The organism is Cupriavidus necator (assembly GCF_016127575.1).
GTDB lineage: Bacteria > Pseudomonadota > Gammaproteobacteria > Burkholderiales > Burkholderiaceae > Cupriavidus > Cupriavidus necator_D.
This window is the reverse complement of the sequence record NZ_CP066020.1, coordinates 57672-288357: the sequence shown is the minus strand read 5'-3', so window position 1 is coordinate 288357 and position 230686 is coordinate 57672. Positions and strand designations below refer to the sequence as shown.

Annotated in this window: 188 protein-coding genes, 1 tRNA gene and 39 pseudogenes (2 of these 228 only partly in view); 97 read left to right on the top strand and 131 right to left on the bottom strand. The window is 61.6% G+C overall.

What is annotated here, in order from left to right:
* The 9 genes from I6H87_RS33400 to I6H87_RS33370 form a co-directional block, all read left to right on the top strand.
* A protein-coding gene (locus I6H87_RS33400) for a nitric-oxide reductase large subunit (protein WP_011154156.1) crosses the window boundary here: on the top strand, positions 1-320 show its 3' end. Its footprint begins 1969 nt before the window's first position; the window shows 320 of its 2289 coding nt (coding positions 1970-2289); its start codon lies beyond the left edge, outside the window; the stop codon is at positions 318-320.
* A 181-nt stretch (positions 321-501) separates the two neighbouring features.
* Positions 502-933 carry a cupredoxin domain-containing protein gene (locus I6H87_RS34650; protein ID WP_231881525.1) on the top strand — a complete coding sequence of 144 codons (432 nt, stop codon included), beginning with the start codon at positions 502-504 and terminating at the stop codon, positions 931-933.
* 69 nt (positions 934-1002) lie between these two features.
* On the top strand, positions 1003-1146 hold the full coding sequence (locus tag I6H87_RS34840) for a hypothetical protein (RefSeq protein ID WP_328706768.1): 144 nt from the start codon (positions 1003-1005) through the stop codon (positions 1144-1146).
* A 6-nt stretch (positions 1147-1152) separates the two neighbouring features.
* Entirely contained in the window at positions 1153-1425 is a 273-nt protein-coding gene (locus I6H87_RS34835) for a cupredoxin domain-containing protein (RefSeq protein WP_051398634.1), read from the top strand.
* A gap of 141 nt (positions 1426-1566) precedes the next feature.
* On the top strand, positions 1567-3597 hold the full coding sequence (locus tag I6H87_RS33390; protein WP_011154155.1) for a ribonucleoside triphosphate reductase: 2031 nt from the start codon (positions 1567-1569) through the stop codon (positions 3595-3597).
* A gap of 142 nt (positions 3598-3739) precedes the next feature.
* Positions 3740-3940, top strand: coding sequence for an anaerobic ribonucleoside-triphosphate reductase (gene nrdD / locus I6H87_RS33385; RefSeq protein WP_011154154.1), 201 nt, complete (start codon positions 3740-3742; stop codon positions 3938-3940).
* Positions 3924-4643: an anaerobic ribonucleoside-triphosphate reductase activating protein gene (locus tag I6H87_RS33380; RefSeq protein ID WP_011154153.1), complete on the top strand. Its 720-nt coding sequence runs from the start codon at positions 3924-3926 to the stop codon at positions 4641-4643. Before nrdD ends, I6H87_RS33380 begins: the two co-directional genes overlap by 17 nt.
* A gap of 109 nt (positions 4644-4752) precedes the next feature.
* A complete protein-coding gene (locus I6H87_RS33375; RefSeq protein WP_011154152.1) occupies positions 4753-5106 on the top strand; it encodes a metal-sulfur cluster assembly factor in 354 nt (117 codons plus the stop codon).
* On the top strand, positions 5055-6347 hold the full coding sequence (locus I6H87_RS33370) for a DUF8744 domain-containing protein (protein WP_011154151.1): 1293 nt from the start codon (positions 5055-5057) through the stop codon (positions 6345-6347). The genes I6H87_RS33375 and I6H87_RS33370 overlap by 52 nt, the downstream gene beginning before the upstream one ends.
* On the opposite strand, the gene I6H87_RS33365 is transcribed toward I6H87_RS33370, so the two are convergent.
* The 3 genes from I6H87_RS33365 to I6H87_RS33355 form a co-directional block, all read right to left on the bottom strand.
* A complete protein-coding gene (locus I6H87_RS33365; RefSeq protein ID WP_231881524.1) occupies positions 6301-6732 on the bottom strand; it encodes an RrF2 family transcriptional regulator in 432 nt (143 codons plus the stop codon). The genes I6H87_RS33370 and I6H87_RS33365 overlap by 47 nt on opposite strands.
* A 411-nt stretch (positions 6733-7143) precedes the next feature.
* Positions 7144-7443: a DUF2249 domain-containing protein gene (locus I6H87_RS33360; protein ID WP_011154149.1), complete on the bottom strand. Its 300-nt coding sequence runs from the start codon at positions 7441-7443 to the stop codon at positions 7144-7146.
* Between the two features lie 133 nt (positions 7444-7576).
* Positions 7577-8089: a hemerythrin domain-containing protein gene (locus tag I6H87_RS33355; protein WP_011154148.1), complete on the bottom strand. Its 513-nt coding sequence runs from the start codon at positions 8087-8089 to the stop codon at positions 7577-7579.
* Positions 8090-8394: 305 nt separating this feature from the next.
* Here I6H87_RS33355 and I6H87_RS33350 point away from each other — a divergent pair.
* Positions 8395-8706 (top strand): annotated as a pseudogene (locus I6H87_RS33350) (thiolase family protein); the annotation flags it as partial.
* Between the two features lie 292 nt (positions 8707-8998).
* Positions 8999-9200, top strand: a pseudogene (locus I6H87_RS34960) (hypothetical protein); the annotation flags it as partial.
* 47 nt (positions 9201-9247) lie between these two features.
* Here I6H87_RS34960 and I6H87_RS33345 read toward each other — a convergent pair.
* The 3 genes and pseudogenes from I6H87_RS33345 to I6H87_RS33335 all read right to left on the bottom strand — a co-directional run bounded on the left by I6H87_RS33345 (position 9248) and on the right by I6H87_RS33335 (position 12102).
* Positions 9248-10591, bottom strand: coding sequence for a phosphoribosyltransferase (locus tag I6H87_RS33345; protein WP_011154146.1), 1344 nt, complete (start codon positions 10589-10591; stop codon positions 9248-9250).
* 19 nt (positions 10592-10610) lie between these two features.
* A pseudogene (locus I6H87_RS33340) lies at positions 10611-11613 on the bottom strand (zinc-dependent alcohol dehydrogenase family protein).
* Positions 11614-11646: 33 nt separating this feature from the next.
* Complete coding sequence (locus I6H87_RS33335; RefSeq protein WP_011154143.1) at positions 11647-12102, bottom strand: universal stress protein; 456 nt, start codon at positions 12100-12102, stop codon at positions 11647-11649.
* Between the two features lie 187 nt (positions 12103-12289).
* On the opposite strand from I6H87_RS33335, the pseudogene I6H87_RS34640 reads away from it, so the two are divergent.
* The 7 genes and pseudogenes from I6H87_RS34640 to I6H87_RS33315 all read left to right on the top strand — a co-directional run.
* Positions 12290-12499, top strand: a pseudogene (locus I6H87_RS34640) (MgtC/SapB family protein); the annotation flags it as partial.
* Positions 12500-12590: 91 nt separating this feature from the next.
* Positions 12591-12887, top strand: a complete 297-nt coding sequence (locus I6H87_RS34635; protein WP_231881548.1) for a hypothetical protein — start codon at positions 12591-12593, stop codon at positions 12885-12887.
* A pseudogene (locus tag I6H87_RS34630) lies at positions 12857-13386 on the top strand (DUF4010 domain-containing protein); the annotation flags it as partial. The gene I6H87_RS34635 and the pseudogene I6H87_RS34630, both read left to right, overlap by 31 nt.
* Positions 13387-13539 (top strand): hypothetical protein, encoded by a 153-nt coding sequence (locus I6H87_RS34955; RefSeq protein WP_413227110.1) that lies wholly within the window; start codon positions 13387-13389, stop codon positions 13537-13539.
* A gap of 123 nt (positions 13540-13662) precedes the next feature.
* Positions 13663-15007, top strand: a pseudogene (locus tag I6H87_RS33325) (MBL fold metallo-hydrolase RNA specificity domain-containing protein); the annotation flags it as partial.
* A 121-nt stretch (positions 15008-15128) separates the two neighbouring features.
* Positions 15129-15467 carry a hypothetical protein gene (locus tag I6H87_RS33320; RefSeq protein ID WP_011154139.1) on the top strand — a complete coding sequence of 113 codons (339 nt, stop codon included), beginning with the start codon at positions 15129-15131 and terminating at the stop codon, positions 15465-15467.
* 307 nt (positions 15468-15774) lie between these two features.
* Positions 15775-16073 (top strand): annotated as a pseudogene (locus I6H87_RS33315) (IS5/IS1182 family transposase); the annotation flags it as partial.
* A 579-nt stretch (positions 16074-16652) separates the two neighbouring features.
* On the opposite strand, the gene I6H87_RS33310 reads toward I6H87_RS33315, so the two are convergent.
* From I6H87_RS33310 to napE, 15 genes are all read right to left on the bottom strand, one after another.
* On the bottom strand, positions 16653-17879 hold the full coding sequence (locus tag I6H87_RS33310; protein ID WP_011154137.1) for an acyl-CoA dehydrogenase family protein: 1227 nt from the start codon (positions 17877-17879) through the stop codon (positions 16653-16655).
* A 500-nt stretch (positions 17880-18379) separates the two neighbouring features.
* Positions 18380-19627 (bottom strand): c-type cytochrome biogenesis protein CcmI, encoded by a 1248-nt coding sequence (ccmI, locus tag I6H87_RS33305; RefSeq protein WP_011154136.1) that lies wholly within the window; start codon positions 19625-19627, stop codon positions 18380-18382.
* The gene (locus tag I6H87_RS33300; protein WP_011154135.1) at positions 19624-20112 is read right to left on the bottom strand and encodes a cytochrome c-type biogenesis protein; all 489 of its coding nucleotides are present in this window, start codon (positions 20110-20112) and stop codon (positions 19624-19626) included. The genes ccmI and I6H87_RS33300 overlap by 4 nt, the downstream gene beginning before the upstream one ends.
* Positions 20105-20647: a DsbE family thiol:disulfide interchange protein gene (locus I6H87_RS33295; protein ID WP_011154134.1), complete on the bottom strand. Its 543-nt coding sequence runs from the start codon at positions 20645-20647 to the stop codon at positions 20105-20107. Before I6H87_RS33295 ends, I6H87_RS33300 begins: the two co-directional genes overlap by 8 nt.
* A complete protein-coding gene (locus I6H87_RS33290) occupies positions 20644-22659 on the bottom strand; it encodes a heme lyase CcmF/NrfE family subunit (protein WP_011154133.1) in 2016 nt (671 codons plus the stop codon). Before I6H87_RS33290 ends, I6H87_RS33295 begins: the two co-directional genes overlap by 4 nt.
* A complete protein-coding gene (ccmE, locus tag I6H87_RS33285) occupies positions 22656-23123 on the bottom strand; it encodes a cytochrome c maturation protein CcmE (protein WP_011154132.1) in 468 nt (155 codons plus the stop codon). Before ccmE ends, I6H87_RS33290 begins: the two co-directional genes overlap by 4 nt.
* On the bottom strand, positions 23120-23260 hold the full coding sequence (gene ccmD / locus I6H87_RS33280; RefSeq protein ID WP_063834073.1) for a heme exporter protein CcmD: 141 nt from the start codon (positions 23258-23260) through the stop codon (positions 23120-23122). Before ccmD ends, ccmE begins: the two co-directional genes overlap by 4 nt.
* On the bottom strand, positions 23257-24057 hold the full coding sequence (locus I6H87_RS33275) for a heme ABC transporter permease (protein ID WP_011154131.1): 801 nt from the start codon (positions 24055-24057) through the stop codon (positions 23257-23259). The genes ccmD and I6H87_RS33275 overlap by 4 nt, the downstream gene beginning before the upstream one ends.
* The gene (gene ccmB / locus I6H87_RS33270) at positions 24054-24731 is read right to left on the bottom strand and encodes a heme exporter protein CcmB (RefSeq protein WP_011154130.1); all 678 of its coding nucleotides are present in this window, start codon (positions 24729-24731) and stop codon (positions 24054-24056) included. The genes I6H87_RS33275 and ccmB overlap by 4 nt, the downstream gene beginning before the upstream one ends.
* The gene (ccmA, locus tag I6H87_RS33265) at positions 24728-25339 is read right to left on the bottom strand and encodes a cytochrome c biogenesis heme-transporting ATPase CcmA (protein ID WP_041688828.1); all 612 of its coding nucleotides are present in this window, start codon (positions 25337-25339) and stop codon (positions 24728-24730) included. The genes ccmB and ccmA overlap by 4 nt, the downstream gene beginning before the upstream one ends.
* 75 nt (positions 25340-25414) lie before the next feature.
* Positions 25415-26002: a NapC/NirT family cytochrome c gene (locus I6H87_RS33260; RefSeq protein ID WP_011154128.1), complete on the bottom strand. Its 588-nt coding sequence runs from the start codon at positions 26000-26002 to the stop codon at positions 25415-25417.
* 21 nt (positions 26003-26023) lie between these two features.
* Positions 26024-26533 (bottom strand): nitrate reductase cytochrome c-type subunit, encoded by a 510-nt coding sequence (locus tag I6H87_RS33255; RefSeq protein ID WP_011154127.1) that lies wholly within the window; start codon positions 26531-26533, stop codon positions 26024-26026.
* A gap of 31 nt (positions 26534-26564) precedes the next feature.
* The gene (gene napA / locus I6H87_RS33250) at positions 26565-29060 is read right to left on the bottom strand and encodes a periplasmic nitrate reductase subunit alpha (protein WP_011154126.1); all 2496 of its coding nucleotides are present in this window, start codon (positions 29058-29060) and stop codon (positions 26565-26567) included.
* Complete coding sequence (locus tag I6H87_RS33245; RefSeq protein WP_011154125.1) at positions 29041-29370, bottom strand: chaperone NapD; 330 nt, start codon at positions 29368-29370, stop codon at positions 29041-29043. Before I6H87_RS33245 ends, napA begins: the two co-directional genes overlap by 20 nt.
* Before the next feature lie 75 nt (positions 29371-29445).
* On the bottom strand, positions 29446-29610 hold the full coding sequence (gene napE, locus I6H87_RS33240; RefSeq protein WP_041688704.1) for a periplasmic nitrate reductase, NapE protein: 165 nt from the start codon (positions 29608-29610) through the stop codon (positions 29446-29448).
* A 341-nt stretch (positions 29611-29951) separates the two neighbouring features.
* Between napE and I6H87_RS33235 the strand changes: the two are divergent.
* Positions 29952-30355: pseudogene (locus I6H87_RS33235) on the top strand (transposase); the annotation flags it as partial.
* Between the two features lie 333 nt (positions 30356-30688).
* On the opposite strand, the gene I6H87_RS33230 reads toward I6H87_RS33235, so the two are convergent.
* The 5 genes and pseudogenes from I6H87_RS33230 to phaP2 all read right to left on the bottom strand — a co-directional run bounded on the left by I6H87_RS33230 (position 30689) and on the right by phaP2 (position 33312).
* Positions 30689-30889 (bottom strand): hypothetical protein, encoded by a 201-nt coding sequence (locus tag I6H87_RS33230; RefSeq protein WP_011154121.1) that lies wholly within the window; start codon positions 30887-30889, stop codon positions 30689-30691.
* Positions 30890-31253: 364 nt separating this feature from the next.
* Positions 31254-31610, bottom strand: coding sequence for an NAD(P)H-dependent oxidoreductase (locus tag I6H87_RS33225; protein WP_011154120.1), 357 nt, complete (start codon positions 31608-31610; stop codon positions 31254-31256).
* Positions 31611-31857: 247 nt separating this feature from the next.
* Entirely contained in the window at positions 31858-32475 is a 618-nt protein-coding gene (locus I6H87_RS33220) for an FAD-binding protein (protein WP_011154118.1), read from the bottom strand.
* 74 nt (positions 32476-32549) lie between these two features.
* Positions 32550-32684: pseudogene (locus tag I6H87_RS34620) on the bottom strand (beta-ketoacyl-ACP reductase); the annotation flags it as partial.
* A 61-nt stretch (positions 32685-32745) separates the two neighbouring features.
* Positions 32746-33312, bottom strand: a complete 567-nt coding sequence (gene phaP2 / locus I6H87_RS33215; protein ID WP_011154117.1) for a TIGR01841 family phasin PhaP2 — start codon at positions 33310-33312, stop codon at positions 32746-32748.
* 788 nt (positions 33313-34100) lie between these two features.
* On the opposite strand from phaP2, the pseudogene I6H87_RS34610 reads away from it, so the two are divergent.
* The 4 genes and pseudogenes from I6H87_RS34610 to hmpA form a co-directional block, all read left to right on the top strand.
* Positions 34101-34327: pseudogene (locus I6H87_RS34610) on the top strand (bacterioferritin); the annotation flags it as partial.
* 216 nt (positions 34328-34543) lie between these two features.
* Positions 34544-34759: pseudogene (rdgC, locus tag I6H87_RS33210) on the top strand (recombination-associated protein RdgC); the annotation flags it as partial.
* Complete coding sequence (locus I6H87_RS33205; RefSeq protein WP_193385853.1) at positions 34753-34965, top strand: hypothetical protein; 213 nt, start codon at positions 34753-34755, stop codon at positions 34963-34965. The pseudogene rdgC and the gene I6H87_RS33205, both read left to right, overlap by 7 nt.
* Positions 34966-35238: 273 nt before the next feature.
* Positions 35239-36450 (top strand): NO-inducible flavohemoprotein, encoded by a 1212-nt coding sequence (hmpA, locus tag I6H87_RS33200; protein ID WP_011154115.1) that lies wholly within the window; start codon positions 35239-35241, stop codon positions 36448-36450.
* Positions 36451-36771: 321 nt separating this feature from the next.
* Here the strand turns inward: hmpA and I6H87_RS33195 are convergent, their stop codons facing one another.
* Positions 36772-36987 (bottom strand): response regulator, encoded by a 216-nt coding sequence (locus I6H87_RS33195; RefSeq protein ID WP_328706767.1) that lies wholly within the window; start codon positions 36985-36987, stop codon positions 36772-36774.
* 700 nt (positions 36988-37687) lie between these two features.
* Positions 37688-37813: an IS66 family insertion sequence element accessory protein TnpA gene (gene tnpA, locus I6H87_RS34950; protein ID WP_413227108.1), complete on the bottom strand. Its 126-nt coding sequence runs from the start codon at positions 37811-37813 to the stop codon at positions 37688-37690.
* 378 nt (positions 37814-38191) lie between these two features.
* Here tnpA (I6H87_RS34950) and I6H87_RS33190 point away from each other — a divergent pair, with 378 nt between their 5' ends.
* The 4 genes and pseudogenes from I6H87_RS33190 (at position 38192) to I6H87_RS33175 (ending at position 40171) form a co-directional block, all read left to right on the top strand.
* Entirely contained in the window at positions 38192-38764 is a 573-nt protein-coding gene (locus I6H87_RS33190) for a hemerythrin domain-containing protein (protein WP_011154112.1), read from the top strand.
* Positions 38765-39100: 336 nt separating this feature from the next.
* A pseudogene (locus tag I6H87_RS33185) lies at positions 39101-39351 on the top strand (nitrate/nitrite transporter); the annotation flags it as partial.
* Positions 39352-39548: 197 nt separating this feature from the next.
* On the top strand, positions 39549-39923 hold the full coding sequence (locus I6H87_RS33180) for a hypothetical protein (RefSeq protein ID WP_011154111.1): 375 nt from the start codon (positions 39549-39551) through the stop codon (positions 39921-39923).
* Positions 39924-39970: 47 nt separating this feature from the next.
* Positions 39971-40171 (top strand): hypothetical protein, encoded by a 201-nt coding sequence (locus tag I6H87_RS33175; protein WP_157886316.1) that lies wholly within the window; start codon positions 39971-39973, stop codon positions 40169-40171.
* 198 nt (positions 40172-40369) lie between these two features.
* On the opposite strand, the gene I6H87_RS33170 is transcribed toward I6H87_RS33175, so the two are convergent.
* The 10 genes from I6H87_RS33170 to I6H87_RS34945 form a co-directional block, all read right to left on the bottom strand.
* The gene (locus tag I6H87_RS33170) at positions 40370-40876 is read right to left on the bottom strand and encodes a hypothetical protein (protein ID WP_041688696.1); all 507 of its coding nucleotides are present in this window, start codon (positions 40874-40876) and stop codon (positions 40370-40372) included.
* 228 nt (positions 40877-41104) lie between these two features.
* Positions 41105-41572 carry an RES family NAD+ phosphorylase gene (locus tag I6H87_RS33165; protein WP_011154109.1) on the bottom strand — a complete coding sequence of 156 codons (468 nt, stop codon included), beginning with the start codon at positions 41570-41572 and terminating at the stop codon, positions 41105-41107.
* The gene (locus tag I6H87_RS33160; RefSeq protein WP_011154108.1) at positions 41572-42000 is read right to left on the bottom strand and encodes an Xre family toxin-antitoxin system antitoxin; all 429 of its coding nucleotides are present in this window, start codon (positions 41998-42000) and stop codon (positions 41572-41574) included. The genes I6H87_RS33165 and I6H87_RS33160 overlap by 1 nt, the downstream gene beginning before the upstream one ends.
* Positions 42001-42336: 336 nt before the next feature.
* Positions 42337-42837: a hypothetical protein gene (locus I6H87_RS33155; protein ID WP_011154107.1), complete on the bottom strand. Its 501-nt coding sequence runs from the start codon at positions 42835-42837 to the stop codon at positions 42337-42339.
* A gap of 111 nt (positions 42838-42948) precedes the next feature.
* Positions 42949-43428 carry a hypothetical protein gene (locus I6H87_RS33150; protein ID WP_011154106.1) on the bottom strand — a complete coding sequence of 160 codons (480 nt, stop codon included), beginning with the start codon at positions 43426-43428 and terminating at the stop codon, positions 42949-42951.
* Positions 43421-44035, bottom strand: coding sequence for a hypothetical protein (locus I6H87_RS33145; protein WP_011154105.1), 615 nt, complete (start codon positions 44033-44035; stop codon positions 43421-43423). The genes I6H87_RS33150 and I6H87_RS33145 overlap by 8 nt, the downstream gene beginning before the upstream one ends.
* Positions 44032-45564: a site-specific integrase gene (locus I6H87_RS33140; protein ID WP_041688694.1), complete on the bottom strand. Its 1533-nt coding sequence runs from the start codon at positions 45562-45564 to the stop codon at positions 44032-44034. Before I6H87_RS33140 ends, I6H87_RS33145 begins: the two co-directional genes overlap by 4 nt.
* A 2-nt stretch (positions 45565-45566) precedes the next feature.
* Positions 45567-46784 carry a tyrosine-type recombinase/integrase gene (locus I6H87_RS33135; RefSeq protein ID WP_011154103.1) on the bottom strand — a complete coding sequence of 406 codons (1218 nt, stop codon included), beginning with the start codon at positions 46782-46784 and terminating at the stop codon, positions 45567-45569.
* Positions 46785-47793: 1009 nt separating this feature from the next.
* Positions 47794-48219 (bottom strand): type II toxin-antitoxin system VapC family toxin, encoded by a 426-nt coding sequence (locus I6H87_RS33130; protein WP_011154102.1) that lies wholly within the window; start codon positions 48217-48219, stop codon positions 47794-47796.
* Positions 48213-48485, bottom strand: coding sequence for a type II toxin-antitoxin system Phd/YefM family antitoxin (locus I6H87_RS34945; RefSeq protein WP_082236122.1), 273 nt, complete (start codon positions 48483-48485; stop codon positions 48213-48215). Before I6H87_RS34945 ends, I6H87_RS33130 begins: the two co-directional genes overlap by 7 nt.
* A gap of 422 nt (positions 48486-48907) precedes the next feature.
* Here I6H87_RS34945 and I6H87_RS33120 point away from each other — a divergent pair, with 422 nt between their 5' ends.
* Complete coding sequence (locus tag I6H87_RS33120; RefSeq protein WP_011154101.1) at positions 48908-52228, top strand: DEAD/DEAH box helicase; 3321 nt, start codon at positions 48908-48910, stop codon at positions 52226-52228.
* A 70-nt stretch (positions 52229-52298) separates the two neighbouring features.
* Here I6H87_RS33120 and I6H87_RS33115 read toward each other — a convergent pair.
* Positions 52299-53440 (bottom strand): annotated as a pseudogene (locus I6H87_RS33115) (sensor histidine kinase).
* Positions 53441-53735: 295 nt separating this feature from the next.
* On the opposite strand from I6H87_RS33115, the gene I6H87_RS33110 reads away from it, so the two are divergent.
* The 3 genes from I6H87_RS33110 to I6H87_RS33100 all read left to right on the top strand — a co-directional run bounded on the left by I6H87_RS33110 (position 53736) and on the right by I6H87_RS33100 (position 55494).
* Complete coding sequence (locus I6H87_RS33110) at positions 53736-54032, top strand: type II toxin-antitoxin system RelB/DinJ family antitoxin (protein WP_011154099.1); 297 nt, start codon at positions 53736-53738, stop codon at positions 54030-54032.
* 266 nt (positions 54033-54298) lie between these two features.
* The gene (locus I6H87_RS33105; RefSeq protein ID WP_011154098.1) at positions 54299-54802 is read left to right on the top strand and encodes a helix-turn-helix transcriptional regulator; all 504 of its coding nucleotides are present in this window, start codon (positions 54299-54301) and stop codon (positions 54800-54802) included.
* Positions 54799-55494: a nucleotidyl transferase AbiEii/AbiGii toxin family protein gene (locus tag I6H87_RS33100; RefSeq protein ID WP_011154097.1), complete on the top strand. Its 696-nt coding sequence runs from the start codon at positions 54799-54801 to the stop codon at positions 55492-55494. Before I6H87_RS33105 ends, I6H87_RS33100 begins: the two co-directional genes overlap by 4 nt.
* Before the next feature lie 654 nt (positions 55495-56148).
* On the opposite strand, the gene I6H87_RS33095 is transcribed toward I6H87_RS33100, so the two are convergent.
* Positions 56149-56859, bottom strand: a complete 711-nt coding sequence (locus I6H87_RS33095; RefSeq protein ID WP_011154096.1) for a metallophosphoesterase family protein — start codon at positions 56857-56859, stop codon at positions 56149-56151.
* A 422-nt stretch (positions 56860-57281) separates the two neighbouring features.
* Here I6H87_RS33095 and I6H87_RS33090 point away from each other — a divergent pair, with 422 nt between their 5' ends.
* Together I6H87_RS33090 and I6H87_RS34605 are read left to right on the top strand one after the other, a co-directional pair.
* Positions 57282-57659 carry a hypothetical protein gene (locus I6H87_RS33090; protein ID WP_041688692.1) on the top strand — a complete coding sequence of 126 codons (378 nt, stop codon included), beginning with the start codon at positions 57282-57284 and terminating at the stop codon, positions 57657-57659.
* Between the two features lie 202 nt (positions 57660-57861).
* The gene (locus I6H87_RS34605; protein WP_041688822.1) at positions 57862-58740 is read left to right on the top strand and encodes a hypothetical protein; all 879 of its coding nucleotides are present in this window, start codon (positions 57862-57864) and stop codon (positions 58738-58740) included.
* An 805-nt stretch (positions 58741-59545) separates the two neighbouring features.
* Here the strand turns inward: I6H87_RS34605 and I6H87_RS33080 are convergent.
* The gene (locus tag I6H87_RS33080) at positions 59546-59863 is read right to left on the bottom strand and encodes a hypothetical protein (RefSeq protein ID WP_041688690.1); all 318 of its coding nucleotides are present in this window, start codon (positions 59861-59863) and stop codon (positions 59546-59548) included.
* A gap of 74 nt (positions 59864-59937) precedes the next feature.
* Complete coding sequence (locus I6H87_RS33075) at positions 59938-60249, bottom strand: H-NS histone family protein (protein ID WP_011154095.1); 312 nt, start codon at positions 60247-60249, stop codon at positions 59938-59940.
* A 910-nt stretch (positions 60250-61159) separates the two neighbouring features.
* On the opposite strand from I6H87_RS33075, the gene I6H87_RS33070 reads away from it, so the two are divergent.
* On the top strand, positions 61160-61357 hold the full coding sequence (locus I6H87_RS33070; protein WP_011154094.1) for a hypothetical protein: 198 nt from the start codon (positions 61160-61162) through the stop codon (positions 61355-61357).
* Between the two features lie 374 nt (positions 61358-61731).
* Positions 61732-62679, top strand: a complete 948-nt coding sequence (locus I6H87_RS33065; protein WP_231881538.1) for a polyhydroxyalkanoate depolymerase — start codon at positions 61732-61734, stop codon at positions 62677-62679.
* A 439-nt stretch (positions 62680-63118) separates the two neighbouring features.
* Here the strand turns inward: I6H87_RS33065 and I6H87_RS33060 are convergent.
* Together I6H87_RS33060 and I6H87_RS33055 are read right to left on the bottom strand one after the other, a co-directional pair.
* Positions 63119-63206 (bottom strand) — tRNA-Ile (locus I6H87_RS33060).
* Between the two features lie 164 nt (positions 63207-63370).
* Entirely contained in the window at positions 63371-63829 is a 459-nt protein-coding gene (locus I6H87_RS33055; protein WP_011154092.1) for a hypothetical protein, read from the bottom strand.
* A gap of 649 nt (positions 63830-64478) precedes the next feature.
* Between I6H87_RS33055 and I6H87_RS33050 the strand changes: the two genes are divergently transcribed.
* The 3 genes from I6H87_RS33050 to I6H87_RS33040 all read left to right on the top strand — a co-directional run bounded on the left by I6H87_RS33050 (position 64479) and on the right by I6H87_RS33040 (position 68862).
* Positions 64479-67157: a DEAD/DEAH box helicase gene (locus I6H87_RS33050; RefSeq protein ID WP_011154091.1), complete on the top strand. Its 2679-nt coding sequence runs from the start codon at positions 64479-64481 to the stop codon at positions 67155-67157.
* An 18-nt stretch (positions 67158-67175) separates the two neighbouring features.
* The gene (locus I6H87_RS33045; protein WP_041688683.1) at positions 67176-68198 is read left to right on the top strand and encodes a hypothetical protein; all 1023 of its coding nucleotides are present in this window, start codon (positions 67176-67178) and stop codon (positions 68196-68198) included.
* A 235-nt stretch (positions 68199-68433) separates the two neighbouring features.
* A complete protein-coding gene (locus I6H87_RS33040; protein WP_011154089.1) occupies positions 68434-68862 on the top strand; it encodes a hypothetical protein in 429 nt (142 codons plus the stop codon).
* A 353-nt stretch (positions 68863-69215) separates the two neighbouring features.
* Here the strand turns inward: I6H87_RS33040 and I6H87_RS33035 are convergent, their stop codons facing one another.
* A complete protein-coding gene (locus I6H87_RS33035; RefSeq protein WP_328706773.1) occupies positions 69216-69443 on the bottom strand; it encodes a hypothetical protein in 228 nt (75 codons plus the stop codon).
* 193 nt (positions 69444-69636) lie between these two features.
* On the opposite strand from I6H87_RS33035, the gene I6H87_RS33030 reads away from it, so the two are divergent.
* Positions 69637-69885 carry a hypothetical protein gene (locus tag I6H87_RS33030; protein WP_011154088.1) on the top strand — a complete coding sequence of 83 codons (249 nt, stop codon included), beginning with the start codon at positions 69637-69639 and terminating at the stop codon, positions 69883-69885.
* 236 nt (positions 69886-70121) lie between these two features.
* On the opposite strand, the gene I6H87_RS33025 is transcribed toward I6H87_RS33030, so the two are convergent.
* The gene (locus tag I6H87_RS33025; RefSeq protein WP_011154087.1) at positions 70122-70427 is read right to left on the bottom strand and encodes a type II toxin-antitoxin system RelE/ParE family toxin; all 306 of its coding nucleotides are present in this window, start codon (positions 70425-70427) and stop codon (positions 70122-70124) included.
* Positions 70424-70693 carry a type II toxin-antitoxin system ParD family antitoxin gene (locus I6H87_RS33020; RefSeq protein ID WP_011154086.1) on the bottom strand — a complete coding sequence of 90 codons (270 nt, stop codon included), beginning with the start codon at positions 70691-70693 and terminating at the stop codon, positions 70424-70426. Before I6H87_RS33020 ends, I6H87_RS33025 begins: the two co-directional genes overlap by 4 nt.
* A gap of 878 nt (positions 70694-71571) precedes the next feature.
* Here I6H87_RS33020 and I6H87_RS33015 point away from each other — a divergent pair.
* Entirely contained in the window at positions 71572-72264 is a 693-nt protein-coding gene (locus I6H87_RS33015) for an Nmad3 family putative nucleotide modification protein (RefSeq protein ID WP_136227936.1), read from the top strand.
* A gap of 432 nt (positions 72265-72696) precedes the next feature.
* Here I6H87_RS33015 and I6H87_RS33010 read toward each other — a convergent pair whose 3' ends face one another.
* Positions 72697-73599, bottom strand: coding sequence for a restriction endonuclease (locus tag I6H87_RS33010; RefSeq protein WP_328706772.1), 903 nt, complete (start codon positions 73597-73599; stop codon positions 72697-72699).
* Positions 73600-73870: 271 nt separating this feature from the next.
* On the opposite strand from I6H87_RS33010, the gene I6H87_RS33005 reads away from it, so the two are divergent.
* Entirely contained in the window at positions 73871-74446 is a 576-nt protein-coding gene (locus tag I6H87_RS33005; protein ID WP_011154084.1) for a DUF1294 domain-containing protein, read from the top strand.
* A 520-nt stretch (positions 74447-74966) separates the two neighbouring features.
* On the opposite strand, the gene I6H87_RS33000 is transcribed toward I6H87_RS33005, so the two are convergent.
* Positions 74967-76112, bottom strand: coding sequence for a hypothetical protein (locus I6H87_RS33000; RefSeq protein ID WP_136227935.1), 1146 nt, complete (start codon positions 76110-76112; stop codon positions 74967-74969).
* Positions 76113-76631: 519 nt separating this feature from the next.
* On the opposite strand from I6H87_RS33000, the gene I6H87_RS32995 reads away from it, so the two are divergent.
* The 6 genes from I6H87_RS32995 to avs1c all read left to right on the top strand — a co-directional run bounded on the left by I6H87_RS32995 (position 76632) and on the right by avs1c (position 88471).
* Complete coding sequence (locus tag I6H87_RS32995) at positions 76632-78602, top strand: ATP-dependent nuclease (RefSeq protein ID WP_011154083.1); 1971 nt, start codon at positions 76632-76634, stop codon at positions 78600-78602.
* Between the two features lie 2 nt (positions 78603-78604).
* Complete coding sequence (locus I6H87_RS32990; RefSeq protein WP_011154082.1) at positions 78605-80506, top strand: UvrD-helicase domain-containing protein; 1902 nt, start codon at positions 78605-78607, stop codon at positions 80504-80506.
* A 231-nt stretch (positions 80507-80737) separates the two neighbouring features.
* Positions 80738-81040, top strand: a complete 303-nt coding sequence (locus tag I6H87_RS32985; RefSeq protein WP_041688677.1) for a hypothetical protein — start codon at positions 80738-80740, stop codon at positions 81038-81040.
* Between the two features lie 139 nt (positions 81041-81179).
* Positions 81180-82352 (top strand): AVAST type 1 anti-phage system MBL fold metallo-hydrolase Avs1a, encoded by a 1173-nt coding sequence (gene avs1a, locus I6H87_RS32980; RefSeq protein WP_041688675.1) that lies wholly within the window; start codon positions 81180-81182, stop codon positions 82350-82352.
* 11 nt (positions 82353-82363) lie between these two features.
* Positions 82364-88180, top strand: coding sequence for an AVAST type 1 anti-phage system protease Avs1b (gene avs1b, locus I6H87_RS32975; protein WP_011154079.1), 5817 nt, complete (start codon positions 82364-82366; stop codon positions 88178-88180).
* Positions 88181-88186: 6 nt separating this feature from the next.
* Entirely contained in the window at positions 88187-88471 is a 285-nt protein-coding gene (gene avs1c, locus I6H87_RS32970; protein ID WP_051398625.1) for an AVAST type 1 anti-phage system protein Avs1c, read from the top strand.
* Between the two features lie 348 nt (positions 88472-88819).
* Here avs1c and I6H87_RS32965 read toward each other — a convergent pair whose 3' ends face one another.
* Both I6H87_RS32965 and I6H87_RS34940 read right to left on the bottom strand, forming a co-directional pair.
* On the bottom strand, positions 88820-90274 hold the full coding sequence (locus I6H87_RS32965; RefSeq protein ID WP_011154078.1) for an AbiJ-related protein: 1455 nt from the start codon (positions 90272-90274) through the stop codon (positions 88820-88822).
* A 258-nt stretch (positions 90275-90532) separates the two neighbouring features.
* Positions 90533-90820, bottom strand: a pseudogene (locus I6H87_RS34940) (DNA-binding protein); the annotation flags it as partial.
* A gap of 161 nt (positions 90821-90981) precedes the next feature.
* Between I6H87_RS34940 and I6H87_RS32960 the strand changes: the two are divergent.
* On the top strand, positions 90982-92121 hold the full coding sequence (locus tag I6H87_RS32960) for a hypothetical protein (protein WP_041688671.1): 1140 nt from the start codon (positions 90982-90984) through the stop codon (positions 92119-92121).
* A 7-nt stretch (positions 92122-92128) separates the two neighbouring features.
* Positions 92129-94399 (top strand): hypothetical protein, encoded by a 2271-nt coding sequence (locus I6H87_RS32955; protein ID WP_136227934.1) that lies wholly within the window; start codon positions 92129-92131, stop codon positions 94397-94399.
* Between the two features lie 631 nt (positions 94400-95030).
* On the opposite strand, the gene I6H87_RS32950 is transcribed toward I6H87_RS32955, so the two are convergent.
* From I6H87_RS32950 to I6H87_RS32900, 10 genes and pseudogenes are all read right to left on the bottom strand, one after another.
* Complete coding sequence (locus I6H87_RS32950) at positions 95031-95903, bottom strand: hypothetical protein (RefSeq protein ID WP_041688667.1); 873 nt, start codon at positions 95901-95903, stop codon at positions 95031-95033.
* A gap of 183 nt (positions 95904-96086) precedes the next feature.
* Positions 96087-96233: a hypothetical protein gene (locus tag I6H87_RS32945; protein ID WP_011154077.1), complete on the bottom strand. Its 147-nt coding sequence runs from the start codon at positions 96231-96233 to the stop codon at positions 96087-96089.
* Between the two features lie 25 nt (positions 96234-96258).
* Positions 96259-97578 (bottom strand): hypothetical protein, encoded by a 1320-nt coding sequence (locus tag I6H87_RS32940; protein WP_136227933.1) that lies wholly within the window; start codon positions 97576-97578, stop codon positions 96259-96261.
* Positions 97542-99095 carry an IS66-like element IS883 family transposase gene (locus tag I6H87_RS32935; RefSeq protein WP_011154075.1) on the bottom strand — a complete coding sequence of 518 codons (1554 nt, stop codon included), beginning with the start codon at positions 99093-99095 and terminating at the stop codon, positions 97542-97544. The genes I6H87_RS32940 and I6H87_RS32935 overlap by 37 nt, the downstream gene beginning before the upstream one ends.
* Positions 99096-99125: 30 nt before the next feature.
* The gene (tnpB, locus tag I6H87_RS32930; RefSeq protein ID WP_011154074.1) at positions 99126-99473 is read right to left on the bottom strand and encodes an IS66 family insertion sequence element accessory protein TnpB; all 348 of its coding nucleotides are present in this window, start codon (positions 99471-99473) and stop codon (positions 99126-99128) included.
* Positions 99470-99880 (bottom strand): IS66-like element accessory protein TnpA, encoded by a 411-nt coding sequence (tnpA, locus tag I6H87_RS32925; RefSeq protein ID WP_082236121.1) that lies wholly within the window; start codon positions 99878-99880, stop codon positions 99470-99472. Before tnpA (I6H87_RS32925) ends, tnpB (I6H87_RS32930) begins: the two co-directional genes overlap by 4 nt.
* 304 nt (positions 99881-100184) lie before the next feature.
* On the bottom strand, positions 100185-100448 hold the full coding sequence (locus I6H87_RS32920; RefSeq protein ID WP_011154072.1) for an H-NS histone family protein: 264 nt from the start codon (positions 100446-100448) through the stop codon (positions 100185-100187).
* Positions 100432-101210: pseudogene (locus I6H87_RS32915) on the bottom strand (DNA-binding protein); the annotation flags it as partial. The gene I6H87_RS32920 and the pseudogene I6H87_RS32915, both read right to left, overlap by 17 nt.
* A gap of 258 nt (positions 101211-101468) precedes the next feature.
* Complete coding sequence (locus I6H87_RS32905) at positions 101469-101954, bottom strand: GIY-YIG nuclease family protein (protein ID WP_041688660.1); 486 nt, start codon at positions 101952-101954, stop codon at positions 101469-101471.
* A gap of 71 nt (positions 101955-102025) precedes the next feature.
* Complete coding sequence (locus tag I6H87_RS32900; protein ID WP_136227932.1) at positions 102026-102349, bottom strand: hypothetical protein; 324 nt, start codon at positions 102347-102349, stop codon at positions 102026-102028.
* Between the two features lie 144 nt (positions 102350-102493).
* On the opposite strand from I6H87_RS32900, the gene I6H87_RS32895 reads away from it, so the two are divergent.
* On the top strand, positions 102494-102961 hold the full coding sequence (locus I6H87_RS32895; protein WP_041688658.1) for a hypothetical protein: 468 nt from the start codon (positions 102494-102496) through the stop codon (positions 102959-102961).
* 385 nt (positions 102962-103346) lie between these two features.
* On the opposite strand, the gene I6H87_RS32890 is transcribed toward I6H87_RS32895, so the two are convergent.
* From I6H87_RS32890 to I6H87_RS34935, 3 genes and pseudogenes are all read right to left on the bottom strand, one after another.
* Positions 103347-104234, bottom strand: a complete 888-nt coding sequence (locus tag I6H87_RS32890) for a hypothetical protein (protein ID WP_082236120.1) — start codon at positions 104232-104234, stop codon at positions 103347-103349.
* Entirely contained in the window at positions 104231-104983 is a 753-nt protein-coding gene (locus tag I6H87_RS32885; RefSeq protein WP_136227931.1) for a HipA family kinase, read from the bottom strand. The genes I6H87_RS32890 and I6H87_RS32885 overlap by 4 nt, the downstream gene beginning before the upstream one ends.
* 262 nt (positions 104984-105245) lie before the next feature.
* Positions 105246-105490 (bottom strand): annotated as a pseudogene (locus tag I6H87_RS34935) (H-NS family nucleoid-associated regulatory protein); the annotation flags it as partial.
* A gap of 204 nt (positions 105491-105694) precedes the next feature.
* On the opposite strand from I6H87_RS34935, the gene I6H87_RS32880 reads away from it, so the two are divergent.
* Both I6H87_RS32880 and I6H87_RS32875 read left to right on the top strand, forming a co-directional pair.
* Positions 105695-106222, top strand: a complete 528-nt coding sequence (locus I6H87_RS32880) for a hypothetical protein (RefSeq protein ID WP_041688654.1) — start codon at positions 105695-105697, stop codon at positions 106220-106222.
* A gap of 72 nt (positions 106223-106294) precedes the next feature.
* Positions 106295-106498 carry a hypothetical protein gene (locus tag I6H87_RS32875; protein WP_136227930.1) on the top strand — a complete coding sequence of 68 codons (204 nt, stop codon included), beginning with the start codon at positions 106295-106297 and terminating at the stop codon, positions 106496-106498.
* A gap of 115 nt (positions 106499-106613) precedes the next feature.
* Here I6H87_RS32875 and I6H87_RS32870 read toward each other — a convergent pair whose 3' ends face one another.
* The 7 genes and pseudogenes from I6H87_RS32870 to I6H87_RS32840 all read right to left on the bottom strand — a co-directional run bounded on the left by I6H87_RS32870 (position 106614) and on the right by I6H87_RS32840 (position 117450).
* A complete protein-coding gene (locus I6H87_RS32870; RefSeq protein ID WP_041688652.1) occupies positions 106614-108032 on the bottom strand; it encodes a UvrD-helicase domain-containing protein in 1419 nt (472 codons plus the stop codon).
* Positions 108025-109740, bottom strand: a complete 1716-nt coding sequence (locus tag I6H87_RS32865; protein WP_011154066.1) for an ATP-dependent nuclease — start codon at positions 109738-109740, stop codon at positions 108025-108027. The genes I6H87_RS32870 and I6H87_RS32865 overlap by 8 nt, the downstream gene beginning before the upstream one ends.
* A 548-nt stretch (positions 109741-110288) precedes the next feature.
* On the bottom strand, positions 110289-111221 hold the full coding sequence (locus I6H87_RS32860) for a hypothetical protein (RefSeq protein WP_011154064.1): 933 nt from the start codon (positions 111219-111221) through the stop codon (positions 110289-110291).
* A 332-nt stretch (positions 111222-111553) separates the two neighbouring features.
* On the bottom strand, positions 111554-112318 hold the full coding sequence (locus tag I6H87_RS32855; protein ID WP_162166401.1) for an abortive infection family protein: 765 nt from the start codon (positions 112316-112318) through the stop codon (positions 111554-111556).
* Positions 112319-112451: 133 nt separating this feature from the next.
* On the bottom strand, positions 112452-113210 hold the full coding sequence (locus I6H87_RS32850) for an abortive infection family protein (protein ID WP_011154062.1): 759 nt from the start codon (positions 113208-113210) through the stop codon (positions 112452-112454).
* A gap of 363 nt (positions 113211-113573) precedes the next feature.
* Positions 113574-114239 (bottom strand): annotated as a pseudogene (ybgF, locus tag I6H87_RS32845) (tol-pal system protein YbgF); the annotation flags it as partial.
* 271 nt (positions 114240-114510) lie between these two features.
* A complete protein-coding gene (locus I6H87_RS32840) occupies positions 114511-117450 on the bottom strand; it encodes a Tn3-like element IS882 family transposase (protein WP_011154060.1) in 2940 nt (979 codons plus the stop codon).
* Between the two features lie 191 nt (positions 117451-117641).
* On the opposite strand from I6H87_RS32840, the gene tnpB (I6H87_RS32835) reads away from it, so the two are divergent.
* The 5 genes and pseudogenes from tnpB (I6H87_RS32835) to I6H87_RS32815 form a co-directional block, all read left to right on the top strand.
* The gene (gene tnpB, locus I6H87_RS32835) at positions 117642-117992 is read left to right on the top strand and encodes an IS66 family insertion sequence element accessory protein TnpB (RefSeq protein ID WP_011154059.1); all 351 of its coding nucleotides are present in this window, start codon (positions 117642-117644) and stop codon (positions 117990-117992) included.
* A 31-nt stretch (positions 117993-118023) separates the two neighbouring features.
* Positions 118024-119376 (top strand): annotated as a pseudogene (gene tnpC / locus I6H87_RS32830) (IS66 family transposase); the annotation flags it as partial.
* Positions 119377-119536: 160 nt separating this feature from the next.
* Entirely contained in the window at positions 119537-120769 is a 1233-nt protein-coding gene (locus I6H87_RS32825) for a site-specific integrase (protein ID WP_011154050.1), read from the top strand.
* On the top strand, positions 120766-121713 hold the full coding sequence (locus tag I6H87_RS32820) for a tyrosine-type recombinase/integrase (protein ID WP_011154051.1): 948 nt from the start codon (positions 120766-120768) through the stop codon (positions 121711-121713). The genes I6H87_RS32825 and I6H87_RS32820 overlap by 4 nt, the downstream gene beginning before the upstream one ends.
* Positions 121710-122441, top strand: a pseudogene (locus tag I6H87_RS32815) (tyrosine-type recombinase/integrase); the annotation flags it as partial. The gene I6H87_RS32820 and the pseudogene I6H87_RS32815, both read left to right, overlap by 4 nt.
* 165 nt (positions 122442-122606) lie before the next feature.
* Here I6H87_RS32815 and I6H87_RS32810 read toward each other — a convergent pair.
* From I6H87_RS32810 to I6H87_RS32785, 6 genes are all read right to left on the bottom strand, one after another.
* Positions 122607-123605 (bottom strand): site-specific integrase, encoded by a 999-nt coding sequence (locus I6H87_RS32810; RefSeq protein WP_011153962.1) that lies wholly within the window; start codon positions 123603-123605, stop codon positions 122607-122609.
* Positions 123602-124546, bottom strand: a complete 945-nt coding sequence (locus tag I6H87_RS32805) for a tyrosine-type recombinase/integrase (RefSeq protein WP_011153963.1) — start codon at positions 124544-124546, stop codon at positions 123602-123604. The genes I6H87_RS32810 and I6H87_RS32805 overlap by 4 nt, the downstream gene beginning before the upstream one ends.
* A complete protein-coding gene (locus tag I6H87_RS32800; protein WP_011154055.1) occupies positions 124543-125781 on the bottom strand; it encodes a site-specific integrase in 1239 nt (412 codons plus the stop codon). The genes I6H87_RS32805 and I6H87_RS32800 overlap by 4 nt, the downstream gene beginning before the upstream one ends.
* Positions 125762-126613 (bottom strand): tyrosine-type recombinase/integrase, encoded by an 852-nt coding sequence (locus I6H87_RS32795; protein WP_231881543.1) that lies wholly within the window; start codon positions 126611-126613, stop codon positions 125762-125764. Before I6H87_RS32795 ends, I6H87_RS32800 begins: the two co-directional genes overlap by 20 nt.
* Before the next feature lie 80 nt (positions 126614-126693).
* Positions 126694-127641 (bottom strand): tyrosine-type recombinase/integrase, encoded by a 948-nt coding sequence (locus I6H87_RS32790; RefSeq protein ID WP_011154051.1) that lies wholly within the window; start codon positions 127639-127641, stop codon positions 126694-126696.
* Entirely contained in the window at positions 127638-128870 is a 1233-nt protein-coding gene (locus tag I6H87_RS32785) for a site-specific integrase (RefSeq protein WP_011154050.1), read from the bottom strand. The genes I6H87_RS32790 and I6H87_RS32785 overlap by 4 nt, the downstream gene beginning before the upstream one ends.
* Before the next feature lie 124 nt (positions 128871-128994).
* Here I6H87_RS32785 and I6H87_RS32780 point away from each other — a divergent pair.
* A pseudogene (locus tag I6H87_RS32780) lies at positions 128995-129234 on the top strand (transposase domain-containing protein); the annotation flags it as partial.
* A gap of 703 nt (positions 129235-129937) precedes the next feature.
* On the opposite strand, the gene I6H87_RS32775 reads toward I6H87_RS32780, so the two are convergent.
* Positions 129938-130258 (bottom strand): hypothetical protein, encoded by a 321-nt coding sequence (locus I6H87_RS32775; protein WP_011154048.1) that lies wholly within the window; start codon positions 130256-130258, stop codon positions 129938-129940.
* A gap of 430 nt (positions 130259-130688) precedes the next feature.
* On the opposite strand from I6H87_RS32775, the gene I6H87_RS32770 reads away from it, so the two are divergent.
* From I6H87_RS32770 to I6H87_RS32740, 7 genes are all read left to right on the top strand, one after another.
* Positions 130689-132812: a TonB-dependent receptor gene (locus I6H87_RS32770; protein ID WP_041688647.1), complete on the top strand. Its 2124-nt coding sequence runs from the start codon at positions 130689-130691 to the stop codon at positions 132810-132812.
* A 187-nt stretch (positions 132813-132999) separates the two neighbouring features.
* Positions 133000-134205, top strand: a complete 1206-nt coding sequence (locus tag I6H87_RS32765) for an ATP-grasp domain-containing protein (RefSeq protein ID WP_011154046.1) — start codon at positions 133000-133002, stop codon at positions 134203-134205.
* On the top strand, positions 134202-136019 hold the full coding sequence (locus I6H87_RS32760; protein ID WP_011154045.1) for an IucA/IucC family protein: 1818 nt from the start codon (positions 134202-134204) through the stop codon (positions 136017-136019). Before I6H87_RS32765 ends, I6H87_RS32760 begins: the two co-directional genes overlap by 4 nt.
* A complete protein-coding gene (locus I6H87_RS32755) occupies positions 136016-137191 on the top strand; it encodes an MFS transporter (protein ID WP_011154044.1) in 1176 nt (391 codons plus the stop codon). The genes I6H87_RS32760 and I6H87_RS32755 overlap by 4 nt, the downstream gene beginning before the upstream one ends.
* A gap of 28 nt (positions 137192-137219) precedes the next feature.
* Positions 137220-139064, top strand: coding sequence for an IucA/IucC family protein (locus I6H87_RS32750; RefSeq protein ID WP_011154043.1), 1845 nt, complete (start codon positions 137220-137222; stop codon positions 139062-139064).
* A complete protein-coding gene (locus tag I6H87_RS32745; protein ID WP_041688643.1) occupies positions 139061-140305 on the top strand; it encodes a type III PLP-dependent enzyme in 1245 nt (414 codons plus the stop codon). The genes I6H87_RS32750 and I6H87_RS32745 overlap by 4 nt, the downstream gene beginning before the upstream one ends.
* The gene (locus I6H87_RS32740; RefSeq protein WP_011154041.1) at positions 140292-141053 is read left to right on the top strand and encodes an HpcH/HpaI aldolase family protein; all 762 of its coding nucleotides are present in this window, start codon (positions 140292-140294) and stop codon (positions 141051-141053) included. The genes I6H87_RS32745 and I6H87_RS32740 overlap by 14 nt, the downstream gene beginning before the upstream one ends.
* Before the next feature lie 19 nt (positions 141054-141072).
* Here I6H87_RS32740 and I6H87_RS34590 read toward each other — a convergent pair.
* The 5 genes and pseudogenes from I6H87_RS34590 to I6H87_RS32720 form a co-directional block, all read right to left on the bottom strand.
* Positions 141073-141295 (bottom strand): annotated as a pseudogene (locus I6H87_RS34590) (CheR family methyltransferase); the annotation flags it as partial.
* Between the two features lie 317 nt (positions 141296-141612).
* The gene (locus I6H87_RS32730; RefSeq protein WP_011154037.1) at positions 141613-143511 is read right to left on the bottom strand and encodes a potassium transporter Kup; all 1899 of its coding nucleotides are present in this window, start codon (positions 143509-143511) and stop codon (positions 141613-141615) included.
* A gap of 1032 nt (positions 143512-144543) precedes the next feature.
* The gene (locus tag I6H87_RS34585) at positions 144544-144771 is read right to left on the bottom strand and encodes a GDCCVxC domain-containing (seleno)protein (RefSeq protein ID WP_082236118.1); all 228 of its coding nucleotides are present in this window, start codon (positions 144769-144771) and stop codon (positions 144544-144546) included.
* A gap of 42 nt (positions 144772-144813) precedes the next feature.
* Positions 144814-145602, bottom strand: a complete 789-nt coding sequence (locus I6H87_RS32725) for a DUF2182 domain-containing protein (protein WP_011154036.1) — start codon at positions 145600-145602, stop codon at positions 144814-144816.
* Entirely contained in the window at positions 145599-146243 is a 645-nt protein-coding gene (locus tag I6H87_RS32720) for a DUF1326 domain-containing protein (RefSeq protein WP_011154035.1), read from the bottom strand. Before I6H87_RS32720 ends, I6H87_RS32725 begins: the two co-directional genes overlap by 4 nt.
* Positions 146244-146439: 196 nt before the next feature.
* Here I6H87_RS32720 and I6H87_RS32715 point away from each other — a divergent pair.
* Both I6H87_RS32715 and I6H87_RS32710 read left to right on the top strand, forming a co-directional pair.
* Positions 146440-146811, top strand: a pseudogene (locus I6H87_RS32715) (integrase core domain-containing protein); the annotation flags it as partial.
* A gap of 2439 nt (positions 146812-149250) precedes the next feature.
* Entirely contained in the window at positions 149251-150309 is a 1059-nt protein-coding gene (locus I6H87_RS32710) for a GNAT family N-acetyltransferase (RefSeq protein WP_011154032.1), read from the top strand.
* A 328-nt stretch (positions 150310-150637) separates the two neighbouring features.
* Here the strand turns inward: I6H87_RS32710 and I6H87_RS32705 are convergent, their stop codons facing one another.
* The 10 genes and pseudogenes from I6H87_RS32705 to I6H87_RS32660 all read right to left on the bottom strand — a co-directional run bounded on the left by I6H87_RS32705 (position 150638) and on the right by I6H87_RS32660 (position 162529).
* Positions 150638-152959, bottom strand: a complete 2322-nt coding sequence (locus I6H87_RS32705) for a S8 family peptidase (protein ID WP_328706771.1) — start codon at positions 152957-152959, stop codon at positions 150638-150640.
* Positions 152960-153113: 154 nt separating this feature from the next.
* Positions 153114-154139, bottom strand: a complete 1026-nt coding sequence (locus tag I6H87_RS32700; RefSeq protein WP_011154030.1) for an AAA family ATPase — start codon at positions 154137-154139, stop codon at positions 153114-153116.
* Positions 154140-154407: 268 nt separating this feature from the next.
* Positions 154408-154991: pseudogene (locus I6H87_RS32695) on the bottom strand (DNA-binding protein); the annotation flags it as partial.
* Complete coding sequence (locus I6H87_RS32690; RefSeq protein WP_011154028.1) at positions 154988-156085, bottom strand: protein kinase family protein; 1098 nt, start codon at positions 156083-156085, stop codon at positions 154988-154990. The gene I6H87_RS32690 and the pseudogene I6H87_RS32695, both read right to left, overlap by 4 nt.
* Positions 156086-156088: 3 nt before the next feature.
* A pseudogene (locus I6H87_RS32685) lies at positions 156089-156502 on the bottom strand (DUF3010 family protein).
* 205 nt (positions 156503-156707) lie between these two features.
* On the bottom strand, positions 156708-156977 hold the full coding sequence (locus I6H87_RS32680) for an H-NS histone family protein (protein ID WP_011154027.1): 270 nt from the start codon (positions 156975-156977) through the stop codon (positions 156708-156710).
* Complete coding sequence (locus tag I6H87_RS32675; protein WP_011154026.1) at positions 156961-158172, bottom strand: DNA-binding protein; 1212 nt, start codon at positions 158170-158172, stop codon at positions 156961-156963. Before I6H87_RS32675 ends, I6H87_RS32680 begins: the two co-directional genes overlap by 17 nt.
* 249 nt (positions 158173-158421) lie before the next feature.
* Positions 158422-159864, bottom strand: a complete 1443-nt coding sequence (locus I6H87_RS32670) for a hypothetical protein (RefSeq protein WP_041688639.1) — start codon at positions 159862-159864, stop codon at positions 158422-158424.
* 1 nt (position 159865) lies between these two features.
* Entirely contained in the window at positions 159866-160846 is a 981-nt protein-coding gene (locus I6H87_RS32665; protein WP_011154024.1) for an ATP-binding protein, read from the bottom strand.
* A 3-nt stretch (positions 160847-160849) separates the two neighbouring features.
* Positions 160850-162529 (bottom strand): hypothetical protein, encoded by a 1680-nt coding sequence (locus I6H87_RS32660; protein ID WP_231881537.1) that lies wholly within the window; start codon positions 162527-162529, stop codon positions 160850-160852.
* A 410-nt stretch (positions 162530-162939) separates the two neighbouring features.
* On the opposite strand from I6H87_RS32660, the gene I6H87_RS32655 reads away from it, so the two are divergent.
* From I6H87_RS32655 to I6H87_RS32645, 3 genes are all read left to right on the top strand, one after another.
* Complete coding sequence (locus I6H87_RS32655; RefSeq protein WP_011153965.1) at positions 162940-164166, top strand: ISL3-like element ISAe1 family transposase; 1227 nt, start codon at positions 162940-162942, stop codon at positions 164164-164166.
* Positions 164167-164535: 369 nt separating this feature from the next.
* Positions 164536-165696, top strand: a complete 1161-nt coding sequence (locus tag I6H87_RS32650; protein ID WP_011154021.1) for a tyrosine-type recombinase/integrase — start codon at positions 164536-164538, stop codon at positions 165694-165696.
* Positions 165697-166055: 359 nt separating this feature from the next.
* Entirely contained in the window at positions 166056-166274 is a 219-nt protein-coding gene (locus I6H87_RS32645) for a hypothetical protein (RefSeq protein WP_011154020.1), read from the top strand.
* Between the two features lie 358 nt (positions 166275-166632).
* Here the strand turns inward: I6H87_RS32645 and I6H87_RS32640 are convergent, their stop codons facing one another.
* The 5 genes from I6H87_RS32640 to I6H87_RS32620 form a co-directional block, all read right to left on the bottom strand.
* A complete protein-coding gene (locus I6H87_RS32640) occupies positions 166633-167823 on the bottom strand; it encodes a hypothetical protein (RefSeq protein WP_011154019.1) in 1191 nt (396 codons plus the stop codon).
* A 163-nt stretch (positions 167824-167986) separates the two neighbouring features.
* Positions 167987-170410, bottom strand: a complete 2424-nt coding sequence (gene hypF / locus I6H87_RS32635) for a carbamoyltransferase HypF (RefSeq protein ID WP_011154018.1) — start codon at positions 170408-170410, stop codon at positions 167987-167989.
* A gap of 5 nt (positions 170411-170415) precedes the next feature.
* Positions 170416-171378 (bottom strand): hydrogenase nickel incorporation protein HypB, encoded by a 963-nt coding sequence (gene hypB, locus I6H87_RS32630; RefSeq protein WP_011154017.1) that lies wholly within the window; start codon positions 171376-171378, stop codon positions 170416-170418.
* 45 nt (positions 171379-171423) lie between these two features.
* Positions 171424-171765 (bottom strand): hydrogenase maturation nickel metallochaperone HypA, encoded by a 342-nt coding sequence (gene hypA, locus I6H87_RS32625; RefSeq protein ID WP_011154016.1) that lies wholly within the window; start codon positions 171763-171765, stop codon positions 171424-171426.
* Positions 171766-171875: 110 nt separating this feature from the next.
* Positions 171876-172379, bottom strand: coding sequence for a Crp/Fnr family transcriptional regulator (locus I6H87_RS32620; RefSeq protein ID WP_011154015.1), 504 nt, complete (start codon positions 172377-172379; stop codon positions 171876-171878).
* A gap of 88 nt (positions 172380-172467) precedes the next feature.
* On the opposite strand from I6H87_RS32620, the gene I6H87_RS32615 reads away from it, so the two are divergent.
* The gene (locus tag I6H87_RS32615) at positions 172468-173694 is read left to right on the top strand and encodes an ISL3-like element ISAe1 family transposase (RefSeq protein WP_011153965.1); all 1227 of its coding nucleotides are present in this window, start codon (positions 172468-172470) and stop codon (positions 173692-173694) included.
* A 28-nt stretch (positions 173695-173722) separates the two neighbouring features.
* On the opposite strand, the gene I6H87_RS32610 is transcribed toward I6H87_RS32615, so the two are convergent.
* The 6 genes and pseudogenes from I6H87_RS32610 to I6H87_RS32585 form a co-directional block, all read right to left on the bottom strand.
* Positions 173723-174220: a hydrogenase maturation protease gene (locus I6H87_RS32610; RefSeq protein WP_011154014.1), complete on the bottom strand. Its 498-nt coding sequence runs from the start codon at positions 174218-174220 to the stop codon at positions 173723-173725.
* Positions 174204-175670: a bidirectional NAD-reducing hydrogenase subunit HoxH gene (gene hoxH, locus I6H87_RS32605; RefSeq protein ID WP_011154013.1), complete on the bottom strand. Its 1467-nt coding sequence runs from the start codon at positions 175668-175670 to the stop codon at positions 174204-174206. Before hoxH ends, I6H87_RS32610 begins: the two co-directional genes overlap by 17 nt.
* A gap of 17 nt (positions 175671-175687) precedes the next feature.
* Entirely contained in the window at positions 175688-176317 is a 630-nt protein-coding gene (locus I6H87_RS32600; protein ID WP_011154012.1) for an NADH-quinone oxidoreductase subunit B family protein, read from the bottom strand.
* A complete protein-coding gene (hoxU, locus tag I6H87_RS32595) occupies positions 176314-177018 on the bottom strand; it encodes a bidirectional NAD-reducing hydrogenase diaphorase subunit HoxU (RefSeq protein ID WP_011154011.1) in 705 nt (234 codons plus the stop codon). The genes I6H87_RS32600 and hoxU overlap by 4 nt, the downstream gene beginning before the upstream one ends.
* On the bottom strand, positions 177015-178823 hold the full coding sequence (gene hoxF, locus I6H87_RS32590) for a bidirectional NAD-reducing hydrogenase diaphorase subunit HoxF (RefSeq protein ID WP_011154010.1): 1809 nt from the start codon (positions 178821-178823) through the stop codon (positions 177015-177017). Before hoxF ends, hoxU begins: the two co-directional genes overlap by 4 nt.
* 461 nt (positions 178824-179284) lie before the next feature.
* A pseudogene (locus I6H87_RS32585) lies at positions 179285-179521 on the bottom strand (transposase zinc-binding domain-containing protein); the annotation flags it as partial.
* Between I6H87_RS32585 and I6H87_RS32580 the strand changes: the two are divergent.
* The 4 genes and pseudogenes from I6H87_RS32580 to I6H87_RS32570 all read left to right on the top strand — a co-directional run.
* Positions 179423-180255 (top strand): annotated as a pseudogene (locus I6H87_RS32580) (IS91 family transposase); the annotation flags it as partial. The pseudogenes I6H87_RS32585 and I6H87_RS32580 sit on opposite strands and share 99 nt — an antisense overlap.
* Positions 180256-180315: 60 nt before the next feature.
* Positions 180316-180528, top strand: a pseudogene (locus I6H87_RS34580) (transposase); the annotation flags it as partial.
* Positions 180515-181452, top strand: a pseudogene (locus I6H87_RS34575) (tyrosine-type recombinase/integrase). The pseudogenes I6H87_RS34580 and I6H87_RS34575, both read left to right, overlap by 14 nt.
* A gap of 457 nt (positions 181453-181909) precedes the next feature.
* On the top strand, positions 181910-182473 hold the full coding sequence (locus I6H87_RS32570; RefSeq protein WP_011154003.1) for a sensor histidine kinase: 564 nt from the start codon (positions 181910-181912) through the stop codon (positions 182471-182473).
* A gap of 104 nt (positions 182474-182577) precedes the next feature.
* Here the strand turns inward: I6H87_RS32570 and I6H87_RS32565 are convergent.
* The 17 genes and pseudogenes from I6H87_RS32565 to I6H87_RS32490 all read right to left on the bottom strand — a co-directional run bounded on the left by I6H87_RS32565 (position 182578) and on the right by I6H87_RS32490 (position 198573).
* Positions 182578-184070 (bottom strand): annotated as a pseudogene (locus tag I6H87_RS32565) (tripartite tricarboxylate transporter permease).
* Positions 184025-184312, bottom strand: coding sequence for a hypothetical protein (locus tag I6H87_RS32560; RefSeq protein ID WP_136227928.1), 288 nt, complete (start codon positions 184310-184312; stop codon positions 184025-184027). The pseudogene I6H87_RS32565 and the gene I6H87_RS32560 overlap by 46 nt, the downstream one beginning before the upstream one ends.
* 190 nt (positions 184313-184502) lie before the next feature.
* A complete protein-coding gene (hypB, locus tag I6H87_RS32555; protein WP_011154000.1) occupies positions 184503-185519 on the bottom strand; it encodes a hydrogenase nickel incorporation protein HypB in 1017 nt (338 codons plus the stop codon).
* Positions 185519-185848 carry a hydrogenase maturation nickel metallochaperone HypA gene (hypA, locus tag I6H87_RS32550; RefSeq protein ID WP_011153999.1) on the bottom strand — a complete coding sequence of 110 codons (330 nt, stop codon included), beginning with the start codon at positions 185846-185848 and terminating at the stop codon, positions 185519-185521. The genes hypB (I6H87_RS32555) and hypA (I6H87_RS32550) overlap by 1 nt, the downstream gene beginning before the upstream one ends.
* Positions 185849-185884: 36 nt before the next feature.
* Complete coding sequence (hypE, locus tag I6H87_RS32545; RefSeq protein ID WP_011153998.1) at positions 185885-186952, bottom strand: hydrogenase expression/formation protein HypE; 1068 nt, start codon at positions 186950-186952, stop codon at positions 185885-185887.
* Positions 186945-188156, bottom strand: a complete 1212-nt coding sequence (gene hypD / locus I6H87_RS32540; protein WP_011153997.1) for a hydrogenase formation protein HypD — start codon at positions 188154-188156, stop codon at positions 186945-186947. Before hypD ends, hypE begins: the two co-directional genes overlap by 8 nt.
* Positions 188153-188842 carry a D-sedoheptulose-7-phosphate isomerase gene (locus tag I6H87_RS32535; RefSeq protein ID WP_011153996.1) on the bottom strand — a complete coding sequence of 230 codons (690 nt, stop codon included), beginning with the start codon at positions 188840-188842 and terminating at the stop codon, positions 188153-188155. Before I6H87_RS32535 ends, hypD begins: the two co-directional genes overlap by 4 nt.
* Positions 188843-188913: 71 nt before the next feature.
* A complete protein-coding gene (locus I6H87_RS32530; protein ID WP_011153995.1) occupies positions 188914-189201 on the bottom strand; it encodes a HypC/HybG/HupF family hydrogenase formation chaperone in 288 nt (95 codons plus the stop codon).
* Complete coding sequence (hypF, locus tag I6H87_RS32525; protein WP_051398620.1) at positions 189192-191651, bottom strand: carbamoyltransferase HypF; 2460 nt, start codon at positions 191649-191651, stop codon at positions 189192-189194. Before hypF (I6H87_RS32525) ends, I6H87_RS32530 begins: the two co-directional genes overlap by 10 nt.
* Positions 191652-191680: 29 nt before the next feature.
* Positions 191681-191782, bottom strand: coding sequence for a DUF6893 family small protein (locus tag I6H87_RS34930; RefSeq protein WP_011153993.1), 102 nt, complete (start codon positions 191780-191782; stop codon positions 191681-191683).
* 34 nt (positions 191783-191816) lie between these two features.
* Positions 191817-192368, bottom strand: coding sequence for a hydrogenase maturation protease (locus I6H87_RS32520; protein ID WP_011153992.1), 552 nt, complete (start codon positions 192366-192368; stop codon positions 191817-191819).
* On the bottom strand, positions 192365-193795 hold the full coding sequence (locus I6H87_RS32515; protein WP_011153991.1) for a hypothetical protein: 1431 nt from the start codon (positions 193793-193795) through the stop codon (positions 192365-192367). Before I6H87_RS32515 ends, I6H87_RS32520 begins: the two co-directional genes overlap by 4 nt.
* A complete protein-coding gene (locus tag I6H87_RS32510) occupies positions 193792-194439 on the bottom strand; it encodes a DUF6084 family protein (RefSeq protein WP_011153990.1) in 648 nt (215 codons plus the stop codon). The genes I6H87_RS32515 and I6H87_RS32510 overlap by 4 nt, the downstream gene beginning before the upstream one ends.
* Complete coding sequence (locus I6H87_RS32505; RefSeq protein WP_011153989.1) at positions 194432-195094, bottom strand: DUF5947 family protein; 663 nt, start codon at positions 195092-195094, stop codon at positions 194432-194434. Before I6H87_RS32505 ends, I6H87_RS32510 begins: the two co-directional genes overlap by 8 nt.
* Positions 195091-195669, bottom strand: coding sequence for a NifU family protein (locus I6H87_RS32500; RefSeq protein ID WP_011153988.1), 579 nt, complete (start codon positions 195667-195669; stop codon positions 195091-195093). The genes I6H87_RS32505 and I6H87_RS32500 overlap by 4 nt, the downstream gene beginning before the upstream one ends.
* Positions 195669-197480, bottom strand: a complete 1812-nt coding sequence (locus tag I6H87_RS32495) for a nickel-dependent hydrogenase large subunit (RefSeq protein ID WP_011153987.1) — start codon at positions 197478-197480, stop codon at positions 195669-195671. The genes I6H87_RS32500 and I6H87_RS32495 overlap by 1 nt, the downstream gene beginning before the upstream one ends.
* A gap of 37 nt (positions 197481-197517) precedes the next feature.
* Positions 197518-198573 (bottom strand): NADH-quinone oxidoreductase subunit B family protein, encoded by a 1056-nt coding sequence (locus tag I6H87_RS32490; protein WP_011153986.1) that lies wholly within the window; start codon positions 198571-198573, stop codon positions 197518-197520.
* Positions 198574-198899: 326 nt separating this feature from the next.
* Here I6H87_RS32490 and I6H87_RS32485 point away from each other — a divergent pair, with 326 nt between their 5' ends.
* Together I6H87_RS32485 and I6H87_RS32480 are read left to right on the top strand one after the other, a co-directional pair.
* Entirely contained in the window at positions 198900-199934 is a 1035-nt protein-coding gene (locus I6H87_RS32485; RefSeq protein ID WP_011153985.1) for a HoxN/HupN/NixA family nickel/cobalt transporter, read from the top strand.
* 125 nt (positions 199935-200059) lie between these two features.
* Positions 200060-200774 (top strand): annotated as a pseudogene (locus I6H87_RS32480) (IS5 family transposase); the annotation flags it as partial.
* Here I6H87_RS32480 and I6H87_RS34975 read toward each other — a convergent pair.
* A pseudogene (locus tag I6H87_RS34975) lies at positions 200746-201114 on the bottom strand (IS1634 family transposase); the annotation flags it as partial. The pseudogenes I6H87_RS32480 and I6H87_RS34975 sit on opposite strands and share 29 nt — an antisense overlap.
* Positions 201115-201837: 723 nt before the next feature.
* On the opposite strand from I6H87_RS34975, the pseudogene I6H87_RS32475 reads away from it, so the two are divergent.
* Positions 201838-202245, top strand: a pseudogene (locus tag I6H87_RS32475) (transposase); the annotation flags it as partial.
* Between the two features lie 87 nt (positions 202246-202332).
* On the top strand, positions 202333-203754 hold the full coding sequence (locus I6H87_RS32470; RefSeq protein ID WP_231881535.1) for a site-specific integrase: 1422 nt from the start codon (positions 202333-202335) through the stop codon (positions 203752-203754).
* A 59-nt stretch (positions 203755-203813) separates the two neighbouring features.
* Here the strand turns inward: I6H87_RS32470 and I6H87_RS32465 are convergent, their stop codons facing one another.
* From I6H87_RS32465 to I6H87_RS32455, 3 genes are read right to left on the bottom strand one after another with little or no spacing between them, the layout of a single operon-like run.
* The gene (locus I6H87_RS32465; RefSeq protein WP_011153980.1) at positions 203814-204824 is read right to left on the bottom strand and encodes a site-specific integrase; all 1011 of its coding nucleotides are present in this window, start codon (positions 204822-204824) and stop codon (positions 203814-203816) included.
* Complete coding sequence (locus I6H87_RS32460) at positions 204821-205804, bottom strand: tyrosine-type recombinase/integrase (RefSeq protein WP_011153979.1); 984 nt, start codon at positions 205802-205804, stop codon at positions 204821-204823. Before I6H87_RS32460 ends, I6H87_RS32465 begins: the two co-directional genes overlap by 4 nt.
* A complete protein-coding gene (locus tag I6H87_RS32455) occupies positions 205797-207059 on the bottom strand; it encodes a site-specific integrase (protein WP_011153978.1) in 1263 nt (420 codons plus the stop codon). Before I6H87_RS32455 ends, I6H87_RS32460 begins: the two co-directional genes overlap by 8 nt.
* Positions 207060-207335: 276 nt before the next feature.
* On the opposite strand from I6H87_RS32455, the gene I6H87_RS32450 reads away from it, so the two are divergent.
* The 10 genes and pseudogenes from I6H87_RS32450 (at position 207336) to I6H87_RS32405 (ending at position 217889) form a co-directional block, all read left to right on the top strand.
* Positions 207336-209216 (top strand): hypothetical protein, encoded by a 1881-nt coding sequence (locus I6H87_RS32450; RefSeq protein ID WP_011153976.1) that lies wholly within the window; start codon positions 207336-207338, stop codon positions 209214-209216.
* Positions 209213-211093 carry an integrase gene (locus I6H87_RS32445; protein WP_011153975.1) on the top strand — a complete coding sequence of 627 codons (1881 nt, stop codon included), beginning with the start codon at positions 209213-209215 and terminating at the stop codon, positions 211091-211093. Before I6H87_RS32450 ends, I6H87_RS32445 begins: the two co-directional genes overlap by 4 nt.
* An 8-nt stretch (positions 211094-211101) precedes the next feature.
* Entirely contained in the window at positions 211102-211452 is a 351-nt protein-coding gene (locus I6H87_RS32440) for a hypothetical protein (RefSeq protein ID WP_231881534.1), read from the top strand.
* A gap of 175 nt (positions 211453-211627) precedes the next feature.
* Positions 211628-212179, top strand: a pseudogene (locus tag I6H87_RS32435) (IS5 family transposase); the annotation flags it as partial.
* A gap of 366 nt (positions 212180-212545) precedes the next feature.
* A pseudogene (locus tag I6H87_RS32430) lies at positions 212546-212833 on the top strand (IS4/Tn5 family transposase DNA-binding protein); the annotation flags it as partial.
* Positions 212834-213018: 185 nt separating this feature from the next.
* Entirely contained in the window at positions 213019-214266 is a 1248-nt protein-coding gene (locus I6H87_RS32425; RefSeq protein ID WP_011153970.1) for a site-specific integrase, read from the top strand.
* A complete protein-coding gene (locus I6H87_RS32420) occupies positions 214260-214766 on the top strand; it encodes a site-specific integrase (protein WP_136227927.1) in 507 nt (168 codons plus the stop codon). Before I6H87_RS32425 ends, I6H87_RS32420 begins: the two co-directional genes overlap by 7 nt.
* 110 nt (positions 214767-214876) lie before the next feature.
* Positions 214877-216109, top strand: a complete 1233-nt coding sequence (locus I6H87_RS32415) for a site-specific integrase (RefSeq protein ID WP_011153968.1) — start codon at positions 214877-214879, stop codon at positions 216107-216109.
* 17 nt (positions 216110-216126) lie between these two features.
* Positions 216127-217038 (top strand): tyrosine-type recombinase/integrase, encoded by a 912-nt coding sequence (locus I6H87_RS32410; RefSeq protein WP_328706770.1) that lies wholly within the window; start codon positions 216127-216129, stop codon positions 217036-217038.
* Positions 217035-217889, top strand: coding sequence for a tyrosine-type recombinase/integrase (locus tag I6H87_RS32405; protein WP_011153966.1), 855 nt, complete (start codon positions 217035-217037; stop codon positions 217887-217889). Before I6H87_RS32410 ends, I6H87_RS32405 begins: the two co-directional genes overlap by 4 nt.
* Before the next feature lie 5 nt (positions 217890-217894).
* Here the strand turns inward: I6H87_RS32405 and I6H87_RS32400 are convergent, their stop codons facing one another.
* Positions 217895-219121, bottom strand: coding sequence for an ISL3-like element ISAe1 family transposase (locus I6H87_RS32400; protein ID WP_011153965.1), 1227 nt, complete (start codon positions 219119-219121; stop codon positions 217895-217897).
* Positions 219122-219274: 153 nt separating this feature from the next.
* On the opposite strand from I6H87_RS32400, the gene I6H87_RS32395 reads away from it, so the two are divergent.
* The 5 genes and pseudogenes from I6H87_RS32395 to I6H87_RS32375 form a co-directional block, all read left to right on the top strand.
* The gene (locus tag I6H87_RS32395; RefSeq protein WP_011154055.1) at positions 219275-220513 is read left to right on the top strand and encodes a site-specific integrase; all 1239 of its coding nucleotides are present in this window, start codon (positions 219275-219277) and stop codon (positions 220511-220513) included.
* A complete protein-coding gene (locus tag I6H87_RS32390; protein ID WP_011153963.1) occupies positions 220510-221454 on the top strand; it encodes a tyrosine-type recombinase/integrase in 945 nt (314 codons plus the stop codon). The genes I6H87_RS32395 and I6H87_RS32390 overlap by 4 nt, the downstream gene beginning before the upstream one ends.
* Positions 221451-222449, top strand: a complete 999-nt coding sequence (locus tag I6H87_RS32385; protein WP_011153962.1) for a site-specific integrase — start codon at positions 221451-221453, stop codon at positions 222447-222449. Before I6H87_RS32390 ends, I6H87_RS32385 begins: the two co-directional genes overlap by 4 nt.
* Positions 222450-222600: 151 nt before the next feature.
* Positions 222601-222804 (top strand): annotated as a pseudogene (locus tag I6H87_RS32380) (integrase); the annotation flags it as partial.
* 150 nt (positions 222805-222954) lie between these two features.
* Positions 222955-223221 (top strand): annotated as a pseudogene (locus tag I6H87_RS32375) (tyrosine-type recombinase/integrase); the annotation flags it as partial.
* A 64-nt stretch (positions 223222-223285) separates the two neighbouring features.
* Here I6H87_RS32375 and I6H87_RS32370 read toward each other — a convergent pair.
* The 4 genes from I6H87_RS32370 to I6H87_RS34560 all read right to left on the bottom strand — a co-directional run bounded on the left by I6H87_RS32370 (position 223286) and on the right by I6H87_RS34560 (position 226460).
* Positions 223286-224284 carry a site-specific integrase gene (locus I6H87_RS32370; protein ID WP_011153960.1) on the bottom strand — a complete coding sequence of 333 codons (999 nt, stop codon included), beginning with the start codon at positions 224282-224284 and terminating at the stop codon, positions 223286-223288.
* On the bottom strand, positions 224281-225225 hold the full coding sequence (locus I6H87_RS32365) for a tyrosine-type recombinase/integrase (RefSeq protein WP_011153959.1): 945 nt from the start codon (positions 225223-225225) through the stop codon (positions 224281-224283). Before I6H87_RS32365 ends, I6H87_RS32370 begins: the two co-directional genes overlap by 4 nt.
* Entirely contained in the window at positions 225222-226073 is an 852-nt protein-coding gene (locus I6H87_RS32360; RefSeq protein ID WP_231881533.1) for a site-specific integrase, read from the bottom strand. The genes I6H87_RS32365 and I6H87_RS32360 overlap by 4 nt, the downstream gene beginning before the upstream one ends.
* A gap of 162 nt (positions 226074-226235) precedes the next feature.
* Positions 226236-226460 (bottom strand): hypothetical protein, encoded by a 225-nt coding sequence (locus I6H87_RS34560; protein ID WP_011153957.1) that lies wholly within the window; start codon positions 226458-226460, stop codon positions 226236-226238.
* A 442-nt stretch (positions 226461-226902) separates the two neighbouring features.
* On the opposite strand from I6H87_RS34560, the pseudogene I6H87_RS32355 reads away from it, so the two are divergent.
* The 3 pseudogenes from I6H87_RS32355 to I6H87_RS32345 all read left to right on the top strand — a co-directional run.
* Positions 226903-227640 (top strand): annotated as a pseudogene (locus I6H87_RS32355) (IS4 family transposase); the annotation flags it as partial.
* A gap of 62 nt (positions 227641-227702) precedes the next feature.
* Positions 227703-228894, top strand: a pseudogene (locus I6H87_RS32350) (IS3 family transposase).
* Between the two features lie 48 nt (positions 228895-228942).
* Positions 228943-229269, top strand: a pseudogene (locus tag I6H87_RS32345) (IS4 family transposase); the annotation flags it as partial.
* Between the two features lie 426 nt (positions 229270-229695).
* Here the strand turns inward: I6H87_RS32345 and I6H87_RS32340 are convergent.
* Positions 229696-230686, bottom strand: partial view of a TonB-dependent receptor gene (locus I6H87_RS32340; RefSeq protein ID WP_231881532.1) — the end only. Its footprint extends 1028 nt past the window's final position; only the last 991 of its 2019 coding nucleotides appear in the window; its start codon lies beyond the right edge, outside the window — the gene reads right to left on this strand; the stop codon is at positions 229696-229698.

Genomic DNA, 230686 nt, shown 5'->3' with positions numbered 1-230686 from the left:
CTTACCGGCTCAGTCCGGGGCTGATGAAGACGGCGTTCTGGGGGCTCAATGCCGGGCTGGTGCTGATGATCGGGACTAGCTTGCTGCCGGTCGGCATCATCCAGTTCCTGGCTAGCGTCGAGCATGGCACCTGGTATGCGCGCAGTGAGGAATTCATGCAGCAGCCGATCCTGCAGACGCTGCGCTGGGTGCGTACCTTCGGCGACGTGGTATTTATCGTCGGCGCGGTGTCGTTCGCGTTGCAGGTGGTGCTTGGGTTGCTCGGCAAGGCACCGGCGCTGGCCGCGCCCGAAGGACGCCTGAACGCCGCGCAGCGGTAAGCGCATTTACAGCATCACAGCAAGTAGCGGGTTGCGGCGGCCCTGCCGCGGCAACCCGCCCTGGTTGAAGTCAACAACGAGAACAACATCATCATGAGAACATTCCACTTGTCCTCTGCCGTTTCCATTTCGATTGCCGCCGCCGTGCCATAACCTGCAAACGAATATCATCGACGGCAAGATGGTGTTCGTCGGCGAGGCGGGCAAGGTCAACCCCATGCTGCGCGCGGAAGTCGGCGATACGGTGGAGATCTCCATCGCCAGCGGCGAGGGTGCCGAGCATGATCTTGCCATTCCCGAACTGAATGTCACATCGAAGCGCTTCAGCGCCGGCACCGGCCCTGCGACACTGCGCTTTACCGTGACGCAGCCAGGTAAATTCGCCTACATCTGCACCGTGGCCGGGCACCGGCAGATCGGCATGGAGGGTGTGTTCGAGGTCAGTGGCACGGCCAGGACGCCCGCCTCGGTACAGAGCGAGGCCGGCCGCTCGGCCACTGCCTTGTACACGGCGGCGGCAGCATCGCCCCGCGCGACCCGGCTGCCGGGAGCATCGCAGGCGATCCCGCCGCCATGCCCGCGCCCATCGGCACGCGCGCGCCGCAGACGCTGAAGTACCGCATGGAAACGGTCGAGCTGGCCGACCATCTGGACGACGGCACACCACTGCGCGACGCCGCTGGTGCCCCAGCATATCTCGGCCGGCATGTACGGCATGATCCTGGTCGAACCCGAGGGCGGGTTGCCGAAGGTCGATCGCGACTACTACGTGATGCAGGGCGAGATGTACACCACACGGCCGCATGGCGCGCCCGTGCGCATCTAATTCGGCGTGGGCGGTCCCAACAAGGTCTCATCGCTCCACGTAATCGGTGAAGTATTCGATAAGGTCTACAGCGAGGGCTCGCTCACAGGCATCAAGCACGATGTGCAGACCACCCTGGTGCTGCCCAGCGGCGCCATCGTCGAAATGAAGGTGCAATACCCCGGCAGCTACCTGCTGGTGGACCATGCACTGTCGCGCGCCGGCAAGGGCCTGGTCGGAGTGCTGGATGTCGCCGGCAAAGCTGACCCGGCGATCTACCGCGACGGTGCTGCCCGCTGAACTCCGTTTCGGCGGCACGGACTCTCGTACCGCCGACCAAGACTAGCCGACATGTCATACATTTGCGCGCCGTCAAACTACATATAGTGTTTTGGTCGTACGATTTCCCCGCATCTAGTGTGAATTTTGCCGGGAGAATGTATGGAGCACTGTACCGAAGCCGCTGTTGCCAGCCTACCTAGGGAGGTGATCAAGCGCACTGGCGAGAGCATGGCATTCGCCATTGAGCGGATCCAGTCGGCTTTACGCCGCGCCGGCGCTGCGGCCGGCGAGTTCGGCGATGCGCAGGCAGTCAGCCTCGCCGGACAGGTGGCGAGGGTCCTAGCGCACCGTTACCATAACCAGACACCAGGCGTCGAGCAGATCCAGGACGTGGTCGAGCAGGTCTTGATTGCCGCCAATTACTGGAACACCGCGCGCGCGTTTATCGCCTATCGCGGCCAGCACGCCAGGCTGCGCCAGGACCGCAAGGCCCTGGTCGACGTGGAAGCCTCGATCAACGAATACCTGAGCAAGGCGGACTGGCGCGTGAATGCCAATGCCAACCAGGGCTATTCGCTGGGCGGACTGATCCTGAACGTGGCGGGCAAGGTCACCGCCAACTACTGGCTGTCCCATGTCTACACACCGGAAATCGGCGAGGCCCATCGCAACGGCGATATCCATATCCACGATCTCGATATGCTCAGCGGCTACTGTGCCGGCTGGTCGCTCCGCACGCTGCTGCACGAGGGGTTCAATGGCGTGCCCGGCAAGGTGGAAGCCGGGCCGCCGAAGCGCATGTCCTCCGCCGTGGGGCAGATCGTCAATTTTCTCGGCACACTCCAGAACGAATGGGCCGGTGCGCAGGCGTTCTCGTCGTTCGACACTTATATGGCGCCATTCGTGCGCAAGGACGCCATGTCCTATGCACAGGTGCGGCAGTGCATCCAGGAACTGATCTACAACCTGAACGTGCCATCGCGGTGGGGTACGCAGACGCCCTTTACCAACCTGACTTTCGACTGGACCTGTCCTGAGGACCTGCGCGAACAGGTGCCGGTCATCGGCGGGCAGGAAATGCCGTTCGCCTATGGCGAGTTGCAGAAGGAGATGGACCTGATCAATCGCGCCTACATCGAGGTAATGACGGCGGGCGATGCCAAGGGCAGGGTGTTCACCTTCCCCATCCCGACCTACAACATCACGCGCGATTTTCCGTGGGAATCGGAGAATGCCAAGCGGCTGTTCGAGATGACGGCCAGATATGGGCTGCCGTACTTCCAGAACTTCATCAACTCCGAGCTGGAGCCGAATATGGTGCGCTCCATGTGCTGCCGGCTCCAACTCGACCTGCGCGAACTGCTCAAGCGCGGCAACGGCCTGTTCGGCAGTGCCGAGCAGACCGGCAGCGTTGGCGTGGTCACCGTCAATTGCGCACGCCTGGGCTACCTGCATGCCGGCGACGAGGCGGCGCTACTGCGCGCTCTCGATCGCCTGCTCGAACTGGGCAAGCAGAGCCTGGAGAACAAGCGCAAGCTGATCCAGCACCTGATGGACCAGGGCCTGTTCCCCTATACGAAGCGCTACCTCGGCACCTTACGCAATCATTTTTCGACGCTGGGCGTGAATGGCGTCAACGAGATGATTCGCAATTTCACCGCGGATCGGCACGACATCACATCGGAGTGGGGCCATGCCTTCGCGCTGCGCCTGCTCGAACACGTGCGCGAACGCATCGTGGCCTTCCAGCAGGAAACCGGCCACCTCTACAACCTCGAGGCTACCCCAGCCGAAGGGGCTACGTACCGATTTGCCCGCGAAGATCGCAAGCGCTGGCCGGATATCCGCCAGGCCGGTACGGCTGAGCAGCCCTACTACACAAACTCCTCGCAACTGCCGGTCGGCTGGACCGAGGACCCCTTCGAGGCACTGGCGCGGCAAGAGGATTTGCAGGCCAGGTATACCGGCGGCACGGTGCTGCATCTATATATGGGCGAGTGCCTATCAAGCGGCGAGGCCTGCCGCGAACTGGTGCGGCGCGCGCTGACGCGCTTCCGCCTGCCGTACATCACAGTGACGCCGACGTTTTCGATCTGCCCCACACATGGCTACCTCGCCGGCGAGCATCCGTTCTGCCCGCGCTGCGACGAAGAGATCCTCGCCCGCAAGCGAGACCAGCTCGCTGCCTAGTGCGATGCATTATGGAATGCGCGGGATTTCTCTATGCAGTAGCGCCTCCGGCGCTTCCTTGTCTCTGTGTTTGGCCGTCCAGTCTTTGCCGAAACATCGTCCTTTCCTGTTTTTTCGACCCATCTCAAGAAGGAGTGCATCCATGATTCACCATGACCAATCCGCGCAATTCACGCAATCCTTGCCTGGCCATGCAGCGCTGCGCGACGAGGAGCGCCAACCCTGCGAGGTCTGGACCCGTGTGATGGGCTACCATCGGCCGGTCTCCAGCTTCAATGTCGGCAAGCAGGGCGAGCACCGCGAGCGCCGCTTCTTCTCGGAGCCCCATGCCATCGCCACCTGATGCATGTGAGGCCGCGGCCGGGCGCCGGCGCGACGCGGCATCGTTGCGCGTCGGCGGCATGACGGCGCTGACCACCATCGACTTCCCCGGCCGCCTGGCTGCCGTCGTGTTCTGCCAGGGCTGCCCTTGGCGGTGCGGCTATTGCCACAACCCGGGCCTGCTGGATGCCCGCGCGCCTTCCAGCATCGCCTGGGCGGACGTGCTGGCCTTCCTGCAAGCGCGGCAGGGCCTGCTCGACGGCGTGGTGTTTTCCGGAGGCGAGCCAACCCTGCAGGGGGCCCTGGCCGGCGCCATCGCCGACGTACAAGCCAGAGGCTTCGAGGTCGCGCTGCACACCGCCGGCATGTACCCCGATCGCCTGCCCGCCATCCTGCCCCAACTGGACTGGATCGGCCTCGACCTCAAGGCGCCCCTACATCGCTATGACGCCATTACGCGGGTGCCGGGCAGCGGGGAGAGGGCCTGGGAATCGCTGCGCCACTGGGTTGCCAGCGACGTGGCAGGCGAGTGCCGCACCACCTGGCACGCCGGCATGTTCGATATCGCCGAGCTGCATGCGCTGGCCGAGAGCATCGCCGCCCTTGGCGTGAAGCACTGGGCGTTGCAGGAGTGCCGCGGCAGCGGCGCGAGCGCTTCGCTTGGCCGCGACGATATCAGCAGGCTGGCGGCGCGCTTCAGCAGTTTCACGCTGCGCAAGGCGTGATGCAGGTCCCTTGCGCTATGTCAATCGACCAGCGGGTACTGGCCACGCAGAAAGCGTGGCCAGTACTACGATGGAAAGTGCATAACAGAAAATCAAAGAAAGGGGACACATGCTCTCCAGGCAAGCATCGAACGGGACGAGCGGATTTGACTACCAGGGCCCCGAGCAATGGCTGGCACCTATCACGGATGCCCTGCGCCGCGTCGTGGATCCGGAACTGGCGCTGAACGTCTTCGACGTTGGCCTGATCTACGCCGTAACCGTATTCGAGGCAGGCGTCTATGTTTCGATGACCATGACGTCCACTGCATGTCCGCTGGCCGACATGGTCCTGGATGACGTGCATCTTGAGCTTGAGGGCGTGATGCCGCTGGGGTACGGGATTGAAGTGGAGTTATGCTGGGAGCCCGCATGGACGCCGGAGCGCATGAGCGCCAGCGCGAAGCACGCCATGGGATGGTGAGCGTGGTCGCTTGTAGCATACAAGGGCGCCAGCGCAAGACCTGGCCGCGGCTGGCAGTGTTGTTGCTGGCTGTGTTCGCATTGCTCGCGGGCATGCTCGGCGGTCTGTTGCGTGCAGGCGTGGTATTGCCCGGGGTGGACGACCATCATCTGCAGTGGCACGCGCATTCATTCCATGGGGCATTGATGACCGGCGGCTTCCTCGGCACGATCATCGGCATCGAGCGCGCGGTGGCGCTCGGCCGTCTCGCCGCCTTCGCCGCACCGGCGGCATCCGGGCTGGGCGCCATACTCATGGTGGCAGGATCTTCTGCCGCGGGCGCGTGGGCCATGGCGGCAGGCGCGTTGGTGTTCGTGGGCGTCAGCGTGGCAGTGCTGCGGCGCCAGCCGGCTACCCACACGGCCTTGCTGCTGGCCGCCTCCGTGGCCTGGCTGGCCGGCAACGTGGCGCTGGCGTCGGGCCGCTGGGTGACCTCGGTCAATGCCTGGTACTTCATTTTCCTGGTTGTCACGGTGGCCGCCGAGCGGCTTGAAATGACGCGCCTGATGCGCCGCCGACCGAGCGCGCAAGCGGCCTTGCTCGCGATCCTTGCGGGGCTTGTGCTGGGCGCCGCCGGGTCGGCGCTGGAAGGGAACGCGGGCAGGATCGGTGGCGTCGTCTATGGCGTCTCACTGGCGTTCCTTACCAGTTGGCTGGCACGCTTCGATATTGCGCGCCGGACGGTGCGCAGCCACGGCTTGAGCCGCTACATAGCAGTCTGCTTGCTGCTGGGCTATGGCTGGCTGCTGGTGGCAGGCGCGGCGTGGGCGGGCACCGCGGCAGGGCTGCCATGGCGCGACGCGGCGCTCCATGCGCTGGGACTGGGCTTTATCGTCAGCATGGTGATGGCGCATGCGCCTGTCATCCTGCCAGCGATCACGCGCATCAAGCTGAAGTTCGGCAACAGCTTCTATGTGCCGCTTGCCGTGCTGCACCTCTCCCTGGCTGCACGGCTGAGCTTCGGTCACCAGCTGCCGGCCGTCAAGGCCATGGCTGCGAGCGGCAACGTTGCTGCCATCCTGGCCTTCATCGCCGTCGTGGCTGCCGCAAGCCCGGGCATGGCGAGTCAGCGCGGTGCAGCATCCCAGGCAGTCCTGAGCGTTCACCAGGCGCCGCCGCCGGTACGCGGCCACATTGCCGCCAAGGGCAACGTTTTTAGCTTCTGCCAAGGTGCACTACGTCGGCAGGCGGCGGCTCCGTGAACGCCCGCCCCAGCAGGTCGGCGAGGGTAAAGCTTTCAAGATATTGCAGGAAACTCCAGCGAGCGCCATCCATGACGCGGCAAAGATGCTCGTCGCTCGCGAACTTGCGGGCGCTGCCGTCGGCCAGGCCAGCGACCAGATCGAAATCGGGCTCCACGCTGCGAACCACGTCGCCGAGATTGATGCTTCCTGGCCCAGACGACAACTGCATGCCACCGCCTCTGCCGCGCACGGTCGCGATCCAGCCCTGTCGGCTCAGCTTGTGCGTTACCTTGACCAGATGCGCCCTGGAGATGCCGTAGGCCTGCGCGATCTCGTCGTTGGTACACATCCGTTCAGGATGCCGCGCCACGTAGATCAGCAGCCGTAGCGCATAGTCGGTCATGGTGGTAAGGCGCATCGTATAGACCCTTGGCATCAGCCGGGATGGCAGCACCGGAAGCTGAGGCAATTCAGCATCCGCTTGCGTCGGGAGACATAGTGGAACCCAAGATAGATTAAAAATGTATCTTATAAAGGATCATGCCGTTGAGGCTTATTGCAGTGGATTGATCAAGAACAAGCCGGGGCGGCGCGTTGGCAATCTCGCCGATTGTGAAAAAAGCCTGCCCGTAGTTCGTACGGACAGGCTTTCAGCAGGACAACAACGTCGAGGTCATCGGGCGCGCCCCCGCAGCCCAGCGGCCTCATTAGTATTTTGCCCCAGGCCGGCCTGGGCCGGTTTGTCCGTGGTCAAGCCAGCTGCGAATAGCGAGGGGTGTCCAGACGATCTGAATGCGGCGGATGACGGCAAGGTTCAGCCGCCGCTGCAGCCGCAGCCCGTACCGTCTCCGCTGCCGCATCCTTGCGCGGTACCCGCCGGATGGACAGTGAAGTCAATTACCACGACACCGTCCGCGTGCTGAACGTAGGCAATATGAAGTTGCTCTTGATACCGCCGGCGCAATTGCTCGATCAGGGGAAGGGGATCGTGATCGTTGACGAAACGCATCGACTCGCCTTCGCCCAGCGCTTCAAGAGCACCAAAAATCGCGGCATGGCGAAAGCGCTTGGCAATGCTGCGCGCGTCGAAGAGGAAGGGGGAATTGGCTTGCATGGTAGCGTCCTTGGTAGCGTGTGTCCACGCAGGAATGCTAACGAGGGACTGGCCTGCCGCGATTGACGCCGGTCAAGCCATTCCCGGTTCAGGTTCCAGTCCGCGAAGGGGTGTTTACCGGTGCGCGCCGCTACTAGCGCGCGCCTCTTCTTTGTGCCATGCGCTGGCCGATCTCGGCAAGGCGATCCCGGGACAGCCGGACGACGGCAGGATAAATCTCGCGCTCTTCCCGCAATGCGTGCTCGGGATAGAGGGTGGCGAACGCGCTGAGTTCTGGTGGAGCAGGGTGCCTTGCGCCCTGCGACATCGCCTCCAGCCAGGGTTTCACGCAGCACCACAAATCACCCAGGCGCCCATGCTCGGCATCTAGCTCGTCAATACGCGCAGTTAAGCTGACGTCACCCAGCTCGCGCAGTGCTGGGAACAGGTCTTCCTCCTCGTCGGCGTGGTGCAGCGGCGCTGCTATCTGGAAGTATCTCAGCACGCTGGCGGCAGCGGTTCGTGCCTCATCATCCGCGCCGTGCAGCGCCGCGTGCTGCTCAAGTCTCTGACATAAGCCGGCGAACCGCCGCACCTTCTCATGGCAGGCCAGCAGCAGTTCAATTGGTGAATCGAAGCCAGGAAGGCTGGCGGTGGGAGAGAACATTGTCGCACTCCAGTTGGGCCAGGCCGTCTCCAGTTGCCTGATGCCAATTGATCAAGTATCGCCCGAAGCGGGGCGCGCCTTCTTGAGATAATGCAAGAAGGCGCGGTGCCGGTTCATGGGTGGCTTCGCCCGTAGTGCAACCCTCTACCGCGACCAAGGACAAGGCCAGTCTTTGGCGTTGCTGCTACGCGGCGGCAGTTCCGACGTCGTGAGCGAAGATTGCGTGTTGGAGTTTTGCCGATGAGTCCTCATGCCGAGAACTCGATGTGCTCGATATGAGCGTATGGTCTCAGGGGGCGCAACGATACCGGCCTGGGCGAGCGATGGGCACCTTCGGCGAGGACTGTGCGGCGAAGTGCCAGTTCAGCCGCGAGGCGCAGGACCCATTTGCCATGACCTCGGTGACGGGCGCGAAGCAGGCCATGGAATCCGGCGCATTTGCGGCGGAGATCACCCCGGTGACGGTGAAGGATCGCGCCGGTGAGCGCGTGGTCAGTGTCGACGAGGGGCCGGGCAAGGTGCGGCTGGACAGGATCCCGCATCCTAAGCCAGCGTTCAGGAACGACGGCCCGCTTCCCGGGATCTGCAGGCAATCGTTGATGATTGATGCCGCAAGCCCCGCAATTTAGGCCGCAAGCTCTACCCATTCGACCATACTCATGGGGCAAAATGCAATTAATCGCCATACTCAAACTACAACCATCAAACTCCGGCTTAGACCTTAGGTGATAGGACGTTGGCCACCCGCGGGCGGGGCTTACGATCCAGGCCGGGAAGGTGGGCTTGACGCGGCCGTGTCAGCCAAGATGCTTGCGCGGCAAGGGCGTCCCCTCCGGGAATCAATGTGGCGCGGCAACGAATCGTTGAGCGCCTTCCGGAGTACGACTGCCAACGCCCGAACCACAGCGGCTATCGACTCGGATCAGCCGGGACAGCTTTGACACGGCTGCTCGAGCGGCTGGAGCCTTCACATCTGAAGGGGCCGCCGCTCTACGATGACGAAGCGGGAAGTCCCTCGGCCACGCGACCCTATCAAGTCGTGGAATTTGACGGTCACCGGCTTGATATCCGGCTGAAGGTCACCGTACCTGTGACTCCGGGGCGCCGTCACCTGCACTGAGTATAGGTGGGGAAAGCCGCACGGGAATGAATGCGGCGTCACATGTTTGGGGGTGTTTGTCGTCCCCCGTATGCCAGACTGGGAGGCGACGCGGTTGCGAGGTGCCGCCCGAACCAGTCTGCCGTGAGCGTCGCGATGTCTTCCATGGCATTGCGGTCTTCGAATCCGCGGCCGCTGGTCGGAATGAGCCGCAGTTGCCGCAGGCAGTGCATTTGTTCGAATGCAAGGTTATTGATGTGGATGTTCTGCGCATCGCCGCTGGCGCACATCAGCAGGGCGGGGATGTCCAGCCGCTGCAAGGTTGCACTGCCCGCGAGATCCGGGCGTCCCGCAACGCAGGCTACGGCGCCGAGAAGGTCCGCGCTGCATGCGGCCGCACGCAGCGCGGCCGCCCCTGCGGTACCGGTACTGAGCAAGCCCGCCGGAAGCTTTGCGCACGGCATCCTGGCGCGCAGGAAAATCAGCGCCTGGTTTAGCCTTCTCGCAAGGTCATCGATTTCTGATTCTGGGGCGTCATTGTCCCTGCTCTCGGGCTGCAGGTCCACAAGCATGGTGGCGAATCCCTTCGCCCGAAGCTTGCGCGCCAGGTATTGGCTGCGGGCCGCACGGCGCTGCGCGCCACCGGCACATACCATCAGCGCGACGCCCATCGGATTCGGCGCCGATTCGAGCATGGCGGGTAGCCGGCTGGTGCCATAAGGAATTTGCAGGGCAAGGCTGAGCGATGGCATGCGCACCACGGCGCCTGGCCGGGAGCGAGCCTGGGATTGGGCTGGCTGTATCGCGGTCAATTGTCTGACGCGGTCGTCGCTGACCAACTGGAACTCGCGATAGAAGTGCGCTAGGTTCTCGATACGATCCGGCGTATCCAGACAGACGATCTCGTCGGCCAGGGCGCGGACCCGATCCAGCCCGGCCCTGGCGGCGATCGGGATTGCGCAGATGAGCCGGGCGGGGCGCCGCTTGCGCAGGCCGGCCAACGCCGCGTACATGGTCGCGCCGCTGACCAGGCCGTCATCCACGACGATCACCACGCGCCCCTTCGGGTCCGCAATCTTGCGAACCGCCATATAGACCGCGCGCTGCCGGCGCAGCTGGTCGAACTGGGCGTCACGCTGGCTGTCGGTCGCGCCGTCCGCGTTGGCTTCGTACGTGCACCATGTCGCGCCGGATTCGTCCAGCGCCATGCCTGGCACGATCCTGCGCGCCATCACCAGGTCGAAGTCGGCACCCAGTGAATCGGCGACGATGCGCCCGACTGGCACGCCGCCGCGCGGAATCGCCAGGACCAGGGCGCCGGTCCCCTGGTACGGACGCAATGCCAACGCCAGCTCCGTGCCGGCCTGCTCCCGCGTCTGGAAACGTGTCTGGTAACGGCTCATGGGGATATCTGCCGAAGCCTTAGTGACGGATTCTCAGGACGGCGGCACCGGACAGACGCCCCTCGCGCAGATCGGCCAGTGCCGCATTGGCCTGCTCGAGCGGGTAGGCGGTCGTGTGCGTCTGCAGCGGCGTCCGGACGGCGATCTGCATCAACGCAATTCCGTCGGCGCGCGTGAGGTTGGCGACCGAACACAGGCGACGCTCTTCCCATAGCAGCTGGTAGGGCATGCGCGGGATGTCGCTCATGTGGATGCCGGCGCAGACGACAGCGCTCCCCCTTGTCCACGGCGCGCAGCGCGCAGGGAACCAGCGCACCCACCGGGGCGAAGATAAGCGCCGCATCCAGCGCCACGGGCGACTGGAGGTCGCTGGAGCCGGCCCAGCACGCGCCGGTCTCGTAGGCCAGTTGCTGGGCGCCGGTGTCGCCCGCGCGAGTGAAGCCATAGACCTCACGGCCTTGTGCGGCGGCAATTTGTGTCACTAGGTGGGCCGCGGCGCCGAAGCCGTAGATGCCGATGCGCTGGGCCTCGCCCGCCATTCGCAACGTCCGGTAGTCGATCAGGCCGGCGCAGAGCAGCGGCTCAGCATGTTCGTCGTCGTAGGCGGGCGGAATCCTGAAGTAGTAGCTGCTGTCGGCGACCACGTATTCCGCGTAGCCGCCATCGCGCGTGTATCCGGTGAGCTGCGGCGCATCGCAGAGGTTCCCGTGAAGATGCATGCAGTAGCGGCAATCACCGCAGGTATTTCCCAGCCACGGCACGCCTACGCGCTCGCCGGGCGAGAATGCCGTGACACCGGTGCCGCACGATTCGACCTGGCCGACGGCTTCATGCCCCGGGATCAGCGCCGGCTTGGGGTGGGAGAGGTCGCCGTCGGCGATATGCAGGTCGGTGTGGCACACCTCGCATGCAGCCGCGGCGATGCACACCTCGCCGGGCCCCGGGTCGGGAACCGGCACGTCCTGCAGGCGCAGCGGCAGTCCTGCGCCCTCGAAGATCATGGCTCGCATGGTCTGGGCCATAGCGCGATGCTCCGTCATTGTGCGGGCGCCACGCTAGCCTTCGGTTTCGCTGCGAACCAGCAGCACCGGCTTGCTGGTCCTGGCGATCACGCCTTCGGACACGCTGCCCATCAGCAAGCGCCTGACGCCGCGACGGCCGTGCGTGCCGAGCACGATCAGGTCGGCATTCCACGCATCGGCTTCGCCGACGATCGTCAACGAGATCCGGCCGGGCGACACCGGCTTCTCCACCAGCTGCGCCGTGTTCCCGACGCCCGCCTCGCTGAGCCTGGCTGTGGCGGCGTCCAGCGCCTTGCGGCCATCCGCCATGATGTTGTCCAACAATTCCTTGGGGTCGAAGTAGCTGGTCTCGAAGTAGATATCGCTGTCGTCCAACACGAACAGCGCCTTGACCTCCGCCCCGGTCGCCTTCGCGACGATGATGGCCTGGCTCAGCGCCAGGTCGGACGAACGGCTGCCGTCGACGGCGAGCAGGATGCGCTGGTACATGATGTGTCTTCTCACGGGTAGTGATGAGTATGCGATCTTTTTTGCGTTTCGTTGTATTCAGCGTACCCCCCGGGCAGTAATACGCGCTTGACATGCATCAACCCGGAGCGGCGGGCGTGGCAGAGTTTCCGATAGTGGCCAATACTGGATTCACTGGTGTGACGACCGCGCGACTTGAGGACTGGGCATGGACCCCCTGATCCTTTCCGTATCAGTGGCGCTTGGCATCGGGCTTGCCATCGGGCTGGAGCGTGAACGCAGCCAGTCCGCCGCCGACGGCGGCGAAGATCCCGCGGGGTTGCGCACCTTTGCTGTCGCCAGCCTGTCGGGCGCCATCTGCGCGATGCTGCCTGATCGGCTGCTGCTGCCCCTCGCGTTGTTGGGCGCAACGGTGCTGGCAGCGATCAGCTACCAGCGATCCGCGAACCGGGACGCCGGGCTCACTACGGAATTCGCCTCTGCTCACCATCCTGCTGGGCGCGTTGACAGTGACGCACGCAGTGCTGGCGGCGGGCTTTGCCACTGCCGTGGTGCTCTTGCTGCATGGCAAGGCGTTCCTGCATCACATCGCGCGCAACGTCGTCACCCGAGAGGAAATGAGCGATGCGCTGATCCTGGCTGCGGCAGCCCTGATCGTCTGGCCGCTGCTGCCAGACCGCTACATGGGGCCGCTCGACGCCTGGAATCCGCATGCGCTCTGGCTGGTCGTGCTGCTGGTGCTGCTGGCCGGGCAGCGGGGCATATTTTCGCGCGCATGTTCGGCGAGCACTTCGGGCTGCCCATGACGGGCCTGTTCGGCGGCTTTGTTTCCAGCGTGGCCACGATCGGCGCGATGGCGGTGCGGGCACGCAAGGCCGACAGCCCGGTCCACGGCCCCGTCGCGGCGGCCTTGCTGTCGACCGTCGCTACCTTCATCCAGATAACGCTGCTGCTCGGCGCCACTAGCGTTTCCGCCTTGCAGGCGCTGGCACTGCCGCTGGCTGCGGGCCTGCTGGCGATCGCGGCCTGTGGCGGGGTCTGGCTGTGGCGGGCGCTGCGCGAGACGCCGGCAGCCGGCGAGGGGCTGTTAGCCGGCCGCTCGTTCGACTGGCGCGGAGCGGGTGGCTTTGCGCTGCTGTTTGGTGTCCTGCAGCTGGTGGGGGCCGCGACACAGGCCTGGGGCGGCAATACGGCCTACTTGCACTGGCAGTCGGGGCCGGCTTCGCGGACGCGCATGCCGCGGCGACATCGATCGGGGCGCTCGTGGGAGCCGGAAAGCTGGATGACCACGCGTCGATATGGCCGGTGCTCGGCGCGTTGACGGCCAATACGGTCAGCAAGATCGTCGCGGCTGCCCTGACGGGCGGCGCCAGGTTTGCCTTGCCTGTCGGCATCGGGCTGGCGCTTTCCACCGGGGCTTCGTGGGTGGTGGCCTGCCTGCAGCGGACTGCCGCCTGAGCCATTCGGCAGCTCCCTTCCCGCCGTGCGCCAGCCCGTCGACCTGGATCAATCGCAGTCCTGTGGTGCTGCCCCTAGACTGGGTCTGTGATTCAGCTCTCGCATTGATATGAGGACGCCGGCATGCAACTGCAATTCCTGGGGGCGACCGATACGGTAACCGGCTCCAGGTACGTGCTCGACACCGGGCGCGACCGCGTCATGGTCGATTGCGGCTTGTTCCAGGGGTACAAGACCTTGCGGCTGCGCAACTGGGATCCGCTCCCGGTTGATCCTGCGAGCCTCGATGGGGTGGTGTTGACTCATGCTCACCTCGACCACAGCGGTTACCTGCCGCTGCTCGTGCGTAACGGGTTCCGGGGCAGCGCCTATTGCACGATGGGTACCGCGCAGCTTTGCGGCATTCTGTTGCCTGACAGCGCGCACCTGGCGGCGGAAGATGCGGCCTACGCCAACCGCAAGGGATTCTCGCGCCATCGGCCGACATTGCCACCCTACACCAGTGCGGATGTCGAACACGCACTGCGCCGGCTGGGCCCGACGCACTACGGCCAGCACTTCACGGTGGTTCCCGGTGTGGAAGCGGAGTTCAGCCGGGCAGGTCATATCGTCGGGTCGGCCATCGTCACGCTGCTCGCGCAAGGCCAGCGCATCGTATTCTCGGGCGACCTCGGGCGCCAGCATGACTTGGTCATGCGCGCGCCGGAAGCGGAGGCAGGCTGACTACTTGCTGGTCGAGTCGCCCTACGGGGACCGGCTGCATCCTGGCGGCGACCCCATCGGCATACTCGGCGAAATCATCAGCCGGACCATCGGGCGCGGCGACAGCCTGATCATTCCTGCCTTCGCGGTAGGCCGCACGCAGAGCTTGCTGTATTGCCTGCACAGGCTGCGCGAGCTGAAGCGGATTCCGGAAGTGCCGGTCTACCTCAACAGCCCGATGGCGATCGACGCGACCACGATCTTCTCGCTGCATCCGGAAGAGCTGCATATCGACCGCGCTGCATGCGCCGATGCATGCGGCCTGGCAACGCCGGTACAGAGCATGGAGCAGTCGGTCTGGCTGAACCGGGATCGCAGTCCCAAGATCATCCTGGCCGGCAGCGGCATGGCAACCGGCGGGCGCATGCACCACCTTGCGGCGTATGGGCAGGACCCCGCGCAGCACGATCCTGCTGTCGGGCTTCCAGGCGGTCGGAACGGGGAGCCGCACTGGCCGCGGGCCAGCGCGACATCCGGCTCCACGGGCAGGACATCGTCGTGCGCGCGACGGTCGAGCAGATCGAGAATCTCTCGGCGCATGCCGATGCGGCCGAGCTGGTGACCTGGCTTGGCGGGCCAGACGCCGCGGCAATCATTCGTCGTCCACCGCGAGCCGAAGTCCAGCGATGCCCTCCGGCAGCACATCGAGCGGGATCTCCGTTGGACCGCCACCATGCCGGAGTACCGCCAGTCTTACCAGATCGACTGGCGGGGGGCGCTGCGTTATCTGGCAGGCGTGAATCGCTGTTTACTTCAGTTCGCATGCAATCCGCCAAGGCCCGTCTCCGGTCATTCCGGGCTTCTTCTTCAAGCTTGCAGGAGGTTTAATGAACTTCAGGACAATGCTCGTCGACCTCAGGGAAGACGATGCACGAGACGCACGCATTGAAGCCGCAGCAGGACTTGCGTTGCTGTTCGACGGCAGCATCGTTGGACTGACGGCGACTGGCACGCAACTGGAGCCTTACCGCGGCGCTGGTGAAGAGGCCGGAAAATACGCCGCTCTCGCAGCCGAGCACTACGCTGTCCTGCGAGACCTGGTGAAGCAGGCGGCACCGTCGATACCGATCAGGCAAGCCGTCGTTGAAGCAGAAGAGGGCTGGGCGCTTGCCAGGGAAGGCCGCTTCGCCGACATCATTCTTCCGGACGCCGCCGTCCACAGATGAAAACGTGCCGGCGCCCATGGCCAAGGCGGCGGAGTACGCGTTGCTGAACGCTGGACGGCCTGTGTCGCTGGTGCCGGGAAAGGCCTGGCCGCAACTGCGAGGCCGTGTCGCAATTGCGTGGAACGGCAGGCTGAGGCGGCGAGGGCTGTTGCCGATGCGCTGCCAATGCTTCGGCTTGCCTCAATTGTTTCGATCGTGGTTGTCTCAAACAGCGATGGCGAACCGGACGAGGAAAGCGGGGCCCGCCTGGCAAGCTGGCTGGCCAGCCATGGCGTCGGAGCCGAGATGCGCCTCAAATCGAAGCCCGCGGCGCGCAACCTCGATCCCACCGCGCGAAGGGGCGGCGCTTGGTCTGAGAGAACGCCCGGCGCGCAGTGGCGCAACGAGGCCATTGACGCCATTGCGCGAAACTGGCGAGGGGAATGGAAGAGGGGCTGCGGCTACCACTGCCGCTCGCTGATCGAGAACCTGATGTACCGGCTCAAAACGTCAATCGCCTTTGGGCGCGTGGCATCGGCTTCGCAATCAACAGAAGTGGCGATCCGCGTAGGCGTGCTTAACCGCATGGTGGCTCTCGCACGCCCGCAATCCGTCCGCATCGCCTGATCTCCGGATCACGGGAGTCACTTTGTCTTCAGATTCGATTAATGCAAGTACGCCCCCCGCATCGGTGCACTCATCCTTGCGGAGCCTTCCGCTTGGATTTCTCCCTTCGCATCGGGACGACAGATTCCCCAGTTCCTTACCGAAGCCTGAATCAAAGTCACGCCGCCTTTATGCCGGATGCCGATTGGGACATCAGCAGGCATCGCCCAAAATTTTCCCGGAGCATGCAATCCCCCCGGTTTTGACATCGATTATGATTTTTACGGCACGTCATCAGCGGTTCACTCGCGTTCGTCTCTTTGACTCCCACCTGCCGAGGTTGCCCCCGACTTTTCCGACAACGCTCACCACGGGGGCTCTTCACCCACGCAGCTTGTGGCGGTTTGAAGCCCGCTCCTGCAATCCGACTTCGAGGGGCCGTCCCCGCACTCATCTTCCCTAAAGCATCGCAGGCATCGGTCACCTGATGCTCACGTTCTTGGCACGCGTTACACGGAAATCAAAGGGCTCCATGGATGAGCGCCTCCCCACGCCACAACGTGATTAGCGCGGGGGAGGCTTGAAGAAATCGCCTACGCTTCAGCGATCCGAACGGTACTTCAGTAGTTCAAGCTTGGCGATGGCGTTGCGGTGCACCTCGTCCGGACCATCGGCCAGCCGCAGCGTACGCTGGTGCGCCCACCAGCTGGCCAGCGGGAAGTCGCTCGACACGCCGGCCGCGCCGTGGACCTGGATAGCCCAGTCGATTACCTTCAGCGCCACGTTTGGGGCCACCACCTTGATCATGGCGATCTCGGCCTTGGCCACCTTGTTGCCCACGGTGTCCATCATGTACCCCGCCTTGAGTGTGAGCAGGCGGGCCATTTCGATTTCGCAGCGGGCTTCGGCGATGCGTTCCTGCGTCACGCCGTGGCGGGCGATCTCCTTGCCGAAGGCAACGCGGTCCAGGCTGCGCTTGCACATCAGTTCCAGTGTCCGCTCGGCCGCACCGATGCTGCGCATGCAGTGGTGAATACGGCCAGGGCCCAGGCGGCCCTGGGCCATCTCGAAGCCGCGGCCTTCGCCCAGCAGGATGTTCGAAGCCGGCACGCGCACGTTCTTCAGCTCGATTTCCATGTGGCCGTGCGGTGCATGGTCGTAGCCGAACACGGGAACGAAGCGTTTGACGGTAACGCCAGGCGCGTCGGCCGGCACCACGATCATCGACTGCTGCTCATGGCGGGCAGCGTCGGGATTGGACTTGCCCATCACGATGTAGACCTTGCAGCGCGGGTCGCCCGCGCCCGATGACCACCACTTGGTGCCGTTGATCACATAGTGGTCGCCGTCGCGCTCGATGCGGCAGGCAATGTTGGTGGCGTCCGACGAGGCCACGGCTGGCTCCGTCATCAGGAAGGCCGAGCGGATTTCACCGGCCAGCAGCGGCTCCAGCCACTGGTCCTTCAGTTCTTCCGAGGCGTAGCGCTCCAGCGTTTCCATGTTGCCGGTGTCGGGCGCCGAGCAGTTGAACACCTCGGCCGACCAGGGCACGCGGCCCATGATCTCACATAGCGGTGCGTACTCGAGGTTGGACAGGCCCTGCGCGGCGCGCGGCGAACGCGGCAGGAAAAGGTTCCACAGGCCGGCTTCGCGCGCCCGCGGCTTGAGTTCGTCGATCACCGTGGAGGGAATCCATGCATTGCCGGCGCGGCGGTTAGCGTCGATCTCCTCCTCGAAGCGCTGTTCATTCGGATAGATGTGCCTTTCGAAGAAGGCCAGCAGCTTGGCCTGCATCTCCTTGACCTTCGGCGTGTACTCGAATTGCATGACGATTCCCTCGCTAGATTATGGAAGGGAAGTGACGCTTATCCCGATCTTGGTAACCAAATTGGCTTGCTCGGTCGTTCATCGACTTCCGATCACGACTCTATCGCAGGAGCTCCCAGTGAAAAAATGATCATTTTCTGGATCTTTCATGCATTCAATTCATATTATTGGCGGTTTGTATAAATTGACATTAATTTGCTCGCGATCAAGTCCACAAGATTGTTCGGTGCTTAAAGTATGCGTCACTTCGTTCATGGAGTTGGCCTCTTGTTCTGCCTACTCGGCATCGATGGCCGTATCCGCCGGCGGGCTCATCTAGACGTCAGGCAGCTCCAGAGCCCTGCGAGCACCCCGAATCGTGACAACGGGAGGCGACAAAGCCCGCGTAGTAGATTTCGACAAGTGCGACACGTGGGAGTCGGAAGCGGGTGACTGCCACGGCGACCCGGTGGGTACCGGGCAACCGGTATTCCTACCGCGATTGCGAGCTCGTGACACTTCTAGTGCGGTATACGGTCAGCGGCCGGTGCCGTCCCTGCATCCGGCACTATGCTGTCGATCACGATTTGCACTTCGTGGCTGCCCGCAGCTACCGGACCGGTGCGTCCGACGAGATCGCCAGCCTGTGGTGTGGCGTTGCCACTTGCGGAAATGCGGGCCTCGACCATTAGCCGTGGATATCCGGTCAGCTTGTGGTCGGGCCCGAGCGCCATGGAATCATCCAGCGTGAACCGCGCCGGCAAATCGCGCACTGTCCGTCTGATTACCGCCAGCGGCATGCGCGGGCCATCCACGGCGCGCGCATAGATGAAGACGGTTTCGTCAGGCCGAGGAATCCTGCCCGCCATCTCGCCGAGTGTCACAATGCCGCCGATTTCGCCGCTGGCCGTAAGCGAGGTGGCCGCAGTCCCTCGCGCCGCCGCAAGATTTGCCGCAATTCTCGCCGCCGTCTGCGAATCCGCAGGCAGCAGCCGGTACAGGTGTTCCCAGTAGCCGATCGCACCCTGCGTGTCTCCGCGTTCCGCCGCAGCGCTGGCGGCGAGCGCCAGCCCCTTGGGATCATCGGGATCCAGTGCCAGCGCGCGGCCGATCTGCTCCATCGGCGCGCCTTCCAGCGAGCCGCCGTTGAGGCTTGCCAGCACGTCCGCGTAATCCGAACGCAGCGGCGCGACGTCGGGCGCCAGCGCAATGGCTTTCGCATAGGCCGCGGCGGCATCGTCGTGGCGCTCCATCACGCTGTAGGAGCGCGCCAGCATCGCCCAGCCTTCGGCGTCGCCGGGCGCATCGCGCAGGCGCTTTGCCAGCTGGTTGACCATGCCTTCGAGCTGCAAACCGCTGAGCTGGTGCTGGCCGTCGGTCGCCGCCGGCATGTCATTGGCGCTCCATTGCGCGACGGGATTGCCCAGGTGCAGGTAGAGCAGGATGGCAGCGCTGGGCAGGACGGCCAGCAGCGCGGCGGCGAGCAGGGGCGAAGGCTTTGCCTGTCGTGCGGCGGCCGTGGCGCTGGCGTTCTCGTCCAGCAAGCGGCGGGCGAGTTCGTCGCGCGCCCCCGCGTGCCGCGCGGCGGTCAGCGTGCCGCTTTGCAGGTCGGTATCCAGCTCATTCAGTTGCTCGCGGTACAGGTCTGCCAGCAGGGCGCGCTCCGGCGTGTCGGGATCTGGCGCGACACGGTGGCGCAGCAGCGGCCAGAGGAGGCAAGCCATGGTGGCGGCGATCAGCGCGGCGGCTAGGAGCCAGAAGGTCGTCATGGCTGTCGTGCCTCCGCTGGCGGACTGGCAGGTTGCCCGGACGTCTCGTCCAGCAATGCTGCGAGCTGTCGTTGCGCCTCGGCGTCGAGCGGTAGCCCGGCTGCGACGCTGCGCGAGCGCGCGCGAATGATGGCGATTGTCACGCCGGCCACCAACAGCAAGGGACCGAACCACAGCAGCCAGGTCAGCGGCCTGAGCGGCGGCTTGTAGAGCACGAAGTCGCCATAGCGCTGCACCAAGTAGTCCTTCACGGCTTCATCGCTGGCGCCGCCGCGCAGCCGCTCGCGGATCTGCCGGCGCAGGTCGACGGCGAGGTCGGCGTTGGAGTCGGCCAAGGTCTGGTTTTGGCAGACCAGGCAGCGCAGCTGGCCGGACAAGGCGTGGACGCGCGCATCGAGTTCCGTGTCCGAGAGCGTGGCGGCGCCGGCGTGCAACGCAAGGCCGCAGATCACGGCGCTCAGCAATGAGCCGAATCGCCTACGCATGGCCGTCCCCGCTTTTCTCGAGCTGCTCGATGAGTGGCATCAGCTTGCGCTCCAGCACCTCGCGCGTGACCGGGCCGGCCTGACGGTAGCGCACCACGCCGGACTGGTCGATGACAAAGGTCTCAGGTACGCCGTATACGCCGTAATCGATGCCCACTCGCCCATCCGCATCGACCAGCGACGCGGCGTACGGGTTGCCCATGCGCTGCAGCCAGTCGCGGGCCGCGCCGGTTTCGTCCTTGTAATTCAGCCCGTACAGCGGCACGTGCGAACGGGCGGCGAAGTCAACCAGCACCGGATGTTCGGTGCGGCAGGCGGCGCACCACGATGCCCACACGTTCAGCAGCCAGACCTTGCCTCGCATGTCGGCCGCCGCGAGCGTGCGTCCTTCGGGTTCGAGCAGCGGCAGGCTGAACGCCGGCGCGGGCTTACCGACCAGCGGCGAGGGCAGTTCGCGCGGATCGTGCCGCAGCCCGGCCGCCAGGGCGATGGTCAGTGCGAGGAAAGCCGCGAGCGGCAGCAGGAAGCGCGTCATGCCCGCGTCTCCTCGGCGGTGGAAAGCGCCAGTGCCGGTGCCTTCGGCGCATCGACTGTTTCGGCCTGTGGAGCCGGGGCGCGCCGACGCAGGCGGTAGCGTTTGTCGCAGACGGCAAGCAAGCCGCCCAGCGCCATCAGGATGCACCCGGCCCAGATCCAGTCGACGAACGGCTTGACGTGGATGCGCACCGCCCAGCCGCCATCGCCCACGCCCTCGCCCAGCGCGACGTAGAGATCGCGGGTCAGGCCGCTGTCGATGGCGGCTTCGGTGGTGGGCATGTCCTGGCTGCGGTAGATGCGGCGTTCCGGGGCGAGGACGGCGACGATCTTGCCGTGGCGGGACACGGACAGCGTTCCGCGCAGCGCATCGTAGTTGGGGCCCGCCGCCTGCGTCACGCCGTCGAAGCGGAAGCTATAGCCGCCAACGCTGATGTTGTGGCCCACGCGCATGGGCAGTTCGCGCAGGCTCTCCTGGCTCGACACCAGCGTCACGCCGGCGATGAAGACGCCCACGCCCGCGTGCGACAGCAGCATGCCCCAATAGCTCGCGGGCAGCTGGCGCAAGGCGGCCAGGCGCCGGCCTTGCTGGTTCCGCAGGCGCGTAGACAGGCTGGCCACGGCGCTGAGCCCGCACCAGGCCGCCAGCACCAGCCCCAGCCCTGCGAGCGCCGACGCGTTGCGCTGAACCAGCAACAGGCCGAGTCCGACGACGATGCTGGCCGCCGCCGCCCAGCGCAGCCGTCGCGCCATGTCGGGCAGGCCGCCGTGCCGCCAGCGCGCCAGCGGCGCGGCGCCCATCAGCAGCACGGCGGGCGCCATCAGCGGCACGAATACCTGCTCGAAGTACGCCGGGCCGACCGAGATCTTGCCCAGCCCGAGCACGTCCAGCAGCAATGGGTAGAGCGTGCCGAGCAACACGGTGGCAGCGGCGACGGCCAGCAGCACATTGTTGGCGAGCAGCAGGGATTCCCGCGCTGCCACGGAAAATTCGACGCGCCGTGCAAGCCGCGGCGCGCGCCATCCATAGAGCGTCAGCGACAGTCCGGTGACCAGTCCCAGCAGCGCCAGGATGAAGATGCCGCGCTTCGGGTCGACCGCAAACGCGTGCACCGAGGTGAGCACGCCGGAGCGGACCAGGAAAGTGCCGAGCAGGCTCAGCGAGAAGGTAAAGATGGCGAGCAGCACCGTCCAGGCGCGGAACGCGCCGCGTTTCTCTGTGACCGCGAGCGAGTGCATCAGCGCGGTGCCCGCGAGCCAGGGCATGAAGGAGGCGTTCTCGACCGGATCCCAGAACCACCAGCCGCCCCAGCCGAGTTCGTAGTACGCCCAGGCACTGCCGAGCATGATGCCCAGCGTCAGCAGTGCCCACGCCACCGTGGTCCACGGGCGCGACCAGCGTGCCCAAGCGGCGTCGGCCCGGCCTGCCAGCAGCGCGGCCACGGCGAAGGCGAAGGTGACCGAGAAGCCGACATAGCCCATATAGAGTAGCGGCGGATGAAACACCATGCCCGGGTCCTGCAGCAGCGGGTTGAGGTCGCGGCCTTCCATCGCGGGCGGCAGCAGGCGGAGGAACGGATTGGACGCGAACAGCAGGAACAGCAGGAAGCCGGCGCTGATGGTGCCCATCACACCCAGCACACGCGCCACGACGGCGAGTGGCCGCTGCCGGCTGCAGAAGGAAACTGCCGTCGACCACAGCCCGAGCATCAGCGTCCACAGCAGCATCGAACCTTCGTGCCCGCCCCATACGGCCGCAATGCGGTAGGTCAGCGGCAGGGCGGTGTTGGCATTCGCCGCCACGTAGCGCACGCTGAAGTCATTGCTGACGAAGGCCCATGTCAGCGAGCCGAAGGCCAGCGCCACCAGCACGCACTGCACGCGCGCGGCGGGACGGGCCACGGCCATCCACGCGATGTTGCCGTGCGCGGCGCCGGCCAGCGGCAATGCGGCCTGCACTATCGCGACCAGCAGGGCCACGATCAGCGCGAAATGGCCGAGTTCGGCATTCATTGCCGCGCTCCTTGCGGGGTCCCGGCCATGCGGCGGTTGACCTGCTCGGCCTGCTTCAGCGCGTCGGCGGCCTCGGGCGGCATGTAGTTCTCATCATGCTTGGCCAGCACCTCGCTGGCGACGAAAGTGCCGTCCGCTTCCAGCTTGCCGCGCGCCACCACGCCTTTGCCCTCGCGGAACAGGTCGGGCAGCAGGCCGCGATAGACCACCAGCACCTGCCGCGCGGTATCGGTGACGATGAAGCGGATGGTCATGCCGTCGCCCTCGCGCCGGATCGACCCGGGCGCCACCAGCCCGCCCAGGCGGAAGCTGCGCGCCACCGGCGCCTCGTGCGCCGCGACCTGGCTTGGGCTGAAGAAGAACACCAGGTTGGAGCGGAACGCATTGAGCACCAGCGTCGTGGCGATGCCGACGCAGATCAGCGCGGCGAGCAACAGACCCAGGCGGCGCCTGCGTGGTGTCATCGGCGAGGACCTGCGCCGGCACGGGCGCGCCGCGCAAGCAAGAACAGTTCGATGGCGAGCAGGGCGAAAGCCATGCCGAAGGCGCCCACGATATATGCTGCATGGCCAGTAAAGGATGACAGTGCGGACCAGTTCATGTTGTGGTCTCCCGGGGATTCGCCGGCGCGTGGCCGGCATCGGACACCTCGCCGCGCTCGCGCAGGATGCAGCGTACGCGCACCAGCGCGACGGCGATGGTGTACATCCAGCAGGCCAGCGTCATCAGCAGCATGCCGGCGAGCATGGTGGCGGCCATCGACGGCGCCGCGGTGAGGCTGACTGAAGCGCCCTGGTGCAGCGTGTTCCACCACTGCACCGAGAAGTAGATGACGGGGATATTGACCACGCCCACCAGTGCCAGCACCGCGCAGGCGCGTTCGGCTCGGCGCGGCTCGTCGATGGCGGCCTCCAGCGCGATGAAACCGAGGTAGAGGAACAGCAGCATCAGCTCCGACGTGAGGCGCGCGTCCCACACCCACCATGTGCCCCAGGTCGGCTGGCCCCACAGGGCGCCCGTCCACAGCGCGAGCGCGGTGAAGAGAGCGCCCGTGGGCGCCAGCGCCGAGGCCATCATCGACGACAGCCGCGTGCGCAGCACCAGCGCCAGCGCGCAGTAGCCGGCCATGACGAGGTAGATGAACATTGACATCCACGCCGCCGGCACGTGGATGAAGATGATGCGATAGACCTCGCCCTGCTGCGCGTCTGTGGGCGAGACGGCAAAGCCGACGTAGAGCCCAGTGAGCAGGAAGATGGCGGCAGCCGCGAAGCACCACGGCGCCAGCCGTCCCGCCAGCGGATAGAAGCGGACTGGCGCGGCGTAGGCCAGCCAGCGGGAGCGCAGCGCAGGTGGCGCAGCGTTGCCGCCATGCGCTGGGTTGAGCGGGGGGCTCATCCGGACGACTCCATGGCGGTGCGCAGCCCGGCGGCGGTGGCCAGCGGGCACAGGAACAATGACAAGGCCAGGCAGGCGCCGAGCAGCGAGAACTGCGGCAGCACCTCGAGCCCGGCGTCGGCGCCGGCGCCGGCGCTGGCGCCGAATACCAGCACCGGCACGCACAGGGGCAGCACCAGAATGCAGAGCAGGACGGTACCGCCGCGCACGCCCAGCGTGAGCGCGGCGCCGACCGCGCCGATCAGGCTGAGCGCCGGCGTGCCCACCAGCAGCGACGCTGCAAGCAGAAACGAAGAACCTGCCGGCAGGCTGTATTGCTGGGCGAGCAATGGCGTCAACAGCAGCAGCGGCAGCCCGCTGGTCAGCCAGTGCGCACAGATCTTGGCCAGCACCAGCAGCGCCAGCGGATGCGGCGACAGCAGCAGCTGATCGAGACTGCCGTCGGCGTACTCCTGCGAGAAGAGCCGCGACAGCGACAGCATCGATGCCAGCAGCGCTGCCACCCACAGGATGCCGGGCGCAAGGGCGCGCAGCTGCTGCAGGTCGGGCCCGACGGCCAGCGGGAACAGGCTGGTGGCGATCACGAAGAACACCACGCTGCCGAGCAGGCTGCCGCGCCGTCGCCACGAAAGCGACAGGTCGTGCATGATGATGGCGGCCAGGGTGCGGGTCATGACCGGGCGTCCAGCCTTAAGGTCCTGGCGCCCGGCAGCAGCGCGTGCGTGGCGACGATGGCCATGCCGCCCGCGCGCAGGTGATCGTCGAGCTGTGCCTGGAAGCGCGCAGCGGCGTCGGCGTCGAGCGACGTCACCGGCTCGTCCAGCAGCCACAGTTCGCGCCGCGCCAGCGCCAGCCGCGCCAGCGCCGCGCGCCGGCGCAGGCCTTGCGACAGCGACCGCGCCGGCGCATGCATGACGCGCTCCAGCCCGAACGCGGCCAGCGCGGCCTGCACGTTGTCGGGTGTGGCGGCGACGCCCGCCAGGCGTGCGGCGAAGCGCAGGTTCTCCACGGGACTCAGTTCGGGATCGATGCCGTTGGCGTGGCCGACATAGGCCAGCGCCTGCAGCAAGGACGGGTCGCCGGCGCGAACCGGCCGTCCGCGCCAGTGCAGTTCGCCCTCGTCCGGAGCCACTAGGCCGCTCAGTACGCGCAGCAGGCTGGTCTTGCCGCTGCCGTTGGCGCCCAGCACCTGGAGTAGATCGCCGGGGCCGAGAGCGAGATCGATGCCGCTGAACACGACCCGTCCCGCACGGGAGAAGCCGAGCCCGCTGGCGGCAAGGATGGGAAGGTCTGCGCAGCCGGGCGAGCAGACCGACGAATGATCAGGCAACGGCTCGGGCGAGCGGGCTGGCACGTGTCATTTCTCCCCGGCCTTGGACACGTCGGGAAGATGGTGGGCGATGCCCTTGTGGCAGTCGATGCAGGTCTTTTCCTTGTTGGCTAGATAAGTCGAGTGCATGGCCTGTGCGCGCGGGCTCTGCCGCGTGAAGTCCATCGACTGGTAGTCGTGGCAGTTGCGGCATTCCAGCGAGTCGTTGGCCTTGAAGCGGGCCCACTCGTGCTGGGCCAGCGTGAGCCGGTGCGCCTGGAACTTTTCACGGGTGTCGATGGTGCCGAAGACCTTGCCCCAGACCTCCTTGGATGCCTGCATCTTGCGCGCCATCTTGGTGGTCCAGTTGTGCGGCACATGGCAGTCCGAGCACTTGGCGCGCACGCCGCTGCGGTTGGTGAAGTGGATGGTGCCCTGCAGCTCCTGGTAGACGTTATCACGCATCTCGTGGCAGCCGGTGCAGAACTGCTCGGTGTTGGTCAGCTCCAGCGCCGTGTTGAACGCGCCCCAGAACATCACGCCGGCAATGAAGCCGCCCAGGGTCAGGAAACCCAGGCTGAAATAGGCGCTGGGCCGGTTGATCGTCCGCCAGTAGCGCTTGATCAGGTCGAGCATGGCGTACCCACTTTGTTCGTTTTATTTGGCGGCGCCCTTGGCGCCGGGCCTGCGCTTGAGGATGGTGTCCACGTCGACGAAGTTGTTGCCGATCAGCGGCTTAGTATCGGCCTGCGGTACGTGGCATTGGGTGCAGAAATAGCGCCGCGGCGAAACATCGGCCAGCACGTTGTTGTCGCGATCCATGTAGTGCGTGATGCTGACCGGGATCGCCTGGGTCTCTTCGGTGCGGGTGCGCGCGTGGCAGAACATGCAGCGGTTGAAGTCCTTGTCCAGCTGGTAGCCGTCGATCTTGTGCGGGATCGTCGGCGGCTGCATGGTGTAGTTGCGCGTGCGGCGGATGTCCTTGTTCTCTGTGGGGTAGAGCAGCGGGGCGCGCGGCTCGTTGGCGATGGCGGTGGGGCCGCGCATGGCATCCACCAGGCCCTGCGCGCGCGCGGGCGCGGGGAAAAAGATCGCCTGCATGGCCAGCGCGGCCAGCAGCACCGCGCAGACGGCCAGCAGGCTTGCCCAGGATCGGCTTGGCTTCATGGCGTCTCCCTGTTCTTGGTCTCGACCGACGCTATACCTTCACGATCTTGACCGCGCACTTCTTGAAGTCGGTCTGCAGCGAGATCGGGCAGGTAGCGTCCAGCGTTACCTTGTTGATCAGCTGGCTGGCGTCGAACCACGGCACGAACACCAGCCCGCGCGGCGGCGCGTCGCGCCCGCGTGTCTCGATGCGGGAGCGCATGCGGCCGCGCCGCGACACCACCTCGACCTCCACGCCACGGCGCAGCCCCAACGCTTTCGCGTCTTCCGGGTGCATGAACACCACCGCATTGGGGAAGGAACGGTAAAGCTCCGGCACGCGCCGCGTCATCGATCCGGAGTGCCAGTGCTCCAGCACGCGGCCGGTGACTAGCCAGTACGGGTATTCCTTGTCGGGCGATTCGGCCGGCGGCTCGTAGGGCAGGGCGAAGATCACCGCCTTGCCGTCGGGGTTGCCGTAGAACTGGAAGCCGGTGCCGGCCTTGACGTATGGGTCGCTGCCTTCGCGGTAGCGCCAGCGGGTCTCCTTGCCGTTGACCACGGGCCAGCGCAGGCCGCGCGCCTCGTGGTAGGCGTCGAACGGCGCCAGGTCATGGCCGTGACCGCGGCCGAAGGTGGCGTATTCCTCGAACAGGCCCTTCTGGAGATAGAAGCCGAAGGCCTTGGCCTCGGCATTGTGGTATTCGGCGTTGACGTCCTTGAGCGGGAACTTGTCGACCTGGCCGTTGCGGTAGAGCACGTCATACAAGGTCTTGCCCTTGTACTCCGGCTTTTTGGCGATCAGCTCGGGCGGCCAGACCTCTTCCACCTTGAAGCGCTTGGCGAACTCCACCAGCTGCCACAGGTCCGAGCGCGCCTCGCCCGGAGCATCGACCAGCTGGTGCCAGAACTGCGTGCGGCGTTCGGCGTTGCCGTAGGCGCCTTCCTTCTCGACCCACATCGCGCTGGGCAGGACCAGGTCGGCGGCCAGCGCGGTCACGGTGGGGTAGGCGTCCGACACTACGATGAAGTTGGCGGGATTCCGGTAGCCCGGCAGCCCTTCCTCCATCAGGTTGGCGGCGGCCTGCATGTTGTTATTGACCTGCACCCAGTAGGCGTTGAGCTTGCCGTCCTTGAGCATGCGGTTCTGCAGCACGGCGTCGTAGCCGGGCTTGTCGGGGATGGTGCCAGGCGGCAGCTTCCAGATGCGCTCGGCCTCTTCGCGATGCTTTGGGTTGGTGACCACCATGTCCGCCGGCAGCCGGTGCGAGAAGGTGCCGACCTCGCGCGCGGTGCCGCAGGCGGAGGGTTGCCCCGTCAGTGAGAACGGGCTGTTGCCCGGCGTGGCGATCTTGCCGGTCAGCAAGTGCAGGTTGTAGACCATGTTGTTGGCCCACGTTCCGCGCGTGTGCTGGTTGAAGCCCATGGTCCACAGCGACATGACCTTGATGTTGGGGTCGGCGTACAGTTCGGCGAGCTGGTCGAGCTTGGCCTTGGGCACGGCCGACAGCTTGCTGACGTAGTCGGCGTCATACTTCGAGACGAATTTCGCGAATTCGTCGAAGGTGATGACTTTGGCCGCGCCGGGGTCGGAGGCATTCTTGGCCGCCTTCTGCAGCGGATGGTCCGGGCGCAGGCCGTAGCCGATGTCGGTCACGCCCTCTTTGAAGACGGTGTGCTTGTTGACGAAGTCCTTGTTGACCTTGTTGTTGCGGATGATGTAGTTGGCGATGTAGTTGAGCATCGCCAGGTCAGTCTGCGGCTTGAAGATGATGCCAATGTCGGCCAGGTCGAAGCACCGGTGCGTGAAGGTGGAGAGCACCACCACGCGGGTCTTGGGGTGGCTCAGCCGGCGGTCGGTGACGCGGGTCCACAGGATCGGGTGCATCTCTGCCATGTTCGAGCCCCACAGCACGAAGGCATCGGCGGCCTCGAAGTCGTCATAGCAGCCCATCGGCTCGTCCATGCCGAAGGTGCGCATGAAGCCGGCCGCGGCCGATGCCATGCAATGCCGCGCATTGGGGTCGATGTTGTTGGAGCGGAAGCCTGCCTTGTAGAGCTTGGCGGCCGCGTAGCCTTCCCATACCGTCCACTGGCCGGAGCCGAACATGCCGACCGCGGTCGGACCCTTTTCCTTCAGCACGCGCTTGAACTGGCGCTCCATCTCGTCGAACGCCTGGTCCCAGGTGACCGGCGCGAAATCGCCGTTCTTGTCGTACTTGCCGTTCTTCATGCGCATGAGCGGCCTGGTGAGCCGGTCCTGCCCGTACATGATCTTGGACAGGAAGTAGCCCTTGACGCAGTTCAGGCCCTTGTTGACCTCGGCCTGCGGATCGCCTTGCGTGGCCACCACCTTGTTGTCCTTGACGGCGACGGTGACGCCGCAGCCTGTGCCGCAGAACCGGCATGGCGCCTTTGACCACTTCAGCTTGGTCACCTCGCTGTCTGTGACAAAGTTGGCGGCCCCCGCTGGCAGGGTCACGCCTGCCACGGATGCGGTAGCCGTGATCGCGGTCTGCTTGATGAAATCACGACGAGAGATCTTCATCGGCCATCTCCTCGTTCATCGCTGCGGCGTCTTCGTTGTGCTGGTAGACCAGCGCGGCGGAGAGCACGCCCTCCAACTGGTGGAGGCAGGTGAGGTGTGCGGCAATGGCGCGCGACGTGGGCGCCTCGACGGTGACGACCAGCTTGCCGTCGTCGCTGACCGCGTGGATCTCGGCGCCGGTTATGGCCTCAATGGCCGCTCGCACCTGGGGCAGGCTGTCGGGAAGGGTGTGCACCACGATGCCGGCGATATGCCACTCCTCGCCGCATGGGAGTGGCTGTATGGGGATGGCACGCTTCGCAGTCGGCATGCGGAACCTCCAGCTAAATGCCGCTTCACCTTCTTTTGCTTGTTACCGGTGACGCCGCCGCCTGGCGGGCGCCTGTCAGTGCGAGGGCGGGCCGCCCACCAGTTGGCTCATCCAGACAATGAACCCGTAGCCGGCAACGACGATGACCGACAGCACCGGCACCATCACGGCGGTGAGGAACAGGAAGCTGCGCAGTTCTTCCTTCTTGCGCTGCGGATCGTGGACTTCCCCGGATTCCATCATGGCTTGAGGTATTCGGCCGAACCTGTCAGATAAAGCACCTTGATACACGTAACCCATTAAAGGAAGCCGGCGACAAGGTGTCAAGACAGCACTCGATGCAGCACTTGGCGGATCTGGCGGGCGACCGGCCGGAGGCTGCGTCGTTGTGCGATGCGGAACAGTTGGGTGCTCTTTATCTGTCCCCTCCAGCAAGTCCGGTAAAGTCGTCAAGACCCGGCCGTGAGTGCCGGCGCACGCGCCTCGCGCTTGTGTTCCACGCCCCAGCATGCAGGGATGGGCTCTATCGAGGAGGCCTGCGACGCCCGCGGCACGTGCATTATGCCAACATGAACGCGCCGATCGCCGATCTCTCGCGCTTCGCGCATCCGCGCCAGCTCATGGCTTGGCTCGGCGTGACGCCCTCCGAGCACTCATCGGGCGACAAACGGCGTCAGGGCAGCATCACCAAGAACGGCAACAGCTATGCCAGAAAGCTGCTGGTCGAGGCAGCCCGGAGTTACCGGTACCTGCACGCGTCAGTCCCGAGATCCAGCGCAGGCACGAACGCATCCCCAAAGCTATCCTTGACCGTGCCTGGGACGCCCAGGTTCTACTGTGCCGGCGCTATCGGAAGCTCGCTGCGCGCGGAAAGATCCCGAACATGGCGGTGGTCGCAGTGGCCCGCGAACTGAGCGGGTTCATCTGGGACATCAGCCGGCTCGCGATGTCGCTCGCCGTACCACACGAGGCGCGGGCAACGTAACTGAGCGCTGCAGTATCGACATATTTGACACATACCTTGGAGGCAGTTTCCTGAAGGCGGCGTAGCCCGGCACCCGAGTAGCCCGCGACAGGGCTACGCAACGGATTTCATCCGACTCGCGGCTTTAGATAGCGGCAGGCTCATTGGACCTCTGTAATGCGGTAGCCAATCCGCGGATATCAGCGTAATCCACCGTCGAGATTTACGGCTACGTTGCAATTTAGGACAACATGCAACTGAGAAACTGAAACAAACCGATCTCGATTGACAACGGTCATATCAGCCCTGAGCCGCGATTACGCGTGAAGTTTGCTCTCCCGCACGAGCCGACTGTTACCGGATGCGGCGCACGGCGTCGAGCATGGAATGCCCCTGACTTGTCAGGCGGGGGTAGGCATTGCCGGTATCATGACCATGCTCCAACGTGACCAGTTTGTGGACCAGCAAGCTGTCCAAATGCTCGGGTTCGAGGTCGTGGATCTCCTGCGCATCGTCAAGCAGCAGTAGCGCGGCGATTTCATGCGGACTTAGCATGTCGGCCTCCTTTGTCGTGGGTGGACAAAGGAACTACGACTGCTGCTCCGTGGCTCGAGTTCCACGGAGGACGATGGCGACGGCAGTGGGTGCATCGGGGCGAGTAGCGCTGGGAGCGCGCACCGAAAACCACCTTAGGCTTTTTTGTCGCCCGAATCAAGAGCCAACGCAGGCATGGGAAATCTAGAATATCGGCCCTTGCTGAAATTCACACTAATTTGGCTGGTCGACCTGCCTATGCTGCGCGGCAGCACAAGTGAAGCGGTGCGAACGATATCGGGCCTTGCGACCGCGCGTCCCAGTTGAAGCCGGACGGTTGATGGCGGCGAGCGAGCATTACTTCAAACAACGTCCAGCGGGTGTCTCAGGCAGGCGTCGTACGGGCCCCTGCGTTGAGCCGCTTGGCGATCGACGTGGCGCGGGCCTGGGCTCGGGCCAGCCACCTTTGTCGCTGGCCATCGCTGGATGCGCGCAGGGGACCGAAAGTCATGATCTTGATGGGGCGGATGCCGGAAGGGCCGAGGATAGCGTGGCGGATGAGCCTGTGGCCAGGCGCACCCAGCAGGAACCGGTAGATCCATGGTGGCGTGTCCATGGTGACGAGAATGTCCGCAGAGCGGCCAGTCAGGAACGACTCCGGGAACAGCGATTTCGGCTTGAACTTGAAGGCGAAGTCGTTGCCGAAGACGCGCTCGAAGAACCCTTTGAGCCGGGCTGGCATCGCCCCGAACCAGGTAGGGTAAATGAGTGCGATGTGACGGCGCGCTGGATCGCAGCGCGCGCACGCACAAGATCCGCTTCGAGTTCCGGGGGGCGGCCGGCCGGGGTGGCGTCGAACTCCATGGCCGGCAGGTGTAGGACTTCGACATCACAGCCTTGGGCTTGCAGTGGCTTGACGTAGGCCTCAGCCAGCGCGCCGCCGAAGCCGCGCTTGTCCGGATGCGCCAGGATGAGCAGAACCGTTGGCTTCATGCTCCCTCCAGCACAGTGCGAGCCGCGACGCGGCCGAAGATGACGGACTCGGACAGCGACGAACCGCTCATGTAGCCCGAGCCGTGGAAGCCGCCGACGACTTCGCCTGCGGCATGCAGTCGCGGAATCTGCGCACCCTGGATGTCGATGACGCGCATGTCTGCATCCACCTTCAGGCCGCAGTAGGTCGCCAGGATCGCTGTGATGCACGGATAGATGTAGAAGGGCGCGGTGTCGATGGCGATGAGCTTGCCCCAGCGACGCCAAAGGCCGCTGCGCCCGAACACGCTGTCGCGGCCGTTGGCCACGTCACTGTTGTAGCGCTGAACGATCTGCTGCAGGCGCTCGCCGTCGAGGCCGACAGACTTGCCGAGCGACACCAGCTCGTCTGCCTTGCGTACCGGGCCTCGACGATAGGCTTCCTCGAGATTGTTCGACGTGGGCTGCGGCGCCGACTGGGCCATGATCTTCTGCTCACAGATCTGGAAGCCCACGCCGCCTGGCTGGGCCAGGCAGATCTCGCCGAGCGTCTTGTACGAGATGGACTCGTCCGCGAACCACTCGGCATCGCGATTGACGGCAATACCACCTTTGTAGATCGACAGCGTCAGCATGGCCTCCTGGCCGGCATCAATCTCGGTACGGGGGTAAGTGGAATTTCGGTCTTGCTCCTCCATCCGCCCGAGCCGAGCCAGTCTGCGACACCGCTGTTGCCGGGAGAACGGGTGACAGCCACCAAATAACCAGTGCCCTGGAGCCAGATGCTGATGGCCTCGCCCAAACCGCCCATACCACCCGTGACAACGGCAAGCTTTTTGGTCATGTCTCCAATCCCCTATGTCTTGGTATAACCGCATGGATGAGGCGGGCCCAGCGCTGCCGGACTACTTTGCAGCTGCCGGAGACGCCAGCGCTGCACGATGCCGCGCGCCTTTCGAGGCCGCCGCCGCAGCCGTATTGAAACTGTTCTCGGCTACTTCCACGGCCTGCTTTGCCGTCGACTGCATCGACTCATAGAGCGCAGTGGTCGCCTTTACGGCCTCCTGCCAGGCGGCCAGCGGAGCCGTCGAGCCGGATGGGGCGTTGCTCACCGCGCTATCTATGAGACCCTGCAGCTGGCCCTTGCTTGTTGTGTATTGGACTTCGGCGATCTTCTCGAACTCCGCCCGCGTAGCAGCAAGGATGTCGTGCAGTTGACGCCGATACTCCAAAACTTTGTCGGCTGCAGGTTGAAATAATTCGATTTGCAATTCGATGAGTTCTTGCGGGTTCTGGACTGAGAGGGCTTTCATTACGCCCTCCCGGTTATGCGCCAGGGTCATTTTCATTGTTTGGAGGTTCAAATCCATTACTTTTTCGAACCCTTCCAAGACCTTGTTGGTTAGTCCGGCCATGGCTTCAAGGCCCGCCATCTGTGCCTTGGTGCATTGCTCTGCTGTCCACTGAGTCATCTTGCATCTCCTAAGTGCGGCCCGCCCCTGAACTATTCGATGAGAGCCCAGTGGAGCGGACTTCGAGTGAATAAAGATTGCAGCATTGCGAACCTCGCGGTCCTTGCTGCTAGGGAAGCCCGTGAGAGTGGAAACGCCGGCAGTCTCTACGGGTTAAAGCAATGCGCGCACTGCGAGGCCTGGCGTGGCCAACAATCCCTTGCGCGAACACGCCCGACGGCTTGGAGAAAAGCATAGTCTTCGATTGTGACTCCAGGGCGGCTGTGGTTGGGCCCAAAGCTCTGAAGCCCAACCAGCTGATGCGTGAGCAGCGCCTCCACATCCGCGCGGTCCAGCTCCGTTGGGTCAGAGTTGTCGCTTACCAGCACGAGCGTGGCAAACTCATGCTGACTCAGCACAGTCGTCTCCTAAGCTATTGGTCTAATAGTGCTACGGGACTTCATTACCGTTCGTGACAGCTGGCATAGCTTGTACAGGCCGCTTCTTTGCTCTCGGACGCAAAGGTCTGGCTGGTGGGCACTTGTGTCATCGCGCCCAGGATGAACATGTTAGCTGCTCGCAGCATGCTGTTCAATACGACTGGTAAAACCATGTATCGAGCCGCCTTTGCCAAGCACAGCATGTGGCCACCTCATATATCACCTATTGATGTATCTCAAATGTTTCGCAATTGGCCGTCTCAGTTATTGGGAAAAGTGACAAAAGCAGCATTGAGTTGAACTCAATGAGATGTAGAAGCGACGGCGGCCCGTATGCCGGCAGACTTGAACGGGGGCAGAAATGACGACGGCTTGAGCTCGAAGAGCGTGGCCGATGAATTCCTGGCCCATTCCAACGAGGAACAAGCCCATCCCGACCAGATCGCCGAACGCATTGCCATCGACAGCTATCGCGAAATCGTCCACTTCCTGGACGAGGCGACCCGACCTCGCGCCGCACGATGGAAGAGATCTTGGCGGTGGAAGAGGAGCACGCCGACGAGATGGCCGACGTACTTGCGCACCAGGGCAGTTAAGCTGCCGCAGTCTGCTGCGCACTTGACTTTGGTCAAGCCGCGGCTGGGTGCTGCCCGATAAGATTGCTCCTGTCATGGAGATGCGGGGGCGCTCTTCATGACTTGTCTACCCGTTTCCGGAATGGAAACTTCGCCCGCACCGTCAAACGATGCGGGTGTTTTCTTTTTTGGACTGTACTGGGGAAAATAACCTAAAGTGACCGGGGGGCGCCAGGCAACCTGCACGTCAACCAGTCGCCGGTGGCGGCCATGCAATGGCTGGCCGGCGATGCCGCACCGTCCGGCTTCACCGTCGACCAGGAGATCGAGCTGCAGTCCGGCGCCGAGAGCAAGGCCACCGTGCGCTACGTGCGCCACCCGCTGGACGCGGAAAACCTGCGCCGCCATATCGCCGCCGGCAAGCGCTGCACGCGCCTGGCGATGACGTGGAACGTGATCAGCGGCCACCGGCGAGCTGGCCACGCTTGCGCGCCGAGGCCCGCCATGCGGCCAGCGCCGCCGAGGCCGAGCGCGACGCGGCACGCGCCGAGACCGCGGCCGCGCGCGAAGAGGTCGCGGCGATCTCGGCGCAACTGGCCGAGGCGCGGCAGGCGCACGACGGGTCAATGCGGGACAGAGCGTGGAGTTTTTTCGCGTAGGATAGCGCCGTCGGGGTTGCGCCGCCGCTTATCCCAGCTTCAATAGCGGATCAGTCAGGGGCGATAGACCTTGTGATAGCGGATTCGCCGTATCTTGGCATGGCCCGTTCAATTTCTGCCATGAGTGTCATCGTTCAAGCCTTGCGGCACGGCTTCGGGTTACTCCGTCACGACCGTCTCACCTAGACTTGACCTTGATCAACGCGGCGAGGCAGGCCACCGTCTACCCTCGCCGATTTGGCGACCCCTACGCCCGCGCCATGGAGACCGACTATGCTGACCCAGAAAACAAAAGACATCGTAAAGGCCACCGCACCGGTGCTGGCCGAACACGGCTACGACATCATCAAGTGCTTCTATCAGCGCATGTTCGAAGCGCATCCCGAACTGAAGAATGTGTTCAACATGGCCCACCAGGAACAGGGCCAGCAGCAGCAGGCGCTGGCACGGGCGGTCTATGCCTATGCGGAGAATATCGAGGACCCAAACAGTCTGATGGCCGTCCTGAAGAACATCGCCAACAAGCATGCAAGTCTCGGCGTCAAACCGGAACAGTACCCCATTGTTGGAGAACACCTACTGGCCGCCATCAAGGAAGTGTTGGGCAATGCCGCAACCGACGACATCATTTCCGCTTGGGCGCAAGCCTACGGGAATCTGGCCGATGTCCTGATGGGCATGGAGAGCGAGTTGTATGAGCGCTCTGCGGAACAACCCGGTGGCTGGAAGGGGTGGCGCACCTTTGTGATTCGTGAGAAGCGCCCCGAGAGCGATGTGATCACGTCATTCATCCTTGAGCCTGCCGATGGTGGTCCCGTGGTGAACTTCGAACCCGGACAATACACCAGCGTCGCAATCGATGTGCCCGCGCTCGGGTTGCAGCAGATTCGCCAATACAGCCTGTCGGATATGCCGAACGGGCGCAGCTATCGCATCTCGGTGAAGCGCGAGGGCGGCGGGCCGCAGCCTCCGGGCTATGTTTCGAACCTGTTGCATGATCACGTGAATGTTGGGGATCAGGTCAAGCTGGCTGCGCCCTATGGAAGCTTCCATATCGACGTTGACGCCAAGACACCCATTGTCCTGATCAGCGGTGGCGTTGGGCTGACACCGATGGTCAGCATGCTCAAAGTGGCATTGCAGGCCCCACCGAGGCAAGTTGTATTCGTGCATGGCGCACGTAACAGCGCAGTACACGCGATGCGCGACAGGCTGCGCGAAGCGGCGAAGACCTATGAAAACCTTGACCTCTTTGTTTTCTATGACCAACCGCTACCGGAAGATGTCCAGGGACGGGACTATGATTATCCGGGCTTAGTCGATGTGAAGCAGATCGAGAAATCGATCCTGCTGCCAGACGCCGACTACTACATCTGCGGTCCGATTCCGTTCATGCGAATGCAGCATGATGCCCTGAAGAATCTCGGCATTCATGAGGCACGCATTCATTACGAAGTGTTTGGTCCCGACCTGTTTGCTGAGTAGCAGGGACCGGTCGTTCCGGTCGCCGCCGACTTGGTGAAGATCGGTTGTCCGGGCTTTCAGTAGAGCGGAAGGACATCGATTCGCAGATGTCCTTTCCTTCCTCATCGACCAATCATTTCCGGATAGCGCCGCACAGGCAAGTGTCGTCAGGCAACTCGGGGGTTGCAATAGCCCCAGAACGGACTTTCCTTCCGCTTTCGTGGCGCCATTTTTGCGCCGCAAGCCGCACGAGTCGGCGTCTGGCAGTCGCCATCAATCAACTCGATGCCAGCCTCGGCAGCGCAGTCTTGCGCTCGCGCTGTCCAACATATCGTCGATCCGCTACGGCGGGCACAAAGCGACACTGAGCCAATACGCCAAGGTGTTAGCATCTACCGGCTTTTTGAGGACAGCCAGCGCGCCTTTGGCAAGGGCATTCGCTTGGAGGTCGGCCGACGGGAATGCCGTGATGAATATGGTCGGCGGCGCATAGCCAAGTGCCAGAATGCGGTCGTGCATGGCGAGCCCCGAGATGCCGGGCATCATGACGTCAGGCACGATGTCTCGGCGATATGGCCCGATTGCAAGAACTCCTCCGCCGACGCAAATTGGCGTGTAGGTTTTCCGAACGAGCGTACAAGACTCGCCGTTGCGATGCGCATAGCCTCATCGTCGTCAACAATCGAAACTACTTGTGCGAAACACAAGAGAACCTCGACGTTATGAACGTGTGCCACAGAGCCGATAATGCCATTGCAAACAGTCTGTACTGCCACCGCAAGCATAATGCCAACCGCTGAAAATCATACATAGATATTACTGGTCGCAAGGACATCGCATCTTGAGTAAGATGCAGATTTGATATGCCTCACCCATGCTGGCGCCGCAATTCGTCAAACCGTACGTTAAGACCAAAAGGAACGATGCGGCCGATGCTGAGGCGATCTGCGAAGCGGTAGCACGACCGAACATGAGCCTTTTTGCGGCGGGCCCGCAGCAGGAGTTCACGCACGGGCAGCGGATCTTCGAGCGTAATCTGGGCCTACTCACTTGCGCTTCATAGCTCGACAATACGGGATTCTGGGATGTCGCATGACATTCAAATTGACGAGGTAGGCCATACCGTTGAGAAATCAAGGCTATTTGCTGCTAATTCTAATGACGCCGGGATGACTGTACTATGGGTCCGTGCAACAGGTGATCACCATCTCAGCTGTGCTCGTGGCTGCCGCAATGAAGGCGGTGTCGGCGGTCACCGTCAGCGGCAACCCGGCCGGTCGTGGTCCACGCGCTTGCGCCATGGGCCAACAATGCTGACCACCAGGCCATGCTGGTGACAGAAGGCGCGGATGCTCAGCCCAGTCTTGCGCCACTGGGCCAGCATCTCCCACCAGAAGGCATCGCACCCGCCTCGCAAGCGGTGGCCGCCATGGCAACATCGAAGGATCGTGACCAAGTAGTGACCACTGGCCGGCGCCCGCATCGAGCTGACCGGCGCGCATGTCGAGCGCATCGTGCGCATCGTGCTGGGGCAACTGGGAGGCGCCCTTCCATGGCAGCCCAGAAGCGCAAGAGCGTCATGCCGGGGTTCGAGCAGGGCCCATTGTGCCGACACAGGCGTGTGGGAGAGTGGGCGACGCCCACTATTGATCTAAATCAGCCCCAAATGGTAACGGGAGACTACTGTTCAGATTAGAGCCTCTTGAGTTCGATACAGCTTCGAGCCCGATCGTGTACTTGACCAGTTTCGCTGGAGCGCGCCATGACCGACCAACTTGCCATTTGGCATGCCGATCACATCAATTTCGCCGCACTGCTCGACCTGCTGGAAGAGCAGGTGAGCGTTTTTCACCGGGGAGAGCAGCCGAACTACAGTTTGATCGGCACGATCATCTATTACATGCGGAACTTTGGTGATCGTGTTCACCATCCTCGCGAGGATGTTGCGTACGCACTGCTCGTCGAGCGAGATCCCGGCATGCAGATTGTGGTCAGCCGGCTCCTGCAAGAGCATCGCATAATTGCCAGGGTGCGCGAAGAGCTCCTAAGCCGTCTGAATGAAGCGGAGCGAGATGTCATCACTTCGCGCGCGGCCCTGGAGGCCGCCGCGGCCATGTATCTTGTGTACTATCGCAATCATCTCTCCACTGAGGAGAGACACGTCATGCCGCGCGCTGCGCAGCAGCTGACCGAAGAGGACTGGGCAGAAGTCGCGACCACCGTTCCAGACAGCCCAGATCCGCTGTTTGGAGAAAATATACAGGAGCGCTTCGCGGCGCTGCGCAAGCAGCTCGAGGGGGAGGCGAAAGCGTCCAGACAGGAGTCGATACATTGAGGAAATCGATGCCTGGAAGCAGACCATACATGATGGCGCCAGGCACTTGCCGTCCGGATCAGGCCAGGACCTCCTCGGCGGGTACGTGGACTTATCCGTGTGCGCTTGCCACGGCGGCATAGGTCACATGCGGGCGATGAAGGCGCCCCAAATATTTCATAACGTCCAAGAAAGCTTTTACATCACTTGAAAGCCGCCATGCATACATTTGAAGCACAAGACTTGGAAATGCGAATCATCTGGACAACTTCACATTTCCCCTCTTAGTCATTGAGGCTATGTTTCGCTGGATTCTAGCTTGCCGCCTCTCGAAATCGCACTGGAGAGCCGATGCCGATGCGCAATGACGATCTGTCAGCTCGTCGTGGATCCACGCTTTACATCTGGACTCCTGAGGATAAAGCGTTCTGGGAAAGAGAAGGCGAGGCGATAGCCAAGATCAATCCTCTGGATTTCCGTGCCGGCGCTTTTCCTGGCCTTTGCCATCTGGCAAGTCTGGAGCGTGGTGGCGGTCAGCCTGCCCGCACTCGGCCGGCTTCTCCTACACAACCAACCAGCTGTTCTGGCTGACCGCCGTGCCCGCCCTTAGAAACTAGGGTTTTCCCAGCAGTATGCAAGGATTCCTATCCGCTCGAAGGACCGCATCCAGCAAACGAAGCTGCCCCCCACTTACAATGTTGCTGTGCAATACAGGACCAGGGCTGAAGAAGCGCACGAATAGCCACACGCCCTGTTTGCGGCGGGCTAATACACGGGGCCGCCGAGGGATGCAGCGGAGGACAGAATGGCGACAGCTCGAGCTGGAACCAGAGGGGAGGCACTGAAGCTCCTGGAAGCAGAGGGAGTAACGGTGGTCGAGTTGGACTACGAGTTAGGTTGGCAAGATGCAGTTGAACTCGGCAGGCTCGGCGACAAGGTTGGGGTACGCGTCGAGTATCGCGGGCACGAAAGCATTGCCGTCCGCTCGCCGGCTGCGCTCGTTGCCGGCCTATTGCGACCAAAGACAACGTTCCGGCAGCGAAATCTTTACTGCCAGTTTGAGTTCGACGAACTGCCAGCAGGTGAGTTGGACAGATTGGAGGCAAAGGCAGCGACAATGGGAGACTACATCCTGGCTAGACACTTGCTACGGGAAGTGGATGCGGAGTGGGTCGAGTAGCTGACAAGCTCTAGAACCGAGCGCTGAACCGGGGAATCCAGTCCCGCGTGGCGATCCTGCGCGCGGACTTCCACGGCGCGCTGCCCGCGGGTCTGGCCACCACGCGCGGCGCTGAAAAATTCGTCAGTCGCCTGCAGCAAGGCCTCGATCAGATGCTCGGGCACATGGTGGGTGATGGCCTGCGTCTTGGGATGCGGCGGCATGGTCATGTCTGGGCGCGATCTCCTGCAAGCGGTATTCCTGCGTGAAGCAGCAGGCCAGCAAACATTGCGAGGCACAGTAGCGCAGAATTTCTTGCAGAAGCGCAAATCGCTTCTCGGGCGGAAAAGTCAGATTGGCCCAGGCCCGGAATCCTGCATGAGTCAGTGCTATGAGCTTCCCGGGCGTTCCCGCTCCCGTTTGGCACAGTTCGTTCGCCTCTTGTTGCAGCAGCCGATCGAAAACGCTCATGCCGGCACCTCGACCGGAAAAGGATGAAGATCCGCGACGCTGACCCAGCGCGCGCAAATTTTTGTGCGACCGCGTATGACCTCTTCGACCTCGACGTCGGCTGTCGGACCGCTCGGACCATTGAAGAGCGACAGCACGCGCGCCCTGCGTGCAGGCAGGTAGGGCGCTGCCCGATAGGTCAGGCTGGCGATGGCGCCGGCCTCGATCCCGCCATACCGGCGATAGAGCGGTGTGCCGTTTGGATGTTGGCCGATCCTGTCGCCGAATGCCGGCGCTAGGCCATCCAGGAAGGCGCCGAACTGGGACCGCCGCATGCCGATGCCGCCCTCAGTCTCCTGCAGCAACTGCGGGACCACGCCATAACGGCGAGCCAGCGCAGCTCGCATCGGGCGGTCCAACTTCGTGCCGGAACAGGCGAGCGGCAACAGCGCCAGCGCATGGGTGAGGGCGGCCCGATTCGACGGGGTCGGGAACAGGGACAGTTGCGAGGGTGGGGTAAGCATGGGAAGCGGTATTCACGATGATGCTTCCAGATTACCGACACACCGGCAAAGTCAAGGGTACGCCGCGCTCAGCTCAGGGAGTGTTGGACCTTACCGCCATCCGCGGTATTGTTCATTACGGCAGAAGGTTGCGTCGCCATGATGGCCGCGGCAACCGCGACCGAAACGAAAATCAGCTATCTCGCAAGCGCCAGCTGGGGGCCTATTGCCGCCGCGCGTACGGCCTCGTTACAACGAATGAGGCGTAAAAAGCCTGTCATCCCATTGCACAGGCTCCGGCGCGGAAACTTGGATCCGTGGGGCGTCAGGATGCGTGGGATTGACCAGAGCGTTCCATTCCCCGCGAGCTACCACGGACGGCACCAGCAGGACTGCGGAGCGGCCCTCGGCCAGCCAGCGATCACCAAAGCTTCTGGCGGCACGGGGGTCTTCCTGCGTGTCCCAGCCGGTTGGCAGCTGGCCGACATCGACTCGTTCGACCGACACGTCTTCAGGCACCGAGCCGATCACCAAGACGTGATGGCGCGGGACCTTGCCGATTCGGGCATGCACCAGCACCTCAAGCATTGCGCCAGCGAAGCTCAAGGCGCCATAGATCACTGGCCGCCCGGGGCTGTTGAAGCGCCCGCCGACCAGCATGGCGCCCGTGCCGTTCCAGACCTCGTGCCGACGGTCCGCAATCCGAAAGATCCGCATCAGGCGGACATGCCGTAGAAGAGCCGCCACAACAGTTCCTCAACGCGCCTGGCGCCGAGCTCCGTCATGGCCACGTCCAACGGCTTACTGCCGCCGAGCAGCGGATGGGCGGCATTGAGAAACGCCCGCGCGTCGTCCTCATCGTCCCAGACGAAGTTCGCGGTGGCAAAGATCCGCGCCAGCCGCTCGGTCTTTTCCGATTCGTCCGGGGTGAGTCGATCCCTGCGGCGTTTGAAAGTGGCCTCTGGCACGATGCGGGACATCAATGCACGGCGCTCCTCGGAAGTGCGTACGACGTGGTCGACGATCTCGCGCAGCGCGGACTTGGGGAGGCCTTCGCGCACAGCCGCGTCCAGTTCTGCGATCGATAGCCGGGGCGGCGACAGCGCCATCACGGCGCTGATATTCTCGGGCGAGACGACTAGCATGGCGGCACCTGGTCGATCAGTTGATACCTAATTATAGCCCAATTGATCCCAATGTATCGCCGGCCTCTAGGCTAAAGTGACTTATACGGCTCAGCGCGCATTCTTGGCACCTACGGCCTAGCGTTGCGTTGGTTCGGGTGTTCCGTTTTTGTTGTATCTCAGGCGGAAGACGGCCGAGTGATCCACAGGGCGCCCACTTTTTTGGCTGGCATGTGTTGCGTGCCCGTGGCACCCGTCTTCGTTGCGTTGAGTTTTGTGTGGAGGCGCAACGGAAGGACACGCCAGGCCGGGAGTCTGACGACTGCGGTGTTGCGTGTTGCGCACTAAGGCGCGGGACTACGATCGCGTCTTTGGTTTGACCCCCAGTTCCCACAGCACGTCGATGTTGCGCAGATATATGGAGACGTTCTCGGCCGAACTGTGGATGATCGAGTGCTCGCGCCCATCGATGGCGTCAACTTTTGCCGTCCACGGATCTTCCAGGCACTGGCAAACATTCTCGATATCGTCGCGATACTGCTGCAGCGCCTTCGGGGTCCAGGTCCGCATTGCATCTGGAGCCAACAACACAGAGAGCGTACCCTTGCGCTCCCCGATATACCGCACAGGGGAGAGCAGGCCGCCGACGTAGAGCATCATGAGCGCGTCGATCACGCGATCGTCATGGTCCTCGTCCCAGATGACCGCGAGGTCAAGGAATGCACAGCGATCGAGCCGGTTCAGAAGCTCGTCATGCCAGACCGGCGCCCGCAGGATGGAGTAGTGTGTTCCCCGGCCGAGGTTGCCCACAGGGCGAGTTTCGTCATGCAGGGTCTGGAAGAAGGGGCAATAGGACATGAACGCTCCTTTCGGGAGAGAGACGGCTTCCGCCGCGGAACCGCAGCCATTTCGTGGCTGCGAGCATCAATGCAAACAGTATCACGCCGGAGGCATTCATCTTCGCCGCGCTTAGTTCCGGCGTTTAGAGTTCTCCTGCATCGGGACGATTGCCGCTTCGGGTATGGCGCCGAGTTCTGCAAGCTTGTCCCGGGCGTCGCGATACTGCTCGTAAAATCTGGCCCACTTGCTGAATCCGCCCAGTTCGCCAACTGCACGTAGCGTAGCGACGTGGGAAGCCGTTAGCAATTGCACGGTGGCTTCAAGCTCCGCAATCCGGAGGTCCTTGTCGGCAAGCGTCGCAGCCATGTCAGCGCCAGATTGCTTGGCAGCGCGGCCACGCCAACGCCGGTATTCCGCTTGGCGCTGCTGATACTCGGCAAGCAGCCTGCGGCGTGACTCGCTGCGGGTGATCGACGACGCTGCCCTGATGGACGGATGCAGTCGGGCGACGGCGCGCGCCGTGATGTCCTCGTCGTCGGTCAGCAACACCTCAAGGATCTCACGCATTTTCCCGTCGTCGGCCGACGACACTTCATTGGTTTTATTCATCAAGTACTCCCCGTCGTCGGGGCAAGGAGAGGTCAATGCCATCGGGGAAGGGACGCTTGCCCGGCTGCGTTTGGAGCAGCCCTTGCACCCCAGCGAGCCGCTTTTCCGCGTGGTCGAGCTGGTTTTTCCAACCAATGCTGGTCGATGGGCGGGCCTTGATCGTTTCCACGGCAAGCTTGAGCTGGCCCTCGAGCCGAATCAGATTCCGCCTGTGCTCTGGCAGGTCAGTGGCCGAGAGGTGGCGACAGTCGGCGAAGCATTCCAGATGCTTGGCGCACGGATCGACCGTGAATGAGTTCAGGCAGTGCCCATAAGGGGTAGCATGGAATCCGTCTGCTTCGGCACGCAGGTACTCGTATGCGGCCGCGTCACCTTCCGTTTTCTGGATGCGCCGGAAGGCATCGACGATCGGACCGCTGGCCTTGCCACCCTTGATGAGCCGGGCAACCGTGCCGGCTTTTTCGCCGAGCAGGATCTCGACGTCCTGTGGAATTTCGATCTGGTCAAGATCCTCCGCCAGGCTGTCCAAAGGTATGTCCCACTGCAGGCTCTTTTCACGGACGAGTGCCTTGCCCAACTCGATGAAGGCAGAGTAGTGTGGGTTCATCGGCGCTCGCCTTCCAACTGGTCGATGACCGCCTGTATTTCGGCGATCGTGCGCTGCAGTTGCAGGTAGGCCGGCGATCGGGCATCACCACGGGAACTCTGCTCGAAGAGCGAGACTACTTCACGCATTGCGGCCAATACACTTTCGTGCATCGTTTTGTCGTGCAAAGGCATAAACTTCCTGCACCCATAGCACGACGTCACCGGGTTGTAAGGGCAGGCTGGTTGCCCCGACGTGCAGCCGCCGATGCCGGCGATCGGGATGCCGTGAGGCACGCCGGCGATCTGCTGTTCTCCCTTGAGCTGGGTGAGTTCTTCCGGGGAGATGAACCGGTCGTGCGCGATCTTTGCCACCCGCCGGTATATCTCTGACGCGCCGAGTGCCCGGTTGACCCGTTCCGCGTGAGAGGCTGACGCCGCAAAGTACACCAGCCCGGTCCGTACATCGGAATGTCCCATGAACTCGGCGAGCTCCTCGTGGCTTGCACCAGCGTCAACAAGGCGTTGGGCTGCCGTATGGCGAAGGTCCATCGCGCAAGCGTCATCCCCGATGAGGCGTTCCACGCAGCGGGCAATGCGAGAGCCGGCTTCACGATTGGATCTGACGTCGAAGACGCGATCGCTCGCGTCGCGACCGTGCAAGTCTGCATGTGCCACCGGGGCCGTGAACAGCACCGCCCACTCTTGTTTCACACGACGGACCATCGGCCTTTTGCGAAGCCGTCCCCGTTGCTTGACCATGACGAACGTGAGGTGAACAGCCGGTTCGCCGCCGGGTTCTGGCTGCCAGACCCGTACATCACGCCTCGTCAGCATCGCGACCTGAATGGGGCGCATGGCGAACTGATAGGAACAGAGCACCATCGCGGCCTCGCAAAGCTTGTCATGCGCGACGCCTGACCAGCCTCGGGTCCTCACGAGATCCGATGTTTCGTCCAGGTAGCGAACGATCACAGCTTCTTCATCAGCGCTCAGGAAGACATCCCCTGACCGCACACCAGCATATGAGTCCGACGCGGGGCCGGGCAGGGCGGCGCTGACATAGGTCAGATACGACTCGGACCACCCGTGCAGGCGATGCCTGCATAGCAGCCGCAGAACCGTCTTAACGAAACGATAGGCATGAACCGGCAACTGACAGGCGCGCAGCGCCATCCATATCGTTGCTATGCGGGTTGGGCCGGCTGCAACAACGCGGTCGACGTCATGCACCTCGAGATGCATTGCTGCGCTCAATACATTGAAGCAGGTCGAGATATGCACGTCTTCGCCCAGCAGGAAGACCAGTAGATGCTTCTGCAGAGCGCCATAGACAGCAGGATACCGGCCGAAGTCGAGCCGGCCCATCCGACCATTGAGGTGAAGCCCAAAGACATCTGTCTGACCGACTGCCGGAATGGAGCGGAGTTTGTCGTCGAAGTCGTCGTAGTAGCGTACAACGGGCGGTAGCTCCGGCAATGACGCCACCATGCTTTCGAGCACCGATGGCCCGGCTTGCCCACGAAGCCGGGAAGGGAAGACCTCTAGCATGATCAGCGTCCCTGCGGCAGCGCGCGCAGCAAGGCCACACGATCATCGAACGCGTCGTTCCATACGCTCGCGAGTCGGCTTTCAAAGACAGCCCTGGCATAGCGCGAAGGCATGTCCGACTCTTTCGACCATCCGAAGAATGTACGCAGTTTCTGCAGCGCTTCGGGCATCGAGTCGCCTCGCTCCAGCAACTGGTGAAGCCGCAATACGGCGCTGGTATGCCGGAGGTCATGGCAGGTGACCGACTTCTTTTCGGTGCGGTCGTGCAGTTCCTTCAGCACATCAGCTGGCAACGCTTTCGATATCGTTGTAAAGATCTTCGTCAACGACTCTGTGGAAAGAGGGCCGCCAGTCTGGGCGCTTAACATGAACGAATGGGAAGGCCGGCCCCGGTAATTTTCGCAATAGATCTGCACCAGGCCCGCCGTTGCGTCGCTGACGGGAATTTGCCTGACCGAATGGCGCGTTTTGATGCTGGGTTTCGAGTAACGGCTGTCGCTGCCGACTTCTTCATACTCGTTTTGCCGGACGTTCAGCCAGTACCTTGTCCGGCCAAGTTCGCGGTCATAGCTGCTCTTGATGGCGTCCGCTGGCAGCAGCAACAGTTCGCCGCGGCGCAGACCCTGATGCAGCATCAGCACGAACGCGATGAAGACCCGCCAGCGCGTGTGCGCGCGCTGGAAGGGATTGGCATCCGATTCCGGATCCAGGATCTGATAGAGACTCTCGACCACACTGGAGGGCAACGACCGAACGGTCTCGCTGCGGGCACCTTGGCGAATGTGAAGCTGGCGGTAAAGAGTTGATAGTCGGTGGATGCGCGCTTCGATCTGTCGCATCTTCGCGTCCGCCGACTTCGACAGCCATGTGACCACCGATGTCACGAATGCCAGTCCGGTCTGCCACCGGTCCTCATTGCTGCGAGTGGCGACAGGCTGATTACGCAGACTCACGAACCACGACTCGAGAATGTCCGCAAGCCGGGCATCGTCAAGGTCAGATAGCGCGTCATCCAGGGCATTCGCCTTGAATGACCGATCCGCATGCTCATACAGGTTCTCGATGTACCGCAGCCGCATGGTCTGCGTGGACTTTGCCCATTGAGCACCCGCGATGACCAGCCAGACCGCGGCCCAGTACCTGGGCATGTGGTTGCTGTCGACCAGCGCAACCCCCCGGAGCGCCCGCGGCACGGCGGCGGCGCTGACCTGAACGAACATAAAACCCACAACAAAACGCAACGGCGAAAGATACCATAAAAGCACTTTTCCGTTGCGGTACTTGAAGCCTCCGTGCCGTCCCACACGCAACACTTCAGGACATACCAACAGCGCGCATAACAATCATTATGTTAAATATAAGTCACATTTAGACATTGTACGCAGAATTGTCTACGCCCTGCGTAGACAATTGGAGAGAATCCACCGTGCGCCCTAAATTGCCTTCATGTTGCGGAACTGTGCGGGCCACATCCGCGACTGGCCCATCGCAAAGCGCAAGGCGGCGCTCCACAAGCTGCTGCACCGCGTTCGGTTTTTGCAGAATTTGTTCCTGGCCCCATGGGCTAGAACAAGGAGGCCGCGGCGAGGCGGGCGGGCGCGTGGCAGCAGCCCCTCCAGCTTCGCCCGTGATCGCGCGGAGGCGCACGCGGCGCGCCTGACGGCGACAGTCCTCGGCGTTCAAAGCCGCAGCGAGCCGAGCCGCGGACTGACCAGATCAGCCACTATTGCAGGGGTCAAGATGACGTGGCGAGTTACGCGCGCGGAGCCAGCGCTTAGGTTGCGATTAAAGCGGATATCCACGTTGTTGGCCCCAGCACTTCCTCCAACCGATTGTTTCCCAGCGCAGGAGACTACGCAACGCCGACACGCCAGGATCCAAGATCTGTCTCATCGTCTCCGCAAAAGGATTCGCGAAACGCCGCAAGAGAAATAATTGCCGAGAACGAAACTCTTCAACCAGCCGCGTCTTCCCGGGCATAGCGGGCTTTGCATCCATGGCCCACACGTGGATGCCCGGTCGCAGCGGCGACATGTCATCTAACGTCCATCGCCGGTTGCGGTTCTCCATCTTTCAACGTCAGCACCATCCTTCCGTTTTTCCGTGCTGTTCCAGTTCATTACGCCAGGTCGACACCAATCAGCTTGCGCAGATCGGCCTGGCTGCTGAATGCCTTTTTCCTGGCCGGCGTCGATGGCTGCCTTGATGATCGCCTCGTCCTCGCGGCAATCAGGGGACGAACCAGTTCGCCAGCCGCAAACCAGTCAATTCCGAAAAATCCTTCGTATTGCGTGTCACCAAGGTTAGCCCATGCGCTATCGCAACCGATGCAATCTGCCCATCCACGAATGGCAATGTGAATCCAGCCCGCTCGCGTGACTGGCGCAGCTCCGCGTGGATCCGCGCTGCGGCAGCGTCGTAAGGCAAGACTGGCAAAGTGCCCACGACATCTTGCACAAAACGGCCAACTGCGTCCTTCCGTTGGCCATCCGGCATGCGCAACCAGCCATAACGGAGTTCGTGCCAGACCGGGGCCGGAATTGCTAGCTCCCCCTCGTAGCGGGCCAAATTGTCCGTTACCGCGACCTCAGGTCTCGGCCGCATGGCCTCTGAAACAATGTTGGTGTCGAGCAACCAACTCACGGCGCTCACCATGAGAATTCTCTTCCCCCATCGGGTTGGCGTACTTGCGCAAAGGGATCGCTCTCATTCTCTTCTGTCAAATGCTGTTGGCGCCACTCTGCCAGACGCGCAGAAAAGCCAGAGGAAGACCCAACCAGCTGTCGATATTGAGACCACGACATCAAGACGCCGGCAGCCTGCCCGCGCCGGGAGATCAGTAGGGGCTCTTGTGCCACTTCTACACCTCGCAGCGCATCAGCGAGGTGCGCTCTTGCCTCAGAAAACGGGATAGTTTGCATGGAAAGGTGCTCCCTTGCTTGATATGTACGTTTCAATTGTACATCAATGGGACTCCAGCGTCAGTTCGACACCTTGCCACAGGGAATACTGATCGTCCCGGAAGGTCCCGGAATTGTTCGACCGGGCGGCCGACCCCGTTGCGCCATTCTGGTCGAGGTACCCACTAGACATTAGAGTTGGGCATTGACCTGCTGACGAAGGCACACGCCGGCCCTCCCCGCAGAATGAAGCGGCGTCGACACCCGCCGGAAATCTCCGCCCGCGTCGATCACGACGACTCGAATTCCCCGCCGAGGACGATCGCCGGCCCAGCCTACCGAGACGAGCCAGCTCGCCTTCGATTTGGGATCTGCTGCCTTACCGGTCGCGAGTCCAGCCGCGTAAAATGCTCCCGACGTTGTCCACCGGCCTCCTTCAGTCAATGTCTGTCCCCTACCAATCCAGGCAAATCGCGCAATGGCTGGATCCGTTCACGGTGTCCAAGGCGCGTCCCTATGCGAGTGCCGTCTCGGAGTTGCGCTGGATCGACGAGGACACCCTGGCGGGCCTGGTGCAAGGCACCCGCACGCGTCCGTATGACGTGCGTGTGTATTTCCACGACGTCGACGACGACATGTGGGTGGAAGGCGAATGCACGTGTCCAGTTGGGGTCGACTGCAAGCATGTGGCAGCGCTGCTGATCGCCGGCCTGGCGCACCAGCCGAAGCCACCGTCCACCGGCGTGCGCGCGGAACTGGTGAGCTGGCTTGAAGGCTTTCGTGCCAGGCGCACGGCCGCCAATCCCGCGGCCAAGAAAAAGCCGTCCAAGCCCACGCATGCCCTAGCCTACGTGATCGGCCAATCGTACCGCGGCGGCGAGGTAACGATTTACAAGGCACGCGTTGGCGCCGACGGCACGATTCGCTCGCTTGACGATCCGTGGCAAAACATCGAGAAGGCGCTGGTCGAACCCCCCAAATTTGTTACCGAAGCGGATCTGCCGATCCTGCGCGGGCTATGGCTGGGCCGCTCACATGCCTCCTATATGGGTGGTTTTGGCCTGCGGGGCGCAACCGGTGCCGTCATCTTGGAGCAACTGATGGCAACCGGACGGGCTTTTGTTTCCTTTTCGCCCGCGGGCTCACACTATCCCGGCACGCACTGTGCGCTGCAAGTCGGAGCCGCGCGCGGCGCGCAACTGACTTGGCAGGCGCAGCCCGACACGCGCGTGCGGCCGCTTCTGCAAGCCGAACCACCCGCTTCCCTGTTGCTGACGAGCACCCAGCCGTGCTGGTACGTCGACGCGGATGCTGGTGAAGCCGGCATCCTGGCGATGCCTTGGCCCTCCGAACAGCTCGCCGATTTCCTGTCCATGCCGGCCATTACGCTGGACGAGGCCGCACTGGTTGGGAATGTGCTGCGTGACGTGGCGCCCGAACTCCCGATGCCGCCTGCGCATGAAACGGCGTCGGTGCGAAGCATCCACTGCGCGCCGGTGCCCGTCCTGGCCCTGGACACGTTGTCGACATGGGCCTCGGCGCAGGATTTTGCGACGGTCAGCTTTGATTACGCAGGACACAGCCTCCCGGCGCACAGCAGCACCACTCTCCTTCAAACCACCGGTGGCGAGGTCGTCCAGATCAAACGGGACGCCGATCTCGAGCGCAAGCGTCTGACAGAACTGCAACAGGCCGGGTTCCGGAAGATTCGGGCCGACCATGTCTTTGGGCCAGCCCCGTTTCCGGCCGACATGCTCGGCCCCGAGGACCATGCCAGCTGGCCAAGCCTCGTGAAGGTGCTGCTTCCGATCCTTCGCGCAAGTGGCTGGCGCGTCGTCATGACGGACGCGTTTCGGCACAATGTGATTGAGATCGAGGCCATTGACGGCCGCCTGCGTCAGACCGGTGATGGCTGGTTCGACGTCGAGATGGGCATCACTGTCAACGGCCGTACGGTGCGTCTGGAGCCGCTGCTGGCTGACCTCTTTCGCCGGGATTCGCGCTGGTTGTCAGGCAGGCTGGATGGCATCCCCGACGACGAAGCGATTGATCTGAAGACCGAGCGCAACGAGCGGCTGCGCCTGGGTGCCGACCGGCTGAAACCCGTCGTGCGCGTGCTGATCGACCTGTTCGACGCGCTCAACACCGGCATGCGCATTTCCGAGTGGGATGCAGCCCGGCTCCATGCCCTGGATCAGACCGGGCGCTGGCAGTTTGACGGCGCGGCATCGATCCGGCAGCTCGCGCAGCGGCTGATGGCGGGTCCCGGGATGGCAGACGTGCCCGTGCCGCGCGGCCTGACGGCCGAACTGCGTGCTTACCAGCGCCAGGGGCTCGCCTGGATGCAGTTCCTGCGCGAGCACGGGTTGTCCGGGGTACTGGCCGACGACATGGGACTGGGCAAGACGATCCAGGCCCTTGCGCACGTCCTCACGGAAAAGGAACGGGGCCGGCTGGACCGGCCTGCGCTGATCGTCGTGCCGACGACCCTCGTGCACAACTGGCGCGAGGAAGCCCAGCGCTTCACGCCGACGCTGCGCGTGCTGGATCTGCACGGCCCCCAGCGTCACGATCGCTTTGACCAGATCGGCGAGCACGACCTGATCCTGACCACATACGCCTTGCTGTGGCGTGACGAGGCAATCCTTGCCGGCCACGACTATCACCTGCTGCTTCTGGATGAGGCCCAATACGTCAAGAATGCCGCCACCAAGTCCGCCGCAACCATCCGAACACTGCGTGCGCGACACCGCCTCTGCCTGACAGGCACGCCGCTCGAAAACCATCTCGGTGAATTGTGGGCGCAGTTTGACTTCCTGCTGCCCGGCTTTCTCGGTACCCGCCAGGACTTCACGCGACGCTGGCGCACTCCCATCGAAAAGGGCGGCGATGCCGTTCGACGCGACCTGCTCGCGCGGCGCATCCGGCCATTCATGCTGCGCCGGCGCAAGGATGAGGTGGCCACCGAGCTGCCCCCGAAGACGACGATCGTGCGCACGGTGGAACTCGAAGGCGCACAACGCGATCTGTACGAAACAGTGCGCGCTGCCATGCAGGAAAAGGTGCGGGCGGCCGTCGCTGCCAAGGGCCTCGCGCGCAGCCACATCATCGTGCTGGAGGCGTTGCTCAAACTGCGCCAGGTCTGCTGCGATCCGCGGCTCGTCAAGATCAAAGAGGCGGCCCGGATCAAGGAGTCGGCAAAGCTTGACCTGTTGCTGCACATGCTGCCCGAACTTATCGAGGAAGGCCGTCGGATCCTGCTGTTCTCGCAGTTCACTAGCATGCTGGATCTCATTGCGGCAGCCCTGCGAAACGCCGGCATTCCCTACGTCATGCTGACCGGGGATACCACGGACCGCATCACCCCGGTCGAACGCTTCCAGCAAGGCGAGGTACCGCTTTTCCTGATCAGCTTGAAGGCCGGTGGCGTTGGCCTGAACCTGACAGCGGCCGACACTGTCATTCACTACGATCCCTGGTGGAATCCTGCTGTGGAAAATCAGGCTACTGACCGCGCACACCGCCTTGGCCAGGATAAGCCCGTGTTCGTCTACAAGCTGATCACCGGTGGCAGTGTCGAGGAGAAAATCGTCGCGATGCAAGCGCAGAAAGCCGCGCTGGCCGAGGCGATCCTGTCGGAGGATGCCGCCGGCGCCGTCAAATTCTCCGCCGAAGACATCGAGGCCCTTTTTGAGCCGATCCCGGCGGCACCGGCCGTCGCCGCGACGACAAAATCCCGGTCCCGCATTCGGACAGGAACCTGACGATGCCGTGTGCTCGGGCAAATCGCGACGGCACTGCACGACGCCCGGGCAGGCAAAGCGACCGCACCACTCAAGTCGTTTGGGATGCTCGACGCGGCAGACGCACCTCAAACGCCGTCTCTGCCTGGTCGGAGCGGGCGTCGATTGACCCGTGATGGGCCCTGGCAATTTCGCTCGCGATATACAGCCCGAGCCCGAGCCCGAGCCCGAGCCCGTGCGCGTGCTTGTCTTCCGGATCCGGACCTCTGCTTAGCGGGTCAAACATTCGCGCCAGCGTCAGTTGGTCAATAGCGGGGCCGCTGTTCCTCACCGCGAGATGAACTTCGGTGTCGTCACCAGTGAGTACAACACGGACCGGGGCGTCTGGTGCGCCATACCTGATCGCGTTGAGCACCAGATTGGAAACCACTTGCTGCAGCCGCAAACCATCCCAAACGCCCAGCGCGTTACCGTTCATCTCAAGGTCGATGCGGCGGTCCGGATGCGCTGCCCGCAACTGATCCACGGTATCGCCAACGACGTGAGCTAGGCCGACCTCAATGGGAGCGATGTTGATACCCAAGCTGAGTTTCGTTCGGTTGAAATCGCACAGATCATCCAGCAGGGAATTCATGCTGGCCCCGCTGCGAATGAGCCGTGCTGCCGCCTCCGACACCTTCTCCCCGGCGTTCAGCGCCGCCAGATAGGAGGCGGTCATCTGGATGGTCTGCAGAGGACTGCGCAGATCGTGCCCAAGCATTCCCAACAACAGATTGTGAGACTGCTCGACTTCCGCGTTGAAAAAATCCACCGATTCCGCGACGGCCTGATCGATCGCCTCGTTGAATCGCATCACGTCATCCAGATCCCCGGCGACCAACTCAAACTCGTCCATCCACAAACGCAGCACGCTCGCGCGTAGCGCCCGGTACTCGGCGACCAACTGGTTGATGTTGAAGCCACCGCGCGCCCGGATGACGGCGTGAATTTGGGCTGCAGTGTCCGGCGCACCGGGCACCTTCGGGGCTCGTCCCAAGGATTTTTCGCGCTGCGCCTCGCTCGTTTGCGGGGGTCCTAAGATCTTTGGCAATGGCTTGGAAGATCTGCGGTGCGTGGGTCGCGCAGGGCGAGAGAATCCAGATTCCGTGCGGCAGGCAGCTGGGTGGCCACAAACGCCTCTTATTCCCCCAAAATGTGCTTCATATCGCGCAAGATAAAGTCAGCTAGCCGCATGTCTGCCCCTTGAGCTTTGGGAGCCCCAACGCACTTCTGAAGAATAGGATGTTATGTCAGCGATGATGGGTAAAGTATTGCATAAGGCGCTTTGAGCGCTCGGAAGTCTCGTGCTGTCGATTGTTACGTGACAACTGACGGCTGACTTCTTCGAGGCGGTTGCCGCATGCGTTCCGTACAGATGACCGCAACGACTCACTGAACGTAGCGTGGCGCTTGCGGACAAGGTAATGCGCTTACCTTGGTTATATCGCAATTGAGATACATAATGTCGGTCAATGCATAGGAGATTTTCATGGCGCATACTTCAATGCTGCACATCCGGGTGGACGACGACCTGAAAGCCCGCGCCACGCAAAACCTCGCCAGGGTCGGCCTAACCGTTTCCGACGCAGTGCGCATTCTGTTGACACGGATCGCCAAGGAAGGCGGGCTGCCGCCCGGTCTGACGACGAGTCCCGAGACCTATGATGCTTGGTTCCGCGCAAAGGTCCAGCAAGCGCTGACCGACCCGGCCCCGCCGCCCCCACATGACCAGATCATGGACGACGCTCAGGCGCTGATCGACCGGAAACGCCGTGCGCGCGGTTGAATGGATGTTGCGCCGCGCAAATATGTGACTGCCGAACTCAGGGGATAAGCACGAGGCCATCGCCAAGCTTGGTCGCCAGCGTCGTCCAGCCCCGCCCGCGTGCGACCGGCGGACCGCCCGGATCGTGCTGGGCTCACGCGGCGCGATCTGACGTATCGCACGCCGAGTCTTGCCTTCGGGATCCCAAGAACTCGTCCCCCGCATAGGCGGAAAGCCAACCATCCATCTTGTCGTCTATACTTGACACATGTTTGGAGATTATCGCCATGAATCCCGCTCTCTTGGGCAACGCGATCCAGCGCAAGCGGGTTGCCTTGGGGCTGACCCAACAGCAGCTGGCCGACATGGCAGGGCTGTCGCGCCAGTCGCTGAACGGCATTGAACACGGCAGCGTCAACGCTACGCTCCAGTCGCTCGGGCGACTGATGGATGTGCTCGGCTTAGCACTTGATATAAACGATCCCGATGAGCGCCGCCTGGCTAGCGGGTCGCCAATGCGGGCGCTGTGGATGGCCGCGAAGGGCGCCAACGTGAGCTACACCGGCGAGCTCACGCCAGACGAGCTCGAGCGCGCCCTCGCCACCGGCGAGGTGCCGTCGGAGTATCGTCCACAGGTGGCCCATGTCTTGGACGAGGCGCCTCTGCAACTCGTCACCAAGGTGGTCGCGGAGGTAGCGGCGAAGCAACATCGGAATCCAGCCGACATCTGGAAGAACCTCAGGCGGCTTGCGCAGACCTTGATGGTCACGCGCGGAGGCCTGTGGGCATGAAAGTTGAACTAAAGGGCGACATCTGGGAAAGCCTGTTCCCTCATGCCTTTACGCTGATGGAGGAGGTCAGAAAGCACGGGGGCATTGAGCCGTTCTGGACCTTCGGCGGCGGGACGGTCCTGATGCTTCGGTACCGCCATCGTTTTTCCCGCGATATCGACCTCTTTGTCCCGGATCCGCAATGCCTGGGATTCGTGTCGCCGCGTTTGAGCGAGGCCGCGGAAAGCATCACGAGCGACTACGTTGAGCAAGGGGATTTCGTGAAGCTGGTGCTCGACGCTGGGGAAATCGACGTCGTGGCCTCGCCCAACCTGACCGACAAGCCATTCGAAATCTGGGAGATCATGGGGCAATCCGTCAAGGTGGAGACCGCGGCCGAGATCGTTGCCAAAAAGCTTTACCATCGTGGCGACCGTGCCACTGCGCGGGATCTCTTTGACCTGGCCGTCGTGGTCGAGCATGAACCGACGGCACACACACACGCTGCGCCGTTTCTGCTTCGACACGCCTCCGCCTTCCGGGGCCAGGTCGAGGCCGGCCCGCCGATCATGCGTGAGCAGTTCGACAGGATCCAGCGGATTAATTTCAACAGATGCTTTGACGAGTGTGTCGCACTGGTGGGAGATTTTCTTCATTCCCTGCAGGAAACCGACGACACTGCGCAGAAGTCGCGGGAAAGGCAGCGTCCATAGGATTCAACGCCGGCACCCTCCCTCGCTTTTTACGTCCGCGCGCGTGTGAGTTCTCCGGCGAGCAGTGCATCCGACTCAATGCGTCACGCCGAGCGCTCCAACAGCATCGAGGCGGCCCTGCAAGGTCGGAGGCTCCACCCATCGTTCCATTGTCTGCCCGCTACATGACAATTTTTTCGCTGGCAAAAGAACTGCCGGGAAAAAAGCCTCCTAATCCTGTGTTGCGCGATGTTTATATCGCCGTATCCTGCTCCGGTAGGTCCTGCTACCACCCGCGCCCGTCCCCTGATGAGCGCGGGTTCTTTTTTCGCGAACCGGTGAACTGCGCGGCGCCAGGCTGGATTGCCGTCCACGGCAACCTGGTGGGTACTGAATGTGGGTGGCGCCGCAAGGTGTTTCCCGATTTCTTCTTGGACGTTTCTGCGGCTCTCCTCCATCGGATCGAGGGCTGTTTTTTTGGTCGCACTCACCATCTGGCAACCGGCGCGTCCAACTTGCCGACGGCCGCCGCCGCTGCGCGATCGATCACCGGATCTGCCGGTGTCATGTTGACCTGCGGGCGGTCTGACCATCGTGCACAATTCGCAAACGCGCCAGTCGTTTGCCCGGCCCGCTGGCGCCCCACAGCGTTGCCCGTGAACCTCAACCGTTGGTCTAGCCTCCTTCGACTTGATCCGGACAAGTCAGGACGCTGGGCAAGAACTCGCCCTCGATCGTGGCCACCGCGCACGCACCGAGACCGAAGATGCGGCACGGTCCTGCGGTCGGATAAGCCGTGGATTCGTGGTGATGGCCGTGGAAAGCTCGTTTCACTCGCATTGCTTCGATGAGCATGTCAATCGCCTCGAACCCGTGTGGGTGACAAGCCGGAGCCTCATGGCTGACCAGGACATCCGCATGCTGACTCAATAACGCGTTGTAGGTCTGCGGGAAGATCGTGCTGCGATGGCGCCGCGGCAGACCACCCCGCCAGTAATTCCCCTTCCCACATTTGGCCAGATAGTCAGACTCGCTCTCCATGCGCGCTGGTTCGGGCGGCATCCAGACTTGGCCGCGAAAAATCCCCCCTAGCCCGGCAATCCGAAGGCCTGCGATCGTGACCACCCTCCCATCCAGGTTCCGGTCGGCCAGGGCCGAGCCGAAAAGATTGTCGTAGTCGGCATCGCTGTCGGTGTCGTGATTGCCAGGAATCCACCACACCTGCGTCAGAGGAAGGATGCTGGCGAGCTCTTCATCCAGTGGGCGCCTGGCCTGGATGTCGCCTGCGAGCACCACTGCTTCGGGGCGGTGACGGTGGACGCTTTCAATCAGCGGGCCGAACTCGCCATGGGGGTCGCCGCAAATGAATACGTGGCCTTCAGACATCGGTCTTTGGGATAGGTGACGTGGTTTGATGGAATCGACGGCGGTGAATCTGAACGGCCGGCAGGTGTAGGCCCGCCATGCGTCTCGGCCACGGTCTGGGTAAAAGCGCCCTGCATGACCTCGTGCAACTGTGCATGACCTATCGAGCGCGCTCCGTTTGCAAAGTGGCAGTCCGCTGTCACCCGATTATCTCTGAATGATCACCAATCTACCTGATCACAAATCTGTCGAAGGCGTAATCGCGACTTGCGCCCGCAAGGTTACTGCCTCGACCGGTACAGGTGCTTAAGTCAAAGTGGTACGCGAGACGACAAGACCTGACGAAATAGACCGTTCCCCGCTTACAATGTTGCTATGCAATATGAATCTGGGCCGTCGAAGCGCGCGAATCGCCACAGGTCCTACGAGCAGGGGAGGCGGCAATGGCGACAGATCTGGCTGCGACCAAAGGCGAAGCACTAAAGCTCCTGGAAACAGTGGGCGTCACGGTCGTGGAATTGGACTACGAATCAGGATGGCAGGATGCGATTGAGCTGGGCAGGCTGGGCGAAAAGCTTGGCATACGTGTCCAGTATCGCGGCCATGAGAGCATTGCCGTCAGCTCGCCCGCCGCACTCGTTGCGGGACTGAGTCGTCCAAAGTTGACGTTCCGTCAGCGCAATCTTTACTGCCAATTTGAGCTCAGCATGCTACCAGCGGCTGACTTGGAGCGCCTGGAGGGAAAAGCGGAGAAGCTCGGAGACTACATCCTCGCTGGACATCTATCGAGAGATGTCGATGCTGTATGGGCGGAGTCCTGAAGTCCAAGGCAGAATCAGCGCCACGCGTCGCGCCTTGATTTGCCTGGCCGCCCTCGGGTAGCGCTTGTCTCGTCGAGATCTGGTTGGCCGGTTGCGGATTGCCCGTAGTCGCGGCAGCAGCTACCATCCCTGAAGACTTGTTGTGCCCGGCGATGTCGGGCCGGTCCTGCAGGGGCGCAATCTGACTACCAACGGGAACGCCGTGACGAATCAGCTCGATCTTTTTGAAGATGGCCGCGATGTCATGCTTCGCAACGACGTGCTCACAGCGCTTGAGCAACGCAATGCCGCCGCCGGGCGTGAAGCACTGCAGCGCCTGGTCGCGGAATATCCGGACGACACGCTTGTGCCGACCCTGGAGACACTTGTCTGTGTGCTGGAGGCTCCCGTCCACGAACACTTCGCGACTCAGACGGCACTGCGCGACACCTGCGAAGGGTGGTGTTTGCCGTGCATGCCGGCAGCGCGCCGAGCATTCGGCGACGCAGCGGGCATGGCTTGGTGCCTACCGCTGTGGCGTGCTGTTGCCCGAGCCGCCTCTCAATTGCCGTTTCACCGGGAGATGCCCGAATGGCATGCGGCACCCCTATGGATGCGCGCTGCGGAGTGGACTGCAGCATCTGACAGCATCAAGCGAATTGGGTCATGGCGACGAATTCCAACTCCCCTCGCCTGGATGGCCGAGACGGTCTACCGGCTACAGGGGCTTGACCCGGCATGGCCGCTCTTGGCCGAGCTTGCTTGGCTATCCCCGAAGAAGCTCGGCGCGCTCATACAAACGCTCGGTGATTCGTCATTGCTGGCGCTGCGCCGGCGGTTCGATGCGAAATTCGATGGTGACGGTACGCTAGATGATCTCGCGTGGCTCCCAGCCTGGTCCTTGACCGAAAAACCCGGACTTGCTGCCCTCTTACGCGCGTCCGAGCCCTCGACGGGCACATTACCCGAAAAGGGATTGCGGATCATGCTGGAGTTGTTGAACCTTGAGCGCCAGGGCCGCCAGCATGATTTGCTGGAACGGCGAAAGGACTTACGCGGCCTGCACGCGGGTCTCTTCGAGGCCTACATCCGTACGCGGTAACGTTTCGGGTTTTTTCGCGTTTGCACGCACTCACAGGGTACAAAAAAATGCTCTCTACCTCTCGGACGAGAGCGCGCGCCGCGTCGACATCCATGTCCTGGGAACGGCAGTAATCGGCAAGTTCAAGCTCCCGCGCAGCCACCACGTGTTGTCACATGATCACGCTGAAGTTGCTCCCGACACCAGTAACGTACAGAGCAGCGCCGGCGGCGCCTGCCGGTGCGAGCCGCGTAGTAGGGGCTATGTGATCGTGACGGGCAAGCCCTTCCCAATTTTGACTCGGCGGCTTGGTTGGTGTGCCAAGACACAGTTGGTTCTTGTGGCAGCGCCTCGTCATGCTTCGCCGTAACAAAACCAAACTGCCGTACGCTGAAACAGGTACGCTCGGTCGCTGGCGAGTGTCGTTGGCGCAACGATAGTGGTGTGGAATTGGGCGCCCCGTGAGTCGAGCACCGACCAATGGATTATGAGGCTCTCGCGCTGCATTTGCTTTCCCCTTGGCGGGGGCGACGGCCAAGGTGCAATGAATTGGGCCGCAATGGGCGACCTGCATCTACGATCCCAGCAATCGATCGGTCGAAGCCCAGCCTCGTAGGCTCTTCTGCTGTAGTCACAAGGTCTTTGGGGGCCAAAATTCCGTCTTGCGGCCCAATCTGTTACACCCTCAGGCCCTTCACTTCGACCCGAGAGCGTCCTCGCTGGTCGACATGGCGCCAATTCTACGAAACTGAAGCGGCACGGCGGCCGCGTGGATCGGAACGTACCGCCCTGCTTCTCGTGGGCGGCCTGGTCTTGGCCAGCAAACCTATGAACCAGGCTTCGATACCAAGCGCTCATCCTTGCAAAGGATGTCGATCTCTTCGTCAATAATGGCTATCAGCTCGGCTATGGACCCGGAAAACCGTTGACGTATTTTCTGACGCGTTCTGCGCTCGCTGGCCGCACGCACCAACTCATAGCTGTCGCCAGACTGGTGCGAAAGGCGGATCACTCTGAGTACCTTGCTGGGCGGAAGCCGGAGCCAGTAGGAATAGCCGTTCCGTATCCCCCGCTCGGTACGTTCACGAGGAACCAAGTTTGGCCGGGCGAGCATGATATCGGCATGAATCACTTCAAATGACATGGCGATTGCTCTCAAAAAGAAAACCCCTGCATGCAGGGGTTGGACACTATTCTGGCGGGACGTGCTGCGCCTATTTACGCCTCTTCTGCAATCAGGAACTTGTTAGGGTTCTTGCCAAGCCAGGACGGCGCACGACCGCGGCCAGACCAGGTCTTGCCCGTCTTCGGATCCTGGTATTTCGGGGGCAATCCCGCTTTCGCCTTACCAGCGCCGCTGCCGGCAGGACGACCACGACGGCGTTTGGTAACGTCTTCGACAGTCAGCCCGTATTCCGCCATCAGGTTCTGAATCTGCTCGATGACAGAGGCGACTTCATTCGCACGTGCCTCTTCCAAGTGCGCCTCCAGAGCTGCCTTCTGCGCCATCAGTTCTTTGTAAGTTGCCATCTTCTGGTTTCCTTTCCGATCGAGAGATCCAGATAGGTAGTTTAGAGCCAATTTGATCTTCAGGGCATAAAAACTTTAACCTTCTGGGTAATGAGCAGTCCAATGATTCGCTTGGCGGCTCCGAATCATGACCAAAAAAGCTGAGCGAGAAAGTATGACAGCGACTGAGTACCACCGCCGCGCCACAGTGAGGCTCCATGCGGTAAGGGCAGCGAGAACTGCATTAAAGGGAGCGCCGTAAAACAATGCGCGTGATTCGGGTGCAAAGTCCCCTCGGTTTGAACTGATAAGAACCAGCCTCAGGCTTGTGGCCCTGACCGTGACACTCACGGCAATCGGCCGGTCCAAAAAATTTCGACCGAGTACTCGAGGCTGCATTTGTCTAACAATCCTTGGTTAGAACGTTCGCAGAAACGGGTACGCCGCAGCCTTGACGTGGGGAAAACTTCCGAGCTCGGCAGTTTTCGCATAGTGTCCCGGCACGCGCCACGATGGCGGGACTGAAGCTTTTGTAATGCCGTTGTGCGACGTTGAGCAGTGAACTTCGCGCGAACTGCACTCAGGCAAGGAGGCCAGTGATCGCTTGAAGCGTGCCGAGAGGCGTTGGTCCGTAATTGGCCCGTTTTGGAAAAGCGCGGGTCTTGAAAGGTTCACGACGACCTTCGGGCCACACTGACGCAGCCGCCTGCCGGGCCGCTATCCCAATCGGGGATTGGACTTCTCCGCTGCCCCGCAGCATATTCCTCACTTGCTTTCCACGACTGAAGGATTTACCGTAAACGTTCGGTGTAGCGCTCCCGGCGCGTTCCTTGCACCGACATCATCCAATTGCGGTTCCTAACTCCCCCGTGGAGCACGGTACACAGATCAGCCGTCGCAGTTCCCTTTTGACTCGATCAAGGAGACCGACATGCTAAGTCCGCATGAAATCGCAGCACTGCTGCTGCTTGGCGATGCACCGGACGTTCACGACGTCGATCCCGATCGGTTGGACGCATTGTTGGAACAGAAACTGGTCACGATGGAGCATGGTCATGACAGCGGCGCCCATCCGCGTCTGACCAGCCGGGGGCATTCTCTGCTCGACGCCGTACGCCGCATTCGCTAGGCGTTAAACTTGGGCGCAAACGGAGCCGCCGGCTCCACGGCAGAAAACGGTCATCTCCGCTTGAAGTTGGCGACCTCAACGTGGCTTCAGGGCAGCGTCTTTAGCGTTCTGCTGACCGCCGTGAGTGCCACGCACCTTGACAATGCGCTTTGCGGTAGCGCGTCAACGTCCGCAATTTCGGAGTGATGGCGCTCTTTCTCCTGACGCATTCGTTGGTTTGGGGTCCGCATGCTCTATCAGATTTTTGAATATCAGCGGACCCTGATGAAGGCGTGGGCGGATGAATCTGCCCGAGCCTTGGTCAGCCCTCTAGTCCACTTGCATATCTTCCGGGGGCCGGGAACTTGGCCGCCTGCTGGGAAAACCTGTATCGCTTGAGCACGGCCAGCGAGGAACCGACGTTTGGCGTTACCGCTATCCTTCGTGACGGCCGTGTTGTTCCCGTGGTCGAGCAACTCGTATCGGAAAGCCCTTTTTGCCGCCTGCTGCGCTTTGAAGCTGCCCCAGCGGTTGGGCATGATAACGGGCAGCAAGGGATTCCCGCGGTACTCGTCTGTGCGCCGCTTGCCGGGCATCACGCCGTCATGCTTCGCGACGTGGTGCAATCGCTACTGCAAGAGCACATTGTCTATGTCACTGACTGGAGCAATGGCGCCATCGCGCTGTTGGCAAGCCGCGATGAGGCGACGCCAACCAGCCTGACTCTCATCGGCGGTCCGATTGACGCGCGTCGCAGCCCCACTGCAATTGGGCGCCTCGCCTCGAGCCGCTCTATCCAGTGGTTCCGACGCAATCTGGTTTACCCAGTGCCGCATCCCTATGCAGGTGCTGGACGTCAGGTCTGTCCGAGTTTTGTGCAACTTTCCGGTCTCGCCGCTGCGCAGTCATCACCGCTATGGGGCCTATGTGAAGGGTACTGGGCAAACCTTGCTCGTGGCGATGCCGAGCGAGCCAATGTTCACTGGCAAGCATTGCTGGACTACAGCGCGGTGCTCGACATGGCCGCCGAGTTTTATCTCGACACGGTTCGGACCGTGTTTCAGGAGTTTCAGATCGCCTTTGGCACCTGGCGAGTGCGAGGTCAGTTGGTGCGTCCCCAGGACATCCGTTCCACCGCCTTGCTTACCATCGAAGGCGAGCTCGACGACATATCCGGCCGCGGGCAGACCCACGCCGCGCATGACCTGTGCCGAGGCCTATCCGCGCACGACAGGCGACTGGTCACGATTGCCGGTTGTACTCACTATGACTTGTTCCGTGGACCTGTCTGGCATACTGAAGTCTTCCCTTGGATTTGCGATATGACACGAGACGACATGTAAGACGCTGGCGTCTCGCCCAATCAGCGCATTTCAGGTAGGCGAGGCGTAGGCGCCCTTCCACTCCAGCCTACCTTCGACCGGCGAACTTCAGTCGATCGATGTCGTCGATGACCTACGCCAGCCCACGTTGGCGTAGAGACCAGCCATACCGATGCCGATAGCACGGTAGCCGTGCGCGATCATGGAATTCGCCAGATCGGTTGTCAGCGAGACGCCCTGAGCAATCCAGAATTGGAGCCTCAAGTTGTGCGATTGCCGCTTGTACCTCCGGGCTCGACCAGCGGAGCTGTCATAGCACACCAGTCGGGTGCGATCGTCAAAGATCGCGATGCTAGGCTCACCTGCCAGGCGCGACTCGGGCGCGGCCATCCAAGGCGAGCCGGCAAATGCATCGGCTACGCAGTTCATCCTCATCGAGCAGTAATGGCAGACGCAAACCTGGTGGGCCGGGTGGGATTCGAACCCACGGTGGGATGTCTCCGGCGGATTATGAGTCCGCTGCCTGCAACCAACACGGCGTCCGGCCCTATAACGTCGCGCGAAATTCTACCCTGATGTTCGCACAACTTGCCTCTAATTTGCTGAGCTAATGGCTCGATACACGACTCAGTCGAGCAGGCTTGGCGCAAGCTGTGCGCCCATCTTCGGTCATCGACCGGTCGGCGAAGTGCCATACCGGCCGAGGCCAAAATCACGCCGAAACTTCGGGTGTCGCCACGGTCGGCACCACTGCCTTTGCGGGAGTCCGCTTCTTCGTCACGGCTTTCACTGCGGCCTTCTTCGGCGCAGCTTTCACGGAGGCTTTGGTACCGGTCACTGCCTTTTTCGGGGCTGCCTTCGTGGCGGCCACTTTGCCCGCGGCCTTCTTGGCGTCCGCAGCCTTTGCCTTCTTCGCCGCCAGCTTGTCCTTTGCGGCTTGCTTCTCGAAGCGAAGCGCGGACCTGGCGGCTTCCACTGCCTGCGCAACTTCGCGCTTTGCTGCCTCAATGGCCTTCTTCATGTCGGCGCGCAGCTTCAGCAAGCGCTTTTTCGCCGCCTGAGCCTCACGCGCGAGCACGCTGGCCTTTTTCGTTGGCACGGCCACCTTCTTGGCGGCAGACTTGTTCTTCGAGACTGCACTGACCTTCGTTGCTTTCGTTGCAGCGACCATTATGGATTACCCGTTAGTTGTGAAGCGCGGAGTATAACCGTACGTGTGCCTGCCTAACAGAGGTCTATCTCTTCGTTGTATTGCAACGGACTCGGCCGGCGCGGCCAAGGGCAGCCGAGATGCCAGACTCCGCCGCGCGTAGCCGGCCATCTCCAGACACTCGAACGGTCGGCTCTGCCGAGGCAACTGCCATTCGCCCCGTCACTCGCCTTCGAAGCGATTCAGGCCATTCGGGACACTCCGCCATTTTGTCGTTTGTAACAAGCGCGCCAGCTGATTTTCGCCGTGCGGGGGACGCCGGCGGCATCCCATCTCGTGTGACTGAGGTTTTGGTACCCTTTCATGGAAAGTCGTGCTTGCCTTTGGCAAAATTCGGTAGCGGAGCCGGGAGCGAATTTGCGTGAGTGATTACTAGCAAACAGGTTGTCCTACAGCAGATGAATAGACAGTTCACAAGACATGTGCAGCGCAGCAGGCAGGCATACCCTGGAGGGTTGCTTGAGCCGATCATTCGGTCGGTCCAGAGGCAATCGAAGATTTACCCAGTCCAACCTAGGCCGGAGGGCCTGCTGGTGGATTTCGCAGCCGCTTCCCTTGAAAACATGCAGCTTCAGCGCTTGCTGAAACAGTGCGATTGGAACGGGCACCTGTGACTGCGCCCGACATTCTTGTGCCACACCTGACGCCCGGCGGGCACCTGCTTGCAGTGCCGGAGGACGCCGCGCCAATCTTGGCAGATGAAACGCGACAGCGGCTTGAGAGTTCTTTTGCGCTTGGCGCGGGACATGGCCTGCTGCACCTGGGAACGGCCGAAATCGGCCGCATTTTGCCCCCTGCATGGGCCTGGTGGCGTGATTTTGCGGCGCGCTATGTCACTGCCTTGTGCGCCACGCCCGAAGGCGGCGAGATCGCGGTCGCAACGCCTGCTGCCAAGGATTTCGATGCCATGATTGACGATGCACCGCCGATGACGGGCGGCGAGTATCTGACGCCAGCCGTGCTGGGCACGTTGTGGGGCGAGATCGATACTGCCTTGCACCAGGAACTGGCGACCGCAAACGTCTCGCTTCAGGATTTCCTCAAGCTGCGTCACCCGGCCTGGAATCTCGTCGGCCGCGTGCATTTCAACCTTGCTGAGAACCGCAAGGACCCGGAGTCACCGTTCGCCTTCCTTGCGACTTACACGTCGCGTCTGTCGGCCCATGGTAAAGCGCAACATCAGCCACTGTCGCAGGCCCTGGCGGAATTCTCGGGAGTCAGGAGCAAGGCGCAGCTCCTGTCATTACTGCTGCCGGTGCAGCGCGCCGCGGAACACTGCGACTGGCTTCGCGAAATGGTGGATACCGGCGAGATATACCATCCGCTGCGCTGGACGCCGCTCGATGCCCATCGCCTTCTCTCGGACCTGTCCAAACTCGAAGCTGCCGGGATTGTCGTACGCATGCCAGGCGTCTGGCAGGCGGGCCGCCCTGCTCGTCCCGTTGTGAAAGCCAGTGTCGGAGCACGGCCACCCTCGCTCTTGGGCAAAGACGCGTTGCTGGACTTTAGCATGGAGGTTTCGCTCGATGGCGAGTGTCTCAGCGCCACCGAGGTCAGGAATCTGCTCAAAGGCGCCGACGGCTTGCAGCTCATCCGTGGTCGCTGGGTCGAGGTGGACAAGAAAAAGCTCAGTCGTCTCATGAAGCGATTCGAGGCCATGGAAAAGGCGGCGCGAAGCGGTCTGCCGCTTAATGAGGCTCTACGCCTTCTGGCGGGGGTTTCGCTCGACGATAGTGCCGACCCCGCTGACCGCGACTGGTCGCAGCTTGTTGCAGGGCCCTGGCTGGCTGACACCCTGCAGGAGTTGCGTCAGCCAGAGGGGTTGGCGCAGATCAGCCCGGGACCGGAACTGAAGGCCACCCTGCGGCCCTACCAACAGGCCGGCGTGCGGTGGTTGTACCTGCTCACCCGGCTCGGTTTGGGCGCTTGCCTGGCGGATGATATGGGCCTGGGCAAGACCATGCAGGTACTCTCGCTTCTGCTCGTGCTGAAGCGAGAAAGTGCCGAGGCGCGGCCCAGTCTGCTGGTCGCCCCTGCATCGCTGCTGGCCAACTGGGCGGCAGAGGCTGAGCGCTTTGCCCCCGGCTTGCGCCTACTGATCGCCCATCCGTCGGCCATGCCGACGGCCGAATTGCGTGCGCTGGACCCGGCGCGACTTGCGGACATCGATCTCGTCATCACCAGCTTTGGCGCGCTTCTTCGCCAGCCGGTACTGGGAGCCTTCCAATGGCGCGTTGCCATTGTCGACGAAGCACAGGCGATAAAAAATCCGGGCGCCAAGCAAACGCGACAGGTCAAGCAGCTCCAGGCACAATCGCGCATCGCGCTGACCGGCACTCCCGTGGAAAACCGCCTGTCCGATCTGTGGTCCATCTTCGATTTCACCCACCCCGGATTGCTGGGCTCAGACAAAGTCTTTGCCGACTTTACCAGGCGGCTGGCGAAGGCCGAGCACTTCGGTCCGCTGCGAACGCTCGTACGGCCCTACATCCTGCGCCGCCTGAAGACCGACAAGCGGATAATCGACGACCTTCCGGACAAGACCGAGCTCAAGGCCTGGTGCCACCTGAGCCCGAGCCAGGCGGCACTGTATCAGCGTGCGGTGAAGGATCTGGCTGCCGCGCTTGAAGATGCCGACGGCATCGGTCGCAAGGGTGTCGTGCTGAGCTACCTGATGCGCTTCAAACAGATATGCAATCATCCGTCGCAGTGGTTGGGCGACGCCGCCTGGAAGGCGGAAGACAGTGGCAAGTTCGCCCGCCTGCGCCAACTGGCCGAAGTCATTGCCGCCAAACAGGAAAAGGTGCTGGTATTCACCCAGTTCCGCGAGACCACTGAGCCGCTGGCGGCTTTTCTAGGTTCGATCTTTGGCCGCGAAGGTCTGGTGCTTCATGGCGGCACCCCGGTCGCCAAGCGCCGCGAACTGGTCAAGCGATTCCAGGAAGATGAGCTGACCCCCTTCTTCGTGCTCTCGCTCAAGGCCGGTGGGGCAGGTCTGAATCTCACCGCCGCGTCGCATGTGATCCACTACGACCGCTGGTGGAACCCGGCGGTGGAAAACCAGGCGACTGATCGTGCATTTCGTATCGGCCAGCGGAGGAACGTCCTGGTGCATAAGTTTATCTGCCGTGGCACGGTCGAGGACCGTATCGACCAGTTGATCGAAGCGAAGCAGCAATTGGTGAAGGATGTGTTGGAAGGCGGCGCAGAACTCCTGCTTACCGAGATGAGCAATCGTGAATTGCTCGATCTCGTGAAGCTCGACGTTCATGCCGCGCAAGAAAACTGATCGTCAAGAGGAACCGGAATGGGTTACGGTTACGGGGGATGGAAGCCCTATGTCTCAGTCGCCGAGCGCAGAAAGAAGGCTGAACGAGCCGCCGAGAAGGCGAAGAAGGCTGGTTCGGTGCTGTCGCCAATCGCCTCATACCGCGGTGCCATCGCCAAGACCTTCTGGGGCAAGGCCTGGTGCGACAATCTGGAAAGCTACAGCGACTATGCCAACCGCCTGCCGCGCGGCCGTACCTATGTGCGCAACGGTTCCGTGATCGACCTTCAGATTACGGCAGGCGAAGTCCGCGCGCAGGTAATGGGTTCGAGTCTGTACACGGTCGCTGTGACCGTGACGGCATGTCCCGCAAAGCAATGGCGAGCGATCGGCGCCGATTGCGCGGAATCGATCGATTCGATCGTGGAACTCTTGCAGGGCAAGCTCTCGACAGCCGTGATGGAGCGCATCTGCAAACCTCGCAGCGGTCTTTTCCCGATGCCGGAAGACATCAGGTTCAGTTGCAGTTGTCCGGACTGGGCGTCAATGTGCAAGCACGTTGCTGCCGTACTTTACGGCATCGGCGCGCGGCTCGACCAACAGCCGGAATTGCTCTTCGCCCTGCGCCGCGTCGATGCCAATGATCTCGTCAGGCAGGCCGGCGCTGGCCTGCCCAAATCGACAAAACGACCCGCCACCAGCAAGGTGCTCGACGACGCCCTGGTGGCCGACGTGTTTGGCATCGAGATGGCCGACGCTAACCCACCGCCGAAGCCTGCTGTCAGACTTAACAAGCCACCGGCAGGTAAGGTGACAGCGAAGAAGGCGACCAAGTCGGCCGTCTCGACAACCCGTAAGCCACCTGCGAATGCGAAGACTGCGGAGGATAATAAGTCGGTAACCAAGAAGTCATCAGTCAAGGCATCCGCAGGGCCACGCAAATCAGCATCTGGCAACGTTGTTGCCGGTAAAGCAAACGTGGCGACCCCGCCTGCAACGCAGAACGAGGCTGCAACAAGGAAGCGCGTCAGTACTCGACCGGTGAAGGGGACGTCCCGCTAAACTTCGATTCCATCTCGCATGGAAGCCGTCGTGATATTCCGAGAAATTGTCCTGGCAAGAGTACGTGCGGGGCGATGCGCTTTCAGCGGTCGGTGGATGACCATGGAGCTCGGCCTTCGGGCCGCGATGAGCGCTGCGGTACCATCATCATGCATCGGCCCTTGACGAAGACAGATGTCCGGCTGTCACCGAATATTGCTGGGCCGTTCACCTCGCAACCCATGGGAGTACAGACATGGTCGCAGTCAAACACGACGATCTATCCATGGCATTCGACTTCGTTAGCTGCGCGGCGCCGATGGAGCACAACGCGTATGTCTCACTCGATACGGGCAAAGTCTATTGGACTTCTGATTACAACGACACCTTCGACGAGGAGGTTCCTGACGACCTTGAAACCTCGGACCGCTACCTTGCGATACCGCATAAGAACGAACTCGGTCTTGGACGAAGTCTCGCCCTCCAATTTGTTGCACAGGAGTTGCCTGAGTGTCGCGACCAGGTGGAAGAATTCTTCCGGCGACAAGGCGCTTACGCGCGCCTCAAGGACTTGCTGGAGCGCAAAGGCATTCTCGAGCTCTGGTATTCGTTTGAAGCCGACTCGGCCGAAAGAGCGCTGAGGCAATGGTGTGCCGAAAGTGGGCTGGAGATTCTGGAGTCGTAGCGCCGGATAGACATGCCGCAATGTCTGGCGGTAAAGGGTGGTCCTCTGGGAATTCAGGCACCGCCGTGACAGACAGATTGCCTGGCAGATCGGCCATATACTGACGTTGGCCCACGGCTTTATGCGGAACGTTCGAGTGGCGGCTCCCCCGAACGTGGCCGATTTTCTTGCGCTTGAACCACGATCCGCTGTGGGTCGGCTAGCGATGACGAGCATAGCCGTCCGCGGGGCCCATCGTCACAATCAATACTTTCATGATCATGAAAGTATTGATTGTGCGCGGCTCATTCGCCGCTGTCGCCTACCAGGCGTGCGGCCTAGCTCCTGGTCGACTAATCGGAAGTTCTCCGAAGTCAGGACTCCCTGCAACGAGCGCGTGGCCGCTCGTCAGCCTTCGCAGCCGAGCTGTGCCGGTTCTGCAGACGTTCGTGCATCGTCTCGCAGCGTATCAACATCATTGTCGCAGGCTCCTCGTCTGCGCCGGCGTCGGCAGCCTCCGCAGACTCCTCGTCTGCGCCGGCGTCAGCAGCCTCCGCAGCGCTGCGCAAATATACTTGCCGGGAGACGATGGCGACGATCATGATCAGGGCGCCTACGCCGAGGGCGCGGGCCACAAACAAGAGGTATCGTGCCATCGACATCGCAACGGGTAGCAACAGGTGATTGGATGGTGAAGCCTACACGAAGGACGGTCTTCGCTGTTGCAGGGTGACACCATCCCCCGTTTCGCCTTCACTGGGCGATGGTGTCTTGTGTAACACCTCACTGGGCCTGATGAGCATGCCAAAGACGATCGAGCCCCTACCGAAGGGCCGCTACTGGGCCACACCCCACGCGTCCTTTCCGCTGGACGGACCGAATGGCCATGACGAAGTGTTTCCTGGCGCCCACTGCGTCAGCGACGGCAAATGGGTCATCTTCTACAAGGATGGCGAAGAAGTCTGGGCTTGCAATGCCATCTATGCCGCCGCGCATTTCGACTTTGCTGCCGTTTCGAGCGCCTGCGCTTCGACGGCCGACTGAGGTGCCGGTGGCGCCGACCGACGTCTCACCCTCCCCATTCCACATAACCCCCCTGCTACTGGCAAAATTACTCAGTACGGGCGTCATGTTCAAATTTGGCTGCGTTCACGCGGGGCGCTTCGTGATCGAGGCAGAATCGATCATGGCGCACCGCCCTCCACTTTGATACCTAAGTCGTCGGGCTGCCGAAGCGACGCGGCCCCGAATGTCTACCGCCGTACTCTGGCCGGGAGGCCTCAGTTGAACAGCAGCGCGGCATAGTTGCGGGCGCTGTGAAGCACGTGCAGCACGTCGATTCGCGCAGGCGGATCGCCCACCACGCGGTAGAAGATCTGGTAGTTGCCGTGTACACGGTGCCGGACGCCTCGGTCCTCACAGCGAGGTACCAGCGGGAAGGCAAGCGGCATGTCTGCGAGCGACAGGCACCGGTCGCGCAACTCCCGCACGAAGGAAAGCGCGCGGCGCGGGTTGTCGCGGGCAATGTAGTCGGCGATGGCTTCGAGTTCGGCCTCGGCCAGCGGCGTCAGGCGAACGACGATCATGCGCCGTGCCCGGGTGTTCTGCCTGCCGCGGCGCGATACTTGGCCTCGAGGCGGTCGAACACGGTGGCTGCGTCGGTGCCGCGGCCCGCGTCCGCCTCGGCCAGGCTTTGCGCGAGCGCCGCGTCCAGCGCCATCAGTTGCGCTTCACGGTCCTGAATCAGACGTACGCCTTCGCGCAGTACTTCGCTCTTAGAGCCATAGCGGCCCGAGGCGACAAGTTCAGTCACGTAGCGCTCAAGTTGCTGTCCAAGGTCGGCACTGATCATATTTGCTCCTCTTCAGACGGGGCCGGCGCAGGGCGTACGCCGGTGTCATGAAGTGTACCGCCCTTGATAATAGTTATCAAATTCTTGGTGTAAAGTGCAGTAAGCAGCATCTACGACAGCTGTTCCTTCCCCCGGTTCTGTATTCCTCGTGGCGCCTACTCGCCGATAAGGCAACGTTATCGAACCTTATTGCCGCGCCCTGGTAACACCGGCGTCACGAGCATCCTGACCACGCGGGCAGCTGCTCCTCTTGTTTGCGAGTCTGGAGGTAGCGCAACGGCGGTAGCCGGCCGCGGATTCAACCGGTCGTTGGACTGGCACGTCCAGATTAGCGACAATCTGTCCATTGCCCGTTTTCCACGATTGCAGCGATTTCCGCGATGACCGCTGCGCCCCTCCCATCGAGACAGAGCAATGCCGGAGAGCAGACCAAGAATTCTCATCTACAAAAGAACCCATACGGGTGACCCCAACGAAAGCGGCCTCTTTGGATGCAATGACTGCATGGGATCGGTACGGGACTGGAGCTTCAACCACGTAATCGGTATTGGAGGAGTAAGCCCGTGGCCTGGCGACGAAGGAATAGCGAAGAAAGTGAATTGGGTTGGGATAAGCAGGAAAGCGTGCGGCGTCAGTCCCAAAGGGCACGCGATATGGGCCTTTGAGCGTTTCATTCTGCTCAACGAGCACGGGCCATTGCTTCAGTCGGACTACCCGCTGCTTTATGGGCATATGCTGAAAACAAATCGACGCGTCATCATATCTGACAGTGTGTTCGAAGATATGTATGCGGAACTGAAGGCTATCCTGCATCTTGCGCATGACGCGCCCCCCTCGCCAGCGCTGGGTAAAGGAAAAATCGATACGAAACAGTCTCATTGCGCTACACAGGTTTTCTCAGCAAAATGTCAGAAACCAAAATTCTCTTCCTGCGCGTAGGAATCGACCGTGGATGCGGCGGTCGGCTATCTCCTATTGAAGCCGATCGCAGCTTTGAATACGTGCCTATTCCTGAAGGAGCGCCAGTACACAATGCCCTTAGATACGGCGACATTCCGTCGCGACGGGGCAGCACCCTCGCGCAAGTCATTGGCCTGGATGCGCCGGCTCACTACGACCCGGAGTTCGTCACCTACAGCTATGGGGAGCCTAGTCATCCAAAGCGCTCCCAGCTATTAACCCTGAATCGTGGCGACTATCTTGTTTTCTATGCGGGCTTCCAGGGGGATGGCATCACAACCGGTACTTGCTGTGTAATCGGCTACTTCGTAGTCCATGCCGTTCATGCAATGAGCCCGGAGCTTCCGTGGCCACCAGCCATCTCATCGCACCTGAACAATGCCCACTTTCGTCGCGTGCAACGTGAGGACAAGCTAGTGGTGGTCGAGGGCGATAAAGAAAGCTCAAAATTACTCGAACGTGCTATTCCAATATCAGATGGGATCCAGCAGATAGTGCCTTCGGTCGCAGATACGGTCGGATTCTCCGGTTCTGTCAAGCGTGCGATAGGCAGATGGGTTCCGGCGACGCATGTTGGCGCTACAGTTTCCTGGCTTCATGCTATGGAGTGAATGCGCCCGCAGCTGGCTTAAGCCGCGCGCCGAGGTCGGGGCATCTGAGACTCCAGCCTGCCGACGCGCCGATCACGGCGAGCGACTTGCGACTCGAATCGGTCATCGCCTCATAAAACGCCGCCGTGCAACGGCCGCCGCCTGACCGGCTGCTTTGTAGAGCGACGACGGTCGCTTGAGGGGCGGGAAGAGCCGACCGGATTGAGACGGAAGTCCTTGCCGGCGTGCCGGGCTGCGCCTCTCCAGTGATGAAGACCTGGCTCTGGCGATGCCGCAGACCGTTCATGAGACATATTTCGCAACCTAAAAGCACCCGTGTCAGTAGCAAGGCAGAAAATAGGCGCTCGAGCCTGCCGGAAAGCCAGCCTTCCCCGGGAGTGACCTTGTTGACTGAGAGCGCGGCGGCGATGATTGATCGAGCCGGTTCCTAGACTAGACGTTGCGGGACAGTCTGACCTTGCAACCGGGATAGTTTTGGCAACCCCAGAATGCGCCGGCTGACCCTTGCCGCTCAACCATCTTGATTCCGCAGGCCGCGCATGTAGGCGTCCGGTAGTCGCCGCGAAACGCCTGCTTCAGCAACGTCGCTTGCTTGTACTGATCGAGCGCGCAGATCCGTTCCAGGATGCCCGCACCATCAAGTAATTGAATGCCCGCTCGCTCTGCCGACTCCTTTACCGGTCGCCCTACATAGCCAGACAACGACCAGAAAACGCCCCTACGCACCTTGTGTTCGTGCATGACACCGGCAAGTGCGCGGACCTGCTCCACCTTCACCGGCTTACTCCATGCTTTGCATTGGACCACGGCCACGGGAACATCCAGGCCTGCCTTGTACAAGGTTGCATCGATGCCGCCATCGGGACCATGGGGCACAGTCTTGACCACGAACCCCATCGCCTCGTAGTACCCAACACAAAGCAGCTCAAATCGCTTCCACTCTAACAACTTGAGGGCATCCAGCGTCCAGCTATTGATCTCTGGCTTCTCAGGTACGGATGCTGTCCTCGCCAGCGGGCTAACGGCCTCCTTCGACTCGGCGGATTCATCGGAATACCGGGGTGACACGGGGGCCGACGACGGCCGGCTCGTGCGGGAGCGCCGAGCCCTCATCGGGATTTCTTGCTGCCTGGCCCCCGCCCTACCCCGCGCACGGATGTATGACAGCACACCCAGGAAGCCGAACATGGCGGCGGGAACCCAGGCTAATGACTGGCTTAGCACGGCAATGCCCGTCAACAATGGGCTCGACGCGAATATCCCTGGCACGACCCCGCGAAACACAATGAAAGCACCCAGGGCCAGTGCTGCGGATACCCACCATGGCGCATCCATCAATATTTCGCTAAGCGACGGCTCCTTCCTTCGGCGACCCATTTCTCTACCTGTTGTTGTTCTTCATCTCATTGGCGCGGAATCCCGCCGTCGGCAAATCTACCCGATCTGATATGCAAGACGGGTTGCAGCAAGCCAACACCCCACCGACTACGGGTGGCAGAGCCGAGAGACAGCCGGCATATACCTTGGTGACCTCACGGATTCGGCCATAGTTTCGCTTGACGGCATCCCTTAAACTGGATCCTTCGCGCAACACCAGACGAAAACCATGAAAAAAGCAGGTCAGGTCAAGACGTGGCATGCAGACAAGGGCTTTGGCTTTATCGACGTCTACGCGGACATGAAGGATGTCTTCTTTCACGTCACAGCGCTACAAACACGCGCCGTGACGCCGACACCTGGTGACCGCGTGAGCTTCGAGCTTGGCAAAGGGAAGGACGGCCGGATTCAAGCCCTGAACGTTGCAATCGTCGGTGCACCGAAGTCGCGGTCAGACGCGAGCCCTTTGCCGGTGCTCGCAGGTCTGGCGGCCTTGGGGTTCATCGTCGGCGGCGCCCTGGTTGGTTATTTCCCTCGACAGGCCGGCATTGTCAGCCTCCTGGCCAGCATCATTACGTTCTCCGCTTACGCAGACGACAAGACGCGGGCCAGCCGAAACACGTGGCGCACGCCTGAGACCACCCTGCACCTACTGGCGCTCTGCGGCGGTTGGCCGGGCGCGCTTGCGGCCCAGCACCTGCTTCGACACAAGAACCGGAAACGGGAGTTCCAAGTTTCGTTCTGGGGCACTGTCGCCGTGAACGTTGGCGCAATGGCGCTTTGGCAATACGTCATTGCGGCCTGAGGGAAAGCTGAAGGCCGCGGCCGTCCGTTTGCAGAATCTTGTTCCCGAATGTTGCAGAATTTTGTTCCTGGCCCTCTGGGCCAGACGGGAGCGCCGCGGAAGGTGGCTTGGCGCGCGGCGGCCGTCTTGCAGCCTCCGCCTGCGTGCCCTGGCTGCAGCGGGCTGGGCAGCGACTGACCGATCTCCCGGGAAACGAACAAAATTACGCAAAACGTCGGCCGGAGGAACAATGTTCTGCAAAATTTCTTTGCATAAAATTGTTCCTGGCACCTCGGAAACGGCGAGCTGGCGGGCGACGGGCGGGAACAAAATTATGCAAACCGACGACTCTGCTCCCGATGTGCTTGGCTGAGTTCCCCTTAGTCTTCAGTTTACGATGTGTTCCATGCCTTCAATCCGTGGTCTGGGCTCATGCTATAGCACGACACCCGGACGCAGTGCTCTTCCTCACAGGTCAGGATATAGCTAAGCCCACGAGCATCTCACGGACATAGCGATCTCACCGTAGACGAAGAGCAGACTATCGATGTGGCCGGACAACGCGCACATCGTCAGGCCTCACGGGCAAACATCCGCCGCCCAGGTTCGAGCGCGAGCCGAGATCCCGTTGCGCGTCAGCTGTTATAGAGACAGCAGGATCGACAGCGTCGTACGGCGACCGACACAGCAACTTTACGCCACCAAAGTTGAACTGAAGATAGGCGCCAACAAATACGGCCTCCTTCCCATCGGGAAAGAACTCTTTTGTGGATGATGTAGGAATCCCAACTGCTCTTATAGATGGCAGGATCGACTCATTCTGCAGTAGATAAACGTGTGGCTGCGTATCGCTGACGCCGGCAAGTTCAAAGGATTGCCTGGAAATTGGCGCAAAGAACATGGCTGTTGCGATCGCTGCATACAGAACACCGCCGCCAGCCAATGCAGTCAGCAACCAAAGCTTACGGGGAGGATGTCTCTCAACCTTGGCGCCGAGGTAGGCCAAGCCAGGAACCACGCTAATGGCTCCTGCCCCGCAGCATAGAACCACAAAGGCCGCAGGAGAGGTGATATTCAGATCTTTTGTCAACCACCACAGCGATAGCAGCGAAGCAGCCGAAGCAACAGAGATTACGATGGGAAAGGCAATACCGACGCCCATGAGCAGAGCACAGTAGCCCAAATAGTACGCCGTGTTCCCTCCCTGTCGCATTACGGTAATACGCTGCTTCGTCGACGCGGGTAGAAGGTCCTCACGGAATTTGGCGGCCATTGCCGCTGCGGTTACCGCCGAAACGGCAGTGGCGAGCTGTAACGGGGACGTGATCGCGTCCGGAAAATATGCTACGGAGACACTGAAACAAAGTTGCCACATCAGCACGGGCACGAAATGAAGCTGTTGCGCCCGGGCCGACGCAAGACGAGGATTTGGTCTCTCATCGTCCAGCACCTCCGCCGCTGCCCCGAAAAAGATTGAGGGCAGGACAACCTGGAGGAGGAATACAATCAAGATTAATATCGACCCGACGAGCAGTGCCAGCAGGCCCGGCAGTGACCCAACTGACTCACCGAAGAGTTCCGACCAACCAAGCTTTCGAAGATAGAGCCAAACAGTCATCGCAGGCGCTACTAATGCGAGCGGCGAGACCTTCAGTATGATCTCTAGCAAATCCTTGATGAAGCTCATCCCTCGCAGGATCCTTTCGAAGTGAGATGTCTGGCTTTCCGTCGGCTTGGGATTAAGTGTCATTGAATTGCTGGCAAACAAGGGTATCGTGACAAGCCCGCGTAATTTCGCTAGAAAAGCACCAGAAATGCTTGCTAACGGGGCGGCTCTGGCGACGACTGTCGAATGCTCCTCGTCACCGGTAGGGACGGGAATGGCGTCGGAGTGGGGCTCAGCGAGCAACTGAGAAGGCGCCTTCACGCAACCGCTTGAGCTAGATACACTGGGGGTCCCTATAGGCACTGTCGAGTAAAAGAATGGAGGCTCAGGCGCGTATAACTGCACCGAGGATTTGGTTCTGAATCGGCATCTGCCCGGCAAGCCTTAATCCCTACGAAAGAGGGGGCTTGCTAGCTACCCGCAAGCCTCTCAGCACCGCCACGACTTGATGCCATAACAAAAAAATGCACCAATATACAGCGTGAATTTGCCACAATACGTATCTGATAAATTGCAAACAGCCAGGAAGAGCACCGTTTCATGCATATTGAAAGCGTCACGATAGCCGGTTTCCGCTGCTTCGGCCCTAACCCGACAGCCATCCCCTTCAGCCAGGGACTCACCGCGATCGTGGGGCCGAATGCATCAGGTAAGACAGCGGTGCTGCAGGCTCTGATGCGACTTTTCGGGGTGACGCGCGCTCAGCGCACGATCGTCCCCTCCGATTTTCATGTCACACCGACCGAGACCGAACGCCTCAAATCGCGGACGCTGACAATCGATGTACGCCTGAGCCTGCCGGAACTGGTGGACGGCAGCGCGACCGCTGCCACGGTCGCACCGGTGTTTCGCCATGTCCGCATCGAGCGCCCCGGCGGCACGCCTCTATGCCGCCTGCGGCTTCGCGCACGCTGGGACGACGATGGCACTGCGGAAGGCGCCGTCAGTCAGGACCTGAACTGGATTAACACAGCTGATGACGTCGTACGTGACGATCAAGCCTCCCCGGTAGCCCCGGGAGATCGCGGTCTGATCCAGCTCTTCTACACACCGGCCAGCCGCGACGCTGGCACTCAGATCCGAGCCACGACGGGGGCGTTGGCAGCTCGCCTGCTCAGGGCCATCGAATGGTCGGCGGGCACTCAGGCGACCGTCCACGCGGCTACAGAGCAGTTGCTGAATGCCTTTGGAAGCGAGAACGCCATTCAGGCCATCAGCGAGTCGCTATCCAAGCGGTGGGAGAAATTGCACGACGGTGACATCGACTGCAACCCCGAACTGAGCCTGATGAGCCGGCGGTTCGAGGAAGTCGTCGCACGCATCGGCGTGATGTTCAAGCGCGGACCGGCCGGAGAAGACCGTGGACTCGACGCGCTGAGCGACGGCCAGCAGTCACTCTTCTACTTCGCGCTGGCAGCCGCGGTCTTCGACGTGGAGCGGGCTGCAGTGGCGGGCCGCATCCAGGGATTCAGGACCGAGGAACTCAACGTACCAGCCCTCACCTTGTTCGCGGTCGAGGAGCCCGAGAACCACCTGGCGCCCTACTACCTCTCGCGTATCCTGCAGCAGATCCGCACGCTCGTCGAGACAGGCGCCGGCCAGGCCATCGTGTCCAGCCATTCCCCCTCGGTGCTGGGGCGCGTCCCGCCCGACGACGTGCGCTACTGCCGGCGCAACCAAGCGACTGGCGTGTCAACGGTGCTGCCCATCCCGATGCCGACCAGCGACGTCGAGGCCATCAAGTTCGTGCGCAACGCCTTCCTTGCATTCCCCGAACTGTACTTTGCGCGTTTTGTGCTGTTGGTTGAGGGCGATTCAGAGCGTATCGTGCTGCCGCGGCTGGCGGAGGCGCTCAACCTGCTCGTCGACCCGTCGTTCGTTGCGATCGTGCCTCTCGGAGGCCGCCACGTTAATCATTTCTGGCGGCTGCTCCATGGCCTGGGCATTCCTTACGCGACCCTGCTCGACCTAGATCTGGGTCGCGACGGTGGTGGCTATGGCCGACTCAAGAATGCCTTGCAGCAAATGCTCGCACTTGGCGTTCCTCGCGAAAAAATTCTGGAACTCTCCGATGGGACGCATCTCAGCGATAAGCGGCTTGCAGAAATGGAGACATTTGACGCAGCCAATCTCGAGGGGTGGTTGAGCTACCTAGAGCGCTCTTCCTCGGTGTTCTTCTCTTGGCCACTTGACCTTGACCTGGCGATGCTGGCCGCCTTCCCCGCTGCATACGCAGCCACGATCGACGGAGCTGGGCCGCGTATGACTAACGAAAGCGCTGCCGAGGTAGTGCTTGGAACGGCAGGTCCCGGGCTGATCAGTTACACCGGCAACGCGCAGATGTTCCGTGACCACATGGCTGCATACCGCTACCACTTCCTCACGCACAGCAAGCCTGCCACACACCTGCGCGCACTCACGCACATTGACTTGCCCGCATTAAAAGCCGGCATGCCTGCGCCTCTCCAGCGTGTGCTGCTGCATATCTCTGCTCAGGTATCAAGGTTGTGACAATGTCGTTGCCGCCAAGACGCGTTCCCCCCGGCGACTGGCAGCCGGTCGGCGTGCACAGCCTGGAGCCGAATGCATTGACCGTCGTTCGGTCGGCCGAGCACCGCTCGGTGCTTGCCGGACCCGGCGCCGGCAAGACTGAACTGCTCGCGCAACGCGCTGCGTTCCTCCTACAAACAGGCGCGTCCCCTGCTCCGCAGCGTATTCTAGCCATCAGCTTCAAGCGCGATGCCGCACGAAACCTCGCGCGCCGTGTGCGTCAGCGTTGCCACCCCGACCATGCGAGCCGCTTCGACTCGCTGACCTTCGATGCGTTCGCCAAGAGCCTCGTGGATCGGTTCGGACAGGCACTGCCAAACCGTTGGCGGCCTACGGCTGACTATGGCATTTTGTTCCCCAAGCGGGCGCATTGGGCCGACTTCCTGCAGCGTGCGTCCCTTGCTCTGGACAACCCCTTCGGGCAAGCGGCCGTGCAAGGACTCTCGGTCAATTACTTCGAGCGCCGTCATGTGCTCGCTGAGCGCTTACCAGAGGCCGGCTGGACGTCGGGAAATGCAGGCCTCTGGGCTGGACAGCGGTTCTGGGACGAACAGCTTCGAGGCGCCACGCGCAGCCACCTCACCTTCCCCATGCTCAGCCGACTGGCGGAACTGCTGGTCCGCGTTAATGCGTCCGTACGTAACGCCTTGGCGCTGACCTACTCTCATGTGTTCATGGATGAGTTCCAGGACACGACTGAGGCCCAGTTCGACCTAGTCCAAACAATCTTCCTGGGCATGCCAACGATCCTGACAGCTGTGGGTGACAACAAGCAGCAGATCATGCGCTTCGCACTAGCGATGGACGATCCTTTCGGCGCATTCGAACAGACTTTCGGCGCGCAACGCATCCCTCTGCTCAGCAACTACCGCTCCTCGCCCGAGCTCGTGCGCATCCAACACGTACTGGCGCAAGCGCTCGACACGTCTGCCGCGCACCCACAGTCAAAAGCCGCCGCCAGTATTTCCGATGCTTGCTGTGCCATCTGGGACTTCTCCAGCGTGAACACTGAAGCCCAGGCTCTTGCCCGGTACGTCGCGTCGCAGATGCGCGAGCATCAATTACAGCCCAACGACTTCGTGCTGTTGGTACGGCAGAAGGCGGAAGACTATGCCCGGGTCCTAGCCCCCGCCTTTGCGACCGCGGGTATCCCCCTGCGCAACGAAGCCGCCTATGTTGGCGCCCAGATGCTGCAAGAGCTGCTCACCGAACCCCTGTCGGAACTAGTGCTGTTAATCCTTCGCTTGGCCTGCGCCCCTCGAGGCGGATTGACCTGGATCGAAGCCCAGCACGCATTAGCAAACTTGCGGGGCATCGCGCCTACCGACGACCGTGCACGTCGCGTCCTTGCTCAGGATCTAGACGCCTTTGCGCGTCGGTTTATCCAGCAGCATCCCCAACCGCCGGAGACTGAGGCGATGGCCCGCGCTGTCATCCAGGAGGTGGAGGCTTTCCTGGGCCGTGATGCCCTCATCGCGGCCCATACGCCCTATGGACAAGGGGGGTGGCTCGCGGAAGTCGAGAATAGTCTGGCCTTGCATCTGCAGTCGAGCGCCGTCCAGGCAACTGACTGGGCTGCGACACTCGATGCCTACGAAGGAACAAAAGCCCTACCGCTCATGACGCTGCACAAGAGCAAGGGGCTGGAGTACCACACCGTGATCTTCATCGGCCTCGACGACTCGGCATGGTGGAGCTTTGTACAGGACACCGTCGACGCGACGGCAGGTTTCTTCGTGGCGTTCACACGCGCGAAGCAACGGGTGATCTTTACCTATACGCCACAGCGTGGTGCACGAGTCAACATCGCACCGCTGTATGGCCTTCTGGCGACGGCAGGCGTCCAAACCATCACTGTCGCTTAAAACAGGACACCTTCGAGTCGAGTCAAGAAAATCCAGCGAGTCCCGTTAAACTGCTGACGTGACGCAGCATCCCAGGAGAATATTGATGACCGGGTTCCCCTCTTACCTTGCGTGCTCAGTTGAGAATCCGGCAAGTCCCACGAAAGGCATATTATTTTTTTTAGTAGCCCTTGAAATATGTATCGTGATCCCCCCTGACCGATATTCGACTTCACCTGGAGGATGAGAAAAGTGCCGGAAATCAAAAAAAGCGATCTCAACTACGAAGACTACAGCTGGACCACCGTGACTGGGGACGATCCCAAGAAGACCAAAGAGGACGCAGATAGGTTCAGTCGTAAAGAGGGCTACGAAGTCTTGACGTTGCTCAATTCTCTCAAAGGCAAAGATCAGGCCGATTTGAGCATCCGCACGCGTCAAATCTGTGAATGGATGATCCACGAAAAGCTGCCTTCCGACATCCAAGGACGTTCCAAAGTAATAAACTGGATCGCTGCAAACTATTCTGATCTCAAAGAAAAATATCCCTTCTAAGAATCCGAGTTGACCCGCCAAGCGCGGGCCGACTTTTATTTGCCACGGACTGATTTGTCGAACGCAGATTTCGCAAGGTCGCGTACGGTAGGCTTCCAATGCGAAGAAGGCTGGGTTCAGGAGATAGCGAATAGCGTGCATGCTCAGACTGAAAATGTACCCGGCTAGAAACGGCGATGCCTTTCTTGTCGATGCTTCAGGCTCCCACGTCCTCATCGACGCGGGCTTTGCGAGCACCTTCAACGACCACATCGCACCCGATTTGAGGCAGTTGGCACGTGCGGGCGGCCAACTGGATCTGCTCGTCTGCACCCATATTGATGGAGACCACATTGGAGGGCTTCTCGAGTTCATCTCCTCGAACGGCGCTCCAGGAGCGCGAAGCATTGTTGAGGTCAAAGAGGTCTGGCACAACAGCCTTCGATCGCTTCCGTCCCCACCAGGCCCGCCAGACAGCGCGTCCGACTGCCAGGTACTCGAGGCGATCCGGAGGCGAGGATTTCTTCTGCCACCGGCATCTGGGCCGACTGCAAATCCCATCAGCGCAAAGCAGGGAAGCTCCTTGGCGAAGCGCCTCAAGCAATACGGCTACCTATGGAACGCGAGCGATGGCACCACGAACATGACGAGCGGGCGCCCCCCGTACACCTTGCCGAATGGCGTTCAGGTCCGCTTGATAGGCCCAACAGTGGCCCGACTGGAGGAATTGCGCACTTGGTGGATCCTGGAGATGCGCAGGCTCTCCTACAAAGGTGGAGCAGCGGTCGACCCTGTGGTTGAGGACGCCTACGAAATGGTTTGCGCATACACCCGGCAGCCGGCACCGGCGATGGTCAAGACCATTTCAGCTGGGAGCACCAAGAGGCTCAATGAGGTGTACGTGCCCGACATCTCCCCTACCAATGGCAGTTCGATTGCCACCCTCATCGAGAGTGAAGGCAAGAGGCTACTGTTTCTGGGCGATGCTTGGGCCGAGGACGTTGTCGTTGAGCTCAAGAGGCTCCATGGAGATGGCCGTCCGCAGCTGTTCGATGCCATCAAGGTGTCTCATCACGGCAGCATCCACAACACGAGCGTGGATCTTCTGTCGCTCATTGACGCTCCCATTTTCTTGGTTTCAACCAACGGATCAATCCACCATCACCCAGACTATGAAGTGTTGGCCGAGATCGTCGACAGGCCCGCGACCTTCGAGCGAAAGATCTACTTCAACTACGAGACCCCCGCATCCACTCGCCTCAGGGCGCACGTGTCAAGGTCCGGGGCGAAGTTCAACGTGGACGTCGTTCAAGACGGCTGGATCCACGTCTAGGGAGAAGAACAATGACTGAAGAGGAAGTGAAGCTCGCGACGTGCCAGGTTCTAGGTGCTGGCGAAGCCGGTACAGGATGGCTGATATCTGCTGACCATGTCCTGACGGCCTATCACTGTCTCGGCGAGGCAGCCGATCAAGGAGTCAGCCTTGAGGTCAGCTTTGGAGTCGGGCAGTCCGCGTCGAAGCAGCAGGCGGTCTTGGATGCGTTTGATACCGACCTTGACGTTTGCATATTGAGGCTTCAAGAGCCCTCCGCCTTCGCGCCAGTAGCACTCAACGTCGGCGCTCCGCGGCCAGGCGAGCGATGGCTCTCCTTTGGCTATCCGGTCTCCAAGCTGCAGATTGGCCAGGTCCTGCAGGGAGCGGTGCAGCAGGCCCTGAACGAGCTGGCCAACGGTGTAGATCTCGACCTCTCGGTTAGCCCGGAGACGGTGTTGACTGACTACCGCGGGATGTCCGGCGCTGCGCTCATGACTACAGACGGCTGCCAGGGGATGCTGCGCGTCAGCGTCGACAACGCCCTCGGCGCCGTGAGCACGGAGGCGCTTCGGGAGTTCCTGGCCGCAAACGGGCTTCTTCCGGAGGGCGAAGCGTCTCAAGGCGACGCCTCACCGTTCGCATCGCGGCCCGCGTTTGATGAGTTGTTTGAGTCGACAGTGGTCAAGGCCGGCGGAGGATACCTGTTCCTTGATGGTGCTCACGGCATCGGCAAGTCGACATATTGCCGAGGCTTCAAGCCGGAATCGGCCAATGTAGAAGTCCTGGGTGTCTATGCCTTTTCCGAGTGCAGTCGCGGCTCTACTCCGGCTCTCCAGGTGCAACCGGAAGTCTTCGTCGACTGGTTGACCTCGTTGCTATCGACGCGGGCTACCGGCAAGCCAGCTCGGCTGATGCAGCTCACATATGCACAGCTCATTCAGACGACGCATCAGGCCTTTCAGGCCTTGGCGCAACGTTGCTCGAGTGACGGCAAAGTAGGAGTGTTGTTCATCGACGGGATCAACGAGGCTGCTGCCGTCGGCGGTGACGCCTTGCAGCGCTTCGTCGGACTCTTGCCTCCAAGCATTCCGCCAGGAGTACAAGTTGTGGTAGTGGGAGCAGGTCTGGACGCCATCGCCGGCAAGCTCAGCCCTCTCCTCTATGGGGCTGAGCGCTTGACGCTGCCGACCTTGGACGAGGACATTCAGTACCGGCTTTGCGCGTCGTCCCTTGATGCAGAGAAGGTTACTTCTACACTGGTCTCTGCTCTTTGCGAGCGCGCAAAGGGCCATCCGCTGTACCTGCGCTACCTTGTCGACCTCGTTAACGGTGGCGCCAGCGAGGGCGACCTCGAGTCACTGCCGCCGTTTAGTGGATCTATTGAAGACTACTACGAGAGCATCTGGGCACAGCTCCTTGCGGAAACGGATGCGATCAACCTGCTTAGCATCGTCACGCGCCTTCGCTGGGGGATCCCAACGACCGACCTGATGGCCATGCTGACCCCGTCAGAGTCTGCAGCGTTCGTTCCGACCATCACTCGCATCCGCCACTTGCTGTCGGCACCGGACACGACCGAGGTCTATCACTCGTCGTTCTCTGACTTCGTGGTTCACAAGACATCGACGCAGAGCGAATGGGTTCAAGGGCGACTTGCTGAGTTCTGCCTTCAGCCTGGTAGCGGCGACTACGGGACGCTCAACCGTGTGTTCCATGGCCTCCGTGCCGACGCTCAAAAGCAGCTGGCAGCGATAGGTGAGTGCCAGCAGCAATGGGTCGACCAATCCGTACTTCTCGGGGCTGAGCCTGACGTTCTCCTGGGGGACATCGAGGATTCGCTTGAGGCTGCCACTCGTCTAGGCACCGCGACTGACATCTTTCGCCTCCTGCTTCTCTCGCAACGGCTTAAATTCCGTTACGACACGCTCTTTGCTCAGTCTGCTGGCCTTGCCGCTGAGGCCCTGATCGCGCTTGGCAAGACAGAACAGGCTATGCGGCACATCCTTCGCTATGGGCACCTCATCGTAGACCCGAGCGACGCCTTCGCCATAGCAAGAAGCCTCATCGAGGCGGGGCATCAGAACGAAGCCCTCGAGATCCTTCAAAAGGTCGACAGCCTGCTTCTACCGATCCTTACACGCGACGGCGTAAAGGTTGGCGAATATCTCAATGCAGCGGCAGTCAAGCTCCAAGGCTATGGCTTGGCTAGCTATGCAGGAGCCGATCCGTCCACATTCGACTTCCTGAAATACGTCATTCGGCTCGTCAAAGCACCCCAAAACAATATCTCGCAGGAGCACGGGCAGAAGCTGCTGAGCGACGTTATCGGCAACATGCTCGGAAACATCCTCTGCGTGGCTCATTCCTACAAGCCGCTCTCTCAGCTTCCTATCCCTACAGATACGCCCAACAAGGATCAAGCGCTCTCGCTAATCTCGGTGCTTGCCTATGCTCGCATCCACGCTCGCAACTACGGCACCCGCCTTCCGAGGGACAAGGTGGAGATGCTGCTCGCGGACATTGGCAGCAAGATTGACGACTCGCTAACCGTTGACGAGAAGGCATTTGGCGTCGTTGACTTGCTGATCGAAGCAGGAGCCGACGCCGGCCTCGTTGAGGCCTACTCCAACGGAGTGGTGTGGGATGCCGCTACCCTTCCTCTGTTTACAGAGAATCGCTCTCTCGCCGACGAGAAGGCGTTCGTGGAGGCCTACGCGCGTCTTCGAGCCGCCAATTTTCTGGGCCGTAACCAGACCAGACCCATGCCCGAGGCGCTGGAGCACGGCAACTGGGAGGAATGGCTAGAGACCCTGGCTCAAGCCGTTGCATGGGCAGACGCAAAAGTTCGCCATGCGCGCGCAACCAGTGACCCGGCCGCCCTCGCCTCTGCAAAGAAGTACCTCAACGATGAGGTTCTCCCATTCTTCAGGCTCGAACTCGCGTCGCGCATGCTTTGGGCCGGGGCCTACTTCATCCCTGAGAACATTCTGCCGCTCCTATACGGCCACCTTGCAGACCTCTATCTGGACTGTCTTCCCGACGAGGCTGCCGAGCTTCTCGAGGTTATTCAGGAGTCATTTGACGGACAACTCGGCCTGTACAATGAAGGCTTTCGTCGCGCCTTGGCAGCGGTGATCGGAACGCTCGTCAATGCAGGCATTTCAGGCGATACCGCCGATAAAGCGTTCGCGCTCTTGCTGCGTTGGCGGGACTACGTCAGAGACAACGTGCAGAACAGGCACGAGCTCGTACCTGAACTGCTCTCGATGGTCCCACTGTTCGCTCGGATGGAGTCCGCAGAGGAAGCTCTCCGTACCTATCACTCCGTCCTCGCCGCTTCGATGGGCCCGAGTTGGTACAAGGAGGACCAATTCGCCGTAATGTCGAGAGTGCTTGAAGCACTCCCAGCAGACGCTGAGATTGCCCCCGCGGCTTTAGCCCAGATTGCCGCGTACCTGGAACACGCCAGCGGAGAGATGACGTTTCAGCGATACGTCCGCTCAGACAAGGGGACGTTCATCGGGGAACTGAGTCGACGTGGCATGTATGCAGACGCCGTTCGCTACTTTCAGCATCAGGCTCATGGCAGCATCAAGGAGATGTGCGAACAAGCATCGGACGGTGGTCTTGACCGCGTAGCTCCTCTCGTTGGCATGCGTTACCCAGGCGGCGCGCTGGAGGAACAAGCGGCATTGATGCAGCTCCTTGAACACGCTGGAATCCACGCGGACTGGAGAGTGCGCTGGGCGCTCCTAGAGGTCTACCAGCACGGAGACGAGCGGTACCTGAGAGATTGGGGGCCAGCCTACGCGACCATCATCCAGGAAATATCACACAGCGCGGCGGACCTGGCTTGGGCAGTCAAGCGAATTGGCAGAATCGCGCACACGATGAATGCCGAGCGCGCTTGGATGCTCATGCATAGCTTGACGGGGGCGCTGCCGGCCTTCCTTTGCGAGGCGTTCTCGGAGATGCTTCAGCAGTTTCGAGAGTCTTTCAGCCCGAATCAGTTTGACCAGTTAACTGCGAGATTCGGTGTTCGCAGTGAAGTGGTTGCAGGCGGCCCGCCGAATCCCGACGTCCCAAATGCCGCAGAAGCTGCCGAGACTGATGAGGAGGACGGCGGCGAGGACCGGCTGTTCATGCCTGGCACCTTTGGAAGCAGAACTTCCGTCAGGGATGCTGACCTAGCGCTGGAGGAAGCGAGGAAACACATCAAGCGCCGAAACACATCAGCTGCCGTTGAGCGAGCTGTCTTCGCTCTCAGGGCATTACAAGGCGGCGGGTGGTCGATATGGGAGAAGGGCCACTCGGGCAGCAGCCTAGCTGACACGATCATCCGGGAGAACGTGCAGTCGGCTGATGAGCTAGCGCGACTGTACGGCCCACTGGCTCTCAATGAGCAGCACGTGCAGCGCTGGACAGCCGCGTATCACCTCATCAATTTGATTGGCCCCAAGCTAGATGCAAGTCAGCGGACCCAGCTACTGTCGGTCGCGACTGAGCATGTTCGCGAGATGGTGGGGAGCGCTCCGTCCGAAGCCTTCTCATACATCGGAGCAACAAAGCCCGTCAGTGCATCCGATGCCCTCCTTGAGCTCTTGCTTTGGGCACTTGATCACCCGAGCTGGGAGCGGCGCGATACAGCTGCAGCAATGGTGCTCTGGTTGCTGCGCTCTGACGATGCTTTGATGGCGAGGCTGGCCCGGCTGGCGTTTTCGATGGATAGTGGCAGCCGCGCTGACGTTGCTGCAGGGGCGCTGGACATCTTGTCCCGCGAGACTCCAGCAAGCCTTTGGGAACGTGTCGTGCGCTTCGTCGATGTCAACGAAGTGGTGCGGGCATGCACACATGCAGGACGGTTTGCGACGCTCCTGCGAATAGCCGACCGCGCGAGCAATAAGGGCGTTGCTTCAGCGGCAGATGCGGTCAAAGTTCTACGCGCCAAGCCAATCGCGCATCCAAGCCCAGAAGACCCGGCGAAGAGCCGCCTGCATGCAGACCACGTGCCTCCCAGCCTAACTGCATCTTGGAGGGAGCTTACGCGCTTGGGCATCTTGAACGATGCGGCTCTACAGCGAGCTGCGTCGATCCTTCAGGACTCGTGCGGACCATACGCCTTATCCGATGTGCAACAACTCGACAGCCTGGCTGCTAGAAGGCATGGAGAGTGGGCAGGCGTCGTCCCGGACCGATGGGCAGCAAGAGTTCGGTTTGCACTCAATGTTGCACTCTTCGCGCCAGCGTCGATTGAGCAGCTCGCCAAGATTGAAGCTGCTCTGCGCATTTACAACCCGGAGTCGTTGGTCGAGCCACCGGACGGAAGGCGGCTCGTCGCAGGGCTGATCGACGCAATGGAGTCAGGCAACGAAACAAGGTTCCTACCCTCAAGCGACGATCTCGTTTTCTTGGATGTCCAGTGCTATCTGGAGCGAAGGCGGCAGGTGATTAAGGTAGACCTTACATCGCACCTGCTCCCGCCGGGACAGCGGGAGCCTAACTCCGGGCAGTTAGGCACCTTTAAACCGACGGAGCTTCCGCGACCTGGGCCAAGCGACCAGCTTACAGTCTGCGGTCGTGTTAAACCTGGACTGGCACACTTTGGAGCTCTCACACCTGCCATAGCGAACCCGCAATTCGTGGATCTATTGCGTGCTCCACCTTCCGCTATGGTCAGGTACCATTGGAGAGACGGTAGCACTGTCCGAACTCGGGGAGTCAGCCGTCGTCATGAGGTTTCCATACTCGCCATCCGTCGCGACGCGTTAACCCTACCTGCGGGGTGGCGCATGCAATGGATGTTGAGGATCAACGGACAGGTCCGAGCGGTGCTTCATAAGGCGTAATAGATCATGTTGCCCAAACTCACGACAATGCAGCGGCCCACGACGAGGGAAGAGTTCGAGGAACGAATCAATCTCGTCCACGAACATCTTCAATCCGGCAAGATGCATCCCAATGGCATGGAGGGTATGTTGAACGTCCGACTGCTGCCCAATGGTCGAATCGACATGCTTAGCGTCGACGAGTTGGTCCGCCTGAATGCGAATATGACCTATCAGATGATAGCCACCGATATGGGGAAGAAGCTGAGGGAGCTTTCGAAGGATCGCGAAGGCCTCGACGACGAGACGTAATGGTCTTCGTCAAAGAGTGCTCAGCCTTGGCGGCAAACCGGGCGTCCCTTGTCGCCACGTTTACCGCGCAGGATCCTTCACAATCGGGACCCTGCTTCGACATTCGCCACCCGAGTGCGGCCGGCAGGCCGGCCGAAAAACGGTTCCCCGCCTCTTGCCTGGCTGTTAGACTCCGAGCAGGACCGTCCGCGGGGTACCTCGTCACACCGTCGGCAATATCGCATACCCGGTCCTAGCACGTCGCCCGTTCTCTCGCTCACTGAACTAAAAAATCATGCGGGGATCTGCCATTGCCAGCGCTTGTGTAGTTGGTCTCTTCAAATGGTATGTCGCCTCACACAATGCTAATCACCTAACACAATGCCGGGCCAAAAGCCTGTCAAAGAAGTCCGCGACGCATTTTTGAGCGTGTGGACCAACCCTGCGCTGTTCCAGGTCAACGTCCAAGAATTCGTAACCGCCGAAGCGGTAGACCTCGTACCCCATAAGCCGCAGCCGACGATCTTCCGCCACCATCTCGGCATAGCGCTGGGAGTTTGCGATGAACCGATCCGGCGCTAGAGGATCCGGTACTGCGTAGTGGTGGCGGCCATCGATCTCGATCACGATGCGCACGCCGTGATCCAGCATCAGCAGAAAATCCATACGCTGGCGCGCTAAAAACTGTTCGTCGCCGCGTTGGCGACGGGTGTAGGGGTCGTAGTGCAGATAGACCTGCGGGACAAGCGCGGGCAACCGCTCTCCAAGCGGACCACCGTAGCGCTCGTAGTAGCCTTGAAATACCGCAAACTCACCCGCCGAACGGGCACCGAGCACAGCCTGGCGCAGCCGCCGGAAAAGATTCTCTTTCGCACTGGCCACGTCGCTAATACCCTGAAGTTCGGCATACCAGTCGCGCAAGTCCTTCCAGAGCAGCAGTCCGGAATTGGGTAAAGGGCGGTCAAAGACCAGTACTTTGTCGGCATGCTTGATGATCTCGACGTCGTTATTGACTGCGTCGCGAAAGACCAATTCTGGCTTCTCACCGATTGATGCGAAGATCAGGTTCTTCATTGCTCCGACGACACCTGCCTGCATGCGGACCACGCCATAGACGGCGTACCCCGACTCCACGCTGGTCTTCCTAACCGCGAAGCCGTCCCGCCTGAGTGCCGTGTCGATCGCGGTGGCTAGTGTCGCCTGCTCGCCGTCACGGCGTGACATGGGATGCAAAAGCTTGTTCAGCAACGAAAAGAAGCGGGTCTGGCTGCACGTCATCGCGCCGCATTGAATCAGCAGCTCTTCATGGGACCAGTCATCGTTGCGTAAGCAGTGCTGGACAATCTGCCCATGCAGGCTGGTAAGGCCAAGCAGACCAGTCAGCCCTGTCGGATCGTCCTGGATGACCGAGGCACCGAACACCACTCTGAGTCCATCAATCAGCGGTAGGTCGCCGAACAGGGAGGCCAAGGGATTGAGAGCCTTGAGAACGTCACGCCGGACCAATGCACTTACGCGCTGTTCTGCATGGACGGTCATCTCGCTCACGATGTCCGCAAGTTCCTCCGAGGGGTAATCGCGTAGCACCCGCGTTGCCAAGTCTAAAAGGTCCGCCTCGCTCCAGGAGATGATCCTGCGTCGGACGTACAGCCGTTTGCTGCCGAAAGCCTCCTGCGCATCGGCCTCGTCCACCGACTGCTGAATCCTCAGGCCGACACAGACATCGGGAACGTCGTAGGCCTTGGCCGTGGCAACGGCCCGTGCGATCTGTTCCCTCAGGGTGTCGAGAGGAATGAGCGAGGGCGAGACCGGTAAACCCTGCATTGCTGCTCCACGGCGTTTCGTTGTCCGTATTTTGACAGCATTCAAAGCGAATCTGGTTTTGAAGCCGCCAGCCACGCCAGCGCTCACCCAGAGCGGGCCAGGCCAGATAGCACAATCGTGGGGGGGCAAGCAGCTTGTGGAGCGAGTGGGAGTCACCTGAGAGACCGCCATCACAAGTTAAGCCCACATCATTCTCCGAAGATTCAAAGACTTATCAGCAATTCGTTCGCCGGCCCTTGGCGGCACTGACCACATGGCGGCCTCGGCACGCAGCGTGGCCAGCTCGCCGATGGCGGCTTCGGTGGCCGTCTGTCAGATTGCCTTGATGGGCGTGGGCGGCCACCTGTTTCAAAGCGTCCGGGAGGTCCGGATGCTCGATGGTGACGCGCGTGCGCCCGCACAGCTCCTGCGAGTACGCTTGCAGCGGCTCAGCTGGCGTGCCACGCTGCCCTTGCGCACCAGGCTGTAGAGCTTGTTGGCGGTCGGAGAACAGCAGGTCAACAATTCCCATCGACACCTAAAATGTGCTTTGATGACCTTTTTCATGGGAAAGCTAAAACTAGGCGTTCGCTGCAAGTCTTTGATTCAAAAGGATCGTACGTCCCGAGTTTGTCTGCCCGACCTTCCACTGCTCGCTGAACGGGCTACAGTGCGCTAAGATCCCGAACCCACGGATTTGTTGGCTTTGAACTCCTCGGAACAACTGCATGCCTACCCAAGTCACGCTGCTTGATCGCATTGCCGCAGAAGATGTTTTGCAATGGCCAGACGCGGGCGAAGCCTCCCTTAGCCTTGTTATTGGCAAATCCGCGGAGTTCGAAGCTGGCGCAGAGGGGCTTGCCCTGGCGTACCTTAGTGCTGCCATCAAGAGATGCTCTTCGTTACACATCCATTGCGAATTCGCTTTCCCTCGGGACAACAACGATTTCAGTGGAACGCTTCTGTCCACGATGTTCGGCTATGCGCTCTTACGGGCATGTGCTACCGCGGCGTTCCGTGACGGCCCTGAGAGTGGTGCGACGGAGCTTCGACGGTTTGCTGGCCGCTGCTACGATGCAAAGCGTGGCGTAATTGGACTCGGAGACCGCGTTGGCATCCTGGCGTTTGATCCCAAACGCTCGATTCCTCGCGTATTTGACACCCACTCGGATGTCAACGCCACCGAGATACCATTGCCCTCGCAGTTCGCTTCTGGTCTGCACAGAATTTTGTCAGGGATGGGCTTGGGGCGCATTGCTAGCCAAAGCACTCTTCCAACACTGACGGATTTCATCTATGAGACCTTTGCGAACACGCTACAGCACGGACGGCCACACGACGCTCGCGTAGCAAGGCATAGCACACGAGGCATCTCGATTACCAAGATCGTCTTCAACGCCGCCCAGCTAGACAGGCGAGATATTTCTGCGGAGATGCGCGAATTTCTGCTGCGCGTTGCGGAAATGGAAAAGACGGACAAAGACCGACTGCTGGCTTGCATATCCGTTATGGACATGGGAGAAGGCATTCAGAACACCCTCCCTGCTGAGTCCGTTGAGGAACACCCCGAAGATCGGTTGCGCAGGGCGTTTCAGCTGAAGCAGACCCGCAAGAGCGTCAGTTCCGTCGAAAAAGGGATGGGCTTGCTTAAGGTCGTGGACGCGGCATTTCGTCTTCGGACACGCCTGCAAGTTACTTCCGCTGGCCATCGGCTTATCAAAGACTTTTCCCTCGGAGAAGACAAGATGCCGACAATGGATGGCGCGGTTCTCTCCAGGCTTCCTCAGCAGTTCGCGGCAGGAACATGCGTAGACCTGTTTGTGCCTGTGCTCTTCACAGACGTCGATCAGCGCGTACTGGCTCTCTAAGGCGGCAATGACAGATACCCGCTGGGCGTTTATTCGCGGCGACATAGAGTCCATCGCCGATATCGACGCTGCTCTCTCTTCCACTACGCATGATTATGCAAGTGAGGCTGGAGCATACGTCGCTCGTGTTGCCTTGCCCCTATTCCGAAGTTTGTTGACAGCCACTGCGATTTTCAATCAAGCGGTTATTGCCGAGACGGTAGAGACAGCGTCCGGTCGTCTAAGATACGCTTTGGCAGACGTTGCGAAGCGCTTGAAAGGTGGACGCTTGGCGATCCTGCCCCGCTTGCCTCAGCTGAACGAGATCGTCTCGGATGCGTCTCCTGAAGACATGCTCAAGACACCCTTGATGGTGACCGCCGACGGGGACGGTGGTCCCGCCCTAGCTGTGATGATGGCGGAGGAACTTACTGATATCCGCAGCCAGGAACTCTCTGACATCGTAAATGTTCACCGAAATCGTGCGGTACTGGCGGTGGACGGAGGCCATTTTGAGTTGCCATCAGGCGCGCACACATCTCATTTCTTCCGACTTGCCGAGTGCTTAGCAAGTACTGACGATCTGGATAAACTCGTATATTGGGTCGCCCGAGACATCTGTGAACAACACGCCATCGGTGCTGATCCGAATCAGACTTGTGGCTTAGTTGTGCTGGTCGACAATCCCAGTACGCTTACTCTTGCGCTTCGCTTGAGTCATGTCTTCCCCAAATTGGCGATGACATATGATTGCGTACGCGCATATCCTGAGAACCCAGACAGATCGGCAGATCTTCGTCAATGGCTGCAGCCACGCATTGCGGTAAACTCCCGGATTCACTTCATTGTCAGCGTGTCGTCCACTGGCACACTCACTAAGACATTGCGGAGAGTCGCGGGGTCACTTGATGTGCCCGTTGGTACGTCAGTGCTCTACGCAACCACGCCAGACCCAGCGTCGCATGCATTTTGCGCACTACAAATCGATGACTACTGGCACACGACGTCATCTGAACATTGCGTGGCATGTCAGCAAGGCAACAGTCCCGTATTTCGCATTGATCGCGCTCGATACTTCCTCGCGGCGAGAAATGTCGACACCCGGGCATTGCCCCCCCTCCTCTTCAGAGCGCAGCGCACCTTCATCGAAGCTTACGGCCATTTCGATGGCGTTTTGCGCACGCACGTCAATGATACGAGCTGGGGAAGCGGGAAGCATCGTGCATTTAGCATCAACGTGGAGAAACTGCTGGAAATCCCAGCATTTTGCGAACAGCTCCTCGGCAAGATTCGGGGTATGGACCCAGTTCCCGACCTCATCATCACCCCTGTTCATCGAGGCGCGGCTGCAATAGCCCGATTCCTCAAGCGCGAACTACAGATTCGCGTAGAGTCGCATGAATCATTGCGCATCAATCTTGCGGTCGACCTAGATCGCACTCTCGCGGAAGCAATCTCGCAGTCTGAATCGATATTGATAATCGATGACGTCGCCTACGGCTCCGAAAGATTGCAGGCATATGTCAAAGCCATACGGGGATCGAACGACCTCTTCGTGGCGCCCAGGCTCATCACACTCATGCCACTGCTCGTCCTCCCCGCGAATGAAAGTGAGATGGACAGTGCAATTCGAGGCATCGCCTCCGACCATCATGAAAGGGCGTTTCGTGTTGAATGGCTATATCGGTTTGCACTTCCGGATTCCGGCGAGCGCGCTTGTCCGTGGTGCCGAGAGTCCTTCAGCATTTCTCAGCTCCCCTTGGAGTTTGACGACGAGGAGGCAGGTGGGACGGATGAGCGAGGCGCACTTTTGGGGCAAACGGAGACAGGCCTGGTCCACTCTGAGTGGGTATGCCTGGAAAAGGGGCGGTCGGCGCCCGTCTTTGGCAATGACTCGCCATTGCTGGTCGCCGGCGCCACGCCTATCCAGTTGCTCTTCGCATGTGCGAGCGCAGTGCAACAGGCAAGAACAAGGACGCCCGCGTACATAAATCCTGAAGGGTTCCCCAAGTCGCTCGTGTTAGGCTCAAGGGTAGTTCGACACTTTCAAAATGAGACTCTGTTTGTGATCTGTCTGCTAAGGTGCCTCACCAGTTCCGAAGTAGATGATGAAACCAAGAATTACGTGCGACAACTCATCGAAGACGTTGCCAATGCCGCTCCTGGTTCAGCCGATCTATGGGCGTTGAGGGAGCTGCTACTCGCTCAGATGCGAGGCTTGGCGCGCGGCATCGCGGACGACGGCGCGCGAAGCAGCATCTACCTGCGCGCAGGATTCGCAGCTTTTTTGGGAAACTGACGTCTCGCTAAAGTCGTCCACTTGGGCCGCTTCCGCTTCGCCCCGCTCGGCCCGGCGCTGCGCTGCGGCGAGCTCCACCTTATTGGCAATTCGCGAACACGTACCGCCACGCCCAGAACAAAAAAGTCGGTACCGATGGACGGGATACCGAGACGCACACGCGACCTGCTGTTCAAGGCGACCGGCACGGCTCAGTTTTAGAATCTGATGATGGAACTGGATGGCCGCATGGGCGCGGCGCCGGCTTAAACCCGAAAGTAGTGTCATTGGTTTGAACGTAAGTGCAATTCACCGTAACGATCTCGCCGACGGCAGCGCGCAGCTCGAATTCAATGGTTCCTGCCGGCAGGCCCAGTGCCTTCACCAGGGCCCGCGTGATGTAACGGTAAGACGGTTACACATCCAGCGACGTAGCGACGTTGCGGCGTGCGTGCGTCGGGGGCGCGCGTCGCCTCAGCTTTGCCTTCACGGGGCTGTCCCGGTCGACTTCCTTCTATAACTCTCGCTCGGCAAGCGAACCCTCGGCTTTCCCGGGAGGAATGCGCGCTACGCGGGACTACCCCGGTTATGCGGGGTGTGAAGTCGACGTAAAAACCTCTGGCCCGGCTCGAACTTGACGAGCAGCTCCGGGTTAGCGACGTGGATTTCGCACGAGGCGGCCGGCGACTGGCGGGCTGTCACCTTCCTGCAAACGCTGCGGAAAGCTCTTGCGGGCCAAGACGTGCGACACATAGTTCAGAAGTGAGATCGCCTTGAGGCTGTTGATCTCAGTTCCATAGTCGAGCGACTGACCATGCATCACTGTGTGGCGGTTTAGCCCTTGGAAGTCTGGAGGCCGCTTCTTGCCACTTACATTGAGCTCACCGAATTCGCCTAGCGGAGCCAGCACAATACGCGTCCAAAAATCATGGTCGAGGGATTCGGCATGGATAGCAGTCTCCGGGCGACCAATCTTCCGACCCTCCGGAGTCTTGTCGGAAACGAAGTAGTAGGCATTCACCTTTTCAAAACAGATTCCATCGGCTTGCGACAGGAACACTGGTATTGAAAGCGCGTACTGCCCGGCCCTGTGGGCATTGAACGCCTGCGCCAGGATATGCGAGCGGTGTGGGAGCAGCTCGCACACCTCAGTTTCAATCTCATCCAAATGCACTGAAAAATGCAGTCTTAGCTCTTCCTTCGCCTCCTCGGCACCCTCGTTCTTGCGAAGAGCTTCGGCTAGCCGAGGGGGATGCCCCAGCCCCATGCGCTGCATATCAATGTACCAACCGTGCTTAGCCAATTCAACCATTGCTCGACGGTACGCAGGAGGAAGCTCCTTAATCGCGAACTGAATTGCAGCTCCTATAACCGGAGCATTGGCTACCCACCACTCCTGCATCTGCCTGAAGGCGGATCCAATGGCAACCCCGATCTCAACAATGGAACTTCCTAGAGCTTTCCACTGGTCGGGGCTTGTGCCTATGGGCTGCGGCAGTACTGGCTCGTCTTTAGGCGCGTCCATGCTAGTCAAAAACTAGGAGCGAAAAAGGCCATTATCCTCCAAAGTCACCGACCAGCTACGCAGCCTCTTCCATTCCAACAATGCCACGATTACGCAGCATCCACATACTGCATTGCCTTTGCCTGCTCGCCGATTTCGCCATTAACACCCTTTCTACCCCGCAGGAATAACGCCAGGCGCTCGCTATGCTTCGCCGCGGTTTGGCGGTGAATCCCGGAACTCCTCTGACAGGCGCTCCACCGACACCTTTTTGCCGCCGGCCACGCCGGGCGACGCGAAACAGCCGGCCGCGAGGAGGTGCTGCTCGTAGGTCAATCCGAGGTGGGCCATGTGGGACTTGATCCACAGGACCGCGTCAGCGCGGTCGCGCAAGCTTCTCGTCGAGGATCCGCGCCAGTGGCGTGCCGGTTTGGACCAGCGTATCCACGACGGACGTCAGTTCCGCGCTATCCAGAACCTCCTGGGGTACCGGAGCGCTTAGGATGGCCTTTTCGACCCAGGCGCATACCCGGGGCCCTATGCCGTAGTCGTTCCAGAATTCCGTGTTTGCACCCTGCGCCCGCCACCAGGCACTGACCACTCCCGCAAGGAACGTCAGTCGATGCACTTGCGGCTGCACCTCAAGCAGGCCAAGTATCGCGAGGGCGACGAAGGTGGACGGCGCGGCCTCCACGGCCAGGCGCGTGAGCATCGGCAACAGGGCGTCCGCTCCCTCAGCCCCGGGCGGACGGACATAGCAGCGAGGTCCCTTCCCGATCTCGTACTCCCCCATAAACAGCGCAGCGAGTGCGCCTGTGAGATGGATTTCCGCGCTGGTCGAGCACTCAGACGTGAGTCGCTTCCACGCCCAGAATTCCCTGATGCGCGACGCCAGGGTCTCCCATACCAATAACACTAAGGGACCCGACACGAGCCCGTTGTTCATCCAGAGTCTGTCGAGCTCATGCAGCACCGCGGTGGTGGCGTCGAGGAAGCGATCTTGCGGCAACTGGGCGACGCGCTGGAGGACCATCTCGCTGAGGCCGGCATCACCCAGCGTGGCGGCCGCGGCGGTCGCTGCGGCGAAATACGCTTCGTTCCATTGATGCGCGCGCTCCCCAGGCTCTTCATCTTTTTTGCATCCGACGCCGTTCGCGCTTGCCGTCCACGCCCAACAGTGAAGCACCAGGCCGCGCAACCGCTCGGGCGCGTCCCGATACCAAAGGTCTTTCGCGAGCGACAGCCAATGCGCCGCCGCGCTCGAGTCCAGCGCGTACTCGCGTGGCGCGGGTGGCTTTGCACGCTGTCGTCGCGGCACGCCCAAGGGGATCCCGGCACGCACCTTCGGGGATCTCGGGTCCGGCAGCTCCGGCCAGCCAGGCTCGTCCCCCTCGCCCGACAGCCATCGCAGTTCCGCCGTGACCGCTGCCCGCAGCCTGTCACGTTCCGCGTCTTTTCGGGCGTTTTCTTGCGCCTCACGATGGGCGCGATAGTCCTCGACGCACTCCCAATCCACTAGATCGCGGCTTGGCAAGGCGTAGGTGGTCGAGGTCAGGCCCAGGCGCATCAGCGTCCGTAGCATTGCCGGTGGCAGGGATCGCTGCGCAGTAAGCGGATCGCCAGCACCGTGGTTGACGACGAGACAGGAATGGTGCTGCTTTAGGCTTGCAACGCCAGTTGAGCGGCGACGTTCCACGGCAGAAGTCCGTCGATCCGATTGACGGGATGATCGGCGATGCGGGCCAAGACGTGACGCAGATAGGCCTCGGGATCGATGCCGTTGAGTTTGCAGGACCCGATGAGCGAGTACATTGCGGCCGCGCGCTCGCCGCCACTGTCAGCGCCGGCGAATAAAAAATTCTTCCGACCCAACGCGACACCGCGCAGCGCATTCTCCGCGATGTTGTTGTCTATCTCTGCCAGACCATCATCACAGTAGTAGATTAGCGCTTGCCACTGGTTCAGCATGTAGTTGATGGCTTTGGTCGTTTCCGACTGCGTTGAGAGCGTCAATAGCCGCTCTCGCAACCACACTTCGAGGCTGTCCAGTAGGGGCCGGGATCTTTGCTGCCGCACCTGTTGACGCACGGCAGGTGGCTTACCCCGGATTTCCGCTTCGATGGCATAGAGCTCGCCGATCCGGCGTAACGCCTCCGTGGTGGTCGGCGTTGCCTTGCGGACATGCAGATCGTGCACCTTACGGCGCGCGTGGGCCATACAAGCTGCTTCGCGCACACTGCCATCGGTAAAAACAGCGTTGAAGCCCGCATACGCGTCTGCCTGCAGGATGCCGCGGAAGCCGGCCAGATGCGCTTGGGGATGTTGGCCCTGGCGATTTGGTGTGTAGGCGAACCAGACTGCAGGTGCAGCATCTGAACCCGATGCGCGATCGTCCCGCACGTAAGCCCATAGTCTTCCCGTCTTGGTCTGTCCCTTACCTGGCGCAAGTACCGGCAGCGGTGTGTCGTCCGCATGCACCTTGCCGGGCATCATCACGTATCGGTGCAAAGCCTCGACTAGGGGGCGTACCAGCGCACCGCAAGCGCCGACACCGCGAGCCATGGTCGTGCGGTCCAGCTCCACGCCCTGCCGGGCATAGATCGCGGCTTGACGGTACAGCGGTTGATGATCAGCATATTTGGCAACCAGTATGTGAGCGTGCAGCCCCGCCGTGGCAATGCCACGCTCAATTGGCCGGCTTGGCGCTGCAGCCTGCACGATGCAATCACAACAGGCGCAGGCCTTCTTGCGCCGCACTTGCCGAATCACCCTGAATGAACTGCTGATAATATCGAGTTGCTCCGAGATGTCCTCGCCCAGCGGCTTGAGCTTACCGCCGCACTCTGGACAGGCTTCGGTCTCGGGCTCGAGAATGCGCTCCTCCCGCTCCAGGTGCTCCGGCAACGGCTTGCGTACCGCTTTCTTCCGGACAGGAGGGGTAGCCTGCGGATCGGCTTCGGTTTCGGCCGCACCTTCCTCGGCCAGCAGATCTTCCAGTCGGGTCTCGAGCTGTTCAATCTGTCGATCCAGCTTCTCGGACTTCTGGCCAAACTGCATCCGCCTCAGCTTTGAGATCTGCAGATTTAGCTGCTCGATCTCCATGGAGCGGACCGCCAAGGCCCGTTCCATGAGTGCGATCGATTCCCGCTGTGCCAACACCAAGGCCTTCAGGGCCTCAATGTCGTCGGGGAGATCGCTGGGGTCGATTGGCATGCGCGGCAGTTTACGCACATGCCGCAAGGTTTACAACACCGACAGTGGCGGCCAGGTGCGCTCGGGCTGCTTCCAGTTGATCCCCTCCAGCAGCATCGACAACTGCGCTTGCGTCAGGTGGATCTTGCCGCTGTCGGCCTGCGGCCAGACGAAACGTCCGCGCTCCAGGCGCTTCGAGAGCAAGCAAAGCCCATCGCCCGTTGACCACAACACCTTGATGACGTTGCCGCGCCTGCCGCGGAAGACGAAGACATGGCCGGAGAACGGGCTCTCCTGCAGAGTCGCCTCCACCTTCGCGGCGAGCCCGTTGAATCCGCAGCGCATGTCGGTCACGCCTGCAGCGATCCAGATGCGTGTTCCCGCCGGCAACCCGATCATGGCGTCAAACGGTCCAGTACGGTACGCAACGTGGTCGCGTCGACTGCCCCTTCAATGCGAATCACCGCTCGGCCCAAACGGATCTCAATGGCGCCGTGCGGCGGCGTCGGCTCGCAAACCGCAGCGGCCGGACTCATTGGCATCGGACCGGGTGGCGAGCTTGGGTGTTCAACGGTCACCGGCAACAACACCGCGGCTTCCTGGCGCTGCTCCATTCGATAGCGTCGGCGCCAGGTGAACAGCATGTTCGCGTTGATGCCGTGCTCGCGCGCCAATTTCGATACCGAGACACCCGGCTCACACGCAGCGGCTGCCAACCGCCGCTTGAATTCCTCGCTGTGGTTCGGCCGGCCTTTGCGACTGCCGGCGACTGGTTCTTCCTGTGACTGTGACAAAGTAGTTCCCATCACTATTTGGTGGGAACTACTTTGGCGCCACTCTACTGAACGGTACAGACGGTGCTGGCGACTCGCTTACGCTGCGCAGTCGCCCCGGCCCGTAGCACCCGGCCATGCCCGTATCGTGCTGGACGGCCACGTGAAGCACGCGTTCCAGTGTTGTCGGCTGAGGGTCGGCACGGTAGGCCGCCAATAGCCCGACAGCCGCGATCGATCGCGGGTTGTAGGGGGCGTGCCAAGATACGGGGAATCCGCTATCACAAGGGGCATCGGCCGCAGATCGATCCGCGGCCGAGCCGAGATAGCGGCGGCGCTACCCGACCCGGAAAAACTCCACGGCCTGCCCCGCATTGACCGCCCGCCTGAGCCAGTCGGGCATGTCGCCCTGCCCGTCCCAACTCTGCCCCGCGGCGTTGCGGTAGCAGACCACCGGCGCTGGTGCGGGTGGCGGCGGTGGCGGAGGAGGCGGCGGATCGAAGCACCCCGCCGCTGCCAGCTCCTCCATGGTCAGCCCGTAGTCGGCCATCTCCGCCCGGATCCAGCGGATCGCCGCCGCCCGCTCAGTTTTTGCTGTCATTGCTGTCGTCACTGCTGTCGCTGCCGTCTTCCGGATTCAAGGCTGCGGCTGGCGCGCCCTGCTTGTCGTCCTGCTGTTCGTTCTGTTTTTCGCCTGGCGCCGCCTGCTCGGTCGGCGCCGGGTCGCCGGCCTTGCGCCGCCGCCCGCCACCACCTTCCCCCCGCCCGGCTGGCGCCACCCGCAATTCTGCCAGCAGCTGGCGCGCCAGCGCCGCTTCGGCCTCGGCCCGTTCGGCCCGGCGCTGCGCCGCGCCCAGCTCCGCCTGCAGCGCGTCCAGGTCGTGCGCCGCTTTGCGCTGCGCCTGCTCGGCGGTGGCGAGCCGATCGGCTAGCGCCGCGGCCTGGGCTTCGAGCCGCGCGCGGATTTCGGCCTGCGCCACGGCCACGTCGCGGGCCTCGCTGCGCACCGCCGCCAGTTCGCCGCGCAACGCTTCGGCCGCGCGCTCGCTCTGCTGGCGGGCGGTGCGCTCGGCGTCCAGCTCGCGCAAGCTCCGCCGCTCGCTGGCCTCGGCCCGTTCCTGCGCGAGGGTCACCTGCTCGCGGGCTCCAACTCCGTCGAGAATTGGGTGCGCAACGTCTCCAGCTGACGTCGGCCCGCCTCCAGTTCCGTGCGGCCCGCTTCGAGCCGGGCCTGCGTCGCCGCGTGCGCCTGCCGCTCCGCGGCCAGGTCCGCCTGCACGGCGCCGTGCGACTGGCGCGCCTCGGCCAACTGCGCCGAGATGGCCGCGACCTCTTCCCGCGCGACCGCGAGGGCCGGCCGGGATTCGAAATATCTGAAGCTTCAGATATTTTGGGAATCCCGGCCAACCCTCTATCCTGGCCGGAGGCGCATAAGGCCTACGACGAAGCGCAGCTGCGCCTTTCGCCGCCGCGCTGATCGATCCGCGGCTGGCTCTACCGTGACTTTGAGATCACGCCGTTCGCGGTATCAATCCAGGTCGCCTTGTGCCATTTCAACAGCATAGCGCCGCCAACAGTTCCTAATTAGAAGGCACACGGAACCGTAGCGGATGTCTGACTATCACTTCGTCATGTTCGCAAACGGGCGATCGCCATACATCTGTCGGAACTGTCCGATCAACTCGGTTTCGAGGCCATCTGCTGCCAAGCTTGGGCACTCCATCCAGTGCATTTGCAAATCCTCCCACTCCGCGAGGTGCCAAAGCAGTCGACCACCGCGATGCCCAATCGCTTTGCCGTAGGCGAACTCCACCAGTTGGCGCACTCGCTGGCGAAGACCGTTGCGCCCGCAGGCCTTCCCGACGTAGATCACCGTGGCGCCTTCTACCCAATTATCTCGAACAATGTGTTCCGGATAGCTGGGATGCTGCCCCTTGAACCATCCAGCCCGGCTCTCTGAGAGAAACTTCGGGGCGGTAGATTCTGTGCGGACAACGACATAGACGCCCGCTGCGGTGGGTACGTGGGTGCAACGGGTGTTGTGGAGACTCTTGATGGTGACCGCAGGCGTGAAGCCGCTCAAATCGATACCGTCGATTGTTTCCATTGCGCCCCTGATCGGCTAGTCGGCTGAATTTTGGCCGCGATTGGCTTGCACCTGCCCCGGCGCCAGCACTCTCATTCTCGCGGAGGATTTGAGACGCCATAGATCGCATCCGCCCGCACGCCCGGTCGCCCAGGCGCATGTCCCATGACGATACCGTAGATAGTGAAGCGCCAGAATGTCCGCTCCGGTGCGCGAGGGTCTTGCACAGCGCGATAGGTTAGTGTGCCGCCGCCGATATTCTCATTGACGGGGGAGCCCCACTGCGGATTGAGGAAAAAGCGCTCGAGATCACGAACTGCGGATGGACAAAAGAAAGAGGCGCGCAGCTCGTTGGGGGGTGATCGTACTTTTGGTGCGAAATCTGGCGGTTGGCTCCAAAAATCAATGTGGATCAAGGGCTTGCCACAACGCCTGCCGTTACAAAGTGAGTGTAGCCACAAAGCCTTGCTGCAGTCGGCTCTCCGGTTGGCTAGTGCCAGATTTTGCTCAAAAAGTACGACTACCCCACAAAGGACTCGCACACCATAATAGGAAAACGAATGGTCAAGCCAAACGTCATCGCTCACTACACCCCTTCTCGGACAGGTTTCTTGGCACTTCGGAGTGCTCGTGATCTTTTGCTCAAGGCAGAAAATGACCTCGCGAAACTAGAGGCCAATCCACAGGACGCTTGGATTGCTTTCAACTTCTTTGTCACAGCTCACCATATCGCCGACTGGGCAGGGTTGGTCAGTGAGCGGTCAGGAAACCCTGTACTTAAAATCTGCGCCCACATTGCAGATGGCCTAAAACATTTTGAATTAACCAATGCACGCCACGACCTTATTGAGGATGTTGTGGACGAGAGCTATGCGGAGGACGGATACGTCGAGCCAGGGTACTTCGAGCAGGAGGTCTACGTGCTGCTTGTTGAGGACAACGGCCTGACCCTAAGCGGAAAGATTGAAGTTGTGGAATTGGCTCATCGTGTTCTGGACTTCTGGCGTACCAAGTTGACGACCTCATAGTATTAGTCGGCGAGCGCCGCTACTGCGCTCGCCAGCTTCGAACATGTGGCGCGGTGGTCGCGCTTGAGCCAACCAGCCCATGACGTCAATCTCAGCTCGACACCAACATGGGCTCGCTCGGGGACATTGGGATGACCGGCCATATTCCTTCCGTCCGAAAATTACCAAAATCACACATCGCTTCGTGCCGCGCATGCGTCAAAAATAGCACCTAGGCGCAAAGGTCCTCGGCCTAGTGGACGAGCAGCAAGTCGATGCACAGGTTGCCAGTTCGATGTCGGCGCTCCGTCAGCCGTGCGCGGCCGGCTATCCAACCCAAAAAAAACATTAGCTTGCGAACGAAGTTGCTTCTTACATGAAACTGCTGCTAGCAGAAGGCAACGCTTTAATGTGTCAAGGCTTCCTCTGCAAGCAATCGGCTACAAGCACGCTTTGCATCGTAAGCGGAAAAGACTTGAAGATCCTCTCGCTTAGCCTGTTCTCTCAGTTCATAGAGAATATCGCTGACTTCCGCATACTCGCTGTCTGAGTAAATGGGTTGCCCAGGCGCCGGTATCCAAGCCGTCAACTCAATGGATTCCGGCGTAGCAAATCCAAAAGCGTCACGTGCGCGCGCAAGCCGCCAGAGAGCAGCCGCTGCCGTCTTGTTTCTTACCATGGATTTAGCCTTCGGATTAATGGCAGCGTAGCAAGTAGCGTAAGCGTGGCCGACATAGTCTATGGAGAAGCCGGATGTCGTCCCAGTTAGGCTGAAGCTTCTGTTGAATCCCTGTGCAAGAGTGGGCGCCACGGACAAGACCTCATCCTTCACCGATTTGGCGAAGCGCGCTTCATGTATAGGCCTAGGGTCAGTTTCCTCGGCTCTCGATGCCAAGTCGACGCGTCCTCTATACAAAGAGCAGCGATCAAGAGCTCTGACGACCACTCCCTCTTCGTCTTCAGCATCAATGTCAAAAGGCTCTCCCAAACGGATACCACCTAGCGGAGCGCGCCAGTCGGCGAACTCTTTACCCGAGTTGGACCAAGATAGGTAGTCAGCAACCAGTAGGGTTCCGAAGGTATGACATGCATGACCTAGTTCCTGGGGCAGGCACTTAAGAATTTTCGGCGTCACCACTCGCGCGAATGGGGTGCAATCAGAGTATTGGCCGAGCACCGCGATGGCCAACGCCTCACCGGAAGCCTCGAAAACAAGATTGGCGAGCCGAGCCTGGCCGCTGACCACGCCTGATGCAGGTGTATTCAGTTCGAAGTGCAACACAAGGTGGTTCATAGCGGTGCGGATCGGAGGGGGACTTCAGAAATACCTGGTAGACCCGGTACGCCGAGAGTCCGAAGCACTACGTCGTGCAGGGACGCGGCGCGCTTTGCTAAGAATCGTTTGGCCGCCTCTTTAAGCGTCGGATTGGCTTCGGCGATCTGGTCGAACGGTAGCCGATCAACCGCAACGGCGCAAGCGGTCGCAAACTGCAGAAGTGGCGCTTTAAGCTCCGCCCTTTGCTTCGCAGGCAGCTCCCTGACAAGCTCCAAAAGATGATTAGGACCTATCAGGTCACTGGAGAAGAGCCCAGCAGCGGTTCCACCAAGGGCTCGCTCATGGTCAATCACTAGAATGTTGCCAGTTGGTCCTAGCAAGAGGTTGCCTTGATGCCTGTCGTCGTTGCCAACTAACTCATCGAAAAGCGCGATCTTTGCGATGAGCAGGACCCGATCTTGCTGGAAGAGCCAGCCGGCGGTGGAAGACTCAACTTTAAGCGGTAGCGCATTACTTATGGACCGGGTGCCGAAACAGACGTGCACGTCCTCGTCCCCATACGGCCACGCGGCTGGATAGGCGCTCCGGCATACGCAGATCCACATCGCTTCGGGCGCGGGCAGTCCCACCTGTCTGGCCAGCCACGCGCACGCGGACTCCGCAATGAATTCCTTCTCCGGAAGCAGCTTTACGTGCGCATTAAAGCGCGCGAGTGAGACAGGAGAACAGACTTGCCCCACCAGTACAACACGCGAAGCTTCGCTCACGCGGGTGATTGGTCGGAATTGAAGCTTACCGTATGGAAAGGGAAGGTCCGGCAGAGACACTGTTCCTCGCTTAAGGCGGCACGCGTGTGAAATCTGCACTCAGGGTCAGTCCCAAGCAAAGTCCGCACATCTCGCATTTATACCATATGTAGTGATGGGATTCTTCATTCTCCCAACATATTGTATCCCCGTTGCGCGGGAGCGGCCTCAGCCAGAAATCTGACTCCTTAAGTTGGAGAGCCGGTTGCAACTCTCGGCCCAGGAAAAATTCCACGCTCTGCCCGGCATTGACCGCCCGCCGCAGCCAATCGGGCATCTCGCCCTGCCCGTCCCAGCTCATGCCCTGGGGTTGCGGTAGCAGACCGGCGGCGGAGGGGCGGGTGGCGGCGGATCAAAGCACCCCGCCCGCCTCCAACTCGTTCAGCGTTCGTCCATCTAGGTCTGGATCAAGCGGATCGCGTCCGCCCGCTCTTTGTCACTTGCCGTCGTTGCCACGGTTGCCGTCATCCGGGTTGAGGGAGGAGCGTACCCTGTTCTTTGTCCTGCTCTTCGCTCTGTGCTTGCAGCGTGCGAGCTGAAGTTGACGAAAAAAGCCCGCAATTTCCAACGTAGCGAGCTGTTGCTTATTCGTCACGAGCCGCCCCACTTCCTTCGTTAGAATCCATTCCCGACGGCACCGCGCTTCGAAGCGGCGGCTAACTTTGGAGACTTATGTCAGCACGATCTGAGGCCCGCAAGAGGTTCATTGAACAGGTACAACAGGCGCTGGACGAGGTGGAAGAAGCGCTACATGCTCTGTTCGAGGACCCTGCCGCGCGGGCAGAAATTATTCATACGTCGGCCGTGCCAGAAGTCGTGCGAGGGTGGGCGAGCCAGCCGATGCTAAATTGGGAGGGCGCGCGGAAAAAATGCAGCTCGGCGACAAAAAGTTGCTTTATCGGCATTCGAACTCGCGATATCGTTTGCATTCTTAGTCTGATCCGGGTTTCCAAGGGCGGCCTGCTGACCAAGCTACTCTTCCTGGAGCGAGACAAGACCGACGACTTCCTAAAGGGCCGTGGCTTTGTGGCCATCGACGTTATCCTTGATGTCATCGCGGCCTACTTCAACTCGGCGCAGATAGTGATTGATAAGCCACTCGCACAAGTTGTGCCTTATTATGAACAGCACGGCTACCGCACCGCCAAGCTGGTCGGTCGGTCGGTGAGCATGATGGCACGGCCGGCGAAAACCCGGTAGAATCGAGGGCATACGGATGTACATTCCGAGATAATGCCGAAGCACTTTTCGGCAACACATTGGAACGGCACCATGGATCGCAAGGCAAACGCTCCTCGACTTGTTGCAAAGGTTCGACGTCCGAACGAGGCTGATTCGGCCGCCGTCGCGCGCGTGCGCGCTCTGTTCGCCCGTCCGGAAATGAGCGTGGAGGCGTTGAAAAAGCGTGCCGAGATCGCTCGCAAGTGGGAAGCCGAACACGGTCCCTTCAGCGTCTACGCCGGCGCACGTCGCTGACGATTGGTAGATGCGCTTGCTCAATAAAAAAACCCTGCTGTTGCAGGGCTTTTTTATTGGCATTGCAGGCAAAGGAATCCGCGATTCTACGGCCGCCACGTCCTTTCCCGAGAGGTCAACGTCCCAGCAGTTGCGGAGTGCGTGAGCACACCACCAGTTGGGTCGAGCCCCGCGTCAGGGCGACATAAAGGTTTGACGCGTTCAAGGTGTCCGCAGCGAGAACGACCGCGACGTGTGCCTCCAGTCCTTTTAGCAACAGCGTGCTACCCACCGCCCGCCGTGGCAGCGCTCTCGCTTGCATGCGGCCCTGCTCGCGAATCCGAATCGCGGCTTCCTGCAGCGTCGTGCCGCCTGTACTAGAGGTGTCGAGCGCAGTCAAGCAGGCGCGCAGCACAATAGGGCGAAAGACTCGTGTCCCCGGCTGCTGGCGAACTGCCTCAATGAGCCGCTTGACGGCGGGTAGCGAGCGTTCGGCTTCGAACGCTAGCGCGGCGGCTTCGGCCAGGCTCGGTTCTCGCCGTGCTGTGCCGCGCCGCAGGATTTCCACTCGCTCCAGCAGTGCGGCAACGCCGACCCCGGTCATCAGCCGGCCGCAGAATTCGACGACGCGCCTGAGCGCCTCCGGAGCTGCCAGCTGCAAACCGGTCGCGAAGTCAACCAAGTCGCGCAAGTCCACGGCTTCGACCGTGACGGCTCCCGGCACAAGACTTGCCATCCGTTGCTGGCTCTGAGGACTGGTACTGTCGCCGATAACGAGTACCGTGCCGTCCCGATGCGGCGCCGCGGTGCCAGCTGCCTGGAGAAGGCGAGCGTGATCCCCAGCCGAACCATCGAGCTGCACCCATTGCACGGCGGGGGGCGCGCTCGCCAAGTTGATCGGCTGCCGATTCAGCAAGACCTGGCGCGCCTGCAAAAGCCACTGACCGAGGACCTCTGCACCGGCATTGATCCAGCGCCAAGGTCGATCGAGCGTGAAGAGCCTCGGGAAATGTCGACACACGTCGTCCTGCCACGATGCCAGCGGATCGCCGCCGAAACCGAAGATTGCCTGCAACGGATCCCCGACAACACAGGTTGGCAGAAATGCCGAAGCCGCCTGAATAATGGCGTGCTGGCGGACCGAGCAATCCTGGTATTCATCGACCCAGAGGCGCGCGTAGCTCGACGCCAGCACGTCGCCCACGTGACCTCCCGCCAGCAGCCGTGCCGCGGCCTCGCGGATGGCGTTGTAGTCGGGCCGTAGGGCGGCAAGGAGCGCCGGGTCGATGCCCGCGCGCGCCGGGAACGTCGCGACCAGCTTCATCGCCCAGCCATCCACAGTCCCGAGCCGGTATCGGCTCGGGTCCACCCGAGCATGCTCAAGACGTTTGCGCAGCGCGGCCACGCCCGCGTTGGTGTGGGTGAGCAACAAGATCGGCTTGGATTGCCCGTGACGCATTAGGGCATTCGTCAGCATCTGCGTCTTGCCGCAACCGGCCGGCGCTTCTACCCGCGCGCCGGCTAGTTCAAGAAGGTCAAGGTCATAATTAGCCATGGTGGTGACACCACTGGAACAGTTTAGCCACCTCAGTGCCAAAGGCGGGCTCAGCGCTCTCGAACCCTGGCCCGACAATTGTGAAGCCAACTTCCTCCATGGCCGTAACGCTCTTAAACCAGGGATTCTTGCTATTGCGTGAGGCCTGGCCGAGAGCGAGCCGCGCTTCATTAGTGATCACCCTATCCACATACAGCTGCTTCTCGATTTCGGGCAAAGTGAGTTTGTTCCCGCTCGCTGACCGGAGGTGCGCGTCAACCAGATCCTCCCCCTTCTTCTCTTTGGCCAGTTGCCAAAGCTGGGTGACAGATTCGATGGCCAGGGATTGAAACAGCTCGTCTTCCAGCGCATTCGGCTGACGCCAAGCAAATACCTCTCCCCCGGCCGCCTTGAAACTCACCTCGTCCACCTTGGGCGGCACATCACTGTCCCGCAAGAGCGCCACCCGGTAGCCGAGCGCTTGGAACGCCATGGCGCGTTGCACGGCGGACGATCCAGAGCCGTCGACCAGGACCACGCCGAACGTCGAGATGGAAGGCGAGCCAGACCAATACTGGTCCAGTCCGCGCACCAGGCCAACTTCGCTTGCGCCTTCGCACACCATGACGCTTTTTCCCAGCAGCGCTTCCGGGTGTCGGCGCATCGTGCCCTGCACGTCGTCGCTGGTTCCGCAGCAATGCGCGACATGCACGCCATCGCGTTGCCTCAGCACGTAGAGTTGCGCGCCCGAGAGTTCGCGCACCACCACGGGCGAATGGGTGGTCAGAAACACCTGTAGCGGCGGTGCCGGTTCCTTGGCCCCCAGGGTAACGAGCAACCTGTAGATTCGATGCGGCTCTAGTCCGGTCTCAATCTCGTCGACTAGCACCACTGAGGTCTCCATTGCGGCGGCCCGTTGCAGTCCGGCCACCAGCAATCGGCCCGAGCCGAGCCCTAGGGATCTCAGCGGCACGCCTGCGGCGTCGTGCAGCGCAATCGCGCCGCCCGTCACCGAAATGGCGTGGGCATCCAGCAACGCCTTGACCTCGCCACCGACTGGCACACCGAGCTCGGTGGCAGTGGCCAGCACCTGCTGCAGCGCTTGCCCCAATTGATTCTGAGCCTCATCACCGAAGCGCAGGCGCGCGTCGCGTCCGGCGCGCACCAACGCCGCCGACGCATCCGCTCTTTCGTCGGAAAGCCGGTTCAGCACCGAGCCGCGGCGCCAGCTCAGGTTCTGATCACCACTTGCGCCGAGCCAGCCAGGCGCGATCCGAAGCCGGTCGGCCCAGGCCAGGTGCCGGGTCAGCCCCTGCGCCGCAGCGCGCTCGGAAATCAACTGCCATTGCGGCTCCAAGTCGCTTTGGACCGTCAGTCGAATCGTCAGCACCGTCTCGCAGTGCGCGTCAGGCTCCTCGAGCACGGCGCCGTCCTCCGCCCGGAAGCCGCGCAAGTACAGGCCATACGCCTCAAAGTTCTTGAGCGCGTCGTCGAGCTCGCCCACGGTAATCTCGATCACGATGGGTTGGTCGACATTCATGCGGAAAAAATCATGGTCGCCGAATTGCGCGGTGCGCCGCGCGCCCAGGCACAGATCGATGGCGTCAAGAATGCTCGACTTGCCCGCGTCACCAGGTCCGATCAACGCGTTGAGGCCAGGGCCCGGCCACCAGGTGAAATGCTGGATGCCGCGAAAGTGGCGGATCTCGATTTTGCGCAAGCGAGTCATTGACAAATGGGGGACTGACGGTAAAGGGCACATGATCGCATAAGGGCGTCGCTACACTGTGCGGAGAACGGGAGCATCGGTTGGGCGGTGTTGCGCGGCGGTGATCACCAGAGACGTCCCCGCATCAGGGGTAAACGTTCGAAACGTGCAAAATGTAACGGTCCATGGGAAGCTGCTTCCAGCAAGGCTTTCCGGTTCGCTTCGCTTGAGAAATTGCTTCTTCTGCAAGCTCTTGAATCACAAGCGTTTTTGGAGCAACAACGTATCAATCTGCTCGAGAAGGACGAATTGAAATGAACGCGTCCCACCCGTGGGCGGTGGGGTCAAGGGATCTTGAGTTCGATCCTCACGGGCGGCGCGAAGTAATCTGGAAAGCCTTGCGGCAAGCAGCTTTCCAGCTTCCAAGCACCAGATTTCGCACCAAAGGTACGATGACCCCTAGGTCCGCGTAAGCCCACCACGCGAAATAGTGATTGGTGTCTCCATTCGTGCCGATTCCCCATCCCTGAATTGTCAGTGGCCGCCCCATCGCCGATAAAGGCGCGAGATCATCGCCCGCCGCCAGCGCCTCGATAAATGTCAAAGAGCGCCCGGAAGAAGCGATCGTAGACCGCCTCGCGCGGATCGCGGCGCACAGAGGCCCGCAGGTAGAGATACGGCGGCAAACGCTGCCAATCGTCACCCTGCCCGCGCGAATGCTCGGATCGCTCCGCCCATACTTCGCCGACGACGGTCACCCGACTGGCTGCGCGCACCACCGGCAGCTGCGCGTAGCACCACAGCTGGCCCCAGACGTTGGGCCACAGGTTGCTCGGAATGGCCATCCTCGACATTTTGATCTCCACCACGATCACCTCACCGGTCGTCTTGTGGCGATACACGAGATCGGGGGACGCGCGCAACGGTTCCCCGTTGACCCGCAGGTCATCGAGATGGAAGTAAGACACCATCGTGTCAGCGCCGTGGTGCAGGCCACAATGCGCGAGTTCCCACGCCGCGTGCTGCTGGTGCAGATAGTCGGCATCAACAAGGCGCAAGGCGCGATGCCGGAAAGCGAGAATCTCGGGCTCCGCCGCCAGACCGCTCTCGCGGTCATCGTCACTGCCCTCGCTACTGGCGTAGAGCGAGTAGATCCATTGCGCAAACGCGGAGGCGGACGCCCCCGGCTGCCGGGGTGGCCGCTGCTTGGCGACCCGCAAAAACTCGGATGGCACGAGCTGGAATGGCGAGGACGGAAGAAACGTCTTGGGAGGCCGATAGACGCCATGAAGGACCACAATGCGGGCGATCTGCTCCGGCGACGGCGGCGCACTCGTCCACGGGTCACAAATCTCCACCGGGCCGAAGATGGCAGCCGCACGCCGCTCGGACGCCTCGGCATTGGTATCGCCATGGAACGGTGAAAAACGGATCCTCGGCTCGGAATCGCGTCGATCGATCCGCGTGACGCCGTCTTGCGTGCTAATGGTCTGTATCTCCATGCGTGCCGATCTCGCTATTCCTGAAGCCGTAAATACGCTGGACGAGCGTGGTGTCTCAACCAGCCACACCAACCTAACCCACGGCGCGCCACGCGCCCAATTGCCCGGCGCGCCGTCAGGTCGCCCCCTCGCCAGACGGACTCTCGCTCACGAGATCCATCTCGCTTCCCCTCACCTTCCACGGTCCCTCAAAAATGCCTTCCGGGACCACTCGCCGGCATTCCCAACCAACCAGCAACCAACCCCAACCCACCCCAGCCGGCCACGGCTGGACTCGCACCGCGCGCCGAGATCCCCTGCCCCGCCGGCTTTTTTGCACACTAGAAGGCTCTTCAGTCGCCGACCTTACCGGCCACGTAGTTGAATACAGTGCGCGCGGCATTCACGGCAAGTCCCGCATCGACATCGTCCAGCAGATCTTCGTTCGGATGCGCGACGCTGGCCTGATTGCGCAACGTATTCAGCCCATCGAGCGTACTGGCCATACCGTTAGCAACCTTCTTGATCGCCTCGGCATGGGTGCCCTTTGCATCGAAAGCCGGGTGCTCCGTGCGGATCAGCTTGTAGAGCTCGGTCACTGTCGGCTGCGCCCCGTACGAGAGCTTGGCCTTGTCGCAGACCTCCCTGAGGTAGCCGTGGAGCGCCGTATGCACCCGATCCACGGCACTCGTGGGGCCACCGGATGCGAGCAGCGTCTCCGCATCATGCAAAGCCTTCCTGACCACCTCCAGCTTCGAACGGCGTGGCTTCTTCGCGGGGACATGCGGGACCTCTTCATCCGTCACAATGGCGTAGAGATCCGGGTCCTCTCGTTTGAGCGTGTTGTGCAACGACGCATCGGTCAGCAACGCCTTGAGCGCCTTGGCGTAGTCATCGAAAAGGAATTCGAGCGTTCGCAAGATGCACAGCCTATAGTCCGAGTTCCCGTACTGGGCCGACCGCAGGAGATGGTCGTTGCCATAGATCTCCTCAATGTTGTGCTCGTGCCCGAAACTGGCCCAGTCCGATTCCGAGAACCGCCTTTCGAGTACCTTTGCAAAGGTTGCAAAGGCCTTGTTGCGCTTCGCATCGTCCCCCAACAGCTTTTCAAGTGCCAAGAACATATCTTCCCTGAATTGTTATCCATTTACTGGGCATGGCGGCGCCCAGAACCTACCTGAACCAACCCCACCCACCGCGCGCCAGCGCGAATGTGGCTCCGCATACTGGTGCGGTACAGGCCGGGTGACGTCACGCGATCGTGGCCGCGATATAGTTAAAGACGGTGCGCGCAGCATTTAGCGTCAACTCCGCGTCCACGCGCGCCAGCAGCGCCTCTGTGGGATGCGCCATGCTGGCATGGTTACGCAGCGTCCCAAGCGTGTCGAGGATCTGGCCCATGCCACGCCGGATGCGATCGACCTCCTTCTTGTGCGGGCCGTCGTTCGCAAACGCCGGATGCCGTTCCCGGAGAAGCTTGAAGAGGTCGCCGATGGTCGCACCGTCCGCATAAGACAAGCCCGCTTCCGAACAGACGTGGCGAAGATAGCCATGCAGGGCGGTATGCAGCCGGTCGACAGCGCTCTCGGCGCCGCCACCGGACCGAATCAGTGTTTCCGCGTCGCGCAGCGCGCGCACCACGATCTCGCTCGACGACTCAGCGTCTGCGGCCGCCACAGTGACATGGGGCGTCCCGCTCACGGCCGCAACCACCTGTGGCACATCGGCCTCGATGGCCGACTGCAAGCGCGGATGCAGCACCAGCGCTTTCAGCACCGCGGGCTTCTCGCTATACAAGCGCACCAGCAAGTCATGCACAAGATCGGGATAGTCGTCATTACTCTTGAACTGGCTACCCTGAAGGATCCGTTGCTTAATGCCAATTTCATGCTCGAATCCAAGGTCAATCCAATCCAGTTTTTCGAATCTAGCGACGAGCGCCTTCCTCATCGCGAGAAGCAGCTTGCCACGCAGGGCAGCATCATCCATCAGATCGTCAAAGGTCGCCATCAAGTGCTCCACAAACCGGGCGTAGCCGCCGACCAGCGATCGTACCCCCAATAAGGGGTTATCGTGCTTTCGGTGCTGATTGCCACGGTTTCAGCAAGAAAACCGTTCTGTATCAACGAGTTATGCACAGAGCTTTTCGTGGGAAAGTCGTTGTGTGCAAATTGTTGATTTCAAACGAGAATTTCGTGCGCAGGCGTATCATTTTGCAGCGAAAGCACGATCCCCCCGTATAGCCAGCCGGCAGGACCTTTTCAGGGTCATCGTAGACCCCACACTCCGGAAAATGTAGGGTTCGTAAGAATCTGAAAATCCACCTAAAGCAGGCCTTCGGCGCGTGGTGCGGCTTGCTGGAAGCCGCCCCGCTCACTTCAGCGTCTTCAACCGGTTGTCCGCCGCACGCGCGCCTTCGGTACCGGGATACTTGGCCACCACCTGTTCCAGCGTTTCGCGCCCGGCAGCCTTCTGGCCGGACTCGAGCTGATTATTGGCCACCGCGATCATGGCGTCCGGCACTTTGGGATGCCTCGGGTTGGCATCGATCATTTTGTGCAGCACCCAGGTGGACCCCTTATAGTCGCGCTGCGCGTAGAGCGAGTTGCCGAGCCAGTACTGGGCCAGCGGCAGGTACGGGCTCTGCGGATACTTCTTGATAAACGACGAGAACGCATTCCCGGCGCTCTTGAAGTCGCCCGCCTGGAAATGCTTGAGCGCGGCATCGTATTCGGGCTTCTCGCCCGGCTGCGACGTGCCTTGGCGGTCTTCGACCGAAGCGTGCTGCGGCTCGAATTTCTTCAGGCGCGCATCCAGATCGGCGTAGTAGTCCTTCTGCTGCTTCTGCAGCGTCGCCACCGTGTTCTGCAGCACTTCGTTCTGGCCGCGTAGCCGCGCCAGTTCCTGGCGTAGACCTTCGAGCTGGTTCTGCAGGTCGAGCGTGGTGCGGCTGTTCTGCTCAATTCGCTGGGTCGCCGTGTCCTGGAAGCTGTTGAACTGGTCGCGCAGGTTGATGACCGTTTTGCGCGCCTGCTCATCGTGGGGTAATCGTCCTTTTGCAGCAGATTGATACGGTCAGGCTTAAAAAGACGTTCTAGAACAATGACTTAGCGGTTCTTCGTTTCGCGCTGCACCGTCCTTTCTTTGCGGATTGGTACGCGGTTGGCAGGCACTGTCTCGCCAGTATGCCTGGCCGGCCTGCGAAGCTGCTGTCGTAGCTGCCGCTGCGAAGGTACTGCCGTATTTCGGCCTCGAGCCACTGCGGTGTGCCAATCTGTGGCAGATTTTGCTCTGCGGCGTTCGATGGCAGTTATGCCATAGCCCGTCGGGTTGTTGCGCCACTGCCTCGGATCAGCGCGTCAATGTAGCGCTCGACACCGAAGCTGAGGATCCCCCGGAAGTTGATGTGCCCGGAATGCCCCGGCCCCATGCGGCGCAGCCAAGCGTCCTCGATGTTCGTGCCGCCCTTGCGAAGTCGCTCGACGACATCGTTCATGCGGTGGGTATTCCACGCCAGAACGATGTTGGTCAGAAGCGCGTGCGCCCCCGAGATCGCCGTCATCTCATCGCCTCGCCGGCCGCGTTCGTGTGGCACCCGGCCAGCATGGATCGCGCGCTGCAACTGGTGCACCGACTCCCCTCGGCTGAGCAACGTATGGATTTCGCGGCGGAAGTCTTCAATGGTCACGTAGTCGCACAGGAAGATGCTACGCAACAGCCGGCCGAGATGCTCGGCAGCTTTGTGTGCCCTGTTGGTCCGGGCAGCGCTGCCCAACCGTTGCATGGCGAGCTCAGCGCTAATGCGGCCGATACGGATCGATGCCAGCACCCGTAGGAAATCGTCCCAACCCAGGCGTATGGCTCTCAAGGACAAGCGCTTCGTGGTGACACGCTCGATCCCTTCTGGCACTTTAAACTCTGCAGGCAGATACAGTTTGCGCTCCGACAGATCGCGCAGCCGCGGGCATAGATCGAAACTCAAGCCCTTTGCCCAGGCCATCGCGGCGTTCGTGTAGCCGTGCGTGTCCACTGCCAGTAACGACAGGCGGATACGGTCCTCGCAGCGGTTGTGCTGCTCTACGCCCTCGATGGCCACCCCAGCCTGACGCTCGTTCAAGACAATCGGTTGGTCATAGACGATGCCCCACTTATCGAGCACGTGGGTGTAGATGCCGGTCGCGTAGGTGCGTCGACGTGGATCAACACGAGCGATCCACAGATGTCGTGAAACGTCCAGCGACATCATGTCGGCCGATGCCTTCTGCCCGGTGCCCCAGTTCGTGGCTAATGGGATCTTTCCTTGAAATTCAGCCACCACCTCGTTGGCCCGGCGCAAACGGCCATGGGTCTCCAGCCCTCGCATGGCAAGTGACACCTGGGCGGTGTCGATGCCGGGAATCATCGCAGCAATGCCCTTGGCATCGATCTCGGTGCCATGGGCGAGCAACGCCGCGTAGGTCGACAGCAGTTCGGGCACGGACTTCGCCCGGTGCCCGAGCAGCACCTCGCTGAAATTGGTCGAGGCGTCGACCTCCAGCAATAGGTCCGGCAATTGCACATCGCCGATTGTCTTGTAGATCAAGTCGCGTGTGCGGCGCGGTTCATCGTCCTGCTCCAGCGGCACAATCGCCGGCAGGTGAAGCATGCCATCGTCTCCTATTTCGATCTTGCCGTTAGCGGTGGCCTCGGCCACAGCAGCCACGCCAGCACGAAGCGTATCCAGTAGCTGTTCGATGTAGGTATCAGCCGCGGCTGGCAGGCCCAATAGCCCGAGATACTTGACACGGTCGCGCTCCCACTCCTTGGCAGGGATGAGCATTTGGTCGCGATCACGAAAGCGCATCGAGTGGTCAATCCATACGCTGCCCCGACGCAGGCTATTTCGTAGCGACATCATCGTGCAGGCAGAGAAGGCCTGATAGCCGCGCTTTGGGTCAGGATCATGGACGAGGTCATGCCACGCCGTGCCAACGCCGCTTTCGGTAAAGTCTTCTGGCAGAGCATTGAGCTTCCTTGTCTGCAGGTCGCGCCATGCCTTGAGGTTCGCAAAGCCGGGATCGTCCTCCCTGCCGCCGAATTCCAGGCCTTCCAGGCCCGACAGCAGAGCGTGAATCCGCTGATGGTCACCGGTCAGCGCCGCGCGCACGTGTGACGCAAAGCTCGAATGCGCCGCGTCGGTGACGACGGCAAGGTGCTTCAGGGCTTCATCCACTCGCTGCTCGGTCGACTTGCTCTTGTCTTGCAGGACGGCCTTGGCCTTGAGCGCCTGCTGCCTGTCTTCCACGGCGGAGCGGGTGTGCGTCGACTGCGCCGTGCTGGCCGCGCGTCGGAACAGATCCTGGCTGCGTCGGCTAGTCTGGTGCATCGCGATATCGGTGAGTTCCAGCAAACTCATCCGTAGAAAGCACACCAGTTCAAGCGCCTGGGTGCTCTCCTTCAGTGCTTTGGTCTTGGCCGGACGCCTTGCTTGCACCTTCTGCGCATAGGCACGCAGTTTGGGCAAAGCGATGTCATCCAGATTCCACTCGTGCACAGCGAGGGACTTCAGGTAGCGGATCTTGTCCAGCGTTTCAGCGAGGTTCTTGGGGCCGTTGCGCCTGGACGGCGCCTTGATCCACTCGAGGTGCGTTGCAGAGCCGTCAGCCCGTGGACTGCGGACGGATTCCATGCAGTGCTGCAGCGTGGCCGCCGGCACTGCGCGGTTAACCGCTGCGAGCATTTGCGCCTCGTAGGCGGAAAATGCATGCCGTGCCATGTCGGTGATCTGGCGCTGGCCGGGAATGAGGCGGCAGCGATCGTAGAGCCATCGCTGAGCGGTGGTGACAAGCTCATCCACGTCTGCCGCTGCGGCAGCTTGCACGCGGAGCATTTCCAGCAAAGCGGCCTGGCTGGTGTCATCGAACGGCTTGATGCCAAGGTGCTCCTTGACCCATTGCTGATGCTCGTACAACGTCGGGCGTCGTTGGTACAGCGTCTTCAGACTGGCAATCGACAACAGCGGCACGGAAAAAGTTTCGCACACGTACTGAAGGAGATTTCGCGGAACGGCAGCAAACCGGTCCAACGGCCGACCGAAGGCCCGGAGGCAAACGAGTTGTAGGCCGACCGCGGCGTATCTGTCGGCCCGAAACCGCTCCCGTATTGCCGCGATGTCAGCACTGGTGAGCTGAAAAAACTGCCGTAGGTCAAATTCTGTCAAGCGGGCAGGCAACTCTTCCCTGCCAACGTAGCGATACGCAAATGCCGACATCTACACTTTTCGGGGTGTCGTTCGGGTCAAAACTGTACGACAAGTGCTCGGATGGCCGCAATAAGGTCAACGAATGGGCTGCAACGCCACGCCAACAAGGGACTCTGGGCTGATTGATAACCGTATCAATCTGCAAGAAAAGGACGATTACCCCTAAGGGCAATGATCGAAGCCCTGAATGGAGGCCATTGATGTTTCGCCTCGACGCTGGGCTGCGGGTGTACCTGCATCGCGACGCTGTGGACTTCCGTAAGAACATCAACGGTCTGGCACTGCTGGTCGAGCAGGCGCTCGGGCTGGATCCGTTTGCATCTGCTGTATTTGTGTTCCGCAACCAGCGGGCCGATCGCATCAAGATTCTCGGCTGGGATCACAACGGCTTCTGGCTACTGTTGAAGCGATTGGAGGCGGACCGGTTTGCTTGGCCACGCGAGGCGTCGGTGGCCACGCTGACGGTCGAACAGTTGCACTGGCTGCTCGAGGGAATTGACATCGAGGCGATGCGCCGGCACCCGCACCGAGAATACCATCGCGCTGCGTGAACGCTGCTTGGCGGCAGCGGTCTAACCCGCCATGCCATCCACGCCCGTCACCGTTACCGCCGCCGAGCTGCAACTGTTGCGAGACGCCGAGCGCGAGCTCAAGGCAATACTCGCGGAACGCGAGGCAATCAAGGGCGAGCTGCGTGTGATGACGGTCCAGCGAGACCTGCTCTTGGAACAGCTCAAGGCGTTCCAGCGTAAGCTGTTCGCCGCCAAGAGCGAGGCGCGAGGCTCGGAGCAGAAGGACTTGTTCCTCAATGAGGCCGAAGCCATGGCGGCAGCGGCCGCGCAGCCGGCGCAGGAAGAAGAAGGTACGCCCGAGACCGAAGTGGCCGGGCACACACGCAAGAAGCGTGGCCGTAAGCCGCTCGACCCGGCGCTGCCCCGTGTCGAGGTTCGTCACGAACTACCCGAATCGGAACGCGTCTGCCCCCTCGATGGCCAGACTCTGGTCGAGATTGGCGTTGAGGTCAGCGAACAGCTCGACATCGTGCCGCAACAGGTCCGCGTGATCCAGCACCAGCGGGTCAAGTACGCCTGCCCATGCTGCGACGGCGGCATCAAGACGACGCCGGCACCGGCACGCATTATTCCCAAGGGACTCCTTACCGAATCGGCGCTGGCCTGGTGCATCACCTCGAAGTATCAGGATGGCCTGCCGCTGTACCGCCAGGCAGCGCTGCTGCATCGCTTCGGCGGGGACCTCTCTCGCGGCACCCTGGCCGCAAGCATAGTGCGAGTAGGCCAAGCGGTGCAGCCAATCATCAACCTGCTGCGTGACCATCTGCTGGAAGCAGACGTCGTGTACGGTGATGAGACAACGGTACAGGTGCTCAAGGAGCCCGGCAGGCCTGCCCAGAGAAAGAGCTTCCTATGGGCGCAGATGAATGGCACGGGCCCGCCGGTACGGTTGTTTGCCTATAGCCCCACACGCGAGACAAAGCAGGCTACGGCTCTCTATGCCGGCATCAAGCCTGGGGCGGTGTTGATGACCGACGGCTATGCACCATACGACGACGTCGCAAACACCTATCAGTTGGTGCACCTCGGATGCTGGGCGCACGCGCGGCGCTACCTGGTCGAGGCGGAGCAAGCCTTGCCCAAGGACAAGCGCGCCGACCACACGGTCACCGGATTCCTGCAGCGCATCGGCAAGCTGTTTGCCATCGAACGCCACACGCTCGAGATGAGGCCGGAACAACGGCAGCAAGTTCGCGCCGAACAAAGCCAGCCGCTGCTGGCCGAGATCGAAACGATGCTGCTGCAACACCTGCATACCGTACTGCCGCAAAGCCTGTTCGGCAAGGCGCTGCACTACCTGCATGGGCAGTGGCCAAAGCTCGTGCGCTACATCGAGAACGGAACCTGGCCGATCTCGAACAACGCGGTTCATGCCGCTAGCGGCATGAACCGCGTTATGCCGGCTCCCCGATTATGCCGCGTCGTGCACGCGCATGACGGTGGGTATGGCCTTTCATGATCGCTGTGTCGGCATAAACATATGATGTCTCAGGCTGGCTAATGCGCTGGCCAGGAGAGATCAGATGAATGCAACACGCACAGTCAGCGAATCCGGCGGGCTGCCGGCCCATCACATCGATGCATTTCTTGATCGTCTACGGACGGCACACTATTCCGAGGTATCGCTTCGCAAGAAACGAAGAGTCCTGTGCGTGTTCTCCGGGTGGATGAAGAACAGGAACATTGACCTGATCGATCTCGATGAGTCTGTCACGGCTCGTTTTATGAATCGCATGATCGACGCTTCAAGAGACCGCGTCCAGCGTGCGCGTCCCACCTTACGGCAGTTTCTTGCCTATCTGCGCGCGGAAGCCATTGTGTGTTCGCCGACGTTGGGCGGCCAGTCCGAGATTGCGCGCATTTATCGCCGATACCTGGACCATCTGAGGCAGGATCGTGGACTCGCGAAGAACTCGCTGCTCGTCTACGGCCCCTTCATTCGCGACTTTCTCGACAGCCACTCGGCCAACGACGGAACGATATTGGCAGATGCATTTTGCGCCGTAACGATCCGAGATCATTTCCTTACCTACAGCGAAGGTCGATCGGCGGAGTACACGCGGCTGATGGCAGTTGCGCTTCGCTCGTTCTGCCATTTCCTCTTTCTGCGCGGCGATACGGCCCGAGACCTGTATGAGTCAGTGCCGTCAGTTCGTAAGTGGCGACAGTCAACTGTACCGACGTTCCTCACGCCTGAGCAGCAAGAAGCTCTCATTGCGTCCGCAGACCGGTCGACTCCGACTGGGCGCCGTGACTACGCAATCCTGCTGTTGTTGGCGCGGCTCGGTCTACGTGCCGGAGAAATAGTTGCCATGCAGCTCGACGACATTCACTGGCGTTCGGGGGAACTCGTCGTTCATGGCAAGGGGCAGATGGTGGAGCACGTCCCCCTGCCATCGGAGGTCGGAGCAGCAATCGCTACATATCTCCGCGATGGTCGCGGAGCAAGTGCATCGCGGCACGTATTCCTTCGTAGATTGGCACCTCGGGTTGGTCTGGCGGGACCGGCGGCGATTGGCAAGATTGTTTGTCAGGCCTTCGCACGTGCAGGTTTCCGCCCCGCGTGCCGTGGTTCCGCACATCTGTTCCGTCACGGTCTGGCGACGACGATGATTCGCCACGGGGCCTCGATCGCAGAAATAGCTGAGGTCTTGCGGCACCGCTCACCGGACAGTACCGCGATCTATGCAAAGGTCGCGTTCGAGGACCTGCGCGGGGTCGCGCGCTCGTGGCCCACGGCGGGAGGTGCAATATGACTTCGATCCGTGACTCCCTCGCTCGGTACGTGGCGGTCCGCCGCGCTCTCGGGGCATCATTCTATGAACCTGCATTGGCACTCGGTCATTTCGTTGATCTTCTGGAACATGAAGACGCAGAGTTCATTACTACCGATCTGGCTCTGCGCTGGGCGATGACGCCCGCACTCGTCGAACGCGCCACCTGGGGGCGGCGCCTCTCTCAAGTGAGAGGATTCGCCAGATGGATGAACGTCATTGACGGTCGAAACCAGATTCCTCCAGCAGGACTCCTGAGTGCCCGCAGACGGCGCAATGCCCCGCATATTTACACGGAGCAGGAAATTGATCTGCTTATGACCCGCGCCGCTCAACTGCGATCCCGAACCGGCATGCGAGCACTGACCTATTCGACGCTCATCGGGCTTCTTGTAGCGACGGGCCTCAGGCCAGGCGAAGCGCTTCGGCTCGACCGGTCCGACGTTGACCTCGTCAGCGGGATACTCTCCATCCGGGAATCGAAGTTCGGCAAATCGCGCTTTGTTCCTGTAGCAGAGTCGACCCGGGTGGCACTCGAACACTATGCCAAGAAACGCGATCAACTCTGTCCTTCACGATTGAGCGAGGCGTTCCTGGTTAGTGAGCGCGGCAAGCGATTGAAGGCCGGAACTGCACGAAGCATGTTCGTCAGAATGTCGCGCGCTGTCGGTCTGCGATCGGCGACAGAGGATGGGCGCGATGGTTACGGCCCGCGCCTCCAGGACTTCCGGCATAGCTTCGCGACGGGAAGGCTGGTCGAATGGTATCGCGCCGGTCTGGACGTAAGTCGAGAACTGCCGAAACTTGCCGCCTACCTCGGGCATGTCAACATCGGTCTTACGTACTGGTACATCGAAGCGGTTCCTGAGTTGCTTGAACTCGCGGCAGCCTATCTCGACAAGGACTGTCCGGGAGAACGGCCGTGAGCGCCGCCAGCCTCCCAGCCCTGGTTCAGCGCTTCTTCACCCAGCGCCTGCTCGAGCAGCAAGGTCTGAGTTCGCATACGGTGGCAAGTTACCGTGACACGTTCCGGCTGCTGCTGGCGTTCGCCACTAAGCATATCGGGCGCGCGCCGTCAAAGCTCCGAATCGAGGACTTCGACGTGTCGTTGATCGAGGAATTCCTGCAGCACCTCGAACACGGCAGAGGCAATTCTGTGCGCACACGCAACACGCGGCTTGCCGCCGTGCATGCCTTCTTCCGGTTCGTCGCAGTCAGCGAGCCTGCGTTGTTTCTGCAGTGTCAGCGCATTCTTGCAATCCCATCCAAACGCTGCGAGCACGGCCCAGTTGAGTTTCTGACCGAGAGCGAGGCCGCCGCTCTGGTAGGGGCGCCTGACGTACGAAACTGGATCGGCAACCGCGACCGAACGCTGCTTCTTGTAGCGGTTCAAACGGGTCTGCGCAATAGCGAATTGACCGCACTCCGGCGTCAGGATGTGACGCTCGGCACAGGCGCCCACGTTCGTTGCCTTGGCAAAGGCAGAAAGATGAGATGCACTCCGCTGCGACCGGATGTAGTTGCCGTCCTGAAACAGTGGCTGCTGTATCAACCAGGCGAACCAGGTGATCCGGTCTTCCCCAGTTCGCGCGGTGGTCATCTCAGTGCCGATGCTCTTCAGCGACTCGTTTCGCGCAACGCTGAGATCGCGCGCCTCTCGTGCCCCTCGCTGAAGAAGAAATCAATAACGCCTCATACGCTTCGGCACTATATGCCCTTCCTGACTATATCGGGTAATGAGGGATTTGCCTCCGTGCTCGTCCGATGCGCACTTGTTGTGGAGCCATCCCCCGTCACTACCCGACATAGTTTCGTGGCCCTACAGTCCATTCAGGAAGCCGAGAAGTTCGTCTGCCGGCCGGTAGCGTCCTGGCTTGCCGTGAGCCAGAGATGTCTTCGCAAGAGCCTGCTCCTTCATCGCAAGTGTCGCTTCGAGATAGATCTGCGTGGTTTCCACCGATTCATGCCCGAGCCACAGTGCAATCACGGAACGATCAACGCCCGCCTGCAGAAGGTCCATGGCCATCGTATGCCTCAAACGGTGAACGGTGACCTGTTTCTGCTTCAACGATGGACAAATTTTTGACGCGGTCTCTCGATGCTTGTTTAGCAGATACTGCACGCCATGAACAGTGAGGCGTTCGCCCCTCGCGCTTGGAAACAGCACGTCGTCCTCACCGCGCTGGGGTTCCCGCAGCCAAGCTTTCAGTACGGCGAGCGTGGATCTGACGATGGGCGTACAACGCTCTTTCCTACCCTTGCCAATCACCCGCACGTGAGCACCGGTTCCGAGAACAAGGTCATCGCGTTTGAGTCCGGTCATCTCGGACAGGCGAAGGCCAGTTTGCACGGCGACCAGCAAAAAGGCGTGATCGCGTCGGCCGGCCCAGGTACGCTGGTCCGGTGCGGCAAGCAGGGCATCGACTTCCTGGCGAGTCAGGAATTGCACCAGGGTGCGGGTAAAGCGCTTGCTGGGGATAGCAAGCACCCGCTGGATCTGAGCGGAATGAGCCGGCGTCTCGAGCGCCGCGTAACGAAAGAAGGAATGAATTGCCGTGAGGCGAAGATTTCGACTGCGAACGCTCACGCCCTGACGCTGCTCCAGGTCATCGAGAAATGCAACGATCAAAGGGGCATCGATTTCCTCGAAATTCATGCGTGAAGGCTGCCGGTGCAGGCGTTGCTGCGCGAACTTCAGGAACTGACGAAAGGTGTCGCGATAGGAACTGATCGTGTGGGGACTCGCCTGGCGCTGCTGCATCAGGCGTTGCGTAAAAAAACGCTCCAGCAACGGAGCGAGACTGGCGGTAGTAGTCATGGTTGAATCTCCCAGCGCTGTTCCAGCCGGCGCATCGCCTCGCGCATCAGCTCCGGCGAGGCGTTCAGATACCACTGCGTATCCGCGATGTGGACGTGACCGAGGTAAGCTGACAGGATGGGCAGGCGGCGCTCGGGGTCCTGTCCGGAACGGTACCAGCGTAAAAGCGTATTCGTCGCAAATACGTGCCTCATGTCATGCAGACGCGGGCCGTGACTGTCGGCTGCGCCACGCAGACCGATCTGCCGGGACAATGCATAGAAGTGTCGATGAATCTCTCCACTATCCAGACGATTGCCCTGGTTAGACACGAACAAGTAGGAGGACACGGGTCGCCCCGCCCAATGACGTTTGCGTCGTGCAATATAGTCCGCGAGCACTTTGCAGGTCGACGCATGCATTGGAACGAACCGGGACTTGCCAAGTTTGGCGCCGCGAATCGTCAATATTGCCGCCGTCAGATCGATGTCCTGAAGCTCAAGATTGCGCGCTTCGCCCAGACGCATGCCCGAAACGCTCAGCAAGCCAAACAGGCAGTAATAGGTCCATGGTTGCAGTTCGTCGCGCGCGTAGCGGCAGGGTATCTGAAGCGCAGCATGGAGTAGTCTGCGAATCTCATCGCTCGAGTATAGGTATGGTCGGGCCCGCTTCGGCGAAAACGGCAGCAGACCCGGTGCAGGAATCTGTGTGCGTGGGTCGGTCGCACTACGATGACGTGCAAACTCGCGCACGATACTGAGTCGTCGCGCCCAGTGCGCGGGTTGGACGTTGGAAGGTTGCTGGGCCCACATAAGAGCCAATGCCTGGGTGATGAAGGAAGCGCGGTGCCTCTCCATAAACGCGACGAAATCAGGCAATGCCTTGCCGGCATCTTTAAGCTTGAAGCCCAAGCTCCGCCTGAGGTCCAGATACTCCTGAACGGCCTGCCGCAGCGTGTTCATCGCACACCTCCCGGCCACGGTACGGCCAGGGTACGCAATGCCTTGATGTCGACCTTCGTGTAGATCTTCGTGGTCTGCGGATGATGATGTCCCAACAACTCACCAATCTCACTGAGTGACGCGCCGTGACTGAGCATCTGGCAGGCCAGTCCATGGCGAAACTGGTGCGCCCCCGTGGTTGGGGCGTCGATGCCGGCGCGCTGGAGCGAGTGCCGAACGATGGAGCCCACGCCACTCGCACCACGAAAGCCGATAACAGGCGCCTTTGCACGCAAAAACACACGGCGACTGGTGCTCTGCGGTCGCCCGTCTCGAAGGTATGCTGCAATCGCCTTTCCAACATCGGCGGGCAAAGGCAGCCCGTTACGCTGGCCACTCTTGCCGCGCACGCTTAAAACTCCTGTGTTCCAGTCAATATCGTCGAGCTCGAGAAATGCCACTTCCCCAGAACGCAGTCCCAGGCGCGCGAGCAGCAGGATGATGGCGTAATCACGACGACCAACGGCAGTCCGTCGATTGATACTGACCAGCAGTTGCTGTATCTGCTCTGGTGGAATCCCGCGAGGGATTGACTGCATCGACCAGTTGGCCACGACGGGAACAGCGGCGGCCAGATCGAGCGTCATGTCGCCCCGATAGCACGCGTAACGTAGGAAGGATCGCAGCGCTGTAGTCATGAGCTTCGCGCGCTTCAGATGCAGACGCAGTGCCTGACATTGCACAAAGTTCACGACATCGCCGGCACGCAAACGCGAAAGCCTGATGCGCCCGTCACCAAAGCAATCTTCGAGAAACTCCCTTATGAACGGCACGTAATTGACGATCGTTGCTTTGGACAGGGCGCGCGCCTCATGCAGATACTCAACGTAAGCCTGTGTACAGGACTCAATAGGGGTCAGCCGACGCTCAGGCATTCTCTGCGCCGAAATCAGCCTCTCACGATCGAGAAAATCAATGAGATGCCTGAGCGCAGCACGGTCTCCCGGACCCGGTCGCACGTGCCGCGCACGATAACGTAAGTATTGCGCACTGTGATCAGGACAGACGTTATGCAAGTCAATTCCGTTTCGGCCAAGCCAGCGGCTAAAACCTGCAACGAGCCTAACGTGGTACTTCAGTGACTGCGTACTGTATCCCTGCACAGCGATCGAGTTCGCAAAGGCGACGATATGGGACGCGAGCGGGCCTTCTGGTGCGTGTGCGAGAACGACACGGTCATGGATGGTGTATCTCATGATGGACTCCTTCCCGGATGCTCTGGGGCTGAAGGAAGGAGTCAAGACTATCTCTATCTCCGTGCATCCGTTTGCCCATGAAATAGAGAGCTATCTTTCGATTACAAGACATAGTCGGGAAGGGCATATAGTGCCGAAGCGTATGAGGCGTTATTGATTTCTTCTTCAGCGAGGGGCACGAGAGGCGCGCGATCTCAGCGTTGCGCGAAACGAGTCGCTGAAGAGCATCGGCACTGAGATGACCACCGCGCGAACTGGGGAAGACCGGATCACCTGGTTCGCCTGGTTGATACAGCAGCCACTGTTTCAGGACGGCAACTACATCCGGTCGCAGCGGAGTGCATCTCATCTTTCTGCCTTTGCCAAGGCAACGAACGTGGGCGCCTGTGCCGAGCGTCACATCCTGACGCCGGAGTGCGGTCAATTCGCTATTGCGCAGACCCGTTTGAACCGCTACAAGAAGCAGCGTTCGGTCGCGGTTGCCGATCCAGTTTCGTACGTCAGGCGCCCCTACCAGAGCGGCGGCCTCGCTCTCGGTCAGAAACTCAACTGGGCCGTGCTCGCAGCGTTTGGATGGGATTGCAAGAATGCGCTGACACTGCAGAAACAACGCAGGCTCGCTGACTGCGACGAACCGGAAGAAGGCATGCACGGCGGCAAGCCGCGTGTTGCGTGTGCGCACAGAATTGCCTCTGCCGTGTTCGAGGTGCTGCAGGAATTCCTCGATCAACGACACGTCGAAGTCCTCGATTCGGAGCTTTGACGGCGCGCGCCCGATATGCTTAGTGGCGAACGCCAGCAGCAGCCGGAACGTGTCACGGTAACTTGCCACCGTATGCGAACTCAGACCTTGCTGCTCGAGCAGGCGCTGGGTGAAGAAGCGCTGAACCAGGGCTGGGAGGCTGGCGGCGCTCACGGCCGTTCTCCCGGACAGTCCTTGTCGAGATAGGCTGCCGCGAGTTCAAGCAACTCAGGAACCGCTTCGATGTACCAGTACGTAAGACCGATGTTGACATGCCCGAGGTAGGCGGCAAGTTTCGGCAGTTCTCGACTTACGTCCAGACCGGCGCGATACCATTCGACCAGCCTTCCCGTCGCGAAGCTATGCCGGAAGTCCTGGAGGCGCGGGCCGTAACCATCGCGCCCATCCTCTGTCGCCGATCGCAGACCGACAGCGCGCGACATTCTGACGAACATGCTTCGTGCAGTTCCGGCCTTCAATCGCTTGCCGCGCTCACTAACCAGGAACGCCTCGCTCAATCGTGAAGGACAGAGTTGATCGCGTTTCTTGGCATAGTGTTCGAGTGCCACCCGGGTCGACTCTGCTACAGGAACAAAGCGCGATTTGCCGAACTTCGATTCCCGGATGGAGAGTATCCCGCTGACGAGGTCAACGTCGGACCGGTCGAGCCGAAGCGCTTCGCCTGGCCTGAGGCCCGTCGCTACAAGAAGCCCGATGAGCGTCGAATAGGTCAGTGCTCGCATGCCGGTTCGGGATCGCAGTTGAGCGGCGCGGGTCATAAGCAGATCAATTTCCTGCTCCGTGTAAATATGCGGGGCATTGCGCCGTCTGCGGGCACTCAGGAGTCCTGCTGGAGGAATCTGGTTTCGACCGTCAATGACGTTCATCCATCTGGCGAATCCTCTCACTTGAGAGAGGCGCCGCCCCCAGGTGGCGCGTTCGACGAGTGCGGGCGTCATCGCCCAGCGCAGAGCCAGATCGGTAGTAATGAACTCTGCGTCTTCATGTTCCAGAAGATCAACGAAATGACCGAGTGCCAATGCAGGTTCATAGAATGATGCCCCGAGAGCGCGGCGGACCGCCACGTACCGAGCGAGGGAGTCACGGATCGAAGTCATATTGCACCTCCCGCCGTGGGCCACGAGCGCGCGACCCCGCGCAGGTCCTCGAACGCGACCTTTGCATAGATCGCGGTACTGTCCGGTGAGCGGTGCCGCAAGACCTCAGCTATTTCTGCGATCGAGGCCCCGTGGCGAATCATCGTCGTCGCCAGACCGTGACGGAACAGATGTGCGGAACCACGGCACGCGGGGCGGAAACCTGCACGTGCGAAGGCCTGACAAACAATCTTGCCAATCGCCGCCGGTCCCGCCAGACCAACCCGAGGTGCCAATCTACGAAGGAATACGTGCCGCGATGCACTTGCTCCGCGACCATCGCGGAGATATGTAGCGATTGCTGCTCCGACCTCCGATGGCAGGGGGACGTGCTCCACCATCTGCCCCTTGCCATGAACGACGAGTTCCCCCGAACGCCAGTGAATGTCGTCGAGCTGCATGGCAACTATTTCTCCGGCACGTAGACCGAGCCGCGCCAACAACAGCAGGATTGCGTAGTCACGGCGCCCAGTCGGAGTCGACCGGTCTGCGGACGCAATGAGAGCTTCTTGCTGCTCAGGCGTGAGGAACGTCGGTACAGTTGACTGTCGCCACTTACGAACTGACGGCACTGACTCATACAGGTCTCGGGCCGTATCGCCGCGCAGAAAGAGGAAATGGCAGAACGAGCGAAGCGCAACTGCCATCAGCCGCGTGTACTCCGCCGATCGACCTTCGCTGTAGGTAAGGAAATGATCTCGGATCGTTACGGCGCAAAATGCATCTGCCAATATCGTTCCGTCGTTGGCCGAGTGGCTGTCGAGAAAGTCGCGAATGAAGGGGCCGTAGACGAGCAGCGAGTTCTTCGCGAGTCCACGATCCTGCCTCAGATGGTCCAGGTATCGGCGATAAATGCGCGCAATCTCGGACTGGCCGCCCAACGTCGGCGAACACACAATGGCTTCCGCGCGCAGATAGGCAAGAAACTGCCGTAAGGTGGGACGCGCACGCTGGACGCGGTCTCTTGAAGCGTCGATCATGCGATTCATAAAACGAGCCGTGACAGACTCATCGAGATCGATCAGGTCAATGTTCCTGTTCTTCATCCACCCGGAGAACACGCACAGGACTCTTCGTTTCTTGCGAAGCGATACCTCGGAATAGTGTGCCGTCCGTAGACGATCAAGAAATGCATCGATGTGATGGGCCGGCAGCCCGCCGGATTCGCTGACTGTGCGTGTTGCATTCATCTGATCTCTCCTGGCCAGCGCATTAGCCAGCCTGAGACATCATATGTTTATGCCGACACAGCGATCATGAAAGGCCATACCCACCGTCATGCGCGTGCACGACGCGGCATAATCGGGGAGCCGGCATAACTGGTGCGAAAACCAGATCCGTCCGGTTGCTCTCGGCCGGAGCAATTGGCTCTTTGCGGGATCGCTTCGGGCAGGCCGTCGCGCTGCTGCGGCCATGAGCCTCCTTCAGTCGGCCAGGCTGAACGGTCACGATCCCTACGCCTATCTCAAAGACGTTCTCACACGACTGCCAACGCAGCCCGCAAGTCGCCTCGAGGAGCTTCTGCCTCATCACTGGCAACTCCCGCAGTCCTGACCGCGGCGCTGTCGTCAAGACGGGATCACCGCGCGCTTACGATGCCGTGGAGCCCGATCCCAATAAACGGAGCACAAGATGAGAAAGACGACCTCGACTGCGTTCGCACTAGTAATCGTATGCGCTTTGGCCGGCTGTACGGCCGCGGGCAGCACCAGTGGTACCGGATCACTATCCGGCTCCGGAAGTGTGAGCCCTCAATCTAGCGCGTCGGGCACGGGCTCTAGCTCAGCCGGCAGCGCAAGCGGCTCAGCGACTGGATCAAGCACTGCCCGCTGAGGACTCAAGGACTCGACGTAAGCAAAGTAAGTCTCTGTTAGAGGGGCCTTGTGGCTGGCCGCAGAGGCCCTTCTGTTGACGAGGCGCCGTATGCAGTGCGTAATTCTCAGGAGGTCTACGCGGGCTACCGCTTGGTGAATGCGTACCGTGGTGCCGTGTGCCGGGCGGCTGATGTAGGCTCGAACCCTCTACTGGCTGCGTCCAGACATATACAAAATGGGTGGCGGGTCATCTCGGCGACCTTCGCCAGCTTTGGAGTAGGCGCCCTGGGACTTCGAATCGGGACCACCGCCATGGTTTATCGGACCCTCCTGCCCGCCGTCGGCGACATCGCCATCTCGTCTGAAGGCGCCCACTGTCTTTGGCACGCGACCTGACATCCAAGTACAGCGCCGGCGCGTCAAAAGTACAGCGCTCCGGAGCGTCAATCGTCGTCATGCCAGCGGTGCCACCTGCGATGGCGCTCTCGCCATTCACGCTCCCTCCATCGCTGTTCACGCCACTGTTCCTCGCGCCAGGCGCGCGCTTGCCAATCGTCGTCGTAATAACCGGGCGGGGGTGCCACGATTACAGGGCGTGGTGCAACATAGACAGGGGCCGGTTCGTAGTACACCGGGGGCGGCGGCGCAGCAATAACGACACCAGGGATACCGATGCCAATTCCCACGTCCACCCTTGCCTGGGCGGTACCTGACACGAGTATTGACGCGGCTGCAATTGCACAAACTGCCAAGATCTTTTGCATGATGCGATTCCGTCGAATGCTGCCAATACCTTAGAGCGTCCTCGTCCTGTTTGGTATGTGCAGAAACTAAAGCTGGTTACCTCCTGTAACGGCAGTGGGTTTTCACGGTTGACCCTCGCGGTTGAGAGCGTTGTAAGCCTTTGTATCCGCTCGCGAACTGGCGTTACGGCCAATCCGCCCCCGCAACACGCAGCTTTTTCCACCTTGAACCGAGTCCGCCCCCCGTAGCGCGCACTTGGCCACAATCCGAGTCCTGCAATTCTTCCGGTCGGGTGGATATGCTCCATAAGGCTCTTATGCAAGTCCGCCCATAGATTACGACGGCGGCCCCAATTGGTTCAAGAAAAGGTTGACCTTCCAACAAACGCAAATGATAATGCGTCGCGTTTGCAAAAAATATTACGAAGCATTACAAAACATGAGCCGAAGAATGAGAATAAAGCTTCACCCGATCTGCGCCGCGGTGGCGGGGACTTTCGTTTTTCAACCGATGGCAGCCTGGTCGCAGGCGACACCGACTGCAGCGGCGCAGCTGCCCGAGGTCACCGTCAAGGCCGACGTCAGCCGTGAGTTGGGCGCCGGCTACAACCCGCCCAACGCGCTCAGCGCAACCAAGACCGAAGCGCCGCTGCGCGACGTCCCGCAGACCGTCAACGTGGTCACCGCCGAGGTAATGCGCGACCAGCACGCCACGTCGATGCAGGACGCGCTGAAGAACGTGCCCGGCGTGTCGTTCTCACATGGCGATGGCCAGCGCGACCAGGTCTCGATCCGCGGCTTCACCGCGATCGCCGACCAGTTCGTCGATGGCATCCGCGATGACGCGCTGTACTTCCGCGACCTGTCCAACGTGGACCGCGTCGAAGTGGTCAAGGGCCCGGCGGCGGTGCTGTACGGGCGTGGCTCGGCCGGTGGCCTGATCAACCGCGTCACCAAGAAGCCTGGCATCGACGTCACCGATTTCGCGCTGAGCTACGGCATGTGGGCCGACCGCCGCGCCGAGGCCGACGTCGGCCGCGTGTTCGCCGACGGCGCCGCCGCGTTCCGCATCACCGGCGCCGTGGAGAAGGCCAACAGCTATCGCTCGCAGCAGTTCCTGGACCGCAAGGCGATCGCGCCGTCGCTGGAGCTGCGCGTCGCACCTGAGACCACCGTGCTGTTCCAGGCCGACTACCTGGAAGACCGCCGCGTCACCGACTTCGGCATCCCGGCCTACCAGGGCCGCCCGGTCGACGTGCCGGCCTCGCGCTACTACGGCGCGGCCAATGCGCGCGATGCCGACTACTCGCAGTCGCGCGTGTTCTCCGGCACTGCCACGATCAACCACCGCTTCAACCAGAACTGGTCGATCCGCAACGCCACGCGCTACTACCACTACTCGCTGGACCGCAACAACACGCTGACCTCCGCGGTCAACGAAGCGGCGCGCACGCTGACCATGAACCACGGCAATGTCCGCCGCGAGGAACATGGCTGGTTCAACCAGACCGACCTGACCCAGAAGGCCACCTTCCTGGGCATGGAGCACGAGATCCTGTACGGCATGGAGATCGGGCAGCAGAACAAGGACCAGGTCAACAACACCAAGCCGGTGCTCGGCGCCAACGGCCGCCCGGCAGTGTTCGACCTGTTCAACCCGGTGCTGATGACGCTGCCGCTGAAGGCGCCGGGCAACCCGACCACCTCGAACCTGGGCGTGTTCGACACCCTGGCGTTCTACACCCAGGACATGATCAAGTTCAGCGAGCAGTGGAAGGCGCTGGTGGGGGTGCGCTACGACAACTTCCAGCAAGAGACCAGGAACCGGATCGCAGGCCAGCGCGACCTGTCGCGCACCGACACCGCCTGGAGTCCGCGCGCCGGCCTGGTGTGGCAGCCGTCGAAGGCGCAGTCGTACTACGTGTCGTGGAGCAAGTCGTTCCAGCCGTCGGGTGAGGCCTTTGCGCTGGCGGCCAACAACGCCGACCTGGCGCCCGAGACCACCAACAACACTGAAGTCGGCGCCAAGTACGACTGGCTGAACGGCAAGGCCAGCACCACGATCTCGGTGTTCCGCCTGGAGCGCAGCAACATCAAGGTGGCCAACGCCACCAACACGGCACTACTGCCGATCGGCGAGCAGCGCACCGACGGCATCGAGATCTCCGGCGCGGCCGAGCTGGGCGGCGGCTGGCGCATGCTGGCGGGCTACGCGTACCTGGATGCCACCATCACCAAGTCCACCGCCGCGCTGCAGGGCAAGCGCGCCACCATCACGCCGCGCCACTCGGGCAACGCGTGGGTGACGAAGGACCTGGGCCACGGCTTCGGCGTGGGCGCAGGCCTCAACCTGGTGGGCGCGCGCTATGCCGATCCGCTCAACACCGTGACGCTGCCTGGCTACGTCACCGCCGACGCCATGGCCTGGTACCGCCGCGGCGCGTTCGAGGCGCAGCTGAACGTGTACAACCTGTTTGACAAGGGCTACATCGTGTCGGCGCATGGCACCAGCTCCAACCTGAACATGCCGGGTGCCCCGCGCAGCGTGATGGCGACGCTGCGGTACCGGATGTAAAGCATCCACACCGCAGTACAAACTTGTCGTAAGGCCATAAGCCACTAGAGGGCGGCTCTCAGGGCCGTCCCTTCTCTAGCTCCGGCAACCTCAATCAACGCATGGCCGCGACGAAATTTCACCCATCGACAGTAATACGAATCATTGCAATTTGTATTTGCAACATCTCTCATAAAGCTACATATCGATGCAAGAGATCTTTGTACTCGCCCACGTCCCTACTGCCCCCATTAACGAAGGTTTTCTGCCTGCCGCACGAGCACTAGGCCTGTCCGTGGTCATGCTGACTGATTGCGCCGATGCCCATCGCGCTCACTTCGCTAGCGCAGGGCTGCCCGCCTACCCGGATGATATTGTTCCGTGCGATGTCTTTAATCCGCTGGCTGCCATCGATGCCATCACCAGACGAGGTGGCAAGCCCGGCGCAGTCTTTTCCAACAGCGATCACCTGCAGACGGCCACGGCGATTGCAGCGGCCTACTTCGGCCTACCGGGCAAGGACTGGCGCACCACCTACGCCGCCAAGAACAAGGCGGAAATGCGGCGGCGGCTGGCGGAGTCGGGCATCGACACGCTGTGGCATGCGGTGGTCTGCGATACCGCCGGCCTGACTGCCCTCGCCGATGTGCCGATGCCGTGCATCGTCAAGCCGCGCGAAGGCGTGGCCAGCCAGCAGGTCAGCCTGGCGCGCAGCCACGCCGAACTGGCCGAGCATTGCGGCGCGATCTGGGTCCGGCACCCCGGCCAGGCGCTGCTGCTGGAGGAATACCTGGAGGGCCCGCTGTACACGCTGGAGACGCTCGGCGATGGCAAGGAGATCCGCGCGCTGGGCGGCTTCCGCGTGACCCTGTCGCCGCCGCCGTACTTCGTAGAACTGGAAGCCGTATGGGGCACCGGCCTGCCGGCGTCGGTCGAGGCCGAAGTCCTGGACACCATCCGCCGCTTCGGCATCGGCTTCGGCGCCTGCCACACGGAATACGTGCTGACCCCGAAGGGCCCGCGCCTCATCGAGATCAACTACCGCAGCATCGGCGACTACCGCGAGTTCCTGCTGTCCGACACGCTGCAGTTCCCGCTGTTCGAGCAGGTCCTGCGCCTGCACCTGGGCGAAGCCCTGCCGGCGCTCGAGGTACCGAAGCGGGCGGCCTGGATCCGATATTTCACGGCCCAGGCCGAAGGCACGCTGAGGCATGCGCCGTGCCACAGCCAGCATGAAGGCGACGGCGTGCGCCTGACCTACCAGCCGCTGCGCAAGGTGGGCGACGCCATTCAGCTAACCAACTCGAACAAGGATTACCTGGGCGTGCTGCGCGGCAGCGGTCCCGACCTCAAAGGTCTTGCCGCAGCGGTGGAGATGGCCAGTAGCAAGCTCGCCTGGGAGATCACACAATGACCGCGTGCCTGCCTGAAGAACCGGGGCTCTCTGCCGCGCCGGATGCGGATGCGGCTTATATTTGCGTTCGTGTCGTCGACACCTTGCTGCGCGAAGATGTCCGCGCATGCGCCAGCCGCGGCGAACTACGCGACACTGCCGCTATACCCGCCGCCACTGCGCATGGTTTCGACGCCGGCCAGCAGTGGCTGCGCGTGGCGCACCTTGGCGCCGGGACGGTGTGGATCCCGGTAACGCCCGCCCGCTACATGCAGGAATGGCGCCTGACCCGCCCGCCGCTGCTGCGCGAAGACGCCGGAGCGTTCGCCGCGCTGCATGACGTCGATGCCATCCTGGCCGCATTTGCCGGCGATCTTCCTGCCGAAGACGCACGGCTGTTCACCGCCTACGCCGATGAATGCCGTGCGGCGGTCGAGCACCGCAAGGCTTCGATGGCCGAACGCGCGCGCTGGTTCGCGCAGCCGCACAGCGCAGACGGCCACGCGCTGCCGGCATGGGACCAGCGCATGCTGCACTATGACCGCGTCGCGGGCTTCCTCGACCACCCCTACTACCCCACCGCGCGCGCCAAGCTGGGCTTTGCCGCCAGCGATCTCGCCCGCTACGCGCCCGAGTTCCAGCCCGCATTCGCGTTGAACTGGCTGGCGGTGCCGCGCGAGCGCCATCATCCCAGCGGCGACGCGCTGCCGCCGAACTGGCCGGATTTCGCCGATGTCGGCCTCGATCCCGCGCTCGCCGCATCGCATGCGCTGGTGCCCGTGCATCCGTTCGTATGGCAGCACCATCTGGACGGCTTCATGGCCGAAGCCGGGCTCGACTGCCAGGTCATCCGCGCGCCGCGCACATACCTGCGCGTGTCGCCCACCCTGTCGGTGCGCTCGCTGGTCCTGCTCGATGCGCCCGCGTGGCACGTCAAGCTGCCGCTCACGATCCGCACCCTGGGCGCCAGGAACATCCGCACCATCAAGCCCAGCACCATCGGCGACGGCCATCGCATCCAGTCACTGCTTGGCGATATCGTCCGGCGCGAACCGGGCCTCAACGGACAGGTGCTGTTCACCGATGAAGCCAACGGCGCCCATGTGGACCAGCGACCGTTCCTGGGCTACATCCTGCGCCGCTACCCCGAGCAGCAACTGGCGAACGCCACCGTGGTGTCGGTGGCCGGCCTGCTCGCCGAGACCGCAAGCGGCAACTGCGTGGCCGAGGCACTCGCCGGCCGCTACCATGGCGGCGATCTCGATGCCTGGTTCGACGCCTACCTCGCGCTCACGCTGCAACTGCACCTGACGCTATGGCTGCGCTACGGCATTGCCCTGGAGTCAAACCAGCAGAACTCGATGCTGGTCTACTCCGACGATGGCTTGCGCCTGCTGCTGAAGGACAACGATGCGGCACGCATCGACCGCGGCACGCTCGGTCGCCGCTGGCCGGCGCTGGCGGCCCGCCTCGACGGCCTGGAAGACCAGCGCATCGGCGTGGCCGAGGCGCTGCCGCTGGCGCAGATGTTCGTCACCATCACGCTGCAACTGAATATCGCGGCGCTGGTGGAAGGCCTTGCGCAGCGTCGTGGCACCGATCCGGCCGCCGGCTACGCGCGCGTGCGGGACCACGTGGCGGCCGTGCTTGCCGACCTGGCCGCCGCCGGCGAAGACACCGGCTTCGCCCGCCAGGTGCTGCTCGACGACGACCGCCTGCACCTCAAGTACCTGCTGACCGCTGCATCGCTGGTGGAGAAGGCGCAGACCGGCGCAACCGACGTCAACAAGTTCTACGGCAAGCGCGCGCCCAACTTCCTGCGGGTGGCCGCATGAGCGCGGGCACGCGACAGGTGGTCGCGGTGGTGATGCTATGCCATTTCATCGCCGCCTTCGCGGCGCTGGGCATGCCGCCGTTCTTCGCGCTGATCCTGCAGCGCTCGCTGCATAACGACGTGCCGTGGCTCGCGGGCGCGTTCTACGTGGTGCCGACGCTGCTGGCGGCGCTGTCGGCGCCATGGTGGGGCCGGCTCGCGGACCGCTTCGGCAAGAAGCCGCTGCTGATGCGCGCGCAACTGGGGCTGGCGGCAAGCTTCCTGCTGGCCAGCTATGCGACCAACTCGTTTGCGTTCCTGGCGGCCCTGGTTCTGCAGGGCGTGCTGGGCGGCACGTTCTCGGCCTCCAACGCCTACCTGGCAACGGTCGCCAGCGGCACCACGCTCACGCGCAGCCTGACGGCGATGCAGTGGTCGGCGCGCGCCGCGCTGGTAGCGGCGCCCGCCTGCCTGGGCCTGTGGATGGGGGCGGAATCGCCGATCGTGCTGTACCGCTGGCTGGCCTTGCTGCCGCTGGCCGCCGCGGCGCTGATCGCATGGCTGCCTGCCGGCGAAGCCACCGGCGCTGCGAAGCGCCCGGCAACACGCGCGGGCGGCGCAAGCGTATCGGCGCCAGCCACGCCGCGGCAGATCTACGTGCTGCAGTTCGCCTTCGTGTTCGCCACCGTGGTGACGTTCCCGTACTTCATCCCCGACATGCAGCAGCGCATGCCTGCCATCTCCGCGGCCACGGCCGGCCTGCTGTTCGGCCTGCCCCACCTGGTGTACCTGGCCGCGGCACCGTTGCTGTCGCGGCGGCTGGGGCTGGCCCCGTCGCTGGGGCTGCTCGCCACCGCCTACGGCACGCTGGTGATCGCCCTGCTGGCCCAAGCGGCGCCGCTCGGCCTGCCGGCGCTGGTGGCCTGGCGCCTGCTGATGGGCATCGCCATGACGGCCGGCTTTATCGCGCTGCATGCGCTGGTCGCAAGCGTGGTGCACGCCGGCAACGCCGGCCGCACCTTCGGCTGGTTCGAAAGCAGTTCCAAATGGGGTGGCGTGGTGGCCGGGCTTGGCGCCGGCGCGGCAGTCAGCCTGGCCGGCCAGCGCGCGCCTTACCTGCTAGGCGCCGCGCTGCTCGCGCCGGCCGTCGCCTACCTGCTCCTTACCGCCCGACAGCGCATAAGCGCACTCTGATCCCTCCCGAGAACGAGGTCACAAGACAATGCAAGTGCAAACCAAGATGGAACATGCCGGCACGCGCCGCGTATTGACGGAACTGGCGGAACTGGCCGCCGCGCGGCGCTGCCAGGAAACACTGCTGAACTGCTACTGCCGCGAGGTCGCGGCCCCCGCCGGCCAGTTGCGCGTCGGCCCGCCCGCCGGGCACAACGACTGGCCCGCGACCATCGCCATGACGCTGCAGCGCGAGCCGGCCCAAGTGCTGGAAGTGCAGCTGCCGCATATCCACGGCCGGCTGCTGTCCGTGGTCGGCGGTGCCTGGCTGACCGGCAACTACCGCTACCTCTCGCCGGTATTCCACAAGGCCGAGAACAAGCCGTGGGCACTGCTCGACTGGGAAGCGCTGGCCGCGCTGCTGTTGCGCGAGATGGCGCAGCAGCACGAGCTGCCGCCCAACACCGAGCTGATGGAGCAGATCCGCAACAGCGTCGCCGTGAGCACGGAAGTGCTGTCCGTGCCGGTGCCCGCCACGATTCCTGCCGATCCGGTGGAGGCCTATATCGATTCCGAGCAATCGCTGACCTTCGGCCATCCGTTCCACCCCACGCCGAAGAGCCGGCAGGGCTTCTCCGACGATGACCTGCTGCGCTACTCGCCGGAGTTGCGCACCCGCTTTCCGCTGGCATGGTTCGCGGTGCCGCGCGGCGACATCGCGCAGCAGTCGCTGCGCGACGCCAGTTGCGACCAGTTGATCGCAGCGAATGCCCCCGCCGTGCCGGCCGACCGCGTGGCGGTACCGGTCCACCCCTGGCAGGCAGGCTACCTGCGCGAGCATCCGCTGGTGCACGATGCGCTGGCGAGCGGCCGCCTGCAGGACCTGGGCACGCAGGGCGCGGACTTCTTTCCCACCTCGTCGATCCGGACCCTGTACCAGCCCGGCAACCCGTACTTCTACAAGCTGTCGCTGAACATCCGCATTACCAACTGCGTGCGCAAGAACGCCTGGTACGAGCTGGAAAGCGCCATGCACGTCAACCGCGTGCTGCGTCCGCTGTTGCCGGACCTGGCGCGGCTGTTCCCAGGCCTGGCGCTGATGGAGGAGCCGGCCTTCCTGTCGGTCGACCTCAAGGACGCCGATACCGAGCAGAACCGCCAGGTCATCGAAGGCTTCGGCCTGATCCTGCGCCAGAGTGTGGATACGCTGCGCGCGCCCGACTGCGTGCCGCTGCTGGCCGGCTCGCTGTTCGGCAACCATTACTACGGCGAAGCGCGCATGCAGCGGCTGCTGGCGGCGCTCGCCGCGCAGGCCGGGACCACGGTGGATGCCATGACCGAGCGCTGGTTCTCCGCCTATGTGTCGCAACTGCTCTACCCGGTCTTCCATCTCTTCTTCGCGCATGGCGTCATCTTCGAACCGCACCTGCAGAACGTGGTGCTGGGCCTGCGCCAGGACCTGCCCGCGCAACTCTTCCTGCGCGACTTCGAGGGGGTGAAGCTGACGCCGTCGTGCCATCCCGCGTCTTCCATGCCAGAACTCAGTGAACGCGCGCGGTCGTCGCTGTGGTACGACGAAGAACAGGGCTGGAACCGCGTCGCCTATTGCCTGTTCGTCAACAACCTGTGCGAGGTCATCGCCCAGCTGGGTGGCAGCCGCCCGGCCATGACCACGCGGCTGTGGTCGGTCGTGCGCCATCACTTGCATACCTACCAGCATCGCTACGGCAACGCGGCCTCGGCCCGGCGCATCAACGGCCTGCTCGCCGGCAGCCCGTTCCCGGCCAAGACCAATTTCAGCAACCGCTTCTTCCAGCGCGCCGACCGCGCCTCGACTTACGTGCCCGTCGCCAATCCCATTCCCTTCGCCGGCGTGGAGGCGGCATGGCAATGACCGCCCCCGAACTGCGCTGGTCGCGCGTCACCGACCACCTGCAGAACGCGCTTGCAAATGCGCTTGCCAACGCCAGCGCCCCGCTCAGCACCTACGTCTACGACCTGGAGGCGCTGCGGCGCCATGCCACCGCCACCGCGCGCGGCCTGCCGCCGGGTTTCGAGCTGTTCTACGCGATCAAGGCCAACTCCGACCTGCCGATCCTGCAGACGCTGGCGCCGCTGGCGCACGGCTTCGAGATTTCCTCCGGCGGCGAACTGGCCTGGGTGCGCGAGCATTTTGCCGACGTGCCGCTGATCTTCAGCGGCCCCGGCAAGACCGATGCGGAACTGGCCGGCGCGCTGGAGCTCGGCGTCGAGGCGCTGCACGTGGAAAGCCTGCATGAACTCGAACGCCTGGCCTGGCTCGCGCGCGCGCGCGGCGTCACCGCCCCGGTGCTGCTGCGCGTCAACCTGGCCATTGAAGGCCTGCAGGCCACCACGCTGATGATGGGCGGCAAGCCCACTCCGTTCGGCATCGCCGGAGATCAGCTCCCCGCGTGCCTAGCGTGGCTGCGCGCACACCCGGAAATCCGTCTGCGCGGCTTCCATTTCCACCTGATGTCGCACCAGCTCGACGCCGCCGCCCACCTGCGCCTGCTCGACGCCTACCTGCAACAGGTCAGGCGCTGGCGCGCGGAATACGGGCTCGACACGCTGGACCAGGTCAACGTCGGCGGCGGCATCGGCGTCAATTACCGCGAGCCCGAGCGGCAGTTCGACTGGGCCGGCTTTGCCGAAGGCCTGCCGGCGCTGTCGGCGCAGCGCGACGGGCTGACCGTGCGCCTTGAATGCGGGCGCTATATCACCGCCTTCTGCGGCTACTACGCGATGGAAGTGATCGACGTCAAGCACGCCTTCGACCGCGCCTTCGTCGTGGCCTGCGGCGGCACGCACCACTTCCGCACGCCCTATGCGCAAGGGCACAGCCACCCGTTCCGGGTGCTGCCGGTCGAGTCGTGGCGCTATCCGTTTGCCCGCCCCGGCGTGCGGGACGCGCGCGTCAGCGTGGTCGGCCAGCTCTGCACGCCGAAGGACGTCCTCGCGCAGGACGCGCCGGTGGACAGTGTGCGTGCCGGAGACATGGTGGTGTTCCCGTATGCCGGCGCCTACGCCTGGCATATCTCGCACCATGACTTCCTGCGCCACCCGCACCCGCAGCACTGCTACCTTGCTGCGGAGGATGCTCATGCTGCAGCCTAACCGGCTAAAGGCCGCACTCGCTGCCGGGCGCGAGGTGTTCGGGCTGCTCAATTCCCTGCCATTGCCGCTGGTGACCGAAATGATCGGCTATGCCGGCTTCGACTTTGTGATCCTGGATCTTGAGCACGTTGGGGTAAATCCACAGACGCTGGAAAACATGATTCGTGCCGCGGAATGCGCCGGCATCACTGCCCTGGTACGAGTGCCTCGGGCGGCGCCGGATATCATTCTGCGCGTGCTGGATGCCGGGGCGCAGGGCATCGTGGTGCCCCACGTGCGCAGTCGGGCGGAGGCCGAGCTGGCGGTCAACAGTACCCGCTACCATCCGCTCGGCACGCGCGGCATTACTGGGGGCCGGACGACCGGCTTCGGCACGCTGACGTTGCCGGCCTACTTCCAGCGGGCCAACTGGGAGCTGATGGTGGTGGCCATGATCGAGGACCGGGAAGGTGTAGACGCCATTGACGAAATTGTCGCTGTACCGGGCATCGACATGGTGCTCGAAGGCGCGATCGACCTGTCGCAAAGTTTTGGCGTGCCGGCTGATGCGCAGCATCCCTCAGTTCAAGCCGCAATCCAGCGCATCGCGCAAGCCTGCCAGGCGCGTGGTGTGCCTTTCTGTGCCATCCCCCGCGCTATCGGGCAGTGCGAGCACTGGCGAGAACTGGGCGTCCACGCTTTTCTGCTCGGCGATGACCGCGCTACGGCCTTTCGGGCCATGAAGCAGTTGCTGACGGGCTATCGGTAACAACCGTGGTGTGAATTGGCAGCCGCACCTGCGCACGCACGCGCGGGTCCAGCGCGTAGCCTGCAGGGCCGGCGGTGAAATATCGGTCACGGAAATCCAGCGGGCCACTGCGGAAGGCGTTGCCGCCGTACTCGCCATGGCGCGCGCGCCAGCGCACGGGCGCTAACGTCGACCGCGTCGATGCGGAAGCGCGCCGTGGGCACGCCGGCATCGAGCAGGGCTATGGCGATCGAATAGGGTTCGAGGCGGTGGTGGTGCCCGAGACCCTGTTCTTCCGGCATCGCGAGGCGCTGCTGGTGCTGGCCCGCTTTGCCGCCGAGCGCGCCAATGCCGAGGGCACGCGCACGCTTTTACCCCTTTTACCCGGTGGCTGACCCGATACGTCGGCGCGCGGACTGAATGGCGCCGCATTCGTTGCCGGCCATCGCGGAGAGAGGAAATCGACGATGGATGCGGAGCGATCTGTTCGGTGACGAGCATTCGCTGTGAGGTTAATTTAGCGTCTTATCTGACCACTAAGTATGTAGCGCCCGGCAATAGACTAATACAGGCGGTTCGTTTATATCTCCACCTTGGTGCCCAGTTCGACCACACGGTTGGCAGGAATTTGGAAAAAATCCGATGGCTTTGCCCCGTTCTGATGCATCCAGGCGAACAAGCTTTCGCGCCACATCGGCATGCCCGGAAGCCTGGACGGGATCACCGATTCACGCGCGATAAAGAATGACGTTTCCATCAACTCGAAATGCATGCCGAGCTTGCGGTCAGCCAGGTCCAACACCTTCTGCACGTCCGGCGTTTCCTTGAAGCCGTATTCTGACTTCAGGATAAAGGCGCCACCGCCCAGGTCTTTGCAACTGACGCGTTGGTCGTCATCAACATAGGGGATGTCGCGCGTAACGAAGGTCAGGAACACCACACGTTCGTGCAGCACGCGGTTGTGCTTAAGGTTATGTAGTAGTGACACCGGCACCGTGTCGATGCTTCCGGTCAGGAATACCGCGGTGCCCTCGACGCGATGCGGCGGGTGCGCCAGCAGGCCGGCAATGAACGGCTCCAGTGGAATGCCATCTTCCAGGCTGCGCGCGCGCAGCAGCTTGCGTCCGCTGTACCAGGTCATCAGCATAAAGAATGCAGCGCTGCCCAACAGCAGTGGGAACCAGCCACCTTCGGCGATCTTGAGAAGGTTGGCGGCAAAGAATGCTAGATCTACCAGCAGGAAGCTAGTGCCCAGCACCGCCACAAGCGCCGGGTCCCACTTCCACACATTGCGCATGCATACCGCTGCCAGAAAGGTGGTGATGACCATGGTGGTGGTCACGGCGATCCCGTAAGCCGCAGCCAGGTTCTCCGACTTCTTGAACGAGATGACCACGCCGATCACCAGCACCAGTAACAGCCAGTTGACTACCGGCAGGTAGATTTGGCCGATTTCGGCGGCAGAGGTATAGAGTACGCGCATGCGCGGCACGAAGCCGAGCTGGATCGCCTGGCTGGTCAACGAGAAAGCACCCGAGATCACGGCCTGCGAGGCAATCACGGTGGCGCTGGTCGCTAGCAGCACCATCGGCAACTGGAGTAGTTCCGGCACCATCAGGAAGAACGGGTTTTCCACGCCGGCCGGGTTGTGCAGCAGCATCGCGCCCTGGCCGAAGTAATTCAATATCAGGCACGGCATTACGAGGACGAACCAGCCGATGCGGATTGGGCGCGCGCCGAAGTGGCCCATGTCGACATATAGCGCCTCGGCCCCGGTCAGCACCAGAAATACTGAGCCCAGCACGATAAAGGCCTGCAGGGCGTGCTCGACCAAGAAGCTAATGGCGTAATAAGGATTGATCGATTTCAGAATCTCCGGTGCCTGGACCAAGTTGAGGATGCCAAGCGCTCCCAAGGCAACAAACCACGTCGTCATGATAGGCCCGAACAGCTTTCCAACCGCTGCGGTGCCGTGGCGCTGGATCAGAAACAGCGCTGCCAGGATCACCAGCGTGATTGGTATTACGAATTGCGAAAGCTGGGGAGCCGCGATCTCAAGTCCCTCCACTGCCGACAGGACCGAGATCGCCGGCGTAATCACGGCGTCGCCATAGAACATGCAGGCGCCGAAGATGCCCAACATCATCAGGATCTTGGCCTTCCTCGAGCGCTGCGCCACGGTGCGCAGCACCAGCGCCATCAGCGCCAACACCCCACCCTCGCCGTCGTTGTCGGCACGCATGACGAACACCACGTATTTGATGGAGACCACGATGATCATGGCCCAGAACAGAATCGAGATGACGCCCAGCACGGCATCAGGGCTGAAGGCGATGCCGTGTTCCTTGCTGAAGCACTCCTTTAGTGCATACAGCGGACTAGTGCCGATATCACCGAAGACGACACCGACCGCGCCGAGCACCAAGGCTCCTGTACTGGGGCTTTCGACGAAGTAATGAGCGGTGGCGGACTGGGTCATCGAATTATTTTTGTTAATCGCTCATCGGCAGATCGCTGAAAGGCAAGTTGAATGGACTCGTGCGATTCTAGATGAACGGTAGACGATCGACCATCTCGCCCGGTCAGCCAGATCCACAAAACTGGCGCCGCCGCGCTAGCCGCTACATTGCGCATCATGGACATCCTTGCTGCCCTGCACCTAAGTATCTGACCGAATGATCAACCGCACCAGCAATTTGCATATCGGCATGACTGTCGCTACATCGCAGACCATCTGATCCATGCTGTGGTCGGGGACGTTTAACGCGCCGGCCCGGTCTTTTCCTACGCCGCCGTGACGCCGCAGCCACCGCCGCACGCATACCGCCCTCACCGCAACGAGCGCAGCGCGCAGACTTCCTGCTCGGCGATACCGTCTCCTCACCGATCAGCCTTTGCACGAGCACATCGGCACCATCGTGGGCCTTAACCAGAAGACCGCCTGTATTCAAGGCGAGTCGAGCGAAGGTCACTGGCCCCTTTCCTGCGACCTCCAGCATAAGGTCTTCGAGGCATCTTGCCAGACGAAATCATGCGATAGCATGAGACGTCGCAAGCAGTCCCTTCATGAGATGGGGCGCCAGCGTAATCAGACACAATCCGACAGCGCGCCGGCCCACGTTCCATGTATGCTGGAATCGAAGGTTATATCCTTCACTTTACCTCCTTTGAACTGCCCGCCTCTCCGGCGGGTTCTTTTTTCCCACATCAAGCTGGATCCCTTGTTGGCACTACTCATTCGCCTGCCATGGTGATGGTTGCAGTCCGGCGTCAGGGCAACTGAGATTGAATGGTTGCTCGGCCGAAGCCTGACGATGAAGAACGAGCGCGCTCAAATGAATCCGCTAGATGGGCAGCGAGCTCGGTACCGGCCACCCGAGACGCTCCTGCGATTCCTGGAGTCATTGTCATTATGTGAACCAGGGGAGCACAGGCCACGCGGCGCTTTCTCTATCCATGTGGCACTCTCAGACCAAGGGTCATCTACTCCTATTCCTGAACTCCAGCCAGTTCACGCCCCGCGAAGCGAGACGCAGCATCCTTTTTTCTGTTGGATCGGTGGGCATTTCACTGTTCCGTACGAGCAGAATACACAGCAGTCACCCCGCCTCGGCCGCATAACTGCACCGCAGTGGCCACACTCGTAATAGAACTGGCATGCATTCGTAGGCATAACTTCCTTTTTTACGCAGCCACAGTGCGGGCAAGTGAGGGTCGATTCAAGCAGAATCTTGCTCATAGTTGTTTGGCTTGACACCTGTCGAGGCGAATCTACAGTCATTCATGCCAGCAGCGTCACACCGGCCCAGGCAATCAACACCGCCCCTAGCACGCGGCCGAGCCGATCGCCGCCCGGCACGATTTTTTCCACGAAAACGATCAGCGACAGCGCCGCGATCCACAAGACGTTCATCACCCCGCCCACGAATAACAGCGTCATCAGCAAGCAGCAGCAGCCGACGCAGTACGCCCCGTGACGCATGCCGAGCAGGAAACTTCCCGCGACTCCCGAGCGCCAATGCTTAGTAAGGAAATTCGCCGGCGAACGGCACTGCTTTAGGCAAGCGCGCTTGAGCGGCGTGAACTGATAGAAACCTGCTGCAGCAAGAACGATTGCAGAAAGGACCGCGCTCTTCGACCACAACATCATGGCGGAGATAAGCCCGGTGGGCTGCAGGATCATCTGCAGCCATGTCGCGCAAATCGAAAACGCAAGCCAAGCAGTCAGATAGCCAGCCAAAAGAAGCATCGACGGAACGAGTGATCTCGATTCCGGCGCGCCGTAATATCGAATGACGCGCCGATACAGCAAGATAAGCGGTGCAGCGCTGGGCGTCATCATTGCGATCATCATCGTCCACCACATCACGACCACGGTCGCTAGCGACATTTCCATGCTGCCGCCATCTGCCAGCCGATGCGGGAACAATGCGACTGCCGTCATGTCGAGTGCAGCCATCCCCGTTCCCGCACCAGTCCACAAGTAGTACCACGACGACACGATAACAGCAACAATACCAAGTGCTGTGATTACGCGCTCACGGCCGAGGAAATTCTCGATGCAGCTCATGTGGCAGTATGATGCCGGATGAGACCTTTATTGTTCATATGCAGTCGTGCGAACTGCGCGTACGTGCTATTGAGATTCAGCGCGATATTGCCTTGCGAGCGACTCGTCCCCGAGCCGATTTCGGCAATCTCGTATTCGAAGCCGAGCGGCAGATCGATTCGAGCGCGATGCTCGGCGCCCGTCACCGGATTCCGAATCGGCTCTCCCACGATGTCGAATACCCCCTCGACATGAATTCGGCCGCGCCTCGCATCAACATCGACGTCGAAATCGATCGTCGTGAAGATAGGATCGTAAGCCTGTTCGAGCGTCGACGCGAAAACAGAGAACATCGTTGCGAATGGCTCGGTATCCTGACCCGACATGATTTTCAGAACGGCATCACGTTGCTCCGGACTAGCCCGTTCGTCGACAACTGGCTGGCACTTGCCCTTGCCTTCGTGAATCGGACCCGGCCATTTGAACACCACCGCGATGTTGACGCCGTCGAGTCGCACGACGTCATAGAAGCCGTTGCTGATCGAAATCGCACCCATGGCTTCGCAAAAACCATGGGTCGGTAGCGCGTTGAACTGGCAAGGGCAACCGTATGAGCAATTGCAGTTAATCAGCTCGGTACCTTGAATTTCCCAGGGGGTCATGGTTGTTGTCCTATGGTTGTTTCCCTGCATTCTGAATGTACACCAAGCGCCACTTCGGGGCTCGCTCGGTGCCATCAATGCTTGTTCCTCGATCGTTTGATTCGAATCTAGTGAAGCGAATCGGCAAAGTCAAAAAGCTGCGGGCCCCCAGTTGTGTCTTCTTGGCGGGGGCCGAAGGCGTCAGGTCTGGCGATTCACACTGGAGAGTGGCCATGCTGTCGAGGCGCTTGAGGTGGCCTTTGCCAAATACGGCACGCCGGAGATCGTCAACACCGTTCAGGACAGCCAGTTCACCGCCGCACAGTTCACCGACGCCGTGCTTGGCCGCGGCATCCAGCTGTCGAGGGACGGCAAGGGCCGTTGGCGCGACAACGTGTTCGTCGAACGACTTTGGCGCAGCATACGAGGAGGTCTATCTGAAAGCCTACGACTCGGTCAGCAATGCGCGCGGATCTATCGCGAACTACGTGACCTGGTACAACGAACGACGACCCTATTCCAGTCTGGAGACCAGATCCCGGATAAGGCATACTTCGCCACGCTGCGAGCAATCAAAGCGGCAGCCTGACTGCACCAGCGCTTCCACTTATAAACTCCGGCTCTTTGTCCGAACAAGCGAAACTACCTCTGTGGCATTTCGTTTGCTTCGCGGGAGAACTGTAAGACGGCCTCGTAAGCTCTCACTGAACGCCGGCCGCAAATGCTGACATATGCAGCTGTTCGTTGGTCAGCCCGTGGCTCCTGGTTATGAAAATCATGCAAAGACTGCAAAAGTTCGAATGTAGAAATTGCAAGATCGATTTGAAACCTGAAAGACATTTATCGATTTTTGCATGTCGGTTTGTATCGAACTATGATTCTTTGGATCGCCAATTGGCGCAGCGCTGAGCGACATGGGCAACCTTAATGATCTAGTTTCCGATCCTCGTTTGAACAACTATGCGCGCCGGTTAGGTGTTAAATTACCACTCGAGGTCGGCTTGACGCAGTGGAAGGGTCGTGTTTATTACCACGTTAGTGGCGTGCATCACGACGGGCGTCGCTTCCTTATTGAAGTGTTTAGGACAACCGCTAGCGGAAACCTGGAGGCCATTATGGCTTTCGAGTATCCGCCGCCGATTCGGGATCTCGATCTCAAATAGGGAATGTCGATCGACTATGCTGATGGACCCAAGAGCAACATGAACTTTGAAGCGCCTTGATGCTTGATTCGACAAGTTCGCGTCCTTTATCGGGAACCCGGCCAGCTGGTGTCAGCTTCGCAGGAAAAGCCAGACGTTTCGCGAGGCGACCACGCGCAGATTCACTTGCTGATCGAGCCCTATGCCTGTTTCTAGGACATGCTGGAGCGCCTGTTGGATCACCCCATGAGCCAGGCCCATGAAGTGGGAGCACAAGCATATCATGGAGAGCAGCTGGCATCTGACATGGCATGATCGTAGGCTATTACTCGCCGACGACCTGACCCAGCCGCTGCGCCAATGGCGCATCCTCGAATTGCCGATCCCACCGCCGCAAGCGCCGCACCCATCACCGCCGCCATCGCAACGAGTTTTGGTGACAAACTAGAAGGCTTTATAAATCAGCGCCTTGCGCAACTCGCAAATTGCAAAACAAAGGTTACCGGAAGCCAATCACGGCCATCCAAGCCTGTCAGGTGAAATTTAGCTACAGTCCGGGAGCGCCCTCAGCGCCGTTCCATGTTCGAGGAGTGAGCTGCTTTGGGTGTGCCATATGTTCACTCTGTTTGCGTCCCTGACGCCAACGTCCGACGCTAGCGCACGCGTCCGGCTCTGTCCTCGCCTGCTTGATTTGCACTCTGGATCACGGCACCGATGGCATTGATGCCGGCCGTAACTTGCTCGCGGCACACACAGCACTATCCTAAGTTTCATTTAGGAAACGCAGCGTGAGGACACACAAATGTCTGCAAGACAACGGAACGGCACCTCGGCGCATCGTGCGTGGCCGATAACGCTTTATAAATCAGGGCCTTGCATAACTCGCAACTCGCAAATCCAAGGCTAACCAAGGTCAATCCAGCCCAGCCAAGCCTCTACAGCCGTGCTGCCAATCGCGACTACTTCATCGCAGCCGCTCGGGCCGGTCAGCATTCTGATACCGCGAAAAAAACCCCCGGGGGACCGGGGGTTCAACGGGATGTGGGACAACATGAAATGTGTACCCGGAGGCAAGTATACCCATGCTTCCGGATTCATACCACAATTGGGTGATGTATTTTCGGACATATAGTCGCAGAGGTTGGAAGCCTTTCGGGGGAGCGACCCTTAGCGCTTATGTCAGCGATGTCTCCAGGTTGGAGTCCGTCTAACCTGCGCCCCTGAATCGCAGGGTAAGTTTGTACAGCCGCTCATCGTCCTCACGCTTCCTTCGACCTTCAGTCTGCTTTGACCACCCAAGATAAAGGCCATACGCGACCCACTCGTCCCGGCGACCAGTGGAGATGTCCCCGTGGGACTTCTCCAGAAGAAGGCGGAGGGACTCCTCCGTGATTGCCGTAAGCTCTTCATACGACCAGGTAGCGGTTCCGGACTGATTGGTTGTTTCTGACATTCCGTTCCTTATTGGAAAAGGCTACGTCGTGTCGATCTATGTGCAGTTCTGCATTCTATCGCTTGGCCAGCGCCCAGCCTGCGGCGACCGCCCCCTCCAAAGTTGGGAACCAGAGCTGCTTCTTGGCGAAGCCTTGCGGGTCAAGGTCCATCCAAAAGCACGGCTTCACTCGTACCATGGAAAACCGAACTTGCCGGGCTAAGTATGGTTGTGAGCACTGAGCCCTCTCTTCGCCATGACATATTGAGCTCCCTATGGTTGGCTGCTTGCAAGCTCATACATATGGTTTTGTTGCCTAATACACCAACGCCTCGTCGTCTGCGTGGGAATGCAATGTATCGTCATTTCAGCTTCAGGCGCGGGCTACCGCTCGCCGAAGTTAAGGTGCGTGGCATGAGGACGGGCCGGAAACTTTTCGAGGAAGCCACCCGATATGTTCGACGATCTGCGCAAACCTTATGCTGATCCTAATGCACCAGCCGCAAGTGGGCCCGCTGATTCAGTCAAGCAGATCCCTGACACAGACACTGGGGGCGACGCGGCGCAACGCCGATACCGTCAGCTTTGCAATACGGCCAATATTCCCCTGTTCAGCCAGGCGTGGTGGCTGGATGCCACCGCCGGTCCCGGGAACTGGGGCGTTGCCCTGGTGGAACGCGGTGGACAGGTGGTCGCAAGCCTTCCCTACGCCCCCCGGCGCCTGTATGGGTTCTCAGTAATCGCCCAGCCAGCGCTGGCCAAGATGGCCGGACCGTGGCTGGCACCGATGGCGGGAAAGCCGGCGAGGATGCTGGGTCAACAGAAGGAGTTGATGGACGAACTGATTGGGCAACTGCCGCGGTTCGACCATTTCCAACAGCACTGGGATCCCAGCCAGACCAATTGGCTGCCCTTTGCCTGGAAGGGATTCCGCCAGACCACCAAGTACACGTACGTGCTCGATGACCTGTCGGATACGGCCGCGCTCTGGAATGGCATGCAGCACAACATCAGGGGCGAAATCCGTAAAGCGGGCTCCCGCCATGGTCTGCAGGTGCGCGACGACCTCGGTATCGATGAGTTCATCCAACTTAACCGGCAGGTCTTCACCCGGCAACGCATGCCGTTGCCATATACCGACGACTACGTGCGCCGCCTGGACGCTGCATGCGCGGCGCGAGGGGCCCGCAAGATCTTCATTGCCGTGGATAAACAGGGCTACCGTCATGCAGGCGTCTATCTGGTCTGGGACGGACAAGTCGCCTATTACCTAATGGCCGGCTCGGACCCGAAGCTGCGCACCAGCGGCGCTAGCAGCCTGTGCATTTGGGACGCCATCCGCTTTGCCTCTGGCGTGGCGCGCACGTTTGACTTCGAAGGTTCGGTGCTGGAGCCGGTCGAGCGCTTCTTCAGGGGATTCGGAGGCAGGCCGCAGCCTTACTTCTTTGTTCAGAAGACCCCATCTCGCATACTTCTGACCTACCTGTTCCTGCGTTCGCTCCGCAAGCCCTGAGGTATGACCTGGATGACATTGTGCAATTACCCGAGCGTCAAGTGCTCGGGAACAAGGACGCGTCGCCAGTGCCGCCGGATCACCTGCATTCTGCAAAATCTGCGCGTCGACACCGCAGGTTCAACGGCGCGGCATCGCGATCCAGAAGCGACAGGTATTCCTCGACAGCTTGGGGCAGCGGTAGCACTATCCGGCGTACATTGGTTACTGCGGGATTGGTTACTCAGAAGGCGGCGGACAAACTTCCGCAACACCTGGCCGGCCTTCTCAACGCCTTTATGGCTGACTCGGACGAGCAGCCAATCAGCGATAAAGTCGCGTCGTCTTCTCACACCTGGTTTACTATTGCGATTTGGTTTGCGATTGCGTTGTAGAGGTCGACCTGATTCTGCTCGGTCCTGATGGAAACAATCAGACTGTAATTGGCCACGCTGTCAAAGCGTTCCAGTCCCGGGCGGGTTCTCCACCATCCCGGTGCAGGATACACGGCGAGGACCCCCCGGCTCGCCAGTTCCGCAGCCGTGCCTTCCCATACGTCCTGATGGAGGGAGCCGCGATGGCGCTGCCGATCACCCAGATACCAGTCCGCGTCCGCAGCGTTTAGAGGATCCTCATCGTCACGCTCGACGGCAGCGTTCACGCGTGCCACAAACGCTTCCGTCGTCGCATCGAGCGGGCGCTGCACGTCGAAACGCAGACGATGGGACGGGTAGTGATACTTTGAAACGCTTCCGCGCGCTGACGGATTGGGCTCGATAAAGTAGGAAAGGGTAACCCGCATTTGGACAGGCAGCCCCTGCAGCGCCTCCAGTTCCTCGCGCGGCCACGGCAGCGCATGTAGGTTCATCTCCCGCGAAGCGGGACCGACACCGCGCTCCTTTTTATAAGGCCGCAGTGCATCCTCAATAACGAGTGTCAGCGAATTGGACGCGCTCCAGAGCGCGCGGTCCAATGACGGCTCGCCCCATCCGCAATGCCTGATCAAACGCGCATAGGCCGCCTTGCCGGGTTGCGCCGCAGGCAGATACGCCTTGCGCATTCCTTCCGTCCATTCCGCCGAATGCACGATCAGGGCGCGAATGGTTTCCGGCCGCATCTGAGGATATTCCGCAGCAATTTCCGAGGCGAGCTTTCCGCACAGGGCTGCTGCGGCACTGGTCGCGTTGAACGTGGTGAAGACTCGTTCACGGGGCAGATGGTGGGCGGACAGCAGCTGCAGGCTGTCCATGCCGATGGCACCAAAATTGTCGCGCGCGACATTGCCACCCTCCATGACGACATCAGGCTTCAATGGCCATGCGCTTTGCCAGGCAGCCGAAGTCGTCGAATACGGACTCAAGCCGCCCTCTTCAGCGATCGCTTCGTAGCCTGCATGCGCAGTCGTCTTGGCGGTACACGCCCCAACTGTCAAGGCATTCCAGGCTTGTCCGGGGTCATGGATCAGATTCGTCGACAAGCTGTCCGGGTAGGCGTTCCACGCATCGATATCGTTCGTATTGCCTGCCGACAGTACAAAAAGCCGCGGAAACTGTCCTTCGTTGTCGGCATCTGCGGCCAGACTATCGACCTTGGCCGACCATGAAGAGGGGCGGCCCCGATCTCGGTAGTCCGATGCCGTGACGGCCGAACAGAAGATGCGTTTGCGGTCCGGGTACGAAATTTCCGGGCGGGAGACGGCCTCACCAAAGAGCTGCGCATGAAGCTCAGGCTCGCCAGCGTTCGCACCCGCCTCCTTCAGCAGCCTGACTGACTCGAGCCGGTGGTAAATCGCAATGGGCGCGTTCGACTCGATCGCCTCGGTGAGATCGCCATATGCACCGAGGCCCGCCATGCCCGTACCGTGATTCGCCTCGTCATCGGTCCGACCATCCTTCTCGACCGAGTACATGTCATCCTCGGCCATTAGGGGAGCCAGTAATTCATGACCGCGGTTCACTCCGGAATCCAGCAGGCAGAGCCGCGGAGCATCCTCGGCGGCAGCGAGATGCGTCCGCTGGATTAGATCCTGCTGCCAATCGCGCTGCTCTTCAACGCCCATCGTATCGAAGAAGTCGGCCGTTTCCTTGGCGCGGCGGAATTCGGCGACACAGTTCAGGGAGAGCAGCGAGGTCTTGACCTGGTTCTGGCTCCCATACATGAGCACCACCGTACGCTCGGGAAAATCGGTCTGCTTGTCGGGCACCTGGCAGCCGGCACGCTGCATCAACGCCTTGAAATCGCCAATGACCGCGTTTCGGTTACCCCGGACCGGCAGCCACGCCTCCCACCAAAAACCTTCGTCCTGATCTTTTGGCAAGAGCTCGGGCTCGTCGGTCCAGAGCGTGCGGATTTCGATCGGCTGGATGGCGGCAATGGTATTGATCAGCGGCTTGTGGTCGAGTGGCCCGCCGGCCTTGTTCTTCTTTTCGCCGAGGTAATCCGCGACATAGCCCTCGAAATGCGCGAGCTTCCCCTCGGGGACGAACACGCTGGCAAAAGTCTGCTCGCCGTCCTGCCGTACGCTCAGAAGCTCGATGTGACTCCGGGGGTTGCCGCGCTCGGCGCTGAGGCTCTGCACTGCAAGCTCAACATTGGGCTGGCTTGCAAACTGGATTTGGACGCCAAGGCCGCTGGAGAGGCCCAGGGCAGCCTGTTCGGTATGGGCGGCCACAGCGACCGCCTGAAGCCGTTCGATTTGCGCCTGGAGCGTTTGTCCATGCTGCTGCCGTGGCAAGTCGGGAACGACAGGCCGACCGCGGCCATTGGCGGCATGTGCAGTAAATGGAGAAGAAGTGGATGTGCCCGTGGGCAGTAAATGGCGACGCTTATTTTGCGGCGGGACCGGCATGTGGTTGCGAGTTCTTATTGTTCAGTCTCTGGTTCAGCTTCTTCCGTTCGACCAGCGCAGCTTCCAGCGCCTCCGTCGATATCTTCGGCTCGTCGTGCATCAGCGCTTCCTTGATCGCTTCGTCGACCGCCCGGCGCAATTCCGCATAGCTCAACCCCATCGCCGTCTCGGCAAGCGCGGTGAGCGGCAAGGATTTCGGCGCAAACGAGCCCAGTCGGGAACGCAACAACAACGCGGATTGCGCTACGCTGGGGACGTGATATTCGATCACGTCGTCGAAGCGGCGGAACAGCGCGTAGTCGAGGATCTCCGGATGATTCGTGGCAGCGATAATGAGGCTGTTTGACTGATCGTGCTCGATCATCTGCAGGAAGCTGTTCAGCACCCGACGGATTTCCCCGACGTCGTTCGGCATGCCTCTCTGGGAACCAATCGCATCGAATTCGTCGAAGAAGTACACGCCGCGCACGTCCGAGATGGCATCGAATACCTGCCGGAGCTTGGCGGCCGTCTCGCCCATGAACTTGGTAATCAGCGCATCGAGACGCACCAGGAACAGCGGCAACCCGAGTTCGCCGGCAAGGACCGAAGCGGTCATGGTCTTCCCCGTACCAGGGGGGCCGACCAGCAACAGCTTGCGACGCGGAGACAGTCCGTGCTCGCGGATCCGCGTAAGCATGCGCTGCTCTTTCAGTATCCGCTGCAACTGCTCGCGCCCCCCGTCATCCAAGACCATATCCGCCAGTCGGTTCGACGGGTAGCTCACATGGAGGAGATTCGCAATCTCGCCACGCGGGCGTGCAATGGGCACTATTTGACCTGCCGTCGGCCGCGCCGCCCGTTGTTTGGCCGAGTCGACCATATCCCGCAGCTCTACGGCGAATCGGCCATGCCCCACCTTGGCCTCATGGGCAGCCACCTGCATCGCAATCGAATAGAACTTCCCATCGTCCTGATCGATGTGCGATTTTACGAGCGCTTTGATCTGGTCTGCGCTGGCCATGATGCGAACTTCCTCCGGAATGTGGCGTGTTGATACTGACGCTGCCCGCTACCGTTGATATCCGCGCTGCAAGCCGTGTCGTCAACAGCACATGTGACGGCGGTTGACTGCCTTCAGTTTAACATCCGCGCCCCATTTCCAGAGGTTCGACCCGCACTCAATGAGTAGCGGTCGCCTCTCCGCAACAGAACACCCAACTTCCCATGAGCGAGGGCCGGTCCTCCCTTCAACGCTGAGAACCCGCCTCAAATGGATCAGCGTAGTTGCCAAGGCGACGGCTGGAATCTCGCAAGTCGACACTACGCTGATTATTCAGCCCACTCACCTGCTCGCGGGCACGCTCAAGCTCGGTCGAGAATTGCGTACGCAGTTGCCAGCTCCCTGCCGGCGGCGTCCAGTTCCGCCCGCCCCGGCTCCAGCCGCGCCTGCGTCGCCGCGTGAGCCTGGCGCTCCGCGGCCAGCGTCGCCTGACCCCACTCGATGGTTTGGCGCGCGGCGTGGCCAACTCGGTGGTGGCTGCCTCGTTGGCCGCCTGCCAGATGGTCTGCCCCGCCCCCGGCCGCGATGTCCCTCAGCGTCTCCGGCAAGTCGGGATGGTCGATGGTGACGCGCGTGCGTCCCCGCAGCTCCTGCCAGAACGCCTGCAGCACCTCGGCGGGCTTGCCCATGCACCTGGCTGTAGAGCTTGTTGTCGGTGGGCGTGACGCCGTAGCGGAAGAACAGCAGGCCGCAGACCTCGCGGTACAGCGTGCGGGTCTCAGGAAAACGCGCGCGCAACTCGGCCAAGTCGGCCTGCAGCGGGGCGTCGGTCAGATCGAGGTCGAGGGCCGGCGTGTGCCATAAATAGGTCATGGCAGCCCGAGTCGCTCCTTCATTTGATCGAATAGCTCAGCATAGCTGCCACAATTATAACTTTTGTCGTAGCGATACTTTTCGGCTCCTGATTTGCACTTCAATATAGCGACTTCGTCGTGCGGAATTCGGTAGTCTAGTCCATTCCAATTGCGAAGCAGAACACCCTCACGTCGGGTCGACCAATCTGGCATATTTCCTCTTAATCGAGATAATTCTGCGAGAAATTCGCTGACACTGGAATATCTTTTGTCGGCGGAAGAAATGGCTGCTCTCAATGTGCGCTTAATGGCCGCTGGAATGTAAAAAGGAAGAGTAGAAAAGTCAGCCAAATTTCCGCGTGAAACTTTTTTTTCGATGCAAGAATCCACATAAATGGATAGCTCATACCCACCCTGAATACCAGTAAGCTCCGATTTTTGTTTTTTTGTCAAATAACTAAGCAAATCATTGCTCAAGGACCCACCAAATAACAAAAATCCAATAAGTCCGGCTTGGTAGATATCTGAGGAAAAATTAAAGAATGAGTCCTCACCAAAAGCTTCAGGCGGTCTATACAAAATGCTGTGCTTCGATGCCGGTGCACTACCCGTTTTCTCATCGATTCGCCGAACTGAACCAAAATCAGCAATCAAGAGATTGTCGTTATGAACCAACAGATTTTCGGGCTTCAAATCCCGATGCACAAGCAAATTCGGACTCATATGCAATGCCGCAATTCCAGATAAAAGTTGGCATAGCAGCTTATGAGCCAGAGGAAGTGAAATAAAATACGTATCTAGGAAATTTGCGAGATCACCTTCACTGGCCGCTGGCGTCATGAAATATGAGCAATCTTTTCCCACTTTTCTTGCGTCGTATACTTTCAGGACATTTTCGTGATTTATCTTTGCAATAATCGTTGGCTCTTGATCAATATCACTCTCCCCGTGGAAATATATCTTTATAGCAACTTCCTTTTGGAGCACGCTATGCCGGCCAATAAGTACATATCCGTTCGCTCCAGAGTCGTTGAATGAAGCGATCTCAAACTCTGGAAATTGCTTTAGTGCGCTGATGGCTTCTTGTGGCAAATTTGAAATATCAAGAGCCATGGATCAATTCAACCCCTCGTAAGCCAGGTCATACGCCTTACCAATATCTGCCGTAGCGGGGCGGTTAGTTTTACGTCCATTCTCCCTCCGCTCAGTCGCCGCAATGGTCGCATTGTGGGCAAAGGTTAGCGGCGCGGGCGACGTGGCAAGCAGAACGCCCTCAATCAGAAATGTTCCTGCCCCACCTGCGCCTTGCCCGGAAGTTGCCCTACGATTTACCACAATTTTGTCTATTTAATGCTCAGCACAAAAAGCTCTGAGCGCCTGCACGAAGACCTCGACATCATCTTGTGACGGATTTTTGATGAGTTCGAGTTTATTGAATCGACTGCCAACTAATGTATGCGACTCTCGAGTACCGGTGAGCGCAACGATTCGAGCGAGGTTTGCCTTCAAAAAGACACCAGCGACTACCATTCATCGATCTCCAAATAATTAGCACGGACGTCACTGTCAGCGACAGTGGGATTCTGTCACAATATTGCTAAGAGATTGTGATATTTGTCCGATACGACCAAGAAGCTGCGAGTAGTTTGGGCCAAGCCAAGATAAGGGGAATCCGCTATCAAAAGGAGTACGGCCCCAGACCGGTCTGCTGTTGAAGCGGGGATAATATTAAGTCCTATCCGGCCCGGTAAAACTCCACCGACTGCCCCGCATTGGCCGCCCGCTGCAGCCAGTCGGGCATGTCGCCCTGCCCGTCCCAAGTCTGCCCCGCGGCGTTGCGGTAGCACACCACTGGCGGTGGCGCTGGTGCGGGTAGCGGCGGCGGCGGAGGGGGCGGCGGATCGAAGCACCCCGCCGCTGCCAGCTCCTCCATGGTCAGCCCGTAGTCGGCCATCTCCGCCTGGATCCAGCGGATCGCCGCGGCCCGCTCATTGATTTCTGTCATTGGCGCTGTCGTTGCTGTCGTCACTGCTGTCGCTGCCGTCATCCGGGTTGGAAGCGGCCGTCGGCACGCCCTGCCTGTCATTTTCTTGCTGTCCGTCCTGCTTGTCGTCCAGTTTTTCGCGTGGCGCCGCCTGTTCGGTCGGCGCCGGGCTGCCGGCCTTGCGCCGCCGCCCGCCACCACCGTCCCCCCGCCCGGGTGGCGTCACCCGCAATTCTGCCAGCAGCTGGCGCGCCAGCGCCGCTTCGGCCTCGGCCCGTTCGGCCCGGCGCTGCGCTGCGGCCAACGCCGCCTGCACCGCGTCCAGGTCGTGCGCCACTTTGCGCTGCGCCTGCTCGGCGCTGGCGAGCCGATCGGCGAGCGCCGCGGCCTGGGCTTCGAGCCGGGCGCGGACTTCGGCCTGCGCCACGGCCGCGTCGCGGGCCTCGCTGCGCGCCGCCACCAGTTCGCCGCGCAACGCTTCGGCCGTGCGCTCGCTCTGCTGGCGCGCGGTACGCTCCGCGTCCAGCTCACGCAGGCTCCGCCGCTCGCTGGCCTCGGCCCGTTCTTGCGCGAGGGCCACCGCCTCGCGGGCGCGCTCGAGCTCGGTCGAGAATTGGGTGCGCAGCTCCGCCAGCTGCCGCCCGGCGGCGTCCAGTTCCTCCCGCCCCGCTTCCAACCGGGCCTGAGTCGCCGCGTGCGCCTGCCGCTGCGCGGCCAGCTCCGCCTGCACGGCAGCGTGCGCGTCGCGCGCCTCGGCCAGCTGCGCCGAGACTGCGGCCACCTCCTCCCGGGCCGCCGCGGTCTCGGTCCGCGCGGCATCACGCTCGGCCTCGGCGGCGCTGGCCGCATGGCGGGCCTCGGCGCGCAGCGTGGCCAGCTCGCCGGTGGCGGCCTCGTTGGCCGCCTGCCAGATGGTCTGGACCGCCCCGGCCGCGATGTCCTTCAACGCCTCCGGCAAGTCGGGATGGTCGATGGTGACGCGCGTGCGCCCGCGCAATTCCTGCCAGAACGCCTGCAGCACCTCGGCGGGCGTGCCCATGCTGCCCCTGCGCACCAGGCTGTAGAGCTTGTTGGCGGTGGGCGTGACGCCATAGCGGAAGAACAGCAGGCCGCAGACCTCGCGATACAGCGCGCGGGTCTCGGGAAAGCGCCCGCGCAGCTCGGCCAAATCAGCCTGCAGCGTGGCGTCGGTCAGATCGAGGTCGACAGCCGGCATCGCGAAAAAGCGAGTTATGTGACTATATATATTACTACGTATTACGTTTAATAGCTAACGTTTGCCGTATAACTTTAGACATAACTGCGCTTATGTTTATAATATTGAGATTGAGTGTGACTCTCGAGGCTCGCGTTGGTTTGCACAATTTTGTTACCGTTGTCTGCACAATTTTGTTCCGAGCCCCCTGGGCCGAAACTCTGGCGCGCCGCAAGCCAACGGCTTCACGTTGCTCACGGTACGTCGTGTTCAGATCCGGGATAGCCCCCGACGCACATTCGCTTCTGCCCTCGTCCACTTGATCAGCAAGAGGCCATCGTCGGTTTCGCGCAGGCGGACGCAAGACTTGGAATCGTCGCGCTCAAGCGGAGCGACACCCCGATCGATGTCATCTAGCCAAGTGGTCAACGCGTCGAACGTCAGCTCGGTTTCCCACGCGACCGCCATATCGAGCACTGCGGTTAGCGGCGACTCCCGAACCCACTCGCAGCAGGTCCAGACGTCCTGATCGGCATATAGATAGCCCGCCGGCGCTACCGCTGCATCCCGCGTATACCGGATGAGGCCCAAGTCGCGCATCGCGTGAGAAACGCTGCAAAAGCGCCGCCGTTCCTGCTCCGCCGGCCGATTGGAGAGCGCCAGGTCCGAACGGCCCCAGCCGAGTTGAAGTTCGTTGAGCGCGATATCGTATGGACAGATCAGGCCCCAGCGGGGCCCCTCCTCTGGACGCACGCTGACCCAGCGCGAGAGCCGTCCCTCCTTGGTCAGCCTCCACCGACAGCGACAGGTGCCATGGCGAGCCTGCCGGTCCTGGATGGCATTCAGGCGCGTGACAAACGAAGACGGATTCGCCGAAGCGGCGTTGATGCGTATATAGAAGTGAAGAACGTCGGCAAAGCTGAGGTGGCACAACCTGAGGTGGCCGAGTTGGATTTTCGCTTGCCGCGCAAACACGTGGCTTTCCAGAGTCCACCGATCACCGGCTTCGATAAGGAGCTGCTCGATGTCCTCGGGCGGGGGCTCAAGCGTGCGCAGCTGAGCGAACGCTTGGTCGAGGGAGACAGCCCCCGGCATGCCATCGTTGCCCGACGACCAGATCTCGCCGAGCGACATGCGCGCGGCAGCGACGCTCGCCCGTGCGACCCAGCCGGCGAGCGACGCAACACGCCCCTGCTCTCGGGCGGGAAAGCCGGCATCAATGCCGTGCGGCCATGTCCTGCAGCGTTGCCGCATCACGAACTCCAACGCGCCCACACGCTGCGACACGAAGCTGGCGGTGTGCTTCTGCGCCCAGGTCGTTTTCAGCTCGCTCAGGTGAAATGGGCACCGCGAAAGCCACCCAAGCTGATGCAGGTAGCTGTGGTAGCCGTGCTGCATACAGGTCTCGCAATAGCGGATGGCACGTCGCTCGCGACTATCGGGAGGCGGGCCATAACGGCCGACATCGATGAACCGTATGGAAGGCGAGAAAACGTCTTCGACAAGCGGCGCGGCCTCACCGAGCACGGACGCCAGGCGCTTGATTTCGTCGATCGGAAGCGGCGTGCAGCCATCGGGCTCCACCCTCAAAAACTCCGCGCATTTTCGGACGTTGATGCCATTCAGTGCGCAGAAGCGGGCGACGAACGACAGCCTCGACTCGTACGGACGGAGGTTTCCCGGCCACCAGTTCACCGATGGGTAGGCCGCCATGTCAACCACCCGTCGAGATGATCCTCATGTGGTCCGGGAAGTTCGCTTTGGCGAGTTCTCGCAACCAGCTCTCGTAGGAGGTCACGTCGGCCCAGTCTTCGCCCCGCGCCAGTTGGAAGAGTATCGCCTCGGTCGCTTTCGCGACATGCTGCATTGGAAACTCGAAATGCCGGCGCGCAGATTCGGGCGAAAGCTCCATCAGCGCTTTCCACAGCTGCGCCGCGCATTGGGCGAGCCGGCGCCCTGCCGCATAATCCGCCGGTGCGAAGTGCTCCAGGTACGGAACGCCGCTGCTTGGCGGCCACTCGGAGTCGCTATCGTAGCCGTTGAGCACGTACCCGATCTCCTCGGGCGAGCGCAGGCCGTGGAAGCGCGCATGCGCTGCCATAAAGCGCGCGGCGACGTGAGCGTTGCCCGTGATGGCCATATATTCGTGGCGATAGTTCAACTGGTGTGAGCCGACTGAAAATACGCTGAGTAAATAGCCCTCGTAATCGAGCTCATTTTGCAGGCCGACCAGCCATTTCCACTCCCGCAACGTCAGATCCTGCGCTTCATCGATAAGCAGCACCACGTAGTTCCGTTGCGCGTTGTTCGCAATGGCGATGAAGCGTTGCTTGCACAGGTATATGCCTTCGGCTTTCTTCGGTGGCTTTGCCGGGTTGGCGAATTCGAAGCGCGAGGCGAGTAGGAGCTGGTGCCAGAATCCCGCTTCACTACTCTGACTGTCGGGGCGGCGATTCCACACCACCAGGGGCATGACGGCCTTGAAGCGCTCCTGCAATTCGTTTGCAACGTACCACTGCACACAGCGGGACTTGCCTAGGCGGGACGCGCCATAGATATAGCCGCCGGGGCGCTGCTGGTCGATCCATTCGCCGATTTGCTCGATCATTTCGTGCATGGGCGGTGTATACACCGCGTACTGCTTCGTCACGATGCAGTGCCGCGGATCGATGCGCTCGGGTAGTGAGAAGGACATGGCTTACCTCGACTGCGCCATTCGACGCGGAGGCAGCGTGGAACCCGCAGAAGGCTTCAGCGGGTCCGAGGCGCCAGACTGCGCGCGTCTTGCCGTCGGCTCCGGCGCGGCCCCCTTGCTACCGTTCGAAGAACTGCTGCCTGCCTTGGTCCGAGCCATTGCTGCATCCAGCATGGAAGGCCCGATTGATGATTCGGCTGCGGCTGCCAGTATGCGCCGTGCCTCGAGGTAGGCCGGATGGACCGGCAAGCGGTTGTGCGCCTGACTCTCCACGTAGCGCATGAAGACATCGATGGCGTCGACGCCTGCCGGAATCGCAAACTTTCCGTGAGTACACGCCTGGCAAATTGCAGCACGTAGCGACAGGCTGTGCGGCGACATGTTCCAAGGCGGTGCTGCCCGCAAAACGCCGAGTGACATACCGTCCAGCGTGGAGGCAAGCGCCACCCGGCAGTCATCCTCCTTGTGGCAGACCACCCAGATCTCGGATCCGACAAGGTCGTGCCGGTTATGCAGCACGTCGTTGGTATAACGGCCGTAATGGAACTCAACGAACGGGGCACGCCCGCTTTTAGCGCCCCCGCGCACGATGCAGCGCTTGCGGATGCTGAATAGCGTGTCCACGATAGCGGGGTCGGCTCGCCGGAAGCTCTGCTGGGAATGGTGGTACAAGAACTTCGCATACGCGAGCGGCGTGCGGTTACCAATCCCGCTGTGCGGTGTCGCGTTGTAGTTGGCAATGAGCACGTCCAGCAACTCTTCCGCATATTCGTACTGGAATCGACTCGCCAGGGCGACCTCTTCCGGCTGTCTTCCCTTGCGGTCCTGGAAATTGGCGCCGGTGGTGTTGGAAAGACGCTGAAATCCCTGTCCGGCCAGATTGCGGAAAAACGACTCGATGAACGGGCGGTCATCCTTGCTTCGACGTTTCGAGAACGAGGTCTTCGGGTCCAGTAGCGTGGAGCCGACGCTGTCGCGCAGCGCATCCCGCACGTGCTGACAAGTCTCGGCAAGCGCACCATCTACGCTGGTCTCGTCCCAGCATAGCCCGACGAAATCGCTACCCAAAGCGGAAAGAAGCCCGGCTTCAGGCAGATACGGCGTATCGCAAAAACTGACCGGGCGCAGGCACCATCTGCCCAATGCCCGCTTCAGCGCGCGCATGACGTCATCTTTCGATACTTCCCGTCTCACGCTGAAGTAGTACCCTAGCACCGCGCGCGAAACGACCTCCAGGATCACAACGACCCAGAGACGATGAACGATCTTCTCCTTGAAACCGCCCCCCATGAGGGGAAGCGACACGCAGAAACGTCCGTCTAGCTTGTGCGCGTCCATCTCGACGCGTTGCATGAACCTCAGCACCGGCCGCCCGGTTCCGTCACCGGACCTCAGCTTCAAAGCCAAATTCGGCCCGCCACTCGCCGCGGCCAGCGCCCTTGGGTGGGCCGACAGCACCTTGTCGATATACCGACAGATCGAAGAGTAGCCAAGGCTCGATGTGTTGAACGGCCATTCGTTTCGCGCTTCGTACCCGAAGCTACGCAATTGGTCCAGAAACCACGCGCAATGACGCCTTCTCGACTGTTTAGTTTCGACTAGCCGCTTGGCTGAGGCGCTCGTGAGGATACGCGCCTCAAATGCCTGACGAAGCGCCGGCTGGCAGTCCAGCAGCGCCTGCATCGCGCCCGCAGCGCCGCGGCCGAACGGGTCGACATGGACCTTCCTGCTACGACGGTATGGCTTGACTCGGAGCCATGGCACAAGTCCGCGCCAGCCATAAGGACGCCCGTCGGGATGCGTCTCAAGGCAGCGCTCCCGGATGAGACGATAGGCCTGTCTTGCGCCAATTGACGTCAGCCGCCTGATGCTTTCGCCCGAGGCACCGAAAAGATACAGCGAAACCGCCTGCTTTCTCGCAAGGTACAGGACGCGTCGGTCACCAGTAAGCGCTCCCTCGTCGGGGCTGGCCCAGTGGGCAGTGTCGACGGTTCGCCCGTCTATCATCCGGCGGGAGTAATAGGAATTGTGCCTCTTTTGAATTTCAAGTGGGTGGTATCGTGGCGGGTTTCAGGTAAAGAGCAACAAGAGCGATGCATAGCAAACTGTTTGAAGCAGCCCTTGGCATAAGCGATCCGTGGTTCGTCCGGGAAGTCGACTTCAACGCGCAAACCAAGACGTTGACGATCCAGATTGACTTTGTCGCCGGCAGCCGCTTTTCCCACCCGGAGGTCGCCGGTGGGCACCCGGTTCACGACACGGTGACCAAACGCTATCGGCACCTGAACTTCTTCGAGCACGACTGCTATCTGGAAGTCCGCACGCCACGCGTGAAGCTTCCCGACGGCCGCGTGGTGTTGGTCGAGCCGGACTGGGCTGGCAAGCTCTCTGGCTTCACGTTGCTGTTTGAAGCCATGGTGGTGGCGCTTGCGCAGCAGATGCCGTTTTCTGCTGTAGCCAGAACGGTGGGTGAGTCGTGGCATCGCGTGTACGCTATCTGCGAGCGCTATGTCGACCTCGCGGTGGCCGAACTCGATCTGGCCGGCGTGACCGCTGCCGCCGTTGACGAAACGTCCTACAGGCGCGGTCACAACTACCTGACGCTTGTCGCTGATGCCGACGCGCGTAAGGTCGTGTTTGTGACCGAAGGCAAGGATGCTGCCACGGTTGGCAAGTTCGCTGCACATCTGCGCGAGAACAACGCTGCGCCTGAGCAGATCGGGGTGGTCAGTATCGACATGTCGCCGGCGTTCATCAAGGGCGTCAGCGAGCATTTGCCCAACGCGCGCATCACCTTCGACAAGTTCCATGTCGTGGCTCACGCTTCTGCAGCCGTGGACAAGACCCGGCGTATCGAACAGAAGACCGATCCAAGCCTCAAAGGCCTGCGCTGGACGCTGCTCAAGGATCGCGACGGGTTGCCAGCCGCGCAGCGTGCCGATCTCGACGCGTTGATCGCCAACGTCACGACCAAACGCACTGCCCGTGCCTGGCTGTATCGCGAGCAGTTGCGCGAAATCCTTGAGCGCAAGCAGATCAACGTTGTTTCCGCAATGCTCGAGCAGTGGTGCACGAACGTCATGCGATCCAAGGTCGAGCCAATGAAGGAGGTCGCGCGCATGATCCGCAAGCATTTCGACGGTATCGTTGCATGGACCCAGACGCGCCAGACCAATGGCTTCCTGGAGGCGCTCAACGGCCTGTTCCAAGCCGCCAAGCGCAAGGCCCGCGGTTATGTGAGCTTCAAAACCATGCGCACCGTGATCTTCCTGATCGCCGGAAAGCTCGACTTCTCCGCGATCAACCCGCATGCCGCATAACCCACTCATTTTTCAAAAGAGCCGGAATTGTCGTCAATGCCGTCTTCCATGCGACGCTCCAAAATGGGCCGATCGCCTAAGAGGCGACGGTTATAAACCTTAGGGCACCTTCGGGAAAAATCGCACGACGAGAATGGAACAAACGTTGGCGAAGATACAAAATTGCTTCGAATGTTCGCCGGGGGAACAAAATGGTGCAGAATTTCGTGAAGTAAATTTGTTCTCGCACGCCCGGGCTGCGTCGATTTCACGGCCACGTCTCGGATACAAAATTGTGCAAACTAACGCCTGATTTTGGAATCACCCGCACATCCACCCTACCCGCCTGCGTCCCGCCCTCTCGCCGCCCTGCCCACGCCGCTGGAGCAGTTGCGGCTGCCGTCGGCGCTGTCCGGGCGCGACGGCCGCAACCGCGCGCCCACCACCGGCACGCGAATCGCCGCGGGCGACGACCTAGCCGCCGTGACCGCCTGGCTCGCGCGCTATGCCGACAGCGTGGCGACGGTCGCCACCTATCGCCGCGAGGTTGAACGGCTAATCCTGTGGGCCGTGCTCCAGTTGGGCAAACCCTTGTCCTCGCTGACCCATGAAGACCTGCTCGTCTACGAGCGCTTCCTTGCCGATCCGCAACCGGCCGCGCGCTGGGTGCTGGCCGGTAGCAAGAAACTCGCACGCAACCATCCGGACTGGCGCCCGTTTGCCGGGCCACTGTCACCCGGCAGCGTGCGCCAGGCGCTGGTGATCCTGAACGCGCTGTTCGCCTGGCTGACCGAGGCGGGTTACCTGGGCGGCAACCCGCTCGCCCTCGCCCGCCGCCGCCGCGCGCCCACTCAGGCGCGCATCACCCGCTATCTGAGCCACGACCTGTGGGATACGGTCAAGGACGCCGTCGCGGCAATGCCGACCGAGACGGCGCGGGAACGCCTGCACGCGGCGCGCTGCCGCTGGGTATTAACCGTGCTCTATCTGGGCGGCCTGCGTGCCTCCGAACTGACGGCCACCACCATGGGCGCGTTCTTCTGCCGACGCGATTCCCACGGAACCGAGCGCTGGTGGCTGGAGGTGAACGGCAAAGGCAACAAGATTCGGCTGGTGCCGGCGACCGATGAGCTGATTGCCGAACTGGCGCGCTACCGCCGCGCCTACGCGTTGCCGCCTACCCCGCAGTTCGGGGAGACGCGTCCACTGGTGCTGCCGGTAATTGGAAAAGCAGGCAGCGAGAAAGCGCTGTCGCGCGGCGCGCTGCACCTGATTCTCAAAGAGGTGTTCGGCCAGGCGGCCGCGCGCCTGCGGGCGCGCGGGCCCGAATGGGAACCACAAGCAGCGGTGCTGGCCAGCGCCTCGGCGCACTGGCTGCGCCACACCGCCGGCTCGCACATGACCGACCAGCAGGTCGACCTGCGTTTTGTGCGCGACAACTTCGGGCACAGCTCGCTGTCAACGACGAGCGGTTATCTGCACAGCGAGGAGGATGCGCGGCATGAGGCCACGCAGGAGCGGCATCGGATCGGGTGGTGCAGCAACAACTGACGTAGGACCTGGGCGCTGGCTCGGGCGCGTGCCGCGCGCCCGCTTCGTCCTTCGGGCCGGGCGCGCTCGGATGGACAACGACATGTGATGGTGCGGTCGATTCGACGTGTTGTTGATCGATCTAAAGGATAGCGAAGGCAAATTGCTAGGGCTCGGCCCCAACACACATGTCGGTCGCGTTCTGCCCGAATTTTTTCGGTTCAGGGCAGACTATTGTGGATTTTGAAACCGATCGTTGCGAGCGTAAGGGTTTACCGCCACAAGGGAAATCCCTAATATGGCGCTCATCGAATGCCGCAGTGCAACAAGCACTAAACCAAAGGGAATGGCATTCACCAGTTTAAAGAAAGAGGTAAGCCATGAATACCAATCGCCGGGCCCTAGTCGCTGTCACCACACTCGCTGCCACCCTGGCGGCCGCTCCGGTGTTTGCCAAGAGTGGCAAATTCGATACTTACACTGACGGCGCGCGGTCTGGTAAGTACGATGTTTACACTGACGGCGCAAAAAGCGGCAAATTCGACACTTATACGGACGGCGCCAGGTACTACATTGCATCCGACCGCGCCGCCCTCTAAGGGCTGCAAGTCCGAGCGCAGAGACCTCCCCCAACCTGATTCACCTCCCCGAACCCCACACTTCCCCAGAGTGTGGGATTTTTACCTTTCAGGAACCGGAACTTTCTGTTGCAGATCGATATTTCCGCCAATGGCGGTCACAGTTTCCGCCAATATCGAAATGGGAGTGGCCAAACGCGGGGGCGCGGTTTATACCGTACAGTCCACAACCGCATATGGCATGTGTGGAGCCAATGGACTACTGCAGGTTCGATGTGCCGTTCTCAACGGCGAGGACGATTCGAGAACCTCCTCATGGCACTCCGAGGTCTGCGTGGCACTGATGCATACTCGAAGAACCGGCTGCGTGAACGCGTGCTCAAAGAATCGTCCATCGCATGTGCCCGTTCCTTTTCATGCGCTGGCCAATGACATAGTCGACCACCGATTCTGCTCCCGCGCTTGAAATCGGCAGCCCCTGAGCCCGCCGCTGCTGATAGTTTGCGAGATAGCGAGAGCAACAGCGAAGGTAACGAATCACGCGTCCTAGTGGATTGCGAGCGCCAACCCAACCTGTGTCCCGTCGCAGCGACTCCAGCCTCTCCAAGCACCGCTTCGACTCACCGTGCCACAACAGCCATTTCGCTTTGTGCATGCCAATGTGATACCAGTCCAGCACGCGGGCCGTTGCCGATGGCAACTTGCACGCGAAACTAATATCATCGCCGCCATCACTGATGACTGTGACCGGGGCCTGGGGCCCGATGCCAACAGACTGTAAGAACGCCTGCTGACGCAGCCCTTGGCTAGGGTCATGCCCTACTGCGTAGGCATGCGCATGGGTACGAGGAGTCTTGGGCCAAATCAGCTTGGAGGCGACCACGGGAGTCCATCGCTTACCATCCTGCTGCCGCGGCGTCTTGATATAACCTGCATCGATCTGCAGACCAATCGGCGTCCCGGTTAATGGCGAGCTTCGCGGTGGCGCGGTCACAGCCGACATCACCATCGTTGCACGTTGCGCCTCTTGCTCCAGCCGCTGCCCGACCCGGCCTACATTCAACTTAACGCTCGAGCATGGGAGTTCCCGTCCGCCGGCAAACGCGTCGCGTAGAAAGATCTGTGCCAAACGATAAGACATCACGCTTGCATATCGGCACTGCAGCCAGGTCCACTGGGGATGTACGCGTTCTGGTAACGCCTGTGCCAGCGGGGAAAGCGTGCCCTTGTTACTTGAGCAGTAACCGCATGCGCTGCAGTAAGAGTAAAAGCGCGGGCTTCGCAGCCTCGCCTTGCCAAAAGCGGTGCGATAGACCAAGGATTTTGTGTCCTTGATGACAAGCCTGCCTCCGCACAGTTGACAGCGACCGGTAATCCGGATGAACTGGTCCACCTGCTCGGTCAAGACCACAGTCTGAAGCTGTCGCAGGATCTCTTGTGACTCGCGAATGAACAGGCCCAGTCCTGAGGCCGGAGCGACATCGGCATTGCGCTCGATCACCGCAACTTCAATCACCTTAGAGGGCTGTTCGCCCGCCCGCTCAATACAGGCTTGGATCGAGATGCGCATGGCGGTCTCCGGTAGTCTCAGTACACAATAGACCCCTTTCCTGACGGATTTGCCCCCCGTTTTTGGCCACTCCCCACGCCGCCCAGGTCGATGAGGGCCATGTCGTTGTCAAATTTTTTCGCGATGCGTGCAGGTATGGCCAGGCACATGTTCTACCCTCTCGTCAGTTGGGCGCCCGCTGCAGCGCCACCCAGACCTGACCGAGGGCAATGCCTCCGTCATTGGGCGGCAGCTGGCGCGCTGTCAGCACGGTCAGTCCCCGCGCCGCCAGGCGCCGGCACAGGTTGCGGGCGAGGATGTGGTTGAGGAAGCAGCCGCCGCCGAAGACGACCGTGCGCACGCCGGTGACCTGGACGGTCGCGACGGTCCAGGCTTCCAGCGCCGCCACCAGGGTGGCGTGGAACTGTGCCGCGCCGCGCGCGGCATTCGTTTCGGCGGACAGCGCCTCGAGCAGCGGCAGCAGATCCAGGGTGTTGCCCGCATCGATGCGCCAGGCATCGGGCAGCGCCAGCGCCTTGTATGTACCCCCGCCGCTGCGCGGCACCCCCCCGAGGGAGTGAGCAACCGTCTTGGGGCGGCCCGGCGACGGTTGCTCGCCCCAGCTCTCGGCCAACCCTTCCAGCAGCATCGCCGCCTGCCCCTCGTAGGCCATGGTTTCCCGTGTGCCGAGCAGGCCGGCGGCGGCGTCGAACCAGCGGCCCATGCTGGAGGAGAGGGGCGCGTTAAGCCGCTGGGCCAGCATGCGGTTCACCATCGGCGCCCCCGGCTGCCGCGGGAAGCGCCCCTCGATCTCCTCGCCGCGGCCCATCGCATGCAGCGCCGCAGCGGCCATGCGCCAGGGCTCCCGCGCGGCGCGATCGCCGCCAGGTAGCGGCAGCTCGCGCAAGTGACCGAGGCGCTTACAGGCGCCGCCGTCCACCAGCAGCAGTTCGCCACCCCACGCCTGCCCGTCGTCGCCCAGGCCGACGCCGTCCAGCGCCAGGCCGATGGCGGGTTCGTCCGAGCCGTGCTCGGCCAGCACCGCCGCAATATGGGCATGATGGTGCTGCACGGCGACGGCAGGCACCCCCCATTGCGCCGCCAGCTCCGCTGCGTGGCGTGTGCTGAAGAAGTCCGGATGCAGATCGTGGGCGACGAGCTGCGGCCGGATCTCCAGCACCCGCTGCAGATGGGCCACCGCCTCGATCAGGGCCTCGCAGGTGGCAGCGTTGCCGAGATCGCCCACATGCTGAGAGACGAAGGCCTCGTCGCCGCGCGTCAGGCACACCGTGTTCTTGAAGGAGCCGCCCAGCGCCAGCACCGAGGGGCCGCTGCGCGCCAGCTTGATCGCCCGCGGCGTGTAACCCCGCGCGCGGCGAATGAACTGGACGTGAGGCGCTGGTTCGCCGTCGCCCCTCACCACCGAATCGTCACAACGCACCAGGATCTCGCGATCGTGGAGCAGGAAAGCGTCGGCGATGCCAGTGAGCCGCTGCGCCGCCTCGTCGTTGCCGGTGACCAAGGGCTCGCCGCCGGGGTTGGCGCTGGTCATCACCAGCACCAGCGACTGCGGCTGGGCGAGCCAGCCGAGGCCCTCGGGGCGGCCAGCGGCCTCGTGGAACAGCAGATACTGGAGCGGCGTGTACGGCAGCATGACGCCCAGCCAGACCAGTCCCGGCGCCACGCCCGCGAACCGCCCATCGACGCCGCTGCGCTTGCGCAGCAGAACGATGGGCCGCTCCGACGCCGTGAGCAGGGCCGCTTCACCGCTGCCGATGTCGCCCCACTGCGCCGCCGTCGCCAGGTTCGCGACCATGACGGCGAAGGGCTTCTCCTCGCGCTGCTTGCGGCTGCGCAGCCGCGCCACCGCGTCGGCATTGTGCGCGTCACAGGCGAGATGGAAGCCCCCAAGGCCCTTGATGGCGACGATCTCGCCCCGCTGCAGGCGCGCCACCGTCTCGGCGATCGGATCAACGTCCTCGACCGGCATGCCCTGGGCATTGAGCAGCGCCAGGCTGGGGCCACAGTCCGGACAGGCGTTGGGCTCGGCGTGGAAGCGGCGATGCTCGGGTGCGTTATACTCGTCGAGACAGGGCCGGCACTGGGGGAACGGCGCCATGCTGGTGGTGGCGCGGTCGTAGGGCAGCGCCCACGTCAGGGTGTAGCGCGGGCCGCACTGGGTGCAGTTGATGAAGGCGTAGCGGTAGCGCCGGTTCGCGGGGTCGAACAGCTCCGCCAGGCAGTCGGGGCATACGGCCGTGTCGTGGCCGATGGCGGTGTGCACGGCGGCATCGGAACGGCTGCTCTCGAGGATGGCAAAGCCGTCGGCGTCAACCTGTGCCGCACAGCGTTCCTCACCGATCTCATCCACCCGCGCCAGGGGCGGCGCGTCGCGGCGCAGGCGCTCGCGCAGCTCGACGAGGGCCGCGGCGCTCCCTTGGGCCTCGATGTCCACGCCGGCGCCGTCGTTGCGCACCCAGCCGGCGAGGCCCAGCTCCCGCGCCAGGCGATAGACGAAGGGCCGGAAGCCCACGCCCTGCACGACGCCGCGCACGCGGATGCGGATGCGGACGGTGCGCGGATTGCGAGGACGGCGCGGCATCAGCATGGCCGCTACACCTTGAGCGCCGCCAGTTGCGCTTCCAGCCCGGCGATGCGGCTGCGCAGTAGCTCCATGCTCTGGCTGCGCCTGGCGGCCTGGCCGGCCAGGCCATCGGCAATCCACGTCAGCCATGCGTCGAAGCCTTCACCGGTGGCGGACGAGGTCCGGATCACGTGCAGGTCCGGATTCACCCGCTTCGCATACTCGATGGCCCTCTCCACGTCGAAGGACAGGTGCGGCAGCAGGTCGCACTTGTTGAGCAGCATCAGGCTGGCGGCGCGGAACATGTCAGGATATTTCAGGGGCTTGTCCTCCCCTTCGGTGACCGAAAGGATCACCACCTTGTGGGCTTCGCCCAGGTCGAAGGCCGAAGGGCAGACCAGGTTGCCCACGTTCTCGATCAGCAGCACGCTCTCGTCCTCCGGCCGCAGTTTCTCCAGCGCGTGGCCCACCATGTGGGCATCCAGGTGGCAGCCCTTGCCGGTGTTGATCTGCAGCGCCTGCACGCCGGTGGCGCGGATGCGCTCGGCATCGAAGGAAGTCTGCTGGTCGCCTTCGATGACGGCCAGCCTGGAGGTGGACTTCAGCGCCTCGATGGTGCGCACCAGCAGGGTGGTCTTCCCGGAGCCGGGGCTCGAGACGAAGTTCAGCGCGAACACGCCGTGCTCGTCGAACCAGCGGCGGTTCTGCGCCGCGTAGGCGTTGTTCTTGCCCAGGATGTCCTGCTCGATCTTCACCATGCGCGCCTGGCTCATGCCTGGGGCATGGGCACCAGCGGGTCCGTGACCGTAATGCAGATGGTCAGTACCGCGCACGGCACGGTAGGCAGGGCCGTGGTCGTGATCGTGCTCGCCGTGATGATGGGGGGCGTGGCCATGGACGGTGCCGTCGGCATGCGCATGCTCGTCGACATGCTCCAGCTCCTGGCCTTCGATGCGGGTTTCGCCGGCGGCGCAGCCACAGTTGGTGCACATGATCCTGTCTCCTCGTCTTCTATTCCGCGTGACTTCCGCTTTCCGTCACGCCACTTCCAGATCCATGACGCGCATTTCCGTGCCGCCAGTGGGCTGCACCTGGTAGCCGCCGCACTGCGGGCAGGGATCGTACAGCGCTCCGATCGCCACCGTCTCGCTGCAGTGCAGGCACCAGCCGGCACCGGGGGTGTCCACGATCTCCAGCCGCGCGCCGTCAGCCACACTGCCGCGCACTACCTCCTCGAAGCAGAAGCGCAGCGCTTCCGGCTCGATACTGGACAGCCGGCCGATCTCCAGCCGTACTGCCGTTACGCGGGAAAAACCGTCGCGCTGCGCCACGTCCTCGACGATCTGCAGCACACCCACGGCCAGCGACATCTCATGCATGATCGGCTCCTACCATGTCGGTCACGCGCTGAGGTACCACTCGACGGGACGCACGTCGCTGGCGCTCGAGGGATATGCTTTTTTGCATTTCAGCTGGACGCGGAGAGTGACTAACCCCGTCCCCTCCCCCCCGTCGAGATGTACTCTTGCAACTCCCTCTCGTGCTCCCCGACAGTCACCACGACATGGTGAACGCGCTTGATCACCGCGCGCATGAAGTTGAAAATGAGTTCCGGATGCTCGGTGATCAGCGGTTTGATGCTTTCCGCGCTGAAGCTGAGCACGGCGGCGTCGCCCAGAGCACGAACCGATAAGGAATGCGGCGTCTGATCGATAAAACCCAGCTCGCCAACCAGGTCCCCCTTTTCCAGCACATGCACGATGGGCGCGGTGCGCTCATTGGTTTTTTCCCTGACCAGCGCCAAACGCCCATCGGTCACGATATAAAAGCTGCTTGTGACATCTCCTCTCCGGTAGAGAAACTCATCGCCCTTGAGGAGGCGTGCTTCCGCGGCGTGTTCGGCAAGAATGGCAGCGCCATCCCGGCCGATATACTCGCCCAAAGGCGCCTCGTAGATCATCGTTGCGATCCTGTCGATTTCCTGCTCTTTCATCGCGTTCTCCTTCTAACTGATTTCAGCCTCTTTTGAATTTCAAGTGGGTGGTATCGTGGCGGGTTTCAGGTAAAGAGCAACAAGAGCGATGCATAGCAAACTGTTTGAAGCAGCCCTTGGCATAAGCGATCCGTGGTTCGTCCGGGAAGTCGACTTCAACGCGCAAACCAAGACGTTGACGATCCAGATTGACTTTGTCGCCGGCAGCCGCTTTTCCCACCCGGAGGTCGCCGGTGGGCACCCGGTTCACGACACGGTGACCAAACGCTATCGGCACCTGAACTTCTTCGAGCACGACTGCTATCTGGAAGTCCGCACGCCACGCGTGAAGCTTCCCGACGGCCGCGTGGTGTTGGTCGAGCCGGACTGGGCTGGCAAGCTCTCTGGCTTCACGTTGCTGTTTGAAGCCATGGTGGTGGCGCTTGCGCAGCAGATGCCGTTTTCTGCTGTAGCCAGAACGGTGGGTGAGTCGTGGCATCGCGTGTACGCTATCTGCGAGCGCTATGTCGACCTCGCGGTGGCCGAACTCGATCTGGCCGGCGTGACCGCTGCCGCCGTTGACGAAACGTCCTACAGGCGCGGTCACAACTACCTGACGCTTGTCGCTGATGCCGACGCGCGTAAGGTCGTGTTTGTGACCGAAGGCAAGGATGCTGCCACGGTTGGCAAGTTCGCTGCACATCTGCGCGAGAACAACGCTGCGCCTGAGCAGATCGGGGTGGTCAGTATCGACATGTCGCCGGCGTTCATCAAGGGCGTCAGCGAGCATTTGCCCAACGCGCGCATCACCTTCGACAAGTTCCATGTCGTGGCTCACGCTTCTGCAGCCGTGGACAAGACCCGGCGTATCGAACAGAAGACCGATCCAAGCCTCAAAGGCCTGCGCTGGACGCTGCTCAAGGATCGCGACGGGTTGCCAGCCGCGCAGCGTGCCGATCTCGACGCGTTGATCGCCAACGTCACGACCAAACGCACTGCCCGTGCCTGGCTGTATCGCGAGCAGTTGCGCGAAATCCTTGAGCGCAAGCAGATCAACGTTGTTTCCGCAATGCTCGAGCAGTGGTGCACGAACGTCATGCGATCCAAGGTCGAGCCAATGAAGGAGGTCGCGCGCATGATCCGCAAGCATTTCGACGGTATCGTTGCATGGACCCAGACGCGCCAGACCAATGGCTTCCTGGAGGCGCTCAACGGCCTGTTCCAAGCCGCCAAGCGCAAGGCCCGCGGTTATGTGAGCTTCAAAACCATGCGCACCGTGATCTTCCTGATCGCCGGAAAGCTCGACTTCTCCGCGATCAACCCGCATGCCGCATAACCCACTCATTTTTCAAAAGAGCCTGATTTCACGAGGTTTGACGCTCGGCCCGCATCGAGAAATGGGCGATCGCATCGTCCAGGTTATGCCGTGCCTGCGGTGTCAGCCCCATGCGGAGCTCCCACTCGTAGCCCCGGATCGCCAGCACATAGACTTCCGGCAAGCACTGAAAGCACCTTTGGCAGGTCGCCATGATCGACGGAATCGAGATCGCGTGCGACGTAAAGCTGAAGTCCATCCGTGGTTCCGCGCGCTCCAGGCTGAATGACGCCACCGACGCATCTTTCGTGGCATCGATGAACAACACCTTTCTCTTGCGGCTGATCAGGTCGGCATCCTCGAGGTGAAGCTGATAATGCCGCTGAACCTCCGCCCCGGAGCAGAGGGACTCCGCTTCCAGTCGGTCGATGAAAGCCCACCCCAATCCGTCGTCCTGCCGACCCACGTTGCCGATTCCGTAGATCAGCGTCGACGGATCATCGAAATCGGCAAGGGTCACATAGGGAAACTCAGCGGGCGCGTTCATCGATCAGGCGCCCCGCCGCGTCAAAGACCGAGACCACCAGCGGCATCTGCCCCAGGGCGTGTGTCGCGCAGCTCAGGCATGGATCGTAGGCGCGAATACCCACCTCGATGGCATTCATCATGCCCTCGGTGATTTCGCCATGTCCGCCCAGGTAGTCCTCGGCGACGCTGCGCACCGTGCGATTCATGACCTGGTTGTTCTGGGTGGTGGCGACGACCAGGTTGGCGAACGTGATATTGCCGCGCTCATCGGCACGATAATGGTGAAGCAAGGTACCGCGTGGCGCTTCGACCACGCCGACGCCTTCACCTGTCCACGCATTGGGGGGCGGTGTCAACACCAGCTGATCCTTCTGCAGGTCCGGGTCATGCAGCAGTTCTTTGACCACCTCCGCGGCGTGGAGGATCTCGATGGCCCGTGCCCAGTTAGTATGCAGCGTCATGTTGTTCGTCCGCCCCTTCGTGTAGGCGTGGAACCGTTCCAGCGCCTCCTGCGCGAGCGGTGTCGGGAGCGACTTCGTCACGTTCATGCGGCCAAGCGGCCCCACGCGCACCGATCCCTGCTCTCTCCCAAGCTCCTTGAGGTAGGGGAACTTCATGTAGCTCCATTCCTCCACCGCTTCGGAGAAATGATCCAGATAGTCGTGATAGTCGAATTCACGGACGATGTGCTTGTCGTCGTCGATGATCCTCAGCCTGCCGTGGTAGTAGTCCACGTTGTCGTCGTCGCCGACCAGGCACATGCTGAGCGCGGGCACGTCCGCGAAACTATCGACCTGCGCCCGGTGTTTCTGATGGAAGTCGTAGAACAGGCGCAGGCCATCCTGCGCGTAATCGATGACCTGATCCACCGACAGAAGGCCCTCCTCCCCGTTCAGGAAACGGTCGCGCTCGGCGATGCTCAGGTTGTTGTTGACGCCTCCCGGCACCGAATTGATGCCGTGCATCTTCTTGCCGAACACCGCCTTGATGACTTCCTGTCCCCATTTGCGCAACATCACGACGCGCTTCACCAAGTCGGGATTGGCCTCGATCAGGCCGAGCACGTTGCGCTGTGCGGGCGGCGCGTCCATGCCAAACAGCATCTCCGGCACGATCAGGTAGAAATAGGCGGTCGTATGGGACTGGAGCATCTGCGCGTAGTGGCCGAGCCGGCGCATTTTCTCCGCCGTCGGGGTGACATGGATGCCGGACTTCAAGCCGACGCCGACCATGTCATCCAGCGCCTTGGCCCCGCACAGATGGTGACTGACGAAACAGATGCCGCAGATGCGCTGCAGGAACATCGGCGCCTCCCAGAAGGGATGGCCCTGAACGAACTTTTCAAAGCCCCGGAACTCCACGACGTGCAGCTTTGCGTCGACGACCTTGTTGTCGTCATCCAGGTGCACCACCACCTTGCCGTGACCCTCGATGCGGGTCACCGGGTCGATAACCAGTTTTCTGCTCATAACAAACCCTCCGTTAATCAATCGTAGCGATTGATCGAGCTCGGCAAATCGAATGGCCGTCCATTCACCAGATCGTCCAGCACCTTGAAGATGGCATCTCCATCCGGGGGACAACCCGGAATGAAATAATCCATCTTGACCACCTCATGACAAGGGTAGACCTTGGTGGTGATCCTCGGGATATCGGGATGGAATGGAACGACGGCCTTGGCGCCCGGGACGGCAGTCGCCGAGTTGACATAAGCCTCTGCCAGACAATCTTTCAGCTCGAAGACGTTGCGCATCGCCGGCACACCGCCCCACACCGCGCACGCCCCGACCGAAATCAGGATGTCGCAGTTCTCGCGAAAGTGCTCCAGCGTTTCGATGTTCTCCTCGCTCGAGACGCCACCTTCCACGAAGCCGATCGCACAGCGCTCCGGAATTCGTTTGATATCGGTCAGCGACGAGCGGAGGAGGGTGACTTTCTCCAACAGCGGCAGGAGCCGCTCGTCCATGTCGAGAAAGGACAAGGTACACCCCCAGCAGCCGCACAGACCGATCGTGGCCACCTTGATCTTGCCTTCACGGTTCGCGGCCAGCGCCGGATCCATCGGCGTCGCAGGCAATTCGTGCGACGCAATCTCGTCTTTGTGGGGGGCTCTCATTTGTCTTCTCCTTCCAGCGCGCGTGCGCGCACCGACTGGATTTCGTACTTGCGTCGTCCGATGGGATCGTCATAACCGACCCGTTTCTCGAGAATGGTGCCCACCGGGCAGATCGCAACCGCCTCTTTGACTTGCTCCGGCGGCATGGCGTTCGCCAGTTCGGCATCGATCTCGATGCGCGACTCGGGACCCCGATGGCTGATGCTGAAGATCTTCCGGCCGCTTGCCTTGTCGCGGATGAACTCGACACAGCGCTGACAGAAGATGCACCGATCCCGCTCGAGCCAGATCTTTTCGGACGCGTGGTCCACCACGCGGACCGGGAACCGGTACGGAAAGCGCGAGACCATCATGTCCACCTCGTAGCCGACCGCCTGCAACTGGCAACGGCCGCTCTTCTCGCAACTCGGGCAGTTGTGGTTGCCTTCCGCGAACAGGAATTCGACCAGCGCCTTGCGCATGTCGACCAATTCGGGGTCGTTGACCTCGACATTCAGGCCCTTCGAGACCCGCACCGTACATGCCGCGGCGACATTGCCATTCACCTTGACCGAACACACCCGGCAGGTGCCGAGGCAGGGCTTGTCCTTGAGGTAGCACAGCGTCGGGATGTAAACGCCGTTCTCTGCGGCAACATCCACCAGCGTTCGTCCTTCCTCGGTCGTGAGCGTCTTGCCGTCGATCGTAATTTGAATGCTCATCTTGTCACCTCTTCCAGATCCTTCAGCGCCTTCTCATACCCGCCCAAGGCGGTATCGAGATCGAACGATGGCAGCAGCGGGCCCTCGTGCCTCACCAGCTTGTTCTGATAGATCTCGGGGAATTTCTCCAGCGTCGTCAGGATGGGCTTGGGCGATGTGGCCCCAAGGCCACATCGACTGGTCCTCCGCACCAGCGCTCCCCAACTGACCATATCGTCCAGATCCTTCTGGCAGGCCTTGCCCGCGATGACCCATTCGACCTTCCGGTGCAGATCAACGTTGCCGGCGCGACATGGCACACAAATGCCGCAGGACTCTTCGACGAAGAACTGCATGTGGTCACGCACGATTTCCAGCAGGTCGCGCTTGCAGTTGAAAATGGTGAAGGCGCCATTGCACGAAAGATCTTCGTACGCGAGCTTGCGCTCACCGTCCTTTGCCACCGACACGCATTCACCGGAAGGACCGCTGATCTGGACGGCCCGCGCGTCCCGCGCTCCGACCATCGCCAGCACTTCGTTGAGGGTGACCCCCCATTCCACCTCGTAGATGCCAGGCTTGCTGCAATCGCCAGCCACGCTCAGCAGCCGGGTGCCGGCCGAGTCTGGCGTTCCCATCGCCCGGAACCAGTCCGCGCCTTCCTCCATGATCCGCGACACGGCGGCAAAGGTCTCAACGTTGTTGACGCTGGTGGGCTTGCCCAGATACCCTTGCTGCACCGGGAACGGAGGTTTCACCCGTGGCGTGCCCCGTTTCCCCTCGCAGGACTCGATGAGCGCCGATTCGTCGCCGCAGATATAAGCGCCGGCCCCCATCTGAATACGGATATCGAAATCAAAGCCCGCCCGGCCACCGATAGCGCGCCCCAGCAACCCGTCCTCCCGAAGTTCCTGAAGCTGTCGCTCCAGATAATCCTTGAGGTAGAAGTATTCCCCCCGCAGATAGACGATACCCTTGCGGCAGCCGATCGCATACGCGGCGATAACCATTCCGACGAAAACCTTCTTGGGAGCGCGTGTCAGGAGGACCCTATCCTTGAACGTGCCGGGCTCACCTTCGTCGGCGTTGCAGATTACATACTTCTGCTCGCTTTCGGCATCCCGACACAGCCGCCACTTCAGCCCGGTCGAGAACCCTGCGCCGCCACGTCCGCGCAGCCTGGAGTCGACGATGGTCTCAATCACTTGTTCGGGCTTGAGCAGCAGGCATTGGTCGAGCAAAGATCTCAAATCCGTCCGGCCACGGAAGAACACCGGCCCCTTGGTGCGGACATTGGACTCGACCATGGCATCGACATAGGCGATGTCCTGACTGGGCAAACCGGCCGGGTTCGCGATCTCGGCCGGCGATCGTCCTTGTTTCAACTGCGCGATGATGTCCGTGATCTTTCCGGGTCGCAGGCGGGTGAATACCACCTTATCGATCAGCATCGCCGGTTCCTGATCGCTGAGTCCGATACAGGGGGTGTCGAACAGGCCAAACATCCCATTCGGGTCGGTTTCGCCGAAGCGAATCCCAGTCTCGCGTTCGAGCGCCTCACGCACCGCCTGATAGCCGTTGATCTTGGCAATCACGGAATTGCACAAGTAAATCCGATACTTGCCCGACGGCTTGTCAAGGAAAAAGTGGTAGAACGACGCCGTTTCGCGAATGTCCAGCGGGGACAGCTTCAACCCAGCCCCCAGTTGCGGCAGTACCGCATCGGGAATGTGCCCATACTCATGCTGAACATCCCAAAGTATGTCGATCAGCCGTGTACGGTCTGAGCGGTAGCGCTCGAGTATTGTCGTGATACGACTATCCATGTTGTCTCCTCCTTACTAATGTTCGCCCCTTGCTTGGTGCGTCACTTCGATGCGCAGGTGGAACGCAGGATGTGCGCCAATTTCGCAGGGCCTAAGGGAAACCACCAGGAGGCCCGGCTAAGTGCTTGTCGAGAAAGGAAATTCTTGACGTCGCTCAAGCCGTTTCCAGAACGGCCATCCGGCGGGTGGCAGCGGCATTGCCATTGGGTCGGCCGATGTGGCAAGGCTGCTTCCGCTTGGCGGGCAAGTCTGTGCAAGCTTGTGCCAGCGCCTCTCATTGGGTGCGCGGCCGATTTGGTAAGTAGACCCGGGGAATCGCACCCCGAGCACCGGGTGACCGGAGGCAGTCACCCGCCTCCGGTTCCCACAGAACGTAGCGTGCGGATTTCCCGCAGGAGAGGGTTTTTTTGGTTGGCGATCGCGGCTACGAACCTATGAGCAGGACCCGATGAGGTCTGGCCGCCGATCTCGGCGCCCAGGTGTTTCGGATCGGCGGCGATCGTGCGCAGGGTTTCGGCGCTGGTGCGGAACAGGATGTCATAGAGATTCTTGTTTTGATAGGCGAGCGCCGCGATGGGGTCGGGCACCGTGAAGACCACATGGAAATACTCGACCTCGGGCAGCAGCTCAGCCTGCCGGTGTTCGAGCCATTGCGCGCGGGCGAGCGACTGGCACTTCGGGCAGGCGCGATGCCGGCAGGTAATGGGTTGCTCTCCATTACCTGCCGCAACCGGCATTGCCCCAAGTGCCAAGCCAGCGCGGCACGTCGCTGGCTCGAAGCGCGCAGTGACGATCTGCTGCCCGTGGAGTACTACCACGTCGTGTTCACGCTGCCCGCGCCCATCAGCGCCATCGCGTGGTACAACAAGGCGGTGATCTACGGCCTGTTGTTTGATGTCGCCGCCGACACCCTGCGCACCATCGCCGCCGACCCGAAGCACCTCGGCGCGCAGATTGGCGCCACCCTGGTGCTGCACACCTGGGGATCGGCACTCACGCATCATCCGCACGTGCACGGCATCGTCCCCGGCGGCGGCCTGTCACTGGACGGCGAACGGTGGGTGGCTTGCCGCCCCGGCTTCTTCCTGCCGGTGCGCGTGCTCTCCCGCCTGTTCCGACGCCGCTTCCTCGAGGCCCTCCAGGCCGCGCATGGTCGGGGGCAATTGCGGTTCTTCGGTGACTACGCCACGCTCGCCGATCCAGCCGCCTTCGCGCAGTGGATCGCGCCGCTTCGCGAATGGGTGGTCTATGCCACGCGACCTTCGCCGGGCCCGAGGCGGTACTGGCCTACCTGTCGCGCTATACCCACCGCGTGGCGATCTCCAACCAGCGCCTGCTCGCCCTGGACGAGCGTGGCGTGACCTTCCGCTGGAAGGACTACCGGGCCAAAGGGCGCACCCGCTACAAGACCATGACGCTGGATGTCGGTGATCTAGCCCCCGAAGAGTGGAGTTCTTAGCCCTGTGTTCAAATACGAGCAAGGAGCTAAGACATGTCAGGCAAGCAAACGCGAGCGAAATACACACAGGAATACAAATTGGAGGCGGTTCGCCAAGTGAGGGCCGGCCAATCGATTGCGGTCACGGCCAAGGTTCTCGGCATTCCCAAGGGTAGCCTTGGGGCTTGGATGCGTCAGAGTGAAAAGGGAGAACTGGCGGCAGGGACGATTGGCAAGCCGGTGACCGTCACGCCTGAGCAGATGGAACCTCGCTCGCAACACCCAGCAGAGCTACCGCGACACGCTGTGCCAACTGATCCCTTTCGTTTCAGGTCAAGCCCACAAACCGGTCGACCGGCTGGCAATGACAGATATGTCGGCCGAGATCGTCCGGGACTTCCTCTCAGATATCGAAGTCCGTCGCGGATGCAGCGTCGCGACGCGGAATCAGCGTCTGGCTGCTATCCATGCTTTGGCTCGATTCGTTGGCGAGCACAGCCCGGAACATATCCAATGGTGCACCCAGTTGCGCTGCATCCCGTACAAGAAGACTACAAGAGCGGTGGTGCCCTATCTCGACAAGGCTGAAATGGATGCGCTCCTTGCTTGCCCAGATCGACGTACATCTCAAGGTCGACGTGACTACGCCCTGCTGCTGTTTCTCTACAATGCCGGTGTGCGGGCGGACGAGGCAGCCCACCTGACCATCGGCAACGTCGATGCGATCTCCAGCAGCGTGAGCGTTCTCGGCAAGATAAGAAACAGCGCCAGTGTCCGCTATGGCCCGACACCGTGCAAGAGTTGTGCAACCTCGCTGGCCAACGACCACCGCAGGAACGGGTATTCCTCAATCGCTGTGGGCAACCCCTGACGCGTTTCGGTATTCACGCGGTCGTAGAGCGCTACGCTGTCAAGGCGCGAGCCAATATGCCCTCGCTCGCATCCAAGCGCGTCAGCCCGCACAGCATTAGACATTCAACAGCGACCCACCTGCTTCGATCCGGCGTCGATATCAACACAGTACGGGCGTGGCTTGGTCATGTCTCTATCGATACGACCAACGTTTACGCCGAAATTGATTTGGAGATGAAGGCTAACGCCCTGGCGCGGCTTACTATCGCTAGCGATCGAGAGGCGATTAGGCGGTGGGCCAAAGATCCCGCGTTGATGGCGTTTCTCCGGTCCTTGTAGCAGGCTTTTTATGTGGCGTTCGGCCGGCCGGATCCCGTCAGGATCGCGGCACGGGCGCCGCAAGACCACATTTGAGCCAACACCACATATCGCACTACGCTCTTCAGCAGTTGATTCACAGCACCGCGATAGCTTGCAACGCCCGATAGGGAAGATGCAGCTTTGGTCGCATTAATGGGAACCGCTTCTTGATTTCCTGGAATGCCTCCCAGGTGACGCCGCCTGAACGACTCCGGCTACTCAGCATTTTGCGCCAGTAACGCTCCACCGCTCTATGTACCTTCTGCAACGCCCGGAAGTTCCCCACAATGCCATAGTACGCGTAGGCCGCGTAATACCCGATTGAGCTTGTCAGCTTGCTCTCGAATCGATAAATGCCTCACTTGCCGCATCAGGTCACCGGCTTCGTACGGAGATTGAGGTCACACTGCGGCGCCAGCGCGACAGCCAGGAGTATGTGGACACCTTGCGGTCGTGCCTGGACGAAGTGGGACGCCTGACCCTGCTGGTGGAGGACCTGCTGATGCTGGCCAGACTCGACGCGGGCCAGGAGCATCCCAGCGGGCAGACTGTCGCGCTCAACGCCGTGGTCCAGGAGACGCTGCGCCGTGTGGAACCCAGTGCCCGCGAGCGGCAGATAACGCTCGTCGTCAATGCAACATCGCCCGTTGACGGAAAAGTCGCACGAGGGCCGGTCAGCCTGGTGCTGGCCAATCTTCTGGACAACGCGCTAAAGTTCTCGCCGCCGGGCGGCAAGATCATAGTCGACTGTGCCACCGACCAGTTGGATGCCGTCCTCAGCGTGGCGGACGAGGGCCCCGGCATACTGGAAAGCGAGCTGCCCTATCTGTTTGACCGGTTCTACCGGGGCGCCGGCGCGCGGGCCGGGACAGCGGAGGGCGTGGGGCTGGGCCTGGCTCTTTCACAAGAGGTCATACGCGCCTATGGTGGCCACATCGAGGCCGGCAACGTGCCCGGCAGTGGCGCGGTGTTCTCGCTGAGGGTGCCACTGGCCGCATAGCCAGCACCGCTTCGCCCCGCGTCGTTCAGCGGCTCATCAGCGGCTTGCCAAACACGCTGCATACGCCGGCACGAAGGCCGGCGCAGGTCCTTCGCGCTTGGGCACTACTCTTCCTGGAACGCTTCCTCGCGCTTGGCCTTGATCGATGGCAGGGCAACGATGCCAACCAGCAGCGCGGCGGCAATCAGCAGGCTGAGCGACAGCGGACCGGTCACGAACACAGTGAACGTCCCGCGCGACAGCAACAGCGTCCGGCGGAAGTTCTCCTCCATCATCGGTCCCAGCACAAAGCCCAGCAGCAGTGGTGCCGGCTCGCACTGGAGCTTGATGAACAGGTAGCCGATCACACCGAAGCCAGCCGCGGTGAAGACGTCGAAGGTCTGGTTGTTGACCGAGAAGACGCCGATGCAGCAGAACACCAGGATGGCCGGGTACAGGTAGCGGTAAGGCACTTGCAGCAGCTTCACCCAGATCCCGATCAGCGGCAGGTTCAGGATGATCAGCATCAGGTTGCCGATCCACATCGAGGCGATCAGGCCCCAGAATAGCGCGGGGTTGCTGGTCATCACCTGCGGGCCGGGCTGGATGTTGTGGATGGCCATCGCGCCCACCATCAGCGCCATCACGGCGTTGGGCGGAATGCCCAGCGTCAGCAGCGGGATAAAGGAGGTCTGCGCCGCGGCGTTATTGGCCGACTCCGGACCTGCCACGCCTTCGATGGCGCCCTTGCCGAACTCTTGCGAGTACTTCGAGGTCTTCTTTTCCAGCGAGTAAGCTGCGAACGAAGCCAGCGCCGCACCGCCGCCGGGCAGGATGCCCAGAATGGAGCCTAGCGCGGTACCGCGCAGCGGCGGGTGCCATGCGCCTGAAGTCCGCCTTGGAGGGCCATAGATTGGTGACGTGATCGGTAAAGGTCTCGCGGTGTTCTTTCTGTTCGAGGTTGGCGATGATCTCGGCAAAGCCGAACATGCCCATGGCCAGCGCGACGAAGTCGATGCCATCGGTCAGTTCAGGGACATCAAAGGAGAAACGCGCGGCGCCCGAGTTCACGTCGGTGCCGACCAGGCCCAGCAGAAGCCCCAGCACGATCATTGCCACCGCCTCCGGGAGCGAACCGGAGGCCAGCACTACGGCGCCGATCAGGCCCAGGCACATCAGCGAGAAGTACTCGGCGGGGCCGAACTTGAACGCCAGTTCCGACAGCGGCGTGGCAAACGCTGCCAGGATCAGTGTAGACACGCAGCCGGCGAAGAAGGAGCCGATGCCGGCGGTGGCCAGCGCCACCCCCGCTCGTCCCCGCCGCGCCATCTGGTAGCCATCGATGGTGGTCACCACCGATGACGACTCGCCCGGCAGGTTGACCAGGATGGCGGTAGTGGAGCCGCCATATTGCGCGCCGTAGTAGATACCGGCCAGCATGATCAGCGCGGCCACCGGCGGCAGCGTGTAGGTCACCGGCAGCAGCATGGCGATGGTGGCCAGCGGACCGATGCCCGGCAGCACGCGTACCGAGCACGCAGCCGAGGAAGCAGTTGGCCAGGTTCTGCAGCGTTAGCGCCGTGGAGAATCCAAGGGCCAGGTGTTCGAATAGTTCCATTTTTTGGCCGACTCCTTAACCAGTAATGAAAGCCGGCCACAGTCCAACCCGACCAGGATGAACATCAGGCCGGAGGCTAATCCTTTGGGCTGCGTAGGCGCAAAACGATACTCCTCAAAGTACTTGAAATGCGGCACTGCGCGCAGCCTCAGGCGCAGGGTGTTCCTGGCATGCAGACGCATGCTGGCAGGGATGGGTCGAACCGTAGTGAGCCGATCTTTCAGCCAGCTTTCAATCGTCATGACTCTGGGGTATGTCCCGATATGCTCGCTAGCGCAGGTAGGCAAGGCATCACCTCATGATGCTTCACACGGAAGCGCGTGAGCGCCGCGACGGCGTGGCGCGCTACACCATGAACCTGGCATTTCTGACAGATGGATCACTCCATTTGTACAGTCACGACCCGGTACGTGCCGCCCAGCGATGCCCTGGTCACGCCGGAAACGAGTCCTCAGGCGGCGCGATACGCCCTGCGCAGGCGGTACGAAGCCAGAGATACCAGTCATCCATTCCCGCGCCGGACAGCGCCGACACCTGTAGGATCGCGATGTCCGGATTGACCTGGCGCGCACAGGCGAGGCAGCGTGCCACGTCGAAGCTCACGTACGGCAGCAGGTCCGTCTTGGTCATCAGCATCAGGCTGCTGGCACGGAACATGTGTGGATACTTAAGCGGCTTGTCTTCGCCTTCGGTCACGGAGAGGATCACCACCTTGGCCTGCTCCCCAAGGTCGAACAGGGCCGGACAGATAAGGTTGCCCACATTCTCGATCATGACAACTGAATGCGGCGGCGGATCGAGAGCGGTCAGCGCGCGCGAGATCATGTCTGCATCCAGGTGGCAGCCCGTGCCGGTATTGACCTGGATCGCACGGCAGCCGGCCGCGCGGATGCGCTGCGCGTCGTTCAGCGTGGCCTGATCCCCTTCGATCACCGTCAACTCCAGCGTCGGGCCCAGGTCGCGGATGGTGCGTTCCAGCAGCGTGGTCTTGCCGGCCCCTGGCGAACTGACGAGGTTCAGCGCAACAATGGAGCGCCCCGCCAGCCAGCCGCGATTGCGCTGCGCGATCCACTGGTTCTTGGCGAGGATGTCCTGCTCGATGACGACGGAGGTGCCGTGGATGTGAGCATGTTCGTGAGCATGTTCGTGGGCGTGTTCGTGGGAATGAGCGTGCGCATGCTCGAGCGGATGGTCGTGGTAATGCATGGCACGCCGATGCATGGGCGCATGCAGGAGGGCACCCGCGTGGCCGGCATGATCGTCGGCGGGATGCTTGCGCAACACCATGCCGCCGGCCTCCTGCGCGGGCCCGGGTGACATGGCATCCGGATACGGATGCGCATGCACCACGTCCTGTCCCGCGCCGGCTGTTGGCGCCGGTTCACCTTCTGCTGCCGGGCCCGAGACCACTGCGCCCGTCGTATCGCCGCAACCGCAAGTCGTGCACATCACGCCACCTCCATGCGCCGGATCTTCAACTGCTGCCCGGAGATCAACTCCAGGTTCTCGCTGCCGCACGCGCACTGCCCGAACGGCACCGCGATCTCCAACTCGGCGCCGCAGGCCAAGCAGCGCGCCACGCCGGGAGTCTCCACGATCTCCAGCTCCGCGCCTTCCACCGCCGTATCCTTCGCACACACGTCGAAGCAGAACCGGATAGCATCCGGCATCACCGCACATAGCCGGCCGATCTCGAGCTGCACCCAGAGCACGCGCGCGCCCCGCGCCTGCTCGGCACAGATCTCGACCACGCTGTTCGCGATACTTAGTTCGTGCATGTCGGCCTTCGCTTGCTGTCCACCGGGTGCGGCCACTCAGCAGATCCGCGGCAGCTGCTCGCCCACCAGCATGTCCACAACCCGCTGCCCGCCAAAGCCGGTGTGCAGAACCACCAGCCCCGCCGGCCCCGGCTCCACTTCGCCGATGGCCGCCGCCTGCCTGCCATCAGGATGCGCGCGCATGGCCGCCAGCACGCGCGCGGCATCCTCCGGCGGCACTATGGCCACCAGGATGCCTTCGTTGGCCAGGTACAGCGGATCCAGCCCGAGGATCTCGCACGCTCCCTTGACAGCCTCGCGCAGCGGCACGTCCACCTCGCGGATGCGGATGGCCACGCCGGAGGCCTGCGCGAACTCGTTGAGCACTGTCGCCACGCCGCCGCGCGTGGCGTCGCGCAAGCAGTGGATATCGGGGCAGGCGTCGAGCATCGCGGCGACCAGCCCGTTGAGCGGGCGGCAGTCGCTTTGCAGGTCGGCCTCAAGTGCGAGTTGCTGGCGGGCCACCAGGATCGCCGCGCCATGGTCGCCAAGATAGCCATTGACGAGAACCACGTCTCCCGCACGCGCATGGCGCGCGGAGATCGATAGCCCCGCGCGCACCACGCCGATCCCGGCCGTATTGATAAACAGCTTGTCCGCGCTGCCGCGCTCGACCACCTTGGTGTCGCCCGTGACGATCGCGACGCCGGCTGCCCGCGCGACGCGCTGCATGCTGGCCGCGACCCGGCGCAAGGTGTCGACCGGCAAGCCTTCCTCCAGCACCACGCCGCACGACAGGAACAGCGGCGTCGCGCCGCACACCGCGAGGTCGTTCACGGTTCCCGCCGCGGCAAGCGTACCGATGTCGCCGCCGGGAAAGAACAGCGGATCTACCACGTAGCTGTCGGTGGTAAAGGCCAGCCGGTCGCCGTGGGCTGCCAGGCTGACCAGCGGGAACACAGCCTGGTCCTCTAGCGCGGCCAGCGCGGGATTGTCGAAGGTGCTCACGAACACGTCTTCGATCAGGTCTCGCATCGCTCGGCCGCCGCTTCCGTGGGTCAGGTTGATGGTCGTGTCCCGCACGCGCGCCGCGCGTGCCGGCGGGACCGGAACACGGTCATTCATGGCCGGCTCCGGCTGCGGCCCGCTCGTTGGCAACCGCATCCCTGGTTGCCGTTTGCCCGGCCGCTCGCGCGCCATGTCGCCCGAGCCGGGAGGTGTCGATGCGGCAGTAATGGTAGTACGCCGCGCAGGCGCCCTCGCTCGAGACCATCAGCGACCCCAGCGGCGACTCCGGCGTGCAGGCGGTGCCGAACACCTTGCATTGATGGGGCTTGATCACGCCCTTGAGCACCTCGCCGCACTGGCAGGCCTTGGGGTCGGCGATCTTGACGTCGGGCACGGTGAACTTGCGCTCGGCGTCGAACGCGGAGAATGCCTCGCGCATCCGCACACCCGAGAAGTCGATCGAGCCCAGTCCGCGCCATTCGAAGAACTCGCGCAGCTCGAACACTTCCTGAATCGCCGCCAGCGCCTGCGCATTGCCCGCTGCCGGCACGATCCGTCCGTACTGGTTCTCCACTTCGCAGCGGCCCTGCGCGATCTGCCTGAGGACCATCCACATCGACTGCAGCACGTCCAGCGGCTCGAAGCCCGCCACGGTGATCGGCTTGCGGTAGTGCCGGGCGATAAACTCGTACGGTTGCGTGCCGATCACCATGCTGACATGGCCCGGACCGAGGAAGCCGTCGATCTGCAGGTCAGGTGAATCGAGAATGGCCTTGATGGTCGGGATGATCGTGATGTGGTTGCAGAACAGCGAGAAGTTGCGCACGCCCTCGGCCCGCGCGCGCAGAACGGTCATGGCGGTGCTCGGCATGGTGGTCTCGAAGCCCAGGCCGAAGAAGATCACTTCGCGGTCCGGATGGTTGCGCGCGAGCGCCAGCGCGTCGATCGGCGAGTAGACCATCCGCACATCGGCGCCATCCGCCTTGGCCTTGAGCAGGCTTTTGCGGGAGCCGGGCACGCGCATGGCGTCGCCGAACGTTGTGAATATCACTTCGGGGCGCTCGGCCAGCGCCACGCAGTCGTCGACGCGCCCCATCGGCAGCACGCATACCGGGCACCCCGGGCCATGCACGAACTCCACCTCGTCGGGCAAGAGTTGCTGGATGCCGTAGCGGAAAATCGTATGCGTATGGCCGCCGCACACCTCCATGATCTGCAGCGGGCGCCGCCTGGCGCGGCCCATGCCTGCCACCAGATCACGGATTTCCCGCGCCAGCGCCTGCGCCTTGGCGGGATCGCGGAATTCGTCGACGTACTTCATCGCGCGCCTCCTGCGGCCAGCCCGCCGCGGTCCTCGGCGAGCAACGTGTGCACCAGATCCCACAGGATGTGGTAGATCGCAACATGGGTTTCCTGCACCCGGTGAATGCTGTCGCTGTCCACCACCAGGCAGTGATCGAGGTCCGCGCTCGCCGCCATGCGGCCGCCGTCGTGACCAGACAGGCCGATGGTCGCCAGACCCATCTCCTTGCCCTTGGCGAAGGCCGCGAGCAGATTTTCCGAGTTGCCGCTGGTCGAGACACCGATCAGCGCGTCGCCGCGCCTCGCCTGCGCCACCAGCTGGCGCACGAAGACGTGGGCGAAGCCCACGTCGTTCCCAACTGCGGTCATCATCGCCGTATCCGCGACGAGGTTGACGGCCGCGAGCGCCGGCCGACCCGCCGTGACGGGATGCAGGAACTCCACCGCGATATGCGCCGCGTCGCAGCTCGACCCGCCGTTGCCCATGGCAAACAGCCGGCCGCCGTTGCGGTAGGTCAAGGCAATTGCCTGGGCCACCGCCACCACCACGGGCCCGTTCTGCTCGAAGAAGCGGCGCTTGGCGTCAATGCTGTCGCTGGCCTTCTGCTGCACGGAAGCGAGTAAGGCTGCGTCAAGCCTGGCGCCGTCCTGCCGCTCCCCGTGCAGGAATGGATACAGCCCTTGCAGTGGTGTTTCCCCGGGCATGCCGCGTCTCCTTGCTACGTGATTCCTGCCGTCCCAGCCTTGCTCCCGCCCTGTTCTCCTGCCCCCGCCCGCTATGGCGGGGCCGGCGACCCCGCGCGCATCTCGTCGAACTCGGCCTGCGCAATCCCGAGCTCATGCAGCAGCGCCAGCGTGCGCGCCGCCTCCGCCTCGTCCAGGCGGCTCATGGCAAAGCCCACGTGGACCAGCACCCATTCACCCACACAAGCCTCGGCCTTGTGGTCGTCGTCCACGATGAAGGCGATATTGATCAGGCGCCGCACGCCGCCGACCTCGACCATCGCCAAGGCATTGGCGGCGTCGCGCACTTCCAGGATCTGTCCGGGGATACCTAGGCACATGTTGTACTCCGATAGCCCGCGTTTGCCTGGCCTGCAACGTCTGCGCCTCCCAGGGACCGCGCGGCGGCGATGGCCGCCTGCCCGAACGAGAGGCCGCCGTCATTGGCGGGTACCTGGCTGTGCGTCAGCACGCGGCGGCCTTGCGCGGAAAGCCGCGTGGCGACCTGTTCGAGCAGGATGCGGTTCTGGAACACACCGCCGGACAGGGCCACCGGCACCGCGCGGCACCCCGCGCCCGGGCAGTCCGCCAGGTACGCGACCATGCTCGCGATGGCGATCGCCAGCCCCTTGTGGAAGCGCGCGCTGATCAGCGGCGCCGGCGTAGCGCGCGCCAGGTCAGCCAGCAGGGCCACCCACATCGGGCCCGGCTCCAGGCAGGCCGGCGTGCCCGGCACGATGGCGAACGGATAGGCACGGCCATCGTCTTCCTCGCTCAGCGTGCGGCGATCGGCCAGCGCTTCGAACTCCATGGCGGCCTGCCCCTCGTAGCATGCCCGCTCGGGACAGACGCCAGCGGCCGCCGCCACCGCATCGAACAGCCGCCCGGCCGAGCTGGCCAGCGGGCTGTTGATGCTGCGCGTAAGCATGGCGTCCAGTACCTCGCGCGGGCGCGTTGCCAGGAAGCGTACAAGCGCCAGGCTGGCATGCCGGGCGATCAGGGTATCCCACCCGACCGCGGCGGCCAGATGTGCGTAGGTATTGCGCCACGGCTGGTGGATCGCGCGCTCACCGCCGGGCATCCCCACGGGCTTGAAGCAGGCCAGCCGCGTGAAGTCCCGGTAGTCCGCCAACAGGAATTCGCCACCCCATAGACTGCCATCGACACCGTACCCGATGCCATCCAGCGCCACGCCCAGTACGGGGCCGGCGGCCAGGGCCACGCGGTTCTCCGCCATGCACGCGGCGATATGCGCGTGATGATGCTGCACCTGCGCAACCGGCAGCTGCCCCTGCCGTGCCAGGTCGCGGCCGATCTTGCCGGACAGGTATTCGGGATGCATGTCCACCGCGACCAGATGCGGGCCATGCTCGAACAACGCCATGTATTGCGTCAGCGCGCGGCGGTAGTCGGCATGGGTCAGCGCGTCTTCCAGGTCGCCCATATGGTGGGACAAGATGGCCTCGCCCGCGCGCATCAGGCAGAACGTGTTCTTGAGCTCGCCGCCCATGGCCAGCACCGGCGCCGCGGCAGCGAAGCCCGGCGGCAACGGCAGCGGCGCGGGCGCATATCCGCGTGAGCGCCGCATCACCCGGGGCACGTCCAGCACGACGCGCGCGACTGAGTCATCCACGCGCCGGACCACGTCACGGTCATGCATCAGGAACGCATCGGCGATCGCGCCGAGGCGCATGCGCGCGTCGGCGTTCTCCGTGCACTGGGGCTCGTCGCTGGCGTTGCCGCTGGTCAGCACGATCGGGCGGTCGGCCATCGCCATCAGCAGCCAGTGCAGCGGTGTGCCCGGCAGCATGAACCCCAGCGCGGCGATGCCGGGCGCGACGTCGGGCGCCAGGGGCGCACCCTGCCGGTCGCTGCGCGTCTGGACGATCACGATGGGTGCCGCCGGGCTTTGCAGCAACCCACATTCGGCCGCGGTCGGCTCGCTGTATTGGCGGATCACCGCCAGGTCGCGCGCCATCAGTGCGAACGGCTTGCGCTCGCGCCGCTTGCGCTGGCGCAGGCGCGCCACCGCCACGGGGTTGCAGGCATCGCAGGCCAACTGGAACCCGCCGATGCCCTTGATGGCGACGATCCCGCCGTCGCGCAGGAGCGCCCACGCCGCGCGGATCGCGTCGTCTGGGCCGGCGGCCAGCGGCCCGCCTGTGTGCTCGAGCCACACGTGGGGTCCGCAGGCCGCGCAGGCCAGCGGCTGCGCGTGGAAGCGGCGGTCGGCCGGGTCTTCATACTCGGCAAGGCACGCCGGGCACATCGGGAACGCGGCCATGGCCGTGTTGGCGCGGTCGTAGGGAATCGCGCGCACGATCGACAGGCGCGGGCCGCAATGCGTGCAGTTGGCAAACGGATAGCGATAGCGCCGGTTCAGCGGGTCGCCGATATCGGCGATGCAGGCACTACAGACCACGGCGTCCGGTACCACGCCGGTCCGCACCGGCCCGCCCACGCTGGCAACAATGCGAAAGCCACCCAGGTCCGCGCCCTCGGCATCCTGCGCCAGGACGCGGCGCTCGATGGCGTCGATGCGCGCGAGGGGCGGGCACTCGTCCCGCAGCCGCGCAATGAAGCGGTCCAGCGCCACGGCGTCGCCCCAGGCGCGGATCTGCACGCCATCGCTGTCGTTGCGCACGGAGCCGGACAGCCCGCAATCGTGTGCGAGCCGCCATACGGTGGGCCGGAACCCGACCCCCTGCACCATGCCGCGCACGCGGATCTCCTCGCCGCGTGGCCGTACCGCGGCGGACCGGTCCCGGACTGGCAGTGCACAGGCTTGCATGGCGTGCCTTTGGTCTGCGCGATGCGCAGCTACATGCTGCGTATCCGGATATAACGCCGGATGTCCTTTATATTGGCCAACAGCGCGACCACCAGCGCCGGCAGGACCAGGTACTTGAGAAAGCCTTTCATGATGCCTCCTGCACAAGGAACACGACCACCGCGCCTACGCCGGCCGTCCATACAATTGCTCGGCCTTGCGCCCGACCATTGCCTCGACCATTGCAACGGCGCGGTCCACCGCTGCCGCCACCGGCTCGCTCAGGCCGAGCCGGCCCTCTTCGCCCTCGCCGAGCCCGAAGTCGGCGGGCTCGCAGCCGATCACCACAACGTCCGCGCAAGTGCCGCCCATCATCCGCAGCGCCCGCAGCACGAGGGCCGGATTCATCTCATGCGGCGACATCAGCACAGGTGACGCGTACGGATCGCCAGCGCCGTCGCCGTCCTGCGCGTCCATCGGCAACTCGATCACATAGAGGCTGCCGGGCGCCCCGCCGCGTTGCGTGGCATCGACCAGGATGGCGGCGTCCACCCCGTCGAGCAACGCGTAGCACAGGTCGATGCCGCGGATGCCGAAGTCGGCCACCACTACGCCTTCGGGAAACGGCGGCAAGGCATGCGCGGCCTGGCGGGCGCCGAGGCGCTGCACCACTTCGACCCCAAAGCCGTCGTCGCCGAGGAATACATTGCCGATGCCCGCGACCAGGATGCCGCTCATGCCTGTGCCTCCGCACCGCCCAGCGGCTCTATCTCGTCCGGGCGGAAGAAGAAGCGATGTCCCGGCATGCGCGCGAGCCCAAAGTCCTTGCCGGGGTCACAGTCGACGGTCACGGCCACGTGCACGCGATCTTCGAGATCGCGCTCGATGGATTCGATGGTGGCCAACTGGCCGTTCAGGGCCATGTCGAAGATGTCCGCACGCGAGCGCGGCCGGAGCCGAACGTGGTCGCCCACCCGAATCTCCATGCCACCGACCCGCAGGCAGGCCAGGCGCGGGCCTGCATCAAGGCCAGCCCATGGCGAAGAAGGCGTGCCGGATTCGTTCAGCGCGCCGGGATCGCCGGACAGGTCCGGCACCTCGGTCAATTCCGCGCCCCCGCGGATGTGGCGCATGGCGCCGTGCAGCTTCTGCAACTGCTGCGTCCCGAGCTGCTCGGTGCGCGCCAGCAGCGCGCGCGCGCGCTCGTCGGTGGCGGCCATCTCGCGCTTCTCGTCGTCGGTCATGGCGAGGATGCGCAGCGTCAGGATTTCGTCGATCTCGGTGGCGTCGAACAGGTCGCCGGCACTCTCGGGCGCGATCTGCGGGAAATCGTAGAGGATGATCGGCGACGCCAGCATCGTGCGATGCCCGCCCTCGCCCTCTTCCCCGTCCTGACCGACCAGCACGGGCCATGTGCCGATGTTGCGGCACGCTGCCGACGCCTCGGCGAGCGCGCGAGGCGGATCCATCGACGACAGGAACCAGCCTTGCTCCAGGGACAGTACCATGTGGCACGATACCAGCGCATACACCGACGCGGCGTCCCGCGTGAGCGCCCCTGCGTCCGCCAGCGGCGTCAGGTTGACGATGCGGGCGGTGAGCCTGCACACGCGGTCATCGACCCGCTCGGCGCCCACCCCCACATGGCCGACGAGCGCGGCATGCGTGCGGCGCAGCGCGCCGCGTGCCACGCCTTCGCGATCGGCCAGCAACTCGATCTCGGCGCTCCCGGCAAAGGCGAACGGTTCGATCCGAGACGCATCCAGCAGCTCGCCCAGCCGCATGGACGGCAGCGCAAGCCGCCGCTCGACGGCTTCCTGCCACGGATGAAAGCGGCGATCGTCGACGTCCAGCACCGGCACCACCCGCCACGGAGTTGTGTTTCCGGTGCCGCCTTCCGAGAGGTCCTCCGACGCGGCCAGCACGGTCCGGTCGGCGACCTGCAGGAACCCGGGTGCCACCGTGACACGTGCATCGGCGTCGCCGCACAGCAGGCATTCGGTCTGCGTCATCCAGGGATCGCTGCCCGACGCCACCGAATACGCGCGCGGATAGACGCCGCCGAACGTCCAGCGCTGGCGGTTCTTGACCGCCGACGCCCGGTAGGGATACAGCATGTAGCCCTCGTAGAGCACCGCCTGGATCACGCTGTCGACCTGGTTCACGATGCCTTCTCCTCGGCGCCGTCGAGCAGCGCGTCCAGCGCCCGCTCCCAGGTCGCCAGGCCCTGCTGCGCCTTGTAGCGGCCGAGCCGGTCGAAGACTTCGCGCTGCAGGCACAGCCAGGCGCCGTTCGGGTAATAGCGCGCCATCATGTCGTGCCACACCGCCACCGGCAGCCGGAACGCGGCCTCTTTGTGCCAGGGCACGGGCGCCGCCTGCAGCGCGTCGTCCGCGTTGCGATAGAAGACGGTGCCGCTGAACTGCAGCATTAGCGGGATCTCGCCGTCCTGCAGCGCATGGCAGTACTTGGTCGCCGCGATGTTGAAGTCGAAGCTGCACGGCACGAGCAGGTCGATGACGCAGGTGCCCGAGAACGCTGGCACGATCACGGTTGCATGCGTCCACAGCATCGTGCGCAGGGTCTGCGTCCAGCGTTGCGGCACGCCGAACAGGTCTTGCAGGCCATCGTGCTCGGCGGGCGCATAGCGGCGCCGGGTCGCCTCGATCTGGATCTGGCATTGCAGCGTGATGCTGGCGATCTCCTCGCCGGCGGGCGCGTTCGCGATCTGCAGCTTGAACAGCAGCAGCGGCACGGCGGCGAACGGCGCCACCTCGGCCGCGCTGATGCTGAACGTTAGGTCAGGCATGGAGCAGGCCCTCCGGCACGCGGCCCGTTGCCTTGAGCGCGGCAACGAAGCCCCGGATCGCCTCCCACGCCGGCTTGCCCCCCGACAGGCCGCGCCAGCGCGCGCGGATCAGCCCGGTCAGCGCATAGCACTGGTCGATGGGCGCGAGGAAATAGTCCCTGGCGCCTTGCGCGCGATAGACGAGCAGCGCTTCCACGTCGGGACGCATGCGCGTGAGGTCGGGATTGTCGGCAACGAGGTCGTCCCAGGCCGCCAGGCCGAGCTGCGAGCGCGTGCCACCGGCCGGCCCCGGATAGAGCGCGACGACGTGCGCGGCCCCCGAGTCAACGAAGAAGAACGCCACGTCGATGGGGATCGCCAGCGCGTCCCACTGTGCGTCGCTCATCCGGAACCCATCCAGATAGCGGCCTGCTCGTGGCACCGGGCGATAGCGGGATCCCTGCTGGCTGCCGAACAGCAGCGCGCATGCCCGGCAGCAGCAGTGCAATTGGCGCCGCGTGGTGTCGAACAGATGGGCATGGTCCGCGACGATGGACGCGCCGCACAGCTCGCATTGCGCGTAGTCGGCCTTGCGCGTGAACTGGCGCAGGCGCGCCACCCAGCCGCCGCACCCCTGTACGCCGGTCCGCGCCTCGGGGAACGGTCCCGCGCTCATGGCTGGCCACCCCCGACCCGGCCTTGCCTGTCCGGGCCGCGCATCTCCCTGGCCGGGACAAAGCGCAGTTCGTGCACGTCGATGTCGGCCAATCCGGCGATCTCGACACGCACCACTTCCGGCGCCTGCTCGAAGATGGCCTGCTCGATCTCTTGCCGCAGCGACTCGGGCGACGCGTGCTTGCCTTGCAGCCGCCCTGACACCTGCACGCGCACGGCTTCCTCGGCGGCATCGCGCAGTTCGATCGTCACGCCCTGGGTGCCCAGCGCGGCCCGCATGTGCTCCACCGCGCGCGCCACGCGTGTGGGCAGGTCGTGCGGATGCAGGCCGTGCAGGTTGAGCAGTGCGCAGACTGCAGGGTCCCGTACCAGTGCTTCGACGACCGGATTGTCCTGGATGCCCGCCATGGAAACGATCTCCATCACCCGCGCGAGCCCGCCCGCATGCAGATCAAGCACCACCCGCAGCAGTTCCCTCGCGAGTGCGCTGGCCTGGTTGTCGTCCACGCTCTCCAGTGCCGCGATCATCGCCTCGATGCGCTGCTGCTGCGCCTGGACCGTGCGGGCACCGCTCATCAGTGCGCCCCCGCCATCACGCCGAAGGTCGGAGAATGCGACTGCTCGATGGTCTTGCCGTTGCCCACGTACATATGCACGCCACACGGCAGGCAAGGGTCGAAGCTGCGCACCGCGCGCATGATGTCGATACCCTTGAACTTCTCGGGCCCGTTCTCTTCGAAGATCGGCGTGTTCTGCACCGCGTCCTCGTAGGGACCGGGCGTGCCGTAGATGTCGCGCGGGCTCGCGTTCCATGGGGTCGGCGGATACGGATGATAATTGGCGATCTTGCCGTCGCGGATGACCAGGTGGTGCGAGAGCACGCCGCGTACCGCCTCATGGAAGCCGCAGCCGATTGCCTCGTCGGGCACCTTGAAATCGGTGAACGTGCGGGTGCGGCCTGCATGCAGCTCGGCCAGGGCCTGTTCCGCGAAGTACAGCGCAGCCGCCGCCGAGTAAGCCTGGAAGTAGGTGCGAGCCCGATCGCGCTCGATGGCGTTGCTCCACATCGGGATCTTCCACTCGAACTCGGCTTCCGGCTTAAGCGCGGTCCTCGGCAGGTAGATCTTGACACTGTGGCCGGTGGACTTGATGTATCCGATATCGACCAGCCCCGCCAGCGCGGTGGCCCATAGCCGCGCGATCGGCCCGCCGCCGGTATCCAGCGCGAGATGGTCGCCGGTGCGCTTGTCCAGCCACCGCGGCGACATCACCCAGGTGTAGTTGCCGCCGAAGTTGCGCTTCTGCGGGCGCGGCAGCGTGGTCTGGTTCCACGGGTGCTTGCGGTCCACCGCGTTACCGAGCGGGTCGTTCTTGACGGAGGTTTCCTCATGATCCCAGTCCTGGTAAAACGAACTGCCGAGCAGGATGCGGATATTAAGGTTGATGTCGACCAGGTCCGTCGTGAGGAGTTCGCCGTCGACCACCACGCCGGGCGTGACGAACATCCCGCGCCCCCATTTGGTCATGGTGCGGTAGTTGTAGTCGCAGACGTTCGGATCCTGGAACGATCCCCAGCAGCCGAGCAGGATTCGGCGCCGGCCCACCTCCTCGTAGCCCGGCAGTGCTTCATAGAAGAAGTCGAACAGGTCGTCGTGCAGCGGCACCACCTTTTTCATGAATTCAACGTACTTCATCAGGCGCGTGATGTAGTCGGTAAACAGCTGGATGGTCGGCACGGTGCCCACCCCGCCGGGATAGAGCGTGGACGGGTGCACGTGGCGTCCTTCCATCAGGCAGAACATCTCGCGCGTATACCGGCTGACCAGCAATGTCTCGCGGTAGAACTCCCCGGTAAACGGGTTGAGCGCCGTCATGATGTCCGCAATAGTGCGATAGCCATGCTCGGCCGCGTGCGGCGCCTCTGCGGTCTTCGCCTTCTCCCACACGCCGGGGTTGGTCTCGCGGACCATTTGCTCGCAGAAATCCACGCCGACCAGGTTGTCCTGAAAGATGTTGTGGTCGAACATGTATTCGGCCGCCTCGCCCAGGTTGATGATCCAATCCGCGATGGGCGGCGGCTTCACCCCATAGGCCATGTTCTGCGCGTAGACCGAGCAGGTGGCGTGGTTGTCGCCGCAGATGCCGCAGATGCGGCTGGTGATGAAGTGGGAATCGCGCGGATCCTTGCCCTTCATGAAGATGCTGTAGCCGCGGAAGATGGACGACGTGCTGTAGCATTCGGCCACGCGGCGGTTCTCGAAATCAATCTTGGTATAGATGCCGAGGCTGCCGACGATCCGGGTGATCGGATCCCAGTTCATCTCGACCAGCTTGCCCGGCGCGGCTTGGGCGCGCGGCCTGGCACCAGGAGCAGCGATTGTGGCCATGACCACCTCCAAATCTTAGAATGCGCGTTCCCGCCGCTTATCCGCGGTAGCCGGTAGTGAGAACTGGCTGGTTGTGCCGCCACTTCGGCTCATCGTTGAGCGTGTCCTTGGTCAGCTTGCGCAGGCTGCGAATCAGCGGGCCGTAGCTCTTGATCAGGTTCGACGACAGCACGGCTCCAGGCGGCGCATCCATGAACGGCATGAACTTGTCCGGGAAGCCCGGCATGGTGCAGCCGATGCAGATCCCGCCCACGTTGGGACACCCGCCGACGCCGGCGATCCAGCCCCGCTTTGGTACGTTGCATTGCACCACCGGCCCCCAGCAGCCAAGCTTGACAATGCAGTTCGGGTTGCCGTACTCGGTGGCGAAGATGGCCTGCTCGTACGAGCCGGCGCGATCGCAGCCATCGTGCACGGTGCGCGTGAAGAGCCATTTCGGGCGCAGCGCCTCGTCCAGCGGGATCATCGGCGCGAGGCCCGCCAGCTGGTACAAGAGGTACAGCAGCGTTTCCATGAAGTTATCAGGCTGCACGGGGCAGCCCGGGACGTTCACGATGGGCAGGCCGGCACGGGATTTCCACTGCCAGCCGAGGTAGTCCGCCAGGCCCATGCAGCCGGTTGGATTGCCTTCCATGGCGTGGATGCCGCCATAGGTGGCGCAAGTGCCCGCCCCCACCACGGCCAGCGCCTTGGGCGCGAGCCGGTCCAGCCATTCGGGAATCGTGATGGGCTGGTGGGTCTGGGGGTCGGTGCCCATCGCCGCCCAATAGCCCTCGCCGTTGATGCGCTCATTGGGAATGGACCCTTCAAGCACCAGCACGAAGTTATCGATTTCGCCGCGGGCGGCCTTGTGGAACGGCGCCATGAATTCGTCGCCGTTTTCATAGGCCAGGACCGGGTTATGCAGATGCACCTTCGGCAGGCCGGGAATCGCGCCAAGCACCACGTCCTCGACGCTGGGCTGGCTTGCTGCCGTAATGGAAACGGAATCGCCGTCGCAGCCAAGACCGGCGGTGATCCAGAGGATATGGACTTCCTTGAGGGCGGGCGTGTGCTGAGTCTTGCGCCCATAGGGAACGGCCTGTTCTGCCATGATCTGCCTCGCACTGCTGACCGCGTTCTTTGACTCTCAATGACCCGTGGGATCGATGCACGGCATCCACGGATCCAGCAAGCGAGCGAAGCGCCGCCAACCATGGCGCAGAAAGTCACGTTTGCTGCGGGGACAGTAACTCTTGCCCACCGTGATGGGCCTATAAATACCTCACGAGTATAGGACAGCGATCTCGATCCGGGGAGCCACGGTGCAACCGTGTCCCGCCTGCAGCGGGCCGCCATGCTGCATCGCAATATCCGCGTCGAAGGTTGGGGCAAAAGCGCCTAACTTAAGGGAATTGCCACGGTAATAAGGCCCCCCCTATGAGACCAATCCTGTCATGCCTGCTAGACGACTCCCAGGTCGACGCGCGGTCCAGGACACGGGACATCTACGCGGTCCTGCTGGCAGTCAACGTTGGCGCCTGGGGCCTGGCCATCTTCGCCTTTCACCGCAACCCGATGCTGCTGGGGACCGCGCTGCTGGCCTACACGCTGGGCCTGCGCCATGCCGTCGATACGGACCACCTCGCCGCCATCGACAACGTCGCGCGCAAATTGATGCAGGAGCACAAGACACCGTTGGCGGTGGGCTTCATGTTCTCGCTGGGGCATTCGACGGTCGTGCTGTTCGGCTCCATCGCGATCGTCATGGCGGCCTCCGCGCTGCACCAGCGCACCGGTCCGTTCCGCGAAATCGGCGGCATGATCGGTATAGGGGTGTCGGCCGGCTTCCTGATTGCCATCGCCCTGATGAACCTCGTGGTGCTGCGCTCGCTGTGCCGGACCTGGTGGCAGTTGCACACCGGCAAGGCCGGCGCCGCCGAGGAGCCGGACCGCCTGCTCAATGGCCGCGGCCTGCTGGCGCGCCTGTACCGGCCGATGTTCCGGATGGTCACGCGCAGCTGGCACATGTATCCGCTTGGCTTGCTGTTCGGGCTCGGTTTCGATACCGCCACGGAGATCGGCCTGCTCGGCATTGCCGCGACGGAGGCGTCGAAGGACCTGCCCCTCGCATCGATCCTGCTGTTCCCGCTGCTGTTTGCCGCCGGCATGGCGCTGGTCGATACGACCGACGGCATCCTGATGCTCGGTGCGTACGGCTGGGCGCTGGACCAGCCCGTCCGCAAGCTGTACTACAACATGAGTGTCACGTTCCTGTCGGTGATCATCGCGATCGTGGTTGGTGTCGTACAGGTGACAGGCGTGGCGGCCCGCCTCGAATCGGGCAGTGCCTTCTGGCTGCAATTGGGCAAGGCGAACGACGAATTCGGCCTGGCCGGACTGGTCATCATGGGCACGTTCATCCTGGTATGGAGCATGTCCGCTCTGGCGCACAAGCTACAGCCGGCCGATTGATCGCTGCGGCGGACGTTGGCACGTTACCTGACCTCACCACTAAGGAAAAACTGATTTAGCGCGGGCATTCATTGATGAGTGGCTTGTAAGCGTTGTCATGCGCACGCCCAAGAGATGAGCCGGAGATGAAGCGACAGATCAGTTTTGTGGAAGCGGAAGGCCACGGCAAGAAGCGGGTGACGCGCCGCCAGCGCTTCCTGACGGAGATGGTAAGCGTGGTGCCGTGGTCGGGCCTGATTGCGGCGGTCGAGCCGTACTACCCCAAGGGCAAACGTGAGCGGCCACCGATCGGACTGGAGCGGATGCTGCGCATTTACTTCCTTCAGCAGTGGTATGGGCTGTCGGACGAGGCGCTGGAAGACGCGCTGTACGACAGCATGGCGATGCGGGCCTTTGCCGGGATCGACCTGGCCGTCGAAGCGGTGCCAGACGCGACCACGCTGCTGAAGTTTCGCCGCCTGCTCGTCGAGCATGAACTGACGCGAAAGCTGTTCGAAGAGATCGGCATCATGCTGTGCGAGCGGGGGCTGATGATGAAGGAAGGCACGATTGTCGATGCCACCATTATCGAGGCGCCACCCTCGACCAAGAACGGAGAAGAGCCGCGACCCGGAGATGCACCAGGCCAAGAAGGGTAATGCATGGCACTTTGGCATGACGGCCCACCTCGGCGTGGATGCGGCTTCTGGGCTAGTGCACAGCGTGGTGGGCACAGCAGCGAACGACTCGGATGTATCGCAGGCGCATGCCTTGCTGCATGGCCACGAAGACCATGCATTTGGTGATGCGGGCTACACGGGCGTGGACAAGCGCGACGAGATGCAAGGCAAGTCCGTGAAGCCGGCGAAATACGAGGTGGAATCAACCTTCCTGTGATCACCACCGAGCGCAGCGCGGCCGGTGCCGATGCAAACCACTGCTCGGCGCCGCAGGCGCGCGCCGCGCCAAGCACGGCGGCCACGTGTCCGTGTGGCAGGCTGCGCTCGATCACGAAGGCCTCATCGGCGGACGACACCGCGACGCCACCGCGTAGCAGCACCTTCAAGCCTTCAATGACCTCGGCAGGCAGCGACGAGAGATTGGCGAGGGTGCGCCTCTTGACCGTGTTGCCGTCGCGATAGGACTCGCGCGGCAGGATGGCGGGGGGCGAGTTGCGGTTCGGGACGTGTTCGATATACATGAACACTTATTCAAGCACAAAACTACTGACCCGCAATATATCAATACTAACTTACATGGTTACATAATAGTCTCAAAAATAGCCGAAACCCAGCGCCGAGGTGGGTTCCGGCTATTTGGGAAGTCAAAGTTCGGACTAGAGGACCTGCTGCGCGACGAGCGTTCGCCCTGCTCGGACCATCCCCCCGACGACATGGACGAACCGTTCTGATCAGGATTCGCCAACCCGAACAGCAAGGGGCCGCTCTAGGCCCCTTGCTGTTGACGCTTTTACCAACCTTGCGCCGCCGTTTACTGTCGCGATTAGACCGCCGTCAACAAGTCTTCATGGTGAACGCTCCTGCTTGTGTCAAGGGGTTGCTATGCGCTCCCACTTTGGCATATCGATACCGTTAGGGGTAGGGGCGTCCATCCCATTAACGCCGCGTTGCAGCGTAATCGAAGTAACTTGTTGCAGAATGGAGATTATTTTTGGCGTGCTCTGTCAAGCCGATTTGCAACTCCCATTCGTAGCCCCTAATGGCCAGCACATGGACTTCAGGTAGCTTTCCAAAACACTACCAACAGGTTGCCATGCAAGTTTCGATCGACATGGCATGCGAGGGGCGTTGTTGCACAAATCCGCCCGGCGCACGGCGAGTTGACGTTTACGCGCAACGGTCTGAGCAGATAGCGCTGTAAACAATCGGGCCGGGTGCGTAGATTCTCGTCTTTTGCCGGGAAGATGCGCAGGGACACACAGAAGCAAGCCGAGCCCAAGGGCACCTATCGCGTCAAGAACTGGGCGCAATACAACGCCGGTCTGATTGCAAGGGGAGACGTCACGATGTGGATAGACCAAAGCGTGTTGGCGTCGCCCGGCGTGGGTGTATCCAAGCGCGGCCGCCCGTGCGTCTATTCGGATGCTGTCATTCAGATGCTGCTTGGCCTCAAGCAAGTGTTCCGCCTGCCGTTGCGCGCGCTGCAAGGCTTTGCCATGAGCCTGCGCAAGCTTGCCTTCGCCGATTTGCCGGTGCCGAACTACTCGACCCTGAGCCGTCGCGCACAGGATCTGAACGTGGTGCTGCCGGTGCAGCGCGCCAGTCAGTCGCTGCATCTGGTCGTCGACAGCACCGGCCTGAAGGTATTTGGCGTATGCGCAAGCCAGGAACGATTTCTTGATACTCGCACGTTGTGTTAATGAGGACGCCCACTCAAACACAGCATGAGGATCTGGGCGATGACAGCAAGACGAACGACCATCCGGCATCTGCCGTTGACCGAGGTCGTTGACCGCAACACATCCGGCGCGACGCCGGTCAGCATTACCACGCCCGAGGGCGGCACGATCTATCACACGGTCCCACTCGCAGACCCTGACACCGGCAAGCGGCGCGACGACCGCCCGCAGTGGATCACAGGCACCTTTCCTCTCTTTCCTGTTGTCCGGCTCGCTGACGGCGCACCGTGGGCTGAGGCGAACCTGTGGCTCATCGACATGATTGAGTCGAAGCCGTCGCCCAACATGCTGACGTTCGCCAGCATTGCTGACGACCTGGTGGCGTTCCGTCGTTATCTGGATAACGAGGGCGTTGACTGGCTGGCATTTCCCGCGAACAAGCGGCAACGTCCAACCTACCGCTACAGTGCCTCGATCAGGCTGGCCGTGCAGGCAGGCGAACTGTCTCCGGGCGTCGCCAGGCGTCGTATGGGCGCCGTAGTGCGCTTTTATCGCTGGCTCATGACCGAGGCAGGCTTCAGGCCCGCGAACGCGCCGTGGGCCGAATCTGGCCGCTTCATCGAGTTCAGAGACCATAAGGGCTTCAGCCGCGCGATCGAGGTCAAGACCACCGACCTGTCGATCAGTGGCCGGCGCGCAGATGACCCGTGGGACGATCACATCCAGGACGGTGGTCGCTTGCGCCCGCTGCCCTCTGCCGAGCAGTCGGTGCTGCTTGAATCGTTGGCCACTCTCGGCAATACCGAGATGACGCTCGTTCATCTGTTCGCGCTGTTGACGGGCGCTCGCATTCAGACGGTACTGACCGTGCGCGCGAGACACGTGATGCGCAAACCGGGCGAGTTTCACGGCGACGACATCCGTCTCGCCTGCGGGCCGGGTACGGGCATCGACACGAAGGGCGGGGTCAAGGGCGTGCTGCACCTGCCGCGCAGTTTCTATGAACGGCTCTACACCTATGTGCACAGCGATCGCGCGCGCAAGCGTCGCCAGCTGGCAGACGGCGGCGATCATCCCGTCCAGCCGCTCTTTCTCAGCTATCGCGGTGCGCCGCTCTACGAGGATCGCGCGTCGCGCCGCCCGGTCAGCACTGGCCCGCAGGTACGCCGCCACGTCAAGACAGGGCAGGCCGTGCGCCAGTTCATCAGGGACGAACTGTTACCCATGATGCGCGTGCAGCTTGGCAACCCCAGGTACGAGTTCAGTTTCCACGATCTGCGCGCGACCTACGGGCTGAACATGGTCGACACGATGACAGCGAATGAGACGAAGTACACGCGGGCGCTCGATCAGTTGCGGCAGTTGATGTGGCACGTACAACCGTCTACGACCGAGCGCTATTACCGGCCGAAAGTTTTTATGTGCAGTATCGGATCCAGCCCCGCGATAGCAAAGGTCTCCGCTCGTAGAAACTCTACATAAAAGTTGGGCAAGATGGGGAGGCCCGCAGCCAACAAACAGCGTGCGCAACCTCCGCAGTCCTACAGTGAATGCAGCCACTCGAGAAGCGCTTTGTTCTGCTGCCAGGACGGGATCTTTGGAAGCGACGCACCGTCGGTGGCTTTTTCGAGGGCCTTGCGCTTCATCTCAAGATTTGCGCGAGCATAAATCTCGGTTGTCTTCACATCGACGTGACCGAGGAAGTCGCGGATGATCTCGAGCGGTACGCCACTCTGCAGCAGGTGCATTCCCTTGGTGTGCCTCAAACTGTGAGGACTTACCCGCTGCGTGAAGTCGGGGTGACTTCGCCGTACGGGAATCACATACTTTTGCAGGAGATAGCGAACACCCGAGCGCGATAACCGTGTACCTTGCCGGTTCTGGAAGAGTGGCTTGTCGGCGTATTCAGGACGATCGAGGTGATTATCGCGTCGATACTGGAGCAGCAGTTCGACTGTCGAGTCCATCAAGGGCACGGCGCGCGGCTTTCGACCCTTTCCCATGAGCCGCACCTGCGCTGGAGGATCCAGCCGCACGTCCCCGGCGTTCAGGTCAATCAACTCCTGTACCCGGGCGCCGGTGTCATAGAGTACGCTCAACATCACTGCATCGCGGCAGCCCTCAGACGTACGCAGGTCCGGTTGTGCGAGAAGCTGTGCAAGGTATTCCTTGGGGAGATAACCGACGCTGGCGCGCGGCTGTCGCCGCAGCGGAATCGCGAGGACCTGCTGACACTGCAGCAGGCGCTCGGGTACTTCCGACTGTACGTAGCGGAAGAACGCGTGCAATGCCGCGAGGCGATGATTCTGCGTGCTGACCGAAACATGCCGGTCGTTGGCCAGGTGATCAAGGAATGCCTCGACCAGGCCTACGTCGATCTGTGCCAGAGACAGACGCTCCAGTGCGATTCCCCGCACGTCACGACAGTATCGCAGCAGCAGGGTGAACACGTCGCGATAGGCCTTGATCGTGTTGGGGCTCAGGTTGCGCTGTGCGGCCAGATGGTGCGTCAGGAAGCTGGTCACGAGCATGGAGAAATCCGTCGGTTTCATGATCCGTTCCTCCGCGGGATGACATCACCAAAGGCGGCGCCGGTACGTGCCGTGATCTCCGGAAACAGTTCGGCAATCAGATGCAGGTAGCGCTGCGTTCCGGCTAGGGACTGATGTCCCATGTAGGTCGCCAGTACCGGGAGCTTCGCATCGAGGTCAGCTCCATCCTGGCACCACCGAAGCAACGCATGCACGGCATACGCGTGGCGTAGATCATGTACGCGCGGACCCTTGCCTCTACCGGCGTGCGGGATCCCAGAGCGCAACAGCAGCTCCCGGTACAGCCAGTAGATGGACGAGTGGCTCAACGGGCCGTCTGATGGCGAAGGGAAGAAGTAGGCATCGGACGGGCGATCGCCCATGACTTGTGCGTAGACTCGAAGGCGCTGTACCAGGGGCAAGGCTGGTGGCACGAGCCTGTCCTTTCGAAATTTGCCATCACGCACCGTCAGGATTCCCCGTTCGAGGTCCACATCGGCCACGCGCAGGTGAAGCACCTCGCCCACCCTCAGGCCGCAGCCATACAGTAGTCGCAATACTTCCGGCATAACGAGATGCCGCATTGGCGAAAGTGCGGTCGGCGTGAGCTGGTCAGCCGCGCGGAACAGCCGCTGAATCTCAGCGTGGGTCAGGATGCGCGGAGAGAAGCTGCTCGTACGCCTTGCCGTCAGGGACCGATCCGGCACATCAGCGGCATACCCCAGCCGGCACATGAACAGGGCAAATTGGCGAACTGCGCCGATACGCTGATCGTGGGTGCTCTTGCTCTCGTGGGGCCGCTTGGCGGTCCACTTTCGGCTGATTGAGCGCGGTAGCTCGCATGCCGATAGCGCTTCATCGCTCAGGAAGCGGTCAAAGCATGCCAGCAAGCGGGCTTGCGCATTATATCGGTACCCACAGGCCTGTTTCTCCTGGACGAACTGTTCCATGAGTGGGCCGACAGCGCTCTGGAAATGCCCCTTGAATTTGCTACTAGACATGGCGCATCTTCTCGGTGTTCAACGCGGCAGTGCGCAGGGTTTCCACGTCGGTCTTCGCGTAGATCAACGTCGAGGCTGTCGTCGCATGCCCCAGGATGTCGCTGATGACTTGAAACGGCGTCTGTTCATGGAGCAATCGTGTCGCGAGTGTGTGGCGTAGAGAGTGCAAACCATGGCGTTGTGGAGTCCTGAAGTGAATCCCCGCGATGGCCTTCCAATGACGGACGATCCAATATAGGCTGTCGGCCTCGCGGAAGGGTAGGAAGGGAGCGTTCAACGTGAGGAACACTTCTCGATGATCCGATTGAGGACGGCCCGATCTCAGATAGTCAATCAGCGCTTCGCCAACTTCCTCCGTCAATGGCAAACAAAGAGGTGTGAGGGTCTTCGACTGCCTAACCTCTATTGTGGCCGTTTCCCACTTCAGATCGTCGAGGGAGAGTGCGCGAATATCGCCCACTCTCAATCCGAGGCGACAGGCAAGCAGAAAGATGGCGTAATCGCGCTTGCCTTTGGGTGAGGTTCTATCAACGGCTTCGAGCAGCTTGGTCAGGACTTCCGGGTCCCAGACCGATGGAATAGTCGCATCGCGTGGAACGTGGACCACCGGCAATACATGGCTGAGATCCTGCTGCAGAATTCCTCGCATGAGAAGAAAGCGCAGAAAGCAACGCACATCGGAAACGATGCGCGAGACTGACTTCGCCGACAGACGATGTTGCGCGGTCACAAATGCGCAGAGATCGGCCGGCTGCACCTGATCAAAAAACGTGATGTTCCTTGAACCAAGGAAATCCGCGAATAACGCTATCACCCGCATCCGCGCGCGAAGGGTCGTTGTACGAAGATGACGGCGATCCCGGCAGTACAGTTCATAGTCGCGCAATGCCGTGCTCATGGGTTCGGGAACTTGTATCGTCTTGATATCGGTGACGGTGCGCACAATATGCCCCTCATGCGCAAAGCCATCGAGAACCTTGAGGGCAAACACGATATTCCGCCGCCACCCCTGGCCAGAGTTCAGGCATTCGTCAGCACGAACTTGATACGTAGAGCAAAACCGTTTCGCCAGCTCCAGGGAGTACTTATCGCCCAGGCTCATCTCATGACAAAACTCAATGAGATGACGCCAGGCGACGCGATAGCGCCAAAGCGATTTCCTGCTGTAGCCTAGCCTCTCCAGCTCGCTCACGGCGCCAGCGACGAACTGCTGCAACGGCAGGTGGCTTGAAACTTGACGGGTTGACTTCTCCATGATCGAACTCCTCACAAAGGCGATCCCGATGGCCGCCAGGAGCCCATCATGAAACTTTATGTGCAGTAGTTCAAACAAGACGCCTTGCTTCACGAAGCGTTTGACGTTGCTACTCTACATAAAGATCTACGGCCGGTAATAGCGCAAATGTGCTGCAGCACATTTGCGCTACCTCGGTTACCGCGAGAATTGCAAGCTGTTCGACGCTGTCCAGGATGGCTGGGGCGTGCACCTGTCGACGCTGGTCGCGCGCACCCTTGACACGGCGGTGGCTGCATGAGCCGCCAGTACGAAGAAGTGCGCATGCCGCTCGCGGAGGGTACAACACTGCTACATCCCGAGCGCGCGCTGCTCAGGTGGGAAGGCATGAGCGGACGTTCCGATATCGGGCAGATTTGCTACTTGAAGCGTGACGCGTCGAGCCTGCGGTGTACGCGACGCACTTTCGACCCCACAAGCTTCAGCAGTGAACGCGCCAGGGTCGTACGCCTGCTGGTGACGCAGCTTTCCGGGCGCATGACCCTTGGCGCGATGCGTCCAAGGACGGTCGACGGTGCTTTGCGCGTCGTGCTTGAGTTCGTTAACTGGGCCGACAGGCAGGGCTTGCATCAGGTGCTCTGTGACGAGAAGACTACGGCGGAAGCGGTTCATCGCTACTTCCGTGAGAGGCGCGAACAGGTCTCGCTGGGCAACCTGAAGCGCAATTCCGTCGACATCAGTCAGCGCCGTCTGTTGTCGATGCTACGTGAGTTATTCCGAAACGACGACTTCTGCGCCGACGCGAGGGTGCTGGGCCGCCAACGGGATGCTTCGGTGCCGACGGCGGTGCCTGACGCCGAAGCCCAGGCCACCCTGCTCGCGTGGGCTGACGCGCTCTTCAGCGGTATCAGCACGCTGGTGCTCGACTTCAAGCCGTACCCGGTACACGTGACCACAGCGCGCGGTGAGAGTCTTTGCCTTGTTCCGCGCAGACACCATCGTCGCGGAGGCGACGGCTCTCACGGCCTGGCTGGCTGGAATCTGGAAACGGGAGAGCCGCGCACCCGGGAAGAACTCACGATGCGCATGGCTGAGGCTGAAGCCAAGAACCCTTCTAAGCGTTCGGGGGACATCGCCAGAAGTGCGGCTAAACATCTTGCGGCGGCGAACGAGGACGCGCAGTCAGAGATCCGGCGCTCACACGCTTCGATGGCCGTCTTTTGCTTTGCCGCGCTGTTTCTGGCCGAAACGGGCGTCAACCTCGCACAGCTGCTGGCCATGAAGTGGAGTCTGGAGCTTGCCGCGAGCCTGCAGGATGCGTCGGTTGTGCGTCAGAAGTTTCGCGAGGTCAAGTATCGTGCAGGGGCTAAAGAGATTACGTTCACCGTCTCGCTGGGCTTCATGCCGAAGCTCAAGGCGTATCTCGCATTGCGCGAGTATCTGGTGCAGGACGCAGGCTGCGACGCGTTGTTCATCGTAGTCGGACATAGCCCGCAGCGACGACGGCCCATGCCTCTCCCAACCCAATTTCTGACCCTTCTTTATGATCGACTCGACACGCTCGGGATCGTGCTGCCGCGCATTAGCGCACGTCAGTGGCGTGCGGCAAAGCAGGATTGGGCGGTAAGTAACCACGGCCCTGTCATCGCAGCCAGGCTGATGGGGCACTCGGTGGAAACAGCGTTGCGTTCGTACTCGAACGGCACGGACGCCGCGCACAAGGCTGAGATGGGCGTGTTCCTCGCTTCGGTCGAGAAGGCTGTGCTGAAGACCGGCGACGACCCGGCTGGCAGCATCAGGAGCGCGGTGGGCGTCTGCATCGAATTCCGCAAGCCAGTGCCGATCGCCGCTTCAGCCACCGTGAAGCCGGACTGCCGCTCGACCGAAGGATGTCTCTTCTGCGACCAGTATCGCGTGCACGCTGACGCCGCCGACATCCACAAGCTGCTGGGCTGCCGTCATTGCGTCAGGCTCGTGAGCGGACGTGCCGACTCGATCGAGCAATACGACAGTTCGTTCGGCGCGGTGCTGCGCCGCATTGACTTCCTGCTGGATGAACTGCGTAAGCGCGACGCCGCGCTGGTCGATCAGATCGAGCAGGACGTTGATGTCGATGGGAATCTGGACGCTTTCTGGTCGGCCAAGCTCGACCAGCTTTACGAATTGGGGGTGGCATGAACAACACGCTGATCGCGCCGATCGCTGAGCGCCCCGACTGGTATCGTGTCGAGGACGATACAGTGGCTACGCGCGACAAGGCTGCGAACGCTGTTTCGCTGTTTAGTGACGCTGCCTGGGACATCCGGGCATATACGATTGGGCCGCGCACCCATATCTACTTCAGGGGCCACCTGCCTGACGGCGCAAGTCGAGCCCTTTCAGAAGCGACTACGCGACAGTGGAAGCAGGTGATCTACTTTCTGATGCACGAAGCGACCGACACGGTACCGGCGTCCAGTACGCTTAACTCTGGCTCAGCCTGCCTGAAGGGATTCGCGTTCTTTGCCGCCGAACGTGAGCTTACTCTCTACGAGGGGCTGTCCAGCGTCGCTATTGTCCTCGACTATGTGGCGCAACCCGGGATGGAGAGGAAGGCCCAGCGCCTTCATTCAGTTCTGGTGAAGCTTCACCGTCTGGGCGTCGGGACCACAGGGCTGCGCGTACCACTGGCACAACTGCACAAGCCTCTGCTCGAACGCTTCGCGCAACGTGCTGGAAACTCACAACACCCTGTCGTCCCGACGCGGATCTACCAGCACTTCCTGTTGGCCTGTGAACATGACCTCGGCGTCGCTGAAGGGATCGTCGACGTGCTGTCAGACTACCTCGCACGACTGTATGCCGGCGAGAGTCCGTCCGTCCCTTCAGAACTGGTAAGGGTAGCTGCACACTTCGGGTACAAGGCAGTCCCTTACGTCGCGTCGTCGCTTGTGGCGTCGATCAGGGCGCTATGCCAGCTTGTCATCCTGTCGTTCACCGGCATGCGTGCGACAGAAGCAGAGAGCCTCCCATACGACTGCCTGAGCGAGACCCGTCTGGATGGCGTAACCCACTACACCATCGAGGGCATCACGACCAAGCTGTCGGGCGGGCGTCCCAGGCGCGCACGCTGGGTGACCAGCCCGCTCGCCGCCCGTGCTGTCGGGCTCGCACAACGGCTATCGGGAGAGGCACACCGTGCACACGGCGCGCAGGGCTACGCCGAATCGACGGACGGTTCGCACCTGCTGTTCTGCCGGATGGGACTGCATATGGGATACGTAGCAAACCGGGCGGCGAGTACCGTTCATAACGATATCGAAGCCTTTCGTGAGCGCGTTTTCCCGACGATCACGGTCGAGGACATCGCTGAACTAAAGCGTGTCGACATGCACCGCGCGTGGGAAGACGAGCCGAAGTACGCGGTCGGGCGGCAGTGGCCGTTCACGCGGCACCAGCTTCGGAGGACGCTCGCGTTATACGCGCACCGCAGCGGACTGGTGACGCTGCCGACGCTCAAACGTCAGCTGCAGCACATCACGCAGGAGATGAGCATGTACTACGCTCGTGGCTCGGCATTCGCGAAGGGCTTCATCGACACTGATAGGACCCACTTCGCGAACGAATGGGCCGGGGCACAGGGCCTGTCCGAGTACCTTGCGTACGCCGAGCAGGTGCTGTTCTCTGACGTGCGGCTGTTCGGCGGCCACGCAGCGTGGACGCAGAGCCGTGCCGTGCAGGCCTCGCCTGTGTCGGTCTACTCACGCGAGCAGACGATGAGGATGTTCGTGAAGGGCGAGCTCGCGTACCGCGAGACGGTGCTGGGCGGCTGCGCCAGTGTCGAGCAGTGCAAGTCGACGCCACTCGACTGGATGCGTCTGGATTGTCTTGAATCGGACTGCCGTAACCTCGTGGTCGTGCCATCGAAGCTTCGTCGCGTGATCAACGCGCAGCAGGTTACGGTCGCGAAGCTGCGCGCGGTCGATGAGACGAGCGTCGAATACCGTATCGAGGCGCAGGCGCTGCAACGACTGCTTGACGCGCAGGAGAAACTGATCAAATCGGAGGCAGCATGAGCGGCGCCATGACCGACTACTATGCCGCTCTTGAGCGGCTGAAGAACCGCAAGGGTGCGCGTATCAACAACGACACCGTGGCGATCGAGGCGGGCCGCAAGAAGGGCAGCATCAAGAAGTCGCGCCCACAGTTCACCGAACTGATCGCAGCGATCGACGCGGCCAATGCAGTGGCCGGGCGCCCGAAGCTCGAACTCACCGAGCGTCTGAACCGCGCAAAGGGCGACGCGAAGGATCTGCAGGCACAGCTTGACGAATCGCTGGCTCGTGAACTTGCCCTGCTCCATCAGGTGTTCCGCCTGCGCAAGGAACTGGCCGCGCTGCGTGGCGGTAGCGTCCTGCCCTTGCAGCTACGCTAGATTGCGGCGTGCATCTTCACTCGAAATCAGCTGCGAAACTTGCGACTGGAAATGGACATTCTGACGGTCGTTGTGTCCATTTTTTTCTGCTGACTCTATGGACACCCGGTAGTCTGCTGATTCTAGTATTTGCAGGGCTCTGGCTGATGTCCATTTTTTCTCTCTTGCGCGTATTGGCGAGGGCGAGTGGAAGGTGCGCAAGCACGGGTATTCCAAGCGTCGCACGTGGCGCAAAGTCCATCTGGCGATGGACGCCAAGAGCGGCCAGATATGCGCGGCGTTGATGACCCATCAGGACGTCGGCGATGCCGACGTGTTGCCTGATTTGCTCGACCAGTTGCCGCCCGACACGCTCGTGGACATCGTTCGCGGTGATGGCGCGTACGACACCAAGTCGTGCCATGCAGTGATTGCCGCCACAGGCGCGCAACCGTCGATTCCGCCGCGCGAGGGCGCGATGCCGTGGCCTGAAACCACGCCCGGTGCGGCATGGCGCAATGCGGCCATCGACGCCATTGCAACGAGCAGCAGACGCGAATGGAAAAAGGACAGCGGGTACCACCGTCGCTCGCTGGTCGAGAACCTGATGTATCGACTCAAGACACTCACCGGTCATTCTCTGTGGGCGCGCAAGGTAGGCTCCCAGGCGACCGAGGTGGCAATCCGCGCGGGCGTGCTCAACCACATGAATGAGCTTGCCCGCCCGCAGTCCGTCCGTATTGCTTGAATTTCGCCACTCAGGGGTAACTCCGCCTTCAAATTCGATTTGTGCAACAACGCCCATGCGAGGTAAAACTGAAATCCATCTTCGGCTCCGCCCTATACAAGCGAAAGCTGTCTAATGTCGCGTCCTTTGAGGCATCGACGAACAGCACCCGTTGTTTTCGACTGATTAGATCCGCATCCTCCAGATTGAGTTGATAGAATTTAACTTTCTCTGCCCTTGCGCAGGCAGACGATCCTTCGAGGCACCCCATTACACACAAGTCGTGACCCATGGTGTGCCGCGAAAAGTCGTTTACGGTCAATGACATAGCGGGTGGGGTTGTAAACTCTTTCGGATTGTCGTTCACTCTTGCATTTTGGGCGGCACATGAAGCGAGAGGCAACGAGTTGGGCAGCGGCAGAATTCAAGGACATTGACTTGGGCGACCAGCGCCTGAACAAGCGGGCGGTGCTGCTAGCGGAGCGGCTCGCAGAGAAGCCGACGGCAAGCATCCCCAGCGCATGCGGCGGCTGGGCGGAAACGGCTGCGGCATACCGCTTCCTGGCTCAGGATGAACTGGACTGGCGCGATATTCTGGCTCCCCACTGGCAGAGCTCAGCCGAGCGAATGCGAGCTTGCGAAGTGGTGCTATGCATCCAAGACACCACGGAGCTGTAACGCCGTGCACCGCGTTACAGCTCTAACGCAGAGTGTATTTTAATGCGGAGTAGTTCACCGAAGCGGATGTAACTGGACTTCTCTCAAAGCAGATCGAGTATCGCGTTTGCTCGGCATTGCTCCGCATAATATTGACGTCTTTCTGGCCACTCGACTGGAGACTTCTGCTCAAGGAGGACGTCATGCTTAGTCAGTACTTCAAATCCCCTTCGCACGTTCAACTGCTTCTCTCTCGCCCAGGCGGCCCGCTGCTTGAAGGCTTCTCTCAATACCTGGAGCAGCTCGGTTACGCGAAGAGTTCTATTTGCACCCGTATTGCTGCGGCATCGCACTTCCTGTGTTGGGCGAATCGGGAAGGCATACCGCTTCCCAGTTTTAACGAATTGACTCTTGAACGTTTCGCTGAACATTTGAGTCGATGCCAATGCCAGGGCTTTGGGCATCAGCGGCGCATCGTATCGTTACGGGGTGCGCGGATGTTCCTGACGTACCAAGGGGGAATCAGCACCCGGGCAATCGGTTTTACTGCGCTTGCAGCGGACCTGGAATCAGTTCAGTTCTTCGCATTCTGCCAATGGATGCGCCAACAGCGTGGAACCAGTGATGCCACTTTGTACAACCACGGTATTGCGCTTCGAGATCTATTCAGACGAGGGGATGACCTCGGCAAACTGAATGCAATGGACTTGCGCCAGTTCATCCTTGAGCAAAGCATGAAGAAGGGATGGGCGGCGGCAAAGCACTGCACGACGGCATTACGCATGCTCGTTCGGTTTCTGATAGCCGAAGGCAAGTGCGCTGCCGGTCTGGAGGCAGCGATACCCGTCTTGGCACATTGGAGCCTGTCAACGCTGCCGCGATATTTGCAACTCGACGAAGTCGAACGCGTCATCGCTTCATGTGACACAGCGTCGCCAGTCGGTCAGAGGGACCGTGCAATTTTGCTGCTGCTGGCGCGTTTGGGGCTTCGCGCCGGCGATATTTGGCATCTGCGCATCGGGGATATCGATTGGAAAGATGCCTCGATCTCGGTCTCAGGCAAAAACGGGCGGCAGACACTCCTGCCTCTGACACAGGAAGTCGGGCAGGCCATTGTGGATTATCTTCGACAGGGACGGCCTCGAACCGATACCGATACGGTATTCGTCCGCGCGTGTGCCCCGTTTCAAGCCTTTGCAAATCATGCTGCCATCTCCATCATCGTTAAGAAGGCAATGCGCCGAGCTGGTGTTGTCTGCTCGAGCCGAGGCGCCGCCCATGTGCTGCGCCATTCGGTTGCAACGTCGATGTTGGGGCAAGGTGCGTCCCTGCAGGATATTGCGGCCGTTCTACGGCATCAATCTGTCGCGACTACGCAAATTTATGCAAAAGTGGACATCGCCGCGTTGCGGCAGATTGCCCAACCATGGCCGGAGGAACTGCCATGTTAAAGCAAACCGTGCAGTCATATCTGGAAGTGCGCCGTGCCTGTGGATTTGAACTTAAGTCGCAGGGCAATCTGTTGCGCAGCTTCGCCGCCTACTCAGACGCAAGGGGTAAATCCCACGTGTGCGCCGATACCGCCATCGAATGGGCTGGATTGGCACGCTTGGCACCTCGACGAGCTCGCCGACTCGGTGAGGTGATTCGATTTGCTCGGTACGCACGGGCCGAAGATTCTCGCCATGAAGTGCCTCCGCCCGTCTTCGGCAGCAGCCAACGGATTCGACCTATCCCTTATATCTTTTCCACGGACGAGGTCCGCCACCTCGTTCAGGCAGCCTCCCAGTCGGGGCGTGAAACGTTGCGGCGATATACCTACAGCACACTGTTCGCATTACTTGCTTGCACCGGGCTAAGGGTATCGGAAGCCATCGGCCTACGCTACGAAGACATCACCCCAGAGGGACTGGTGATTCGATCCTCTAAGTTTCGCAACTATGCCGCGTAGTTAACTATGTTCGATTTGGACGTGGCGAGCCGCAAATTCAAGGCAATGAACGAAGGATGATCGGCATAGTCTGATTGATGTTAGACCCGCTTTTACAAGAGGCGAAGGTCATGGAGAAGTTGTACCAAAAAACGCGGTCGCACTCACTCGATACACCCGAGGGCCCCCTTGCTGAACACCTCGGTGCATTTGAAGGTCTGCTGAATGATCAAGGTTACGCGCAGGAGTCTATTCGCAGACACTTGCTTCTCGTTGCCGATTTCAGCGTGTGGCTCAAGTGCAAGAAAATGTCGATCGAGGAAGTGACTCATGAAACTGCGCAACGTTATCTGCGCTACCGAGAACACCACCGCTGTCATCGGAACGGCGCGAGATATGCGGTAAGACGCTTTGTACAATTGCTTCAAGAAAATGGAATCGTAGCAAAGGAAGCGTCCGGTGCGCAGACACCAGTTGAAAAATTGGTAAACGGATACTCTTTGTATCTGCACCAGGAACGAGGCTTGGCAGCCACGACGATCAGGAAATATCGGTGGTGTGCGCATTTGTTTTTAACAAAGCAATTCGGTGATGGGGCGACGCGGCTCTCGGATCTCAGTGCCCGCGAGATCATCGACTTTGTTCAGCATGAGGCCACTCAAAGTCCAGGGCGAGCGCAATCGATCGCAAAGGTCTTGCGCTCGTTTTTGCAGTATGCGCGTTATCGTGGCTTGATCAAGCTTGACCTCGCTGCAGCGATCCCCAGGGTCGCCCACTGGTCAATGGCATCAATCCCCAAAGCGATATCCCCTGAGTATGCTAGGCGAGCGTTGGCCAGTTGCGACCGCCGTCGCCCCGTCGGCCGCCGAGATTATGCGATTCTGCTCCTCCTTGCCCGGCTGGGGTTGCGGAGCGGCGAGGTGGTTTCCTTGACGTTGGATGACATCGATTGGGAAACGGGCACGTTGAACATTCACGGAAAAGGCGGTCAGGAGTCGCCGTTGCCATTACTCGCGCCGGTGGGTGAAGCGATCGCCGACTACCTGAAAAACGGTCGCGCGGATTCTGAGAGTCGAAGTGTCTTCCTGCGTATAAACGCGCCGATTCGTGGGTTCAAGACGGAAAAAGCGGTATGCAATGTTGTCAGATACGCTCTAGAGCGGGCTGGTATCGATTCGTTGAGGAAAGGAACCCATCAATTCCGGCATGCGTTAGCGACACAGATGCTGCGTCAAGGATCCTCGCTGGCCGAGATTAGCGAAGTCTTGCGCCACAAAAGTCCCGACTCGACGAGAATATACGCGAAGGTCGATCTGGATTCACTGCGGACCTTGGCGCCGCCATGGCCGAGCCCCCGATCATGAGTACGTTACGCAAATCAATGGAAGAATACCTGACGATGCGTCGTCGTCTGGGATTCAAACTCCATGAAGCAGGCCAACGTCTGGAAGACTTCGTCTGCTTTATGGAACGACATCGGGCCTCTCACATCAGCGCGTCACTGGCGTTGACCTGGGCACAAAAGTCCCCGTCGGTTCAACCGGTGATCTGGGCTCAGCGATTAGGTGTGGTGCGTGGCTTTGCACGCTATCTGAGTGCCTTCGATCCGCATACAGAGATTCCACGGGCCGAATTGTTGCCGCACCGGTATCATCGGCGTGCTCCCTACCTTTACACCGATGAGGAAACCCAGAAGATATTGGCTGCCGCGCTGGCTCTTCCTCCGGAATCGGGACTGCGGCGGTGGACATATTTTACGCTGATAGGACTGCTAAGCGTCACGGGGTTGCGCCCCGGCGAAGCGGTCAATCTGGAACTCGAAGACGTTGACTTGAAAGAATGCGTACTGACGGTGCGGGGAAGCAAATTTGGAAAGTCGAGGTGGGTTCCTATTCATTCCTCCACTCGAGATGCACTTGCAGACTATCTTCGACGTCGCGCGCGATGTCTTGCGGGGCGCCCGGAAACCCATGTGTTCATCACTTCGCAAGGCAAGCCACTCAGTGGAGACATGGTTTCTCATACATTTACGGCGCTCACACGGGAAATCGGTCTTCGCGATTCGTCAGCAAAGCGCGCTCCCCGCCTGATCGACTATCGCCATTTATTTGCGGTCACGACGCTGGCGAGATTAGACCGGTCGGGTAAAGACCCGGTGCGTTGGTTACCGGTGCTGTCGACGTTCCTCGGGCACCAGTGGGCGAGAGATACATACTGGTATGTCGAGCAGCACCCAGAGCTCATGAAGCAGGCGATGAAGCGCCTGGAGCGTCGCTGGAAGGATATGTCATGAAATCTACCGTCGGTTTCCCATCATTAGTGCAGCGGTTCTTTACGGAACGTCTCATGCAACAACGGCAGGCCAGTCCGCACACCATCAGTTCCTATCGGGACACGTTCAGGCTGCTGCTTCGTTTTGCCTACAAGCGTCTGCACAAACCGCCGGATCATCTGGCATTTGAGGACATCAATGCGCCGCTCGTGACAGCATTTCTGAATGATCTGGAGAAGACCCGGGCTATCAGTGTCCGCACCCGAAATCTGCGACTGACAGCGATTCGCTCGTTCTTCCGTTACGCGGCCTTCGAGACGCCCGCGTATTCCGCGCAGATCCAGCGCGTGCTGTCGATGCCCAACAAACGCTACGATCGCAGGCTCATTCACTTTCTGACACGGCCGGAAGTCAAGGCGCTGCTCGCTGCACCCGATAAGCGCACCTGGTGTGGTCGTCGCGATCATGCGTTACTCCGACTGGGTGTGGAGACGGGACTTCGTGTGTCGGAAATGACCGGCCTCACACGCGAGGACGTGACCCTCGGCGCAGGCGCGCACATTGATGTTATGGGTAAAGGTCGAAAACAGCGCGTTACCCCTTTTAGCAAGGAGACCGCCGCTATTCTAAAAGCTTGGATGAAAGAGCCTCGCACACCCAACAGCGACGCGCTATTTCCGAGTGTTCGAGGTGGACATCTCAGTCCGGACGCGGTACAACGTCTCCTGAAAAAGTACGCTACCCAGGCTGCCATGGGATGTCCTTCGCTGCGAAAGAAACGAGTGACGCCGCACGTGCTGAGGCACTATATGCCCTTCCCGACTATGTCTTGTAATCGAAAGATAGCTCTCTATGGCTCTTTTGAAAAATGAGTGGGTTATGCGGCATGCGGGTTGATCGCGGAGAAGTCGAGCTTTCCGGCGATCAGGAAGATCACGGTGCGCATGGTTTTGAAGCTCACATAACCGCGGGCCTTGCGCTTGGCGGCTTGGAACAGGCCGTTGAGCGCCTCCAGGAAGCCATTGGTCTGGCGCGTCTGGGTCCATGCAACGATACCGTCGAAATGCTTGCGGATCATGCGCGCGACCTCCTTCATTGGCTCGACCTTGGATCGCATGACGTTCGTGCACCACTGCTCGAGCATTGCGGAAACAACGTTGATCTGCTTGCGCTCAAGGATTTCGCGCAACTGCTCGCGATACAGCCAGGCACGGGCAGTGCGTTTGGTCGTGACGTTGGCGATCAACGCGTCGAGATCGGCACGCTGCGCGGCTGGCAACCCGTCGCGATCCTTGAGCAGCGTCCAGCGCAGGCCTTTGAGGCTTGGATCGGTCTTCTGTTCGATACGCCGGGTCTTGTCCACGGCTGCAGAAGCGTGAGCCACGACATGGAACTTGTCGAAGGTGATGCGCGCGTTGGGCAAATGCTCGCTGACGCCCTTGATGAACGCCGGCGACATGTCGATACTGACCACCCCGATCTGCTCAGGCGCAGCGTTGTTCTCGCGCAGATGTGCAGCGAACTTGCCAACCGTGGCAGCATCCTTGCCTTCGGTCACAAACACGACCTTACGCGCGTCGGCATCAGCGACAAGCGTCAGGTAGTTGTGACCGCGCCTGTAGGACGTTTCGTCAACGGCGGCAGCGGTCACGCCGGCCAGATCGAGTTCGGCCACCGCGAGGTCGACATAGCGCTCGCAGATAGCGTACACGCGATGCCACGACTCACCCACCGTTCTGGCTACAGCAGAAAACGGCATCTGCTGCGCAAGCGCCACCACCATGGCTTCAAACAGCAACGTGAAGCCAGAGAGCTTGCCAGCCCAGTCCGGCTCGACCAACACCACGCGGCCGTCGGGAAGCTTCACGCGTGGCGTGCGGACTTCCAGATAGCAGTCGTGCTCGAAGAAGTTCAGGTGCCGATAGCGTTTGGTCACCGTGTCGTGAACCGGGTGCCCACCGGCGACCTCCGGGTGGGAAAAGCGGCTGCCGGCGACAAAGTCAATCTGGATCGTCAACGTCTTGGTTTGCGCGTTGAAGTCGACTTCCCGGACGAACCACGGATCGCTTATGCCAAGGGCTGCTTCAAACAGTTTGCTATGCATCGCTCTTGTTGCTCTTTACCTGAAACCCGCCACGATACCACCCACTTGAAATTCAAAAGAGGCCTCTCTATTTCATGGGCAAACGGATGCACGGAGATAGAGATAGTCTTGACTCCTTCCTTCAGCCCCAGAGCATCCGGGAAGGAGTCCATCATGAGATACACCATCCATGACCGTGTCGTTCTCGCACACGCACCAGAAGGCCCGCTCGCGTCCCATATCGTCGCCTTTGCGAACTCGATCGCTGTGCAGGGATACAGTACGCAGTCACTGAAGTACCACGTTAGGCTCGTTGCAGGTTTTAGCCGCTGGCTTGGCCGAAACGGAATTGACTTGCATAACGTCTGTCCTGATCACAGTGCGCAATACTTACGTTATCGTGCGCGGCACGTGCGACCGGGTCCGGGAGACCGTGCTGCGCTCAGGCATCTCATTGATTTTCTCGATCGTGAGAGGCTGATTTCGGCGCAGAGAATGCCTGAGCGTCGGCTGACCCCTATTGAGTCCTGTACACAGGCTTACGTTGAGTATCTGCATGAGGCGCGCGCCCTGTCCAAAGCAACGATCGTCAATTACGTGCCGTTCATAAGGGAGTTTCTCGAAGATTGCTTTGGTGACGGGCGCATCAGGCTTTCGCGTTTGCGTGCCGGCGATGTCGTGAACTTTGTGCAATGTCAGGCACTGCGTCTGCATCTGAAGCGCGCGAAGCTCATGACTACAGCGCTGCGATCCTTCCTACGTTACGCGTGCTATCGGGGCGACATGACGCTCGATCTGGCCGCCGCTGTTCCCGTCGTGGCCAACTGGTCGATGCAGTCAATCCCTCGCGGGATTCCACCAGAGCAGATACAGCAACTGCTGGTCAGTATCAATCGACGGACTGCCGTTGGTCGTCGTGATTACGCCATCATCCTGCTGCTCGCGCGCCTGGGACTGCGTTCTGGGGAAGTGGCATTTCTCGAGCTCGACGATATTGACTGGAACACAGGAGTTTTAAGCGTGCGCGGCAAGAGTGGCCAGCGTAACGGGCTGCCTTTGCCCGCCGATGTTGGAAAGGCGATTGCAGCATACCTTCGAGACGGGCGACCGCAGAGCACCAGTCGCCGTGTGTTTTTGCGTGCAAAGGCGCCTGTTATCGGCTTTCGTGGTGCGAGTGGCGTGGGCTCCATCGTTCGGCACTCGCTCCAGCGCGCCGGCATCGACGCCCCAACCACGGGGGCGCACCAGTTTCGCCATGGACTGGCCTGCCAGATGCTCAGTCACGGCGCGTCACTCAGTGAGATTGGTGAGTTGTTGGGACATCATCATCCGCAGACCACGAAGATCTACACGAAGGTCGACATCAAGGCATTGCGTACCCTGGCCGTACCGTGGCCGGGAGGTGTGCGATGAACACGCTGCGGCAGGCCGTTCAGGAGTATCTGGACCTCAGGCGGAGCTTGGGCTTCAAGCTTAAAGATGCCGGCAAGGCATTGCCTGATTTCGTCGCGTTTATGGAGAGGCACCGCGCTTCCTTCATCACCCAGGCATTGGCTCTTATGTGGGCCCAGCAACCTTCCAACGTCCAACCCGCGCACTGGGCGCGACGACTCAGTATCGTGCGCGAGTTTGCACGTCATCGTAGTGCGACCGACCCACGCACACAGATTCCTGCACCGGGTCTGCTGCCGTTTTCGCCGAAGCGGGCCCGACCATACCTATACTCGAGCGATGAGATTCGCAGACTACTCCATGCTGCGCTTCAGATACCCTGCCGCTACGCGCGCGACGAACTGCAACCATGGACCTATTACTGCCTGTTTGGCTTGCTGAGCGTTTCGGGCATGCGTCTGGGCGAAGCGCGCAATCTTGAGCTTCAGGACATCGATCTGACGGCGGCAATATTGACGATTCGCGGCGCCAAACTTGGCAAGTCCCGGTTCGTTCCAATGCATGCGTCGACCTGCAAAGTGCTCGCGGACTATATTGCACGACGCAAACGTCATTGGGCGGGGCGACCCGTGTCCTCCTACTTGTTCGTGTCTAACCAGGGCAATCGTCTGGATAGTGGAGAGATTCATCGACACTTCTATGCATTGTCCCGGCAGATCGGTCTGCGTGGCGCAGCCGACAGTCACGGCCCGCGTCTGCATGACATGAGGCACGTATTTGCGACGAATACGCTTTTACGCTGGTACCGTTCCGGACAGGACCCCGAGCGCCGCCTGCCCATCCTGTCAGCTTACCTCGGTCACGTCCACATCGCGGATACGCAGTGGTATCTGAACGCCTCGCCGGAGCTGATGCGCGAGGCGATGCGCCGGCTGGAACAGCGCTGGGAGATTCAACCATGACTACTACCGCCAGTCTCGCTCCGTTGCTGGAGCGTTTTTTTACGCAACGCCTGATGCAGCAGCGCCAGGCGAGTCCCCACACGATCAGTTCCTATCGCGACACCTTTCGTCAGTTCCTGAAGTTCGCGCAGCAACGCCTGCACCGGCAGCCTTCACGCATGAATTTCGAGGAAATCGATGCCCCTTTGATCGTTGCATTTCTCGATGACCTGGAGCAGCGTCAGGGCGTGAGCGTTCGCAGTCGAAATCTTCGCCTCACGGCAATTCATTCCTTCTTTCGTTACGCGGCGCTCGAGACGCCGGCTCATTCCGCTCAGATCCAGCGGGTGCTTGCTATCCCCAGCAAGCGCTTTACCCGCACCCTGGTGCAATTCCTGACTCGCCAGGAAGTCGATGCCCTGCTTGCCGCACCGGACCAGCGTACCTGGGCCGGCCGACGCGATCACGCCTTTTTGCTGGTCGCCGTGCAAACTGGCCTTCGCCTGTCCGAGATGACCGGACTCAAACGCGATGACCTTGTTCTCGGAACCGGTGCTCACGTGCGGGTGATTGGCAAGGGTAGGAAAGAGCGTTGTACGCCCATCGTCAGATCCACGCTCGCCGTACTGAAAGCTTGGCTGCGGGAACCCCAGCGCGGTGAGGACGACGTGCTGTTTCCAAGCGCGAGGGGCGAACGCCTCACTGTTCATGGCGTGCAGTATCTGCTAAACAAGCATCGAGAGACCGCGTCAAAAATTTGTCCATCGTTGAAGCAGAAACAGGTCACCGTTCACCGTTTGAGGCATACGATGGCCATGGACCTTCTGCAGGCGGGCGTTGATCGTTCCGTGATTGCACTGTGGCTCGGGCATGAATCGGTGGAAACCACGCAGATCTATCTCGAAGCGACACTTGCGATGAAGGAGCAGGCTCTTGCGAAGACATCTCTGGCTCACGGCAAGCCAGGACGCTACCGGCCGGCAGACGAACTTCTCGGCTTCCTGAATGGACTGTAGGGCCACGAAACTATGTCGGGTAGTGACGGGGGATGGCTCCACAACAAGTGCGCATCGGACGAGCACGGAGGCAAATCCCTCATTACCCGATATAGTCAGGAAGGGCATATAGTGCCTCCTATATCGTGGACGATATAGCCGCCACACGGCAGCCATGGAATTATTGCAAGCTGGCGTGGATCCATTCAACATTGCCCTGTGGATGGGCCACGAATCGCTCCAGACAACCCAGATTTACCTGGATGCCAGTCTGGAGCTGAAGGAAAAGATTCTCGCTAATGTCGGACCACATGATGGCAAGCCCGTACGATACCGGCCTGACAGTAAGCTCGCGACGTTTCTCAAGGGTCTTTAGCCATTAAAACTATGCCGATCCGGCGACTTTGGGAATGACCTCCTGCTGGGCTCTCTATAAGCATCATCGTGATCCGATCCCAGCTTGATCGGCATTGCCGTGAACGCGGCATAGTTGCGACTACGCCGCTAGCGGCGTAGCAACAAGAGCCGCCTCGTTCCCTTGCACGACAGCGCTGGGGCCGGGCTGGAGCGGTATTTGGAACGGCGGCGGCCCTACGCTCCATTCGACGATCACGTGTTCATTTCGACGGCAAGAAAGCCATTAATTATCAATGATGTCGAAATCGCATTTCGCGCTGCCGCGAAGAAGATAGGCCTACCGTGTGGCCCTGGGATGCCGAGGCCGACACCACATTCACTGCGGCACTATATGCCCTTCCTGACTATATCGGGTAATGAGGATGAGCGTCCGTGATCGTCCGATGCGCACTTCTCGCGGAGCCATCCCGCCAGTCATTACCCGACATAGTTCCGTGGCCTTACAGTCCATTCAGGAAGCCGAGAAGTTGGTCTGCAGGCCGGTAGCGTCCTGGCTTGCCTTGAGCCAGAGATGTCTTCGCGAGAGCCTGCTCCTTCATCGCAAGTGTCGCTTCGAGATAAATCTGCGTGGTTTCCACCGATTCATGCCCGAGCCACAGCGCAATCACGGAACGATCAACGCCCGCCTGCAGAAGGTCCATGGCCATCGTATGCCTCAAACGGTGAACGGTGACCTGTTTGTGCTTCAACGACGGACAAACTTTTGACGCGGTCTCTCGATGCTTGTTTAGGAGATACTGCACGCCATGAACGGTGAGACGTTCGCCCCTCGCGTTCGGAAAAAGCACGTCCCCCTCACCGCGCTTGGGTTCCCGAAGCCAGGCTTTCAGCACGGCGAGCGTGGATCTGACGATGGGCGTACAACGCTCTTTCCGACCCTTGCCGATCACCCGCACGTGAGCACCGATTCCGAGGACGAGGTCATCGCGCTTAAGTCCAGTCATCTCGGACAGGCGCAGGCCAGTTTGTACGGCGAAGAGCAAAAAGGCGTGATCGCGTCGGCCGGACCAGGTACGCTGGTCCGGTGCGGCGAGCAGCGCATCGACTTCCTGGCGCGTCAGGAATTGCACCAGGGTGCGGGTAAAGCGCTTGCTGGGGATAGCGAGCACTCGCTGGATCTGCGCGGAATGAGCCGGCGTCTCGAGCGCCGCGTAACGAAAGAATGAATGAATTGCCGTAAGGCGAAGATTTCGACTCCGAACGCTCACGCCCTGACGCTTCTCCAGGTCATCGAGAAATGCAACGATCAAAGGGGCATCGATTTCCTCGAAATTCATGCGTGAAGGCTGCCGGTGCAGGCGTTGCAGCGCGAACTTCAGGAATTGACGAAAGGTGTCGCGATAGGAACTAATCGTGTGGGGACTCGCCTGGCGCTGCTGCATCAGGCGTTGCGTAAAGAAACGCTCCAGCAACGGAGCGAGACTGGCGGTAGTAGTCATGGTTGAATCTCCCAGCGCTGTTCGAGCCGGCGCATCGCCTCGCGCATCAGCTCCGGCGAGGCGTTCAGATACCACTGCGTATCCTCGATGTGGACATGACCGAGGTAAGCTGACAGGATGGGCAGGCGGCGCTCGGGGTCCTGTCCGGAACGGTACCAGCGTAAAAGCGTATTCGTCGCAAATACGTGCCTCATGTCATGCAGACGTGGGCCGTGACTGTCGGCTGCGCCACGCAGACCGATCTGCCGGGACAATGCATAGAAGTGTCGATGAATCTCGCCACTATCCAGACGGTTGCCCTGGTTAGACACGAACAAGTAGGAGGACACGGGTCGCCCCGCCCAATGACGTTTGCGTCGTGCAATATAGTCCGCGAGCACGTTGCAGGTCGACGCATGCAGTGGAACGAACCGGGACTTGCCAAGTTTGGCGCCGCGGATCGTCAATATTGCCGCTGTCAGATCGATGTCCTGAAGCTCAAGATTGCGCGCTTCGCCCAGGCGCATTCCCGATACACTCAGCAAGCCAAACAGGCAGTAATAGGTCCATGGTTGCAGTTCGTCACGCGCGAAGCGGCAGGGCATCTGAAGCGCAGCATGGAGTAGTCTGCGAATCTCGTCGCTCGAGTATAGGTATGGTCGGGCCCGCTTCGGCGAAAACGGTAGCAGACCCGGTGCAGGAATCTGTGTGCGTGGGTCGGTCGCACTACGATGACGCGCAAACTCGCGCACGATACTGAGTCGGCTCGCCCAGCGGGCGGGTTGGACGTTGGAAGGTTGCTGGGCCCACAAGAGCGCCAACGCCTGGGTGATAAAGGAAGCACGGTGCCTCTCCATGAACGCGACGAAATCAGGCAAGGCCTTGCCGGCCTCCCTCAGCTTGAAGCCCAGGCTCCGCCTGAGGTCCAGATACTCCTGAACGGCCTGCCGCAGCGTGTTCATCGCACACCTCCCGGCCACGGTACGGCCAGCGTACGCAATGCCTTGATGTCGACCTTCGTGTAGATCGACGTGGTCTGTGGATGATGGTGTCCCAACAACTCACCAATCTCACGGAGTGACGCGCCGTGACGGAGCATCTGGCTGGCCAGTGCATGACGAAACTGGTGTGCCCCAGTGGTTGGGGCGTTGATACCGGCGCGCTGGAGCGAATGCCGAACGATGGAGCCCACGCCACACGCACTACGAAAGCCGGTGAAAGGCGCCTTCGCACGCAAAAATACACGGCGACTCGTGCTCTGCGGTCGCCCGTAGCGAAGGTACGCTGCAATCGCCTTGCCAACATCGGCGGGCAAAGGCAGCCCGTTACGCAGGCCACTCTTGCCGCGCACGCTTAAAACTCCTGTGTTCCAGTCAATATCGTCGAGGTCGAGAAATGCCACTTCCCCAGAACGCAGTCCCAGGCGCGCGAGTAGCAGGATGATGGCGTAATCACGACGACCAACGGCAGTCCGTCGATCGATACTGACCAGCAGTTCCTGTATCTGCTCTGGGGGAATCCCGCGAGGGATGGACTGCATCGACCAGTTGGCCACCACGGGAACAGCGGCGGCCAGATCGAGCGTCATGTCGCCCCGATAGCACGCGTAACGTAGGAAGGATCGCAGCGCTGCCGTCATGAGCTTCGCGCGCTTCAGATGCAGATGCTGTGCCTGAAATTGCACAAAGTTCACGACATCGCCGGCACGCAAACGCGAAAGCCTGACGCGCCGGTCACCAAAACAATCTTCGAGAAACTCCCTGATGAACGGCGTGTAGTTGATGATCGTCGCCTTGGACAGGGCGCGCACCTCGCGAAGATACTCAACGTAAGCCAGGGTACAGGACTCAACCGGGGTCAGCCGACGCGCGGGCGTCCTCTGCGCCGGAATCAGCCTCTCACGATCGAGAAAAGCAATGAGATGCTTGAGCGCAGCACGATCTCCCGGACCCGGTCGCACGTGCCGCGCGCGTTAACGTAAGTAACGCGCCGCTTGATCAGGACAGACATTACGCAAGTCAATTCCGTTTCGACCGAGCCAGCGGCTAAAACCTGCAACGAGCCGAACGTGATACTTCAGTGACTGGGTGCTGTATCCCTGCGCAGCGATCGAGCTTGCAAAGGCGGCGATATGGGACGCGAGCGGGCCGTCTGGTGCGCGTGCGAGAACGACACGGTCATGGATGGTGTATCTCATGATGGACTCCTTCCCGAATGCTCTGGGGCTGAAGGAAGGAGTCAAGACTATCTCTATCTGCGGCCATCTGTTTGCCCGCGAAATAGGGCTATCGTTCGATTACCAGACATAGTCGGGAAGGGCACATAGTGCCTCCTATATCGTGAACGATATAGGAGGCACACTTGTGCGTTGTCCGTCCTGCAAGCCACCAAGGATCTCAGAAAGGTTTCGCTTTGGCTCGGCCACGCACACATGCAGACGACCGAGATCTACACACGTGCGGACCCATCGGTAAAATTGGAAGCGCTCGAAGCAATCGTCCCGCCAAATCTGCGTTCCGGACGCTTCAAGGCTACGGATGAACTCATCGCCTCTCTAAGACCGGGTTCCCTTATGCAGAGAAAAAAGTAGTCAAATTCATTCGCCAACGGGGCCTCCATGAACGGGGCTCCGCATAAAAATACACTCTGCGTTAGAGTTGGACTTTAACGGCCAGGCCATCGCAGGCTTGGGACCGCTGTCGTATGAGGCGCAACGCGGGCTATATCTGCACCCGACTTACGCGGTAACGCCAGCGCGCGAACCGCTGGGCGTGCTTGACGCCTACATGTGGGCGCGCGAGCCCAAGGGTGCGGATGGCGTGCGCCCCGGCATCAAGGAAAGTACCCGCTGGACCGAAGGATATGAGCGGGTCGCCGAACAGGCGGCCGCACTGCCTGCCACGCGACTCGTCTATGTGGCTGACCGGGAGTCGGACATCATGGCGCTGATGGTCAAGGCAAAGGAGTTGGGCCACCCGGCGGATTGGCTACTGCGCTCGCAGCACAATCGCACCTTGCCTGGCGGCGGCAAGCTGTGGGACCAAGTGACTGCGGGTAAGCCAGTGGGCAGGATTCACTTTACGCTGGCAGCCCGTCAGGCTCAGCCGGCGCGCGCGGTACGGCAGCAGGTGTGGGCGCAACGTGTCACGTTGCCTGATGCTGCGGGCGGCGTGGTGAGCGCCACTTGCATCGTCGCCCGGGAGGTCGACCCGCCGGCAGGCGTCAAGCCGATTGAATGGCGACTGCTGAGTAATCGCGAGGTGGACGACCTTGACGCAGCGGCGCAGCTTATTGACTGGTACCGCGCGCGTTGGGAGGTCGAACTATTCTTTCACGTGCTTAAGAACGGCTGTCGGGTCGAGGCGTTGCAACTCGCATTGAGCTTGCCCCCGTAAAACGAATCCCTTGCTGAGGTTAAACTGAAGCAAGGAGAGATGTGATGACAAGCAAGACAAAGCGGGCGCAGTACACGCTGGAATTCAAGCTGGAAGCGGTACGGCTGGTGAAGAGCGGGCAAAGCATGGCGGTGGTTAGCGCGACCCTGGGTATAAGAGCGCAGACGCTGCATAACTGGGTCAAGGCGGAGCGGGAAGGCAAGCTGACTGGGGCGGGGATGAAGCCGGTTAGTCCCGAGCAGATGGAGCTGGCCCGGCTTCGGGCGGAAGTGGCGCGCTTGAAGATGGAGCGCGATATTTTAAAAAAAGCCGCGGCATACTTTGCGAAGGAGTCGGTGTGAAGTATGCGTTCATCGAGCAAAACCGACGTTACTGGCCGGTCTCGGTCCTGTGTGAGCTGATGGGGGTCAGCCCCAGCGGCTATCACCAGCGCAAGCAACGCACAGTAAGCACCGACAGGCCCGATAGAGGCCGACTCAGTGACGATGCCTTGCTGGCCCACATCAAGGCGATTCACGTCGGGGTCAAGGGGGAGTACGGCTGGCCGCGCATGTGGAAGGAACTGCTGGCGCGTGGTGTGCGGGTGGGCAAGGAGCGTGTTCGCAAGCTGATGGCACTGCACGGCATTCGCGCCCGCCACAAGCGCAAGTACATTGCGACGACCAACTCGAACCACGATTTGCCGGTGGCCCACAATCTGCTGCAACGCGACTTTAGTCCTGCAGCACCCAATCAAGTCTGGACGAGCGACATCACCTATGTGGCGACAGCCGAAGGCTGGCTCTACTTGGTGGTCATCATCGACCTGTTCAGCCGGCAGGTGGTTGGCTGGTCGATGCAACCACACATGAAGGCCGAATTGGTCACGGACGCGCTGCGCATGGCCTGGTTCCGGCGCCGCCCGGAAGCCGGTTTGATTGTGCACACCGACCGATTGAATCCGCCCAGTATTGCAGTCACCTGTTTCAAGACGCCCTGAAGGCGTATGGCATGCGCTCGTCAATGAGCCGCAGGGGCGATTGCTGGGACAACGCGCCGACAGAGAGTCTGTGGGGGTCGTTGAAGGTCGCTCGCCTGCACGGTCGCCAGTTCGCTACCCGCCGCGCCGCAATGGATGAGGTAATTGACTGGCTTGGCTTTTATAATGCCACCCGGCTCCACTCGACGCTGGGCTACGTCAGCCCCATGACGTTCGAGAAAAACTGGTTCGCAGCTCAGCAACACCGGGCTGCCTAATTCCCTCGCTTATGGGATTCGTGGAACAGGGGCAAGGTCACATCGATGGCACGGCTTGAGCGTGCCTTGGCGCTGTTCATGGTGGTGGCATGGCGCATCGCTCGGTTGATGCGACTGGGCCGAACTTGCCCGGACCTGGATGCAGGGCTGCTGTTCGAGCGGGATGAATGGCGCGCGGCATTCATTCTCAACAAGAAGAAACCACCGAAGACGTCACCGCGTCTGAACGAGGTCGTGCGCTTGGTCGCCATGCTCGGCGGCTTCCTGGCGCGCAAAGGCGACGGCGAACCCGGAGTCAAGACCATCTGGCAAGGGCTGCAGCGAGTGGTGGATTTTGCCGCCGGCCTCCGGTACGCCCGTGAACTTGACGACTGAGATGTGTGTAATCAAATGAGCCTAGCCACCTCTTCATTATTCTTTTGATGGATGCTGCAGTCGCACAATCATCTGACAAGTTCCCTATTAATTGGCAAATTCTGTGCCATGACAACCGGGATCAAAAAGATAGTGGAAAAGGGAGCTTGCTGGCGCGTTGCATGGCTGCGATCGCTTTTCACGCATCGTTGTGACGATCAATCTAATCGGTACACAGCCCAAAATGAAAAGCTGCTGACCGGCTGCACGGATGTTGCGATGCAGAAGAAACGCACGGATCGGAAAATCCGAACGATTGGGCGCTGTCCGCTAAGAACCGCTAGTTGAGATTTATGCGGACGTCAAAACTCTTGTTCCGAATGGGATTAGGCCTGGTGAGCGGCCGAAGGAGTGTGGCCACCCTAGCCGGGGCCGCTTGCTTCGTTATCAAAAACTCCAGGTGATGCCAACGCGCAAGGTGCGCGGCTCAGCCGGATGGATATGGTGGTCGTTGATGCCGGCGGCCGCACCGCTGGCATCCAGGGGAAATGTCTCTCCCTTGAGCAGCGAAGCATAGTAGTAGTCGATATCGTTGGCCCGCTTGCCCAGCACATTCAGTACTTCCGCGAAGATCCGCACGTTCTTTTGCACGCGGTAGCCGAGCTTGAGATTGACCAGGAAGGACGAGGCGGAGCGCACGCTGTTGTCCTCGATCAGCGGACGCGGGCCAAAATAGCGCATCCTCGCGCCAAACGACCAGCGGCCCCGGTTGGCGGACAAGCCCATCGACGCGGTGGTCTGGATGGATTCCGGAATGTAGTCGCCGATGCTCTCGTGATCGCGGAAACGCGCGCGGGAAAAGGCGGCGTCCGCGTCGATGATGAGCCCTGCCATGGGCACATAGTAGGCGGTCAGCTCGATGCCCGTGCGCCGGCTTGGCCGGCTCGGCTCGGTAGTGCCGGTATCGCCCGAGAACACCAGTTCAGAGCCGATATTGAGGCGCCATAGCGATGCCGACAACTGCAGCCCGGGCAACACGTCCCCTGTGCGCACACCCAGCTCGCAACCCGTGGCGGGAACTAGCACGCTCACCTTTTGCACGGGATCTCCCGTGGAAGGATCGACCGTGGCGGTGGCGCCGCGCACGTCGTTGCTGTGATATCCGCGCCCCCAGTTGACGAACACATCGGTCTTGGCCGTGGGCGACAACACCAGGCTCAGCTTGGGGCTAACGATGTGATCACGACCGTTGCCGGAATTGGCGGGATTGTCGCTGGACACGCCGTACCAGAACTGGTCCGCGCGCAGGCCGGCCACGGTGCGCAGCCAGGGCAGCCATTGGACGGTATTACGCAGATACAGCGCGGCGCTGGTTTCGTTGACGCGGTCGCTGCGGACTTGCTGGTAGGAATGCCGCGCCGCAGTGTTGTTGAGCGTA

Coding starts and splice junctions, on each gene's coding strand:
- I6H87_RS34650 (WP_231881525.1), top strand. CDS start 502: ATGGTGTTCGTCGGCGAGGCGGGCAAGGTCAACCCCATGCTGCGCGCG.
- I6H87_RS33390 (WP_011154155.1), top strand. CDS start 1,567: ATGGAGCACTGTACCGAAGCCGCTGTTGCCAGCCTACCTAGGGAGGTG.
- nrdD (WP_011154154.1), top strand. CDS start 3,740: ATGATTCACCATGACCAATCCGCGCAATTCACGCAATCCTTGCCTGGC.
- I6H87_RS33380 (WP_011154153.1), top strand. CDS start 3,924: ATGCCATCGCCACCTGATGCATGTGAGGCCGCGGCCGGGCGCCGGCGC.
- I6H87_RS33375 (WP_011154152.1), top strand. CDS start 4,753: ATGCTCTCCAGGCAAGCATCGAACGGGACGAGCGGATTTGACTACCAG.
- I6H87_RS33370 (WP_011154151.1), top strand. CDS start 5,055: ATGGACGCCGGAGCGCATGAGCGCCAGCGCGAAGCACGCCATGGGATG.
- I6H87_RS33365 (WP_231881524.1), bottom strand. CDS start 6,732: ATGACCGACTATGCGCTACGGCTGCTGATCTACGTGGCGCGGCATCCT.
- I6H87_RS33360 (WP_011154149.1), bottom strand. CDS start 7,443: ATGCAAGCCAATTCCCCCTTCCTCTTCGACGCGCGCAGCATTGCCAAG.
- I6H87_RS33355 (WP_011154148.1), bottom strand. CDS start 8,089: ATGTTCTCTCCCACCGCCAGCCTTCCTGGCTTCGATTCACCAATTGAA.
- I6H87_RS33345 (WP_011154146.1), bottom strand. CDS start 10,591: ATGAGCCGTTACCAGACACGTTTCCAGACGCGGGAGCAGGCCGGCACG.
- I6H87_RS33335 (WP_011154143.1), bottom strand. CDS start 12,102: ATGTACCAGCGCATCCTGCTCGCCGTCGACGGCAGCCGTTCGTCCGAC.
- I6H87_RS33320 (WP_011154139.1), top strand. CDS start 15,129: ATGAACTTCAGGACAATGCTCGTCGACCTCAGGGAAGACGATGCACGA.
- I6H87_RS33310 (WP_011154137.1), bottom strand. CDS start 17,879: ATGCAATTCGAGTACACGCCGAAGGTCAAGGAGATGCAGGCCAAGCTG.
- ccmI (WP_011154136.1), bottom strand. CDS start 19,627: ATGACGACCTTCTGGCTCCTAGCCGCCGCGCTGATCGCCGCCACCATG.
- I6H87_RS33300 (WP_011154135.1), bottom strand. CDS start 20,112: ATGCGTAGGCGATTCGGCTCATTGCTGAGCGCCGTGATCTGCGGCCTT.
- I6H87_RS33295 (WP_011154134.1), bottom strand. CDS start 20,647: ATGACGCGCTTCCTGCTGCCGCTCGCGGCTTTCCTCGCACTGACCATC.
- I6H87_RS33290 (WP_011154133.1), bottom strand. CDS start 22,659: ATGAATGCCGAACTCGGCCATTTCGCGCTGATCGTGGCCCTGCTGGTC.
- ccmE (WP_011154132.1), bottom strand. CDS start 23,123: ATGACACCACGCAGGCGCCGCCTGGGTCTGTTGCTCGCCGCGCTGATC.
- ccmD (WP_063834073.1), bottom strand. CDS start 23,260: ATGAACTGGTCCGCACTGTCATCCTTTACTGGCCATGCAGCATATATC.
- I6H87_RS33275 (WP_011154131.1), bottom strand. CDS start 24,057: ATGAGCCCCCCGCTCAACCCAGCGCATGGCGGCAACGCTGCGCCACCT.
- ccmB (WP_011154130.1), bottom strand. CDS start 24,731: ATGACCCGCACCCTGGCCGCCATCATCATGCACGACCTGTCGCTTTCG.
- I6H87_RS33260 (WP_011154128.1), bottom strand. CDS start 26,002: ATGCTCGACCTGATCAAGCGCTACTGGCGGACGATCAACCGGCCCAGC.
- I6H87_RS33255 (WP_011154127.1), bottom strand. CDS start 26,533: ATGAAGCCAAGCCGATCCTGGGCAAGCCTGCTGGCCGTCTGCGCGGTG.
- napA (WP_011154126.1), bottom strand. CDS start 29,060: ATGAAGATCTCTCGTCGTGATTTCATCAAGCAGACCGCGATCACGGCT.
- I6H87_RS33245 (WP_011154125.1), bottom strand. CDS start 29,370: ATGCCGACTGCGAAGCGTGCCATCCCCATACAGCCACTCCCATGCGGC.
- napE (WP_041688704.1), bottom strand. CDS start 29,610: ATGGAATCCGGGGAAGTCCACGATCCGCAGCGCAAGAAGGAAGAACTG.
- I6H87_RS33230 (WP_011154121.1), bottom strand. CDS start 30,889: ATGCTAAGTCCGCATGAAATCGCCGCGCTACTGCTGCTTGACGATGCG.
- I6H87_RS33225 (WP_011154120.1), bottom strand. CDS start 31,610: ATGCCAGCCCGGCTCAAAGGGTTCTTCGAGCGCGTCTTCGGCAACGAC.
- I6H87_RS33220 (WP_011154118.1), bottom strand. CDS start 32,475: ATGCTGACGCTGTCGATCTACAAAGGTGGTATTGCCGTCAATCGCGAT.
- phaP2 (WP_011154117.1), bottom strand. CDS start 33,312: ATGACTCAGTGGACAGCAGAGCAATGCACCAAGGCACAGATGGCGGGC.
- hmpA (WP_011154115.1), top strand. CDS start 35,239: ATGCTGACCCAGAAAACAAAAGACATCGTAAAGGCCACCGCACCGGTG.
- tnpA (WP_413227108.1), bottom strand. CDS start 37,813: ATGCTGGCCCAGTGGCGCAAGACTGGGCTGAGCATCCGCGCCTTCTGT.
- I6H87_RS33190 (WP_011154112.1), top strand. CDS start 38,192: ATGACCGACCAACTTGCCATTTGGCATGCCGATCACATCAATTTCGCC.
- I6H87_RS33180 (WP_011154111.1), top strand. CDS start 39,549: ATGGCGACAGCTCGAGCTGGAACCAGAGGGGAGGCACTGAAGCTCCTG.
- I6H87_RS33170 (WP_041688696.1), bottom strand. CDS start 40,876: ATGCTTACCCCACCCTCGCAACTGTCCCTGTTCCCGACCCCGTCGAAT.
- I6H87_RS33165 (WP_011154109.1), bottom strand. CDS start 41,572: ATGCGGATCTTTCGGATTGCGGACCGTCGGCACGAGGTCTGGAACGGC.
- I6H87_RS33160 (WP_011154108.1), bottom strand. CDS start 42,000: ATGCTAGTCGTCTCGCCCGAGAATATCAGCGCCGTGATGGCGCTGTCG.
- I6H87_RS33155 (WP_011154107.1), bottom strand. CDS start 42,837: ATGTCCTATTGCCCCTTCTTCCAGACCCTGCATGACGAAACTCGCCCT.
- I6H87_RS33150 (WP_011154106.1), bottom strand. CDS start 43,428: ATGAATAAAACCAATGAAGTGTCGTCGGCCGACGACGGGAAAATGCGT.
- I6H87_RS33145 (WP_011154105.1), bottom strand. CDS start 44,035: ATGAACCCACACTACTCTGCCTTCATCGAGTTGGGCAAGGCACTCGTC.
- I6H87_RS33140 (WP_041688694.1), bottom strand. CDS start 45,564: ATGCTAGAGGTCTTCCCTTCCCGGCTTCGTGGGCAAGCCGGGCCATCG.
- I6H87_RS33135 (WP_011154103.1), bottom strand. CDS start 46,784: ATGTTCGTTCAGGTCAGCGCCGCCGCCGTGCCGCGGGCGCTCCGGGGG.
- I6H87_RS33130 (WP_011154102.1), bottom strand. CDS start 48,219: ATGGTGAGCGCCGTGAGTTGGTTGCTCGACACCAACATTGTTTCAGAG.
- I6H87_RS34945 (WP_082236122.1), bottom strand. CDS start 48,485: ATGCAAACTATCCCGTTTTCTGAGGCAAGAGCGCACCTCGCTGATGCG.
- I6H87_RS33120 (WP_011154101.1), top strand. CDS start 48,908: ATGTCTGTCCCCTACCAATCCAGGCAAATCGCGCAATGGCTGGATCCG.
- I6H87_RS33110 (WP_011154099.1), top strand. CDS start 53,736: ATGGCGCATACTTCAATGCTGCACATCCGGGTGGACGACGACCTGAAA.
- I6H87_RS33105 (WP_011154098.1), top strand. CDS start 54,299: ATGAATCCCGCTCTCTTGGGCAACGCGATCCAGCGCAAGCGGGTTGCC.
- I6H87_RS33100 (WP_011154097.1), top strand. CDS start 54,799: ATGAAAGTTGAACTAAAGGGCGACATCTGGGAAAGCCTGTTCCCTCAT.
- I6H87_RS33095 (WP_011154096.1), bottom strand. CDS start 56,859: ATGTCTGAAGGCCACGTATTCATTTGCGGCGACCCCCATGGCGAGTTC.
- I6H87_RS33090 (WP_041688692.1), top strand. CDS start 57,282: ATGGCGACAGATCTGGCTGCGACCAAAGGCGAAGCACTAAAGCTCCTG.
- I6H87_RS33080 (WP_041688690.1), bottom strand. CDS start 59,863: ATGTCATTTGAAGTGATTCATGCCGATATCATGCTCGCCCGGCCAAAC.
- I6H87_RS33075 (WP_011154095.1), bottom strand. CDS start 60,249: ATGGCAACTTACAAAGAACTGATGGCGCAGAAGGCAGCTCTGGAGGCG.
- I6H87_RS33070 (WP_011154094.1), top strand. CDS start 61,160: ATGCTAAGTCCGCATGAAATCGCAGCACTGCTGCTGCTTGGCGATGCA.
- I6H87_RS33055 (WP_011154092.1), bottom strand. CDS start 63,829: ATGGTCGCTGCAACGAAAGCAACGAAGGTCAGTGCAGTCTCGAAGAAC.
- I6H87_RS33045 (WP_041688683.1), top strand. CDS start 67,176: ATGGGTTACGGTTACGGGGGATGGAAGCCCTATGTCTCAGTCGCCGAG.
- I6H87_RS33040 (WP_011154089.1), top strand. CDS start 68,434: ATGGTCGCAGTCAAACACGACGATCTATCCATGGCATTCGACTTCGTT.
- I6H87_RS33035 (WP_328706773.1), bottom strand. CDS start 69,443: ATGATCGTCGCCATCGTCTCCCGGCAAGTATATTTGCGCAGCGCTGCG.
- I6H87_RS33030 (WP_011154088.1), top strand. CDS start 69,637: ATGAGCATGCCAAAGACGATCGAGCCCCTACCGAAGGGCCGCTACTGG.
- I6H87_RS33025 (WP_011154087.1), bottom strand. CDS start 70,427: ATGATCGTCGTTCGCCTGACGCCGCTGGCCGAGGCCGAACTCGAAGCC.
- I6H87_RS33020 (WP_011154086.1), bottom strand. CDS start 70,693: ATGATCAGTGCCGACCTTGGACAGCAACTTGAGCGCTACGTGACTGAA.
- I6H87_RS33010 (WP_328706772.1), bottom strand. CDS start 73,599: ATGGATGCGCCATGGTGGGTATCCGCAGCACTGGCCCTGGGTGCTTTC.
- I6H87_RS33005 (WP_011154084.1), top strand. CDS start 73,871: ATGAAAAAAGCAGGTCAGGTCAAGACGTGGCATGCAGACAAGGGCTTT.
- I6H87_RS33000 (WP_136227935.1), bottom strand. CDS start 76,112: ATGAGCTTCATCAAGGATTTGCTAGAGATCATACTGAAGGTCTCGCCG.
- I6H87_RS32995 (WP_011154083.1), top strand. CDS start 76,632: ATGCATATTGAAAGCGTCACGATAGCCGGTTTCCGCTGCTTCGGCCCT.
- I6H87_RS32990 (WP_011154082.1), top strand. CDS start 78,605: ATGTCGTTGCCGCCAAGACGCGTTCCCCCCGGCGACTGGCAGCCGGTC.
- avs1a (WP_041688675.1), top strand. CDS start 81,180: ATGCTCAGACTGAAAATGTACCCGGCTAGAAACGGCGATGCCTTTCTT.
- avs1b (WP_011154079.1), top strand. CDS start 82,364: ATGACTGAAGAGGAAGTGAAGCTCGCGACGTGCCAGGTTCTAGGTGCT.
- avs1c (WP_051398625.1), top strand. CDS start 88,187: ATGTTGCCCAAACTCACGACAATGCAGCGGCCCACGACGAGGGAAGAG.
- I6H87_RS32965 (WP_011154078.1), bottom strand. CDS start 90,274: ATGCAGGGTTTACCGGTCTCGCCCTCGCTCATTCCTCTCGACACCCTG.
- I6H87_RS32960 (WP_041688671.1), top strand. CDS start 90,982: ATGCCTACCCAAGTCACGCTGCTTGATCGCATTGCCGCAGAAGATGTT.
- I6H87_RS32955 (WP_136227934.1), top strand. CDS start 92,129: ATGACAGATACCCGCTGGGCGTTTATTCGCGGCGACATAGAGTCCATC.
- I6H87_RS32950 (WP_041688667.1), bottom strand. CDS start 95,903: ATGGACGCGCCTAAAGACGAGCCAGTACTGCCGCAGCCCATAGGCACA.
- I6H87_RS32945 (WP_011154077.1), bottom strand. CDS start 96,233: ATGGCCCACCTCGGATTGACCTACGAGCAGCACCTCCTCGCGGCCGGC.
- I6H87_RS32935 (WP_011154075.1), bottom strand. CDS start 99,095: ATGCCAATCGACCCCAGCGATCTCCCCGACGACATTGAGGCCCTGAAG.
- tnpB (WP_011154074.1), bottom strand. CDS start 99,473: ATGATCGGGTTGCCGGCGGGAACACGCATCTGGATCGCTGCAGGCGTG.
- tnpA (WP_082236121.1), bottom strand. CDS start 99,880: ATGGGAACTACTTTGTCACAGTCACAGGAAGAACCAGTCGCCGGCAGT.
- I6H87_RS32920 (WP_011154072.1), bottom strand. CDS start 100,448: ATGACAGCAAAAACTGAGCGGGCGGCGGCGATCCGCTGGATCCGGGCG.
- I6H87_RS32905 (WP_041688660.1), bottom strand. CDS start 101,954: ATGGAAACAATCGACGGTATCGATTTGAGCGGCTTCACGCCTGCGGTC.
- I6H87_RS32895 (WP_041688658.1), top strand. CDS start 102,494: ATGGTCAAGCCAAACGTCATCGCTCACTACACCCCTTCTCGGACAGGT.
- I6H87_RS32890 (WP_082236120.1), bottom strand. CDS start 104,234: ATGAACCACCTTGTGTTGCACTTCGAACTGAATACACCTGCATCAGGC.
- I6H87_RS32880 (WP_041688654.1), top strand. CDS start 105,695: ATGTCAGCACGATCTGAGGCCCGCAAGAGGTTCATTGAACAGGTACAA.
- I6H87_RS32875 (WP_136227930.1), top strand. CDS start 106,295: ATGGATCGCAAGGCAAACGCTCCTCGACTTGTTGCAAAGGTTCGACGT.
- I6H87_RS32870 (WP_041688652.1), bottom strand. CDS start 108,032: ATGGCTAATTATGACCTTGACCTTCTTGAACTAGCCGGCGCGCGGGTA.
- I6H87_RS32865 (WP_011154066.1), bottom strand. CDS start 109,740: ATGACTCGCTTGCGCAAAATCGAGATCCGCCACTTTCGCGGCATCCAG.
- I6H87_RS32860 (WP_011154064.1), bottom strand. CDS start 111,221: ATGGAGATACAGACCATTAGCACGCAAGACGGCGTCACGCGGATCGAT.
- I6H87_RS32850 (WP_011154062.1), bottom strand. CDS start 113,210: ATGGCGACCTTTGACGATCTGATGGATGATGCTGCCCTGCGTGGCAAG.
- I6H87_RS32840 (WP_011154060.1), bottom strand. CDS start 117,450: ATGTCGGCATTTGCGTATCGCTACGTTGGCAGGGAAGAGTTGCCTGCC.
- tnpB (WP_011154059.1), top strand. CDS start 117,642: ATGTTTCGCCTCGACGCTGGGCTGCGGGTGTACCTGCATCGCGACGCT.
- I6H87_RS32825 (WP_011154050.1), top strand. CDS start 119,537: ATGAATGCAACACGCACAGTCAGCGAATCCGGCGGGCTGCCGGCCCAT.
- I6H87_RS32820 (WP_011154051.1), top strand. CDS start 120,766: ATGACTTCGATCCGTGACTCCCTCGCTCGGTACGTGGCGGTCCGCCGC.
- I6H87_RS32810 (WP_011153962.1), bottom strand. CDS start 123,605: ATGACTACTACCGCCAGTCTCGCTCCGTTGCTGGAGCGTTTTTTTACG.
- I6H87_RS32805 (WP_011153963.1), bottom strand. CDS start 124,546: ATGAACACGCTGCGGCAGGCCGTTCAGGAGTATCTGGACCTCAGGCGG.
- I6H87_RS32800 (WP_011154055.1), bottom strand. CDS start 125,781: ATGAGATACACCATCCATGACCGTGTCGTTCTCGCACACGCACCAGAA.
- I6H87_RS32790 (WP_011154051.1), bottom strand. CDS start 127,641: ATGACTTCGATCCGTGACTCCCTCGCTCGGTACGTGGCGGTCCGCCGC.
- I6H87_RS32785 (WP_011154050.1), bottom strand. CDS start 128,870: ATGAATGCAACACGCACAGTCAGCGAATCCGGCGGGCTGCCGGCCCAT.
- I6H87_RS32775 (WP_011154048.1), bottom strand. CDS start 130,258: ATGCAAAAGATCTTGGCAGTTTGTGCAATTGCAGCCGCGTCAATACTC.
- I6H87_RS32770 (WP_041688647.1), top strand. CDS start 130,689: ATGAGAATAAAGCTTCACCCGATCTGCGCCGCGGTGGCGGGGACTTTC.
- I6H87_RS32765 (WP_011154046.1), top strand. CDS start 133,000: ATGCAAGAGATCTTTGTACTCGCCCACGTCCCTACTGCCCCCATTAAC.
- I6H87_RS32760 (WP_011154045.1), top strand. CDS start 134,202: ATGACCGCGTGCCTGCCTGAAGAACCGGGGCTCTCTGCCGCGCCGGAT.
- I6H87_RS32755 (WP_011154044.1), top strand. CDS start 136,016: ATGAGCGCGGGCACGCGACAGGTGGTCGCGGTGGTGATGCTATGCCAT.
- I6H87_RS32750 (WP_011154043.1), top strand. CDS start 137,220: ATGCAAGTGCAAACCAAGATGGAACATGCCGGCACGCGCCGCGTATTG.
- I6H87_RS32745 (WP_041688643.1), top strand. CDS start 139,061: ATGACCGCCCCCGAACTGCGCTGGTCGCGCGTCACCGACCACCTGCAG.
- I6H87_RS32740 (WP_011154041.1), top strand. CDS start 140,292: ATGCTGCAGCCTAACCGGCTAAAGGCCGCACTCGCTGCCGGGCGCGAG.
- I6H87_RS32730 (WP_011154037.1), bottom strand. CDS start 143,511: ATGACCCAGTCCGCCACCGCTCATTACTTCGTCGAAAGCCCCAGTACA.
- I6H87_RS34585 (WP_082236118.1), bottom strand. CDS start 144,771: ATGAGCAAGATTCTGCTTGAATCGACCCTCACTTGCCCGCACTGTGGC.
- I6H87_RS32725 (WP_011154036.1), bottom strand. CDS start 145,602: ATGAGCTGCATCGAGAATTTCCTCGGCCGTGAGCGCGTAATCACAGCA.
- I6H87_RS32720 (WP_011154035.1), bottom strand. CDS start 146,243: ATGACCCCCTGGGAAATTCAAGGTACCGAGCTGATTAACTGCAATTGC.
- I6H87_RS32710 (WP_011154032.1), top strand. CDS start 149,251: ATGTTCGACGATCTGCGCAAACCTTATGCTGATCCTAATGCACCAGCC.
- I6H87_RS32700 (WP_011154030.1), bottom strand. CDS start 154,139: ATGGCCAGCGCAGACCAGATCAAAGCGCTCGTAAAATCGCACATCGAT.
- I6H87_RS32690 (WP_011154028.1), bottom strand. CDS start 156,085: ATGGCTCTTGATATTTCAAATTTGCCACAAGAAGCCATCAGCGCACTA.
- I6H87_RS32680 (WP_011154027.1), bottom strand. CDS start 156,977: ATGACAGAAATCAATGAGCGGGCCGCGGCGATCCGCTGGATCCAGGCG.
- I6H87_RS32675 (WP_011154026.1), bottom strand. CDS start 158,172: ATGCCGGCTGTCGACCTCGATCTGACCGACGCCACGCTGCAGGCTGAT.
- I6H87_RS32670 (WP_041688639.1), bottom strand. CDS start 159,864: ATGGCGGCCTACCCATCGGTGAACTGGTGGCCGGGAAACCTCCGTCCG.
- I6H87_RS32665 (WP_011154024.1), bottom strand. CDS start 160,846: ATGTCCTTCTCACTACCCGAGCGCATCGATCCGCGGCACTGCATCGTG.
- I6H87_RS32660 (WP_231881537.1), bottom strand. CDS start 162,529: ATGCAGGCGCTGCTGGACTGCCAGCCGGCGCTTCGTCAGGCATTTGAG.
- I6H87_RS32655 (WP_011153965.1), top strand. CDS start 162,940: ATGCATAGCAAACTGTTTGAAGCAGCCCTTGGCATAAGCGATCCGTGG.
- I6H87_RS32645 (WP_011154020.1), top strand. CDS start 166,056: ATGAATACCAATCGCCGGGCCCTAGTCGCTGTCACCACACTCGCTGCC.
- I6H87_RS32640 (WP_011154019.1), bottom strand. CDS start 167,823: ATGCGCATCTCGATCCAAGCCTGTATTGAGCGGGCGGGCGAACAGCCC.
- hypF (WP_011154018.1), bottom strand. CDS start 170,410: ATGCTGATGCCGCGCCGTCCTCGCAATCCGCGCACCGTCCGCATCCGC.
- hypB (WP_011154017.1), bottom strand. CDS start 171,378: ATGTGCACCAACTGTGGCTGCGCCGCCGGCGAAACCCGCATCGAAGGC.
- hypA (WP_011154016.1), bottom strand. CDS start 171,765: ATGCATGAGATGTCGCTGGCCGTGGGTGTGCTGCAGATCGTCGAGGAC.
- I6H87_RS32620 (WP_011154015.1), bottom strand. CDS start 172,379: ATGAAAGAGCAGGAAATCGACAGGATCGCAACGATGATCTACGAGGCG.
- I6H87_RS32615 (WP_011153965.1), top strand. CDS start 172,468: ATGCATAGCAAACTGTTTGAAGCAGCCCTTGGCATAAGCGATCCGTGG.
- I6H87_RS32610 (WP_011154014.1), bottom strand. CDS start 174,220: ATGAACGCGCCCGCTGAGTTTCCCTATGTGACCCTTGCCGATTTCGAT.
- hoxH (WP_011154013.1), bottom strand. CDS start 175,670: ATGAGCAGAAAACTGGTTATCGACCCGGTGACCCGCATCGAGGGTCAC.
- I6H87_RS32600 (WP_011154012.1), bottom strand. CDS start 176,317: ATGAGAGCCCCCCACAAAGACGAGATTGCGTCGCACGAATTGCCTGCG.
- hoxU (WP_011154011.1), bottom strand. CDS start 177,018: ATGAGCATTCAAATTACGATCGACGGCAAGACGCTCACGACCGAGGAA.
- hoxF (WP_011154010.1), bottom strand. CDS start 178,823: ATGGATAGTCGTATCACGACAATACTCGAGCGCTACCGCTCAGACCGT.
- I6H87_RS32560 (WP_136227928.1), bottom strand. CDS start 184,312: ATGACGATTGAAAGCTGGCTGAAAGATCGGCTCACTACGGTTCGACCC.
- hypB (WP_011154000.1), bottom strand. CDS start 185,519: ATGTGCACGACTTGCGGTTGCGGCGATACGACGGGCGCAGTGGTCTCG.
- hypA (WP_011153999.1), bottom strand. CDS start 185,848: ATGCACGAACTAAGTATCGCGAACAGCGTGGTCGAGATCTGTGCCGAG.
- hypE (WP_011153998.1), bottom strand. CDS start 186,952: ATGAATGACCGTGTTCCGGTCCCGCCGGCACGCGCGGCGCGCGTGCGG.
- hypD (WP_011153997.1), bottom strand. CDS start 188,156: ATGAAGTACGTCGACGAATTCCGCGATCCCGCCAAGGCGCAGGCGCTG.
- I6H87_RS32535 (WP_011153996.1), bottom strand. CDS start 188,842: ATGCCCGGGGAAACACCACTGCAAGGGCTGTATCCATTCCTGCACGGG.
- I6H87_RS32530 (WP_011153995.1), bottom strand. CDS start 189,201: ATGTGCCTAGGTATCCCCGGACAGATCCTGGAAGTGCGCGACGCCGCC.
- hypF (WP_051398620.1), bottom strand. CDS start 191,651: ATGCAAGCCTGTGCACTGCCAGTCCGGGACCGGTCCGCCGCGGTACGG.
- I6H87_RS34930 (WP_011153993.1), bottom strand. CDS start 191,782: ATGAAAGGCTTTCTCAAGTACCTGGTCCTGCCGGCGCTGGTGGTCGCG.
- I6H87_RS32520 (WP_011153992.1), bottom strand. CDS start 192,368: ATGAGCGGCATCCTGGTCGCGGGCATCGGCAATGTATTCCTCGGCGAC.
- I6H87_RS32510 (WP_011153990.1), bottom strand. CDS start 194,439: ATGCCTGACCTAACGTTCAGCATCAGCGCGGCCGAGGTGGCGCCGTTC.
- I6H87_RS32505 (WP_011153989.1), bottom strand. CDS start 195,094: ATGAGCGCGGGACCGTTCCCCGAGGCGCGGACCGGCGTACAGGGGTGC.
- I6H87_RS32500 (WP_011153988.1), bottom strand. CDS start 195,669: ATGAGCGGTGCCCGCACGGTCCAGGCGCAGCAGCAGCGCATCGAGGCG.
- I6H87_RS32495 (WP_011153987.1), bottom strand. CDS start 197,480: ATGGCCACAATCGCTGCTCCTGGTGCCAGGCCGCGCGCCCAAGCCGCG.
- I6H87_RS32490 (WP_011153986.1), bottom strand. CDS start 198,573: ATGGCAGAACAGGCCGTTCCCTATGGGCGCAAGACTCAGCACACGCCC.
- I6H87_RS32485 (WP_011153985.1), top strand. CDS start 198,900: ATGAGACCAATCCTGTCATGCCTGCTAGACGACTCCCAGGTCGACGCG.
- I6H87_RS32470 (WP_231881535.1), top strand. CDS start 202,333: ATGACAGCAAGACGAACGACCATCCGGCATCTGCCGTTGACCGAGGTC.
- I6H87_RS32465 (WP_011153980.1), bottom strand. CDS start 204,824: ATGAAACCGACGGATTTCTCCATGCTCGTGACCAGCTTCCTGACGCAC.
- I6H87_RS32460 (WP_011153979.1), bottom strand. CDS start 205,804: ATGTCTAGTAGCAAATTCAAGGGGCATTTCCAGAGCGCTGTCGGCCCA.
- I6H87_RS32455 (WP_011153978.1), bottom strand. CDS start 207,059: ATGGAGAAGTCAACCCGTCAAGTTTCAAGCCACCTGCCGTTGCAGCAG.
- I6H87_RS32450 (WP_011153976.1), top strand. CDS start 207,336: ATGAGCCGCCAGTACGAAGAAGTGCGCATGCCGCTCGCGGAGGGTACA.
- I6H87_RS32445 (WP_011153975.1), top strand. CDS start 209,213: ATGAACAACACGCTGATCGCGCCGATCGCTGAGCGCCCCGACTGGTAT.
- I6H87_RS32440 (WP_231881534.1), top strand. CDS start 211,102: ATGACCGACTACTATGCCGCTCTTGAGCGGCTGAAGAACCGCAAGGGT.
- I6H87_RS32425 (WP_011153970.1), top strand. CDS start 213,019: ATGCTTAGTCAGTACTTCAAATCCCCTTCGCACGTTCAACTGCTTCTC.
- I6H87_RS32420 (WP_136227927.1), top strand. CDS start 214,260: ATGTTAAAGCAAACCGTGCAGTCATATCTGGAAGTGCGCCGTGCCTGT.
- I6H87_RS32415 (WP_011153968.1), top strand. CDS start 214,877: ATGGAGAAGTTGTACCAAAAAACGCGGTCGCACTCACTCGATACACCC.
- I6H87_RS32410 (WP_328706770.1), top strand. CDS start 216,127: ATGGAAGAATACCTGACGATGCGTCGTCGTCTGGGATTCAAACTCCAT.
- I6H87_RS32405 (WP_011153966.1), top strand. CDS start 217,035: ATGAAATCTACCGTCGGTTTCCCATCATTAGTGCAGCGGTTCTTTACG.
- I6H87_RS32400 (WP_011153965.1), bottom strand. CDS start 219,121: ATGCATAGCAAACTGTTTGAAGCAGCCCTTGGCATAAGCGATCCGTGG.
- I6H87_RS32395 (WP_011154055.1), top strand. CDS start 219,275: ATGAGATACACCATCCATGACCGTGTCGTTCTCGCACACGCACCAGAA.
- I6H87_RS32390 (WP_011153963.1), top strand. CDS start 220,510: ATGAACACGCTGCGGCAGGCCGTTCAGGAGTATCTGGACCTCAGGCGG.
- I6H87_RS32385 (WP_011153962.1), top strand. CDS start 221,451: ATGACTACTACCGCCAGTCTCGCTCCGTTGCTGGAGCGTTTTTTTACG.
- I6H87_RS32370 (WP_011153960.1), bottom strand. CDS start 224,284: ATGACTACTACCGCCAGTCTCGCTCCGTTGCTGGAGCGTTTCTTTACG.
- I6H87_RS32365 (WP_011153959.1), bottom strand. CDS start 225,225: ATGAACACGCTGCGGCAGGCCGTTCAGGAGTATCTGGACCTCAGGCGG.
- I6H87_RS34560 (WP_011153957.1), bottom strand. CDS start 226,460: ATGAGATACACCATCCATGACCGTGTCGTTCTCGCACGCGCACCAGAC.